169 protein-coding genes, 4 tRNA genes and 14 pseudogenes (1 of these 187 running past the window's edge) are annotated in these 196,335 nt (G+C 62.4%); 71 read left to right on the forward strand and 116 right to left on the reverse strand.

The genetic code is table 11. The annotated features are described in order from the left end of the window. Positions 1–60, forward strand: the 3' portion of a protein-coding gene (locus V5B59_RS17520; protein ID WP_169068953.1) for a protein-L-isoaspartate(D-aspartate) O-methyltransferase. It extends 615 nt beyond the left edge of the window; 60 of the gene's 675 nt are visible here — the last part of the coding sequence; the start codon falls outside the window, past its left edge; the stop codon is at positions 58–60. A gap of 58 nt (positions 61–118) precedes the next feature. Here V5B59_RS17520 and trpE read toward each other — a convergent pair whose 3' ends face one another. The 3 genes from trpE to rpe are packed head-to-tail and all read right to left on the reverse strand — an operon-like array spanning position 119 to position 2,960. Beyond that, complete coding sequence (trpE, locus tag V5B59_RS17525; protein ID WP_034917348.1) at positions 119–1,591, reverse strand: anthranilate synthase component I; 1,473 nt, start codon at positions 1,589–1,591, stop codon at positions 119–121. After that, on the reverse strand, positions 1,588–2,274 hold the full coding sequence (locus V5B59_RS17530; protein ID WP_169068954.1) for a phosphoglycolate phosphatase: 687 nt from the start codon (positions 2,272–2,274) through the stop codon (positions 1,588–1,590). The genes trpE and V5B59_RS17530 overlap by 4 nt, the downstream gene beginning before the upstream one ends. Next, positions 2,271–2,960, reverse strand: coding sequence for a ribulose-phosphate 3-epimerase (gene rpe, locus V5B59_RS17535; RefSeq protein ID WP_034917353.1), 690 nt, complete (start codon positions 2,958–2,960; stop codon positions 2,271–2,273). The genes V5B59_RS17530 and rpe overlap by 4 nt, the downstream gene beginning before the upstream one ends. 145 nt (positions 2,961–3,105) lie before the next feature. Here rpe and apaG point away from each other — a divergent pair, with 145 nt between their 5' ends. Beyond that, positions 3,106–3,489 carry a Co2+/Mg2+ efflux protein ApaG gene (gene apaG / locus V5B59_RS17540; protein WP_034917357.1) on the forward strand — a complete coding sequence of 128 codons (384 nt, stop codon included), beginning with the start codon at positions 3,106–3,108 and terminating at the stop codon, positions 3,487–3,489. A 93-nt stretch (positions 3,490–3,582) separates the two neighbouring features. On the opposite strand, the gene argJ is transcribed toward apaG, so the two are convergent. Both argJ and secA read right to left on the reverse strand, forming a co-directional pair. Further along, positions 3,583–4,821 carry a bifunctional glutamate N-acetyltransferase/amino-acid acetyltransferase ArgJ gene (gene argJ, locus V5B59_RS17545; protein ID WP_169068955.1) on the reverse strand — a complete coding sequence of 413 codons (1,239 nt, stop codon included), beginning with the start codon at positions 4,819–4,821 and terminating at the stop codon, positions 3,583–3,585. 109 nt (positions 4,822–4,930) lie between these two features. Beyond that, positions 4,931–7,648 (reverse strand): preprotein translocase subunit SecA, encoded by a 2,718-nt coding sequence (secA, locus tag V5B59_RS17550; protein ID WP_169068956.1) that lies wholly within the window; start codon positions 7,646–7,648, stop codon positions 4,931–4,933. 451 nt (positions 7,649–8,099) lie between these two features. Here secA and V5B59_RS17555 point away from each other — a divergent pair, with 451 nt between their 5' ends. Further along, complete coding sequence (locus V5B59_RS17555; protein ID WP_256435931.1) at positions 8,100–8,234, forward strand: hypothetical protein; 135 nt, start codon at positions 8,100–8,102, stop codon at positions 8,232–8,234. Between the two features lie 121 nt (positions 8,235–8,355). Here V5B59_RS17555 and ubiB read toward each other — a convergent pair whose 3' ends face one another. Both ubiB and V5B59_RS17565 read right to left on the reverse strand, forming a co-directional pair. After that, entirely contained in the window at positions 8,356–9,894 is a 1,539-nt protein-coding gene (gene ubiB / locus V5B59_RS17560; protein ID WP_169068957.1) for a ubiquinone biosynthesis regulatory protein kinase UbiB, read from the reverse strand. Positions 9,895–9,979: 85 nt separating this feature from the next. Further along, positions 9,980–10,810 carry a ChbG/HpnK family deacetylase gene (locus V5B59_RS17565; protein WP_034914638.1) on the reverse strand — a complete coding sequence of 277 codons (831 nt, stop codon included), beginning with the start codon at positions 10,808–10,810 and terminating at the stop codon, positions 9,980–9,982. 19 nt (positions 10,811–10,829) lie between these two features. Here V5B59_RS17565 and V5B59_RS17570 point away from each other — a divergent pair, with 19 nt between their 5' ends. Further along, positions 10,830–11,222, forward strand: a complete 393-nt coding sequence (locus V5B59_RS17570) for a GtrA family protein (protein WP_034914641.1) — start codon at positions 10,830–10,832, stop codon at positions 11,220–11,222. Here V5B59_RS17570 and V5B59_RS17575 read toward each other — a convergent pair. Both V5B59_RS17575 and V5B59_RS17580 read right to left on the reverse strand, forming a co-directional pair. Further along, on the reverse strand, positions 11,185–12,756 hold the full coding sequence (locus V5B59_RS17575) for an ArnT family glycosyltransferase (protein ID WP_169068958.1): 1,572 nt from the start codon (positions 12,754–12,756) through the stop codon (positions 11,185–11,187). The genes V5B59_RS17570 and V5B59_RS17575 overlap by 38 nt on opposite strands. A 10-nt stretch (positions 12,757–12,766) precedes the next feature. Then, positions 12,767–13,753 (reverse strand): glycosyltransferase family 2 protein, encoded by a 987-nt coding sequence (locus V5B59_RS17580; protein WP_332352129.1) that lies wholly within the window; start codon positions 13,751–13,753, stop codon positions 12,767–12,769. 236 nt (positions 13,754–13,989) lie between these two features. On the opposite strand from V5B59_RS17580, the gene argS reads away from it, so the two are divergent. The 4 genes and pseudogenes from argS to V5B59_RS17600 form a co-directional block, all read left to right on the forward strand. Beyond that, the gene (argS, locus tag V5B59_RS17585; RefSeq protein ID WP_169068960.1) at positions 13,990–15,756 is read left to right on the forward strand and encodes an arginine--tRNA ligase; all 1,767 of its coding nucleotides are present in this window, start codon (positions 13,990–13,992) and stop codon (positions 15,754–15,756) included. 32 nt (positions 15,757–15,788) lie between these two features. Next, on the forward strand, positions 15,789–16,586 hold the full coding sequence (locus tag V5B59_RS17590; RefSeq protein WP_248594604.1) for an SPOR domain-containing protein: 798 nt from the start codon (positions 15,789–15,791) through the stop codon (positions 16,584–16,586). A gap of 14 nt (positions 16,587–16,600) precedes the next feature. After that, entirely contained in the window at positions 16,601–17,248 is a 648-nt protein-coding gene (locus tag V5B59_RS17595; RefSeq protein ID WP_034914653.1) for a thiol:disulfide interchange protein DsbA/DsbL, read from the forward strand. A 94-nt stretch (positions 17,249–17,342) separates the two neighbouring features. Further along, positions 17,343–17,609, forward strand: a pseudogene (locus V5B59_RS17600) (SDR family NAD(P)-dependent oxidoreductase); the annotation flags it as partial. Positions 17,610–17,742: 133 nt separating this feature from the next. On the opposite strand, the pseudogene V5B59_RS17605 reads toward V5B59_RS17600, so the two are convergent. The 3 pseudogenes from V5B59_RS17605 to V5B59_RS17625 all read right to left on the reverse strand — a co-directional run. Then, a pseudogene (locus V5B59_RS17605) lies at positions 17,743–19,167 on the reverse strand (SpoVR family protein); the annotation flags it as partial. A gap of 9 nt (positions 19,168–19,176) precedes the next feature. Further along, a pseudogene (locus V5B59_RS26295) lies at positions 19,177–20,463 on the reverse strand (YeaH/YhbH family protein). A 42-nt stretch (positions 20,464–20,505) separates the two neighbouring features. Further along, positions 20,506–22,430, reverse strand: a pseudogene (locus V5B59_RS17625) (PrkA family serine protein kinase). 27 nt (positions 22,431–22,457) lie between these two features. On the opposite strand from V5B59_RS17625, the gene V5B59_RS17630 reads away from it, so the two are divergent. After that, positions 22,458–23,486, forward strand: a complete 1,029-nt coding sequence (locus V5B59_RS17630) for a sensor domain-containing diguanylate cyclase (protein WP_332352132.1) — start codon at positions 22,458–22,460, stop codon at positions 23,484–23,486. Positions 23,487–23,686: 200 nt separating this feature from the next. Here V5B59_RS17630 and V5B59_RS17635 read toward each other — a convergent pair whose 3' ends face one another. Next, entirely contained in the window at positions 23,687–24,412 is a 726-nt protein-coding gene (locus V5B59_RS17635) for an SDR family oxidoreductase (RefSeq protein WP_169068964.1), read from the reverse strand. Positions 24,413–24,448: 36 nt separating this feature from the next. On the opposite strand from V5B59_RS17635, the gene V5B59_RS17640 reads away from it, so the two are divergent. Next, the gene (locus V5B59_RS17640) at positions 24,449–25,249 is read left to right on the forward strand and encodes a helical backbone metal receptor (protein ID WP_169068965.1); all 801 of its coding nucleotides are present in this window, start codon (positions 24,449–24,451) and stop codon (positions 25,247–25,249) included. Positions 25,250–25,283: 34 nt separating this feature from the next. Here the strand turns inward: V5B59_RS17640 and glpK are convergent, their stop codons facing one another. After that, positions 25,284–26,795 (reverse strand): glycerol kinase GlpK, encoded by a 1,512-nt coding sequence (gene glpK, locus V5B59_RS17645; RefSeq protein ID WP_288132487.1) that lies wholly within the window; start codon positions 26,793–26,795, stop codon positions 25,284–25,286. Positions 26,796–26,919: 124 nt separating this feature from the next. Between glpK and pyrC the strand changes: the two genes are divergently transcribed. Both pyrC and V5B59_RS17655 read left to right on the forward strand, forming a co-directional pair. Then, positions 26,920–27,954 carry a dihydroorotase gene (pyrC, locus tag V5B59_RS17650; RefSeq protein WP_034918833.1) on the forward strand — a complete coding sequence of 345 codons (1,035 nt, stop codon included), beginning with the start codon at positions 26,920–26,922 and terminating at the stop codon, positions 27,952–27,954. A gap of 46 nt (positions 27,955–28,000) precedes the next feature. Further along, complete coding sequence (locus V5B59_RS17655) at positions 28,001–28,426, forward strand: hypothetical protein (protein WP_034918829.1); 426 nt, start codon at positions 28,001–28,003, stop codon at positions 28,424–28,426. Between the two features lie 155 nt (positions 28,427–28,581). Here V5B59_RS17655 and V5B59_RS17660 read toward each other — a convergent pair whose 3' ends face one another. The 3 genes from V5B59_RS17660 to V5B59_RS17670 form a co-directional block, all read right to left on the reverse strand. After that, positions 28,582–28,719, reverse strand: coding sequence for a hypothetical protein (locus tag V5B59_RS17660; RefSeq protein ID WP_169068967.1), 138 nt, complete (start codon positions 28,717–28,719; stop codon positions 28,582–28,584). Positions 28,720–28,839: 120 nt separating this feature from the next. Continuing rightward, entirely contained in the window at positions 28,840–30,015 is a 1,176-nt protein-coding gene (locus V5B59_RS17665; RefSeq protein ID WP_248594605.1) for a class I SAM-dependent methyltransferase, read from the reverse strand. A 4-nt stretch (positions 30,016–30,019) separates the two neighbouring features. Further along, positions 30,020–30,871 (reverse strand): hypothetical protein, encoded by an 852-nt coding sequence (locus V5B59_RS17670; RefSeq protein ID WP_332352133.1) that lies wholly within the window; start codon positions 30,869–30,871, stop codon positions 30,020–30,022. A 146-nt stretch (positions 30,872–31,017) separates the two neighbouring features. Between V5B59_RS17670 and V5B59_RS17675 the strand changes: the two genes are divergently transcribed. The 3 genes from V5B59_RS17675 to V5B59_RS26300 all read left to right on the forward strand — a co-directional run bounded on the left by V5B59_RS17675 (position 31,018) and on the right by V5B59_RS26300 (position 33,652). Continuing rightward, the gene (locus tag V5B59_RS17675) at positions 31,018–31,755 is read left to right on the forward strand and encodes a pteridine reductase (protein WP_332352134.1); all 738 of its coding nucleotides are present in this window, start codon (positions 31,018–31,020) and stop codon (positions 31,753–31,755) included. A 6-nt stretch (positions 31,756–31,761) separates the two neighbouring features. Beyond that, entirely contained in the window at positions 31,762–32,670 is a 909-nt protein-coding gene (gene ttcA / locus V5B59_RS17680) for a tRNA 2-thiocytidine(32) synthetase TtcA (protein WP_169068970.1), read from the forward strand. Positions 32,671–32,773: 103 nt separating this feature from the next. Further along, complete coding sequence (locus V5B59_RS26300; protein WP_408612953.1) at positions 32,774–33,652, forward strand: FHA domain-containing protein; 879 nt, start codon at positions 32,774–32,776, stop codon at positions 33,650–33,652. A gap of 74 nt (positions 33,653–33,726) precedes the next feature. On the opposite strand, the gene V5B59_RS17690 is transcribed toward V5B59_RS26300, so the two are convergent. After that, on the reverse strand, positions 33,727–34,434 hold the full coding sequence (locus tag V5B59_RS17690) for a ComF family protein (protein ID WP_169068973.1): 708 nt from the start codon (positions 34,432–34,434) through the stop codon (positions 33,727–33,729). 69 nt (positions 34,435–34,503) lie between these two features. Between V5B59_RS17690 and bioB the strand changes: the two genes are divergently transcribed. Continuing rightward, complete coding sequence (gene bioB, locus V5B59_RS17695; RefSeq protein ID WP_034916692.1) at positions 34,504–35,496, forward strand: biotin synthase BioB; 993 nt, start codon at positions 34,504–34,506, stop codon at positions 35,494–35,496. Positions 35,497–35,511: 15 nt separating this feature from the next. After that, the gene (gene bioC / locus V5B59_RS17700) at positions 35,512–36,399 is read left to right on the forward strand and encodes a malonyl-ACP O-methyltransferase BioC (protein ID WP_034916690.1); all 888 of its coding nucleotides are present in this window, start codon (positions 35,512–35,514) and stop codon (positions 36,397–36,399) included. Between the two features lie 28 nt (positions 36,400–36,427). On the opposite strand, the gene V5B59_RS17705 is transcribed toward bioC, so the two are convergent. Further along, entirely contained in the window at positions 36,428–36,916 is a 489-nt protein-coding gene (locus V5B59_RS17705) for a disulfide bond formation protein B (protein ID WP_169068974.1), read from the reverse strand. A 12-nt stretch (positions 36,917–36,928) separates the two neighbouring features. Then, a pseudogene (locus V5B59_RS17710) lies at positions 36,929–38,092 on the reverse strand (DesA family fatty acid desaturase). A 190-nt stretch (positions 38,093–38,282) separates the two neighbouring features. Here V5B59_RS17710 and V5B59_RS17715 point away from each other — a divergent pair. The 3 genes and pseudogenes from V5B59_RS17715 to V5B59_RS17745 all read left to right on the forward strand — a co-directional run bounded on the left by V5B59_RS17715 (position 38,283) and on the right by V5B59_RS17745 (position 40,838). After that, positions 38,283–39,013, forward strand: a pseudogene (locus tag V5B59_RS17715) (winged helix-turn-helix domain-containing protein). Positions 39,014–40,070: 1,057 nt separating this feature from the next. Further along, the gene (locus V5B59_RS26495; protein ID WP_434735631.1) at positions 40,071–40,640 is read left to right on the forward strand and encodes an ATP-binding protein; all 570 of its coding nucleotides are present in this window, start codon (positions 40,071–40,073) and stop codon (positions 40,638–40,640) included. A gap of 9 nt (positions 40,641–40,649) precedes the next feature. Further along, positions 40,650–40,838, forward strand: coding sequence for a hypothetical protein (locus tag V5B59_RS17745; protein WP_169068979.1), 189 nt, complete (start codon positions 40,650–40,652; stop codon positions 40,836–40,838). A 67-nt stretch (positions 40,839–40,905) separates the two neighbouring features. On the opposite strand, the gene V5B59_RS17750 is transcribed toward V5B59_RS17745, so the two are convergent. The 5 genes and pseudogenes from V5B59_RS17750 to V5B59_RS17775 form a co-directional block, all read right to left on the reverse strand. Continuing rightward, entirely contained in the window at positions 40,906–42,246 is a 1,341-nt protein-coding gene (locus tag V5B59_RS17750) for a mechanosensitive ion channel family protein (protein WP_332352140.1), read from the reverse strand. Continuing rightward, positions 42,243–43,509: pseudogene (locus V5B59_RS17755) on the reverse strand (RsmB/NOP family class I SAM-dependent RNA methyltransferase). The gene V5B59_RS17750 and the pseudogene V5B59_RS17755 overlap by 4 nt, the downstream one beginning before the upstream one ends. Next, entirely contained in the window at positions 43,506–44,063 is a 558-nt protein-coding gene (locus tag V5B59_RS17760) for a DUF3108 domain-containing protein (protein WP_434735628.1), read from the reverse strand. Before V5B59_RS17760 ends, V5B59_RS17755 begins: the two are co-directional and overlap by 4 nt. Before the next feature lie 494 nt (positions 44,064–44,557). Beyond that, positions 44,558–45,211 (reverse strand): phosphoribosylglycinamide formyltransferase, encoded by a 654-nt coding sequence (purN, locus tag V5B59_RS17770; RefSeq protein ID WP_332352143.1) that lies wholly within the window; start codon positions 45,209–45,211, stop codon positions 44,558–44,560. Continuing rightward, positions 45,208–45,849, reverse strand: a complete 642-nt coding sequence (locus tag V5B59_RS17775) for a DedA family protein (RefSeq protein WP_332352205.1) — start codon at positions 45,847–45,849, stop codon at positions 45,208–45,210. Before V5B59_RS17775 ends, purN begins: the two co-directional genes overlap by 4 nt. Positions 45,850–45,913: 64 nt before the next feature. Here V5B59_RS17775 and mutL point away from each other — a divergent pair, with 64 nt between their 5' ends. Both mutL and miaA read left to right on the forward strand, forming a co-directional pair. Beyond that, positions 45,914–47,728 carry a DNA mismatch repair endonuclease MutL gene (mutL, locus tag V5B59_RS17780; protein WP_169068983.1) on the forward strand — a complete coding sequence of 605 codons (1,815 nt, stop codon included), beginning with the start codon at positions 45,914–45,916 and terminating at the stop codon, positions 47,726–47,728. Continuing rightward, on the forward strand, positions 47,725–48,681 hold the full coding sequence (gene miaA / locus V5B59_RS17785) for a tRNA (adenosine(37)-N6)-dimethylallyltransferase MiaA (RefSeq protein ID WP_332352144.1): 957 nt from the start codon (positions 47,725–47,727) through the stop codon (positions 48,679–48,681). Before mutL ends, miaA begins: the two co-directional genes overlap by 4 nt. Before the next feature lie 1,201 nt (positions 48,682–49,882). Here miaA and V5B59_RS17790 read toward each other — a convergent pair. From V5B59_RS17790 to V5B59_RS17850, 13 genes are all read right to left on the reverse strand, one after another. Further along, on the reverse strand, positions 49,883–50,785 hold the full coding sequence (locus V5B59_RS17790) for a PEP-CTERM sorting domain-containing protein (RefSeq protein WP_034908857.1): 903 nt from the start codon (positions 50,783–50,785) through the stop codon (positions 49,883–49,885). A gap of 285 nt (positions 50,786–51,070) precedes the next feature. Further along, positions 51,071–51,751, reverse strand: coding sequence for an SOS response-associated peptidase (locus V5B59_RS17795; RefSeq protein WP_034908859.1), 681 nt, complete (start codon positions 51,749–51,751; stop codon positions 51,071–51,073). 79 nt (positions 51,752–51,830) lie between these two features. Beyond that, complete coding sequence (locus tag V5B59_RS17800) at positions 51,831–53,210, reverse strand: ATP-binding protein (RefSeq protein WP_169068986.1); 1,380 nt, start codon at positions 53,208–53,210, stop codon at positions 51,831–51,833. Further along, on the reverse strand, positions 53,210–53,872 hold the full coding sequence (locus tag V5B59_RS17805; RefSeq protein WP_034908860.1) for a response regulator transcription factor: 663 nt from the start codon (positions 53,870–53,872) through the stop codon (positions 53,210–53,212). The genes V5B59_RS17800 and V5B59_RS17805 overlap by 1 nt, the downstream gene beginning before the upstream one ends. Next, entirely contained in the window at positions 53,853–54,320 is a 468-nt protein-coding gene (locus V5B59_RS17810; protein ID WP_169068987.1) for a hypothetical protein, read from the reverse strand. Before V5B59_RS17810 ends, V5B59_RS17805 begins: the two co-directional genes overlap by 20 nt. A 29-nt stretch (positions 54,321–54,349) precedes the next feature. Next, positions 54,350–54,973 (reverse strand): Maf family protein, encoded by a 624-nt coding sequence (locus V5B59_RS17815; protein ID WP_169068988.1) that lies wholly within the window; start codon positions 54,971–54,973, stop codon positions 54,350–54,352. Continuing rightward, a complete protein-coding gene (rlmH, locus tag V5B59_RS17820; RefSeq protein WP_169068989.1) occupies positions 54,973–55,443 on the reverse strand; it encodes a 23S rRNA (pseudouridine(1915)-N(3))-methyltransferase RlmH in 471 nt (156 codons plus the stop codon). The genes V5B59_RS17815 and rlmH overlap by 1 nt, the downstream gene beginning before the upstream one ends. Then, positions 55,440–55,817, reverse strand: coding sequence for a ribosome silencing factor (gene rsfS, locus V5B59_RS17825; RefSeq protein ID WP_169069003.1), 378 nt, complete (start codon positions 55,815–55,817; stop codon positions 55,440–55,442). Before rsfS ends, rlmH begins: the two co-directional genes overlap by 4 nt. A 7-nt stretch (positions 55,818–55,824) precedes the next feature. Next, positions 55,825–56,499, reverse strand: a complete 675-nt coding sequence (gene nadD, locus V5B59_RS17830; RefSeq protein WP_169068990.1) for a nicotinate-nucleotide adenylyltransferase — start codon at positions 56,497–56,499, stop codon at positions 55,825–55,827. Further along, a complete protein-coding gene (locus V5B59_RS17835; RefSeq protein ID WP_169068991.1) occupies positions 56,492–57,268 on the reverse strand; it encodes a BPSS1780 family membrane protein in 777 nt (258 codons plus the stop codon). Before V5B59_RS17835 ends, nadD begins: the two co-directional genes overlap by 8 nt. 14 nt (positions 57,269–57,282) lie before the next feature. Continuing rightward, positions 57,283–58,023: a BPSS1780 family membrane protein gene (locus V5B59_RS17840; RefSeq protein ID WP_034920254.1), complete on the reverse strand. Its 741-nt coding sequence runs from the start codon at positions 58,021–58,023 to the stop codon at positions 57,283–57,285. 12 nt (positions 58,024–58,035) lie between these two features. After that, on the reverse strand, positions 58,036–59,016 hold the full coding sequence (locus V5B59_RS17845; RefSeq protein WP_169068992.1) for a homoserine kinase: 981 nt from the start codon (positions 59,014–59,016) through the stop codon (positions 58,036–58,038). A gap of 52 nt (positions 59,017–59,068) precedes the next feature. Further along, positions 59,069–59,410: a DUF2782 domain-containing protein gene (locus V5B59_RS17850; RefSeq protein ID WP_034920250.1), complete on the reverse strand. Its 342-nt coding sequence runs from the start codon at positions 59,408–59,410 to the stop codon at positions 59,069–59,071. Positions 59,411–59,634: 224 nt separating this feature from the next. Between V5B59_RS17850 and polA the strand changes: the two genes are divergently transcribed. The 5 genes and pseudogenes from polA (at position 59,635) to V5B59_RS17875 (ending at position 66,396) form a co-directional block, all read left to right on the forward strand. Continuing rightward, positions 59,635–62,394 (forward strand): DNA polymerase I, encoded by a 2,760-nt coding sequence (gene polA / locus V5B59_RS17855; RefSeq protein ID WP_169068993.1) that lies wholly within the window; start codon positions 59,635–59,637, stop codon positions 62,392–62,394. Further along, positions 62,391–62,930, forward strand: a complete 540-nt coding sequence (locus V5B59_RS17860; protein ID WP_248594607.1) for a DUF2242 domain-containing protein — start codon at positions 62,391–62,393, stop codon at positions 62,928–62,930. The genes polA and V5B59_RS17860 overlap by 4 nt, the downstream gene beginning before the upstream one ends. A gap of 26 nt (positions 62,931–62,956) precedes the next feature. Beyond that, a pseudogene (locus tag V5B59_RS26305) lies at positions 62,957–63,283 on the forward strand (PAS domain S-box protein); the annotation flags it as partial. After that, the gene (locus tag V5B59_RS26310; protein ID WP_353739868.1) at positions 63,263–63,937 is read left to right on the forward strand and encodes a sensor histidine kinase; all 675 of its coding nucleotides are present in this window, start codon (positions 63,263–63,265) and stop codon (positions 63,935–63,937) included. The pseudogene V5B59_RS26305 and the gene V5B59_RS26310, both read left to right, overlap by 21 nt. Further along, entirely contained in the window at positions 63,934–66,396 is a 2,463-nt protein-coding gene (locus V5B59_RS17875) for a two-component system response regulator (protein WP_248594608.1), read from the forward strand. The genes V5B59_RS26310 and V5B59_RS17875 overlap by 4 nt, the downstream gene beginning before the upstream one ends. Before the next feature lie 17 nt (positions 66,397–66,413). Here the strand turns inward: V5B59_RS17875 and V5B59_RS17880 are convergent, their stop codons facing one another. From V5B59_RS17880 to V5B59_RS17965, 18 genes are all read right to left on the reverse strand, one after another. Next, on the reverse strand, positions 66,414–68,042 hold the full coding sequence (locus V5B59_RS17880; RefSeq protein WP_034914096.1) for a tetratricopeptide repeat protein: 1,629 nt from the start codon (positions 68,040–68,042) through the stop codon (positions 66,414–66,416). 220 nt (positions 68,043–68,262) lie between these two features. After that, a complete protein-coding gene (locus V5B59_RS17885) occupies positions 68,263–68,889 on the reverse strand; it encodes an HAD-IB family hydrolase (RefSeq protein ID WP_034914099.1) in 627 nt (208 codons plus the stop codon). Continuing rightward, positions 68,886–70,412 (reverse strand): helix-hairpin-helix domain-containing protein, encoded by a 1,527-nt coding sequence (locus tag V5B59_RS17890; RefSeq protein WP_288129065.1) that lies wholly within the window; start codon positions 70,410–70,412, stop codon positions 68,886–68,888. Before V5B59_RS17890 ends, V5B59_RS17885 begins: the two co-directional genes overlap by 4 nt. Before the next feature lie 9 nt (positions 70,413–70,421). Then, a complete protein-coding gene (locus V5B59_RS17895) occupies positions 70,422–71,948 on the reverse strand; it encodes a PP2C family serine/threonine-protein phosphatase (RefSeq protein ID WP_034914105.1) in 1,527 nt (508 codons plus the stop codon). 5 nt (positions 71,949–71,953) lie between these two features. After that, positions 71,954–73,006: a TerY-C metal binding domain-containing protein gene (locus tag V5B59_RS17900; RefSeq protein ID WP_034914108.1), complete on the reverse strand. Its 1,053-nt coding sequence runs from the start codon at positions 73,004–73,006 to the stop codon at positions 71,954–71,956. A gap of 73 nt (positions 73,007–73,079) precedes the next feature. Continuing rightward, the gene (locus V5B59_RS17905; RefSeq protein ID WP_169068995.1) at positions 73,080–73,721 is read right to left on the reverse strand and encodes a vWA domain-containing protein; all 642 of its coding nucleotides are present in this window, start codon (positions 73,719–73,721) and stop codon (positions 73,080–73,082) included. A gap of 7 nt (positions 73,722–73,728) precedes the next feature. Then, positions 73,729–74,370 carry a TerD family protein gene (locus V5B59_RS17910; RefSeq protein ID WP_034914113.1) on the reverse strand — a complete coding sequence of 214 codons (642 nt, stop codon included), beginning with the start codon at positions 74,368–74,370 and terminating at the stop codon, positions 73,729–73,731. Positions 74,371–74,380: 10 nt separating this feature from the next. Then, the gene (locus V5B59_RS17915; RefSeq protein ID WP_034914114.1) at positions 74,381–75,019 is read right to left on the reverse strand and encodes a vWA domain-containing protein; all 639 of its coding nucleotides are present in this window, start codon (positions 75,017–75,019) and stop codon (positions 74,381–74,383) included. A 28-nt stretch (positions 75,020–75,047) separates the two neighbouring features. Beyond that, positions 75,048–75,626, reverse strand: coding sequence for a TerD family protein (locus V5B59_RS17920; RefSeq protein WP_034914117.1), 579 nt, complete (start codon positions 75,624–75,626; stop codon positions 75,048–75,050). A 48-nt stretch (positions 75,627–75,674) separates the two neighbouring features. Next, positions 75,675–76,727: a DUF475 domain-containing protein gene (locus V5B59_RS17925; protein WP_034914120.1), complete on the reverse strand. Its 1,053-nt coding sequence runs from the start codon at positions 76,725–76,727 to the stop codon at positions 75,675–75,677. 46 nt (positions 76,728–76,773) lie between these two features. Next, a complete protein-coding gene (zapD, locus tag V5B59_RS17930; protein WP_034914123.1) occupies positions 76,774–77,529 on the reverse strand; it encodes a cell division protein ZapD in 756 nt (251 codons plus the stop codon). Positions 77,530–77,589: 60 nt separating this feature from the next. After that, on the reverse strand, positions 77,590–78,213 hold the full coding sequence (gene coaE / locus V5B59_RS17935) for a dephospho-CoA kinase (RefSeq protein ID WP_034914127.1): 624 nt from the start codon (positions 78,211–78,213) through the stop codon (positions 77,590–77,592). Then, positions 78,210–78,890 carry an SPOR domain-containing protein gene (locus V5B59_RS17940; protein WP_332352145.1) on the reverse strand — a complete coding sequence of 227 codons (681 nt, stop codon included), beginning with the start codon at positions 78,888–78,890 and terminating at the stop codon, positions 78,210–78,212. Before V5B59_RS17940 ends, coaE begins: the two co-directional genes overlap by 4 nt. Positions 78,891–78,898: 8 nt before the next feature. After that, entirely contained in the window at positions 78,899–80,263 is a 1,365-nt protein-coding gene (locus V5B59_RS17945; protein ID WP_034914145.1) for a TrpB-like pyridoxal phosphate-dependent enzyme, read from the reverse strand. 56 nt (positions 80,264–80,319) lie between these two features. Next, positions 80,320–80,730 (reverse strand): adenosylmethionine decarboxylase, encoded by a 411-nt coding sequence (gene speD / locus V5B59_RS17950; protein ID WP_034914130.1) that lies wholly within the window; start codon positions 80,728–80,730, stop codon positions 80,320–80,322. Positions 80,731–80,812: 82 nt separating this feature from the next. Beyond that, the gene (locus tag V5B59_RS17955; protein WP_034914132.1) at positions 80,813–82,036 is read right to left on the reverse strand and encodes a multidrug effflux MFS transporter; all 1,224 of its coding nucleotides are present in this window, start codon (positions 82,034–82,036) and stop codon (positions 80,813–80,815) included. A 3-nt stretch (positions 82,037–82,039) separates the two neighbouring features. Next, on the reverse strand, positions 82,040–83,539 hold the full coding sequence (locus V5B59_RS17960) for a YifB family Mg chelatase-like AAA ATPase (RefSeq protein ID WP_169068997.1): 1,500 nt from the start codon (positions 83,537–83,539) through the stop codon (positions 82,040–82,042). A gap of 57 nt (positions 83,540–83,596) precedes the next feature. Beyond that, on the reverse strand, positions 83,597–83,842 hold the full coding sequence (locus V5B59_RS17965; RefSeq protein ID WP_034909209.1) for an accessory factor UbiK family protein: 246 nt from the start codon (positions 83,840–83,842) through the stop codon (positions 83,597–83,599). A 279-nt stretch (positions 83,843–84,121) separates the two neighbouring features. Here V5B59_RS17965 and glnK point away from each other — a divergent pair, with 279 nt between their 5' ends. The 4 genes from glnK (at position 84,122) to V5B59_RS17985 (ending at position 86,342) form a co-directional block, all read left to right on the forward strand. Beyond that, positions 84,122–84,460, forward strand: coding sequence for a P-II family nitrogen regulator (gene glnK, locus V5B59_RS17970; RefSeq protein ID WP_034909210.1), 339 nt, complete (start codon positions 84,122–84,124; stop codon positions 84,458–84,460). Positions 84,461–84,470: 10 nt separating this feature from the next. After that, positions 84,471–85,976 (forward strand): ammonium transporter, encoded by a 1,506-nt coding sequence (locus tag V5B59_RS17975; protein WP_332352146.1) that lies wholly within the window; start codon positions 84,471–84,473, stop codon positions 85,974–85,976. 175 nt (positions 85,977–86,151) lie between these two features. Beyond that, positions 86,152–86,227 (forward strand) — tRNA-Lys (locus V5B59_RS17980). 39 nt (positions 86,228–86,266) lie between these two features. After that, a tRNA-Lys gene (locus tag V5B59_RS17985) sits at positions 86,267–86,342 on the forward strand. Positions 86,343–86,535: 193 nt separating this feature from the next. Here V5B59_RS17985 and V5B59_RS17990 read toward each other — a convergent pair. The 11 genes and pseudogenes from V5B59_RS17990 to V5B59_RS18040 form a co-directional block, all read right to left on the reverse strand. After that, positions 86,536–89,873 (reverse strand): annotated as a pseudogene (locus V5B59_RS17990) (Swt1 family HEPN domain-containing protein). 30 nt (positions 89,874–89,903) lie between these two features. Beyond that, positions 89,904–90,221 (reverse strand): HepT-like ribonuclease domain-containing protein, encoded by a 318-nt coding sequence (locus tag V5B59_RS17995; RefSeq protein ID WP_332352147.1) that lies wholly within the window; start codon positions 90,219–90,221, stop codon positions 89,904–89,906. Continuing rightward, the gene (locus V5B59_RS18000; RefSeq protein WP_169069335.1) at positions 90,208–90,513 is read right to left on the reverse strand and encodes a nucleotidyltransferase family protein; all 306 of its coding nucleotides are present in this window, start codon (positions 90,511–90,513) and stop codon (positions 90,208–90,210) included. Before V5B59_RS18000 ends, V5B59_RS17995 begins: the two co-directional genes overlap by 14 nt. A 19-nt stretch (positions 90,514–90,532) precedes the next feature. Further along, positions 90,533–93,423: pseudogene (locus V5B59_RS18005) on the reverse strand (DUF1156 domain-containing protein). Next, positions 93,420–94,025, reverse strand: coding sequence for a retron system putative HNH endonuclease (locus V5B59_RS18010; protein ID WP_169069336.1), 606 nt, complete (start codon positions 94,023–94,025; stop codon positions 93,420–93,422). The pseudogene V5B59_RS18005 and the gene V5B59_RS18010 overlap by 4 nt, the downstream one beginning before the upstream one ends. Before the next feature lie 17 nt (positions 94,026–94,042). Then, positions 94,043–95,440: an AAA family ATPase gene (locus tag V5B59_RS18015; RefSeq protein WP_169069337.1), complete on the reverse strand. Its 1,398-nt coding sequence runs from the start codon at positions 95,438–95,440 to the stop codon at positions 94,043–94,045. 124 nt (positions 95,441–95,564) lie between these two features. Next, entirely contained in the window at positions 95,565–95,909 is a 345-nt protein-coding gene (locus V5B59_RS18020) for a type II toxin-antitoxin system PemK/MazF family toxin (protein WP_169069338.1), read from the reverse strand. After that, a complete protein-coding gene (locus V5B59_RS18025) occupies positions 95,899–96,129 on the reverse strand; it encodes an AbrB/MazE/SpoVT family DNA-binding domain-containing protein (protein WP_169069339.1) in 231 nt (76 codons plus the stop codon). Before V5B59_RS18025 ends, V5B59_RS18020 begins: the two co-directional genes overlap by 11 nt. A gap of 76 nt (positions 96,130–96,205) precedes the next feature. Continuing rightward, complete coding sequence (locus V5B59_RS18030) at positions 96,206–99,796, reverse strand: helicase-related protein (RefSeq protein WP_332352148.1); 3,591 nt, start codon at positions 99,794–99,796, stop codon at positions 96,206–96,208. Positions 99,797–100,010: 214 nt separating this feature from the next. Further along, positions 100,011–100,820 (reverse strand): ABC transporter permease, encoded by an 810-nt coding sequence (locus V5B59_RS18035; RefSeq protein WP_034909876.1) that lies wholly within the window; start codon positions 100,818–100,820, stop codon positions 100,011–100,013. Beyond that, positions 100,817–101,422 carry an ABC transporter ATP-binding protein gene (locus V5B59_RS18040; protein ID WP_169069340.1) on the reverse strand — a complete coding sequence of 202 codons (606 nt, stop codon included), beginning with the start codon at positions 101,420–101,422 and terminating at the stop codon, positions 100,817–100,819. Before V5B59_RS18040 ends, V5B59_RS18035 begins: the two co-directional genes overlap by 4 nt. A gap of 217 nt (positions 101,423–101,639) precedes the next feature. Between V5B59_RS18040 and V5B59_RS18045 the strand changes: the two genes are divergently transcribed. Together V5B59_RS18045 and vapC are read left to right on the forward strand one after the other, a co-directional pair. Next, positions 101,640–101,870 carry an antitoxin gene (locus tag V5B59_RS18045; RefSeq protein WP_034909879.1) on the forward strand — a complete coding sequence of 77 codons (231 nt, stop codon included), beginning with the start codon at positions 101,640–101,642 and terminating at the stop codon, positions 101,868–101,870. A 6-nt stretch (positions 101,871–101,876) separates the two neighbouring features. Continuing rightward, on the forward strand, positions 101,877–102,275 hold the full coding sequence (vapC, locus tag V5B59_RS18050) for a type II toxin-antitoxin system tRNA(fMet)-specific endonuclease VapC (RefSeq protein WP_034909881.1): 399 nt from the start codon (positions 101,877–101,879) through the stop codon (positions 102,273–102,275). A 211-nt stretch (positions 102,276–102,486) separates the two neighbouring features. Here the strand turns inward: vapC and ppk2 are convergent, their stop codons facing one another. After that, complete coding sequence (gene ppk2 / locus V5B59_RS18055; RefSeq protein ID WP_169069341.1) at positions 102,487–103,737, reverse strand: polyphosphate kinase 2; 1,251 nt, start codon at positions 103,735–103,737, stop codon at positions 102,487–102,489. Positions 103,738–104,005: 268 nt separating this feature from the next. Between ppk2 and V5B59_RS18060 the strand changes: the two genes are divergently transcribed. After that, entirely contained in the window at positions 104,006–104,929 is a 924-nt protein-coding gene (locus tag V5B59_RS18060; RefSeq protein WP_169069342.1) for a DUF4399 domain-containing protein, read from the forward strand. A gap of 46 nt (positions 104,930–104,975) precedes the next feature. Here V5B59_RS18060 and V5B59_RS18065 read toward each other — a convergent pair whose 3' ends face one another. Further along, the gene (locus tag V5B59_RS18065; RefSeq protein ID WP_169069343.1) at positions 104,976–105,749 is read right to left on the reverse strand and encodes an eCIS core domain-containing protein; all 774 of its coding nucleotides are present in this window, start codon (positions 105,747–105,749) and stop codon (positions 104,976–104,978) included. A 40-nt stretch (positions 105,750–105,789) separates the two neighbouring features. On the opposite strand from V5B59_RS18065, the gene V5B59_RS18070 reads away from it, so the two are divergent. Continuing rightward, positions 105,790–105,972: a hypothetical protein gene (locus V5B59_RS18070; RefSeq protein ID WP_034911169.1), complete on the forward strand. Its 183-nt coding sequence runs from the start codon at positions 105,790–105,792 to the stop codon at positions 105,970–105,972. Positions 105,973–106,110: 138 nt separating this feature from the next. Here V5B59_RS18070 and V5B59_RS18075 read toward each other — a convergent pair whose 3' ends face one another. The 22 genes from V5B59_RS18075 to V5B59_RS18180 all read right to left on the reverse strand — a co-directional run bounded on the left by V5B59_RS18075 (position 106,111) and on the right by V5B59_RS18180 (position 132,857). Next, positions 106,111–106,479, reverse strand: a complete 369-nt coding sequence (locus tag V5B59_RS18075) for a hypothetical protein (protein ID WP_169069344.1) — start codon at positions 106,477–106,479, stop codon at positions 106,111–106,113. Between the two features lie 17 nt (positions 106,480–106,496). Beyond that, complete coding sequence (locus tag V5B59_RS18080; protein ID WP_169069345.1) at positions 106,497–107,498, reverse strand: eCIS core domain-containing protein; 1,002 nt, start codon at positions 107,496–107,498, stop codon at positions 106,497–106,499. Positions 107,499–107,744: 246 nt separating this feature from the next. Then, positions 107,745–108,368, reverse strand: coding sequence for a carboxypeptidase-like regulatory domain-containing protein (locus V5B59_RS18085; RefSeq protein WP_034909786.1), 624 nt, complete (start codon positions 108,366–108,368; stop codon positions 107,745–107,747). A gap of 4 nt (positions 108,369–108,372) precedes the next feature. After that, complete coding sequence (locus tag V5B59_RS18090) at positions 108,373–112,134, reverse strand: DUF6519 domain-containing protein (protein ID WP_169069346.1); 3,762 nt, start codon at positions 112,132–112,134, stop codon at positions 108,373–108,375. A gap of 12 nt (positions 112,135–112,146) precedes the next feature. Continuing rightward, positions 112,147–114,507 (reverse strand): hypothetical protein, encoded by a 2,361-nt coding sequence (locus V5B59_RS18095; RefSeq protein WP_169069347.1) that lies wholly within the window; start codon positions 114,505–114,507, stop codon positions 112,147–112,149. Further along, a complete protein-coding gene (locus V5B59_RS18100) occupies positions 114,504–117,320 on the reverse strand; it encodes a hypothetical protein (protein ID WP_169069348.1) in 2,817 nt (938 codons plus the stop codon). The genes V5B59_RS18095 and V5B59_RS18100 overlap by 4 nt, the downstream gene beginning before the upstream one ends. Further along, positions 117,317–119,893: a putative baseplate assembly protein gene (locus V5B59_RS18105; RefSeq protein ID WP_169069349.1), complete on the reverse strand. Its 2,577-nt coding sequence runs from the start codon at positions 119,891–119,893 to the stop codon at positions 117,317–117,319. Before V5B59_RS18105 ends, V5B59_RS18100 begins: the two co-directional genes overlap by 4 nt. Further along, positions 119,890–120,264: a GPW/gp25 family protein gene (locus V5B59_RS18110; protein WP_034913766.1), complete on the reverse strand. Its 375-nt coding sequence runs from the start codon at positions 120,262–120,264 to the stop codon at positions 119,890–119,892. The genes V5B59_RS18105 and V5B59_RS18110 overlap by 4 nt, the downstream gene beginning before the upstream one ends. Continuing rightward, positions 120,261–120,560 (reverse strand): hypothetical protein, encoded by a 300-nt coding sequence (locus V5B59_RS18115; RefSeq protein ID WP_034913770.1) that lies wholly within the window; start codon positions 120,558–120,560, stop codon positions 120,261–120,263. Before V5B59_RS18115 ends, V5B59_RS18110 begins: the two co-directional genes overlap by 4 nt. Before the next feature lie 8 nt (positions 120,561–120,568). After that, entirely contained in the window at positions 120,569–121,288 is a 720-nt protein-coding gene (locus V5B59_RS18120) for a phage baseplate assembly protein V (protein ID WP_169069350.1), read from the reverse strand. Next, the gene (locus tag V5B59_RS18125; RefSeq protein WP_034913773.1) at positions 121,288–122,400 is read right to left on the reverse strand and encodes a phage late control D family protein; all 1,113 of its coding nucleotides are present in this window, start codon (positions 122,398–122,400) and stop codon (positions 121,288–121,290) included. The genes V5B59_RS18120 and V5B59_RS18125 overlap by 1 nt, the downstream gene beginning before the upstream one ends. 5 nt (positions 122,401–122,405) lie before the next feature. Beyond that, positions 122,406–122,678: a LysM domain-containing protein gene (locus tag V5B59_RS18130; RefSeq protein WP_169069351.1), complete on the reverse strand. Its 273-nt coding sequence runs from the start codon at positions 122,676–122,678 to the stop codon at positions 122,406–122,408. Between the two features lie 9 nt (positions 122,679–122,687). Beyond that, positions 122,688–123,377 (reverse strand): hypothetical protein, encoded by a 690-nt coding sequence (locus V5B59_RS18135; protein ID WP_034913775.1) that lies wholly within the window; start codon positions 123,375–123,377, stop codon positions 122,688–122,690. Next, positions 123,378–123,665, reverse strand: coding sequence for a hypothetical protein (locus V5B59_RS18140; protein ID WP_034913777.1), 288 nt, complete (start codon positions 123,663–123,665; stop codon positions 123,378–123,380). Beyond that, positions 123,662–125,797: an ATP-binding protein gene (locus V5B59_RS18145; RefSeq protein ID WP_169069352.1), complete on the reverse strand. Its 2,136-nt coding sequence runs from the start codon at positions 125,795–125,797 to the stop codon at positions 123,662–123,664. Before V5B59_RS18145 ends, V5B59_RS18140 begins: the two co-directional genes overlap by 4 nt. Next, positions 125,794–126,954 (reverse strand): Pvc16 family protein, encoded by a 1,161-nt coding sequence (locus V5B59_RS18150; RefSeq protein ID WP_169069353.1) that lies wholly within the window; start codon positions 126,952–126,954, stop codon positions 125,794–125,796. The genes V5B59_RS18145 and V5B59_RS18150 overlap by 4 nt, the downstream gene beginning before the upstream one ends. Positions 126,955–126,957: 3 nt before the next feature. Next, the gene (locus tag V5B59_RS18155) at positions 126,958–127,815 is read right to left on the reverse strand and encodes a hypothetical protein (RefSeq protein WP_169069354.1); all 858 of its coding nucleotides are present in this window, start codon (positions 127,813–127,815) and stop codon (positions 126,958–126,960) included. After that, positions 127,812–128,606, reverse strand: coding sequence for a hypothetical protein (locus V5B59_RS18160; RefSeq protein ID WP_169069355.1), 795 nt, complete (start codon positions 128,604–128,606; stop codon positions 127,812–127,814). Before V5B59_RS18160 ends, V5B59_RS18155 begins: the two co-directional genes overlap by 4 nt. A 28-nt stretch (positions 128,607–128,634) precedes the next feature. Next, positions 128,635–129,144, reverse strand: coding sequence for a phage tail protein (locus tag V5B59_RS18165; protein ID WP_034919658.1), 510 nt, complete (start codon positions 129,142–129,144; stop codon positions 128,635–128,637). A 21-nt stretch (positions 129,145–129,165) separates the two neighbouring features. Then, positions 129,166–131,148: a phage tail sheath C-terminal domain-containing protein gene (locus tag V5B59_RS18170; RefSeq protein WP_169069356.1), complete on the reverse strand. Its 1,983-nt coding sequence runs from the start codon at positions 131,146–131,148 to the stop codon at positions 129,166–129,168. Between the two features lie 147 nt (positions 131,149–131,295). Next, on the reverse strand, positions 131,296–131,550 hold the full coding sequence (locus V5B59_RS18175) for a hypothetical protein (protein ID WP_169069357.1): 255 nt from the start codon (positions 131,548–131,550) through the stop codon (positions 131,296–131,298). Between the two features lie 224 nt (positions 131,551–131,774). After that, positions 131,775–132,857 (reverse strand): sigma 54-interacting transcriptional regulator, encoded by a 1,083-nt coding sequence (locus V5B59_RS18180; protein ID WP_169069358.1) that lies wholly within the window; start codon positions 132,855–132,857, stop codon positions 131,775–131,777. Between the two features lie 496 nt (positions 132,858–133,353). On the opposite strand from V5B59_RS18180, the gene V5B59_RS18185 reads away from it, so the two are divergent. The 3 genes from V5B59_RS18185 to V5B59_RS18195 all read left to right on the forward strand — a co-directional run bounded on the left by V5B59_RS18185 (position 133,354) and on the right by V5B59_RS18195 (position 138,921). Further along, positions 133,354–134,511, forward strand: a complete 1,158-nt coding sequence (locus V5B59_RS18185; RefSeq protein ID WP_169069359.1) for a M20 metallopeptidase family protein — start codon at positions 133,354–133,356, stop codon at positions 134,509–134,511. A 196-nt stretch (positions 134,512–134,707) separates the two neighbouring features. Further along, positions 134,708–135,910 carry an OmpA family protein gene (locus V5B59_RS18190; protein WP_332352149.1) on the forward strand — a complete coding sequence of 401 codons (1,203 nt, stop codon included), beginning with the start codon at positions 134,708–134,710 and terminating at the stop codon, positions 135,908–135,910. 137 nt (positions 135,911–136,047) lie between these two features. Then, a complete protein-coding gene (locus V5B59_RS18195; RefSeq protein WP_332352150.1) occupies positions 136,048–138,921 on the forward strand; it encodes a caspase family protein in 2,874 nt (957 codons plus the stop codon). A gap of 217 nt (positions 138,922–139,138) precedes the next feature. On the opposite strand, the gene V5B59_RS18200 is transcribed toward V5B59_RS18195, so the two are convergent. Both V5B59_RS18200 and V5B59_RS18205 read right to left on the reverse strand, forming a co-directional pair. After that, complete coding sequence (locus tag V5B59_RS18200; RefSeq protein WP_169069362.1) at positions 139,139–139,786, reverse strand: Crp/Fnr family transcriptional regulator; 648 nt, start codon at positions 139,784–139,786, stop codon at positions 139,139–139,141. 30 nt (positions 139,787–139,816) lie between these two features. Beyond that, a complete protein-coding gene (locus V5B59_RS18205) occupies positions 139,817–142,126 on the reverse strand; it encodes a TonB-dependent receptor (protein WP_332352151.1) in 2,310 nt (769 codons plus the stop codon). 219 nt (positions 142,127–142,345) lie between these two features. Here V5B59_RS18205 and V5B59_RS18210 point away from each other — a divergent pair, with 219 nt between their 5' ends. Genes V5B59_RS18210 through V5B59_RS18220 form a run of 3 tightly spaced genes read left to right on the forward strand, consistent with a single transcriptional unit; the run spans position 142,346 to position 144,502 of the window. After that, entirely contained in the window at positions 142,346–143,746 is a 1,401-nt protein-coding gene (locus tag V5B59_RS18210; RefSeq protein WP_169069363.1) for an ATP-binding protein, read from the forward strand. Next, positions 143,718–144,284, forward strand: a complete 567-nt coding sequence (locus tag V5B59_RS18215) for a response regulator transcription factor (protein WP_034915516.1) — start codon at positions 143,718–143,720, stop codon at positions 144,282–144,284. Before V5B59_RS18210 ends, V5B59_RS18215 begins: the two co-directional genes overlap by 29 nt. Before the next feature lie 32 nt (positions 144,285–144,316). Continuing rightward, a complete protein-coding gene (locus V5B59_RS18220) occupies positions 144,317–144,502 on the forward strand; it encodes a hypothetical protein (protein ID WP_034915514.1) in 186 nt (61 codons plus the stop codon). Here V5B59_RS18220 and V5B59_RS18225 read toward each other — a convergent pair. From V5B59_RS18225 to earP, 3 genes are all read right to left on the reverse strand, one after another. Beyond that, a complete protein-coding gene (locus V5B59_RS18225) occupies positions 144,489–145,145 on the reverse strand; it encodes a peroxiredoxin (RefSeq protein ID WP_034915511.1) in 657 nt (218 codons plus the stop codon). The two genes, V5B59_RS18220 and V5B59_RS18225, sit on opposite strands and share 14 nt — an antisense overlap. A gap of 134 nt (positions 145,146–145,279) precedes the next feature. Continuing rightward, positions 145,280–145,837 carry an elongation factor P gene (gene efp / locus V5B59_RS18230; RefSeq protein WP_034915507.1) on the reverse strand — a complete coding sequence of 186 codons (558 nt, stop codon included), beginning with the start codon at positions 145,835–145,837 and terminating at the stop codon, positions 145,280–145,282. A gap of 38 nt (positions 145,838–145,875) precedes the next feature. Further along, complete coding sequence (gene earP, locus V5B59_RS18235; protein WP_169069364.1) at positions 145,876–147,018, reverse strand: elongation factor P maturation arginine rhamnosyltransferase EarP; 1,143 nt, start codon at positions 147,016–147,018, stop codon at positions 145,876–145,878. 107 nt (positions 147,019–147,125) lie between these two features. Between earP and uvrC the strand changes: the two genes are divergently transcribed. The 5 genes from uvrC (at position 147,126) to V5B59_RS18260 (ending at position 150,860) form a co-directional block, all read left to right on the forward strand. Further along, the gene (gene uvrC / locus V5B59_RS18240) at positions 147,126–148,952 is read left to right on the forward strand and encodes an excinuclease ABC subunit UvrC (RefSeq protein WP_169069419.1); all 1,827 of its coding nucleotides are present in this window, start codon (positions 147,126–147,128) and stop codon (positions 148,950–148,952) included. Further along, positions 148,952–149,530, forward strand: a complete 579-nt coding sequence (gene pgsA, locus V5B59_RS18245) for a CDP-diacylglycerol--glycerol-3-phosphate 3-phosphatidyltransferase (RefSeq protein ID WP_034915504.1) — start codon at positions 148,952–148,954, stop codon at positions 149,528–149,530. Before uvrC ends, pgsA begins: the two co-directional genes overlap by 1 nt. Before the next feature lie 83 nt (positions 149,531–149,613). Then, a tRNA-Gly gene (locus tag V5B59_RS18250) sits at positions 149,614–149,689 on the forward strand. 84 nt (positions 149,690–149,773) lie between these two features. Further along, positions 149,774–149,847: transfer RNA gene (locus V5B59_RS18255), tRNA-Cys, on the forward strand. 467 nt (positions 149,848–150,314) lie between these two features. After that, positions 150,315–150,860, forward strand: coding sequence for an ISAzo13-like element transposase-related protein (locus V5B59_RS18260; protein WP_332352152.1), 546 nt, complete (start codon positions 150,315–150,317; stop codon positions 150,858–150,860). 568 nt (positions 150,861–151,428) lie between these two features. Here V5B59_RS18260 and V5B59_RS18265 read toward each other — a convergent pair. The 8 genes from V5B59_RS18265 to V5B59_RS18300 are packed head-to-tail and all read right to left on the reverse strand — an operon-like array spanning position 151,429 to position 160,514. Further along, positions 151,429–152,889, reverse strand: coding sequence for a nickel-dependent hydrogenase large subunit (locus V5B59_RS18265; RefSeq protein ID WP_308240048.1), 1,461 nt, complete (start codon positions 152,887–152,889; stop codon positions 151,429–151,431). After that, positions 152,886–153,884 carry a HupU protein gene (locus V5B59_RS18270; protein ID WP_169069366.1) on the reverse strand — a complete coding sequence of 333 codons (999 nt, stop codon included), beginning with the start codon at positions 153,882–153,884 and terminating at the stop codon, positions 152,886–152,888. Before V5B59_RS18270 ends, V5B59_RS18265 begins: the two co-directional genes overlap by 4 nt. Next, on the reverse strand, positions 153,881–155,335 hold the full coding sequence (locus V5B59_RS18275; RefSeq protein WP_169069367.1) for a sigma-54-dependent transcriptional regulator: 1,455 nt from the start codon (positions 155,333–155,335) through the stop codon (positions 153,881–153,883). Before V5B59_RS18275 ends, V5B59_RS18270 begins: the two co-directional genes overlap by 4 nt. Beyond that, on the reverse strand, positions 155,332–157,059 hold the full coding sequence (locus V5B59_RS18280) for a hydrogenase maturation protein (protein ID WP_169069368.1): 1,728 nt from the start codon (positions 157,057–157,059) through the stop codon (positions 155,332–155,334). Before V5B59_RS18280 ends, V5B59_RS18275 begins: the two co-directional genes overlap by 4 nt. Before the next feature lie 6 nt (positions 157,060–157,065). Further along, on the reverse strand, positions 157,066–158,115 hold the full coding sequence (hypE, locus tag V5B59_RS18285; protein ID WP_169069369.1) for a hydrogenase expression/formation protein HypE: 1,050 nt from the start codon (positions 158,113–158,115) through the stop codon (positions 157,066–157,068). Next, positions 158,112–159,281: a hydrogenase formation protein HypD gene (gene hypD, locus V5B59_RS18290; RefSeq protein ID WP_169069370.1), complete on the reverse strand. Its 1,170-nt coding sequence runs from the start codon at positions 159,279–159,281 to the stop codon at positions 158,112–158,114. Before hypD ends, hypE begins: the two co-directional genes overlap by 4 nt. A gap of 22 nt (positions 159,282–159,303) precedes the next feature. After that, complete coding sequence (locus V5B59_RS18295) at positions 159,304–160,158, reverse strand: sulfurtransferase (protein ID WP_169069371.1); 855 nt, start codon at positions 160,156–160,158, stop codon at positions 159,304–159,306. Beyond that, on the reverse strand, positions 160,155–160,514 hold the full coding sequence (locus V5B59_RS18300) for an STAS/SEC14 domain-containing protein (protein WP_169069372.1): 360 nt from the start codon (positions 160,512–160,514) through the stop codon (positions 160,155–160,157). Before V5B59_RS18300 ends, V5B59_RS18295 begins: the two co-directional genes overlap by 4 nt. 138 nt (positions 160,515–160,652) lie before the next feature. Here V5B59_RS18300 and V5B59_RS18305 point away from each other — a divergent pair, with 138 nt between their 5' ends. The 4 genes from V5B59_RS18305 to folE2 are packed head-to-tail and all read left to right on the forward strand — an operon-like array spanning position 160,653 to position 164,636. Then, positions 160,653–160,940 (forward strand): exodeoxyribonuclease VII small subunit, encoded by a 288-nt coding sequence (locus V5B59_RS18305; RefSeq protein WP_169069373.1) that lies wholly within the window; start codon positions 160,653–160,655, stop codon positions 160,938–160,940. After that, a complete protein-coding gene (locus V5B59_RS18310; RefSeq protein ID WP_169069374.1) occupies positions 160,937–161,860 on the forward strand; it encodes a polyprenyl synthetase family protein in 924 nt (307 codons plus the stop codon). The genes V5B59_RS18305 and V5B59_RS18310 overlap by 4 nt, the downstream gene beginning before the upstream one ends. Positions 161,861–161,903: 43 nt before the next feature. Next, positions 161,904–163,796, forward strand: coding sequence for a 1-deoxy-D-xylulose-5-phosphate synthase (gene dxs / locus V5B59_RS18315; protein WP_169069375.1), 1,893 nt, complete (start codon positions 161,904–161,906; stop codon positions 163,794–163,796). 15 nt (positions 163,797–163,811) lie between these two features. Further along, a complete protein-coding gene (gene folE2 / locus V5B59_RS18320; RefSeq protein ID WP_211203296.1) occupies positions 163,812–164,636 on the forward strand; it encodes a GTP cyclohydrolase FolE2 in 825 nt (274 codons plus the stop codon). Positions 164,637–164,715: 79 nt separating this feature from the next. Here the strand turns inward: folE2 and rplS are convergent, their stop codons facing one another. The 4 genes from rplS to rpsP all read right to left on the reverse strand — a co-directional run bounded on the left by rplS (position 164,716) and on the right by rpsP (position 166,722). Further along, positions 164,716–165,081, reverse strand: coding sequence for a 50S ribosomal protein L19 (gene rplS / locus V5B59_RS18325; RefSeq protein ID WP_034918938.1), 366 nt, complete (start codon positions 165,079–165,081; stop codon positions 164,716–164,718). 22 nt (positions 165,082–165,103) lie between these two features. Next, the gene (trmD, locus tag V5B59_RS18330; protein ID WP_034918932.1) at positions 165,104–165,895 is read right to left on the reverse strand and encodes a tRNA (guanosine(37)-N1)-methyltransferase TrmD; all 792 of its coding nucleotides are present in this window, start codon (positions 165,893–165,895) and stop codon (positions 165,104–165,106) included. Further along, positions 165,892–166,398: a ribosome maturation factor RimM gene (gene rimM / locus V5B59_RS18335; RefSeq protein ID WP_034918940.1), complete on the reverse strand. Its 507-nt coding sequence runs from the start codon at positions 166,396–166,398 to the stop codon at positions 165,892–165,894. Before rimM ends, trmD begins: the two co-directional genes overlap by 4 nt. Positions 166,399–166,464: 66 nt before the next feature. Beyond that, a complete protein-coding gene (gene rpsP / locus V5B59_RS18340; RefSeq protein ID WP_034918928.1) occupies positions 166,465–166,722 on the reverse strand; it encodes a 30S ribosomal protein S16 in 258 nt (85 codons plus the stop codon). Positions 166,723–167,157: 435 nt separating this feature from the next. Between rpsP and V5B59_RS18345 the strand changes: the two genes are divergently transcribed. Beyond that, positions 167,158–168,540, forward strand: a complete 1,383-nt coding sequence (locus V5B59_RS18345; RefSeq protein WP_169069376.1) for a hypothetical protein — start codon at positions 167,158–167,160, stop codon at positions 168,538–168,540. 13 nt (positions 168,541–168,553) lie between these two features. Here the strand turns inward: V5B59_RS18345 and V5B59_RS18350 are convergent, their stop codons facing one another. Then, the gene (locus tag V5B59_RS18350) at positions 168,554–169,411 is read right to left on the reverse strand and encodes a YihY family inner membrane protein (RefSeq protein ID WP_169069377.1); all 858 of its coding nucleotides are present in this window, start codon (positions 169,409–169,411) and stop codon (positions 168,554–168,556) included. Positions 169,412–169,454: 43 nt separating this feature from the next. On the opposite strand from V5B59_RS18350, the gene V5B59_RS18355 reads away from it, so the two are divergent. Then, positions 169,455–169,799, forward strand: a complete 345-nt coding sequence (locus V5B59_RS18355) for a DUF2069 domain-containing protein (protein ID WP_169069378.1) — start codon at positions 169,455–169,457, stop codon at positions 169,797–169,799. 30 nt (positions 169,800–169,829) lie between these two features. On the opposite strand, the gene V5B59_RS18360 is transcribed toward V5B59_RS18355, so the two are convergent. The 5 genes and pseudogenes from V5B59_RS18360 to ilvB all read right to left on the reverse strand — a co-directional run bounded on the left by V5B59_RS18360 (position 169,830) and on the right by ilvB (position 175,592). Next, positions 169,830–171,368 carry a 2-isopropylmalate synthase gene (locus V5B59_RS18360; protein WP_169069379.1) on the reverse strand — a complete coding sequence of 513 codons (1,539 nt, stop codon included), beginning with the start codon at positions 171,366–171,368 and terminating at the stop codon, positions 169,830–169,832. A 106-nt stretch (positions 171,369–171,474) separates the two neighbouring features. Beyond that, complete coding sequence (gene pssA, locus V5B59_RS18365; protein ID WP_332352153.1) at positions 171,475–172,242, reverse strand: CDP-diacylglycerol--serine O-phosphatidyltransferase; 768 nt, start codon at positions 172,240–172,242, stop codon at positions 171,475–171,477. An 83-nt stretch (positions 172,243–172,325) separates the two neighbouring features. Continuing rightward, positions 172,326–173,342 (reverse strand): annotated as a pseudogene (ilvC, locus tag V5B59_RS18370) (ketol-acid reductoisomerase). Between the two features lie 28 nt (positions 173,343–173,370). After that, positions 173,371–173,861 (reverse strand): annotated as a pseudogene (gene ilvN / locus V5B59_RS18375) (acetolactate synthase small subunit). Between the two features lie 12 nt (positions 173,862–173,873). Beyond that, a pseudogene (gene ilvB, locus V5B59_RS18380) lies at positions 173,874–175,592 on the reverse strand (biosynthetic-type acetolactate synthase large subunit). 137 nt (positions 175,593–175,729) lie between these two features. On the opposite strand from ilvB, the pseudogene V5B59_RS18385 reads away from it, so the two are divergent. From V5B59_RS18385 to V5B59_RS18395, 4 genes and pseudogenes are all read left to right on the forward strand, one after another. Continuing rightward, positions 175,730–176,292 (forward strand): annotated as a pseudogene (locus V5B59_RS18385) (RNA polymerase sigma factor). Next, positions 176,289–176,666, forward strand: a complete 378-nt coding sequence (locus tag V5B59_RS18390; protein ID WP_332352154.1) for a DUF3619 family protein — start codon at positions 176,289–176,291, stop codon at positions 176,664–176,666. The pseudogene V5B59_RS18385 and the gene V5B59_RS18390 overlap by 4 nt, the downstream one beginning before the upstream one ends. 124 nt (positions 176,667–176,790) lie before the next feature. After that, positions 176,791–177,225, forward strand: coding sequence for a DUF3106 domain-containing protein (locus V5B59_RS26315; protein ID WP_408612942.1), 435 nt, complete (start codon positions 176,791–176,793; stop codon positions 177,223–177,225). Positions 177,226–177,272: 47 nt separating this feature from the next. Continuing rightward, on the forward strand, positions 177,273–177,701 hold the full coding sequence (locus V5B59_RS18395; RefSeq protein ID WP_332352155.1) for an RDD family protein: 429 nt from the start codon (positions 177,273–177,275) through the stop codon (positions 177,699–177,701). A gap of 7 nt (positions 177,702–177,708) precedes the next feature. Here the strand turns inward: V5B59_RS18395 and lptG are convergent, their stop codons facing one another. Then, entirely contained in the window at positions 177,709–178,782 is a 1,074-nt protein-coding gene (gene lptG, locus V5B59_RS18400; RefSeq protein WP_332352156.1) for an LPS export ABC transporter permease LptG, read from the reverse strand. Beyond that, on the reverse strand, positions 178,779–179,858 hold the full coding sequence (lptF, locus tag V5B59_RS18405) for an LPS export ABC transporter permease LptF (protein WP_332352157.1): 1,080 nt from the start codon (positions 179,856–179,858) through the stop codon (positions 178,779–178,781). The genes lptG and lptF overlap by 4 nt, the downstream gene beginning before the upstream one ends. A gap of 74 nt (positions 179,859–179,932) precedes the next feature. Between lptF and V5B59_RS18410 the strand changes: the two genes are divergently transcribed. From V5B59_RS18410 to V5B59_RS18480, 15 genes are all read left to right on the forward strand, one after another. Then, positions 179,933–181,429 (forward strand): leucyl aminopeptidase, encoded by a 1,497-nt coding sequence (locus V5B59_RS18410; protein ID WP_169069385.1) that lies wholly within the window; start codon positions 179,933–179,935, stop codon positions 181,427–181,429. Then, on the forward strand, positions 181,426–181,851 hold the full coding sequence (locus V5B59_RS18415) for a DNA polymerase III subunit chi (protein WP_034915246.1): 426 nt from the start codon (positions 181,426–181,428) through the stop codon (positions 181,849–181,851). The genes V5B59_RS18410 and V5B59_RS18415 overlap by 4 nt, the downstream gene beginning before the upstream one ends. Continuing rightward, the gene (locus V5B59_RS18420) at positions 181,851–182,336 is read left to right on the forward strand and encodes a hypothetical protein (RefSeq protein WP_034915243.1); all 486 of its coding nucleotides are present in this window, start codon (positions 181,851–181,853) and stop codon (positions 182,334–182,336) included. The genes V5B59_RS18415 and V5B59_RS18420 overlap by 1 nt, the downstream gene beginning before the upstream one ends. 69 nt (positions 182,337–182,405) lie before the next feature. Next, on the forward strand, positions 182,406–185,243 hold the full coding sequence (locus V5B59_RS18425; RefSeq protein ID WP_169069386.1) for a valine--tRNA ligase: 2,838 nt from the start codon (positions 182,406–182,408) through the stop codon (positions 185,241–185,243). A gap of 31 nt (positions 185,244–185,274) precedes the next feature. Further along, the gene (locus tag V5B59_RS18430) at positions 185,275–185,535 is read left to right on the forward strand and encodes a hypothetical protein (protein WP_248594668.1); all 261 of its coding nucleotides are present in this window, start codon (positions 185,275–185,277) and stop codon (positions 185,533–185,535) included. Further along, positions 185,477–185,749, forward strand: a complete 273-nt coding sequence (locus V5B59_RS18435) for a hypothetical protein (protein ID WP_248594669.1) — start codon at positions 185,477–185,479, stop codon at positions 185,747–185,749. Before V5B59_RS18430 ends, V5B59_RS18435 begins: the two co-directional genes overlap by 59 nt. Beyond that, positions 185,746–186,978, forward strand: coding sequence for an AAA family ATPase (locus tag V5B59_RS18440; RefSeq protein ID WP_308240050.1), 1,233 nt, complete (start codon positions 185,746–185,748; stop codon positions 186,976–186,978). Before V5B59_RS18435 ends, V5B59_RS18440 begins: the two co-directional genes overlap by 4 nt. 234 nt (positions 186,979–187,212) lie before the next feature. Then, positions 187,213–187,599: a hypothetical protein gene (locus tag V5B59_RS18445; RefSeq protein WP_169069388.1), complete on the forward strand. Its 387-nt coding sequence runs from the start codon at positions 187,213–187,215 to the stop codon at positions 187,597–187,599. Between the two features lie 16 nt (positions 187,600–187,615). Further along, positions 187,616–189,235 (forward strand): site-specific DNA-methyltransferase, encoded by a 1,620-nt coding sequence (locus V5B59_RS18450; RefSeq protein WP_169069389.1) that lies wholly within the window; start codon positions 187,616–187,618, stop codon positions 189,233–189,235. Next, positions 189,232–189,489, forward strand: coding sequence for a hypothetical protein (locus tag V5B59_RS18455; protein WP_169069390.1), 258 nt, complete (start codon positions 189,232–189,234; stop codon positions 189,487–189,489). The genes V5B59_RS18450 and V5B59_RS18455 overlap by 4 nt, the downstream gene beginning before the upstream one ends. Next, positions 189,486–192,170: a DEAD/DEAH box helicase gene (locus tag V5B59_RS18460; RefSeq protein ID WP_332352158.1), complete on the forward strand. Its 2,685-nt coding sequence runs from the start codon at positions 189,486–189,488 to the stop codon at positions 192,168–192,170. The genes V5B59_RS18455 and V5B59_RS18460 overlap by 4 nt, the downstream gene beginning before the upstream one ends. 135 nt (positions 192,171–192,305) lie before the next feature. Continuing rightward, positions 192,306–193,076 carry a M15 family metallopeptidase gene (locus V5B59_RS18465; protein WP_248594670.1) on the forward strand — a complete coding sequence of 257 codons (771 nt, stop codon included), beginning with the start codon at positions 192,306–192,308 and terminating at the stop codon, positions 193,074–193,076. Positions 193,077–193,079: 3 nt separating this feature from the next. Next, positions 193,080–194,039: a serine hydrolase domain-containing protein gene (locus V5B59_RS18470; protein WP_169069391.1), complete on the forward strand. Its 960-nt coding sequence runs from the start codon at positions 193,080–193,082 to the stop codon at positions 194,037–194,039. Between the two features lie 31 nt (positions 194,040–194,070). Next, a complete protein-coding gene (locus V5B59_RS18475) occupies positions 194,071–194,856 on the forward strand; it encodes a DUF2272 domain-containing protein (RefSeq protein WP_248594671.1) in 786 nt (261 codons plus the stop codon). 329 nt (positions 194,857–195,185) lie between these two features. Beyond that, complete coding sequence (locus tag V5B59_RS18480) at positions 195,186–196,043, forward strand: amino acid ABC transporter substrate-binding protein (RefSeq protein WP_169069393.1); 858 nt, start codon at positions 195,186–195,188, stop codon at positions 196,041–196,043. Positions 196,044–196,335 lie beyond the last annotated feature (292 nt).

Consider the following 196,335-nt stretch of genomic DNA (forward strand, 5'->3'; position numbering starts at 1 on the left):
GCCGAAAGGCGGGTCCTGCCGGTCGCATTCGTGCCTCTGACCGGAGCACCGGCGGAGTGAGCGAGCTGCCGGGCCTGCCCAGCGAAGTCGCGGTCGCACCTGCCTGGCCGACCGCCCCTTACATGCGGGTGTCGAGGCCGTGCTCGGCGAGTTCGGCAGCGCGCAGTACGGCGCGGGCCTTGTTCTGCGTTTCCTGCCATTCGGATGCCGGGTCGGAATCGGCGACGATGCCGGCGCCCGCCTGCACGTGCAGTTGGCCGTCCTTGACGATGGCGGTGCGGATCGCGATCGCGAGATCCATGTCGCCGTTGAAACCGAGGTAACCGACCGCGCCGGCATAGATGCCGCGTTTGACCGGTTCCAGTTCGTCGATGATCTCCATGGCCCGCACCTTGGCCGCGCCGGAGACGGTTCCTGCCGGGAAAGTCGCCTTGAGCACGTCGAGCGCGTTCAGGCCTGGCCGCAGTTTGGCTTCGACGTTCGAAACGATGTGCATCACGTGCGAATAGCGCTCGACGATCATGTTTTCGGTGAGCTTGATCGTACCGACGCAAGCGACGCGGCCGATGTCGTTGCGACCGAGATCGAGGAGCTGCACATGCTCCGCACGTTCCTTCTCGTCGGCCAGTAATTCGGCAGCGAGTTCCTGATCTTCCTCGAAGGAAACGCCACGTCGGCGTGTGCCCGCGATCGGCCGGACGGTGACCGTGTCGCCTTCGAGACGAACGAGAATTTCGGGCGAAGCGCCGACGACGTGGAAATCCTCGAAGTCGAAGTAGAACATGTACGGCGACGGATTGAGCGAGCGCAGCGACCGGTACAGCGCCATCGGGCTGGCAGCCAGGGGTTTGCTCATGCGCTGTGACAGAACCACCTGCATGATGTCGCCCTCGGTGATATAACGCTTGGCTTTCAGTACCGCCTGCCTGAACTGCGTCTCACCAAACATCGAGGCCGCCGGCTGCGAAGGTTGCGGCGCTTCGGGTGGAATGCGCACCGGTTCGCGCAGGCGGGCGAGCAGTTTCCTGAGCCTGGCCTGCGCTTTCTGGTAGGCGCCGGGAACACCGGGCTCGGCATAGACGACCAGCGTCAGCTTGCCGGAAAGGTTGTCGACCACCGCAATTTCTTCCGAAAGCAGCAGCACGATGTCGGGAATTCCAAGGTCGTCCGCTTTCTGGGAGCGCGTCAGCCGGGTTTCGATATAGCGGACGGTGTCATAGCCGAAGCAACCGACCAGGCCACCGCAGAAGCGTGGCAGACCGGTAGTCGGAGCGGCACGAAAGCGCTTCATGTACTTGCCGATGAAGTCGAGCGGGTTGGTGTCGTCTTCGCGTTCGGCGATGCGGTTGCCGTTCAGCACCAGCACCTGATGCGCATTGACGACGATCCGCGTCGGGCTGGCAAGACCGATGATCGAGTAACGGCCAAAGCGCTCGCCGCCCTGCACCGATTCGAGCAGGTAGCTGTACGGGCCATTGGCGAGCTTCAGGTAGATCGACAGCGGCGTATCGAGATCGGCGAAGGTCTCGAGCGTCACCGGGATGCGATTGTAGCCTTCGCCAGCGAGGCGATTGAAATAAGCTTCGGTCATGCGCGAACCAGGAGTTGGGCAGCTTCTGCAAGGGACGAGACTATAGCATCACACGCCAGATCACGAACATCACGTCCTTCATTGTAGCCGTAAGGAACCAGGAAAACGGGGCAGCTGGCCGCCCTCCCGGCGTGAAAGTCATGTACCGAATCGCCGATCATCAGCACGTCGACCGGCGAAAAACCCAGGCGACCGCAGGCCCAGAGCAAGGGCATCGGATCGGGCTTCGGACGCGGCAGGACGTCGCCACTGACGATCACCTCGAAAAAGGGAAGCAGGCCGGTACGCTGCAGCAGTGGCAGGGTGAATGCTTCGGCCTTGTTGGTAATGACGCCGAGTGGCAAATCCAGCGCCTTGAACGCCTCCAGGCCTTCGCGAACGCCAGGAAAAAAGGCGGCATTCCGACCGTTCTCGATACTGTAGTGGTGCCTGAAGCTGGCCAGTGCCGCCGCTGGTGGCGGCGTGGCATCGTCAGCGGCGGCCATCGAACCTGCCAGGACGCGCTTGACCAGGTTGGGAATGCCGCGCCCGACATAGCTGCGAATCGACTCGACCGAAATTTCGCTGCGCCCCAGGTCGCGCAGCATGGCGTTGGCAGCGGCATGGAGATCGAGAACGGTATCCAGCAAGGTGCCGTCGAGATCGATGAGCACGGCGCGTACGGCGAGCGGTGAAGAGATCATGGCTTTTCCAGTTGCGCGCGCAGCGCTGCGAGTATGCTGTTGTAGCGGTGGCGATCGCTGTCGCTGCCGGCACCGAAAACCGCCGAGCCGGCGACGAAAGTGTCGGCGCCGGCTCGGGCAATTGCGGCGATGTTGTCGACCTTGACTCCACCGTCGACCTCAAGCCGGATTCGCCGCCCGCTGTCCTGCTCATAGGCGTCGATTCTGGCGCGTGCGGCCGCGAGCTTGGCCAGCGTGGAAGGAATGAACTGCTGCCCACCAAAACCCGGATTGACACTCATCAGCAGGATGATGTCCAGCTTGTCCATGACGTGATCGAGGTAGTCGAGCGGTGTCGCCGGATTGAACACCAGCCCCGACTGACAACCGTTTTCCCGGATCAGGGCGAGCGTCCGGTCGACATGTTCGGACGCCTCCGGATGAAAAGTGATGATGTTGGCTCCCGCCCGGGCGAAGTCGGGAACGATGCGATCGACCGGTTTGACCATCAGGTGTACGTCGATCGGTGCCTGCGTCAGTGGGCGGATGGCCTCGCAGACCAGCGGACCAATGGTCAGATTGGGGACATAATGGTTGTCCATCACGTCGAAGTGAATCCAGTCGGCGCCAGCGGCGATGACATTCACGACCTCTTCGCCAAGCCGGGCGAAATCGGCAGAAAGGATGCTTGGAGCAATCACGTACATGGCAGGTACCCCAGAGAAGTTGGGCTGGATTCTAGCGCGAAAAGGCTTGTCCGCTTAGAAGAAAGGTTCGCTTTCTCAACAAGCTTGTCATTACCGCCAGTTTGGTGTGCAATGCCGGTTCTGATCGTTCCGACATTGAGCACACATGGCCGAAAGCAAGAAATACGAGGTCGCCGTCAGCGCGATCCCGCAATATATCGCCGAGCAATCGGATCCGACGAACGACCACTACGTTTTTGCGTACACGATCACCATCGAAAACGTCGGGACCGTGCCGGCGCAGTTGATTTCGCGGCACTGGATCATCACCGACGCGAGCGGTGAGGTCCAGGAGGTGCGTGGTCTTGGCGTTGTCGGACGGCAGCCGTTGCTGCAACCGGGCGAGAAGTTTGCCTACACCAGCGGCTGCCAGCTCGACACGCCAGTCGGCACGATGCGCGGCAGTTACCAGTTGACGGCCGTCGACGGCAGGCAGTTCGAGGCGGAAATCCCCGAGTTCACCCTGGCCGTTCCGCACGTTCTGCACTGATTGCCGACGCTTGAGTCTCAAGCACAGCTACATCCTGCACCTGATCCTCGCCGTCCTGCCGAATCCGCTCGCCTGCCTCATTAAGGTGAAAGGTTAGCTGCGGTAGTCCGCATTGATCTTCACGTAATCGTAGGTGAGATCACAAGTATATACGGCGGCGCTGGCAGTGCCGCGGCCCAGGGCGACGCGGATGCCAATCTCGGATTGTTGCATGATGGCGGCGCCGTCCTCTTCGCGATAGGAAGCCGCTCGCCCGCCCTTTTCGGCAACCAGAATCTCCGTTTGGCCGCTGCTCAACCAGACGCTGACTGGCTCCACGTCGAGATCATCCAGCTCGGCATAGCCGATGGCGGCCAGGATGCGGCCGAGGTTGGGATCGGAAGCGAAGAAAGCGGTCTTGACCAGCGGCGAGTGCGCGATTGCATAGCCGACGCGCTTGCATTCTGCGCGGTCGCGGCCCCCTTCGACGGCGATGCTGATGAACTTGCTGGCGCCTTCGCCGTCGCGAATGATCGCCTGCGCCAGTTCGACGGCAACGGCGATCACTGCCTCGCGCAGCTCCGTGTAGCCGGGTGCCGCCGCGTCGGCAAACTCGATCCCGGCCTGGTCCGTCGCGATCAGGAGGAAGGAATCATTGGTCGAGGTGTCGCCATCGACGGTGATGCAGTTGAATGAGGCGTCGGCGGCCGCACGCAAGAGCTGTTGCAGCAGCGGTGTGGCGATGCCGGCATCGGTGGCGATGAAACCGAGCATGGTTGCCATGTTTGGCCGGATCATTCCGGCACCCTTGCTGATGCCGGTGATGGTCACGGTCCGGCCGGCGACATCGATGCGGCGCGAGGCGGCTTTGGCAACCGTGTCGGTGGTCATGATGGCGTGCGCGGCGGCGTGCCAGTGGTTCTCATGGAGATCGGCGACGCAGCGCGGCAGGCCGGCCACCAGACGATCGACCGGCAAGGGTTCGAGGATGACGCCGGTCGAGAAGGGCAGCACCTGCCGGTCGTCGATGCCCAGCAAGTGAGCGGTGGCGGCACAGGTGTGCACCGCCGCCTGCCAGCCCTGCTCACCGGTACCGGCATTGGCGACGCCGGTATTGATCACCAGCGCGCGGATGTCGCTGCCGAGTTCGAGATGACGACGGCAGACCTGTACCGGTGCGGCGCAGAAACGGTTGCTGGTAAACACGCCGGCAGCTCGAGAACCCTCTGCCAGCGACAGCAAGGCCAGGTCACGCCGGTCAGGTTTGCGGATGCCTGCCTCGGCGACACCGAGGCGAACGCCAGCGACTGGAAACAGTTGCGCAGGGGAGGGAGTGCGGTAATTGACGGGCATTACAACCTCACGGGCGGAGACGACCAGGATCCGGGAGCGAAGCAGAGCGGCAGTCGCCAGGACAGAGCGTAGATCCGCACGCTCCGACGCGGCAGTTCACTCCAGGCAACTACGACAACTTGCCATGACAGTATTTGTACTTCTTTCCCGAGCCGCAGGGGCAAGGTTCATTGCGGCCGACCTTGGCGCCCACGTGCATCGGTTTCTGCGCGCGCGTCGCAGCCGTGTCGTCGCCCCCCTGCCCCAAGGCTTCGTCATAGTCCGCATGGTGGTAGCGGACGTTCTGCACATCGGCATGCGGAATGGTTTCCTCGACATCCTGAGCGCGCACCTGCACGGTGACCAGTAGACGCGTCACGTCGACGCGCACGCTGTCGAGAAGGCGCTGGAACAGCTCGAAGGCTTCGCGCTTGTATTCCTGCTTCGGATTCTTCTGCGCATAGCCGCGCAGGTGGATTCCCTGCCGCAGGTGGTCGAGCGCCGCCAGATGTTCGCGCCAGTGCGTATCCAGGCTCTGCAACATGACGTTGCGCTCGAAAGGGTGGAAGGCCTCGGCGCCCACGAGTTCGATCTTGGCCGCGTAGGAGGCGGCAGCCGTCTCGATGACCCGCCGCAGCATGTCTTCGCTGCGCAGATTCGGCTCGTTCCTTGACCACTCGACAATCGGCACCTGCAACTGAAGTTCGGCAGCCAGTGCCCTTTCGAGACCGTGCAGGTCCCATTGTTCCTCGACGCTTTCGGCCGGAACGTACAGCCGGAAAGTGTCGTGCAACACACCTTCGCGCATCGCCGTCACGGTTTCCGAGATATCGTCGGTCTCCAGCAGCTCGTTACGCTGCGCGTAGATGACTTGGCGCTGATCATTGGCCACATCATCGTATTCGAGAAGCTGCTTGCGAATGTCAAAGTTGCGCGCTTCGACCTTGCGCTGCGCCGATTCGAGCGAGCGCGAGACGAGCGGATGCTCGATCGCCTCGCCCTCGGGCATTTTCAGTCGCTCCATGATCGCCTTGAGACGATCACCGGCAAAGATACGCAGCAGCGAGTCATCGAGGGCGAGATAGAAGCGCGAGGAACCGGGATCGCCCTGGCGACCCGAACGGCCGCGCAACTGATTGTCGATACGCCGCGACTCATGACGTTCCGAGCCGATGATGTGCAGGCCGCCGGCGGCGACGACCTGATCGTGCAGCTTTTGCCACTGCGAACGGATCTCGGCGATACGTGCATCGCGCTCATCCGTGCTCAGCGCCTCGTCGTCGCGGAGCTGCGCGATCAGCTTCTCGATACTGCCACCGAGAACGATGTCGGTTCCGCGACCGGCCATGTTGGTGGCAATGGTGATCACCCCCGGCCGTCCGGCCTCGCGGACGATTTCGGCTTCGCGCGCATGCTGCTTGGCGTTGAGCACCTGATGCGGCAGCTTTTCGTGGTCCAGCAGGGCCGAGAGCAACTCGGAATTCTCGATCGAGGTGGTGCCGACCAGCACCGGCTGGCCGCGCTCGCGGCAACCACGAATATCGGTGACGATCGCCGCGTGTTTTTCCTTGGCGGTGCGGAAGACCTGATCGTTGTGGTCGGTCCGGCGCATTGGCTGGTTGGTCGGGATGACCACCGTTTCCAGACCATAGATTTGCTGAAACTCGTAGGCTTCGGTATCCGCGGTGCCGGTCATCCCGGACAGCTTGCTGTACATGCGGAAGTAGTTCTGGAAGGTGATCGATGCCAGGGTCTGATTCTCGTTCTGAATCCGGACACCCTCCTTGGCCTCGACTGCCTGGTGCAGACCATCGGACCAGCGACGACCGGACATCAGGCGACCGGTAAACTCGTCTACGATGATCACCTCACCGTTCTGCACCACGTACTGCTGGTCCCGAAGGAACAGGTTGTGGGCGCGCAGAGCGGCGTACAGATGGTGAATCATCAGGATGTTGGAGGCATCGTAGAGACTGCCGCCGTCGGGAAGCAGGCCAGCTTGTGCCAGAAGCTCTTCGGCATGCTCGTGACCTTCCTCGGTCATCAGGATCTGATGACCTTTCTCGTCCACCCAGTAATCCCCCGGACCCTCCTCCAGCTCGCAGCGCTTGAGCAGCGGAGCGACCTTGTTCATGCGCACATACAGCTCGGTATGGTCTTCGGCCTGGCCCGAAATGATCAGGGGTGTGCGCGCTTCGTCGATGAGGATCGAATCGACCTCGTCGACGATCGCAAAGCTGAGCTTGCGTTGCACCCGCTCGGCGCCGGAGTAGACCATGTTGTCGCGCAGGTAATCGAAGCCGAACTCGTTGTTGGTCCCGTAGGTGATGTCGGCAGCGTAGGCCGCCTGCTTGTCCCCATGCGCCATTTGCGACAGGTTCACGCCGACGCTGAGGCCGAGAAAACGATGCAGGCGCCCCATCCACTCGGCGTCGCGGTTGGCCAGGTAATCGTTGACCGTCACCACATGGACACCGTTGCCGGAGAGTGCATTGAGGTAGGACGCAAGCGTCGCCACCAGCGTTTTTCCTTCACCGGTACGCATTTCCGCGATCTTGCCGTCGTGCAGGACCATGCCACCGATCAGCTGGACGTCGAAGTGGCGCATACCCAGCGTACGCTTGCCGGCCTCGCGAACCACGGCGAAAGCCTCCGGCAGCAAGGCGTCGAGCGTCTCGCCATTGGCGACGCGAGCCCTGAAGTCAGCGGTCTTGCCGCGCAGTGCGTCGTCAGAAAGCGTGCTGGTCCCTGCTTCCAGCGCATTGATCTTGCGGACAACCTGCATGTACTGCTTGATCAGCCGATCATTGCGGCTGCCGAAAATCTTCTTGAGTAGGCCGGAAATCATTCTGGGAACGATAAAGAAATGCGAAGTTGATATGAGGACCCGAGCCAAAAAGCGGGGCCGGTTCTTTTCCACGGCGAACAACTGGAGCACGGTTCGGGTTGGGCCGCCGGACCGGTAGGGTGACGGGATCTACACCAGCATGCGGTGCGCGGCATGGATACTACCTTCAAGACTCGATGGACGCAATTCTGGCGTCGTCTGCGGGGTGTGAATTCGTGAATTCGAGATCTGCATCAGGGCGGCCAGAACCTCTCTGGAGCATGCAGGCCACGGAGCGGAACGGGCGCGCAGGGATGAAAAAAACTCATGCGTCGAGTGAGATTTTATCGTTTGCCGCCTGGCCACCAACCGATTATCTTATGAATGCGATCTTGAATACCGGGAATCACACGATCTACAACAAAACGTAATCCGGCCTCAGCCATTGCGAGGCCAATCAAGGAGAAAGAAAATGGGCGAGAGCATCCCCGTCCTGGGCGCAGGTTTTACCATTCTATTCATGGTCTTGTGTTTATCATCACCAAGTATTGGTTTGCTTGTTGACTGGCTGGCACGTCATCGCCAGCATGGCCCGGCAGTTCAATAAGCGACTGCGGATACAGCTTATCCGGTTATTCATTTATCCGAGCGTGCAGGCCTCGAATAATCGTGCTTGAAAGCATCGAAAACACCTTTCGATGGACTTGCCGCTTCTCAGAGATTATTCATCAATTCATCAATAGCTGACCGAGGAGTATCGCCGTCAGCAGCACGGCGATGACCCCCAGCAAGCGCCTCTGCTGGCGCTGTGTGCGTGCCAGATCGGCCAGCAAGGGCGCCAGATCCGGCGCTTTCGTCTGTGCCAGTGCCTGGTGTACCAGGCGTGGCAACTGCGGCAGGATGCGTGCCCAGTAGGGGGCTTCCTGCTGCACGCTGCGATGGAATGCACGGCTGCCGAGTTGCTCGCTCATCCAGCGTTCCAGGAAAGGTTTGGCGGTCTTCCACAGGTCGAGATTGGGGTCGAGTTGTCGGCCCAGGCCCTCGATGTTGAGCAGGGTCTTCTGCAGCATCACCAGTTGCGGTTGGATTTCGACATTGAAACGGCGCGAGGTCTGAAACAGACGCAGCAGGACGCGGCCGAACGAGATTTCGTGTAGTGGCCGGTCGAAAATCGGTTCACAGACGGCGCGGATGGCGGCCTCGAATTCGTCGGCACGCGTCTCGGGCGGCGCCCAGCCAGCCTCGATATGGGCCATCGCCACGCGTTTGTAGTCGCGCTGGAAAAAGGCGAGGAAGTTCTGCGCCAGGTAATTCTTGTCGTTGTCGGTCAGCGTCCCGACGATGCCGAAATCGAGTGCGATATAGCTGCCGTGATGGGCCGGATCGGTGGCGATGAATATATTGCCGGGGTGCATGTCGGCATGAAAAAAGCCATCGCGAAACACCTGCGTGAAGAAGATTTCGACGCCGGCACGTGACAACGCCGGCAAATCGATGCCAGCAGCGATCAGGGCCTCGATCTGACTGATCGGGATGCCGCGCATGCGCTCCATGACCATCACCGTCGTCGTGCATTGGTCCCAGTACACTTCGGGTACCTGCAGCAGCCGCGAGCCGCTGAAGTTGCGCCGCAGTTGCGAGCAGTTGGCGGCTTCGCGCATCAGATCGAGTTCGTCGTAGAGGTATTTGGCGAACTCGCCGACCACTTCGCGCGGCTTCAGCCGCTTCCCGTCCGACCACACCTTTTCGAGCAGGCCGGCCAGGGTTTCGAGCAGCGCCAGATCATTGGCAATCACGCCGTGCATGTCCGGACGCAGGATCTTGACGGCAACTTCCTGGCCGCCGTCTTCTGGCCGCAGACGGGCAAAATGGACCTGCGCGATCGAGGCGCTGGCGATCGGCGTCGAATCGAACTCGGCAAACACGGCACTGGCCGGCCGGCCATAGGCTTTCTCGATCTGCGTCAGTGCCAGTTCGGGCGAGAACGGTGGTACGCGATCCTGCAGCCTGGCCAGTTCATCGGCGATGTCGGTACGCAGCAGATCGCGACGGGTGGACAGAACCTGTCCAAACTTGACGAAGATCGGCCCCAGCGACTCGAGTGCCTGGCGCAGGCGAACCGCCGGCGGGGTGTCGAAACGTCGCCAGAAATGCAGGGCACGCGACAGCGCCGCCAGGCGACCGCTTGGTTCGTGCTCGAGAATCATCTCGTCGAGGCCGTAGCGGCTCGCAATACTCAGGATTTTGGCGAGGCGGAAAAGTCGCACGGCTGACGGGCAGGTCTTGAGGTCGGCAAAGGAGTGAGTTTACACAGAAACGAGCGTCATCGCTCCGCCCTGATACGCATATCAGTCAAGCTGCTCTCGACAGGCGCGAAATGGTCAATCGATGCTGCTCGATCCAGGCCGGAAAACGGCTGTCGGCAAGCACCGAGTGTTCCCGCATCCTTTGCTGCCCGATCGGGTCTGCAGCCTCGATAGCGCTTGCGGGATGGCACATCAACAGGTCGCCGTCTGCAGCACCGACGAACCAGGACATCAGCAGTTGCCGGTATTCTTCGGGGCTTGCCGAGAAACCGTAGACCCCCAGCAGATGACGGTTCATCGGCAGACCCTGCGCATCCGCCAATCGGCGCATCGTCCGCGCACCCAGGCAGGCAATGATCCGGGCCTTCAAGCGTTTGCCGCGATCGACTGTCAAGTGGCGCGCCGTTTGCGTCGAGCGCAGCCAGAGAGCATGCGTCGGATAGCGCCGAGCAATGCGCTCCAGCAACTGCTCGCGAATCAGCGGCAATTGATGGACATGCTGGTGGCCGTCGATGAAATCCGGAGGACATCCGAAGTGGGTCTCGAAAGCATCCAGCTGGCAATCAATGGTCGCGGTGACCAGGAACCGCGGCAATTGTCGCAGATAACAGGCGCTGATCAGGCGCGGCAGCGAGAAGCAGATTTGGCCCCTGGCAAAGGCCTCGGTAAAATTGAGGTGCAGCCCGATGTCCACCGGCAGCAGCGCCAGCGAAGAAACATGTTCGCTCAGCGTCGGCCCCTGCACCAGACAACTGACCGCACTGAGGCGGCCCAGTCGGGCCAGTTCAAGAATGCCTTCGTCGATTCCGGCCGACATTCCGAAGTCGTCGGCGCAAATGGCGATCCGCCTGCGGGCCACATCAAGGGAAGTTTTCACCTTACTAGAGGCACCTGGCATGGTAGTGATGTTCACGCAACTCGCCTGGTTTGTGCTCGTCGGCTGTGCAGCGGCGGCAACGCATTGGCTGATCGCGGTGGGCTGCGTCACCATTTGGCAGCAGCCTCCGCTGCTGGCCAACCTGATCGGATGGCTGGTCGCTTTTCTGGTTTCCTTTGGTGGACATTATCGCCTGACCTTTCGTCATCAGCAGAATTCCCTGGCGGTCGCCTGCGGTCGCTTCTTTCTCGTCTCGGCAAGCGGGTTCATGATCAACGAACTGAGCTACGCCTGCTTGTTGCACGTCACCAATATCGCCTATGACCTGCTGCTCGCAGTGATTCTGGTGGCGATCGCGGTGCTGACCTTCATCCTCAGTCGTTGCTGGGCTTTTCGCCACAGAGTTTCCTGAGGGCTGCCGGCTGCAGCCGCCACAGCGCGTGCCTTTGGTCGGCGGCAAATACCGGCTGCTGCTGCAGCCACCCCAGCCACTCAGGCGCCGACGGCTTGCCCCAGATCCACAATACGCCGGCAGCAGAACTGCAGAGTCTTGCCGCGAACTCTGCGGGCGTGAGCAGGACCGCCTGCCGGCTGGCATGGTCAAACTCTCCGGCATCGGCGAGTTCCTTTCGCCAATTGTCGCGCCTGGCGATTTCCGGATCCTGCCAATCGCTGACTACCCAGGCAGGCTTGCGGGCTTGCAGATAGAACGGCAGGTCGTATGGATACTGATCGATCAGCACCACTTGGTCCGGTGGCTGCAGCAGGGAACTGGCCGTGCTCGCCAGAGATTTGGCGGAAACTTTATCGGCAAGCGCAACGCCGACCACCAGCGCGACACAGGCGATCGCGGCCAGGCTCAGGCTCCCAACATACCAGCGCAGGGCACGCGTCCGGTCACGATCCAGCCAGTGCGAGAAGGATTCGGCAATCAGGTAGGCAACCGGCGGCATCGCCGGCAGAATGTAGCCCAGCAGCTTGGAACTCGGCAGAGAGAAAAAGATGACGATGAACAGGAACCAGATCACCATCAGGCTTCGCAAGCCACCCCGCCCGGCATCTCCGTGGTCGACCTGGACGAATACGCGTGCAAACCATGGCGACCACGGCAAAGTGGCCAGGAAAATGACCGGAATATAAAACCAGAAGGCCATCTGGTTATTGAAGCCGGTTTCCGAAAAGCGCCGGAAGTGATGATAAACCACCAAATAATCGAAAAATCCGGGGTAGGAATGCTGCATCCAGAAAAACCACGGGAGCGCAATCAGCAGCAGGAGCAGAGTTCCCGGCAGCCAGAAGATCGCTGGCAAAACCCGCCACGCTCGACGCCAGAGCAGCCAGAGCAGCAAAACGCCGCCCGGCAAGACGATACCGATCAGCCCCTTGGCAAGAATGCCGAGTGCGGCAAAGGCATAGCTCATGGCCAGGACAGCACGATAGGGAAGTTTCTTTTCGAGACGAAGGACGGCATCGGCCCCGGCAAGAATCGTCAGGGTAATCAGACCGGCGACCAGCATGTCGAGGTTCGCGAATTGACTCCCTGCGTAGAAGATCGGCTGAGTGACCAGGATGACGATCGACAGGGTAGCGAGCTGGCTGTCCCGGTAACGACGGATGAACCGGTAGAGACCTACGGCGGCAAAGAGGCCGGCGACCAGTGATGCCGCTCGCGCCGGCAACTCGTGCGCTCCGAATAGGCTCAGGCTCAAAGTCGTCAGCCAATAAAACAGTGGCGGCTTGTGGAAGAATGGCATGCCGTCGAGGCGGGGAACCAGCCAGTCAGCGGCGGTCAGCATTTCCCAGGCAACGCCGACATAGCGCCCTTCGTCGGGAAGCATCAAGGGCCGGATTCCCGCCGTAGCCGCCAGCCACACGGCCGTGGTCAACATCACCAGCCACGTTGATCGGGTATCAACAAATGCCGACAGCCGCTTGCTTGTGCTCATCGATGCCTGCTCAGGATTTGTTTTCGGGCAGTTTTTGCCCAATGTTCCGCTTGACCACGTAGAGCGGGCGCTGTTTGACCTCGTCGAAAATCCGCGCGATATAGGCGCCCATGGTACCGAGTGCCATCAGGTTGATTCCGGAGAAGAAAAACATTCCGGTGACGATGGTGGTCCAACCCGAGACGTCGTGCCCATTGATCAGATAATCGATCACCAAGTAACTGCCATAGCAGAAAGAAAGCATCGCAATCAGGCTGCCGACCAGGTTGAAAGTGCGCAGAGGCCAGGTCGAGAAAGCGGTGATGCCATCGACCGCGAAACGAATCAGTTGCAGCAGATTGAAATGGCTTTGCCCATGCAGCCGTTCGGCAGGAACATAGAGCATCGGCTCGGCCTTGAAGCCAACCCAGGCATAGAGCCCCTTCATGAAGCGGGTGCGTTCAGGCAGGCGAATCAGCGCGTCTACGACCTGCTTGTCCATCAGCCGGAAATCACCGGCATCGGGGGGAATACGAACCCTCTGCCCCTGCCCCAGGATGCCGTAGAAGATCGAAGCGCCGACGCGTTTGAGCCAGGATTCGTCGTCGCGATTCCTTTTTACCGCATAGACGGTGTCGACACCTGCTTGCCAGCGTACGAGCATCTCCGGGATCAGGGCGAGCGGGTGTTGCAGATCGGCATCGATGCAGATCACCACATCTCCACTGCTCACTTCGAGCCCGGCGCTGAGCGCTGCTTCCTTGCCGAAGTTACGCGACAATTGCAGGTAGTAGACACCCGGGTTGCTGGTCACATAGGTCGTCATGAGTTGCGGCGTACGATCGGTACTGCCATCATCGACGACGATGATTTCCCAGGCGGAACTGATTTGATCCAGCAATTCGGCCATTTCCGGGAGCAGCAGGAGCAGGCTGTCATGTTCGTTCAGTGCCGGGACAACACAACTGATGCGAGGCCGTTCGGGTCGGGGAGAACCGTACCGAAGCGGGGGGGGCACACTTGAAATCATGATCCCTTTCCAGAGACAAAACGTATTGCTGGTGGCAGGCGCCAATGCCCGCGACCAACCTCCATGCGGATCTCGCAATTTAACACCAGTCATGCCAGTTCCTGCATTCCAGAGGCAGAAAAGACAGACCGCGCAGTCGGCTACCCTCGCCAATCATTCGCCCGGTCGCGCGTTGTGCGTCGTATAATCAGCGGCTTGACCAAATTCTCTGCCAGAAGCATCCGATGAGTCACGATCTCAAGAGCCACCTCGCCGAACTGATGCGGGCCGCACTGCTCAGTGTTGCACCGAGCGAGTCCGACGCTGCCATCCATATCGAGCGACCGAAGCAGGCCACACATGGGGATTTTTCCTGCAATCTTGCGATGCAACTGGCGCGATCGATCAAACGCAATCCCCGGCAACTGGCGCAACTGCTGATCTCGGAGTTGCCGTATTCGCCCCTGGTCGATCGGAGCGAAGTCGCTGGCGCTGGTTTCATCAACTTTCACCTGTCGCCTGCGGCCAAGCTCGAAGTGCTGCACAGCATTCTCGAACAGGGCGCAGCGTTTGGTCGCTCGACGACTGGCGGCAAGCGCCGCGTACTGGTCGAGTTCGTATCGGCCAACCCGACCGGACCGCTGCACGTCGGGCACGGCCGTGGTGCCGCTTATGGCGACAGCCTGTGCAAGCTGCTCGGTTATGCCGGCTGGGACGTGACCAGCGAATACTACGTCAACGACGCTGGCCGTCAGATGGATATCCTCGCCCTGTCGACCTGGCTGCGCTACCTGGAACTGAACAAGCCGGACAGCGTGCCATTCCCCCCGAGCGGCTACCAGGGTGAATACGTTCGCGACATGGCCAGGCAGTTGCTGGCGGCACATCCTGACCGTTACCTGCGACCGCTCGCCAGCATCAGCGAAGGCCTGCCCGACCTGCCCGATCCCGAACGCACCGACGCCGCCGCCGGGCAACAGCGTGAAACCCTGCTCGATGCGCTGATTGCCAGGGCCAAGAAGTTGCTTGGCGAGGAGTGGAAAACCCTGCACGACTTCGTTCTCACCGAGCAACTCGCAGATTGCCGCAGGGATCTCGAGGAATCCGGTGTGCATTTCGACGTGTGGTTTTCCGAACAGTCGCTGTTTGATATCGGACTGGTCGCGCGTTGCGTCGAGCGGCTCGACAAAAAAGGTCATCTCTACGTTCAGGATGGCGCCCGCTGGTTCCGGTCGACCGCTTTTGGCGACGAGAAGGATCGCGTTGTGCAGCGCGACAACGGTCTTTACACCTACTTCGCGTCGGACATCGCCTACCACCTCAACAAATACGAACGCGGCTTCCAGCGCATCATCAACGTCTGGGGAGCCGACCATCACGGTTATATTCCACGAGTCAGGGGCGCAATCAGCGCTCTGGGGCTTGATCCTGATGTGCTCGAAGTGGCGCTGGTGCAGTTTGCCGTACTCTATCGCTCTGGCTGGAAGGCACAGATGTCGACGCGTTCTGGAGATTTCGTCACCCTGCGCACGCTGCGCGAAGATGTCGGTAACGATGCCTGCCGCTTCTTCTATGTCCTGCGCAAATCCGACCAGCACCTCGATTTCGACCTCGATCTGGCCAAGAGCCAGTCGAACGACAACCCGGTCTATTACATTCAGTACGCGCACGCTCGCGTCTGCTCGGTGCTGGCCCTGTGGGGAGGCGAGCAGGAAGCACTGACCACCGCCGACCTGGCCCGCCTGGAAAGCCCGCATGAACTCGCCCTGGCCGTCAGGCTGGGTGAATTCCCGGAGGTCGTCGAAACGGCCGCGAGCGAACTGGCACCGCATCTGATCGCTTTCTACCTCAAGGATCTGGCCGCCGAGTTCCACAGCTATTACAATGCCGAGCGAATTCTGGTCGACAATCCGGTGTTACGAGATGCACGTGTGGCACTGGCGGCTGCCGTCAGGCAGGTGATCCATAATGGGATGACAATTCTGGGCGTCAGTTGCCCGGAGTCGATGTGATCGGAGGACCGAAGACTTCCATGAGTCTTGACATGAAACCCCGCAAAGCACCTCCTGCCAGGAAATCGGGAGGAGGCACCCTGTTCGGCCTGTTCATTGGCCTGGTCATCGGCGTCATCGGCGTGGCCGGCGTGGTCTGGTATATCAACAAGGCACCGCTGCCTTTCACCACCACCGGCCAGCAACCCAAGCTACCGCCGCCCGTTGCCGGCAAGCCGCCAGCAGCCACTCCCGAAGTGCCGCCGGTCGCATCGGCGCCGGTGGCACTGCCTGGCAAGCCAGGTGACCCGGTCACCGAAAAACCGCGCTTTGACTTCTACAAGATCCTGCCTGGCAATGCTGAGGCCATTCCCGATCCCAAGCCCGAGGAAATCAAGCCAGCGGAGGCTAGGCCTGTGCCTGCCAAACCGACCGAAACGAAGGCAATCGAAACGAAGCCGATCGAAACGAAGCCCAGCGAGGGGAAACCGGCCGAGGGGAAACCGGCCGAAACCAAGCCGACAGAGAGCAAAGCCGCTGCCAGCAAGACCGCCGAGAGCAAACCGGCGGACGCCAAACCGGCAGACAGTACCAGGAGCAAGGCCGACGGCACACTCAAGGAACCACTCTATCTGCAGGCCGGCTCGTTCCAGAGCGCGAATGAGGCTGACAACCAGAAGGCACGCCTGGCCTTACTTGGAACCGAGGCGCAAATTCAGCAGGTGATGTTGCAGGACAAGGTGTGGTACCGCGTTCGTATCGGGCCCTATCAAAAGATCGACGATGTCAATCATTTGCGTGCCGACCTCGCCAGGCAGGGCATCGATGCCAATGTGGTCAGGAAAGACTGAGAGAGGAGAAACTTATGCATCGAGCTCGCAGCGGATGGCTGCTTGCCATCACCCTGGCCATGCTGGCAGTCATTCTGCCAGTTCGGGCCGAACTTGCGGTAGGTCGCGACTACCTACCAATCGTCCCGGCACAGATGACCGATACGCCGGCGAAGATCGAAGTGATCGAGTTCTTCTCGTACGGCTGTCCGCACTGCAGCGAATTCCATCCGATTGTCGGCAAGTGGGCAGCCGCATTGCCGAGCGACGTCACCTTCAAACGCGTGCCAGTCACCTTCGGACGTCCTCAGTGGGCCAGTCTGGCCCGACTTTTCTATGCGCTGGAGGCCACCGGCGATCTGGCCAGACTGGATAACGCGGTCTTCGATGCCCTGCACAAGGCGGGCAGCAAGCTTTATGACGACAAGAGCATCACCGAGTGGGTGACCGGGCAAGGCATCGACGCCAGGAAATTCACCGAAGCCTACAACTCCTTCAGCGTCGTCAGCAAGGCCAAGCGCGCCGACCAGATGGTGCAGGCGTACAAGATCCAGGGCGTCCCGGCCATGGCCGTCGACGGCAAGTACCTGGTCACCGGCAAGGAGATCAAGGGATTGGCTGATCTGCCGGCGCTGACCGACCAGGTGATCGGCATGGCGCGCAGTGATCGCAAGAAAAAGTAGCGATTCTAGCGGTCACTCTGGCGCATTCTCCACAAGCCTTGCGCCGTCGCAGCAGAGCCGCTGCCGGCGAATCTTCCCGATCCTGGCTTCCCGCATGCTCAAGGTCTTCATCACCGGCGCCTCGTCCGGCATCGGTTGGGCACTGGCCGAATACTACGCGCGGCAAGGAGCACAACTCGGACTGGCTGCGCGCCGGGCCGAGCCTTTGCAACGACTGTCCGCACGCTGGCCCGGCCAGGTCCGCTGCTACCCGCTCGATGTCACCGACGCCGCGTCCTTGCGCGCCGCCGGCGCAGACTTCATCGCGGCGCGCGGCGTTCCCGACATCGTGATCGCCAATGCGGGCGTCTCGATCCGCACCCCGATGACTGCCGCCAACCCTTTCCCGATGCCTTTCCTGATGCCGGCCGACGACGCTTTCGAGATGACCGGGAAGTCATTCCCCCACAAGCGGCGCTGCGACGTGCTTGAGCACTTCATTTGATCTCGTCGCGATGCCTTGTCGTGCAGCGGGCGCCGTTGTGGTCGTTGTGCTGCGTGTGGCGCAGGCACCAGCGAACGGTCGCCGCGCAGGTTGACGCTCCACACCTGGATATTGGGTTCGCGCGAACCCAGGTCGTACTGGCGCGACATCGCCTCGCGCAGAACGCGATAGCCGGCCTCGTCGTGGATGGCGGAGACCTCGAGCGTCGGCGCTTTCTCGTCGTCGACGATGGTGAACAGCCGGAAGGCGCGCATCAGGCGCGGCGACAGGTACTGGCCGATGAAACTTTCGTCCTTGAAGTTGCGCATCGCGTGATCGAGCGTGGCCAGCCAGTCGCTGCCGGCGATGTCCGGAAACCAGTCGCGGTCTTCGTCGGTCGGCGCTTCGCAGATGCGCTTGATGTCGGAGTACATCGCGAAACCCAGCGCATAGGGATTCATGCCGTTGTAGGCCGGGTGGCCGACCGGCGGCTGGAATACGACATTGGTATGCGACTTGAGCCACTCGATCATCAGGCCGTCGGCGAGGTGAGCCGTCGTCGTACAGGGTGTTCAGCAGATGATGGTGCCAGAAGGTCGCCCAGCCTTCGTTCATCACCTGCGTCTGCCGCTGCGGGTAGAAGTACTGCGCCACCTTGCGCACGATGCGAACGATTTCGCGCTGCCAGGGTTCGAGCAGCGGCGCGTTCTTCTCGATGAAATAGAGCAGGTTTTCCTGCGGCTCGGCGGGAAACGTGTCGCTTCCTTCTCGGCGGCCTCCTTTTCCGGTCGCCGCGGCAGCGTGCGCCAGATTCATTCACCTGCTGCTGCGCATAGGCTTCGCGATCCGCCGCGCGCGCACGTTCCTCGCCGAGGCTCAGCCGGCTCGGCCGGCGATAGCGGTCCACACCGTAGTTCATCAGCGCATGGCAACTGTCGAGCAACAACTCGACCGCGTCGATGCCGTGACGCTCTTCGCAGCCGGCGACGTAGTCTTTGGCGTAGACGAGGTAGTCGATGATCGACGAGGCGTCGGTCCACATCCGGAACAGGTAGTTGCCCTTGAAGAAGCTGTTGTGGCCGTAGGCTGCGTGCGCGATCACCAGCGCCTGCATGGCCATCGTGTTCTCTTCCATCAGATAGCTGATGCAGGGGTTGGCATTGATGACGATTTCGTAGGCCAGACCCATCTGGCCGCGCCGGTAGTTCCGGTCGGTGGCAATGAATTCCTTGCCGTAGCTCCAGTGGCGGTAGTTGACCGGCATGCCGACCGAGGCATAGGCGTCCATCATCTGTTCGGCGGTGATGATCTCGAGCTGGTTGGGATAAGTGTCGAGGCCGAAGCGCCGGGCGGTGCTGCGGATGACCTCGTGGTACTGATCGAGCAACTCGAAGGTCCAGTCGCTTGGCGCCGGCAGCTTCGCCGCCGATGCTTGGGCCGGCAGCGGCCGGTCGATCCTCGGGGGTCAAGGATGTCGTTCATTTTGCTCCTCACCTTCCTTGCTGAACAGCTCGCGAAATACCGGATAGATCTGGTCGGACCGTACTGGCCTTGCGCATCGCGAAGGCATCGGAGATTCCGCCAGCGCTGCGTATTCCTGCCACAGGTTCTGCTCCTGCTCGACCACCTGGATATAGGCGAAGTAGCGGCACAGCGGCAGAAGTCTTCGCCAGCAGTTTGCGGCAGCGCGCGCTGTCGTTGTGCCAGTTGTCGCCATCGCTGGCGTGTGCGCCGTAGATGTTCCATCCGCTGCTCGGGTAGCGAGCGCGGATGATCTGCTCCATCAGCACCAGCGCGCTCGAGACGACGGTCCCGCCGGTTTCCGTGGCGTGGAAGAAGTCGTGCTCGTTGACCTCCTGCGCCTGCGTGTGATGGCGGATGAAGACGAGGTCGATCCGTTCGTAGTGCCGGGTCAGGAAGAGGTAGAGCAGGATGAAGAAGCGCTTGGCCAGATCCTTGCGCGCCTCGTCCATCGAACCGGAGACATCCATCAGGCAGAACATGACCGCCTTGGCGGTCGGCACCGGCGTCCGCACGCGGCTGCGATAGCGCAGATCGATCGGGTCGAGGTAGGGGATGCGCTGGATGTGCGCGCGCAGCGCTTCGATGTCATGCTCGAGCGCTCGATCTCCTGCCGGCGCGACGGGTCAAGCGGCGGTGCGAGCAGGGCCTCGAGCAGTGCTTCGAGACGGATCAGTTCGCGCCGCGATTCGCTGCCGAGCGCGATGCGCCGGCCGATGGCGCCGCGCATCGAGCGCACGACATGCAGGTTGTTCGGCGTACCGTCGCTGGAAAAGCCGGCCCGGTGCGTCTTGTACTCGGGCGTGTCGGCGAGCGTGGTGCGGATCAGATTGGGCAGCGCCAGGTCGTCGAAGAAGACCTGCATGAACTCCTCCTTCGTCAGGTGGAAGACGAAGTCGTCTTCTCCCTCGCCGGAATCGCCGGCCTGCCCGGAACCGCCCCGGCCAGCGCCGCCCTGCGGACGGTCGATGCGGTCACCGCGAACGAAATCCTGGTTGCCCGGATGCACCATTTCGCGTCGGCCGCCCGGGCCGTGGCCGAACACCGGCTCGCTGATGTCGCGGCGCGGGATGTGGATGTCCTCGCCCTGGGCGATGTCGCGGATGCCACGCCCGGCGACGGCGCGCTTCACCGCTTCGCGGATCTGCTCCTTGTGGCGGCGCAGGAAGCGCTCACGGTTGCCGATCGACTTGTTCTTGCCGGCCAGCCTTCGATCGATGATCTGTTGCAAGGGATGTCCTCCACGCCCGTTGATCGTCACGAATGTCACGGGTCACGAATTCTTGCGAACGCGCAGATACCACTCGCACAGCAGCCGCACCTGCTTCGACGTGTAGCCCTTGTTGACCATGCGATTGACGAAATCCTCGTGCTTCTTGACATCGTCGGCGCTGGCCTTGGCATTGAAGCTGATGACCGGCAGCAGTTCTTCGGTGTTCGAGAACATCTTCTTCTCGATCACCGTGCGCAGCTTTTCGTAGCTGGTCCACAGCGGGTTCTTGCCCTGGTTGTTGGCGCGCGCGCGCAGCACGAAATTGACGATCTCGTTGCGGAAATCCTTCGGGTTGGCGATGCCTGCCGGCTTTTCGATCTTCTCGAGTTCGGCATTCAGCGAGGCGCGGTCGAACACCTCGCCGGTGTCGGTATCGCGATACTCCTGATCCTGGATCCAGTAGTCGGCGTAGGTGACGTAGCGGTCGAAGATGTTCTGGCCGTACTCGCTATAGCTTTCCAGGTAGGCGGTCTGGATTTCCTTGCCGATGAATTCGGCGTAGCGCACCGACAGGTGTTCCTTGATGAACGCGAGGTACTTCGCCTCGGTTTCGGCCGGGAACTGTTCGCGCTCGATCTGCTGTTCGAGCACGTACATCAGGTGCACCGGGTTGGCGGCGACCTCGGTCGAGTCGAAGTTGAACACCTTGCTGAGGATCTTGAAGGCGAAGCGGGTCGAAATGCCGCTCATGCCTTCATCGACGCCGGCGTAGTCGCGGTACTCCTGATAGCTCTTGGCGCGCGGATCGGTGTCCTTCAGGTTTTCGCCATCGTAGACCAGCATCTTCGAATACAGGCTGGAGTTTTCCGGCTCCTTCAGGCGCGTCAGCACGGCGAACTGCGCCATGATCCGCAGGGTACCCGGCGCGCAGGTGGCTTGCGCCAGCGAGGAACCGCGCAGCAGCTTCTCGTAGATCTTCACTTCCTCGGAGACGCGCAGGCAATAAGGCACCTTGACGATGTAGATGCGGTCCAGGAAAGGCCTCGTTGTTCTTGTTGTTGCGGAAGGCTTTCCATTCGCTTTCGTTCGAGTGCGCGAGCACGACGCCGTCGAAGGGGATCGCGCCGAAGCCTTCGGTGCCCTTGAAATTGCCTTCCTGCGTCGCAGTCAGCAGCGGGTGCAGCACCTTGATCGGCGCCTTGAACATTTCGACGAACTCGAGCAGCCCCTGGTTGGCGAGGCACAGACCGCCCGAAAAGCTGTAGGCGTCGGGGATCGTCCTGGGCATAGGTTTCGAGCTTGCGGATGTCGACCTTGCCGACCAGGCTCGAAATGTCCTGATTGTTCTCGTCGCCGGGCTCGGTCTTGGCGATGCCGACCTGCTTGAGCACGCTCGGGTAGCGCTTGACGACCTTGAACCGGCGGATGTCGCCGCCGAATTCTTCCAGCCGCTTGACCGCCCACGGCGACAGGATGCGCGTTGAGGTAGCGGCGCGGAATGCCGTATTCCTTGTCGAGGATGGCGCCATCCTCGTCCGGATCGAACAGGCCGAGCGGCGACTCGTTCACCGGCGAACCCTTGATCGCGTAGAAAGGCACCTCCTGCATCAGCGACTTCAGGCGCTCGGCGATCGAACTCTTGCCGCCGCCGACCGGGCCGAGCAGGTAGAGGATCTGCTTCTTTTCCTCGAGCCCCTGCGCCGCGTGGCGGAAGTAGCTCACCACCTGCTCGATGGCGTCTTCCAGCCGTAGAACTCGGCGAAAGCCGGATAGATCTTGATCACCTTGTTGGCGAACAGGCGCGACAGCCGCGGGTCGTTGCGGGTGTCCACCGTCTGCGGCTCGCCGATCGCGCGCAGCATGCGTTCGGCGGCGCTGGCGTAGCTCAGCGGATCTCGCTTGCACGCCGCCAGATAGTCCTCCAGCGAAAGCTCCTCTTCGCGGGTGCGGTCGAAGCGGGCGGCAAAATGACTGACGATGTCCATGTTGTTCTCCAATTCCGAGTCAGTGAAATGAAGGAGGATTACGAGATCAATGTCGACCCCGATCTGGCCAACAAGGATGCGCTGACCATATTCATCAATTATCGGGTCTTCGATTACGCCGGCCGCTATATCGGCGCTACCGGCATCGGTCTGACCGTGGATGCCGTCCGGCATTTGATCGCGCTGTATCAGGAGCGTTTTCACCGGACGGTCTATTTTGTCGACCAGCAGGGCCGAATCGTCCTGTTCGCCGATCAGACCGGACTTCATCCGGATCTGCGCACCAATCCCGGCGTGGGGCCGCTGGTGGACCGGATCCTGGAAGAGAAAAAAGGCTCGTACCAGTTTACAGTGGCCGGTGACAACCACATCCTCAACGTCAATTATCTGCCCGAGTTGAAATGGTATCTGTTCGTCGAACAGAATGAGGAAGTCGCGCTGGCCAAGATCCGCCATACCTTATACGTCAATTTGGCGATCAGTATGGTCGTGACGCTGATCGCCATCTATCTGACTTATCTGGCGCTGGGGCGCTATCAGTCGCGGATCGAGGAGATGGCTTCGAGCGACGAACTGACCGGGCTGCTCAATCGTTACGCCTATTCGATTCTGCAGGAACGCATGCTGGCAAGCTGGCGTCGTACGCCTAAGCCGATCAGCGTCCTGCTGATCGATATCGATCACTTCAAGTCGGTGAACGACCGTTATGGGCACCTGTTCGGCGACCGGATTCTGGCCGCCGTGGCCAGACTATTGCGCGAGGTATCGAGGAATTCGGACATCGCGGTGCGTTGGGGGGGCGAGGAATTCCTCTTGGTTCTGGCGGATTGCGGCCAGGAGAACGCGCTGCGGATTGCCGAAAACCTGCGCGAACGGATCGCCAGATCGCCTCTCGGGCCACCGGAGGCGATGCTGGTGACAGTCAGCGTCGGCGTTGCCGAATTCGATGGCGCGCAGACATTTGACCGTACCATCGCTTGTGCCGACGAGGCACTGTATGCCGCAAAGAAGGCAGGACGCAATCGCATCTGCTCAGCCGAAACGACGACAACTTGATCGAGCTCGCCCACGCCTGACCGAATCAGATATCGTTGCGCACCGATCGGACATCGGGCGCAAGCAGCGGCACGGGCGCGGCTGCCCCGACAGTCCGGCATCGGACGAGAGGGACCAGACCTGTCGAAGTACGTTTACCCTCGGGACTTGTCTCAGACTCTGCCGGAGATCAACGCCAGGCGACTCCCCCTTGCCGAGTCTCACCATTCGATCACTTGACCATCACGGAAGAAACCACCGCTCGGGCCGTCGTCCGGCAGCAGTGCCGCCCATACGATTCCTTTGGCACCCTCTTCGGCGCTGCGGGTAGCGTTCTCGCCACCCATCCCGGTACGGCACCAGCCAGGGCAGACCGAATTGATCTTGATCGGAGTGCCTTCCAACTCCTTGGCAGTGAGGCGAGTCAACGCGTTGAGTGCCGCTTTCGACATCCGGTAGCCCGGCCAGAAGCCGCCCATCTGGGCCAGTTGCCCCATGCCGGACGAGACGTTGACGATCCGCCCCCAGCGATTTTCGCGCATCAAGGGTACAAGCACCTGAATCAGTCGCAGCGGCGCGAGCGCGTTGCAAGCGTGCGTCGCCGCCACCAATTCCGGATCGACCACGAAAACGCTGGCCGCCTGCGGAACCACGAAATCCGCTGCTTCGAGAAAAACGCCGGCATTGTTCACCAGAATGTCGGCGCGGCCAAACTCGCGGCGCAGGCGGGCGCCAAGGGCGGCAACGGCGCCTGCATCGGTAACGTCGGCGATGTGCGGCAGAACCTCGTGCCCACTCTCGCGCAATTGTCGGGCTGCATCTTCGATCGCTTCGGCGCCGCGCCCGACCATCAGTACCATGCACCCGGCGGCGGCAAGGTCGCGCGCCACGGCGAAGCCGATGCCACGCGCGGCACCGGTCACGACGGCAAGTTTCTGAGCTAGCATGCTTGTCTCCTGTTATTTGAACGTGGAGCCTTCATCATGCAATGGTCTGACGCGCTCGGCAAGCTGCACACTCGCTATCCCGGCACGCCGCGCATCGTCTCGCTGGTGCCCAGCCTGACCGAGTTGCTGGTCGACCTCGGCCTCGCCGAACTGCTGGTCGGTCGCACCGGTTTCTGCATCCATCCGCGGCAGGTCGTCCGGCGGGTGCCGAAGCTCGGCGGCACCAAGGGTTTCGACATTGACAAACTGCGCGTGCTGCAGCCTACGCATGTACTGGTCAACATCGATGAAAACCGTCGCGAAGAAGTCGAAGCTCTGTCCGATTTCGTTCCACACCTGATCGTCACCCACCCGCTGGCCGCCCGCGACAACCTCGAACTGTATCGCATGCTGGGCGGGATTTTCGGGCGAGAGAAAGAAGCCGAGGCCTTGTGTGCCGACTTCGAGCACGCATGGGCAGCGCTCGGCGCACTGGCCAACGGGCTACCGCGGCAGCGGGTGCTCTACCTGATCTGGCGAGAACCCTGGCTCAGTGTTGCCCGTGACACCTACATCTCGCGTATGCTGGCTGCCGCCGGCTGGGATACGCTGCCACTGGCAAGCCTGGTTCGCTATCCGGAAATCGATCTGCCGGAGTTGGTGCGGGAAGCCGAGATCGTTTTTCTTTCCAGCGAGCCCTACCCCTTCCGTGCCAGGCATCTGCATCCATTGACAGAACACCTGCCGGGCATTCGCGTGGCTCTGATCGACGGCGAAATGGTCTCCTGGTATGGCAGTCGCGCGATCCAGGGACTCGCTTATCTGCGCGAGCTGCGCGCCAGCCTCGCCGAGCGCTGATGAATCTTCAGTGCACACCAGAACGTCATGAGGCTCACTCGTCATCCAGCGCCCAGCCCTTGCAGCGTTCGACCGCCTGGTGCCATCGCCGGAACAGACGTTGGCGCTCGGCCTCGTCGATGCGCGGCGTATAACGGTTGTCGAGCTGCCATTTTGCGGCCAGCTCCGAACGGCTGCTCCAGAAACCGGTGGCCAGTCCGGCCAGATAGGCGGCGCCCAGGGCGGTGGTCTCGACAATCCGCGGCACTTCCACCGGCACCCCGAGAATGTCGGCCTGGAACTGCATCAGCAGACGGTTGACCGAGGCGCCGCCATCGCAGCGCAAATCCTTGAGGGTGATTCCGGAATCGCGCTGCATCGCCTCGATCACGTCGCGCGTCTGGTAGGCCATGCTCTCGAGCACTGCCCGCACGAGGTGTCCCTGGGTGGTGCCACGGGTGATGCCGATCAGCAGGCCGCGGGCGTAGGGATCCCAGTGTGGTGCGCCCAGACCGACCAGTGCCGGCACAAAATAGACGCCTTCGTTGTCCGGCACCGAGCGCGCCAGCGCCTCGACCTCGGCAGCCGATTGAATGATCTTCAGACCATCGCGCAGCCACTGCACGGCCGCGCCGGTGATGAAGATGGCGCCTTCCAGAGCATACTCGACCGGCTCGTCGCCAATCCCCCAGGCGATGGTGCTCAGCAGTTTTTCCTTGCTGAAGACCAGTTTTTTGCCGGTATTCATCAGCACGAAGGAACCGGTGCCATAGGTGTTCTTGGCGAGACCCGCGCCGTGGCAGGCTTGCCCGAACAATGCCGCCTGCTGGTCGCCGGCGATTCCCGCGACGGGAATACCGTGTGTTCCGAAGAACATCTCCGGATCGGTCGATCCGAAAATGCACGCAGAAGGCCTGACCGCGGGGAGAACCGCCTTGGGGATATCGAGCAGTTCGAGAATTTCTTCGTCCCAGCGTAATTCCTGAATGTTGTACAGCAGCGTACGCGAAGCGTTGGAATAGTCGGAGACATGCGCCTTGCCACCGGTCAACTGCCAGACCAGCCAGCAATCCATGGTGCCAAAAGCGATTTCGCCGCGCTCTGCGCGCGCGCGCAGACCGTCTACGTGATCCAGCAGCCACTTCACCTTGGTGCCGGAGAAATACGGGTCGATCACCAGACCGGTCTTGTGGCGGACCCATTCCTCCAGTCCCCGCTCTTTCAGCTCGTCGCAATAGCGTGCTGTCCGACGGTCCTGCCAGACAATGGCCCGGGCCACCGGCCTGCCGGTGGCCCGATCCCAGAGCACTGTCGTTTCCCGCTGGTTGGTGATGCCGATGGCTTGCAGATCGCTGGCTCGGACACGCGCGACGCGCAGGGCTTCGCCGATGACCCTGACGGTCACCTGCCAGATCTCCTCGGCGTCGTGCTCCACCCAGCCAGGCCGGGGATAGTGCTGGGCGAACTCGGAATAGGCTCGGCCCTTGACCTGCCCGTCGTGGTCGAAGATCAGCACCGTCGAGCCGGTAGTGCCCTGGTCGATCGCGAGAACGTAGCCTTCACTCATGGTTCGAGAGTCTAGGCAAGTATCGATCGACCGGTCAAGGGATATCCTGGCTGCACGATCTGCTGGAATGGCGCCAGCACTGTTAGAATCTGGAATTCCGTGATTTCCTTCTTCAGACGCAAGCATGCAGATCACCATCACTCGTCCCGATGACTGGCACCTCCATCTGCGCGATGGTGCGGCGCTGGCAGCGGTCCTGCCGCACACGGTGCGCCAGTTTGCCCGCGCCATCGTGATGCCCAATCTGCGCCCGCCAATCACCACGGTCGCCGCTGCCCAAGCGTATCGTGCGCGCATCCTCGCCGCGCTGCCGCGGAGCGTGGCTTTCGAACCACTATTGACCCTCTATCTGACCGACAAAACGCCCGCCGACGAAATCCGCCGTGCCGTCGATTGCGACAGCGTGCACGCCGTCAAGCTCTACCCGGCCGGAGCGACGACCAACTCCGATTCGGGAGTGACGGATGTCGATCGATGCGCGCCAGCGCTGGAAGCGATGGCCGAGCTGGGAATGCCTTTGCTGGTGCACGGCGAAGTGACCGACCCGACGATTGATGTATTCGATCGCGAGCGGGTGTTCATCGAGTGCGTGCTGCGACCTCTGCTGGCGCGGCACCCGCAGCTCCGGGTCGTTTTCGAACATATCACGACCGCTGACGCCGCCAACTTCGTTGCCGATTGCGGGCCGAATGTCGCGGCGACGATCACTGCTCACCACCTTCTTTACAACCGCAACGCCATTTTTGCCGGTGGGGTGCGCCCGCATTACTACTGCCTGCCGGTCCTCAAGCGCGAGAGGCATCGCCAGGCACTGCTGCGCGCGGCCACTTCAGGCAACCGTAAATTCTTCCTCGGAACCGATTCCGCGCCACATGCGCGCACCGCCAAGGAGACCGCCTGCGGTTGCGCCGGTTGTTACACGGCACATGCAGCGCTCGAACTCTACGCGGCAGCCTTCGAGTCGGCAGGCGCTCTCGATCGGCTGGAGGCCTTCGCCAGTTTTCATGGCCCGGACTTCTACGGTTTGCCGCGCAATGGCGGCCAGGTAACGCTCGAACAGCAGGACTGGCGTGTACCCGAAACCTACGCGTATGCTGATGACGATCGGCTGGTCCCCCTCGGGGCTGGCGAGTGGCTGCACTGGCGGATGCTCGACTGATGCCGCCACCAGGTTCCGGAATTCGCCAGAGGAAATTTCCTTGTCATTGAAAAAGCTGCTCCCCTGCTTGCTTCTGCCTCTGTTGATGGCCTGTTCGGATCAGCGCGCGTCTTTCGAAATTGCCTCGCGCCAGCATTCGCTGACGCTGATTCGTGTTCAGAACTTTTTCTGGGAAAAAACCGCCAGGTACGCGATCGTCGCGGCGCGCATGCCCGATTGCCAGCGGCGGCACGAGATGGGACCGGGAGGTGCTGAAAGCAGGGTAGAGGTCTATGCGCCGGGTAACGATGCCTGGATTCTCAAGCAAGGCAAGCGCATGTTTGTCGTCGAAACGCGCAGCTGCGAGGGCTTTGCGAAACTTGACGGAGAACCCGACGGTGGCATGGGCCCCTTGCAGGGAACGTTCCAGATGCGCAGCGGGACGCTTTCCTTTGTCGCCGCACCGCCGAGCGAGGCGCCAGTCGCGCAGTGAGCGGGGCATGGTGCGCCTGGTCACATCGGTAAAAGTTGACCCATCGATCGGATCGGGCAGCGCTTCCTCCTTCTGCAGGCACCGGCAGACCTACCGGTTTGCTCGCCGTCTCTTTAGGGTTCGGGTTCAGGCCGCGAGTGTGGCTGCGCTGCAGCTCACTTCTTCTTGACTTCGGGTGTGTGCGAGCCGGCACTCGACGATGTTCCACCAAAAGGTGTCGTCGGCACGACGGGCTTCTGGGGTTGCTTCGGTTTCTTGACTTCGCGATTACTGCGTAACTGACTCTTGGCCATGCGGATTCTCCTTAAGCTGTTGCAGTGTGGCATGCCAGATGGCACGCGCCAGCATACGCGCTATTTAGCTCACACGGAAGGGGTTGGTGGAGCTGCTGCCAGAATTGTCCATCGTCAAGCCTAGAGTGCCGCGCTGCGGTCGCCGTTGACGAAGCCCAGTAGTGGTTCGCTGATGCCTTTACCAAGGGCGATCACCTTGAAAAGTTCTCCCATTTCCGCTGGTGAAACCAGTTTTTGTGCCGCGTTGGCGAGCGGCAGGTAGCGCATCGGGTCGCTCGCCGGCGTTCTTGCCAGGATCTCGGTCAAGCCGCAGTTGAAGAGAAAGTTCGACTGCGTGGTGTAGCCCAGCAAATCCAGTCCGGCCTCACAGCCTGCTTCGACGATGGCGGTGAAGTCGACATGCACCGTGATGTCCTGCAAGCCCGGCAGGTAGAAGGGTTCACCATGTGCGTGGTGACGGTAGTGACACATCAGCGTGCCAGCATCGCGCTGCGGGTGGTAATATTCGCGCCGCGGAAAGCCATAGTCGATCAGAAGCAGCGCACCGTGTCCCAGGATCGCGGCCCATTGCGCCACCCAGGCCGGCGCCAGCAGTGCGATTTCACTCAGATAGCCGGGTGCTATCGCACATTCCGCGGCCAGAACTCGGGCACGTTCGAGCAGCCGGCCATTGGCCGGGCGATCGCTCCAGATGAACTGCCCATCCTTGACCGCAACACCGCGCTCGGCGATTGTTGCCCCGTTCCAGCTCACGAGATGTGCCGGCATCGCATCGAGCACTTCGTTGGCTAGCACCAAACCATCGAAATGCTCGGGCAGGTGGTCAAGCCAGCGTACGCGTGGCAGGAGATGCGGTGCACGCTTGCCAAGCGTTTCGTGCTGGCGGGCACACAATTCACCGGACACTTCGAGGATGCCGTAACATTTGGGAAGCTGGTCGCGCCGAGCCAGTTCAAGCAGCAGGTCGGCGGCGAGTTGCCCGCTCCCGGCGCCAACCTCGACGATTTGTGGAGAAGTCAGTGCAAGCAGTTGCGCTGCCTGCGCGGCCAGGGTCTGAGCGAAGGTCGAGCCGAGCTCCGGTGCGGTAATGAAATCTCCGCCTGCGCCAAACTTGTGCGCACCACCGGCATAATAGCCCTGAGCTGGTGAGTAGAGCGCGAGATCCATGAAGCGATCGAAGCCGATCCAGCCGCTTGCGGCTTCAATCCGCGCCGCGATGTCGCGGCTCAGCGCTGCGCTGCCGGCCAGCGCATCGGCCGTCGGAACGGGCAGCGAGGCTGCGATCCGGGCAGTCAATGCTTCACTGTTCGCAGACTTCGAAGCGGACCTGGCCGTACACTTCCGGATGCGTCGTCGCCAGCCAATGCTCCGCCTCCGATTCTGCACGCGCCCAGGTGGCTGCGCGCAAGGGCACGAACTGCTTGCGGTCGTCGGCTTCGGGCCATTCGAGCGTGTAGCTGTGGAAACTACCGTGCCCTTGCAGGTGGATCTTGCACGTCATACTCGGCGGTTCGCGATGCAGTCGGGCAGTCGTGCCGTCGGTCAGCCGCAGCCGGTAGCGCGGTCCCTTGCCCTGGTATTGCACGATGAATTCCTGTTGCCCGGCGTCTTCTTCGATGATCTGCCACTCGGCACAAGCTTCGATGATCGCCCCGATCGGCAGATCCTCTTCATCGCGAATGACTTCAGCATTTACCGTGTGGGTTTGCTCTGCCTGGCCTTCGAGGAGTTCGTGCCAGGGCAAGCCCTGCCGGGTCGGCGGTGCAAACGGAAGGGCGTGCTTGCCCTGGCGAATACGGGCAAAGAGCGAGGATTTCCGGATATCTTCGAGGTCAATCGACGGAAATGTCGAGCGTGGGTCGGCACGAAAGTTGCCAGCTCCCATGTAGCCGACATTCCACAGTGTTTTCAACCACTCGGCGGTGTCGAGAGCGAGCTGTGCCAGGTGATCGTCAAGCTCAGCGCTGTGCGCCTCGGTTTCTCGCCGGAGGGTTGCTTCCCCGGCCAGCAATTCAGCTTCGCGTGCGCGCGCGCGCAGTAACTCCTGCAGCAGGACGCTGACCCATTCGGCTTCGGCTGCCGGGAGTTTGCCGATACGCTCGGTAATCATCATCAGATCGTCGGCGTCGAGGGGGGTGTCCAGGTGGCTCATCAATGATCTCCCAATATCAGTTTTGTTACAGTTTACCGCGACGCCGATGGAAAGGAGCGTTTTTCGGAAGACGGTGGCAAGAATCCGCTAGAATCAACTCTTGGTTGCTTTCCTGATCGTTGGGATAGCATGGGGATGAGCAGGGGATGAGCGGAAAGACGATCTTGGTAACCGGTGCCGCCAAGCGGGTGGGCAGCGCCATTGCGCGCGAAATGCACGCAACCGGAGCCAACATCATGGTGCACTACCGCCAGGCATCGGCGGCTGCCGCAGCGCTGGTTGCCGAACTGAATGCGCTCAGACCCTTTTCGGCAGCTTGTCTGCAGGCCGATCTGCGGGACATCGAGACCTTGCCATGGCTGGTGACCGGCACCATTGATCGTTTTGGCCGTCTCGATGCCCTGGTGAACAACGCCTCAAGCTTTTTTCCAACGCCTTTCGGCAGCATTGACCAGGAGGCCTGGGATGATCTGGTGGGCAGCAATCTCAAGGCGCCGCTGTTTCTGACCCAGGCTGCCGCGCCACATCTGCTGGCTGCGCGCGGCGCCGTCGTCAACATCACCGACATCCATGCCGAAAGACCACTCGCCGGTCATCCACTGTACTGCGCAGCGAAAGCGGGCCTGCTGGGACTGACGCGTGCCCTGGCCATTGAACTGGGGCCGCTGGTGCGCGTGAATGCCGTTGCTCCGGGGCCGATCCTGTGGCCCGAGGATGGCTTTTTTGACAGTAGCACGCGCGCAGAAATCGTGGCACATACCTTGCTGGAGCGAGCCGGCTGTCCGCAGGACGTCGCCCGGGCGGTACATTATCTACTCGAAGACGCAACCTACGTGACCGGTCAGGTCATCAATGTGGATGGCGGTCGCAGTGCGCATCTGTAATTCATCATGCCATTGGAAAGGGCTCCTTTGGAACTGTCGAATACCCTGCTGCGCCTGAGAAAACGCCTGGAGAGCCAGGCTGGCAAGGCGATTGCCGACTACAACATGATCGAGGATGGCGATACGGTTCTGGTCTGCATTTCCGGCGGCAAGGACTCGTACACGCTGCTGTCGCTACTGATGGCCTTGCGTGAACGTGCACCGGTCGATTTTCGCTTGATCGCCATGAATCTCGACCAGAAACAGCCGGGTTATCCTGCTGATGTGCTACCGAGATATCTGACGAAAATTGGTGTCGACTATCGGATCGTCGAACGGGATACCTATTCGGTGGTCAAGAGCAAGATTCCGGAGGGCAAGACGACCTGTTCGCTGTGTTCTCGACTGCGTCGCGGCATCATTTATCGTACCGCCAAGGAAATCGGTGCCAACAAGATCGCGCTTGGTCACCATCGCGATGACATCGTACACACGCTCTTCCTCAATCTTTTCTTTGCCGGACAGCTCAAGGCAATGCCGCCCAAACTGGTCACCGACGACGGCGTGCATGTGGTGATCCGACCGCTGGCCTACTGCGGCGAAGCGGACATCGCGCGTTTCGCGCGCGGCATGGACTACCCGATCATTCCCTGTAATCTCTGCGGCTCGCAGGACAATCTGCAACGCCAGAAAATTCGCGAAATGATGGCTGACTGGGATCGGCGCTACCCTGGACGCACGGAATCGGTTTTTTCTGCGCTCCAGAAAATCGTTCCCTCGCATCTGGCCGACCAGACCTTGTTCGACTTCAAGGATTTGCGTCCCGGGACCGAGCTGACAACCATGGCTGGAGGCGATTCGGTGTTCGACCCGCAGCCACCCGGCGATCGCTGCTCATCGCCGGAAATCATTCCGCTACAGGTCGTGCGGCGATGAACAGCAAGCCCAGCAGCGATGATGACCGGCCTGCAGAATCGATGCAGCAGGCTGATGCCAAGGAACAAGACAGGGAGTACGATACATGAGCAGCAGAGAAAGGATGCTGTCGGTAGTGTTTGCTGCGGTTGCCGGGAGCTCACGACTATTCGAAAAACTCGCTGGTGCCGAAGCCCTGCACGCCGTTGACCGTTGCATGAAACGCATGCGCCGTGGCATTGATGGCTTTCACGGCCGCATTGTGAAGACCGGTCGGGACGACCTCACCGCAGTCTTCGCCAACGCCAACGATGCCTGCCAGGCGGCCATCGCCATGCAGCGGCGGGTCGCCGACCTGCCACCCGTCTCCGGCGTTCAACTGGCGATCCAGGTCGGTTTTCATCATGGAGCCGTGATCGAGGAGCTTGGTGAGTTCCTCGGCGAGTGCGTGAACACTGCGGAATCCCTGGCGAGGCTGGCCGGCGCCGGGCAGGTGTTGACCAGCGGCACCACACAGGTACTTTTGTCGCCGCATCAGCAGTTGTCGATACGCCCCCTGGAAAATCGGTCGATCGCCGGACAGCCTGCTGAACTGCAGGTCTTCGAAGTGCTCTGGCTTGAGCATGCGAGTGAGCCTGCCAAAGCGATTGTCGAGCCGCATGCGCCCGTGCAGGATAGGGAACTGCGGCTTTGCGTACGTTATGGTCACATTGTGAAAGTGCTCGACAAGCACCGAACCAGCCTGCTCATGGGCCGTGATACGAGTTGTGAGATCACGGTTCGCGATCGCCGCGCCTCTCGCAACCACGCGCTGATTGAGCGGCGAGGCGAGCATTTCGTACTTACGGATGTCAGTACCAATGGCACTTTCGTGACGGTCAACGGCGAGCAGGAGCTGTTTCTGAAGCACGAGGAACTTGCCCTGCACGGCAGCGGAATCATTGCCTTTGCCGCTCCAGCAGGCAGTTCGGGCGCAGACATCGCCGAATTCGAACATCTTTGAGAAGACCGGGCTGCTGCGCGTATAACGGTGCATGCCACTGGCGACACAGCAACTCTGTTCCGGAATGCCGGCGATTACGCAGGCAAGGTGCGGGCGACGACCAGCAACACCACCCGCACAGCACCGTGCAACTTCACCGTACGCGCCAATTCGTCCAGTGACGCGCCGGTGGTCATCACATCGTCGATCAGGAGTAGTCGCTTGCCGGTAAAATCCGATTCGCAGTGAAAGGCACCACGAACATTTCTTGCTCTTTCTCGCCAGGGTAGGTCAGCCTGCATGGCGGTGCGACGGATGCGGCGGCAACTGCGCGTGTCGATAGGGATTCGGCAGGCTTTGCCGACCGGTCGGGCGAGTTCGAGCGCCTGGTTGAAGCCGCGTTCGCGAAGACGCAGGGGGTGTAACGGCAAGGGGATGATCAGGTCGGCAAGCTCGTTCTCGCTCAGCAAGGCAAGATGGTGGCCGAAGTAGTCTGCGAGTGCCAGACGATGTCCATACTTGAATGACTGCACCAGCTTGTCCATCGGGAAGGCATAGCGAAAAGCGGCGAACGTGGCATCGTAGTGCGGTGGCTTGGCGAGGCAGCGGCCACAGACTTCACCATGCGACGTCGGCAGCGCACAGCGAGGACAGACTGGCAGCGGCAGTCGCGGCAAATCCGCCTCACAGGCTCGACAGAGGAGGTGCTCGCCGCTGTCGGCGCCGCATAACAGACAGTCCTGCGAAAGCAGCCTTGCGCACGATCTGCGGACCAAGCCGGCGCTTTGAGTTAAGATTGACATTTTTCAAGTGCTCGCAAAGAATCCGTACTGCCGGGCCTTAATTTACCCCAACCCTTAGGTTTACCGACCATGAATGCCATTCCTCAAGCCGCCGCGCTTACTCCCGAACATGCTGCCGCTGCAGCCCGCACAGCGTGCTGGACTGTCGCCGAAGTCGAGGCGCTATACCAGCTTCCCCTGATGGACCTGATCTTCCGTGCACAACAGGTGCACCGCGAGAACTTTGACGCCAATGAGATTCAACTCTCGACGCTGCTCTCCGTCAAGACCGGCGGTTGTTCCGAGGATTGCGGCTATTGCTCGCAGGCGGCACGCTACAATACCGAAACCGGACGTGAAGCCTTGCTGCCGCTCGACGAGGTCATCGCCGCGGCGCAGGCCGCCAAGGACAAGGGCGCCTCGCGCTTCTGCATGGGTGCTGCCTGGCGAGGTCCGAAAGACAAGGATCTCGCGAAAGTCAGCGAAATGATCCGCGCCGTCAAGGGCCTCGGTCTGCAGACCTGCGTCACCCTGGGCATGCTCAAGGATGGCCAGGCCAACGAACTCAAGGAAGCCGGTCTCGATTACTACAACCACAACCTCGATACCGATGCCTCTTTCTATGGACAGGTGATCACCACCCACAAGCACGCCGACCGCATCGATACCCTTGGCCAGGTACGTGAGGCCGGCATCAAAGTCTGTTCCGGAGGAATCATCGGCATGGGCGAGTCGCGCCGCAACCGCGCTGCGCTGATCGTCCAGCTTGCCAGCCTCAATCCGCCGCCGGAATCGGTGCCGATCAACAATCTGGTACCGATTCCCGGTACACCGCTGGCCGATGTTGCGCCGATCGATGGTTTCGAGTTCGTGCGCACCATTGCCGCCGCGCGCATCACCATGCCATCCAGTTTCGTACGTCTGTCGGCCGGCCGTCAGGCGATGGCCGAAGAACTGCAGGCCCTGTGTTTTCTGGCTGGCGCCAATTCGATCTTCTACGGTGACAAACTGCTGACCACCGGCAACCCTGAAGCCGATCGTGATCAAGTGCTGTTCGAGAAGCTTGGGCTACGGCCGATCTAGGCGAGCCAGTCGTCAATGAAGGCACCGGCGCAGTTCGTCGAGCAGCGCCAGGTGCGACGAAATTTTGCGCGGGCGGCGTCGACCTACGACGAGGTAGCAGTTCTGCAGCGCGAAATCGGCAGTCGCATGCTCGAACGCCTCGACTATGTGCGTATCGAGCCGCAGCGTGTCCTCGATCTCGGTTGCGGCACCGGTGCCAGTCTCACCGCGCTGCGTGAACATTATCCCAAAGCTTTGCTTCTTGGCGTCGATCTTTGCGCAGCGATGCTGCAGGCGGGACAGGCACAACGCTCGCGGCTGCGCTACTTGCTGCCGTTTCTGCGCGGCAGGCAAGCGCCGCTGCTGGTCGCGGATGCAGCCTGCCTGCCCTTGCCAAGGCAGTCGATCGATCTCGTCTGGTCAAATCTGATGCTGCACTGGCTTGATGATCCACTGGCAGTGTTTCGTGAAGTGCATCGGCTGCTCGCCATCAATGGGCTGCTGATGTTCTCGACTTTTGGACCGGACACCCTGAAAGAACTGCGCGCCAGTTTTGCCGATGGTTACGTCCATACCCAGCGTTTTACCGACCTGCACGACTACGGCGACATGCTTGTCGAGTGTGGTTTTACCGACCCGGTGATGGATGCGGAGGTCCTGACCATGACCTACGCGAGCTTTGACGACCTGCTCAACGATTTGCGCAGAAGTGGCTCGACCTGTGCCATGCGGGCTCGCCGGCATGGCCTGATGGGGCGCTCGGCCTGGGCCGCGGCGCGCGCTGCCTATCCACAACTCGCGCACTCCGGACGGCTGCCGGCGACCGTTGAAGTGGTCTATGGACATGCCTGGAAAGCGCCACCGAGAAAGACCGCTGACGGGCGGGCGATTGTCCGTTTCGATCCCAGACAGCGCATGCGTTGATCCGGCAACCTGCGTTTCAGCGCGGTCTCTAGCACTCGCCGCGCCTCATCACCAGTACGGCAGCGACGACCAGAATAGCCAGAAAACAAAGACAAGACCAGTTGGCCATCGACAGGCCGAGGAACAGCCAGTCCTTGCTTGAACAGAAACCGGTGGCCATGAACAGCGACGGCCAGCGTACGCCAAACCAGTCGACAATCTGCTCGATCAGCGTCGGCTCACCAAAACCGCAGGCCATGCTCGCGTCGGGCAGAAGCTGCAGCCAGCTCTGGTAGGCTGCGGTCGCCAGGCCGCCGGCTGCCGTCAGGCCGAGCGGCACGCCCCAGAAGCGGGAGTAGCCGGGCAACAGCACACCGGCCAGCGCGAACAAGGCAATCAGCAGATAGAGCAGGCGCTGAAAGATGCACAGAGGACACGCCTGCAGCCTGAGCATCTCGCCGAGCAACCATCCGGCCAGCGTCAGACCGGTCGCCGCCAGCATCAGCAGGCCGAAGGCAAGACGCGGCGAAACGCGCATCAGTGGGCTCGATCAGGCCAGTACATAGCTGCGCAGGCGCAGCGATAGTTCCTGCAACTGCCGAACTCCCGAATGCTCGGCGCGCTCGCACCAGTCCTGCAAAGCCTTGAGCAGATGCTCGCGGGACGCGTTCGAGCGTTCCCAGACGGCCACCAGTTCCTGGCGCATGGCGTAAGCGGTTTGCAGCGCACGGCTCTCGCCGAGCAGCAACTCGAGCCGCCCGCGCTGTTCCTGCGGAACAGCACCGGCATCCGCCGCCAGCCAGCGCTTCATGCCCTTGAAGCGACTGCCGTCCTGCAGCGTGACGAGTTCCTCGCGATATACCTGTTTCAGCGAGCGAGCGTACTGCGACAGTACGTCGTAGCGGTTAATGATTACCGCCTGCAGGGTGTCGAAATCGACGACCGGCCGCAGATGACCCAGACGCGGTCTGGGTGCCACCTTCTTCACCTGCGCCAGGCCAAGCGCAGAAAGGATGCGGATATAGAGCCAGCCGATGTCGACTTCGTACCATTGGATCGACAACCTGGCAGAAGTCGGAAAGGTGTGATGGTTGTTGTGCAGCTCTTCGCCGCCAATCAGGATACCCCAGGGGGAAATGTTGGTGCTGGCGTCCGGGGAAGCTGAAATTACGGTAGCCCCAGAAATGCCCGAGACCATTGATCACGCCAGCCGCCCAGAATGGAATCCAGGCCATCTGCGCAACCCAGATCAGGGTGCCCGGCAGCACGCCAAAACCGCCATGTCGATGGCCAGCATGATCAGGACGCCGAGTTTGTGCCACGGCGAGTAGAGATGATTCTCGATCCAGTCGTCGGGTGTGCCGCGGCCGTAACGCTCGATGGTATCCTGGTTTCGGGCCTCCCTGACGTAGAGGAAGACGCCGGTCCAGAGGACCCTGTGGATGCCGAAAACCTGCGGACTGTGCGGGTCTTCCGCAGTCTCGCACTTGGCGTGATGCTTGCGATGGATCGACGCCCACTCCCTGGTCACCATGCCGGTACTCATCCACAGCCACAGGCGAAAGAAATGTGCGACCAGCGGATGCAGATCCAGCGCACGATGCGCCTGATGCCGGTGCAGGAAGATGGTCACCGCGGCGATCGTGACATGCGTCAAACCCAGGGTGAGCAACACATAAGCCCACCAGGGCCAATCGACTAATCCAGCGTACATAAACCGTCCTTTAATGAGCAAGCACGCGATTCTAAGGCAATAAGCCGTCGTGCCAAAGCAACTTGTCAGAAACTTTGACAAACCCTGGGGGTATTCGCCACCGGCAGGCTTTGTGGGTCGCCGGCAGGCCAAACACGGCCTTCTCGGGTGCACGTGTGTACGCACAGCCACAAGCCGTTATCATTGGCGAATGAAAACACATATCCTGCTGGTCGAGGACGATGAGCGCCTCGCCAACCTGACCGCCGAGTACCTGCGCAAGAACGATTTCGAGGTCCAGATCGAGCCGCGTGGCAACACTGCCGAGGCACGCATTCTCGACGAGCGACCCGACCTGGTCATTCTCGACGTCATGCTGCCCGGCAAGGACGGATTCGAGGTCTGCCGCGCCGTCCGCCCGCAGTACGGCGGGGTGATCCTGATGCTCACGGCACGCGACGAGGACTTCGACCAGATCCTTGGCCTGGAACTGGGTGCCGACGACTACATTGCCAAACCGGTACAGCCGCGCCTGCTGCTGGCGCGCATCAAGGCCTTGCTGCGCCGCTCGCCGGTCAACCCGGGCAGCACTGGCAGCAACTGGCAGCGAACCGGCGAACCGCGAACCTTCCGAACTGGCTTTTGGCAGCTTTCGCATCAGCCAGGCGACGCGCAGCACGCAGCTCGGCAGCGATGGCATCGACCTGACCACAGCCGAATTCGATCTGCTGTGGCTGCTCGCCCGCCACGCCGGCAGCATCCTGTCGCGCGACGACCTGCTGCAGGAACTGCGCGGCATCGGCTTTCGACGGGCTCGACCGCTCGATCGACGCCCGCATTTCAAGGCTGCGCCGCAAGCTCGGAGACGACCCGGAAAACCCGACGCGAATCAAGACCGTGCGCGGCAAGGGCTATCTGTTCAGCAAGCATGACTGGCAATAGCAACAAGCTGCTCGCCATCCTCGGGACTTACAAGCCGGCGCCCTGGCGAGGGCGCTACAGCCTGTCCCGGCTGTTCTTCAACTTCTACCTGCTGGTCATGGGCTCCTTCGTGGCCATCGCGATCTTTGCCGACTTCGTCATTTCGACTGCGGTCAAGGGCATCACCGACGACTACACCAGCCGCTTCATGCGCGGCACGGTGCTCCTGATCGAAGACGAACTGTTCCGCAGGCCACGTTCGGAATGGCCAAAGACGATCGCAGCGCTCGATCGGAAGTTCGCCTACAAGCTTGACATCGTCGACCGCTGGACGCTGAATCTGCCGCCAATACAGGCGAGAGAGCTCGATAGTGGCGAACTGGCGATCGACGCGCAGGGAGACATCATCTACCACCGCCTCAAACAGACCCCGCAGATTCTGGTCGTCGGCCCGATTTCCCCCGAGCGCAACCCGGAATACCCGCGCGGGATGCCGCTCGATCTACGCATCAGTCTGCTGACCTGGAGCCTGATCGGTGTCTGCCTGGCGATTGTCGTCTGGCTATGGGTGCATCCGGTCTGGCGAGATCTGGAAGCGATGCGACAGACCGCACGCGCCCTCGGCGAGGGACTCTTCGCGGCGCGCGCGCCCAAGCATGCGCAGCAGCGCTTTCAGACCGCTGGCCGAAACTCTGAACGGCATGGCCGAACGGATCCAGCGCCTGATTGCAACGCAGAAGGAGTTGTCGAGCGCCATCTCGCACGAGTTGCGCACACCGATTGCGCGCCTGCGCTTCGCGCTCGAGATGCTGGCGGAAACCCTGACCCAAACGAGCGCGAGCGTTTGTGGCGAATGATGGAAGCCGACCTCGATGAACTCGACGGCCTGATCGATTCCAGCCTGACCTACGCCCGCTTCGAGCGCGAGCAGCCTGACCCGCACCTGACCGCGGTCGAGATCGCTCCCTGGCTTGAAGAACAGGTGGAGGCCAGCCGCGTGCTGGCGCGCAAGCTTGAGCTGCAGGTCGACAACACCGCCTTGCCGCCGCTGCTGCGCGTCGAACTCGATCGCAGAAGCATGCCCTACGCGATCACCAACCTGCTGCGCAACGCCATCAAGTACGCCAGGACGCGTATCCGGGTCAGCGCGGAAGTGCGCGATGGCCGGATCCAGGTGCACGTCGACGACGACGGCATCGGCATACCGGCTGATGAACGTGAACGGTCTTCTCTGCCTTCACCCGCCTCGACCGTTCGCGCGACCGTGCGACCGGTGGTTACGGACTCGGGCTGGCGATCGCACGACTGGTACTGGAACAGCATGGCGGCAATGCCAGCGCCGCGGCATCACCGCTTGGCGGGGCCCGCTTCACGCTCAGCTGGCCCCTGTCACAGAACGTCACGGAAAGCTGACGCAATTGCTGCAGACGAATGCTCTGGTCGGCCTCTATCATTGCTTCCCATGTACAGAACAACGATCAAGGAAGACAAGATGAGCGACTTCAAGCTGAACTGCGAGCACTTCCTCGCCACTACACGTCAACACTTCTTCGCCAGCGACTCGGCCTCGTCCGGCCAGCAGGGCGTTTCTGAAGATGATTCTGCGGATCACTTCGGCGAAACAGCGCACGGCGCACACTGCGGGTAGATGAGGGCGGTGGCGCAACTCCCGCAGCCCTTCCCGGTGGCTGAAGGAATCGGCATCTTCATCGGGATTGTCGCCTGGGATGTGCTCAGCGCCGGAGAAATGGAACTGCTCAAGGCTTCGCTGATCGCCGCCGTCGGCGCGCTGGTCTGGTACGGCGCACGCTGCTGGCTGAGCAGGCGCAGGCGCCGAACATCATGACCGTATCAGCAAATGGTTTGACCTCCCTGTAGCCCGTCGCAACGATGGGCCTTCAATCCCGCGCAGATTACGGCGCGGGATTTTTTTCGTCACGAGAAGCGCCAGGCACGCTCGCTGACGGCATACCACCAAGCAGGCGTACCTCGCGCTGCGGGAAGGGAATCTCGATGCCGTGCTCGCGGAACGAGCGCCAGATCATCAGGTTGATCGCCGAACGGACGCCACCGGTCCCCTCCTGCGGGTCGGCAATCCAGAAACCAAGCTCGAGATTGATGCCACTATCGGCAAACAGTGTCAGCAGCGCTTGCGGCGCAGGTTCGGCCAAGACGCGCGGCTGTGCCTGCGCCGCCTCGGTCATCAGGCGCATCGCCTGCTCGAGATCGGTGCCATAGGCCACCTGTACCGGTACCATCATCCGCAGTCGTGAATCGGTGAAGGACTCATTGCGCACGATGTTCGACACCAGGTACTCGTTGGGAATGATCACCTCGGTACCGGCCAGTGTGCGCAGGACCGTATAGCGGGAAGTGATCTGGGTGACGACTCCGGAGGTCGTCGCGTCGAGACTGACCAGGTTACCGATGCGAATCGATCGGTCGAGCAGAATGATGAAGCCACTGACGTAATTGCTGGCGATTTCTGCAGGCCGAGTCCGAGACCGACGGCGAATGCGCCACTGAACACCGACAGAGCAGTGATGTCGATGCCGACGATCGACAGGCTCAGCAACAAGGCCACCACCGACAGCACTGCCTTGACCAGGCGGCCCAGCACCACGCGCAGATTCGAGTCCAGCGTCTCGCTGGCGAGCAGGCGAGCCTCGATCTCGCCCGAGAGCCAGAGTGCGACCAGGACTGTGACGACGACGGTCAGCAGGCCGGTCAACAGGGTCCACAGGTCGAGCTTCTGCTTGCCGACGTGGAAGCTCACCTGTTCGAGCATCTCGATCAGAGGTTCCGCTAGCCCGGTCAGATAGAGCGCCAGGCATAACCAGATGGCTGGTGGCGATGAAGCGCTCGGAACTGGCCAGCCAGCCACTCGGCGAGAAGGCGTGGCGCAGAACATAGATCGCCGCCCGCACCAGCGCCATCGAGAGCAGCAATGGCACGGCCAGATCGAGCAGGCTGACCGGCCCGAGCTGCCAGTGCCTGAAACTCTGGCGGACAATCAACACCGACAGCAGCGCCAGCAGGGGAAACGCGACGCGCTTCAGGCTACCGGTACCGAAGGCGCGCAAGGCACCGTGCGCCGTACTCACGCGCGCGAACTCGTGCCGTCGGCCGTAGCGCGCGCCCCCCCAGGCGAGCAGCAAACTCGCACCCAACGCCAGCACCTGCCAGAGAAAAGCCGGATCCTGAAAATCCCGCCAGAGGTCGAACAGCAGGGCAAACATCTGCTTTTCGGTCATCGCCGCTCCATTACTGCAGCATAAAAGGCGTCGGTCCCGTGATGATGCGGAAACAAGCGCAGGCGCTCGCCGACGTCGATCGCGATCCCCTGCCTGGTCAGGACATCCTGTGCAGAACACAGAACAAAGTCCGGGTGCGCCGCCAGGAAGGCCTGGACCACCGCCTCGTTCTCGACTTCGAGCAGACTGCAGGTCGCGTAGACGAGGCGTCCACCCGCTTTGACCAGACTCCCGGCGGCCGCGAGAATCGCCGCCTGTTTGACCCCCAGCTCGGCAACACTTGCCGGCGTCTGCCGCCACTTCAAGTCCGGGTTGCGACGCAGGGTACCGAGGCCGGAGCATGGCGCGTCGACCAGCACCCGATCGAGTTTGCCGGCAAGGCGCCGGATCCTGATGTCACGTTCGGATTCGATCCGCAGCGGATGCACATTCGACAGGCCGGAACGTGCCAGGCGTGGTTTCAGCCTGGCCAGCGCCGCTCGGCGACGTCGAAGGCATAGAGCCGGCCCTGCGAACGCATCAGCGCTCCAAGCAACAAGGTCTTGCCACCCGCACCGGCACAGAAGTCGGCGACCATTTCGCCGCGCTTGGGCTGCAACAGGAAACCGAGCAGCTGGCTGCCCTCGTCCTGCACTTCGATGCTGCCATCGATGAATAACGGATGCTTCGACAGGGCCGGCTTGCCGAGCAGACGAATTCCCAGCGGCGAATAGCGACAGGCCTCGGCCGCCAGCCCGTCGGCCAGCAAGCGCGCCAGCACCTCCGACCGACCAGCCTTCAGGGGATTGACGCGCAGATCCAGCGGCGCCGGCTGATTGAGAGCGTTTGCCAGGCGATCGACTTCATCGGCTGCGTACTGCGCCATGAACTCGGCGTACAGCCAGTCGGGCAGATCGAGGCGAACCGCCGGCGGCAGTTCGTCGATCTTCACCGCCTTGGCCTGTGCCAGCCATTTGCTCTCGGATTCGCTCAGCACGCCCTCCAGCTGGCGCCGGTTCATTCCCTGCAGGCAGGCCAGGGCGGCGAGCAGCAGCCGCCGCGAGTCACCTCACCGGCACAACGCGCCGACAGCGAGCGCTTGCGACGCAGCACGGCGAACACCGATTCGGCAACGAAACCGCGGTCGGCATGGCCGAGTTCGCGATGCTGGCGAAAATAGTGGGAAACGACCAGGTCGGCTGGAAAAGCCGAGCGCAACAGTTCCGACAGCAGTGCTTCGGCGTGGCGAAAGAGGGCGGGAGTAAAACGCGCGCTTGCGGTCATTGCGGTTCCTGGCTGATTTCAATGGCGGTCGCGACCTGCACGTAAAGATCGCCCTTGCGGTCAACATGCTGGATTTTCACCGGCAGCAGCGCACGCTGGTAGGCCAGCCAGAGTTCGGTCGTGGCCACGCCCGGCACGCGCAGGTGCAGGCAGCGAAAGGTTCCTGCCGGAACCTCGACGTCCTCGTCGCCGACGACTTCGACTCGATAGTCTGCATATTTTTTGCCGGTCACGATCGGCAAGCTGCGGCTCGCGCCGAGGTCAGGCAACAAGCCCAACTGGTAGGGAAAGCTCAACAGGTCCTGCGTACCGGGGCGCAAGGCCTGCGCCGGCCGATCGCCGATCCGCAACTGCAGCGCATCCCAGTCGAACTCGGCTCGCTGGTCGCTTGCGCGCCCCTTCTGGTGGGTCATCACCCGCTCGGGAAGCAATCCGGCAGCGGTCCACCGGCCGCGACTTTCGACTTCGAAATCCGCAGCGGCCGGAAAAACCCGACCAGTCCGTTGGTTTCGGTCACCGCCGTGATCCGGTATCTGCCGTCGACGACTTCCCAATCGTGGATCGAGAAACCGATCTGAAAACCCTGATCGCCGCGATCGACGCGGTAACGAATCCTGCCATGCGCCGGCAATTGCGACGCGACCGGCGCCGAATGGGCAAGCGGTGACGGGATTGCCGGCAACAGGTCCGGCATGGCCTCGAGTTCTTGACTTCCTTGTAGCACAGGCGCCGGGTCGGGCTCTTGCGCAGAGACGGGCGCCGGGGTCGCCGCTGGCGAATCACGAGCGCTCAGCACCGACCGGGGCGCGGCTGACGCCGTCGGCTTGCGCCGCGCCGGATGCCGATTCGCTGCCACAGGCTTCACTTCAGCCTTCGCCTCCGGCTGGAGGGACGGCAGAGGCGCTGGCGGCGTCTTCAGTTCAGCAATCAGCGTCGGCGGCTCGCTACCGGCCGACCAGTCGATCTCCGGAGCAAAGAGCAGCAGCGAGTGGACACCGAGCGAGGCAAGGAAGGCGATGATCAGAACGACAGGCATCGGCTCACCGAATTACCCCGCGACGAGCTGCGGAGCGATCAGCACCACGCCGCCAGCCTGCGGCGCATCCAGCGATACGCGTCCGTCACGCAGTCGCAGGCGGCCTTCGGCAAACCAGCGCACCGCCAGTGGGTAGACCTGATGTTCCTGCGCCAGGACGCGCGCGGCAAGCGTCGCCTCGTCGTCGTCGTCGAGTACCGGTACGGCTGCCTGCACGATGACCGGTCCATGATCCAGGTCGGGGGTCACGAAGTGTACGGTGCAGCCGTGAATCCGGACGCCTTCGGCCAGCGCGCGGCGGTGCGTGTGCAGGCCGGGAAATGCCGGCAACAGCGAAGGGTGAATGTTGATCAGGCGATTCTCGTAGCGACGCACGAAAGCCTTGCCGAGAATCCGCATGAATCCTGCCAGCACCACGAGGTCTGGTGCGAAGCCGTCAATTGCCGCGGCGAGCGCGACATCGAATTGTTCGCGCTCGGCAAACCCTCGATGGTCGATGACGCACGTCGGCACGCCGTGTGCTTCGGCGGTCTGCAGGCCCAGGGCATCGGGCCGGTTGGAGATGACGCCGACGATACGCGCCGGCATCGCTCCGGAAGCCGCAGCGTTCAGCAGCGAAGTGAGGTTGCTGCCACGCCCGGAGATCAGGATCACCAGGGTAATCATGCGCTAGCCTTGTGGTGTTGCAGCCAGCCGACGAACACCGGCAGCAGCGAAATCACGATGATCGCAACGATCACCAGCGTCAGATTCTGCTGAATCCACGGCAGGTTGCCGAACCAGTAGCCCGCCAGAGTCAGCGAGCCGACCCAGCCGATCCCACCGATCAGATTGAAGAAAGTGAATTTTCCGTAGCTCATCGCGCCGATGCCCGCCACGAACGGTGCAAAGGTGCGAAACAGTGGCAGGAAACGCGAAATGACCAGGGTCTTGCCGCCGTGCTTCTCGTAAAAGGCGTGCGTCTTTTCGAGCGCCGATCGGTTGAAAAAACGCGATTGCTCCCAGTGGAAGACCTTTGGCCCGAGATAGCGGCCGATCTGGTAGTTGAGCATATTGCCAAGCAGCGCTGCGGCAATCAGCACCGCGAGCAGGACGCCGATCTGCATGCCACCCAGCGCTGCCAGCGCACCGGCGACGAAGAGCAGCGAATCACCGGGCAGGAAAGGCGTCACCACGAAGCCGGTCTCGCTGAAGATGATCACGAAAAGGATCGCATAGATCCACGACCCGTATTGCTGCACCAGTATCGCCAGGTGCTTGTCGAGGTGCAGGATGATGTCGATAAAGCTGGTCAGGTATTCCATCGTCAGAAAGGAGGCTGGAGGCAAGGAGCGATTCTACCGGAAGCCGGGCCGGTATAATGAGCCGATGCCCGAAACCACCCGCATCCATCTCCTGCCCGATCTCTTGATCAGCCAGATCGCTGCCGGCGAGGTCGTCGATCGGCCGGCCTCGGTACTCAAGGAACTGCTGGAGAATGCCCTCGACGCCGGCAGCTCGACGATCCAGATCCAGCTCGAAGAAGGCGGCGTCAAACTGATCCGCGTCATTGACGACGGTGACGGCATTGCACGCGACGAACTGGCGCTGGCACTGGTCCGCCACGCGACCTCGAAGATCAGCTCGCTCGATGACCTCGAACGCGTCGGCACGCTCGGTTTCCGTGGCGAAGCGCTGGCCTCGGTGGCCGCCGTCGCGCGGGTCACCATCGCCAGTCGGCAGCAGGTCGGCAGCACCGCCGGACAGCATGCCTGGCGGCTCAGTGCGGAAGCGGGGGCAACGCCCGAACCGGCCTCCCTGCCCTTCGGAACCGTGGTCGAAATGCGCGATCTTTATTACAACACGCCGGCACGCCGAAAATTCCTCAAGTCCGACAACACCGAATTCGCCCATTGCGCCGAAGCCGTCAAGCGCATCGCGCTGGCCCATCCAGAAGTGGGGTTCACGCTCACGCACAATGGTCGTGTCAGTCTGCACCTGCCCAGGAGCGATGTGCGAACGCGTGCCGGCGCGATTCTTGGCGAGGATTTTCTCGCCGAGTCGCAGCGCCTTGACGCCGCTGCCGGGCCACTGCGCGTTCTTGGCTTCTGCGCGCTGCCGGCCTACTCGCGCGCCCGCGGCGACGCCCAGTACGTCTATGTCAATGGCCGTTTCGTTCGCGACAGGCTATTGAGCCATGCCCTGCGCGAGGCTTACCAGGACCTGCTGCACGGCAGCCGCTACCCGGCTTACTGTCTGTTTCTGGAAGTCGATCCGGCGACTGTCGATGTCAATGTCCACCCGCAGAAGACCGAGGTCCGCTTCCGCGACGCGCACTCGGTGCACCAGTTTGTCTTCCATGCCGTGCAGCGGCTGTTGTCGAGTCCGCTGGCAACCCCGCCAGCGCCGACTGCGCAGATGCCGGCAGCAGACGAGTCGTCATCGCGCTGGCCCGATCATCCGGCGAGCGCGACCCAGGCCGAGCGCCCGACCTTCACCGGCCAGACAGCGTACCAGGGTTCTCTCGGCGTTGGCGAACCTGCCAGCAACAGTACTTACCTGGCGTTCGCGCAGGCCGCGCAAGTCCCGGATTCACTGCCGCCAGCCGCCGAAGCCGAAGCAGCGCCGCTTGGTTATGCCCTCGCGCAACTGCACGGCATCTACATCCTGGCGGAGAACCGCCAGGGTCTGGTGGTCGTAGACATGCATGCGGCGCACGAACGCATCCTGTACGAGAAGCTCAAACACGCACTCGACGAGCAAGGACTGGCGACGCAGGCGCTGCTGATTCCCGCGGTGTTCAATGCCGAAGCGATCGACGTCGCCACCGCCGAAGAGCATGCCGCAGCACTGCGACAACTCGGTTTCGATCTCGCGCCGATGGGTCCCCGGCAGCTCGCGGTGCGTGGCGTTCCATTCCTGCTGCAGGCCGCCGACCCGGCCGCGCTGGCGCGTTCGCTCTTGAACGAACTGCGCGAGCATGGCGTCACGCAACTGCTGACCACAGCGCGCAACGAGTTTCTCGCCAGCATGGCCTGCCAGGGCGCAGTGCGCGCCCGGCGGTTGCTGTCGCTGGCGGAAATGAATGCTCTGCTGCGGCAGATGGAGGAAACCGAACGTTCCGGCCACTGCAACCATGGCCGTCCAACCTGGACGCAGTTGAGCATGACCGATCTCGACCGCCACTTCCTGCGCGGCCGATGAGCGAGGTCGCCGCACCTCCGGGAGTTCTGCCGCCGGCAATCCTGCTGATGGGACCGACCGCCAGCGGCAAGACCGCGGTGGCGCTCGAACTTTCGCGGCGCTTCCCCGTCGAGCTGATCAGCGTCGATTCGGCGCAGGTCTTTCGCGACATGGACATTGGCACCGCCAAACCCGACGCGGCAACCCTGGCCGAATTCCCACATCAACTGATCGACCTGATCAGCCCGCAGGAAGCCTACTCGGCGGCCCGCTTCCGTGCTGACGCACTGCGCGCAATGGCAGCGATCACGGCGCGCGGCCGCGTGCCCTTGCTCGTCGGCGGCAGCATGCTCTACTTCAAGGCACTCGTCGACGGCCTGGTCGACTTGCCGGCAGCCGACCCGGCAACACGTGCGGCGATCGACCGGGATGCCGCTGCCCGGGGGTGGCCGGCGCTGCACGCCGAACTCGCCGAGGTCGATCCGGCAACGGCGGCGCGCCTGCAGCGCAGCGATGCACAACGCATCCAGCGCGCGCTCGAAGTCTTTCGCCTTTCCGGCCGCCCGCTGTCGGCGCTGATCATGAGCGAGGAGAAAGCGGCGCCGCCCTACCGCTTCGTTTCGGTCGGCCTGCTGCCCTCGGATCGTAGCGTCCTGCACCAGCGCATCGCCGACCGCTTCGCAGCGATGCTTGCCGCCGGGCTGGAGGCCGAAGTCGAGTGCTTGCGCAAAACATACCACTTACATCCTCATCTGCCGTCGATGCGCTGCGTCGGTTACCGGCAGGTGTGGGAAGTCCAGGACGGCCTCGCGCCCCGTCGCGAACTGCGCGAGCGTGGCATCTACGCCACCCGCCAGCTCGCCAAGCGACAGATCACCTGGATCGGCAACACGCTGCGGCCGCAGACCGTCGATTGCCTGAGCCCCGATCTGGCCGGTCAGGTCAGCCGGATCATCGGCAGCATCTTCGCCTGACCGCAAATCCACACGGTGACTGGTCATCGTCTGTTCCATCTGCATCGGTAGCAGCAGCAGCGGTTTGCCGTGATCGAGGGCGATGTCGGTCATCCCGCCAGCGTGGCAGATGATCGCCGTGCACTGCTTGACCACCTCACGCATCCGCAGAGGTATTGCACTGAACGTGACATGCTCGGATTCGTGGCGTTTGCGGACTTGCTCAGGCAGTCCCGCCGCGTAGATCAGATAGCGCGCCCGGCTCTTGGCGATGGCATTGAGCAGGGGTTCGAGATGCTTGTAGTCCGACTTCAGGTAGGCAAAGACGCGTGCTCCGTCGCCCAACGGCCAGAGCGGGTCGGCACCCATGTTCAGGCTGTTGATCGGGCCGAGATACTCGCCATCCTGGCGAACACCATAAACATCGAGCGGCGGCCGCGCACAGATGTAGGTCGCCTCCGCTTCGAACAGATCGGCCACCTGACGGATCAGCGGGGCGCCCAGTCTTTGCAGAACGGTGTTGCAGTTGCGCGTGCTCCGCTCGTCGGTTTCCGCGAGGCGCGCCTGCTCACCAGCGCCACTGGTCCACCAGCGGTAACGCGGCAAGGGACGCACGCGCGGCGGAACGGCAAAACTGTTGCCGAGAAGCAGGCGTGGGATGCCGAGACCGCGAGCGGCGAGCAAGGCGGTCGGCGCCATATCGAAAACCAGCAACTGCGGCTGCAGCAGTTCCCACAAGCCACGCCAGGCCATCGCCATCGCCAGCAGACCTTCGGGATGGAGAAAGCCGAATCGGTAGAGTGTCTCGGTGAAGTTGAGGTCTGGTGGCAAACCGAACACCGGGGTGAGCCACACCGGAGCCTGCAGGAACTCGATCCGATGCGGACCGAGCACCGCCTCGGCGCGCGAAATATCTCGCAGGACCAGCACCGGCCGATGCCCTCGCTCCCTGAGCTGCAGCGCAATCGGCAGGTAGCGCGCAACATGTCCAAGAGCTGCCCCCAGTTCCCAGTTCAGTACAATCGTGGCCATCCAGCAAGCGCTCTCCCCGGAAAACGCAACGGGCGCCAAGACGCCCGTCAGGTGCGACCAGACGCCACCAAGGCGCCGAGCAGAGACGCGGACTCGCGTCGGTCGGGTTAGCGTAGCCTAAGCCGACATTCTGAACCACGAATGCCGGCTTAGGCCATGTGCAGGCTAGCCGGACCTACGGGCTTGCCTCCTAAGCTCGCTGCCGGCGCCGCCTGAAACCGAGTGCCGCCAGACCCATGCCCAGCAAGCCGAGCGTGGCCGGTTCGGGCACCGCCGTCGCAGTAATGCCAATGCCGGGGATCGGCGTGTTATTCGATTGGTCGGGATCACCAAGGGACCCATGGGATGAGCCCGTACACTGGGTTTCGCCGACGCTGGCGGCGAAGGTGGCAACTTCGCCATAGCCACCATAGCCGCAATCGGTAGTTGTTCCATAATCGCCATGCGCGTAGCCAACCAGATCATAGACGATACTGGTTGACTGCCCCGAATTCAGGATGCCAAGATCGACGTTAACGTAAGTGCCGTTCCAGAAATAGCTGGAGCCGGATTGCGTGGCCCCATCCAGGATGGTTCCGCTCGTCGTCAGGGTACCATCACTTTTGATCTCGGCTTCGCTCTTGAACAAGGAGGTTGTACCGTCACGGGTAATGCTTGCTTTGTATCCTGCGGAACCCGTGCCACCGGCACCATTGTCGCTTGCCGACAAGCTCCCATAATAGATGAAGAAGCTGAAGGCGTAGTGCTGTGCGACACCGCTGTCATTGGTAATACCCCAGGAGCGAATGAAATGCCCGCTGCTGTCAAACTTGCCGCTGCCGTCACCGCTGGCGCGGTAAGGACCCACCGCGTTGCCAAAAGACGAACCGTTAGCAAAAAAGATGCCGCTGCTACTGTTAGCGTTAGCAGACGTGAAGCTTGAACTGGTATTCGGACCGTCTGTGCCGGGTGTGCCGCCGACAGCCATAGCCTGCGCGTCGGCACTCAGCCCGTCGACAACCGTCGCCCCGGCGGGCAGTGCGAGCAGCATACCTACGCTCGCCAGGAGAACCGCCAGCTGCTTTGGCGAAGCGAGACTAACATCCTTTTTCATGGTGACTCCTTCAGATGATCACTTTTTGACGAACCGTAAAGAGCAGCCGCCAATCCTCGCCCCAAACACGAAGCTGCATACCACTCTCTGCCGTCAACAAAAGCAATAATTGCGCCAATTTTTGGAACCGTAAAGATACTCCTTTAAATTCAAATAATTGGTTTAATTTCTTTTGGAAGCACGCGAGACTATTCGGCAGTGTCCAAGCCGGCGCTGTAAAAAAATCCGACAGTGGTAGCGCGCAGCAGGTCCGAGAGCTGCCCCCAGTTCTGAAAACCAGGTCCACTATACTTTTACGATCAAGGACTGCTTGCGAGACCCAGGCACCTCTGCCTTGAGGGCATCTGCGGGATATGGGTTCAGGAATTCCGAGCTGCACTGCGCATCGGCTCGCAGCCAGTCGTCGTAGCGATCCTCGTGCAGGATGACCACCATCCGCTTTTCATCCGTGGGCTTGTGGAACTGGCGCATCAGCGGATGGGATTCCGCATTGATGGTCAGCATCGTGAAACTGTGCATGGCCTTGCCCTGAGGTGATTGCCAACAGGACCACAGGCCGGCGACCCCCATGGGTTGGTCATCGGCACGGGCAATGCGCGTGGCTACTGCTTTGCCGGAACGCCAGTCTGGTTCATAGATGGCGTCGGCTGGCACGATGCAGTGATGCGACTTTTTCCACGCATCACGAAAACTGGGCTTCATTGCGACAGTCTCAGATCGGGCGTTGTAGGTTTGCCGGGCGATCCTGGTGTCGGTGGCCCAATGCGGGATCAGTCCAAAGGAACCCAGCAGTACTTCACGTTCGGGGAGCACTTCGTCGCCAAGGTCAACGAATTCTTGCCGACGAATGAACGGGCCCAGGTAGCCGGGCCACATATCCCACTTGCCACCTTCCGGGACGTCGTCCAGTCGAAAGTGGCTTTTCAATATTTGTCGGTCTTTGACGGATTCGAAATGGCTGCACATCGCGCCATAATATCAACACGACCGGGCATGAGGAAGTCGGCGGATGGACCGCCTACACAAGGCGCCATGGCGGATGAAACTACGGAACCCCAGCCGATCCGACCCAGCGCAGGCGCGCTTCGAAACCACCGCCGCTGAGGTTCTCGACCTCCAAGCACGCCGCGTGCAATTCGGCGATGCGCTGGACGATGGCCAACCCCAGTCCACTGCCTTCGGCATGGGCATCGCGACCGCGATAAAAGCGTTCGGCAAGCCGCGACAACTCCTCCGGCGCGACGCCCGGCCCGTCATCGGCGACGCCGAGCAGGATGTCGCCGTTCCGCCGCTGTACGAAAAGTGTGACCTGCGTTCCCGGCGGCGTGTAACGCAGGGCGTTATCGAGCAGATTGCGCAGCACGATTTCCAGCAGCTCTCCGTCACCCCGGACCAGCAAGGGCGTCGCACTGGCCTGCAGGTGAACCGACCCGGCGTCGGCGGTCACTGCTGTTTCGACCAGCAGCCTGCGCGCCAGCTCGCCGAGATCGACCTTGCCTGCACTGGGCAGTTCCGCGAGGGGATCGAGACGAGCCAGGCGCAGCAGTTGCTCGAGTACCCGCGCGGCACGGTCGGCTCCGCACACGATCTGCTGCAAGGCGTGCTGGCGATCGTCGGGATTCCTGCTCAACTGCGCCACCTGCGCCTGGACCTTGACCACCGCCAGCGGCGTACGCAACTCGTGCGCGGCATCGGCAGTGAAGCGCCTTTCCTTGTCCAGTGCGTCAGCAAGCCTGGCCAGGAGCCGGTTGAGGGCGGCAAGCAGCGGCTGCACTTCGCGTGGTGCAGTGCGCCTGGCCAGCGGTTTGAGGTTTTCCGGCGAACGTGCAGCCACATCGGCGGCCAGGTCGTCGAGCGGCTTCAGTCCACGCCGCACCGAAAAGTAGATCAGCAGCAGCAGTAGCGGTGAAATCAGGGCGATCGGCAGGACGGTCTTGCTGGCCACTTCAAGTGCCGCACGGTCGCGCAGATCGATCGACTGCGCGACCTGCACCCGATAGTCGTCAGAAGGCGCGGCAATGGTCAGCACCCGCCAGGGGTGGCCGTGATGGGCGATATTCTCGTAACCCGGCGCGGCTGCCAGAGAGCTTGCCGGTGCGTACTCCGAGCGCAGCAACAGCGACCCATCGGCACGCCCGATCTGGAACTCTAGAGGCGACTCGTAGGGACGGTCTTCACTGCTGCGCGCCAGTGCCAGACGTGTCGCCAGATCTGCCAGGTGGCTCTCGTTGTCGCGGATCAGCGCCAGCAACAAGCGGGCCGATTGCGCCAGATGTCCATCCATCAGTTCTTCGGCTTCGTGCCGGGCCTGACCGTAACTGAGGATGGCGATCAGACCCCAGACCAGGAAGGCGGTAGCAAAAACGGCGCGCAGCAGGCGCCAGCGCAGTGACTGGCCGGACATGCCGGGGGCAGTGCCCGGCATCAGCGAGTGTCGTCCAGACGGTAGCCGAGGCCGCGAACGGTGCGAATGAAGTCGGCACCAAGCTTCTTGCGCAGTTGGTGAATATATACTTCGACGGTGTTGCTGCCGGTTTCTTCGCCCCAGGCGTACAGACTTTCTTCGAGCTGGCTGCGCGAGCGAATGTGCTGCTTGTGGCTGAGCAGGTCATGCAGCAGTGCGTACTCGCGAGCCGACAGGGGGACTGGCTGGCCGTCGCGGGTCACACGTTTGCTGGCCGGATCGAGCATCACGCCGGCATGCTCCAGGATCGGCGTCGAAGTGCCGCCAGCACGGCGAATCAGCGCCCGCAGACGCGCCTGCAGTTCCAGAAGATCGAAGGGCTTGGTGAGGTAGTCATCGGCGCCGGCATCGAGCCCGGCGATCTTGTCGGCACTGCTGTCGCGGGCGGTGAGGATCAGTATCGGCAGGGGATTGCCACGCTGCCGCAGTTCCTTCAGTACCGACAGCCCGTCGCGCTTCGGCAGACCGAGATCGAGAACGCAGGCCTGATAGGCATGGTCGAGCAGCGCCAGGCGTGCAGCCTCTCCGTCATGCACCCAGTCGACCGCATAATCGGCCAGCTTGAGACCGGCACGGATGCCGTCTCCAAGCATGACATCATCTTCAACCAGCAGAATGCGCAATGACTCGTCTCTCTTTCCGAAGCCGTGGATCGTTTCGCATTCTCACGCCGGGCAAGCGCATGGAAATGCTTGCGTGCTGGACAAGCGTGGGAGCACACCGGTTCCTCAAAGCCAGCGCGCCAGAACCGAATACAGTTCGGCCTATCAGTCCTGCCGCGCTGGTGCCGATGACGAATCGCCGGGCCCGGAGCGGTGCTGCTGCTGGTACCGGCCTGGCTCGCCGATAGCTTCGGATCAGCAGATAGCGGAGCAGGGTCACCAGATGGTGCAGCACATACCAGCTCAGCAGCAGCGCAGGCGGCGCCAGCGACCAAAGGGCAAACAGGATCAGCGTCGAACCGATCATCGACATCGCCAGGGTATGTGGCGTCAGCTGGTAGACCATGGCGATCTGCTCGGCGAATATCCGCGTATCGATGTCGTCATGTTCACTGACGGGGTGAGCCATGGGCGGTGTTCCTGAGCGTTGTATCAACTTTACAGTCTATAGCCGAAACGCTTCAGCAATTGTGCCGTTTCACACAGCGGCAGACCCATCACGCCGCTGTAGCTGCCGGCAAGATACTCGATGAACATGCCGGCACGCCCCTGGATGCCGTAAGCGCCAGCCTTGTCCATTGGTTCACCGCTGGCGACATAGCGACGAATCTCGCCATCATCGAGTGGGCGAAAACGCACTTCGCTGATCGACAGGGCCAGTTCGATGCGATCTTCGAAGCCGATGGCTACTGCCGTCAGGACTCGATGCGTGTTGCCGGAAAGACGCTTCAGAATACGTTTGGCATCCTCTGCGTCATGCGGTTTGCCGATCAGTTCGCCGGCCAGTTCGACCGTGGTGTCCGCGGCCAGGACCGGTTGCGAAAAGAGCTTTCGCCAACGGACAACACTACAGCCGTGTTCCGCCTTGCTGCGAGCGATACGCTCGACGTAACTCGTCGGGTTCTCGCCAGGCAGCGGCGTTTCGTCCAGGGCGGGGTCGTCACGGGGTGAATTGCGCGGCACAAGGGTATCGAAACCGAGGCCGATTTGCGCCAGCAACTCGCGCCGACGTGGGCTGCGTGACGCCAGATGCACGCGCAAATACGGCATATCGACGGACATCAACCTTCCCTATGATAAGGATGCTTGCGGACGATGCTGATTGCGCGATACAGCTGCTCGCAGAGAATCAAGCGCGCCAGGGCATGCGGCAGGGTCAGACTCGACAGGCGGATTGCTTCGTCGGCCTGTCGTTTCAAGGCCTCGTCAATGCCATCGGCACCGCCGATGACGAAGGCTGTCGCCCCCCCGGAACGCATCCAGCGGGCGAGGCGATCGGCAAGCTGCAGCGTCGGCAGATCGACACCGCGCTCGTCAAGTACGACCATTCGCTGATAACCCTGCAGTGCCGTCAGCAGGCGGACTTTCTCGGCGGCGAGCAATTGTTCGCGACTTTTCGATCCCCGCGGTTCCGGTTTGACTTCGACGATCGACAAAGGCAATTCGCGCGGCATGCGTTTGACGTACTCGGCGCAACCCTGGGCCACCCATGCAGGCGGCTTGTGGCCGACCGCGAGGATGGCGAGTTTCATTCTTCGCCTGTAGCCGTGGCCTCTGCGGGAAGCCGCTGCACGCGTAGCGGCCCCTTGCCGCCCCACAGTTCTTCCAGCTTGTAATAGCTGCGAACCGCCGGCTGCATGACATGCACGATGATGTCTCCGAGGTCAACCAGCACCCACTCGCCAATTGCCTCGCCTTCGCAGGAAAGGACTTGCCCGCCGGCGGAACGGACCTTGTCCTGAACGTTTTGGGCCAGCGATTTGACCTGACGGTTGGAGTCGCCACAGGCGATGACCATGCGGTCAAAAAGTGCGGTCAGGCGACTGGTATCGATCACCTCGATATCACGGCCCTTGATGTCTTCGAGCGCGTCGACCACGAGTTTTTCCAGTTGGGGCAATGGTATGGGCAAATCAGTACTCCGGGTAAAGGTGTTTGGTAAGAATATAAGCGATCACTTTGTCAGGCAGCAAATAGCGGGGACTGCTGCCTTTCGCCAGCAGGCCGCGAATCCCGGTTGCCGAGATCGCCAACTGAGTCATCGTAAAAGTGACGATACGTCCGGCAGGTGACTCGGCCAGTGTCGCCGGGCTGGCCGAGAAGCGATCGCGATAGCAACTCGCCAGTTCCGCCGGCAGACAGGCGCTATCGATCGAAAAACCGGGACGCTGCGCAACAGCGAGGTGTGCCAGATCGAACAGTGACCGCCAGCGATGCCAGCCGGGCAAGCCGGCAAAGGCGTCGGCACCGATCAGCAGCACCAGCGGCTGTTGCCGACCACACTGATCGACCTGGCGCAGACGTTCGAGGGTCGGCACGGTGTAACTTGGCCGATCTGCTTCGACCTCGGCGGCATCGATCGTAAAGAGCGGGTTGTCGGCAATCGCCAGGCGCACCATTGCCAGCCGCTGCCGTGCAGTCACTTGCGGCGATGCGCGCAGAGCCGGCCGGCCGGCCGGAATCCAGCGCACGCCAGCGAGCTCGAGACTGTCGGCGGCCTCTTCGGCAAGACGCAGGTGGCCGAAATGAACCGGGTCGAAGGTGCCGCCGAAAATTCCCAGCGGCCGCTTGCCGGGGCGATCAGGCATCGTCTTCAAAGGTAACGAAAACGTCGCGGTAACTGATGTAAAAGCTGGCAAACAACGTTGGCGCGAGAACGAGAATCAGCAACACCGTCATCACGATCGCCAGCAGCGCTGCGCTGCCGGGTAGCAGGGTCGCCAGAATGCCGAGGATGAGCCCGGGCACCAGTGTCGCGACGACGATGATGGCCAGCGAATACACCAGAAAAGCGCGCCAGTTGCGCAGGCAGGCGACGAAACTGAAGAAAAGCGCCTTGGCCGGCGACAAGCCATGCCAGCCGGCGAGCACCGGGGCATACCAGTAGGCCATCATCAACGGGCACAGGAAGATCAGCGCGATCTGGGTGGCCAGCAGCAAGCTGCTATCGTTCACCACCTCTTCAGCGGGTTTCTGGCCGGCCAGCATCATCGCCATCAACGCACCGCCGTCGGCCAGCGCCGAAACGGCGAGAATCCCGATCGTTGCCGCCAGATAGATGGCACCCAGAATCAGCAAGCCGCGCAGATTACTGGCAAAACCCGAGAACAGGAGTTGCGGAGACAGGGGTGAGCCGTGATCGATCCTGCGGCAGGCATTCATCAGACTGACCGAAAAGGCGGGGATGCACAGCGTCGTCGCCACGGTGCCGAGCACCGGGATGATATTCACCAGAGCCATCAACACCCAATAGCTGACGACCAGCAAAGTCAGCATCAGGTGATTTTTGCGATAAATCCGGAAACCATCGGTCAGCCAGCGCCAGCCTTGCGCGGCGGGGAGAGTCAGTGCTTGCATGTCGTCAGGTCGCTTCAGGCGGCAATGAAAAGGTCACGATAGGAGGCGTATACCGAGCCGGCAAGCACTGGCCCGAGGACCAGGAAGCCGAGCCCGACGGGCAACGCAGCGAAGAAGCAGAGTACCAGGCTGATCAGGCCATAGACCAGAAAAACCGGGGTGTTCTTGAGACAGGCATGGAAGCTGGCCTTGAGCGCGTCGACCGGCTGCAGCTTGTTGAAGACCACCAGCGCCGGTGCAAACCAGATGGCCATCACGATCGGTACGCAGAGCAGCAGCGACAGCAGCGTGCCCAGCAAGAAGCCGCCGAAAGCGATGCCGACAGCGACCGGATTGCCCATCATCATGCCGGCAACACCACCGCCGACGAACAGGATAAGCAGCAGGAACACGCCGAGCATGGCCAGCATGTAGAGCACCCCGAGCATCAACAGGCCAGCGGTGTTGCTCTGGAAACCGGCGAAAAGGTCGCTGATTTCGAGCGCCTCGTCGCGCTCGACTTTCCTGCAGCCGAGCAGCATTCCGGCAATCAGCAGTGGCGTCAGCAAATAAACCGCGAGCTGACCAAACCAGGGGACGATCGCCAGGCCAAACAGGATGACGATCAGAATCACCGTGATCGCCATCCAGACCCCCGGATTGACGATGAAGATCGCCCAGCCCTGTCTGAGCCAGTCGAAGGCGTTGCCGACATCGACGTGGCGACTGGCACCGTTGAACATCGGCGCGGGGATAGGGAAGTTTTCCTTGAGCATGTGGGTGCAGACCTAAAGGTAGCTGATGCTGGCCGCCCTGGTGGCTGTGGCAAGACAGGCATGGCGACTGTCCAGCGCGCGCCGCGCCAGCAGGAGGCTGCGGTAGGTATCCGGATCGCGTTCGATGACCAGTTCTCCAGGACGTGGCAAATGGTGATCGTACAGGCGCGAAGCCCAGAAACGCAGTGCCGCTGCACGCAACAGCGTCGGCCAGGCGGCCTGTTCGCTGGCCAGTAACGGACGCCACCGGCCATAAGCGGCAAGCAGTGTGGTACTACGTTCGGCGTCCAGCCCGGCGGTCGCGGTGGCACACCAGTCGTTGACGGTCACCGCCAGATCGAACAGCAGGTCGTCAACGCCGGCGAAATAAAAGTCCAGCAAGCCGCTCACCTGCTCGCCGACAAAGAGAACATTGTCGCGAAACAGATCGGCGTGAATGATGCCGCGCGGCAGGCCGGTCGGCCGTGCGCTTTGCTGATACCGTACTTCGTCGCGCAGCAGCGCGGCATCGTCTTGATCCAGCCAGGGCTCGAGATGCATGGCAACGCACGCGCACCAGGCAATATCGCGTTGATGCGCCAACTGGACAGGGCAGGTTTGCGCGGCGAGGTGCAGCTTCGCAAGCATCTCGCCGATCGCCGCACATTGCGCCAGGGTCGGGCTGCTCTCGGCGCTCCCCGGCAGCCGGCTGACGATCACTGCCGGCTTGCCCTGAAGCTGGCCGACATACTCGTTACGGCGGTTGGCCACAGGTGCCGGACAGGGGATACCCTGTCCAGCCAGGTGCGCCAGCAGTTGCATGTGGAAGGGAAGCTGCTCGCCGGGCGCCTGCTCGAAAATGGTCAACACGTAGCGGCCAAGCGTCGTGTCGAGAAAGAAGTTCGAGTTCTGGACGCCTTCGGCAATCCCGGAGAGCTTTTCCAGGGTGCCCAGCTCGTAGTCCTCAAGCCAGGCTGCCGCCTGCTCGGTGCTCAGTGGGGTGAAAACCGACATGGCGCTCCAGCACGGGTTGACGGCAACAAGAACGGATGGGCAGGATCGGCAGTCAAAAAGTCCCGATCACCCAGGTGGGGACGCTGATTTCGGGAGACCCCATCGTCTCCCTGCTGAAGTTTCCGTCACCCTCCCGGTCCACCAGATAGTAGGGAACGCCGTGCGCCGGTGTCACCTTGATTTTGTAGAGTTTGCCTTTGATCCGGTGTTCCTCGACGGTATCGCCTTCGCGTTTGATGATCGTCACCTCGGGTTCCAGCGCCGCATCCAGAGGGGCCATCTCCGGCGGTGCTGGCGGGACTGCCGGCAGGGGTTGCAAATCCGCCCGGTTCTGGGCAAGGGCTGGCGCGGCAGCGAGCATCAGCAGGGCAGAGATGGCAAGAACGCGAGGCATGAGGAGTTTCCCTGGGTGATTAATCGATCAGTGAGCAGTTCACCAACCAGCAAGGAGGATTGTAGTACAGATTGCGAAGCAGCCTGCGCTTGCCGAGCCAGTGGCGACTGGGTCGGCTCACAGAACTCTGCGATAATGCCGTGAAATCGCCGACGGGCTGTAGCGACCGGTTCATGGTCATGCGCTCCGGTGACGAAGCCCTTGCATACCTTTATGGCCCGCCCATGCCCACCCTGCTACTGGTCGACGGATCGTCCTACCTCTATCGCGCTTTTCATGCCATGCCCGACCTGCGCACGACGCAGAACGAGCCGACGGGAGCGATCCATGGCGTGCTGAACATGCTGCGCCGCCTCGAAAACGACTACCAGGCGGCTGGAATCGACTACAAGGGCTGCGTCTTCGACGCCAAGGGCAAGACTTTTCGTGATGACTGGTACCCACAGTACAAGGCCAACCGCCCGCCAATGCCCGACGACATGATTCGCCAGATCGAACCCCTGCACGCGGCGATCGCGGCGCTCGGCTGGCCGCTGCTGATGTTCGACGGTGTCGAGGCCGACGACGTGATCGGGACGCTGGCAGTGCAGGCGGCGGCGCAAGGTGTGCAGGTGGTGGTATCGACCGGCGACAAGGACCTCGCGCAACTGGTCGGCCCACGCGTCAGGCTGGTCAACACCATGAGCAGCGAACTGCTCGACGAAGCCGGCGTGATCGGCAAGTTCGGCGTGCCGGCCGGACGCATCGTCGACTACCTGGCGCTGATCGGTGACACGGTCGATAATGTTCCCGGTGTCGACAAGGTCGGCAGCAAGACGGCGATCAAGTGGCTGGAGCAGTATGGCTCGCTCGACGGGATCATCGCTGCCGCGCCTGACATCGGCGGGGTCGTCGGGCAGAACCTGCGGCGCGCACTCGATTTCCTGCCGCTGGCACGCCGCCTGGTGACGGTACGCTGTGACCTCGACCTGGCGCTGGCGCCGACCGACCTCAAACCGCGGCCCATCGATCGCGAACGACTGGTCGAGATTTTCTCGCACTACGAGATGCGCAGCTGGCTCAAGGAAGTACAGGGCGATCGCGCCAGTCGCATGCCGACGGACGATGGCGCGCTGCCGGCCACCGCGCCGAGCACCCAGGCCGACCTGTTGGCCGACGCTGCGCACCGCGCGGCTTACCAAACGATCCTCGACTGGCCGGCTTTCGAGCGCTGGCTCGAGAAGATCGGGCACAGTCCCTTGACCGCGCTCGATACCGAAACCACCAGCCTCGACCCCTTTGCCGCCCGCCTCGTCGGCGTGTCACTGGCGGTCGGGCCCGGTGCAGCGGCCTACCTACCGCTCGCCCACCACTACCCCGGAGCACCAGCGCAACTGCCTCGCGACGAAGTGCTGGCGCGTCTCAAGCCCTGGCTCGAATCGCCACGACACGCGAAGATCGGCCAGCACCTCAAGTACGACCAGCATGTACTGGCCAACCACGGCATTCATCTCGCCGGTGTGGCACACGACACACTGCTGCAATCGTACGTCCTCGAATCCGGCAAGGACGGCGTTCGCGGCCACGATCTGGGTCAGCTCGCGACTCGTCACCTCGGCCTCGCGACGATCCCCTACGAAGTGCTCTGCGGCAAGGGAACGAAGCAGATCGGTTTCGACCAGGTGGCGATCGATCAGGCATCCGAGTACGCCGCCGAAGACGCCGACCTCTGCCTGCGCCTGCATGAACGGCTGTATCCGCAGATCGCCGCCGACGCCGGTCTGTTGCGGGTGTATCAAGACATCGAAATACCGGTACGCGACATCCTCTTTCGCATGGAACGGACCGGCGTACTGATCGATACCGAGTTGCTCAAGCAGCAGAGCCAGGAAATCGGCAAGCGCCTGCTCGAGATCGAAGCACGGGCGTACGCCGCCGCTGGCCAGCCGTTCAACCTCAACTCGCCGAAACAACTGGCCGAAATCCTGTTCGACAAGCTTGGTCTACCCGTGAAAAGGAAGACTGCCTCGGGAACGCCGTCGACCGACGAGGAGGTGCTCTCCGAACTCGCACTCGACTATCCATTACCGAAGATCCTGCTCGAATCGCGACAACTCGCGAAACTCAAGGGCACCTATACCGACAAGCTGCCGAAAATGGTCAATGCCGACAGCGGCCGCGTGCACACCAGCTACGCGCAGGCGGTCGCGGTCACTGGCCGGCTGGCATCGAGCGACCCCAACCTGCAGAACATCCCGGTGCGTACCGCCGAAGGACGGCGTATCCGCGCGGCCTTCATCGCGCCGCCGGGCAGTTGCATCGTCTCGGCCGACTATTCACAGGTCGAATTGCGCATCATGGCGCACCTCTCGGAAGACATGCGCCTGCTCGAAGCCTTTGCTCAGGGCGAAGACGTGCATCGTGCCACCGCCGCCGAGATTTTTGGCGTTGCGCCGGGCGATGTAGGTCCCGACCAGCGGCGCGTCGCCAAGGTCATCAACTTCGGGCTGATCTACGGCATGAGCGCTTTCGGCCTCGCTCGCCAACTCGACCTGACACGCGGTGCGGCGCAAGCGTACATCGAGCGCTATTTCGCGCGTTACCCCGGCGTCGCCGCTTACATGGAGAAAACACGCACGACGGCCAAGGCCCAGGGCTATGTCGAAACCGTTTTCGGGCGTCGCCTGTGGCTGTCCGAAATCCATTCCAGCCTGGCCGCGCGTCGCCAGGGCGCCGAACGCGCAGCGATCAACGCGCCGATGCAGGGATCGGCCGCCGACCTGATCAAATCGGCGATGATCGTCGTGCAGGGCTGGCTCGACGCCGAGCGTTTGCAGGCGCGGCTGCTGATGCAGGTGCATGACGAACTCGTCCTCGAAGTACCGGACGACGAGTTGCCCCGAGTCCGTGCCGAATTACCGCGCCTGATGACCGAATGGGCGAAGCTGCGCGTGCCGCTGCTGGTCGACGTCGGTGTAGGCGCGAACTGGGACGAGGCGCATTGACTCGGATCACCGCCGCGATGTTGCTGCTTCTGACCGGTCTGCTGTCCGCCTGCGGCAGCGCGCCGGACAAAATCGCGGTCTACCAGAACGAAGGTTTCGAGGCCAACGAGACCTTCTCGCGCTTGTTCGACGCCAGCGTCGAAGCGACCTGCGAAGCCGCGCGGCGGGCACTGCTCAGCCAGGGCTACCTGCCGACCACGGTGAAGTCCGATTTCATCAGCGCCAGCAAGAATTTCCAGCCCGCGGGCGAGGTGCATGTGCAGATCGCATTTCATGTCGTATGTGCCCCGGAAGGCCGTCTCGGCAAGCTCTCGACGGCGTACGTCAATGCCATCCAGGACCGTTACGCACTCAAGAAGAACCCGAACTCGACGACCGTCGGCGTCAGCGCGATCGGATCGGTATCGATCCCGCTGACGCCAAGCGAAGATTCGCTGGTCAAGGTGGCCAGCGAAACGATCCCCGCCGGACCGTTCTACGACCGCTTCTTCGCACTGATGCAGCGCAACCTCACCCAGCACGAGGACGAACAGTAGCCACGGGCACGGGAGAATGGGCGCCAACGGCGATGGTTATGGTGGATGGCAAAGGATGCATCGTGCTGATCAACGCCCAGGCCGAGCGTGTGTTTGGCTACCCCCGCGAAGAGTTGCTTGGACAAACGATCGAGAAGCTGCTGCCGGAGCACTTTGCGGGAAAGCATCCTGGATCCCGTGAAGGCTTCTTTTCCGACCCCCGACCACGACCGATGGGGATTGGACGCGACCTTTTCGCGCGTCGTTCCGACGGGACCGAGTTTCCCGTCGAGATCGGCCTGAACCCGATCGAAACCGAGGAAGGGATGATGGTGCTGGCCTCCGTGCTCGACATCACCGAGCGCCAGCGAGCGCAACAGAAACTGGAGAAAGCACTGCAGGAAAAGACGGTGTTGCTCAACGAGGTGCACCATCGGGTCAAGAACAACCTGCAGGTCATTGCCAGCATGCTCAACCTGCAGGCCACGCATGTCGGCGACCCACGCCTGCGCGCCATCCTCGCCGAGAGCCAGAGCCGTGTGCGCGCGATGGCGCTGACCCACCAGTTGCTCTACGAACGCAAGGATTACTCACGAATCGATCTCGGTGAATACCTCGACCGGCTGACGCAGTTGCTCGGCAGCTATCGCCAGGGCAATGGCAAGATCGTCCTGCGCCGCTTGCTGCCGGAGACCCCGCAGTACGTCAACTTCGAGCGCGCCATCCCCTGTGGCCTGGTGGTCAACGAACTGGTCAGCAATGCCTTTAAACATGCCTTCCCTGACGATCGTGCCGGGGAGATCCGCATCGAACTAGGCACCAAGGATGGCCAGGCCGAGCTTCTGGTCGCCGACAACGGCGTCGGTCTGGCGGCCGATTTCGATCTGACGAAGGTCAAGTCGCTCGGTCTGCAACTGGTACCCTTGCTGGTTGAACAATTGGGCGGCACTTTCACTGTAGAACCCGGGCCCGGGGCGCGCTTCTGCCTGCGCTTTCCGAGCGATGCCCCAAGGAGGGCAGCCTCATGATCAGTACTTCACTACCCATCAAGCTGATGCTTGTCGAGGATGAACGCGTTGTCGCTTTCGACCTCAAGAACCAGTTGCAATCCTTCGGCTACGTCGTCGGCGCAATGGTGGCGAGCGGCGAGCAGGCCCTGCAGCGCGTCGCCGAGGTGGCCCCCGACCTGGTGCTGATGGACATCCACCTCGAAGGCAAGATGGACGGCGTCGAGACGGCGACCGAAATCCAGTTGCGTCACCAGATTCCCGTGATCTATCTGACCGCTTACGCCGAGGATGACACCCTGCGCCGCGCCCTCGCCAGCCAACCTTTCGGCTATCTGGTCAAGCCCTGGGACGCGCGCGAATTGCACGCCACGATCCAGATGGCGCTCGCCCGGCGCGAGGTCGAGGTAGCCGTGGAAAGCAGCGAGCTGCGCCTCAAGCTGGCCATGGAGGCCGCTTCACTGGGCGTTTTCGAATGGCTGCCGCAGTTCAACCGGATGCGTGGCGACGGGCATCTCGGCGCGCTGTTCGGCGATCGACCGGTGCCGCTCGATGAAGCCTGGGATAATTTTCTTGTGCGAGTCGATGACGACGACCGCGACCGGGTCATCGCCAGCCTCTCGGAAGCACTGACCTGTGGCAGCGCGGTGCGCATCGAGTTCCGCACCGCGCGCACCAACGACGGCCCACATTTTCTCGAAGCCAACGTCAAGGCCTACCCCGGCACCAACGCCCAGCGACGCGTCCTCGGCGTCCTGCAGGATATCAGCGAACGCCGTCGCACCGAGGACCGCTTGCGGCAGTCCGGCGTGGTCTTTCATTCCGCCGCCGCGGCGATCGCCATCGTCGATGTCGAGCGCCGTGTCGCCGCAGTCAATGCCGCTTTCACGCGCATCACCGGCTACAGCGAGGCCGAGGCGATCGGTCTCGACCTCGATCTGCTGCTGCGCGTGCAACGCGGCAAACAGGTCGGCAGCGAGGGCTTTTTCGGGCAGCTCGCGCTTGCCGCCGACGGTTTCTGGGAAGGCCAGGTCTTCTGCCAGCGCCGCAATGGCGAATCGTTTCCAAGCTGGCAGAGCGTCAGCGTCGTACCGAGTGCGGCCGGGAAAGCCGACAATTTCGTGATCTCCTTTTCCGACGTCAGCGACATCCACCTCGCCAACGAGAAGCTCAAACATCTCGCGCATCACGATTCGCTGACCGGCCTGCCCAACCGCCTGCTCTTCAACGACCGCTTCGAGCAGGCGATCAAGCTGGCGCGCCGGCAGAAGAATCGCTGCCTGCTGCTGTTTCTCGACCTCGACAATTTCAAGGTATTGAACGACACCCTCGGCCATGACGTCGGCGACGAACTGCTGCGAGTCGTCGCTCGCCGTCTGCGCGACGCCTTACGTGGCAACGACACGGTGGCCCGGCTGGGCGGCGACGAGTTCGTGCTCGTTGCCGGCAGCGCCAGCCCGGACTACGGCGCCGAACTCGCGCGCAAGCTGCTCGATACCCTGCGCGCACCGGTCAGTCTGGTCGGTGAAGAGATCACCGTGTCGGTCAGTATCGGCATCGCGGTTTTCCCGGATGATGGCCGCGACGTTCCGCTGCTGATGCGCGCCGCCGACATTGCCATGTATTCGGCCAAGGCGGCCGGGCGTGACCGCTTTCGTTTCTATTCGCTGGACATGGCCGAACGCAGCAACGAACGCTTGCAGATCGAACAAGGCCTGCGCCGCGCCATCGAAATGGACGACCTGCAGCTCCACTATCAGCCGCAGGTCAGCCTCGCCGAGCGGCGCGTCATCGGCGTCGAGGCGCTGGTGCGCTGGCCACACCCGCAGCTTGGGATGATGCCGCCGGCACGCTTCATCCCGATCGCAGAAGAGAGCGGTGTCATCGACAGCCTCGGGCGCTGGGTGCTCGAGCGCGCCTGCCGTGAGGTGCTGGGACTGCACGACGACAACGGTCGGCAGTTGCGCCTGGCGGTCAATGTCTCGGCCCGTGAGTTCACCGGCGACGACTTCATTGCCACCGTTAGCGATACCCTGGTGCGCACCGGTTTTCCGGCAACGGCGCTAGAACTGGAGATCACCGAAAGCACGCTGCAGGTGATCGGGCGCAGCGTCGAAATCCTTCGCGAACTCAAGGCCCTCGGCATTGCCATCAGCATCGACGATTTCGGTACCGGCTACTCTTCGCTCAGCGTGCTGCGCGATCTGCCGATCGACCGCATCAAGATCGACCGCTCATTCATCCACGACGTGCCGGAAAACCCGCAAGGCATCGCCATCGTCGAGGCCATCGTCGCGCTCGCCGATTCCCTGCGCATGGACATCATCGCCGAGGGAATCGAGCGCCCCGAACAGGCAGCCAGCCTGCTACGCCTGGGCTGCAGTGGTGGGCAGGGTGATCTGTTCAGCCGCCCGATCGCGAATCCGGAGTTGGTGCGCCTGCTGGCCAGCGCCGCGATTGGCCACGAGCCAGGCGATTGAAATCGCCTTCGCGGTAGTCATGAAATGACGGGCAGCTTGAATTTGCGCTGAATCTTGGCCAACAGGGCAGCGATCGGACCCAGCCGGGGATGACGCTGGTCCTTGGCCAGCAGCATCTGGTGGTAGCGATGCGCATCGCGCAGCTTGTCGGCGTCCACCCCATTGGTATAGACATCGAGGAGCAGTGCGTAGGCCGCGTTGGCAACGATCTGCAGGTTGCCGGGCAGACGTTCCGCCGCCTCCCTGAGCATTGCTGCGGCGGTTCTGAAATCGCCGGACTGCCCCTTGCGGACCGCCTCGTCGTTGATCTGGATGACCTCGGCGTTGCTGTTGCTGACCAGATATTCCGCACGCTCGGCATTGCCGTGGGTTTTCATCATCTGGGTGATGCTGGCATGCAGGACGCTCTGGTCCGGGTTGTTCTGGACGACATCCTTGAGCATCTGCTCGGCCTCGTCCTGTCTGCCGTGCACCAGGCAGGCCTTGGCGACGGCCAGCTTCGCCGCTTCCGAAATGCCCTGTGCCCCCCCTTGCATGGCGCGCTCCAGCGCCTGCTGCGCCAGCTCCGGGTTGCCCGCCTTGTGCTGCGCGACCGCTTCCACCGCGGCCAGCAAGGTGGTATCGCCGACATTCCTGAAGCTGGTCTTGGCTTCCGTGATCAGCGCAATCGCCTTTTCGGTATCACCGAGTTCGGTCAGCGCGTTGCCGAGACTGGCGTAGTCGCCGAGGTCACGCAAGGGCGAATTGCGCGTCTTCTGCACAACGGTACGCAGTGCTTTCTCGACGCGGCCGAAGTCTGCTGCCTCCTCGGCAATGCCGGCGATCGCACGATGGCGAGCCAGTGCATTGGGGGACAACTCGCAGGCCTTGTCGAGAATCCGCAGAGCGTCGTCAGCCTCTCCGCATTCCCGGTGCAGGCGGCCCAGTGCATCGTAGGCTGCCAGGAAACGCGGCGTCTCGGCAAGCAGCTCATTGAGCGCAAGCTTCGCCTGCTCCGGCTGGCCACTGCCCTGATACGCCTTGGCCAGCCCCAGTTTCGCCCAGGGCATCGAGCGCATCTGCAGCGCGCGCCGGTAAAACTCGATGGCCTCGTCGAAGCGATTGGTCATGAGCAGCGCGTTGCCCTTGATGCGCATGGCGTCCAGCAGGTACTTGTCCCTGGCTGCGATGATTTCGTCGCAGGCCGCAATCATTTCCTGCCAGCGTCCTTGGTCCTGCAGTTTGTCGATGCGCGCCAGCCGCTGCTTCTTGTCCAGCAAGCGGTCGATACGCGATTTGAGGGCATCAGCGGTAAAGGGTTTCAGCAGGTAGTCATCCGGCAGACATTCGGCCGCGGTGATCACCGAAGTGTAGCCCTGTTCGGCGGTGATCATGAGGAACAATGTCGCCCGGCTGATGATCCCGCTCGATCGAATATATTCGAGAAACTGCTGTCCGTCGGTCGCGCCACCGAGGTAGTAGTCGCAGAGAATGATATCGAAGCGATTGCTGGTCTTGAGCAGGTCGAGCGCATCCCGAACGGTCGCCGCGACGCTGGTCTGCTCGACACCCAGACTGCTCACCTGGCTGCGGATCGAGCTACGCATCTCAGCCACGTCGTCGATGATCAGGATGCGTTTGTTTCGGTAAGGCGAGATGATGGCCATTGCTGTGTAGCGCCCTGGAGACTTCCTGGATGGTAAGCGGATTTCAGCGGTCCTGGCTGCTGGTGTGACTGACAGGTCTGTGGATTTCAGACCCACGTTCCACAAGTGTAACTTGTGATAGATGCGATGCAAGCAAGTCGGCTCGAAAATGCCGATCAGGGTCAGGAGGTCGGCGAGTCAAGTACATGGAGGTTTGTGAAGGCATCGGAAATGTAAGCTTTCAGACCAACTCTCCTCCTCGCTCGAACGCGCGATAGTGCGGATGATCCGCGACGGCCAGCATTTCTCGATCCCCGGCCGAATCGCCATAGGCGTGCAACTCGACGCCAGACAAATCGCCCAGCAATGACTCGAGGCGCCTGACCTTCTCGGCCCCGCGACAGTTGGGCCCTGCGAGTTTTCCGTCAAATACGAGATGGCGCCGTGCCAGCGTCGTGCACAGGAGGTCATCGAAGCCAAGTTTTTCGGCCACCGGGGTCAGATACAAATCCAGCGAAGCGCTGACCATGACGATCCTGTGCCCGCGCTCCCTGTGCCACTCGACGCGTCGCAAGGCTGCTGGACGAAAGAGAACTTCGATAGCGGCAGCGTGTGCCTTTCCGGCATCCCGCAGACGCTCGACGGACTCGCCGAGGAAAAGGGCCTCGACGATTTTTTCCTTGAAACGATCCCGATCCGAGAGGCACGCCGCAACCTTGAGCGCTTCCGGGGTCAGCCGCAAGAAGGCCAAACGGACGCGGGATCGCCCGAAGGTGCTTTCCAGGAACGGGACGAAGGTGTCCCTGGTGGTCATCGTGATGTCGAAATCGAAAGCTGCAACCACCGGCCGCCCACTGCCAGTCTTCATGGACAGTCCACCATCTGCACGACGACGAGCCTTCCCCCATCGCCTTTGGCAAGCAGCAACTGTTGACCGTCCTTGAGTTCCACTTTCCCGCCAATGGGCACGGGGGTCTTCGTCGAGACCTCAGTAAGGTCGGGCAGGCCCTCGTTCACGAGCCACCAGATGTCCTTGTGCAGGACGAAGTAGCCGACGCGCTTTTTCTGGGTATCGGTCAATTTCTCGTTCGGGGCAAGCAGCCTGTTGGCATGCCACAGGAAAAGTGACTGCCCCGTCCAGACCATCAGGCGATGATTGTCAGGACGGTACTGCCCCTCCCTGCGTGAGGAATACAGGTTGAGCACCGGCAACTTGCCTTGGTAGGGAGTGCCACAGAAGGGACAGCGAGGCTTCGTCGAATTGTCGAAAACATACCATTTCTGGGCGCAGTCAGGATTCCGGCAAGGCTGGATGAGGTCGACCGTTTTCACCAGGGCGGTTTCCCAATCATCGGCCGAAGGACGCTCTGCCGGGTCGTGCAGGCCCTCCACGAAGGCTTTGAGGAATAGCTTCGAGAGGTAGGGACCGGTGACGGTGTAGGGGATGATCGACGTGTCCGCCCATGGCAACTCGGTCGGTTTGGCGTCCGCCACCTTGATGCGGTTGCTCGTATCCGTAGGATGCTCGACAAAAAGGGATTTCTCGCCCATGGTGAGGGCCTCGTCGCGCTGCTCGTCGTCCACATCGTGCACCTTTCCCCCCCGCAGCGGATGGCGATAAAGCAGGTACATGTAGATGAGTACCGCCAAGGCGTGCTGGTCCGTTTCGCGGCGCGGGAGTTTGCGGTTCGGGTCGTCCCTGGCCAGATGGTTCGTCATCACCACTTCGGGAGCAATGAAGTCGGGAGTACCAACGACGTCGGGAGGATACTTCGGGGGTACCACGAGGCCGTCCACATCAATGACGCAGGCAAGACCTCTGGAGGGGTCGACCAGCACGTTCTTGTACGACAGGTCCGAATGGGCGAGCCCGGCCATGTGCATTCGACGAATCGCGCGTGCCAGAAGCAGGCACACCCTGAGATGATTGAGCCAGTCGCCGAGCTCGCGAGGGTCCATGAAGCGGTTTCTGAGGTTGGCCGCCGCAAACCACTTCCCCTCTTTATCCTTCCCCTTGATGCCGAGCATATCGTTGTTCTTGGAACCATGCTCGAAGAAAAAATGTTTCGGGTAGGTAGGGGCGACGATCCCGATGCGCTCTCCATACAGGAGTACCCCTCTCGGCCAGCAGAAGAGATTCTTCCAGTAATCGCCACCCACGCCGCTGAAGATGCTCTCCCACTTGGCCGAGGCGATTTCCTTGAGACGATCCTTCTGTGCTTCGAAATCCGCTCGCGACTGGTAAAAACTGTTCTCTTTCTTGAAGAAAGCGACGACGTACGATTTGTCGGGCGACATATAGACGTCCTTCATCGCCCCGGAAGCAATGATTTCGTCGACGAATTCCACGTTCTGCCCGTCCAATGTCTTGCATCTGACAACCGTTGCCATCAACGGCCCCTAGGAAACACAGGCGTAGAGAACGGCAATTGTGCGGTCGTCATGATGTCCCGGAGCAAAGAAGTCGAGCCATTGTATTAAAGCCTTCTCGGGTTCCGGTGATGCCAGGAAAGGGCTCATCTCTTCCCATAGAGCATCCCATTTCCTTGCATCGATCAGACCGTTGTCGGTCTCGAATCGCGGATCGGAGATCCCGTCGGTCATGAGGAATACCGCGCACAGGTCCGTGTAGCGGCCGACACCCACGCGTTTACCGAAAGCATGGTCGGTCATGGCCGCGCGATCAAGAAAGCGAGTCTGGCCTGCAAAATCGCCACCGTCTGGCGTACCCATCAGGCGGACTTTCCCTTGCGGGCCATAGGCGGCGATCGCCCCGTCACCCAACCAAAAGCTTGCGAGAAAGGTCTCGCTTCCCTGACGCTTGCTTACCGCGGCGAGCAAGGTGGTTGCATAATCCTTGGCCGGCATGCCCTTGGCCTGTGCCTCTGCGTCTATCGCCTGGACGGCCAGGCTGCCCATCTTGTGAAAAAGGTAATGGAATTCGTCGCCGACCACCTTTCCGGCGACCGCCGGTTCTTCATCCCATTCGGAAATCGCGGTGTCCATCCTTGCTCCGAAGTCTCCCGAGAGACTGGAGACGAGATGTCTGCCCGCCACTTCTGCTGCCAGTTTCGAACCCCATCGGGAATTCTTCGCGCTGCCCGCTCCGTCGGCCACGATCAGAACGCTCCAACCCGAATCCGCGTCGTGGTGGACGAAAAAATCGTCGTCACGAAACGTACCGGCATGCTCGTGTGAACGTCCTCTCCGGCTGGCCGCAGCAATTCGGAAACCGTCGCCATCGACCGTCGTTCCATCCGTATTCGTCTTGAAATAGGGATCGTCGGCCGGTGGATCGACCTTCTTCCAAAGGCTGCGCGGATCTGGATTGACAATGAGAAGGCATTCTCCCGACACCCATGATGTGCGGTCGGCTGTCCATTGAAGGCTGATTTTGTAGTCTCCACCGACGACGGGCACCCCTCGTAACTCCACGTCGTCGTACACCTCCAGCCCCACCAGTTTGGAAGGCAGGCGCACATCCCGGACGCGCACGGGTGCGCCGGAGGAGTCGGTCCCTTCGATTTTCCCTGCGTAGGACTGTCCGGCCTTGGCGTTGGGGATGTGGAAGGAAGCTGTCGGTTGAGTGAGGATCCTGGTATCGGCGGGATCGACCGAGTCGCTTGCCGACACCTCCGGAGAAACCATCGACTCCAGCCGAGGGTTGGCCTGGCGCAGACGCGTGCCGCCTTTGAGTTTCTTGCCGGTGCGTTTCGTCCAGATCTGCATCATGGCAACGGCGAACGCAAAAGCCGCGTCGAACACCTCATCGCTCTGGATGAACTCTTCGAGCAAGGCGGGAGAGACCACACCGCTGTCGAAAAACGGCTGGTCGTTTGGCGCAAAAAGTCCTCGAACGAGGTTTTCGATCTGCGGCCTGAAGCTTTCGCGCTTGTCGCCGGCCATCTCTTGCGAGGGAATGTTCATTTTCCTCAACCCCTGCCGCGCTCGACGTCGAATCCTCCTTCTTCCCCGCTGCGCCCCGGAGCAAAAGCAACGGTCTTCTCGCACCATGGGCAGCGGGCGTTCCCCGGAGCGTTGATGCACATCAGCTTGCCGCAGTCGCAGACGGCAAAGGCCGTGGCGTTGCCGCAATACGGGCAACCCGGTGTACCGACCAGTTCCGACGTGTTGATCCTGATGTCGGTGGCACGTGCATCCGACCAGATGAAATACTCCTCGTCGAGAGGGTAGCAGCCAGCAATATCGAAGCGGGAGACCTGCACCTTGAAGTCGCGTGTTGCCACCTCCTGAGTCGCGCGGTCATACTTGATCAGGTAAGGTTTGCGTGTCTTCTGACAACGGCCCACGAGGGTTACGCACGCCTCGTCTGCCAGGGTCGACGGCGCTTCCTTGACGAGGCTGAGGATGCTCTCGTCGAGGTGCGGAATCGCCTGCGCCTCGGCTCCCTCACCGACGCTCCTGCTCTGTGCCACGACCGAGGCCGTCACCCAGTTCACAAACTTCCTGAAGTCGCCTTCGCCGGAATCCTCGAAGACGAGCACGTGTTCCGTCAGCCTGCACAACACCGAGAGATCGGCCGACTTGCCCAGGGCAACGGCGACCATGGTGGCCTTCCTGGCGTATTGGACGTTCCACTCGTCGATCGCGGCACTGGGGTCGTCGGTAGGGCGGCCGTCGGTGAATAGATAAACAATGGGTTTCCAGTCACCCTTGCGATCGGCAGTGGTTCGCAGAACGTTCTTGTCGATCTCGGCCATCAGGGCGCCAAGGGCCGCCCCCAGGTTCGTGCCGCCTCCCAAAGGCAGTTTCGGCGGATAAAAGGAGCAAACCTCCACGAGTGGGACAACGGTCCTGGCAATTCCGGCGAACGCGACAACCGAGAGGTATACCGACTCCAGTGCATGTGGATCCGCCCGCAGCGTTCGCACAATGGCCTGCAGGCCGTCCTCCATTTTTTTCAGGTTTTCGCCAACCATGGACTCTGAGCAGTCCAAAACGAAAAATACGGGCAGTCTGCGCATATCGCTCCTTTGTTCGCTCGGTTACCGGGCCGCATTTCCGGCACGGCGGTCATGCTCCCATCGCCCCCCTTTTCTACAGCACCAGCTGGATCTCCGGCGGCGGTGGCGGAAGCGGGATTTGGCCGGACACGCCGGCGCTGCTGCTCCCGACCGACACGCTGATGGTCATCCATTTGAAAAAGCTCGAGAATGCCACCGCGTCCATCGTATCGAGCGTCACGACGCAATCGGTCAGTTCAAGGAGGTGTTGCCTCTTCGCCTTGGGTCCCGCCGCGCAGGCAACGATCGATCCGAAGTTGCGCTTCCGGACCTCCGGTACCGCCTGCCGAAAAGCGTGCAGGTCGGAAGGGCTGCCGTCCGTCATCAGGAACAGCAGGGGACGCCAGTCCCCCTTGGCGTCGGCGGTGGACTTTCGCACGTCGCGGTCCACGCACTCGAGCAGCAGTTCGAGGGCCGCCCCCATGAAGGTCGCTCCGGAGTCGGGCGCGGGTACGTCTCGCAGACGCACCTGATCGAGCGGCGTGAGCGGGAGATACTCGCGCGCCTCCAGGTCAAACGTGATTACGGAAAGATGCACACTCTCCAGGGCATAGGGGTCCTGACGTAAGGCACTCAGCATTGCCTGAAGGCCGACGTTTACCGAGTGTATGGGTTCCCCCCGCATCGACCCCGAAGTATCCAGGAGGATGTAGACGGGCAATCTTCTGGCGCTCATCCAGGCCTCACACGTATTGCTTGAGGAAGCCCACGAAACTGTCCGACGGCGACGGGGTGCCTATGGCGTTGAACTTCCAGCCATCGGTCTCCCTCGTCAGTTCGGCGAAAAGCATCGAACGGCACTCCGCGTATTGCGCCCCTCCGGAAAGGTCGAAGCGAGTCATTTCGCGTCCCTTGCCGTCGACCGCCCGGATGAAGGCGTTCCGTACCTTGCCGAAACTCTGGCCGTTCTCGGTACCCTTGTAGATCTGAACGATGAAGACCAGTTTTGCGTATTTCTCGGGAAGGTCATTGAGTTTGACAATGATCTGCTCGTCGTCGCCATCTCCGTCCCCGGTGCGGTTGTCGCCCGTTAGCCAAATCTGGCCGGAGTGATGCCGCAGATTGTTGTAGAAGATCACGTCCCCATTCTTCAGCGAGGGCTTGCCATTCTCGATCGCACCCAGGTCATGGACCTTGCCATCGCTACCGCACAGGAAAGCCGCGACATCCAAATCGTAGTCCGGTGCTTTCTTGCTGAACAGCCCGCCGAGAAACCCTGTTTTCTCCTCCTGAATGTCCCAGCCGAGACCGATCGTTACCATCGACAAATCGTTGTCGCTTTTCCGAAGGCTTACGCCTTGTCCTTTCTTGAGACTGATGGCCATGGCGTCTTCCTCAAAGAACCACGTTCACTTCGGGAGGCGGAGGCGGTAGGTCGCCCAGCCCGGAAACTTCTTTCTGTCCGGCGTCGACCTTCTGGCTGCCGGTAGACACGCTGGCGGACACCCACTTGAAGAACGCCTTGATGGTGTTGGAGTCGGCCGTATCCAGTTGAACGACGACCTCAGTGATCTGTTTGAGAACCGTGGTGTCGGCTCTCGACCCAGCCGCACAGGCGACGATCATACCGGTACGGACCTTCTTGATCTTGTCCAGACCTTTTTTCCAGTCGTCCGTCGGGGAGCCGTCCGTCATGAGGAAAACCAGAGGCTTCCAGTCGCCTTTGGCGTCAGCAGTGGTCTTGGCCACCTCGGTCTCGACCCGGTCGGCCAGGAGGCTGAGAGCCGAACCCAGGGCGGTAGTACCGCTTGCGGTGAGCGACGGGGTCTGGAACGTCGCCAACTCCGTCAGCGGAACCGCCTGAGTGGCGGCACTATCGAAAGTGATCACCGAGAGAAAAGCCGTTTCAAGGGCATAGGGGTCCTGACGCAAGGTCGAGACCAGGATCTGGACGCCGTTCTTCACGGCCTCGATGGGCTCACCGCTCATCGACCCGGAGGTGTCGAGCAGCAGATAGACGGGCAATCTTCTCATTGTGAGTGTGTCCTCTTGTCGATGGTGTTCAGGCCACTGCGACGCCGAACTGCGCGCACATTGCATCGAGGCCGCCGGCGAACCCCTGACCGACGGCCTTGAACTTCCACTCTTCTCCGTATCGGTAGACCTCCCCGAAAATCATCGCCGTCTCGGTGCTGTAATCCTCGGAGAGGTCAAAACGGGCAATTTCCACGTCATCGTCGAGATTGACGATGCGCATAAAGGCGTCCGCAACCTGTCCGAAGTTCTGTTTCCGGGCAACGGCGTCGTGGATGGTCACGCAGACAAGCACACGTTTGACGTACTCAGGCACCTTGTCGAGGCTGATTTTCAGCGTTTCATCGTCGCCATCCCCCGCTCCGGTCCGGTTATCCCCGGCGTGCTCCACCGAACCGCAGGCCGAGACCAGTTGGTTGTAGAAAATGAAATCGTTGTCGCTTCGGACCTTGCCGCTCTGCCCGAGAAGGAAGGCGCTGGCGTCCAGATCGAAATCGGCCCCATCGGTGGAGCGAGCCTTCCAGCCTAGGCCGACGAGAATGCGCCTGAGATTCGGCACGTTCTTCGACAGCGAAACATTTCCCCCCTTGCTCAACGAAACAGCCATTGCCTTTCCTTTTCTGTTGGACTGAGTGTATTGGTTTGCGCCGACCTGTCAATCGGCAGCCCCCAGAGATTCCGCGGCGATCTTCCTGCGATGGACAATCGAAGAAGCGAGCGAAGCAACAATGAAACCGACACCGATGAGACCGGTGACGACTTCGGAAACATGCCAAACGATGCTTCCGAACATGATCAGGGCCAGTGCACCGATTGCGTAATGGGCACCGTGTTCGAGGAATACATACTCATCCAGTGTACCCTTCTCGACCAGATAGACCGTGAGGGAACGAACGAACATCGCGCCGATGGCAAGCCCCAGCATGATGATAAGTACATCACGCGTTACGGCAAACGCGCCAATCACGCCATCAAACGAGAATGAGGCATCCAGGACTTCAAGGTATAGAAAGCCCATGACGCCGGAACGTTTGGCAATTTGCCCCACGGCACCGGACTCCTCTTCTTCCTCGAAGAAGCCGCCAAGGCTATCTACCACAACGTAAAGAAAGACACCGGCGACACCGGCAAGCAGGATGGTCAGGCGCGTTGCGCCATCGATCGGAAGAAATGCCTGCGCAGCCAGCAGAAGGCCTAGAGCACAAGCAATCCCGACCGACTCCAGCTTGCCCAGCTTGGAAAGGAGTTCCTCGACCTTCCCGAGCCAGTGGAGTTCCTTGCCCTCATCAAACAGGAAAGACAGGAATACCAGCAGGAGGAACATCCCACCAAATGCCGCAATCCCGGCATGCGCCCCTGTCAGATGTTTGGCATATTCCTCCGGAGTATGGAGGGCCATCTGTCCGACTTCCCACATGCCATGCCCGGTGGCAACGGCAACCACGGCGATCGGGAAAAACAGACGCATCCCGAACACCGCAATCAGAATACCTACGGTCAGGAAGATCTGCCTCCACTGGTGGTCCATCTCCTTGAGGACGGACGCATTCACCACGGCGTTGTCGAAGGAGAGACTGACCTCCATGATTCCAAGCAGAAGAGCCAGCGTCATTGCGGCGAAACCTCCCTCCGCTGACTTGCTACCCCAGGCAAACGCCAAGCCAAGACACAGGAGCGTGACCAGTATCGAATAACGAAAGTATCGCATACCCTCTCCCAGGGAATTTACCCAAACCAGAACGTCAGGAAAGCGGCTACAGATTGCAGAAAAGCATGTCGAACTCGACGTCGTTATCGCAGTGACGCGGCCGATGATCGCTGTCCGGACGAGTGAAGCGGATGTTCAGCGCGTACTTGTTGGCGCTGATTTCCGGGATGTAGGGGTCGTGTAGTTTGAGCGAAATGCGGACCATCTGCGAACTGCTGCCGCCGAGCATCAACTGGAAGGCGCCGCCCATGGCTACATGGTGCTCGGGGTGACCGCTGGCGCGCAACAAGCGCAGCACGATGGTCAGCGCGTCACGCAGCGGCAGCATCGGTTGCAGCCAGGCAAGCAGGGCGTCGCGTCGCAGCCCGGGGTCCTGATGCCGCCAGTAATGGTAGGAAGGGAGATCGAATTCGCAGACGCCACCGGGAATGCTGGCACGACTCTTGATGCTCATCAGCCAGTCGTTGTCGCGAAGATGCTGGCCGATCTTGCCGGCCATCCCGAGCAGCGCCGCAGAAGACTGCTCGATCTCGTAGAGGGCGCCGGCAAGTGCATCTTCAGAGATGTCCGGATTGTTGCGAAAACTCAACAGGCTCTGGCGCTGGCGTTCGAGTTCCTGAATCAGATCCATTTTCAGGTCGGCACGCCCGGCCACATCAAGGATCTCGAACAGGGTCATGAGGACAACATGGTGCTCCTGCGAGCCATCCCGTTGCAGGAAGCTGTTCGCCTTGTGGAATAAATCCTCCAGTCGCAACAGCGTGCGGATGCGTTCATTGAAAGGATATTCGTATGTGATCACACAGCCGCCAGCGTGGGGAACGGGAATTTTCGATAATTCTGAAGCATATGCAGCAAAACCTCAACGCCCAACATGCGCTTTGGCGCGTGCCAGTTCAAGATAATGCTGGTGCAGTACATCCACTTGCGGCCACAAGGCGTCGAGGTCGCCATCATTTTGCACCAGATCGTCGGCCGCCGCCCGCCGCTCGAGCCGCGAGGCCTGCGTGGCCATGATCGCCCGGACAGCCTCGGCGGCAATGCCGCTACGTGCCATGACGCGAGAAATCTGCACGGCCTCGTCACAGTCGACGACCAGCACCCGATCAGCGCGCTCGCGGTAGCCGCCCGTTTCGACCAGCAAGGGAACGACCAGCAGCACATAGGGCGCTTGCGTGGCAGCCGCACAGCGCGCCTTGCTCTGCTCCCGGATCAAGGGATGCAGGATCGCTTCGAGTCTTGCCTTCGCGGAGCGATCGGAGAACACCAGGCTGCGCATGGCGACACGATCCAGCGCACCATCGGCACGCAATACGCTGTCGCCGAAAGCGAGGGCAATCGCCGCCATGGCAGCGCCCTGCGGAGCCGTCAGCGCATGCGCAATGGCATCGGTATCCACCAGGGCCGCCCCGCGCTCGACAAAGAGTTCTGCGACCGTGCTCTTGCCACTGCCGATGCCGCCGGTCAAACCGACAATGAAGCTCATGGGGCGGCCTCGGCCTTGACTCTGCAGGCCACCGGGCTGGCCTTCGGCAAGCGTGCGACAATCGCCTGACGCAGCGCTTCCGCCTGTGCTTCAGGACCCCGGATTTCAAGGATGTGGAACGGTGGTCGGCCCTTGCGCTCGGCCATTCTGGCAGATTTGACCCCTTTCGCCTGCAGGGTTGCCAGCCCTGCGTTCGCCGCTTCCTCGGTGCGGTAGGTGCCCAGCGAAATCGCCAACTGGTTGGGGCCGCTGGCCTGGACAACGAAATAATCCTGGATGCCCAACTGTTGCAATTCGGCCGTTTTCTTGCTCACTTCTTCCTTGTTGGCCAATGGCGGGACAAACACCCAGTAGCCACTGTTCTCCGCCACCGTGCGGCGCGTCGCCTTGAAGTCGGCAAATTGTTCGCCCAACAGTCGCTCGATCTGGTCAGCCTCGGCGCTTGCCAGTTCGCTCCACAACTGACAGCTTGCCGCATCCTTGCTCTCGGGCACTGCTTCTGCTTCCCTGCTCGCTGGGCGCGGCGGCTCGCCTCGCGCAAGCACCCTGACCTGATCGGCTAGCAATTGCTGCTCGAGGCGCCGCGCGTCGGGACTGGCAGGCGTGCCAAGGTAGCCTCGTGCCCAGACGAAAAACAGCAGATTGGCGAGGATCAGAAGAAAAACGGCGAGCCGCATCGAGACGATCATCCGACCTTCGGCAGATGTTCGAGCGAAGTCTGAATGGCCGCGGCCGGGTACTCGAAATCCTCGAGCTCACCCGCGAAATACCGGTCATAGGCCGCCATGTCGAAGTGGCCGTGACCTGTGAGGTTGAAAAAAATCGTTTTCGCCTCGCCGTTCTGCTTGCAGCACAGCGCCTCGTCGATGGCCGCCCGGATCGCGTGGTTGGACTCGGGCGCGGGAATGATGCCCTCGGCGCGAGCAAATATCACGCCGGCCTCAAAGGTCGCCAACTGTGACACGGCGACGGCCTCGATCAGGCCCTCGTGATAGAGCTGTGAAACGAGCGGGGAATCGCCGTGGTAGCGCAGGCCACCGGCGTGGATGCCCGGTGGCATGAAATCATGACCGAGCGTGTACATCTTCATCAGCGGCGTGAAGCCTGAGGCATCGCCGAAATCGTAGGCATAAATGCCCTTGGTCAGCGTCGGACAGGAACTCGGTTCAACGGCAACCAGTCGCGTCGGTCTGCCCTTGTGTCCGCCGGCAGCGTTGTCGGCGATGAACGGAAAAGCCACACCGGCAAACGACGAACCGCCGCCACAGGGTGCAAAAATGACATCCGGCCAGTCGCCCGCCATCGCGAACTGCTTCTTCGCTTCCTGACCAATGACCGTCTGATGCAGCGCGACGTGATTGAGGACCGAGCCGAGCGTGTAACTGGTATCGGCCCGGGAAGCGGCTTCCTCGACGGCTTCGGAAATGGCGATGCCCAGCGAACCCTGGTTCTCCGGATCCTGCTCCAGGAGGTCGCGACCGGTCTGGGTCATCATCGACGGGCTGGCAAACACCTCGGCGCCCCAGGTCTGCATCATCGAACGTCGGAAGGGCTTCTGCTGGTAGCTGACGTTGACCATGTAGACACGCACCTCGAGGCCGAACATCTGACCGGCAAAAGCCATCGAACAACCCCATTGCCCGGCACCGGTTTCGGTCGTGATGCGCTTGATGCCTGCCTGCTGGTTGTAATAAGCCTGCGGCACGGCAGTGTTGGGCTTGTGTGAACCGGCAGGCGAGACACCTTCGAATTTGTAGTAAATCCTGGCCGGCGTTCCGAGCGCCTCCTCAAGCCGCCGCGCACGAATCAATGGTGACGGACGCCACAGCCGATAGACTTCGCGCACCGCATCCGGAATCGGGATCCAGCGCTCGGCCGACATCTCCTGTTCGAGGATCGCCATCGGAAAAATCATCCCCATCTGCTCCGGGGACACCGGCTGGCAATCCGGACCCAGCGGCGGCAGCGGCGGATTGGGCAGGTCGGCGACGACGTTGTACCAGTGGGTAGGGATCTCGGACTGTTCAAGAGTATAACGAAGTGATTCCACGCGGCCTCCGTACATTTTTTTATCGAAGTTCCCAAGTATACCCTTGGATACCTCCATTAATCATTTTCGCCAACCTTGCCGAAAGCCCTGACATGCTCCGGAATGCCACGTTCCAGCTCGCGTCGACGCACGCGCGCGGGCGCAAAGGCGCCGATCAGGCGTTGGCAGGCGATGCGCGCGGCAGCGCTGTTGTCCTGGCTGAAATTGCAGACATACAGATCCAGGGTGACTGCCTGTATTTCCGGCCAGGTATGCACGGCAAGATGCGACTCGGCGAGCACCACGACACCCGTCGCGCCGAATGGATCCAGCGCACTGCCGAATTGGTGAAAGGCCACTCCGACGGGTGTCAGCCCCGGCGTGGCGCAAACGGCCAGGCAGAGTTCTCGCAACGCGCCGGCGTCCGCAAGCAACTGCGGAGCGCAGCGGCACTCGTAGAGTTCAGCGAGCAGGTGCAGGCCATGCATGGCAAACCCCCTGGTTCCGGGAGGCAGAGCAGCAAGCGGGCATGCTCGTTTCTCGGTGTCTGATCCCGTTTACCCGCGAGACTTACGGCAAACACACGAGTCGAAGCTCGGGCGACCTTTGCCGTTGCTGGAGCACGGTGGCGAAAGCGCCGAGCAACAGCAAACCGCCCATACCAAGCGCCAGGGTCAGCGTCGACCCCCACAGTAGCGGCGCGATCAGTCCGGCAGCCAGCGTGTTGAAACCGGACTGCAGGAAAGTCTGGCAGGAAGCGGCCAGGCCCCGCTGTTCCGGGAACAGGTCAAGCGCCCGCAGAGTCAGGCAGGGCATTGCCAGGGACATGCCGAGAGTGAATCCGAAGAGTGGCAACACGCTCCATGGCAGCGCCGGTGGCAGCACCAGATTGAGTGCGATGTTGAGCGCTGCCGCAGCACTCATCACCAGATAGCCGACAGCAATCGTGCATGCCGGCGAGAGCTTGCCGGCGAGCCTGCCGGAAAGCCACGAGCCGATCATCAGGCCACCCATGGCCGGGCCGAACAGCCACAGGAAACCGGTTGCCGCAACACCCAGATGCTGCATCAGAAAAACCGGCGCCGACAGCACGTAGATGAAAAAAGCGGCGAAATTGAACGCCAGCGCAAAGCAGGTCAGCAGGAAAGTGGGGGAAGTCAGCACTTTCCAGTAGCTGCGGGCCAGGTAGCCGGCGTTCAAGGACTGGCGCTGGTGGCGAGGCAGGGTTTCCGGCAGCAGGAACCAGCAGGCCAGCCACAGACCGACGCTGCTCAGCACCAGGAAGGCAAACACCGAGCGCCAGCCAAACCATGACTGCAACCAGCCGCCGAGCACCGGCGCGATCGCCGGAGCGAGAGCGAACATCATCGTGACCTGCGATATCAGCCGCTGTGCGGCCTCCCCATCGTAGAGATCGCGGACGATCGCCCGACAAATGACGATGCCGGCACCAGCAGTCATCCCCTGCAGGGCGCGCAGCAGCCAGAGGTGTTCGATGCGTGTGGCGAACATGCAGCCTGCCGAGGCCAGCGCAAAGAGCGCGACGGTCGTCAGGATCACCCGGCGGCGACCGAGCGCATCGGAGATGGCACCATGCCACAGGGTCATCAGCGCGAAAGGCAGCAGATACGCGCTCAGCGTCTGCTGAACCTGCAAGGGCGTGGCACCCAGCGATGTGCCGATGTCGTGGAACGATGGCAGGTAGGTATCGATCGAGAAGGGGCCGAGCGCCGCCAGCGCTGCCAGCAGACAGATCAGACTGCGCGGCGCAGCCGCGGGGTTTCCTTGTGGCATGGATCAATCCTTCGTGAAGCGACGGTACTGTACGGCTTCAGCAACATGCTGTGCCTCGATGGCGTCGCTCCCTCTGATATCGGCAATCGTCCGTGCCACCTTGAGTAGACGATGAAAGGCGCGTGCCGAAAGATCGAAGCGACTGATCGCCTGTTTCAGAAGCGCCGCCGCTGCCGCTGCGGGCTGGCAGTATTGGTCGATTTCCCTGATGCTCAGGCGCGCGTTGGCTTTTCCCTGCCGCCGGAGCTGCCTTCCGCGAGCCTGCGTGACACGCGCACGCACGCTCGCCGACGCTTCGCCGTCCGGCGCCTGCTGCAGGACTTCCGCAGGCACCGCCGGTACTTCGATCTGCAGATCGATGCGGTCGAGCAGCGGGCCGGAGAGCTTGCTGCGATAACGCAGCACCTGGTCCGGCGTACACCGGCAACGGCCGCGCGGATCCCCGTAATATCCGCAAGGACAGGGATTCATCGCCGCGACGAGCTGGAACTGCGCCGGAAATTCGGCTTGCCGGGCAGCGCGCGAGATATGGATACGCCCCGAGTCGAGCGGTTCGCGCAGCGCTTCGAGTACCCGCCGATCGAACTCGGGGATCTCGTCGAGAAAAAGTACGCCCTGATGCGCCAGCGAGATCTCTCCGGGATGCGGGACGCTGCCGCCGCCGACCAGCGCGGCGGTGGAAGCCGTATGGTGTGGCGCCCGAAAGGGATGGCGGCGAAAGAGTTCGGGGCGAAATTGCCCGGCCAGCGACAGCACCGCAGCCGATTCGAGCGCGGCAGCCAGCGTCATCGGCGGCAGCAAACCGGGGAGCCGGCTGGCAAGCATCGACTTGCCGGTACCCGGCGGACCGGCGAAGAGGAGCGAATGTTCCCCTGCAGCGGCGATTTCAAGGCCACGCTTGGCCTGTGCCTGGCCACGCACGTCAGCAAGATCAGGATAGTCGATGCGCGCATCGAGAGCCACATCGGCGACGAGACATTCAGCCAGCACCGCCTGCCCGGTGAGGTGCGCGCAAACCTCGAGCAGGGTATTGGCGGTGAGCACCTGCACCTGGTCGGCCAGGGCTGCCTCGCGGGCGCTGCTGGCCGGGAGCACGAAGCTGCGCCCCATGCTGCCGGCAGCCAGAACCATCGCCAGCGCCCCGCGGATCGGCCGCAACTCGCCGGAGAGTGACAGTTCGCCGGCGAATTCATGACCGGCCAGCTTGGTGGCCGGGATCTGGCCCGAGGCAGCGAGGATGCCAAGGGCTATCGGCAGATCGAAGCGGCCTGATTCCTTCGGCAGATCGGCCGGAGCGAGGTTTACCGTGATCCGCTTGCGGGGAAATTCGAAGCCCGCGTTTTGCAGTGCCGCCCGCACCCGATCGCGTGCTTCCTTGACTTCGGTATCGGGCAGCCCGACCACGGTAACGCTTGGCAGACCACCCGCCAGATGTACCTCGACCGCAACTTCCGGGGCCGCAAGGCCATCGAGTCCGCGGCTATGCACAATGGCGAGAGGCATCTCGATCAGCCAGTCGGCCGGCGACCACAGGCGGCGCTGTGCGCCAGCGTCGGCCGCTCAGGCCGGCTGGTCCGGCGGGTTCTCCAGCCGATCGAGACGCGCTTCGAGCGCCTTCAGTTTTTCTCTGGTGCGCTGGAGAACCTGCGTCTGGATGTCGAACTCCTCACGACTGACCAGGTCAAGCTTGGCCAGTCCGCTGGAGAGCAATGCACGCGCGTTTTTCTCGATATCGGCGGCCGGACTCGCGGCAATGAGAGCGCTCAAACGAGCGCCGAGATCTTCAAGGAATTTCGGGTCGAGCATGGTGATCACCGAATGGCGCAAGTGGTTACAGGGAGATTCGAGTGTAGCACAAGCGAACTGCACGGCAGATGTTGCACCAAAAAGGGGCATTACACCCGGAAGCTGCGCTATCGCAGTGCGGCATCCATTGCCTGGCGCTACCAGTAAGAAACACTGCTCTGATTTATCAAAACAAATAATTATGGCACGGAATCTGCTTTGATTTGTCCAGCATTTCCTTAAACCGTCATTATTTCAACCGGGGAAGCATCTTCAGCCACCCCTGATATGGAGAGCATCATGAAAATGGTAACTGCCATCATCAAGCCCTTCAAGCTCGATGAAGTACGAGAAGCGCTGTCGGCGATTGGCGTGCAGGGAATCACCGTCACCGAAGTCAAAGGTTTCGGGCGCCAGAAGGGCCACACAGAGCTGTATCGTGGCGCAGAGTACGTCGTCGACTTCCTGCCCAAGGTCAAGGTCGAAGCTGCGATCAGCGACAGTCTCCTCGACCAGGTGATCGAGGCCATCGAAAAATCTGCCAGCACCGGCAAGATCGGCGACGGCAAGATCTTCATTTCGGCCATTGAACAAGTCATCCGCATTCGCACCGGCGAGACCGGTGAAGAAGCACTGTGAGGAGCAAATCATGAGATGCACATTCGCCATCCTCGCCCTGCTCGGCGCCGTCAGCATCGGCGCTCCGGCCTGGGCGGAAGACAAACCTGCCGCGGCCGGTGCGGCAAGCACCTCCGAGCTTGCCGCACCGGCCGCGGCACCGGCAGCGGCAGCGGCAGCGGCCAGCGCCGAACCTGTGGCGGCCGCGGCCGCGGCAGCCCCGGCTCTGATCGCCAACAAGGGCGACAACGCCTGGCTCATGACCAGCGCCGCGCTGGTCATCCTGATGTCGATCCCAGGCCTGGCACTGTTCTACGGGGGGCTGGTGCGTACCAAGAACATGCTCTCGGTGCTGATGCAGGTCTTCGTGACCTTCTCGCTGATCAGTGTGCTGTGGGTGATCTACGGCTACTCGGTGGCCTTCACCGAAGGCGGTGGCTTCTTTGGCGTGCTCGACAAGATCTTCCTCAAGGGGATCACCGTCGACTCGGTCGCTGCCACCTTCAGCAAGGGCGTGGTCGTCTCGGAGTTGGCCTATGTCATCTTTCAGGGCGCTTTCGCAGCCATCACCTGCGGGCTGATCGTCGGCGCCTTTGCCGAGCGTGCGAAATTTGCCGCGATCCTCGTCTTCATGGTGATCTGGTTTACGCTCTCCTATCTGCCGATGGCTCACATGGTGTGGTACTGGGCAGGTCCGGACGCCTATCTTGACGCGGCAACTGGCGAGGCAGCCACCAAGACGGCCGGCTTCCTGTTCCAGAAAGGCGCACTCGACTTCGCCGGCGGCACCGTGGTGCACATCAACGCCGCCGTTGCCGGTCTGGTTGGCGCGATCGTCATCGGCAAGCGAATCGGCTACGGCCGCGAATCGATGGCTCCACACAGCCTGACCTTCACGATGATCGGTGCTTCGCTGCTGTGGTTCGGCTGGTTCGGCTTCAACGCCGGCTCGGCGCTCGAAGCGAGCGGTGGTGCAGCACTGGCGATGGTCAATACCTGGGTCGCCACTGCTTGTGCGGCAATGTCCTGGATGCTGGCCGAATGGATGATCAAGGGCAAGCCCTCGATGCTCGGCGCAGCTTCCGGAGCCGTAGCCGGTCTGGTGGCAATCACCCCGGCGGCAGGATTCGTCGGTGTCGTCGGCGCCATTGTCATTGGCCTGCTGGCGGGTGTGATCTGCCTGTGGGGCGTCAATGGGCTGAAGCGATTGATCGGTGCTGACGATTCACTCGACGTCTTTGGTGTGCATGGCGTCGGCGGCATGCTCGGTGCAATCCTGACTGGCGTCTTCGCCGATCCTTCGCTTGGTGGTACCGGCGTCTATGACTACGTCCTCAACAAGGTCGGCGACTACGACATGACTGCCCAGGTGATCAGCCAGTTGTGGGGGGTTGGTACCGTGATCGTCTGGTCGGGAGTGGTTTCTCTGGTCGCTTTCAAACTGGTCGACATGGTCATCGGCCTGCGGGTACCCGAAGAAGAAGAGCGCGAAGGTCTCGACATCACTTCACACGGCGAATCGGCCTACCATTACTAGGTTTTCTCATAATCCGTTCTCTCCCCTTGAGGGCGCCTTCACGGCGCCCTTTTTTTCTGGGAACGGTGTCGATACGTCAAGTGCATAGGCAGCAAATGGCTAAGCCAACGGAATGGAAAAGCGCCCGCCTGCATTGACAGACATCAGGCCCTTCCCTATACTCCGCGGTTTCCCAGGGTTGGTAGCTCAGTCGGTAGAGCACTGGACTTTTAATCCATTGGTCGTGGGTTCGAATCCCACCCAACCCACCAAGCGAAAACAGTTGCTGCGTCAGTCGTTGAAGGCAACATGGGGCGTTAGCTCAGTTGGTAGAGCAGCGGACTCTTAATCCGTAGGTCCAGAGTTCGAGTCTCTGACGCCCCACCAAAGAAAACAAGCACTTAGGAAACTTGCAGATGTGGCTTTTTTCTTGCCAGTCGTTTCCGTAAGCACATGGTAATCCAAACAGGACTAAAGTTGGCCATCGAACATTAGGTTGGCCAGTTCACGGCACTGTTTGGCGATCGCCAAGACCACAGGAAACCGTCTTGCACCGCGGCGCTTTGTTTCCTGAATGGCTCTACTCATTCTCAAACCCTTGGCTCGCAAATTTCAGCGTCCGGCTGTTCTCGGTGACGGTGCGCACGACATGATCCGGCGCCCCACCCGGGATCTCCGCCTCCACCTCGATGGTTACCGTCACTCGGGTTCCAACGAGACCAAGCAGATGCGAAATCACTTCATCCGCGATGCGGCTGGCGTCGCGGCCAACGCGAGTGGCATCGAGGACGGCCGTGCCGTGGAAGCGCTTCGGTCTGGCGGCGACAGGCTGAACGTCCCTTCCCGGTTCCCCGGCCTGTGGGCCAGAAATCGTTCCGGGACCGCCCCAGGTCGGCGCTTCCGGGGCACGCCTCGACCCCGGGTCCGCGCGCTCGGCATCGAGCTGCCGGACGGCCACCTCGGGTTTTACCACCAGGCCCGGCGCGTGAGCGTCGGTCAGGGTCACCATCTGCCCCGCGCGCAAGCCCTGGTAGCGGCCCGCCGCCTCGTCGAAACTGTCGGCGAAGGCAAAGCTGTCCTGTGTCCAGGTCAGCAGATTCACGCCGTCGCTGATCGCGTGCAGCAGCACGCTCGAATCCCTGAGCCGGGGCAGGTAGAGGTAGCGCGCGAAATCCTCGACCAGTTGCTTCACCGCCACGTGATTGCCGCGCCAGAGCGGCACGCGGTCCAGTTCCATGCGCAGGCGCGTTGAGGCAAAGGTGGTCAGATACAGCTCGTCGCTGCGCAGTTTCCTGCTGACGCGCACGGCCAGCGCGTCCGTCCCGGACAGCCGCAGTGCTTCCCAGGTGATCGGCGCTTGCGGTGTCCCTGCACCGGCACCAGCAGCCATTGATAGGTCTCCGGCAGCCTGGCGGTGACCGTGCCATCGGCGGCGGTCTTCTGCGTCTCGGCCTGGGTGACCTGATAGGGAGTCAGATTGAGTTGCCCTTCTCGGCGAGGATCGACTCCCACGCCAGGTATTTGCGCGCCGCTTCGTCGAGGTCCTGCAGGCGGGTCTTGTCCGCCGCCAGGAAGACCAGCGTATTCCGGTACAGGCGGGGCGCATTGCCGCGAGATTCGAGAATGGCCCGCGCGGCCACTTCGCCGGCGCTGTTGCCTTCCTTGCTGTACGGATGATTGACGCCCAGCACGACCAGGCGCGCGTCCAGATCGTCCGGCACGTCGGCGCCGGTCGCCGGCATCGGATGAATGCGCGCGAAGTCGCCCTTGCGCTCCAGATCCTTGCGCAGGCGTTGTTCGATCTCCTGCGCGACCTTGTCCGGATTGCGCTTGAACTGCTCGGCGCGGTCTTCGGCCACTTTGGTCACCGTCGGCTGCGTCGAATACCAGTAATGCGGCCCGTCCTGGTAGAGGTAGGTCGCCGCGCCGGCCATCCGGCGCAGGGCGTCGCCGAACACCGCCGGCGATTCGCCCGGCATCGCGCAGCCGAGTTTCACGCGCCGATCCTCGATCCCCTTGTGCGCGGCGGCCGTGGTCGGCGCCGAGCCCATGTAGATCGCGCGCGCCACCCGCCGGCACGCCGAGACCCGGCCCAGATTGGGCAAGTCCCGGTCCAGCTTCAGCGGCAGCGAGTTCGGCCCATCGACATCCTTCTCGATCACCGGCACCCAGTTGTCCGAGAGGTAGCGCGTCAGTTCGGACTGCACGCGCGCGTCGTCGATCGCCACGTTGCCGGGCAGGATCAGCGGATTGCGGTCGCCCTTCTCCCATAGGCTGTGGATCACCGCCGCCATCAGCCGCAGCACGCCGCGCGTGCGCTGGAATTTGACCAGCGTCGACCAGTCGGTATACAGCCGGTCGAAGATTTCCGGGTGGATCGGATACGCCGCGCGGATGCGTTTCTCGTAGTCGGATTCGCGGCACTCGGGCGGAAACTCGGCCTGCTGCGTGCGGTAGAAATCGGCGAAGGCGCGCGCCACGACGTCCCGGTCCTTGAACTGCGCCGGGTCGGCAAGCGGCTGGAACAGGCGCCGGCGAACGATCTCGAAGCCCTCTTCGGCGCTGGCCGGCCGCCACGACGATTCGACACGCCCGACGACGTTGCGCAGCCGGTCGAGCGCCTCGCGGCCGCGCGTGCCGCCGACTTCGACATCGTTGGCCTGCGTGTGTGGCGAGCCGGAGGTATCCGACGCCGGCAGGCTGATCACCAGCAGGCAGTTCTTCGCCAGCTTGGCCGATTCGGTCAGCACCTGCGCGAAGGTGAATTGCGTCTCGAAGCCGCCGGCCGGCAGGTCGCTCTGGTCGTGAAGCTGGCGCGCATAGGCCACCCACTCGTCGACCAGGATCACGCACGGGCCGTAGTCGTTGAACAGCTCGCGCAGCACGTCGCCGGGGCTGGTCGCCTTTCGTCGTCGGCCTGCCAGCCGCGCGAACGCCTGTCTTGCCGCCAAGCTGCCAGGCCAGTTCGCCCCACAGCGTGCGCACGACCGTGCCGTCGGGCTTGGTCGACGGGTTGCCCGGAGAAATCTTGTTGCCCACCAGCACCACGCGCCGGGCCGTCGGAATCCTGCTGGCCCCGGCGGCGGACATCACCTCGTCGATGCCGGCCAGCTCGGTCGGCGCGATGCCCGAGAAGAGGTGGTAGAGCGCCAGCATCGAGTGCGTCTTGCCGCCGCCGAAGTTGGTCTGCAACTGCACCACCGGGTCGCCGCCGCCGGTGGTCAGGCGCTGCACCGCGCCGACCAGCATCCCCTTCAGGCTTTCGGTCAGGTAGGTGCGGCGGAAGAACTCCACCGGGTCCCGGTATTCGTCGCTGCCCTCGCCCAGATGCACCTGCCACAGATCGGCGGCGAACTCGGCCTGCTGGTAGCGACCGCTGGCCACGTCGACATGCGGCATGACCACTTCGCGCCAGGGCTTGAGGTTGCCGGTGACGCCGCTTTCGATCGCCGTGCTGGCCGATTTCCGCTTTTCGCTGCGCGCCTGCTCGTCGAAGCGCACGCGCAGCAGTTCCATCTTCATCTTGTCGACGTCGTCCGCCTGCGCGGCCGAAACGGCGGACAGCAGGCGCCCAGCCGAATCGAGCGCGCGGTAGGCGTCGTCGCTGGAGAAGGGTTCCTGATGCGCCCAGGCGTTGCGCACGGTCACCAGCTCATTGACCAGGCTGCGCTCGCTCTTGCCGAGAATCTGGCGAAACACCTCGGCCCATTTGCGATCCATGACCACCAGCGAGGCGGCGACGTCCTGGAGGGATTCGCCCTTGCCGGCGCCAAGGCGGGTGTCGGACAGGATGTCCTTCACTTCGAAAGCCCAGCCGTTGCCATACTTCGCTTTCAGCTCCCGCTCGATGAACGGCAGCAGGCCGGTTTTCAGAAGCTCCAGCGCTTTGCCGACGCGCTCGTGGTTGGTAATGGCCATGGTGGTGTTACTCCGATTCGAGCACGGTTTTCAGTTGTTCCAGCAGCCCCCCGGCAGCGCGAGCTGCACGGTGTCCCACAGGATGTTCTGGTTGATGTCGAAATACGCGTGCACCAGGCGATTGCGCATGCCGACGATCTGCGGCCAGGGTACGCCGGGAAATTCGCAGCGCCCGGCTTCGCTCACCTGAGTTGCGGCCTCGCCGACAATCTCCACTGCGCGAGTCAACGCCAGGCGTAACATCGGGTCGCTCTCCAGGTCCTCGCGTCTGCGTCCCTCGACGAAAGCCAGCGCCTGGCTGGCCGCGTCGATCATGTGGCCGACCCGCCAGCGATCATTCGGCGACATACTGCACCTCGGCCGTGCGAACCACCTCGTCGCGGAAGTAGCGACTCAAGTCCTGCTCGGTACGCAGGTCGACTTTCCGCCCCCCGAGGGCTTGCGACAACTCGATTTCCATCTGCGCCATGTCGAGCAATGTCGGTCGCGCGTCAGGCAGAAACTCGACCAGCAGGTCGACGTCACTATCCGGTCGAGCCGTTCCCTTCAGTTGCGAGCCGAACAGCGACAGGCGGCGAATGTGATGGGCTTCGCAGAACTGCGCCAGCGCTTCTGCGTCGAGGTTCAATAGTCGTTTCATGAAAGGCTCCTTCGCTGCTTCATTCGTGCCCAAACAGGTCAGGCGTACCAGGTATCAACGCGCGGGGTTTTTCGGCGGCCAGGCGGGTGATCTCCGGCCAGCTCTGCACGAGACCGTTGTAGGCCATGGCCTCGACGGCGCGCTTCTTGCGCTCGCACAGGGTGTAGAGGCGGTAACAGAGTTCGCGGGCGGTTTCGGCCTTGCTGCCGAGCTTGGCGACCAGCGCGGCCGCGGCGCTCTCACCGCCGTATTCCAGCGCGCGAATGAGCTGGTGCACGATTTCCCAGTGCGTGAGCCGTTTGTCGGTCAGCGGGTCCCAGTCGGCGGGCAGCTCGGCGGGTTTAAGCAGGCGCACCCTACCGGCCCGGGATACCAGAATGCCGGCTTCGTCGAGGCCGCCGACGCTGGTGTTCTTGGACTTGGAAAGCTGCTCGGCGACACCGTAATCGCCTTCGGCAAAGCCGGTCTGGTCGAACCAGGTGAGCGCCCAGCGGCTGTCGGCGTCGAAGTCGCCTTCCTGTTCGGCCAGGGCTTCGTCGAGGGTCTGGTTGATCAGCGCCAGGGCGGAGCGCACCGGCAGCGGTTTGCCTTCGGCATCGAGGACCTTCGCGTAGCGCGTATAGACCGCCATGCCGGGGCCGATCGCCGCCTGCGCCAAGTCCACCGGGGCGATGTTGCCGGCTTGCAGGTGCGCCAATGCTTGAGGAAGTTCGGCCTTGAGGGCGGTGACGAAATCGCGGCGGGTGGCGGTGGGTGCGGTGGCTGGACGTTGGCGACAGACGAGGACGATGCTTGAAGCGAGAGCGTTGGTGCCCGAGCCGATCATGCGGTTGCTCAGTTCGGTGCGCATCGGCCAGGTGCCGCTGATGGCGAAACCGGCTTCGATGACGGCAGCGAGAAAGGTGTCCCAGCCGGTATTGGTCGTGCCGTCCGCGCCGTCGCTTTCCGCCTGCTTGAAGGCATAGTAGATGGTCACGGGAAAGGCCGGTGCGCCTGTTCGGCGAGCCGGTGCATCGCGTGGGTCATGCCATAAAGGAAGAAGGTCTCAGCCTTTTGCTTGCTGCCGTGGCGGTAGGGCGTTGCCACCAGTTCTTCGGCCTTGGGCACCGCCAGCGTGGCGAAAAGCTCGGGGAACACCGAACGCAGCGAGCGGCGCAGCCAGACGTAGAAGAAATCCGACAGATCGGCGTAGCCGATGTTGTCGTAGTAGGGAGGGTCGGTGGAGACCAGTTTATCGCTGCTTACGGATTGCGCAGCAGCGTCGTCTTGGGTTGCGTAACCAGATGTCGCCGTGAGCGATGCGGCTAGTAGCGCTTTTGCAACAAGATCTATGGCGCCTCGATAGTTACCCGATGCGCCACCAAGTGGATTCGACTCCGCAAAATCCCATGACATGGGCAAAGCCTGTCTACTGAAGGTATTGATGATGCCACTTTGGGTCGGCGTGGGGTCCCAACGGCCAAGCGACGAGCCTCGGTCGGCTACCTTGTTCAGCGCAAACGCCAAATACACCCCCACCGCATCCGCATACGCCGTGGCGCCCGCGCCCACTTCCGCCAAGGCTTTCCCGTTATCGGGCAGGCCGGCGGTGATAGCGTCGCGCTTCACCCGCTCGCGCGCTTCCTGCACCAGGTCGGAAAAGGTCGTCAGTGCGACGAGTTGGCGCGGGGTGAAGAGGTCGCCCCAAGTGCTTAGCCCGTACGGCGTGCAGTTGCCGCCGGTCATCCGCGTCGGAATGTCGCCCTCGGGTTTCCACGTCGGCTGCGCAGTCAGGGCAATGGCTTCCATTTCCGGCGTCGGAGCCAGATAGGTCCGTCCGCGATCACCCTCAGCCACAATGGCCATCAGCCGCGCGCCCATTCGCCCAGCCTTACCTTCGGCTTTGATGTAGTCGCCGGAAATCGGTGCGCCAGACATCAGGCATCCGAAATTCGCCCGTGCGAGCTTGGTGCCGTTCTTCGCTCCTTCCGCATTCCTCGGCTTGCCCACCTTCACCGTGAACCGATAGCCGCAGCCTTCGATCACGGGCTCGACATAGGCTTCCTTGCCGGCCTTGGTCGAGAGCATGAAGGTCGAGGCAAGCGGTACATCGACACTGGCGAAGGCCGGGTTGGGGCTCTTGACCGTGCGCGCCCACAACCACGCGATGACCGTCAGCTTCCGGCCCGCGTATCGTTTCAGGTCCGGCCGCTCCTGCACCATCGCCGCCGTGACCTCGACCTTCGGGTAGAGATGGCCGATGCGCTTCTCGGCCTCGTCACGCATCCACTGGCCGTAATAGCGGACGTCCTCGGCGAGGCCCTGCGCGCCTCGCCAGCTCTTGTCCATCTGCGCTTTCTGGCGCTGCGCATCCGGGTTCACCGGCGGCTTGCCGGCGAACTTCGGCGGTATCTCGATCATCGCCTTGTTGATCAGCACCGCCACCGGATTCAGATCGCTGGCGTAGCTTTCCAGCCCCAGCCGCTGCGCTTCGAGCGGCAGCGCTCCGCCGCCGGCGAAGGGGTCATGAAAAGCCGGCAGCTTGTAGCGGTCGAACAGTTCCTTCGCCCGTGGATGGTCGGCATTCTCCGCGCAGGTATAGCGCCAGCTCTGCCAGATTTCGTCGCGCGCCTGCTGCAGCACGGCCTCGTTGGTGGTGTTCTCCCACTTGACCAGTTCCTCGATGATGCGGAACAGCCGCTGCCGTTCCTTCTCCTGCTTCTTCTCCGTCGGGAAGATGTCGGGATGCGCCGACGGGTCATCGACCATCTGCGCGAAGATCACCGCCCGCGCCGCCGCCAACGGCCGCCGCGCCCACCACAGGTGCAGCGTGCTCGGGTGGCCGTGCCGGATGGATTTTTCGCGCGCACTGGCGATATTGATCGCCTCCAGCGGCAGCGCGACTTCGATGAGCTTTTTCTTGTAGGTCATGGTTTGAGAATCGCTTTCGAAAGCGAGTGATATTGCTTCAGGCGACCATTTTGGTCCGTCTGCAAGTAATCCTCGCGCAGCCAATCCACCAGGCCCGGATCGGGTTGGTCGCCGAGGGTGTCAATGAGGTCCCGCGCGTGTTGCCTGCGTCGCTCGTTGAGACGGGGGCAATTGAGACCGAGGTAGCCGATCAGATAGTTCGCTTTAGCTACATCGGCAGTTGTTGGCGCGATACCCCCAGTCAGGAGATACGAAAAAAGCGATGCTGTGGCAGGATCATGAGGAGCAGAGAAACGCGCCGCATCCCATGCGTGTTTGGGGTTCCTTCTGCGGTCATCCTTGTAGCGTCCGCAATGCTCTACCGTGCCGCCATCGCATGAGATCGCCATGTTGGTGTAGTCGTAAGTTCGAGACTGATTGCACCTACGAGGCTGCATATGTTCGATGTGGCCTTCGTTGTCGGCCACTTCGCTTTCGCAATAACAGCACAGTCCCTGCTGCTCCCTGCGCAAGTCTGCGTCCACGGTGACATGGCAAGGTGTCCCCATGAATGTGCCCCAATCCTGGTTTTTCGGTTGGTCGGCAAGGCAGTCTGGCGCCACGTTGCGTTGAATCCTCCTCATTGCTTGCCCAGCACTTGGATCTGACGAATGCGCAGGTCAGCCCGGCGCAAATCCGGATCGCTGCGGCCCAGTGCGGACTCCAGATCGTTTCTCAAGGCGCGTGCCGCTTGCGTGTCGTGCTGGCGGTTCTCAATCAGGCCGAGGTACCCGTTCAGCTTCTGGACGGTGTCGATATTCCGGGGGCGCGAGTCGGCGCCAAATACTTCGGCGAGAACGCGCGAGTTTTCTGCGCCGTAGGTGCCGACGTCCTCCGGGATCTGCTCGAAACTGTGGTCGGCCCCGAGCAGGTGGATATGCTCACGGCGCACCGTGGTCAGGACGGCCGGGCTATGGGTGGAAATGATGAGTTGCGTGTTCGGGAAGGCCGCACGCAATCCGGGAATGACCGTCTGCTGCCAACGGGGATGAAGATGAAGCTCAACCTCGTCAATGAGCAGAATGCCGGGCGCCTCAAGCGGGTTTCGCCACGCTGGGTTGGCTTGCGCCAGGCGACGGGCGAAATCGAGAACCAGGGCGAGCAGATTTCGGTAACCATCGCTTAGTTGGGCAAGTTCAAGTGTGTGGACGTCGCCATCAACTTCCCGAACATCAACCATCAGTCGGGGCGGACTTCCGTCAAAATAGAGACGTTCCAGTCCTTCGACGGTGTGCATCAGAGCCTGCCGAATCGCGCGCAGATCGGCAAATTCTTGCCTTTCTTCAGCCTGCGCGTTGATCTGGACTCGAAGCTCGGCATTTTCCCGCAGATAAAACCACTGACACATGGCCGTGAAATCCGCAGCCGCATCGAGTGCATCGGCAAACGCCTTGTTTCTGGACAGGTCGAGCTTGAAAATGTCTCCGAGCTCGGGCATGCCCCCCTTCCGTCTGGTGGCGCGGTAGTAGGCCACGACAGGCAAGGGAATAAGCGCCTGAGGACTCCTGCCAATCTCGCGCCAGAGAGCCTGGACGTATTGGTTCAGGCTGGATAGACGTTCGCTGGTGCTGTTGCTGTAACTGAATCGAGCTGGGGGCTGATAGACAATGTATTGCGACCATTCCAACGCGGCCGCTTGACCTGTCGGTGTTTTTCCCGAGAAGTGTTCGATCGGGTAGTAGTCATTGGCGCTGGCTCTGATTTGTACAAATTGCTTTGGTGCACCAGCAGCATCGGTTGTTGGCGGTGCGATATAGATGTCCGTGGGCAGCAGCGAGACGCCCTGTGCTTTTCGTTGCCGCTGACTGCCCGCCCCGTTAGCCGCCACGAGCTCGTAGAGGGCGATGGCAGCAGCATCCAGGATGCTGCTCTTGCCCGATCCATTAGCACCGACAATCACGTTGATGTCAGGTTGGAAATCGACGTTCAACGATTCAAAGCAGCGGAAGTGGGTAATTTCAATTCGGGATAGCTTCATCTCTGTGCCTTATTGACGGCCCCCTGAACGCAACTCGAAGTGCACCGACAAGGTCTGGCGGTGGGCATGGGATTCCTTTGCAGAAGTCTCAACACTGTTGAGAGTATTTCTGGCGCATACCGGTTTATCCCTTCGCGTCCAGCAAATGGGCCAGTCCGACGCGAACGGCCATGGCATCGCTGGCCGCGAGCTTCCCGAGTTCGCCGCGCACCAGGCGATGGTCGAGTGTAAAGAGCTTGAAACGCACCTTGGACGGCGCCGGCAAGCCGGCGGCGGCGAGGTCGGCGAGTGGGCAGTCGAGCGGCCAGGGGGCGTTGGCCTGCGAGATGATCATCGCCATCACCGAATGACCAGCCGGCGTGTTGAAATCCGCGTCATTCGAGAGCACCAGCGCTGGGCGGTTCTTTGTGGCGTTGCGGTCGGTGAAGGGAAACGGTACGCGGACGACCGCGAAGCGTTCAAAGCTCACGATAGGCTTCCTCGTCGGCGCTGCCCGACCACTCGGAGAGCGTGCCTTCGACAGCGCGCAGGTATTCGAGGTCCAGCGGTTGCACGCGGCGAACGGTCGCCGTGCCGTCGGCGCCGACTTCCCAGGCGATCAGGTCGCCGGGGGCGACATGCAGTGCGGCGCGCACGTCCTGCGGAATCGTGGTCTGGCCCTTGGCAGTGATTTTGGCAACGGCAAGCATTTCGTTCTCCAGTAAGGATTGCATTACATTCTTACTTTACAGCGGGCATTCGGCTGAATCAAGCAAGCGGCTAGGCTTAGCGCGGTGTCCCGGCACGCGCCAGCAATCCGGCAAAGTCGTAATCGACGGTCACAGCGTTGAAATCGGGTTCGCGCTGAAATGGCTGGCGCAGGTAATGCACCTTGTGCGTTTCGGCATCGATGAACTCGACAATGGCAAGAATGAAATCCTCAGGCTTGTTGAGCGAGTAGAGAATTTCGTTGCGCGTGACGGTGATCGTCGGCGCGCCGGCAACGCGGCCCTTCACTTCGATGAAGCGCAGCTTGCCGGTGCCGGGAACGCGGCTTTCGATGTCGTAGCCGAGCTTCTCGAATTCCCGGTCGGTGGGTTGGAAGCCGAGCTGGCGCTCGATGTCCATGATGATCGCACGTGCGCGGGCGGCGCTGATTTGCGTATCGACGGGCGCCGTGGGCGTGCTCGCTGTTTGGCCGGTCATGGCCTTGATCAGGCCGATCGGGACGACCAGCATCCCGCCCAGTACCACCGGCGGCAGCGGCGAGAGTAGCACTTCGAGCTTCAAGTCGTCGAGACGTTTTTCGAGCCGCCCTTGAAGAAGGTCTGCGCGCTTGCGTGCCTCGCCTGAGTTGAGTTTGGCATTGGGTCTCCCAGCCTGCTCCTGAAGCTTGAGTTCTTCGGCGCGGTGGTCCCACCAGGTGATTTCCTTGGTGAGGCGATCCTTGACCGCCGCCTCGGTCTTGCCGATCAGTTCGAGCTTGCGCCCGCGGACCTCGGCCAGGTGTTCCGGTACGACCTGGGTGATGGCATGGGCCTGGACCTGCTTCTCAAGGTCGCGCGTGATCCACTGGCATTCGGGGCGGTCGAGGATCGCTTCGCTACCGGGTTCGCCCGCAGCGATTGGCCGATAGTCGAGATAGGGCGCGTAGTGCACATGACGCGTGGTCGTGTCGGCGTCCACTTCGACATAGAGCATGCGTTTCGACACCACCCGACGCTCACCGGCGCGGGTGAGGCCGGCGTCCTGGATGGCATGCTCGAGGTAGAACAGCACCCGCGGCCGCATTCCGGGATCGCGTTCGTCAACCAGCACGCTGCCGCGTTTCAGCAGATCACGATGACGCTCCAGCGTCAGGTCGATCACGGCGTCGAGCAAGGGGTGGCCGGGGCAAACAAACGCGGCCAGCGGCTGGCCCTGCGGTGCGACGAGCGATTTTTCGAAGGCGATCCGCTCATAGCGCGGCAGCACGGGTTCGCCAATGCCGATCAGGCGGTCGCGGTTGCGCACCGTGGCGGGTACGTGGGTGATTTCGTAACGACGGGGCTCGCGCTGTTTGGCGGCGCCACCGAGCCGCTTGAAGGCTGCGTGGAAGAACGACTCGATGTAGTGCGGTTGCAGCCGGCGGGCGGCGGCGCGCTCCATGTCTTCGCGGATGCGCTGCACCCGGCTGGCGTCCATGGCGTCGTGGGCGAGCGCTCGTTCTTCAAGCAGGCTCTGCAGGTGTTCCCGATCCGTCGCGACATCGAGCACCGTCGTGAGGAGGGCCTTGACCTCGGGCTTCTCGCCGTAGCGGATGGCCTTGATCAGCAGCTCGCGCAGCGACATGACCTTGCCGTTGGACTCGAAGGCGAGTTTGCCCAGCACGTCGAACACTTGCCCGCCAAGGGCCTGGCGCGCCTGTTCGAGCTTTTCCAGCAGCCGGCGGTAGACGTCGCCCTCGCGCGTATCGTCCGCCACCAGATTCCACAGGTGGCAAACCTCGGTCTGGCCGATCCGGTGGATACGGCCGAAGCGTTGTTCGATCCGGTTGGGGTTCCAGGGCAGGTCGTAATTGACCATCAGATGCGCGCGCTGCAGGTTTATGCCCTCGCCGGCGGCGTCGGTCGCCAGCAGTACCTGCACCTCGGGGTCGTGCCTGAACGATTCCTGCACCTTGAGGCGCTCTTCACGGCCGATCCCACCATGGATGATGACGACCGCCTCCTGGCGGCCGAGCAGCGTGCTGATGCGTTGTTCGAGATAGTTGAGCGTGTCGCGGTGCTCGGTGAAGATCACCAGCTTCTGGTGCGGCGAAGGGGTGGGGGGTGGGATCGCGCCGGCACCGTAGGGAGCTGGCGGTTCGGCGACGCGGTGGCCGATGGCGGCCGGGGTGAAGATTTCGGAGAGCAGGCTGGCCAGTTGGCACCACTTGGTATCGGTGCCGCTGCGGCAGACCGCCAGCGCCTGGCTTTCCAGCCCTTTCAGGGTTTCGATCTCGATGCGCAGTTCGGCGATCGAGCGGGCAGCGGTGGCCTGGTCGAGAATTTCTTCCTCGGCGGCAGCGACTTCGTTGTCGGGTGCTTCGTCCAGGTCTGCAACGTCTTCGTTATCGAGGGCAGGCAGTGACGCCGGGAGGATGGTCGTGGTTTGGCCGCCACGCTGCAGGACTTCCAGTTCCCGCAGTCGGCTTTCCAGCCGTTCGCGCCGGCGGCGCAGCGATTGGTAGATGGCCTCGGGTGAGGAGGCCAGGCGTCGCTGCAGGATGGTCAGGGCGAAACCGACGGTACCGGCGCGCTTGTCGTTTTCCAGCGCCTCGGCGCGGTTGAATTCCTCGCGCACGTAGTCGGTGACCGCCCGGTAAAGCGCTGCTTCGGCGTCCGACAGTCTGTAGGGCACGGTGTAGGCGATTCGCTCGGGGAACAGCGGCGTGCCGTCGAACTTGAGCAGGCTCTCCTTCACCATCCGGCGCATCAGGTCCGACACGTCGGCGGTGTGCACGCCATCGCGGTAGCGCCCCTCGAAACGGTCGCCGTCGAGCAGCGCCATGAACAACTGGAAATCGGCTTCCTTGCCGTTGTGCGGCGTCGCCGACATCAGCAGGAAGTGGCGTGTGAGCGTCGAGAGCAGTTGGCCAAGGCGATAGCGCTTGGTGTACTTGGTCTCGCCACCGAACACGGTCGCCGACATCTTGTGCGCTTCGTCGCAGACCACCAGATCCCAGCGGCAATCGGGCACCTGCAGTTTCTGCTGCACGTCTTCATTGCGCGAGAGCTTGTCGAGGCGGGCAATGCACAGGTTGGTTTCGAGGAACCAGTTGCCGGTGCGTGCCGCTTCGAGCTTGTCGTTGGTGAGGATCTCGAAGGGCAAATGAAACCGGCGATAGAGTTCGTCCTGCCACTGTTCGGCCAGGCTGCCGGGGCAGACGATCAGGCAGCGCTGCAGGTCGCCACGCGCGACCAGTTCCTTGATCAACAGGCCCGCCATGATTGTCTTGCCGGCGCCGGGGTCGTCCGCCAAGAGGAAGCGCAACGGCTGTCGAGGCAGCATGGTTTCGTAGACGGCGGTGATCTGGTGCGGCAGCGGGTCGACGATCGAGGTATGCACCGCCAGCACCGGGTCGAAGAGATGCGCGAGGCGAATGCGCTGGGCCTCGGAAACCAGGCGGAAGAGCGCGCCGTCGCCGTCAAAGCTCCACGGCCGGCCCTGCTCGACGACTTCCAGTCGTGCCTCGTCGTGGCGGTAGAGCAACTCGTTGGCCACCTTACCGGAGGCGGTCTTGTAGGTCAGCTCCAGCGCCTCGGAGCCATACCATTGGACGCTGACCACGGTCACGAGGGCGTCAGGAACGATGCCGCGGATCGCCGCGTTGGTTTGCAGTTGTTCGAGTTTCATGGCCGATCGGAATTTGTCGTTGTTATTCGCGTCCCGCAGTTGGCTATTGTCCATCAGCACAGTGGGATTCGCACGGAATTTTGAATGGTGCACAGGTTCTGCAACTGAACTTCTTGCGATGCCCAAAAATCTTCGCGCCGCGGAAATCCCTTCGGCATCAGCCGACGAGCGCGAGTGTCTAAACTTCAGGATCTTGTAGAGATATCTGCGAATTTCAGCTGCAATTCGCGGGCAGGCGCAGGCGGTCGAGTCGCAGGCGCTGGCGTTCATCGAAGAGGCGCCGGGCGGCCAGGCTCACCGCCACCATGGTGCCGAAGCCGGTGCCGCCGGCGATCAGGAACATCACCAGAATCTGGTACTTGACGGCTTCCACTGGCGGCGTGCCGGCCAGGATCTGGCCAGTCATCATCCCCGGCAGGCTGACGATGCCGGCGGCGGACATGGCGTTGATGATCGGGATCATGCCGACTCGCATCGCTTCGCGGCGGCTGTCGGAAATCGCCCGCTGCCAGTCCTGACCCAGCGCCAGCCTGGCCTCGATGATCGGGCGCCTTTGCGCGGCGTCCTGGGTCAGCCGGTCGAGTCCCAGCGAGATGCCGTTCATGGTATTGCCGAGCACCATGCCGAGCAGCGGGATCGCGTATTGCGGCGCATACCAGGGGTCGGTGCCGATCACCAGGAGCAGCGCCAGCAGCGTCACCGTGAATGACGAGACGAACATCGACAGGGTGCCGACGCCGAATCCCCAGCCGCCGACAAAGCGGCGTTTTTGCCGGACCATCACCTCGCGCCCGGCAACCACCAGCATTACCGTCGCCAGCAAGGCCACCCAGATCGCTTGCGTACTCTCGAAAAGCACCTTGAGCACCAGGCCGATCAGAAACAACTGCACGGTGCTGCGCACAGCCGAGATCAGCAGTTGACGTTCGACGCCGATCTGCATGCGCAGCGACAGACCGGCGAGGGCCAGGATCAGGAGCGCAGCGATCGTGAGATCGAATGGCGAAAGTGCGATCACGTTCATCGCCGTTCCCTCTCGTGCAGCCTGCCCTTGTCGAGGAGGTAGCTGCGTTGCGCGACGCGCTCGATCTGGCCGGCGTCGTGGCTGACCCAGAGCAGAGCCGCCTGCCGCTGCTGGCGATAATCGTCGAGCAAGGCTTCGACGCGGCGGGTACTGTCCTGGTCGAGATTACCGGTCGGTTCGTCGAGCAGCAATGCGGCCGGCGCCTGCATCAGCGTTCGCAACAAGGCCAGCCGCTGCCTTTCACCGGTCGAACAGCGGGCGACTTCCCAGTCCATCGCGGCAGCGGGCAGGCCGAGCCGTTCCATCCACGCCGCATCGACAGCGTGCTCGAAGTGGTCACGAACCCGATCCGACCACCACTGACTCTCGGCCACCAGCAAGGCCACCGAACGCCGCCACGCGGGTGCCGGCAAGCTCGCACAACTGGCGTCATCGAGCTGCACCTCGCCACGATGCGGGTCGAGGTCGGCGATGGCGCGCAACAACAGCGTCTTGCCACTGCCGGAAGCGCCCTCGATACAGACGCACTCGCCGGCGCCGATCGCGAGTTCGATCGGACCGACATGGCGAGTGACGAGTTGTTGAATGCGCAAGCAGGGCATACCTGGTCCAAAATCTGAAGCGTGATTGCAGCGACGACCGCTCTTCGACAGGCTGGGAGTCGCAGCCAGGCCGACCGACCGCGATCCAATCCGTCTGCGCCAGGGATCATTGTATGGGTTTCGAGTGTGGACGCATCGAGAGATCGAGAGCAAGCCCCTTGAGTCGCCCGTTGCCCTGTGGTATATATCAGATATATGCAATGATACAGGAGGCCACATGCCAACAGCCAAGCTGTTTCTCAACGGCCGCAGCCAGGCCGTGCGCCTACCCAAAGCGTTTCGCTTCGACGGTGTCAGCGAAGTGTTCATTGAGCGTGACGGAGAACGGATCATTCTCAGCCCCGGCAAGCGCCCATCGATCGAAAGACTGATCGCTGCGCTCGACGAATTCGAGTCCTTTCCCGAGCGCGAGCAGCCAAGCGTGGCCGAAGCTCGCGATACGTGGTAAGCCGCCATGCGCTACATGCTCGATACCAATATCTGCATCTACGCGATCAAGAACCGACCGGCATCGGTGCTGGCGGCGCTACGCGCCAAGCAGTCAGGCGGCATCGGCATCTCCAGCATCAGCGTGGCAGAACTGTACTTCGGGGCGGAAAAGAGCGGCTCGCCGAGGAACTTGCAGGCCCTGCAGCACTTTCTCGAACCCCTCGAAATTGCCGACTTCGATCTGGCCGCCGCTCAGGCCTATGGTAAGTTGCGCCATACCCTGGAAGGTACCGGAATACCGATCGGCCCCCTAGATACCCAGATCGCCGCCCATGCACTTGTTCTCGGTGTGTGCCTGGTGACCAACAACACCCGCGAATTCGAACGCGTCCCCGGCCTACAACTGGAAAAATGGGCTGAATAGTTTGTAGGGTTGAACGTCGGCATGCGGTTCTGCCGTACCCATCGCTTACGATCGCTAAAGCCAGTAAGCCTGGATCGATACCGGTCAGCGCCTTTCCGCCGCTTGCCGTGACGCCGGAGGGAGTCGACGCCGCCGGGCATGCAGGATCCGACCAGTCCATCGACGCGGTCACAGGGCGCTTGCCGCGCCCTGCGACCGCAGTCGCTGCAGACTACAGGATCGCTGTGCGCGCTGCCGTCGGAGCGGCCGATCCACTGGGTTCGTAAACCACGTGCGGACGGCCGACGAGCAGTGGATCGATCGGTCCGATGGCGTTGACGTCCTTGCCGGTGTAGTTCATCTTGTGCAGGACGTAACGCATGGCGTTCAGACGCGCACGCTTCTTGCAGTCGGACTTGATCACTGTCCACGGCGTTTCGGCGGTGTCGGTGTGGAAGAACATCGCCTCCTTGGCCTTGGTGTAGTCGTCCCACTTGTCGAGCGAGGCCAGGTCGATCGGCGACAGCTTCCACTGCTTGAGCGGGTGTACCTCGCGTTCCTTGAAGCGGCGGCGCTGTTCCTTGCGGCTGACCGAGAACCAGAACTTGATCAGGTGGATGCCGCTGCGCACCAGCGTACGTTCGACTTCCGGCGTCTGGCGCATGAACTCCTGATACTCCACATCGGTGCAGAAGCCCATCACGCGCTCGACACCGGCACGGTTGTACCAGGAGCGGTCGCAGAAAATGATTTCGCCGGCCGTCGGCAGGTGCTTCACGTAGCGCTGGAAGTACCACTGGCCACGTTCCAGTTCGCTCGGTTTCTCCAGCGCGACCACGCGACCACCGCGTGGGTTGAGGTTCTCGGTAAAGCGCTTGATCGCGCCACCCTTGCCGGCAGCATCGCGACCTTCAAAAATGATGACCACCCGTTGTCCGGTTTCCTTGATCCAGTTCTGCATCTTCAGCAGTTCCACCTGCAGACGATACTTCTGCTTCTCGTACGCCTTGCGCGACATCAGGTTGCGGTAGGGATAGGAATTGGTGTCGCGCCAGCTCGTCGCCAGTTCGTCGTCGGGGCTGGTTTCGACCTTGGCCGCCGGCGGTTCCTCCTTGCTGAGCAGGGCCTTGCGCAGCGCTTGCGCATCATCGGGCGATGCACCGGTCATGATCGCTTCCAGCGTCTTGGCGAGCGAAGCCGTATCACCTACGGAAACATGCGCAATGATGTCATTCAGCGCAACCTTCTTCTGCTCTATGGCCGCTGAGGCAGCCTCGGCAACGTCAAAGGCTTCCATGCCAGCGGGTGTACGCGCCGGCGCAATATCGCCGGCCGACGCCTTGCGTGGTGCGGCGCGCGTCGACGCAGCAGCACGTGTTCTGGGGGCTCGTGTTGCCGACTTGGCGGCCGCAGCCTCGGTATTTCCGGCGGCTCCGGCCGGGTTCTCGGCGCCTGCTGCGGGCGGCGGAGTTCTCTTGTCCATCTGTCTCTCTCCAAGGGGTATGTTCTGTCGCAAAATAATGAGGCCAGGCCGCTGATCGGCTGGACTTGTGATGATAGCGCCGATATGTCCGGCACTTCAATCACTTGAATGCCATTGACCGCAACTTTTCTGCACTATTGGTCTTTTCCGTCGCTTCCCCTGCAAAAGTTCTCCTGGCAATCGCTCTGTGAGATTATCGACGTCGATGTCAGCCTGCGAAGGCGGATGCAGGACCATCGATGCGGTAGAATCTGCCATACTCCTTAGGATGGCTTGCCGCGAAAGGCTGCTGATGCATAAATATAAGGTTTTACCTGCGGTGCTGCTGCTGATGTGCAATACGGTGATGGCGAAGCCCCTGCCGGATGATCCCCTCGAGCGCCGCTGCTGGTTGCAACATACTTCCGAGCGAACTGCGTTGAATCTGTTTGCCGAGTCCACGCCAGTGACCTTCTCGAACCTGGAAGACGGATTTCAGGTTCGCACGCCATTCTGGGTGGAATTCGGCATCCGCGGTATGGGAGTGATACCCGCCGGCCACAAAAGGGACAAAAGCGGTCATCACCACTTGTTGATTGATACACCTTTGCCCTCGTCGATCACCGACCCCATACCCTTCTCCGACAAATATCGGCATTTCGGCAAGGGACAGACCGCCACCATTCTCGATCTTCCTCCCGGACCGCACACCCTGCGCCTGCTATTTGCCGATTACGATCACCGACCGTACTACGTCTTCAGCCGGAAAATCACCGTCAACGTCATCGCCAACCGCAAGGAATCCGCACCGCCCAGGATCAATTCGGAACGGTTCAACGAAACCTGCCAGAAATGGTATCAGGATGAAGTTTCGACACCACCGAGCGAGTCCAGGCTGGTTTATGTCAAGAATATTCGCGATGGCGAAAGCGTCGATAGTCCGTTTCTGGTCAAGCTTGGCGTCATCGGCCCGGGCGTGGCGCCGGAAAAAACCTCGATCCCGGACACCGGGTATTTTGTGTTGAATATCCGGAAAAATCGGTCTTCCGTGACGCGCGTGCGCTTGAGCGATGGCCAGACTGAAACGATCCTGGATCTGACTCCTGGCGAATATGACCTGGAGGTTTCGTTCCTGGCTGGCGATGGGCAGGTGTTATTGAAAAACCAGCTCACGTTGACCGTGGTAACGCAAGTTCAGTCGCCACGCAAGTGACTTCGATTGCCTTGACGCTCTTTCAGGAGAATCCAGGGCAAGCGCATTACGGTGTATTGACGTCTATGGATCCGGTCAAACAACAGTTCGGATTGGTATTGTTGGAACGAATCTCGAAGTAGTAGTCGGAATCTTCGTCCAGCCCCGACCAGACCGCTGCATCTGGCGTGCCCACGTTGAGGGTCTTCGTACCCTCATTGGCATCCCACCATACGCTGCGATGACGGAATAAGGTCATAAAGAACTGGCTGCCCGACCCGCAACTTGCCGGTCTGTCCCATTGAATATTGGTGCTGATCGAAATCTGTGTTTCGCCCGTGTTCAAGTGCATGAAGCCACTGGGTGGGCTCCTGAGGAAGGGGTCAGAACTGCCGCAAAGGAAATTGATGCTGGCGGTGCGAATCAGCCGACGCATGATCATCGGACCCGACGAACCTGCCGTCCGCGCTGCGCCTGCCTTACCAGCAGCACCCTGCTGGATGGTATGCGCCAACTCATGCGCCAACAGATTCTGTCCGTCGGACGAAGCGGCCTGGAAATATGGATCGCCGATGACGATATGCCGTCCCAGCGTAAATGCCTCGGCTTGCAGGGGAGCAGCCAGCGCCTGCGCCTGTGGCCCGGTATGAATCCGCACCTGCGAAAGATCGGCGCCCAGGCCCGGTTCAAAACGAGCACGCAGTTCAGGACTGAGGGGCTTGCCGTTCAAGCCGATCTCGGAGTCACCGGCCCGGATTCGTGGATCCTCCTTTGCCACCGAATCTGCTTTGTCGGTCGCCGAGGCAGAGGCAGGCAAGCCCGTCGCGACCTTTGCCGCCATCCGGTCGGCTTCCTGCTCATGGAAGCCCCCAGGCTCGCTGATGTTGATCTGGGCCAGATTCGTCGCGCAGCGCGGACAACTGCCGCCGCAGGCGCATCTCGACGTCGCTGGCGACAAGGGTATGGCCGACGCTGGCGGAGTGGTCCTTCCGCGCTGTGCCTGCGCCAACCTGGAGATGCTGGTTCTTTCAATCAATCGCATGTTCTGCTCCCATCGGGGCTAACGGTCATGACTTTCATGATCGGGGGTGCCAAGAAAAGTAATGACCGTTTCCCTCTCCCCCGACCCCTCCCCCGCAAGTGGGGAGGGGAGATTCGTGGGTCGCTGGCGCGACTTTTACATTACACCGCTCGATGGCCGTCTATGTTCGGACGACCCGGCAATCCGTTCGGGAAAACTCGCGCGCAGCCCGCAGTAGTCCCTGCGCTCGCTCGCTCATGGCCTTCTTCTGAATGGCTTGCCGAGCGATGGATTCATCGGCATGACCGGGGTCGAAAGCGCTGACCAGAAACTGCACCTCTGCGAAGTAAGCCGGAGTCATCGAGTCGAGCAGATCCTCTTCGGCGACCAGCGTCATCGGTCGTGTCTGACTCGGAACCAGACGTTTGACCGACAAGATGTCTTCCAGCCGGTAAACATACCAGAGAGAATCGGCATGGCGGCGAATGATATAGTCCCCGATCCTGCATTCGATGCATCCTTCCGGAAAAGCCAGGTCCATGGAGGTCACGGCAGGCAGCTCATCGCTCAGGAACATCCTGCGCAACTGATGATTTCGCTCATGTTGCTGCGAACCTTGTAGAGCGGGCGTCCTGCGGCCGTGGTGCCCGGGTTGTCGTCGGCATCGAGGGCGCGGTCTCTGGACGCAGGCCGAAAGCTAGGGCCAGTGCCGGGGCCGTGGATTGGACGCGGTCCGTTCTTGCTGAGGACATCGCTGGGGTCGTTACCCATGGCATCCATCCGGCCACCGACGATATGAAAATCTCGCCAGGTCGGATTGATGATGGTACCCAGATCGTCCTCGGTGCGGATGTCGTACTGCCATAGCCAGAATTTCACTTGACCGGCCTTGCAATTGCCCACCGGGCAAACCGGGTTGATGAAATTCGCCGCCATTTCGGTATATACGGCGGACGGTGGCGAAGTAAATCGATAGGTGCGTAGCGCCAGGCCGGAACAATTGTAGGTACGCCGGTCAATGGACGCATTGTATCCGGGGTAGCTGCTGCAAGGGGTGCCCGGAGATCGCATGATCTGTCTCGACAAGCGACCGTCGGATTGCTGCACCACATGGGTGAGTTCATGAGCGAGCAGGTGCTGCCCTGCGTGCGAAGATGGCTGGTACTGGGACTGGGCAAAAAAGATGTCGCTGCCGACGGTGAAAGCACGTGCATGGACTTGCTGCGCGAGGCTGCCCGCCTGCTCGTCGCGGTGCAAGCGAACCGCGGAAAAATCCCGGCCAAAGCGACTTTCCATGAACGCGCGCGTCGCTGTCGGCAGGCGCTCGCCACCGCTGTGGACAGCCTGCTGGAGGGTTCGCTCATATTGAGGCGTCACGGCATCGGCTTCTGCGGTGGCGCTGCGTTGCAGGTTCTCGGGTTCGGCAACTTCGGGCTGTTCGGAATCGGACGTGCCTTCGGCTGGGAGAACGCTGTCCAATACTTCGTCCGGTTCAAGCACCTTGCGGGAGAGCTTCAAGTGCATGCCTGGGGAAATTGCGTGCACCGGATCATCCTGGCGGCCGCTCATCACCGAATCCGCAACACGATCTGCTTCCCGTTCATAGTGATCGTCCGGAGCACCTATTTTTAGGCTGGACTTGGCCTGACAGCGCGGACAAGATCCCCCGCAGGCACAGGTCGACGCGCTCTGGCGCATGACCATGGCTGCTCGCGGTAGCGTCGCTACCGGTCCTGTCGGGGAAAACCACGCGGCGCCTGGGGAGGACGGCTTCTTGTGCATTGACGTCAACATGGCTGGCTACCTCAATGTGTATCACCTTTGAACAGGACGCAGCCGCAGCTTCTCCAGTTCGCTCGGCTGCAACCGCGTTTCACTGACCTTCACCTCGCCGCTCGCCAGCGTGAACGCTTGCGCCGCGGCCGGCACGAGCTTGCCGCTGGCGCTGCCGACCTGCAAGGTCAGCTTGCGCCCGGCACCGATGGCGTCGACCTGCGCCGGCTGCAGAATGAACGCGTAGTAGCCGGAGTCGTCGGTCTCCACCGACGCTACGCCCACCACCGGGGCGCCTTTCTCGTCGACCAGCGTCACCGTCACATGCGCAGTCGCCCTCGCCGACTCGTCGGTGATGCGGCCCTGCAGCAGGGTCTCGCTCTTGGTGAGCGGCGGCACGCGGATGTTGGCGATCTCGGTCTCGATCTCGAGTGCAGCGGCACGGCGCAGGATCGCGTCGCTGCTGTTCAGGTAGTGCGCCACACGCGGATCGTCGCCCGCCAGTTCGCTGAGGCGGCGCGCCTCGGCGACGGCGAGCAGGCGGGCAGCGAGTTGCACGTCGCGGACCATGCTCAACAGTTCGCTGCGCTGTTCCTGCAGCGTCTCGAAGAGGCCTGCGAGGTCGCTTTTGTAACTGTTCTGTCCGGTGTTCAATATCAGGGCCATGGTGTCACCCGTGTGGTTTGAAGAGGATCGCGGCAACGATGCTGCGGCTCGCGCACAGACTGCCGGGGTTGAGGATCTGGTTGCCGACCTTGACCTCGGCCATCGCCGGGTTCATGTCGTTGGCGACGATGCAGTGGTCTCCCTGGTTGAAGCTGGTATTGTTGAGACGAACCCCCAGGGACAGCAGCGACAGCAGTGTCTCGGCGCCGCGCTCGCCGAGACGATTGCCGGTAGCGCGCAGGGTGTTGCCGTAGAGCAGGGCGTTGGCGATCAGGTTGCCACTGCGCAGACTGAATGACTGGTTGTCCTGGTACGCGAGGTCATCGAGCGTTGCCAGCAGCTGACAGCTCGCGCTGGTATTGCTCTGCCCGGTACGCGACTGGTTGTCGTTGAACATCAGCTTGCCTGCCGGGAAGAGCTGCTCCACTGCCGCTGCCCGTTGCGGCAGCAGCATCGCGGGGGCGGCGTGCGATGCAGCCGCGCGCAGAGCCGCCGCCTGCGCGTCGATGGCGGCGCTCTCGCTGACCGGCGCGGCCGCGTCCTTCTCGGGAACGATCTGCGGCCTCGCCTCGGCCGTCTGCAGCGTGCTGGCGCGCTGCAGACGCATCCCTGCCGCGGCCTGGTTGACACCGCCGAGGTCGTAGATGAAGACCGTGCCGGCCATGCGCTCCTGTACGGAGAGTCCCGACAGCTCGCTGGAAAAGACGTTGTCGGTGCACTGCAGCGGACCGAAAGCAATCGCATAGAGCGCCAGCCCGACCGGTTGGTCGACCAGGTTCTCGTGGATGCGCGCTGCCGGCCGCGAGTTGAAAGTCTCGCCTTGGGCAAGGGCACGTGCGTCGAGCAGATTGAAGTTGGCAACGAGATTCAACACGATGCCACCGCGCCGGCCGGCGATCAGATCCTCGCTGCTCACGTCCGGGGTCAGCGGTCCATTATCGACCAGGCGATTGTGCGCGATCTCCACGTCCTCGCCATAGGCGACGAAGATGCCGCAAACGGGATTGGCGCCGCTGACGCCATTGCGCTCGATGTCGTTGTCGACGATGGCCAGCGCTTCGCACATGCCGAGCGAGATGCCGCCCAGTCCCTGCGACGCCGCGGTGAGGCGCAGCGCGTTGTCGAAGGGGTTCTGCAGACAGCCACTGATATGGTTACCACGGATCGCGAGCCCGACCACCGGGGTGCCGAGCTGCCGGCGTGCAGCAGCGAGTGCATTGGCGCGCAAGGCTGCCGCCGGCACCGACACGGCGCCGGTACCGATGCCCGACAATCCCATCGCCGCGATTTCGTTGCGCTCGATGGTGATATCGTAAAGGAAGCCGGAGTTCTCGGGGTTCGGCGCTTCGTCGGCCTTCAGCACGATCGTCAGCACGAAGGACTGATCGTTCTGGATCGGCTGCAGATCCAGCTTGTCGATCACGAAACCGGGCTCGCCCTCGGTGACGCGGAAGGTCGCCGGGTTGCTGCCGAAAAGGAAGCTGCCGTCGGCATCGGTGACGAACGAGCGCGCCTCGTTGGTCGCCGTGTTGGTCAAGGTGATCTGTACGCCGGCGCGCGGCTTGCCATCGGGACCGATGACGCGCACCGTCACACCGGCTTCCTGCGGCAAGGTGAACACATGTTCCGGCTCCGGCAGTGGCGCGAGCGGCGAAGCCCCCAGCGTCACGCCGTTGCCGGCGCCGCCGACGATCACGTTCTCGAGTACGCGCACACGCTCGCAAGCGTTGCCCAGTCGAATGCCGCCGAGCGCCCGATACGGCTGCTTCAGCACGACTAGCGACGGCAGCTTGATCGCCCACACCTGGTTGACATAGCGCACGAACAGCCGCGGATTGAAATAGACGATCACCAGCCTGGCACAGGGATCGGTGGGGTCGACCGGATCGGTCTCGGTCGGCACGTCGAGCGGCGGCATGTCCGGCGCCGGCAACAGGCGGATGTCGTTGCGCTCGATCCGGCTATCGTCGCCGGCGAGATGGATCGCCACATCGCTGCCGCGCTTGTCGAGCATGCGGATGCGGTTGTGGTGGATGTTGACGCCTTTCGCCTGGCGCGCGTGGATGGCGTTGCTGCAGGCAAGAATGCGGTTGTACGCGATCTCGATGTCGACGCTGCCAGCGGCCTGGCTCGCCTCGATGACGATGGCGGTGCCGCCGAGCGTCACCATGTCCAGGTGCTCGAGGCTGACGTTCTCGGCATCGCGAATCGTGAACATCGGCAGCGTTGCGCCCTGCTCACGCGGAATCACTTTGGTCTGGGTGTCGCAGCCCTTGATCCTGACGTTGCGCCGGCCGGCAATCAGCGCATTGGTCTGGTGCAGGCCGGGCAGCAGGCAGATCTCGCCACCGTTCACGGGCAGGTGCTGCAGCGCTTCTTCGATCGAATCGAAGTCACCGTGGCTGTTGCGGCCGTCACCGACGAGGAAGGTGCAACATATTTTCTGGTTGCTCAGCGGTCGAAAGATGCGTCGGCAGTCGTCGATGTCGCCGGCAGCATGGCTGATGCTCAGCGGCGGCGGGCCGTTCCAGTTGAGGATGCCGAGCGCGACGCGACGATGCCGCACGCCCTGCGGCGGCGCCTTGGTCGGCCACAGCGGTGGCTCGAAAGCGACTCCCGACGCGCGCACCGGGAAGGTCCAGTAGTCGCCAGGTTGATAGTTGGCGTTGTTCGCGGTCGCCGCCTCGAACTCGACCCGGATGCCGTCCTTCAACTCGACCGGGTTGGCGCCGCCGACCGGAAAATCGGCCACCCGGGCGATGCCGTTCCAGAGTCGGAAGAAACCGCTCGCCGGGGTTGCCGCCGGCCAGACGCCCTGCACCTGGGTCAGTGACAGTACGCCATCCTGCGCCAGCGTGGCATCGGCGCTCAGCGTGACCTGCCAGGCGCCCAGGGCCGCGTCGAAGACGAGCGCTTCGAGATGGAAATCGCTGACCCCGCAATGGTTGATCATCTGGTCGTTGGCGGTGATCGTGACCGTGCCGCTACCCGGCGCAGCGGCTGCGTAGAGACCACGGCCGACGAGACCGCCATTCCACTGCGACCACTTGAAGCGCGCCTGACCCAGGGCATCCGGGTCGGCGATCTCGATACGGTAGAGGTAGTGTTCGAGGCCGCTGTAGCCACCACCGGCAGCGAGCGGACAGTCGCCGGTGATGGTCAGCAGCGGCGCCGGCGAGACCGTCAGCTTGCCCTTGGCGCCGAAGTCGTCGGCGAGGTCGGCGGCGGCGCTGCAGTCATCGTTGGGACCGAGGCGCAGCAACTGCAGCTTGACGAAGGCCTGCGTACGCTCGGTCGTGTCCGGCCCGCCCAGCGCCGGCTCGATCAGGTTCAACGGGTCCTGAAAACCGCTGACCGAGTCTTCCCAGACATCGAGAACGACCAGGTCGCGAACGCCATCGGCGATCGTGGACGGCGCCGCTTGCGGCGTCTGGAAAGGCGGCGCGAAATAGCCAGCGAGGAAACTCGATGGGGCGGCCAGCGTCAGCGAAAGACCATCGGCCCACGCCCGGCCGGCAGCGAGATCGACCTTGACCAGCATGCCATCGCTACTGGCGGCCTGCAGTTTGAAGCCGGCCGGGTTTGCCGCCGGCACCGCCAACAGACCGTCGCCGAAGGCATCGCGAGCGACCACGGTGCGCCACCTGCTGGCGATCGCCGCCGCCTCGTTCCAGTCGCGGTCCAGCAGCACGCGGCCCTGCTGGTGCAGCACGCCGCTGTAATGAGGCGCCGTATCGAATGCGAGGAAGGAGAAGTCGCCCTTCATGATAGTGATCCCCTAAGTGATCGGAATGAGCACCGGTCGCACCCCGACTGGCATGAATTCCTGCAGCCGGATGCCGATGTTTTTCCATTTGTGCGTGTTGCGCAGATACCCGAATGCGCCCATCTCATCGCTGGCCGGGCCGTCCTCGCGGATGCGGCGGTCACAGTCGAGCCGTAGCTGTGCATAACCCGGGCGACCAAAGCACTCGGCACTGAAGCGCAGCCGTGCCTCGCGGCCAAAGACGCAGCCGAAGTGCTGCGGCAAGCGGTCATGGTCGCCGCTGAACCAGCAGAATTTCAGGCAACTGCCGCGCTGGCCGACGCTGACATCGACGGTGTGGCTGTCCTGGTTGTCGTGCACCTCGAGGCGGTGCACGAACAGGCCGCCTTCGCCGCGCGCGGTCTGCACGCGCACGCGGCCGAAGGCGGTGAGGCCGCGCACCACCAGGTCCGGGCCCCATGCCAGATCGGCGTTGCCGGTGGCGGCGCCGAGCGCCAGGGCCGGCAACGTCGCAGTGCTGCCGCTGCCGGCATCGACGATGCTGTCGGCCAGCGTCAGCAGGTAGCCGCTGTCGATCGCCAGCGGACCAGCAATGCTACGTTCCAGTGCCACGGCCGGCACCTGATCGAAAGCATCGCTTTCGGCGGGGGCGAGACCATAGTCCTTGGTAAGGCGCAGCGCTTCGCGAATCGGCGCGCGCGTATCGCTGGCACTACCGTCGAGCAGCAGCCCGCCGCCAGGATCGAGTGTGCAGCCGAGGATGCGCAACTGGCCGAGAGCCGCCTGCATCAGCAGCGCATCGCCAGCCGGGAACGCCGCAGCGCGCGTCAGGTACAGGCCTTCGAGCAGCAGTTCAAGGACTTCGGCATTGGCTGCCCCGACTCCGCCGATCTGCGTCGGCCGCGCCCGCAGCGGCTGCAGCAGGCGGACTACCGGCCGTTCACCGGGTGCGCTGCGAATCCATAGGGATTGCGCGAGGCGCAGCGACAGAACACCGGCGTCGTTGCCGATGCCGGCGATCGCGCCGAGGTCGAGGACATGCGTCTGGCTGTCGGTGATCTCGATGAGCAGCGCTTGCGAGCGGTTCGGCAGGTCGTCGAGCGCATGCTGTAGCGCGAAAGCATCGTCGAACCAGTTGATGCGCCTGACCTCATAGGCCTGCTCGCCAGGCCAGCTGGCCGGCAAAGGCAAACGCTGCACGGGGTGCGCACCGCTGGGACCGGCCTGCGCATAGCAGGCCGACACCAGCAGGCCGTCTGCCAGGGGTTCGGCCTGTGTCGCCGGGTCGGCATCCGGCACGCCGAACACCAACCGGCCACGTTCGGGGTCGATCGCTACTTCCCAGTCGCGCAGCGGCGGTGCGATGCCAGTCTCCCAGGCACAGAGATTGGCGCCGCGAATTCGCCAGGCCTGCCCGAGGAAGGGCGTTTCGGGCAGGTGCAGCACCAGCCCGACCGGGTCGGAGCCGGGATGCGCGTCGCGCGGGTCGGTGTAGGTCTGCACGCTGACATAGCTCGCCGGGCGGCCGGCTGGCGTACCGTCGCTGAGCCGTGCCGGCGGCATCCGGTCCGGTACTTCGTCTTCGCCGCCGAGGCGCGGCGGTTCTGCATCGGCATGGAAACGATGCCGGTTGAACAGCGGCCAGGGCTCGCCCTGTGCCTGTACGTCGAAGCGCACGGCCAGGGCAGCAGCGCCGGGTGACGGCGGAATGGCGGCGATCTGCCGGAACAGCGGCCGCGACAAAGGCACCTGGAAGTCTTCGAGCCGCCACAACAGCACCGCCAGATTCGGCAGGTTCCAGCCCGACAGGCCCAGCGTCGGCGGCTTGACGTCGACCACCCGTGCGCACGCATCGAAAGCTCCACCAGTCAGCGAGAGCAGCGCCGGATCGCGCAGTGTCGCGGTGCCACCGCGGATGGCGGCGGTGAACTCGCTGGCGAGACGCAGTGGCGGCATTCCGCCGGCGTCGGGACGCTGGTGATTCAGGTGCTGGTTCCACGCCAGGCGCTCGCGCATCTCGACCGCATGCGCCGCCCAGCCCGAGAGCGCGAAGACCTGCGACTCGACGGCGCCGAGCGTGCCCTTGCGGCGGCGGTGGAAAACCGTGCGCGCGACATCGGCGCGCAGCGTCCACGGGTTGCCAGCCAGGCGAGAGGTGCCCAGCAGGTCGGCGAGGTAGGCCACCACCCAGTCATCGCAGTGTTCGATGAAGAGGTCGTGATACTGTGCGTCGGTACGGGCATGCAGCGCTGCGAAGGCGTCTTCGATGACGCCGAGAAATGCTGCGAGTTGTCCGGGCGGCGTCTGCTCACTGTCGCGAATGCGATACACCTCGGGAAGCCGCTCGTACAGCGGCCGGCGTGGCGAGCTCATGGCAGCCCTCCTGGCTCGTCAGCGGCGAACTGCAACTGCAGCGCCGTCGCCTGCAGCGCCAGCAGCCGGTCGCCGGCGCAGGCCAGCGAGCGCTGTGTCGCCGGAACATTGGCGATCGACAGCGCCGGCTGGAACAGCGCTGGGCTCAACTGCAGGCCCGGTTTCGCCTGCACCAGCGGTGGCCTGGCGACGGCGAGCGCAGTAAGCCGCACCCATATCACACCGCTTACCTGCTGCACGGCGGCGACGACCTGCGAGCCGTGCACCCCTTCACCGAATTGCCGCTGCTGCCAACTGAACAGACCTCGTGACGAATCGACGCCATTGCCCTCTTCGCCACTCGCTCCCAGGGCTTCGAGGATCGCCAGACGCAGGTCTTCGGTGCGTCGGGTCGGGTCGTAACCCACCACCAGATGCAGCGACACCGGCGTGCGCGCACCTGCCACGACCAGCAACGGGCAGCGCCTGGCGCCGCGTGCGCCCACCGCTGCGCGCAGCGCGTCGCTGGCGGCTGTGGCATCGGCTGCCGCAGCGCTCGCGGTGAGGATGGTGACGCGCACCAGCGCGGCGCCGTCGACCTGGGTGCAGGCAGCGCGCGCCTTCAGCACGCCGGGAATGGCCAGTGCCTCGGCCTCGTAATCGGCCAGACTGACGATACGGCCCAGGCTTTGCATGGTTCCCGGTGCAGCCAGGCGTGCGCCATCGGCACCCTCAGGTTCGGCACCGCCGGTCACCGCTTCGAGCAGGAAAGCCGCTTCGAGTCCGGCGACCTTCTTGTCGGCCTGTGGTTTCGCGTCGGCCTGCAGCAGCCCGTGCGCACCCGCGCCACTGCGGTAGACCGCCAGCACATTGCCACGACCGGAGCGCAAACGCGCGCCGCTCTTGCCGTCACCGAACTGCACCCAACTCTTGCCGTCGGCATCCTCACGCACGATATAGACGTGCTCTCTTGGCGTACGCCCGAAAAGACTGTCTACGCGCGTCCAGGCGACGCCATCGACCCACACCTGCAACTGCGGCAGCAGCGGCGGCACCTGCGTCGTGTCGAGCAGATAGGTGAGCGGCGTCCTGGGTAGCGCGAAGGTCTGGAAAACTGCGCGTGCATCGCCGTCTCCCAGTGTGATCCGGGCCTCGGTTTTACCCTGTGTCGCTTCGACCAGGTTGCCGTACACCGTGACTTGCGGTGCGCTGTGGTCGAACTGCGTGTAGTCGAATTCGCGGTCGAGCTGCACACGATGCCAGCCCGGCTGCCCGCCATCGTCGCTGGCGACGGACAGGGCGGTGGCGGCGACCAGAGCCGGGCCTGGGCCGGAAAACAGCAGGCTGCGCCTGGCCAGCGCGGCGGCTTCACCGACCGTGCCATAGAAATGCAGTTCCTTCCCGCGGGTCGCGGCCGTCGGCACGAAGTCGGCGCGCAACTCGAAAGGCTCGCCGACGACCTCGTGAAAGCTGATGCCGCGGATGTCGGCATAGCCGAGCGTGCTGCCGTTTTCGCTGATCGCCAGGTCCTCGTCCAGCGTCAGCACCGTGCTGGCACCGCTCAGTGGTCCCCAAGCCAGTGATTGCCGATCGACCTGCGCGATGCGACGTTCGAGCAGACGCTTGCGGCGATTGCTCGCGTTACTGCCGACGCTGAGGTTGGCCTCGATCAGCAGCCGCGTGCCGGCGACCACGCTGCTGACCTCGCCGTCGAGCGGCATCTGCGTCGATTGCAGCGACGGTACGGCCGGTGCGGCGGTGGTGGCGGCGAGCTTGCGCACATACGACACCTGGCTGGTGGTCGCGCGCCCCTTGTCGTCCACATCGACCTGCGTGGCTGGTGCGTTGTGCCCGAAGTGGCGGTGTGTTCCGGCAAGTTTCCAGGCCCGCAGGCGCGGCGTCGACGCGAGCGTGGGCACGCCGAGCCCGGCCGCGAGCAGCGGCCGTGCCAGCGGCTGAGCAACGAGACCTGGCGTCAGGAAGGACAGTGGTGACGCGATCTTGAGCGACAGCGGCTGCAGCAGTGGCGTGAACAGCGAAGTCGCAGCCGGCAAGGTTGCCGAAACGAGGCGCGGTGGTGTCAGCAGTCTGAAGCGTGGCGGCTTCTTCAGGCTGGTGATGCCGCCTTGCATCTTCACGACGGTACTGCCAAAGGCTTCCCAGGTCTTGTCTACGACCATCACCTGCGTATGATCGAACGCTTCGCCAGCAGCGCGGGCGACGCCGACCAGGATGCGGTCGCCGGCTTTGAGCTGCACCGCGACGCCAGCATCGACCAATAGCGTGAAGGTGTCGCTGCCGTAACGAATGTCGGGTACCTGGCGCGGCCGATACAGATGAAACTGCGAAAGCGCCGGCTGCGCGAGCAGTTGGACGCCGGTCTCGAAAACCGATGGCTTGTCGTCGCCGGCGAGCTGCGCCTGGATGCCCAGGCCAGCCGGCAGCAGCACGGGTTGTGTACCCTTCACCGCGAACGCGAAACGCGCGCGTCCCGCGACTCCTGGCGCGAGCCGGTAGCCCAGCAGGCGCACCAGGTCGGCGACGCTGTCGCGCCACTTGGCGCTGCGCAGATAGGCCTCGTTGGCGTAGAGATCCTGGTAGAAGCTGAGAATGTCGCCGACCTCGGCGGCGGCTTCGATCAGCGCGATGCCGGGGTCGTCGGGCAGGCGGTGCGTCCACTCGGCGAGCACCGTACTCGCGTCCAGCCGCGACAGCATGTGCTCGCGCAGGTCGGCGTAGCTGCCGATGCGGTAGTCGATGGTGCTCAGGCCCGGCCGGTTGTCGACCGTCTTCGGGAAAGCAGCCGGCTGGCGGCAATCGTTGGTACAGCTCATCGGCGACCTCCGGTGATTTCGAAGCGGATGCGACCGGTTTCCAGGTGATCGGGGTCGTTGGCAACGACGATGATCTCGAACGGCCCGACAGGAATCTTCTCCAGGCGCGATTCGGGCAGCGCCGAGGGGTCGATGTCGATCTCGGTCAGGCCGCCACCGCTGCCCGGGTTCCAACGCCGCATGCTGGCGCGCAGGACGCGGCCGACGCCGGTGACGGCGAGCGCACGGCCGATCAACTGGCTCGCGTACAGCGACTGCCCGAAGGTCCACCGATCCGGGTGGAAAAAGCCGTGGCGACCGTCGCGCGTCCAGCCATCGGAAAACTCCTCTTCGAGTGCCGCTTGCAGATCCTCGGGCCAGTAGGCCGGCTGCGCACACAGGGTCAGCTTGATGTCGAGCGGCACATAGTGCGCCGCGCGCACCTCCAGATCCTCGCCGATCAGGCGGACCGCGTCGAGGTGATCGGCGAGCGCGCGCCGCAGCGGCTCGGTCAGCTCGATGCTGCCTGCCGGGTCGATGGCCACCTGCACGCAGCGCCAACTGCCGGTCCAGGCATAGCGGGCGCGGGCATGCGCAACTCCTGGCAGTTCCTCGGCACGCCTGGCGTAGTCATCGAGGGTGACGGCACGCAACTGGTGCTGGCGATAGGCCTCGGGCACGCGGCGAACGATCTCGGCGGCGGTTTCGGGATCGCGACCGTCGGTGACGTCGAACGGATTCCACACGCGCTGCACGGCGCCGCTGGCGTCCACGAAGCCGACGAGGCTGTCGGCGCCGACATTGCCCTGACTGCCCTGCCCGACGCGATAACGGCACTGCACAAAGGCGCCCGTGGGCAAGGCTGCGCCGTTGCTGCCGTCGCCAAAACGCAGCGAGCTGCCACCAAGCTCGTCGGTCTCGACGATGAAGTGCTGGTCGTCCCCCTGGCTTTCGATCAGGTCCGATTGTTCCTGCCACGGCTCGGCAAAACCCTGCACCATGACCTGCGCGGTCGTTCGCGTCGGCGTCTCGCCGCCGGGCGCGCTGGCGCGGTAGGCCAGCGGCGAGGCCGGCAGCGGGCAGAGCACACCGCGCAGCGGAGAGGCACTGCCAGCCTGGCGCAGCACGATCTCGTAACTGACCGAATCACTGGCGACGAAGCTTCGCTCATCGGCCCCGCCAAGCGGCTGTCCCGGCGCGCGGAAGGTGGTGATGCGCGGCCGCCCTTGCGTCACGCGCAGCAGGTTGGCGTGGAACAGACTCACGTCTTCGACCGGCTGGCCTGCGCAGTCGCAGACGAAGCAGAAGTTCTGCCGCAGCGCGTCTTCGGCACGCCAGCGCACGCGTACCAGCCATTCGCCGGTGAATGGGTCCTGCAGGGCCTCGGCGCGCGTGATCGGGCCATGCAGGGGCAACAATTGCAGCAACTGCCGCTGCGCGATGCGCCTGCCGTTGGCGGTGCCGGTCTCGGGGTTCAGCGCCTCCTGGATCAGCAACTGGTCGACGGCAGTGTTCACGTCGACGGCACCGGGACCCGGCACCTGGCTCGCATGCGTGCCGAGGAAGAAGTCGCGCAGCGCTTCGGCCTCGGCCTGCGTGAGCGGCGTCGCCGCCGTCAGGTCGGCTTCGGTGCTGCCGGCGGCGAGCGCCGTCACCGTCTTGCCCCAGGTATAGAGCCGCAAGCGGTTCAGCGGCGCGAAGCAGCGGCGGCGCCATGGTCCGCCGTCGCGCGCGATCGCGAAAATGACTGCGTCGTCGTCCTGCCAGGCACGGCCACTCCAGACGCCGAACTCATCATTGCTCGTCGCCGGCAGGTCGACCATGCCGGCCACTTCGAGAGCCAGCCAGGTGCTGGCCTGATTGCCCTGGTGGATGTGGTAGTCCAGCAGCCGCGCATGCCGCGCCAGCGACACACGCTTGCGTGCCGTCGCGAGCGCGCGCTCGTTCATGACGCGGTCGTGGTAGTCGGCCTGCTCGTCGGCATCGGCGGCGACCAGGTCGATCAGCACCTGGTCGAGGTCGGCTTCGCTGCTCGGTGACCAGCCGGGAACGCGGCGCATCATCGCGGCGATCAGCACATGCCGGAAGGAGTCGTAGTCGCGCGCGAGGTAGTCGATTTCGGGTTCTGCCGGCGCTGGCCTGCCCTTCTCCGACGGCGTGCAATTGAGATTGAAACAGCCGGGGCGAAACTTGAACGGCAAGGTGCTGAGCAAGGGGTCCATCGCCAGCGGCAGGGCATTGTCCGGGGCGCCTAGACCGGCGCTGGTGGTCGACAACAGGTAGGTCGAGTAATCGCCGACCGGAGCGATCTGCAAGCGCAGCGTGTTGCCGGTGCCCGGCAGCACCTGCACCACTGCGACCGCTCGTGCCGGGTTGCCGGAACGCTGACGAGTCGCCCCCTGAATCTTGAAAGCCTCCCTGGGCGGCAATGGCGCAAGCGCATTGGCATTCCAGAATTCGACGTCGAGCCAGGCGAAAGCCGGCTTTGGCGCAGCGTCGAGGGTGACGTAGGCGAGCCTGAAGGCATTCAGCCCCTTGCCGTCGAGGTCGCGCGCGCGGTCCTCGAGCCGCTCCTCGTTGCCTAGCCGGGTCATTTCGCCCCCTGCCGCTGAAAGCGCACGCTGCGAACCTCGCCGCTGGCGAGCACGCGGTAGCGCAGGTCCACGTTGAGTGTGGCGTCGTCGGCGCTGACATCGAGCGCCTCGACGGTGACGCGGTGCCCGAGCCAGCGCGAAAGGTTCTGGCTCACCAGCGCCTTGCTGATCGCCGCTGTCGCATCGTCGTTCTGCTGGAACACCAGCCGCCGCAACCCGGCACCGAAACTCGGCAGGAACGGGCGCTCGCCCTGTGCGGTAAGCAGCAACTGCATGATCTCGCCGCGAATATGCTCGGCCAGACCGGAGGGCGTCGCGGTACGCCCGTCGGTGCCGACATGAAAGGGGAAAGCCAGATGACGACCGTTCATGGCAGGGGCGTCCTGAAAGTGTCGACGGTGAAGGCCATGCTGTGCCGGTGCTTGTCGAGTCCGCCGTTGCCGCTCTCTTCGCTGGTGATCAGGTCGCTCCCGTGATCGGCGAGAAACTTCAGCACACCCTGGGCGATCGCCGCGAAGAGAATCCTGCGGTCCTGTGCGCCCTGATCGCTGTCGGGCAGGGATTCGCCCTTCACCGCCTGCCATTCGTTGTGCATCGCCTGGTCGATGTAGGCCGCAAGACTGAACGCGAAGTCGTCGATCCGGCCTGCCTTGAGTGGGTTGGCCATGGTGTTCCTCAGCCGGTGGTGACGCGCGTCGACAACAGCGTCGGCGTCGCAGGGGGAAAGGGGGTGGCAGGAACGATCGGGGTCACCGGGATGCCGATCACCGTTTCGCCGACATGCATATGCGTATTGAAGATGCTGACCAACTGATTCAGGTACTGCAGCAGCGAATCGCCGAAGGCGAGCGGGTGTGCCGCGCCTTCGGTGAGTTCGATCAACGGCGCTTCGACGATCACTTTGCTCGTCGCCTGCACGCGAATCTGCCCGTCGTTGACGCTGATCGTCAACAAGTTGCTACCGTTGGCATCGGAGAGCGTCAGGGTCTTCGCGTCGTCGTCGAGCGCGACCAGCAAGCCCTGTTCGCTGCGCAGGATTTTCAGCGGCGGTTTGGCTGGCGTGCCGTTCTGGTCGGCCGGGAGGTCGCTGCTTCCCCACCAGCCGCCGCTCCAGATCGGTCGCGACGGGTCACCGGCTTCGAATTCGATCCACACGCCGGCGCCGATCGGTGGGATGCTGTGCAAACCGACCCCGGCGCCGGTATAGGGTGCGCAGGGTGTGGCCCAGGGGGTGAGCACGGCATCGCCGAACACTTCGGGAACCTGCGCCTTGATGCGGCCGATCGCTGCCGGATCCTGGTTGTCGGTGACCAGGCCACGGTACTTGCCGAAGTGGCGCGTGCGCGACTGCGTCGCGAGTTCCACCACCAGACGTTCGAGGGTTCCGCTTTCCATCAGAACACTCCCGCGAAGAGTCCGCCGCCACCCGTGCTGCCGGCCGAGCGCGCATTGCGGTGCAGTGCGAAACGCTGCCGGTAGCTGCTGTCGGTGAGCACATGCGTGACCTGGCCGATCAGGTAGTCACCCGACAAATAGCCGCCGACGCCGCGTACGCGCAGCAGCCGGTACGGCTGCAGCACGCCCGCGTAGTCGTCGATGTCGACTTCGCCGTTGGCAGCGTAGGCCCAGGACGAAAGATCGACGGTGGCCGCGGTGGCGGCGTCGAGGTCGCTCTGCTCCTCGCGCGTGCCGGTGAGCAGGGTCAGCGCCGGCTGCGTCAGGTCGTGCGCCGGAGCGTCGCCGAGCGGCGTGCCGGCGGCAGCATCGGCACTGCTGGCAAGCACGCTGCGGTCGGCAAGGGCGACGCTGCCGGCACGCGCGCGCAGCGGCCGCAGCGCGTCGAACTCGGCAGAGAAACTCGCGACGTTGCGCTGGTCGCCGAGCAGCAGGATTTCGGGCAGGTCGGTCGCCGCGAACTGTGGCCGCTTGAAAGCGCCAACGCTCGCCCCCGGTGCTGCGCCCGGGCGCACATAGGCGAACATGCCGTAGCGTTTGGCGAGATCGCGCAGCAACTGCATGCTGGTGCCGCGCTGCACGACCACGCGCTGCAGCGCCGCTCCGGCAGCGGGCAGCGCGTCCACGTCGGGCGTCAGACCAGCTTCCTCGAACAGGCTGGTGACGATGTCCTGCGGCGACATGTCCTCGAAGAGAGCGACCTTCTCGTCACGGTTGAGCTGGACGCTGTCGTCGTGCACCACCAGCGTCATCCGGCTCTGGTCGGGCGAGGCCTGCAGCTCGTAGCGATTGCCGACCACCAGACCGTCGATCAGCGGCACGAAATCGTCACTGGCCACCTTGACCTCGACACGCACGCGCGCAAAGGGCTGCGCGAAGTCGTCTTCGACGCCGGACCACAGGCCGGCGTCGCTGGTGGCGATCGGCAGCTCCAGCTCGGCCGCCGCCGCCATGCCGATGCCCTGGTCGATGCGGATTTCGCTGATGCTCGCCAACTGCGCCGCCGTCGCCGGGACATTGTCGAAGTAGACTCGGTATTCGGCCCTGGCCATCGTCGTCAGCTCCGGGGGATCGTGATCGGCCGGCCAGTCGGCTGCAGCAGCGACGTGGCTTCGAGTTCGCTGTTGGCGTCGGCGATGTGCCAGTAGCGCGTCGCGTCGGCGTAGCGCTGTTCGCTGAGGGTGTCGAGCTGGTCATGCGCACGCACCGTCACCGGGTCGCCGGCAGGAATCGGCAGGAGCCGCAGCTTGACGGCCGCGACCTCGGTACCGGCGCGGTCTTTTGCCGTCACCGTCGGCAGACCATGGTAGCGCGAGTTCTTGAGGAACATGGCGGCCTCTCAGAAGGGAATGATATCGACTGCAAACTCGATCACCTTGGCGAGATTCAGCGTCGCCTGGGTGTCCTTGATCATTTGCGTGTACTTGTAGGCGCCCGCACCGACAGCATCATCGGTCGGTGCCTGGCTGGAAACCTGCATGCCGATCTTGACTTCGGCCTGCACCGGGTTGAGCAACAGGTCGTACTTCTGTTCGCTGATGGACATCGAGGTGATGGTCACCGGCAGCACCCGTGATGGTCCCCAGATGAACAGGATGCGCGGTAGCGGTACACGGGGCACCGGCTGCGTCGGCGGCGTGCTGCCCGACCCCGAGAGTGCCGCGCCGATCGCGTCGATCGCCGCGCCGATCAGACCACCGGGCGTGCTCTGCGGGTAGACCATCTTCTCCAGCGCCGCGATCTGCGGACCGACGCCGAACAGACGCGGGATGGCAGACACCGCGCCGCCGGCACCGAGGTCGTCGGCTGCCGAGAAATGCGCGCTGATCTCGAAACGCTCCGAAGGTGGCGCCGCGGCGGCGTGCGTCTCGATCCGCGGTCGTGCCGATGCGCTCGCCGGCGGCGGCGGGATGGTGATCGTACGCGTCATGTTTTCCGGGTTGAACTGGAAAATCACGATGTTCGGAATCGGCCCGAGGATGTTCGCGCCATATTCGACGAGCACGCCACGCAAGGGAAAGAGCGCCATTCAGCGGTCCTCCCCGGCTTCTGTCTGCGCGCTGGCAGGGTCGTGGGCGTGCGTCACCCACTCGCCCAGGCGGGCGGCGATGAGTTTGCAGAGGGTCTGTGCATCGGCATGCGCCGGCGCATCGATGACGCCAAGATCCAGCGTGGCAAGGCCGCTGCCCAGCGTACCCGGTTGCAATTCGGACAGTCGCCGCTGCAGGGCGCCGTCGAGCTGCTCTGGCAAATGCTCGCCGATTCCCGCCGGGAAGCCCTGCAGCGTGATCACCAGGCGTTCGATGTCGACGTTCATGCGAGGCTCCCGATCAAGGCGGCATAGCGACCGAACTGTTCGTGACCGGCGACACGATTCATCTTTTCGAGTTCGCGCTTGACGGCGGTCAACACCTCCAGCATGCCCACCTGCGCGGGCGCCTCGGGACGCTGGCCGGCGGCCAGCAGGCAGGCGTTGAAGGCGGCGGAGCGGATGTGGCCGCCGGCGAGTTCGAACTGCTGTGCGAGCCAGCGGCAATCGATTTCGACAATGTCCACGCGCGGCGGGAAAGCCTGCCGCCACAAGCGCTCGCGTTCGACGACGCCGGGCACCGGGAACTCGACGATGTAGCGCAGCCGGCGTGTGAATGCTTCGTCGAGATCCTTGCGGCGGTTGCTGGCGAGCACCGCCAGGCCCTTGAAGCGCTCCATACGTTCGAGCAGATAGCTGATCTCGATGTTGGCGAAACGGTCGTGCGCGTCACGTACCTCGGTGCGCTTGCCAAACAGCGCATCGGCCTCGTCGAAGAACATCAGGCAATCGCTGGTCTCGGCGGCGTCGAAGATGCGCCGCAGGTTTTTCTCGGTCTCGCCGATGTACTTGTTGACCACCTGCGAAAGGTCGATCCGGTACATCGGCAGCTCGAGCGCGTTGGCAAGCGCCTCGGCAGCCATCGTCTTGCCCGTTCCCGGCGGTCCGGAGAAGAGCACCGACAGGCCGGCGTCGTTCCAGACGCGCGCCGTCCCCCACTCGTAATGTACGCGTCCGAGCACGGCCATCGCCGAGACGATTTCGCACAGTTGCTGGGTCTGCGCTGGCGGCAGCACCAGTTCGCCGAGTGCGAAGCGCGGGTGGACCAGATTGGCGAGGCCGTCGAGTTCGAGCCGTGCCTCGGCCCGGCAGACGGCGAACAGTTCATGCGCGCCGGCCGCAGAGCCCAATGCCGACGCCGCCGCCGCGGCCCGCGCCAGCGGCCGCTCGGCGAGACGGAAACGCCGTGCCGCTTCCGGAAGCGCAGCGCGGATTGCCGCTGGCGCGCCGGCCAGCGTCAGCGCCAGCCGTTGCGCGCGCGCCGTGGTGTCGAGCGGTGGCAGCAGGCAGGTCGGCAACAGCAGCGACGCCGGCACGCCGCGCACCGCCATGCCGCCGTCGACCACCGGCAAATACCAGCGCAGCGGCAAAGCGGCCAGCGGCGCGAACCAGTGCTCGGAAACGCCGGCGCCGCAGCACGCCTGCCAATGCTCGGGCAGCAACAGGTCGGCGCCCTGCATCCAGCAGGCGGTGGCAAGCGCGCCAAGGCCGGGCCGATCCGGCGTCACGTCGTCGGCAAGAATCATCAGAGCGCGCCCACTCGCCTGTGCAAGCGCCTGCGCCCAAGCGGCAAAGTCGGTGCCACGCGGCGCCTGCAGGGGCAGGAGCTGCATTGCCGTCGGAGCATCGGAGCGCAGACGCGCCAGCAGCGGCAGTAGTTCCTGCGGCAACTCGCCGGGCGCCATATCGCTTTGGCGCAGCATTCCCGACGGCAGGCACTGGCCATCGAGCAAGGCTTGCGCGACCAGCGCCGGCATTTCCAGCGGCTGCTGCCAGTCGAGCGAATCTCGCCCGGCCGGCAACTGCACGAGGCCGTGGCGAAACAGGGCGTGGCTCGCGTCGGCGCAGGCGGCGATCGCCAGAGGTTCGTCCCAGAGCCGCTGCGCCAGCGCCAGCGTCGGCCAGGGGCGCGACAGATCGTTCTGGCACGCCGCGCAGACGGCACCGATCGAGGCATCGGCACGCCCGGCCAGCGCACAGGCCAACACGAATTGTGCGGCAGCGGTCAGCGCACATTCGCTGGCCAGCCAGGTCCAATCACCGCGGCGGACCGGGGACAAGCGCGGTTGTTCGAGCGCGGCGAGGCGCTCGCTCAGATAACGGGCGGCGATGTCGCGTTCGAAAAATGCACGCTTCTCGTCGCGGAAGCGCGCCAGGTCGAGACTATCCTGCAGCGCATCACCGGCTGGCGGCAGCGCACCCGGCAGGGCTTCGGCATCTGCGCCGCGCTGATGCCAGCACCACGCCACTTCACGCCGCAGCCGCAGCGTCACTTGTGCCAGCCACAGCGCACAGGCGGGGTCGGCAACGGCAACGTCGGGGTTCATCAACACCGGTGCGGATGCGAGCGGCGCGTTCATGTCCAGCTCAGCAGCGGTGAGTCGAGCGCCTGCTCGCCATTGACGCGCAGGATGACACGGTAGTCCGGATCGGGAGCCAGCGCCTGCGTGTCGGTCACCGTGAACGTGAGCGTCGTCGCCGTGCCACCGGGCTGCGGCTCGAGCAGCAACTGCGCCTTGCCCTGCAGATAGAGTGCCGCATAGGTCGCGGCGGTGGCGCCACCGAGCTGGCTGCCGTGCACCAGGAAGGTGCCGGAAAGCCTGCCGAGCACCGGCGTCAGCGGCCCGGCGAGGTTGACCGAGGTGACGCGCGGCAGCAGGTGGCCGGCCACCGCGTTGCTGCTCAACTGGTGACCGTCGGGCAGGGTGCGTGCGACGCAGACCGGGTAGCTGCCGGCGCTGATCGTGTCGGCCAACGGAATGGTCGCCGTGAGCGCACCATCGAGCGTACTGGTTGCTGGATAAGTCGACGCACCGACCAGAATCTGGTCGTAGCCTGCGAGTTCGCTGCCGCGCAACACGATCGGCTGGCCGGCGCTGAAGCGCTCGGGTTCGATCGCACGGACGCGCGCGCCCAGACTCGGCAGCACGCTCGCGCCTTCGTACGGTTGCGGCGGTGGCAGCGGCTTGCCGATGCTCCTGACCGGCAGCGCATAGTCCGGTGCCTCTGCAGTGGACGCCAGCATCACCGGGCGCACCTGGAATGCAGCTGCGACGCGGAATTTCTCGTCACTGCCCTGCATGATCCGCGAAAGCAGTTCCACATCGGCCTCGTCGAAGGTCAGGCGCAGCGGATCGGGGTTGCTGGCGAGCACGCTGTTGCTCGCGTCGGGCCGCACGCTGCTCAGCGCATTGAGGGCGAGCAGGCCACGACCGAGCAGCCGATGTGCGACGATCGAGTCGCTCTCGGGACCATCGAAGGCGGTCAGCAGGTAGTGCAGCACCAACCATACCGGTGGCGCCTGTCCGGCGTCGAGCGGGCGGTTGCGCAGGTTGGCGTCGATGCTGATGCGGTAAAGGAAGAGGTTGAAGCTGCCACCGCCGCCGACCACTGCTGCCTTGCTGGCATCCTCGGGGCGGCCGACGGCCACCGCGTTGATGCCGGTCCTGGCCGCGAGCTGCACTTTCAGCAGTTCGCTGACGGCGCCGATTGCCTCGCTGCTGGCGGCGAGCGACACGGCTCAAGCCCAGCGCAGGTAGTGGCGCTGCAACGAAAAGCGCGGCGCCGGAATGGCTGCGAACGCCGGCTGCGGTACCGCTGCAGGCGCCGGTTCAGGGGTGCGTACTGCGAGCGCGATGGTGCCGATGCGGATTTCGTTGCGCGCAGCGGGAACGGGGTCGATGGCGGCAGCTGCCACGGCGCGCTGCTCCAGGCGAGTGACATCGACACGTGGCACCGGCATCGTGACCGGCGTGGCCGGCTCGCTGCTGCTCATTACCCCGCGGCGCGCTGCCTCTGCCTCTATCGAGGCGAAGGGCATTCCCGGCGGCAACTGCACGCCGAGCTGCGCGAGCATCGATCCGGGATCGGGGGGGGTCGCTGCGTCGACCTGGAGGGGTTGCGGGTTCGCCGCGCCATCCGACGGGTGCTGCGCGACACGCTGCCGGGAAAGGAGCGACGGGGGCGACGACAGTGGTGCATCGATTCCCCTTGCCAGGGTCACGCCAGCCGGCGCGACCGCCAGCGAATCGTGCCGCAAGCTTGAGGTCGGCAAGCGCGCCGCCTCGGGAGAGGGCGTGCCGGCCATCGCCGGTGCAGACACGGGCGATGCAGACTCGGCGCGCTGCCGGGCTAGCAGGGTTGCTGGTGGCGGCGGCGGCAGGTGCGGAGCAGGTACGCCGCGGGCATCCTGCGCGACCGGTGGAAAGAGCGCTGCCGGTGCCGGGGCCATCGCCACGCGCGCTGCCGTCGTGTCGGCGTTCGGCGCCGGCACTTCGACCTGCTGTTCGAGCGGCTCGATCGCCTTCGCCTGCGGAGCGGGAGCGGTCCCGACACGCGCATCGATCTGTGCGGCAAGTCTCGCGAAATAGCCGCTCATGCCCAGCCCCGGGCAGCGATTTGCTGCAGGTAGTGCGCGCGACGCCAGCGCGGCAGCGCGAGAATTTCCGCTTCACTCCAGTGGAAGGCAGACGCGAGCTGCAGCACCTCGTCGAGCATTTTCGCTTGCGTGCCCGCGAAGCCTTCGAGCAGCAGTGCTTCGAGGTCGCAGGCGACAAGCTCGGCGTGGTCGCAGGCCGGGCAGCGGGTCTGTAACTGCAGGGCGGTGAGCGGATCGTGCGCGGCGAAGGCATCGTCGAGCGCACTCAGCCAGGCTGCCGGCGGGCGATGATCCGCGCCCACCGCTTGCCCGGCGACGCTTTCGATCAGCGATGCGGCGAGCGTCTCCTGCGCCAGCACACCGTCGCGCCGCCAGCGCTGCAGATCGTCAGCGCAGGGCAGGCGCAACGACACCTCGGTACCGTCGTCATCACACCAGGTGAAGTGCGGTGCTGCCGGGTCGCCGGCGAAGGCGCGCAGATCCAGGTCGAGGGCCATGGCTTCGCCACACGCGCTGCAGGCCACCTGCAACCCGATGGTGGCGTCGCCCGCAGCCAGGCGCATCGCGATCAGTGCCTGCAGACGCTGATTCAGGGTCCAGGTCCAGGGCTCGTCGATGCCGATGGCACGGCCCTGCGGGTCGGACACACAACTCACCAGCAAGGCAGTCACGGCGCTCGCCCGGTCGACGGCGGCGAAGGCGATGTCGAGGTCGCTGGCTGCGCTGCCGAAGGCTCGCGCGCAGCAGCGCTGTGCGGCAGGCGCCGTAAACGTGGCCTTGGGCTCGTTCATGCCGCGGCTCCGTCCGCCCGACGCGACATCAACCCGCCTCGTTCGGTTCGGGCGTGTCGACGTCACGCACCCAGCCTTCGAGTTCGATCTTGATGTGCTCGATGGCAACCGCGTTGGCGTTCGCATCGAGGTCGGGCAAGGTGACGAACTCGCTGACCCAGCAGCGATACAGGAAGTAGCGCAGCGCCACCTGACTCTTCTCGTTGAGCACCTCTAGCGTCAGGTCCTTCTTGTAGCCGGCCAGGTCCATCGCCGCATCGCCGGCATAACTCTGCACCGCATTCGCCCACTTCTCGAATTCGATGTCGTGGGTGATGCCGCGCTCCAGCGTGACGCCTTCGTAGCTGGAGCGGCCGGGCGACTTGTGGTCATAGCTGTTCTGCCCGCCGCTGCGGTGCTTGACGACTTCGGTGGTGCGCTTGAGCGAGCCGACCTTGGAGACGCCGAGGACCGTCTTGCCATCCCACAGCACACGGAATTTGAAGTTCTTGTAGGGGTCGACGCGCGTGGCGTTGACAACGAATCCGGTATTGGCCATGACGTGGTTCTCCGCGCGGGGTTACAGATCGCCGGCGATCTGCTGGATACTGATGACGACGAACTCGGCGGGCTTCAGCGGCGCGAAGCCGACCTGGATGTTGACGATGCCCTTGTTGCGATCGTCCTGGTTGGTGGTTTCGCCGTCGCACTTGACGAAGTAGGCTTCCTTCGGGGTCGCGCCCTGAAAGGCGCCCTGGCGGAACAGAGAATTCATGTAGGCGCCGACATTGAGCCTGATCTTGGCCCACAGTGGCTCGTCGTTGGGCTCGAACACCACCCATTTGGTGCCACGGAACAAGGACTCTTCGAGCATCAGCGCCAAGCGGCGGATCGGCACATACTTCCATTCCGAGGCCATCTGGTCGGCGCCGACCAGCGTGCGTGCGCCCCAGGCCACGCCGCCATACACCGGAAAGGTGCGCAGGCAGTTGATGGCCAGCGGGTTGAGCACGCCATTCTCGGCGTCGGTGAGCTTGCTGTCGAGCTGCGCCACACCGCTGAGCACCGCCTCGATCCCGGCCGGTGCCTTCCAGACACCGCGCTGGCTGTCAGTGCGGGCGTAGATGCCGGCCATCGTGCCGCTGGCGGCAATCGAGCGCAGGCGAAAATCGTTGACCGGATCGGGAACCTGCGTGCGTGGGAAATACACGGCCGAGTTGCGGTGGCGCAAACCGGCAAACCGGTCCAGCCAGTCCTTGACCTCCTGCGTCTCGTCGATGCCCTTGGGCACGTCGATCAGCAGGAAAGCGCGCTTGAGTTCGCAGAAAGCGAGCGCTGCGCTGTAGATCGCGAGGGTATCCGTTTCGGCCACGCCGTCGGCCACCGCACGCGGGATGCACAGGATGTTGAACAGGTCGACGCGGTCGAGCGCGTAAATGCCGGTGTTGAGCGCCGGGTTGCCGATCAGGTCGGTCGCGCCGGGCGCCGTGCCATCGCTGCCGGTCGTGCCGACGACCAGGGCGGCGATCACCGTCCCCGGAGCGCCCGCAGCGCCCGAACCCAGCGGGTATTGTTGTACATTGACCACGGCTGCGGCGTCGAAGCCGAGATCGGCGGCGGTCGTGTCGGCGCCACTGAAGTCGGTAATGGTCAACTGGTCGGTCGGAGAATAAGCCGTCGCGGTCTTGCTCGTCAGCACGCGCAGACGATTCGTCCCCACCACTTCGACAGTCGCCCCGGCCAGCGGCGCCGGTACGCTCGTCGTGCCGGCGGAAACCGATGTGCGAATGGCCTGCTCGATGTAGCCCCGCAATTGCGCGAGAGTACTCACCGTCTTCCCGCCTGCCGACCAGTTCTCGAGCGTCGCATCGCGCGTCGGCAGCGCGCCCAGGGTCAGCTTGAACTGCTTGCCGGAGAGAGCATTCAGAGCGGCCAGCTTCGCCGGGGTGATGGCCGCTCCGAGGGTGCCGCCAGCGGCAGGCCGCTTGCTTGAAGCCGCGGCGCTGCCGGCGCGCAGCTTGACCAGTTTCGAACTGTCGTTGACCACCTTGACCGCATACCGCGGCTGCGCCGTGTCCATGGTCAGGTTCAGGTAACGCTCGCTCGCCAGCGGCTTGGCGTTGGCCGCATTGCTGTCATAGCGGGTGATCGCGAGGTTGAAGGTGTGTTCCGGGTCGACGGTGGCGTAATCGACATCGATGCGCACATGGTTGCCCCACAGCCCCGCGTTCGCGGCTTCGGCCAGCAACACCTCGTCAGGCGCAGGCAACATGTGCAGCGCTGCACCGGCCGCCGCTTCGCCGTTGGCGACCCGCACCACCAAGGCCGAGCTACCGCCGTTCAGGAAGTACTGCGCGATCGCATAGCTGGCCTCGCTGCGATCGTCCAGGCCGCCGTAGATACGCTGAAAATCGGCCGTCCCGAAGATCTCGACGGCCTCGTCCGTCGGCCCTTCGCGGAAGAAATCGATGAACGCGGTAATCGAGGTGCCCACGCTGGTGATCGTGTGCACCCCGCTCGACACTTCCTGGATGTAGACGCCTGGATAAGTCACTTGCACCATGTGTGCCTCCTAGAACATTCGGATACCCGGGCCGAGCGTCTGCAATCGACGCTTGGAACTGCCTGCCATGCCTTCTCTTTCGCCGTCGCCACCCACAGCAGCCAGGTCGCATTCATCATCATTCACCTTGGCGCTGCTTCGCTTCAGTCACCCATCCTCTCGTCTCTTGGCGTGCCCGGCAGCAAAGATGACACTACCGTCGGGCAGCCGAATCTCCGTCAGGCTCCCCTGCTCGGTCATTGCCGCCAACGCCGTCTCGACATCACGCAGGGAAACGTCGGCAAAGCGGCGTGGCAACCACCATTGCTGTACTCCAAGGGCGTTATCTGCCGCGTCCGGATGCGCGGCAAGGTAAGCCAGGATTGCCGTCTCCACAGTGACACCATTTCCCTTCCAGACCATTCGCCTCCCGCATGCTCGAGAATGCTGACTTCACAGAGCAAACTCTGTGCCACCCATGGTCAGAGGTACTTTCTCTGTATGAATCAGTGACATTCCTTGCGGTAACGGAGGCTGTAGGGGGCGAAATCCGGGGTGCTTCCGACACACTGGGTCAAATCTGACCCACACCTGCGAACCCACCCTGAGCACCGCGGCCGATCGTCGCCGATGCCATGCCGGGGAAATCAGGAACGAAGCTGATTTTCACCTGCGGGTTGGACGCTGAGCGCGGAGGTATTTTCGAGAGTGCCCTTGACCCAGCGGGAGGTCGCGTCCTCGGCGAAGCTGGATCGTGCGAGGCCGTATTTACGAACCAGCTTGTTGAGCCGGCTGCGGTCCTGACCGCAAAGGCGCGCTGCCAGACTGATGTTACCGGCTGTGGTGGCGAGTAGCTGGCTGAGATACGATCGTTCAAATCGAGCAATGGCGTCGGCTTTGGCCTGCCGGAAATCCGTGACCAGGCCGGGTTCGGCCACCGGCGCTGTGGTCGTGATGCGCAACGGTGCGGACGGAACATTCAGATACAGGGTCTCTCCCTCGTTGAGCAGCAGTTCCCGGTGCACCATGTTCTCCAGTTCACGCACATTGCCCGGCCAGTCATACCCGCGCAACTGCAACAGGCTTTGCGGGTCGACGGGAATCGCGGGCAGGCCATAGCGGCCGCGGTAGCGCGCCACAAAAGCCTCGGCAAGCAGAGCGGCGTCATCCCCACGCGCGCGCAGCGGCGGCATTTCGAGGACCAAGACCCGGAGACGAAACAACAGATCCTGCCGGTAGCTACCCTGACGGCTGAGTGCCGCCAGGTCAGTGTTGCTGGCGGCGATCACGCGGACATTGGCGCGACGGGATGCCGATCCGCCCACCGGCCGATACTCGAGATCCTGCAGAAAACGCAGTAGTGCGACCTGGGCATGCGCCCCCAGGGCTTCGATCTCGTCGAGGAACAGCGTCCCGCCTTCCGCCTGGGCCACCACCCCGCTGCGCGCCTCTCGGGCATCGGTGAAAGCGCCCCTGACGTGCCCGAACAACTCGCTTTCGACCAGATTGTCGGGGATGGCGCCACAGTTGATCGGAACGAAAGGTGCGCTGCCGCGCGCCCCCGAATAGTGGATGGCACGCGCCGCCAGTTCCTTGCCAGTTCCGGTCTCGCCCTCGATGAGTACCGGCGCATCGCATCGGGAAAGCTTGGCGATGTACTGCAGCACCTGGCGGAACACCGGGGATTCCCCTACAAAAATCGGGGCAGCATATCGATCTTCAAACCTCATCTCGCTCCTCCACTGGTCGCTCTTTCGGGCATTGTGGGACGCCGGTCGCCGTGTCCCTCGGACTGCCGACAAGACATCATAAGCGGGTCATCACCGCCAAGTCCAGTTTGAGGATCGGAGTACGAATTAGTTGCGAAGATCCTCTGTTAATGAAGATTTTCGATGAGGTCTGAGTTGACCAGCCGCCGGATCGAAATGATCGGCCAAGTGAATCGCTCCCGTGGCGAAGAGGTGCTTGTTATCCGAATACAGCGCAGCGTCGCCAAAGACGAGCAAAACGGGGCGAACTTTGAGGGAAGGGCTTGCTTTTTTCCCTTGGCGTCCGCAAGATTTGGCACGACGAACACCAAACGGCGCCAATAGGGAATAGGGAATAGGGAAGACCTGAACCCGTCAGGTCAGTGGGCACATCTGGAACGTAAAATGGAAAATCTGAACCTGGCTCCTTTTTCTTTCCCCCCTTTCCCCCCCTTTCCCATCTCGCAACCGACGTAGCATGATGGAAAGCAAACACATCATGCGGCAGTTGGTGCGCTGGCGTCGCTCGCTGCACCAGTACCCGGAAATCGGCTACGAAGAACGGAAAACCGCCCGCTTTGTGATCACCGAACTCCAGCGCCTGGGGATACCCTACGAGTATGGAGGAGTCGGTGGCGGCATCGTCGCCCGACTTCGCGGAGCGCGAACAGAAGGACCACGGGTCGCACTCCGTGCTGAACTCGATGCATTACCGATTGCCGAACAGACCGGCCTGCCGTTTGCTTCTCGCCATAGCGGGAAAATGCACGCCTGCGGGCACGATGGACATATGGCCATGGTGTTGGGCGCAGCGGCGCTGCTGCAGGATCCGCTCCCGCAGGGCGACGTGGTGCTGATCTTCCAGCCTGCCGAAGAAGGTGGCCTTGGCGCGCAGGTGATGATCGATGCAGGCGCACTCGCCGGTGTGGCCATGATCTTCGGGGGGCACCTGACCAACCTCTACCCCACTGGGCAGATCATGGCTGCCCCGGGGCCGGTTTGCGCCCAAGCCGACAGCTTCCGTATCCGTGTGTTCGGCCGCGGAGGTCACGGTGCCAGGCCGCACGAGGCGACCGACGCATTGGTCGCCAGTGCCGCGCTGGTCGGCGGGCTGCAGACTCTCGTGTCGCGCGAGGCCAACCCGCTCGATCCATCGGTGGTCACCATCGGAACGCTGCAAGCGGGTACGGCCCGCAACGTGATCGCGCACGAGGCGTTGCTGGAGGGAACGATCCGTACGACGCAAAGCGAGACCCGGTTACGATTGATCGCCGGGATGGAACGAATGTGTCGCGCCCTTGGGGAGGCATACCATACCCGAATCGAACTCGATCTGTCGGAACCGTATCCACCGGTGATCAATACTCCGCGCGAAACCGAACTCGCCCGCCGCGCTGCCGCGCGTGTCGTCGGCACAGAGCAGGTACTGACCTACGAGTTGCCGAGCATGGGTGCAGAGGACTTCTCGCTTTACCTCAACGAGGTACCCGGCTGCTTCGTGCGCTTCGGGGCGCGGGCTCCGAACGCGGCGAACGTGCCGCTGCACAGCCCACAGTTCGATTTCGACGAAGCCGCCCTGCTCATCGGAGCGCGTTACTTCGAAGCAGTCGTGCGCCTCGCTCTTGCCGAGAATTAACATGACCGTTAGCCTTGGTGACCCGGAACCTGCACGAGTTGCAGCGCGTCGATGGCCTCTGTGAATGGACGCCAAGCTCGTCTTGGCAAGCCGCGCTTCCTTGCCTGACCCGGCACTTCGCTGCTTGCGCGAAGCGGATGAACGAGTTCGAATTTTCCGTGTCAGATTACGATATCCACAAGAAGGGAGAATTCTCATGTCATTGAAGTCGTGCTGTCTCGCAAGCCTTTTTCTGGCCATCGGAGTACTTTCGGCCGCCTGTACGACTACCGAGGAGAAGCCGACAGCGGCTGCACCGCCTGCTCCCCCGCCACTGGTTGCACTTCCCTACGACCAGGCGGTGCGCAAGGCGGCGCAGGAATTGCTGGCCAATGCCAAGCTGGCCAAGGATCAGAAGTACAACATGATCGTCGATCCGCTGGTAGACGGCAACAGCGGTGTGCAGACCGAAGCGACGGCGGCGATGGAGCAATCGGTCGTGCAACTGGTGAAGGAGAGCTATCAGCAGGTTGATGTCAAGCCCTTCACCAGCGAAACCGTATCCACACTTCCCTTGCTGATGGTCGGCACATTCACGCCGATCAACCTGCAGGGCAAAGCGGACGGCGAACGCGATGCCTACCGCATCTGCTTCGCCCTCGCCGATCTGAAGACCGGCAAGATCATCAGCAAAGGCCTGGCGCGTTCCCTGCCCGATGGGTTTGATCCCACACCTCTGGCCCTCTTCCGCGAGATGCCGGTGTGGTCGAAGGACGCCGCGACCGAGGGCTACGTCAAGACCTGTCAGGGAACCAAAGCAGGGGATCCGATCAATCCTGCCTACATCGATACCGTTCTCGCCGCATCGACGATCAACGAAGCAATGAAAGCCTATCACGGGAAGCGCTACAAGGACTCGCTGGCACTCTTCCAGTCGGTACTGAAGAATCCCGCCGGCAACCAGGCACGCGTGTATGCCGGCATCTACCTCAACCAGGTGAAACTGGGGAACAAGAAGGGGGCGATGCAGGCTTTCGGCCAACTGGTCGACATGGGCCTGGCAACCGACCGGCTTGCCGTCCAGTTCAACTTCAAACCCGGAGCCACCGCTTTCTCGCAGGATCAGCAGCCGCAGTATTCCCAGTGGTTGTCCGAAATTGCCCGGCAATCGCTTCGTCAAACCTCGTGCATAGAGGTTGCCGGTCACACCCGGCGGGGAATGTCCGAGCAGATGGATGAGCGCCTTTCACTGCAGCGTGCCGAGTTCGTCCGGCAAAAGATCGCTGCGGCCAATCCTGCCTTTGCCAAGCGGTCTCAGGCCAAGGGCTATGGTTCGCAGCGCGCGATCGTCGGTACCGGCAAGGGCAACGACTCGGACGCGCTGGATCAGCGTATCGAGTTCAAGAAGGTTTCCTGCTGATTCCTGTCGCCCGACCCGCGTACCGGATGAGAGCGGCCTTGCGCCTGCCAGGAGTAGGAATAGGAATAGCGCTGCGCTTTGTCTGCTGTCTGCTGACCTGCCTGCCAGGTGCTGCTGCGGCAAGCGCAGCAGATGCGGTGCCCAGCCTGCGTCTCGAAACCGGCAGCCATGTCGCCCCGGTGCGCGCAGCCAGCCTGGACCGTGACGGCCGTTATGTCGTCACGGCTTCCGAAGACAAGACCGCCCGCGTCTGGGACGCGGCCAGCGGCACGCTGCTGTCGGTCTTCCGGCCGCCTTCCGCCCCTGGCAACGACGGCAAGTTGTACGCGGTGGCCATGACTCCGGACGGATCGGTTTTTGCAGCGGCCGGGTGGTCAGCAAGCAACGATCTGTATCTGGTCCGGCGCAATGATGGCCAGATCATTCACCGCATTTCCGGGCTGCCGGATGTGGTGACCCATCTGTCGTTTTCTCCCGACGGCAGGACTCTCGTCGCGGGTCTCTGGGGAAAACAGGGGACTCGGGTATTCCTTGGCGCCGACGGCTGGAGCAGCGCGCGCGAGCTGCAAGGCGACGCCGATTATTCGGATGAAGTGAATGCCACCGCCTGGTCGCCGGACGGCAAGACCTTGCTGGTCAGCAGCGCCGATGCTTTTCTCCGCGCCTACGAAGTGACCGGCAAAGGCATCAAGCTGCTGTCGAGAGGTGCACTGGGAGGCAATGGCATTCCTTTTGGTCTGGCGTTTTCACCGGACGGCCAGACTGTGGCGGCAGGCGCATCGAACCAGGGCAGTATCGATCTGCTCGATGCCAAAACCCTGAAATCGAAGAAGGTTCTCTCACCCACACAGGCGAACTCCTCGCGAAGCCTGAGCGTCGTGGCCTGGTCGGCCGATGGCAAACGGGTCTTCGGTGCGGGGACCTGGGCCAATGAGAAGGGACAGTTCACGATCTGTGGCTGGTCTGGCGACGGTCTGGGAGAGCCATCATGCACTCCGGTCGCCCGCAACACGATCACCGCCTTGCAGGCCACGCCCAACGGCGGCTTGCTGTATGCCTCCGCCGATCCCGAGTGGGGAGTGCTTGGCACCGACGGACGGCCACGGCTCACGGTCGGCAACTCCTTGATGGACTTCCGCAACCTCCGTAGCCGCTTCCGGCTCGCGAGCGACGGCAGCGCACTGGCCTTTCGCGAAACGCACCCTGGTGGAACCGGCGATGCGTTCGACCTTCGCCAGCTCGCCTGGGTCAAGGCCGGCAAGGACTGGCAAGCGCCGAGGACGATGGCCGGCAGAACGAGCATGGACAACTGGTTCGAACGGCAGCGACCGATGCTCAATGGCAAAGCGCTCAATCTGGACAGCAGCGAGTGGTCGCTCTCGACTGCAGTCTCGCGCGACGGCGAACGAATCGCGCTCGCCACCAATCACAAGCTCCGTCTGTATGACCGCAGCGGCCGCGAGCTGTGGCGCACGGCGGCACCCGCGACGACCTGGCAGATCAACCTCAGTGACGACGGCCGCTGGGTGGTGGCGGCATTCAGCGATGGCACGCTGCGCTGGTACCAGGCAAAGGACGGTAGCGAACAGCTCGCTTTCTTCCCGCACACCGACGGGCGCCGCTGGGTGATGTGGACACCCGCCGGCGACTTCGCCGCCAGCCCGGGTGGCGAAAACCTCGTCGGCTGGCAGGTCGATCGCGGATCGGCGCAGGCGGCGGATTTCTACCCGGTATCGCGCTTCCGCACGGACTATTACCGGCCGGAAGTACTTGCCGAGGTGATCGGCAAGGGAGGCGTGGCGGCCGCGCTGGCCGCTGTTCCTGCAACCGCTGCACGCCCGACAGGGAGCCAGGCAATTCTGGAGATCTTGCCGCCGACCGTGCGCATCCTCTCGCCTGACGCCCTGACTGTCACCAAGGGCGGCGAGATCAAGCTGGTGGTTGCCGTGCGCTCGCCGGAGGGCGCGCCGGCAACCCAGCTGCGTGCGCGGGTCAACGGCCAACTCATTGCGCTGCCGGCTCTTTCTTCTCTCCGGAGTTCACGAACGGGCAATCGGGGAGAAAGCAGCTACGAGGTTCCAGTGTCACTACCGCCCATCGATGCGCATATCCTGCTGTTCGCAGAAAACAAGCACGGCGTATCGCCGGAGGCGGCATTGACGGTCAAGAGACCCTCTGAACCCATTGCCAAGGAGCCGACCGATTCCCCAATTGCGTCGGCCGGCCAGCCGAACTCGGCCGCTGCCGCCGGCGTGGACCTCCGACCAAACCTCTACGTGCTGGCGATTGGCATCAGCAAGTATCAGGATTCCTCGATCCAGCTCGATTTCGCAGCCAAGGATTCGACCGACCTTGCGAATTTCTTCAAGACCCAGGAAGGCGGACTGTACCGCAAGGTATCGGTTCGTCTGCTCACCGATGGCAAGGCAAGACGCGACGATGTCCTCGACGGACTGGAGTGGATCCGCAAGGAACTGACCTCACGAGACATCGCTTTCGTTTTCATTGCCGGACACGGCGTCAATGACTCCGACGGCACCTATTACTTCCTGCCGCAGGATGTCAACATCAAGGCCCTGAAACGCACCGGCGTGATTTTCACCGAGATTCGCAACACGCTGGTATCCTTGCCCGGCAAGGCACTGTTCTTCATCGACACCTGTCATGCGGGCAATGTACTGGGAACCGGAACGCGTTCGCTGCGAATGGACACCACAGCCGTGGTCAACGAGCTATCGAGTGCCGATAACGGCGTCATTGTCTTCGCCGCAGCCACCGGACGCCAGTACGCGCAGGAATCGCCGGACTGGGGCAATGGCGCTTTCACCAAGGCCATTCTCGAAGGGCTGCGCGGGCAGGCAGACTACAACAAGTCGGGTCGCATCACGCACAAGATGCTCGACCTCTACGTCTCGGAAAGAGTCAAGGCACTGACCGAAGGAGCCCAGTCGCCGGTCACCATCGTGCCCAGTGGTGTACCCGACTTCCCGCTCGTGCTGGGCAAGCGTTAATGTGAACGTCGCGTCAGCGACGCACGAATCTCCCCTCCCCCTCGCGGAGGAGAAGGCGGGGTTTCGCGGTGCGCAGCTCCACGCCGAGCCGGCCGGCGATGCAGCGCTGGCCGTGGGAGCAACCGTGTCTAACTACAAGGGGCCAGGGAATAGGGTAACGGTCATGGCTTTCATGGTCGGTGGTGCCTGGAAAAGTCATGACCGTTAGAGTGGCGACTCAGTGCGTCTCGCCGAGCGCGTGCCGTATGGCAAAGTTTCGCTGTGAGGGCCGCTTGCCGTCGTGGCGCAGCGGGTCAAGGACCCCGGCATGGCGCAACTGGCTGACCATGCGCGAAACCGTTTCCAGCTTCAACGCGGTGATGTCGGCCATGTCCTGCCGTGACGGCAGGACCACTTGCAGTTCGACCGCCGTGTTGGTCGGGTGCTCCGCCGCCGGATGTGCGAGCATCATGACCAGGCGACGGACACGGTCAGCGGCCTGACCACAGCGCAGGGCGATGACCTCGGCGGCACGTCGCTCGGCTTTGGCCAGCGTACGCAGTAGCGAATCGCCGACAGGAGAAGCACGGCCTTCCGGCCATGATTCGAGAACGCAGGCGGTGAGCGCCGTTGCCGTAAAGCTGTATTTTCCGAACAGCAGCGTCTCGGCACCGATTACGTCACCTCTGATGGCGAGGTTGGCAAAGCTCTGTTCACCATTGGGTTCCTCGCGATCCAGACGAACCGAACCGCTGACGATGCGCCAGGCAGCACCCTTGGTATCGCGGGCATGGATACGCTGACCACGGTCGAAACGGAGCAGCCAATGCTTCCCCTGGATCTGCCGCGCAGCGGCGCAGCGAGGGACCTTCTGCGCATCGAGCAAGATTTCCGACTCCTTTCCGTAGGTCCGGCTTCAGAATCGTAGATTCAGGCCGGCATAAACCGAGCGCCCCATGCCGGGAACGGCCGTTCCATAAACCATGGGTCTCTGCCCGAGATAGGCACCACCGAGTGGCGAATCGTAGAGCCGGTTGAACAGGTTTTCAACGCCGAGATCGACGCGCAACTGCTTCCACTCGTAACTGCTGCGCAGGTTCAGCAAACCGTATCCGCTGGTTTCAAGCTCGTTGCGAACCTGCGAGACCTTGGTCTTGGCGTCGACAAACACGCCTTCCAGAGTGTTGGTCCAGGCCCCCGACTTTTGCACCAGCGCCAGTTTCGCGTTCAGGGGCATGATGTGATACAGGTTGTCGTCGGTGTCGAGGTTTTCTCCCCTGACGTAGCTCAGCACGCCGGTCATCTTGACCTCGCCGATGGCACTGTCGCTGAGCAGCGGAAAGTAGCCGGAAACGTCGGCGCCGTACAGGCGGGCGCTTTGATTGACGAACTGCAGGTAGACAAAACCGGTGCTGCGGGTCAGGTTGCTGCCCTGGCAGGGCGACATGCCGGTACCGCCGAAACAGCGACGCGCGTCAATGTAGTCCTGTACATAGGTGTAGTAAGGCGTGATGCTGAAACCCCACAGTGACTTCTTGGCATCGTGCCAACTGGCGGTAGCGCTGATGGTGTTGGCAACTTCCGGCTTGAGGTTGAGGTTGCCGACGTAGCCATTTCCGTCGCCGAACCAGTTGATCATGGTCATGGTCATGGCGTTGTTGGTCGACCAGGCGTAACGCTCATAGAGGTTCGGTGAGCGCGTCTTGCGCGCAAAGCCGGCCTCGAAGGTCTGCTGAGCGTCCGGGGTAAAGCGCAGCAAGGCCGTCAGATCGAGGTTGTGATCGGTTCTGCTGTGATTCTGGGCATTGAAGGCGCCCGGAATCGACGTCGGATTCAGCGGATTGCCGTAGTCCGGAACATTGTAGCCCTGCACGTCACCGGTATCCATCCACACGGTACTGCTGCGCAGCCCCAACTGGGACAGCCATTGGCTGCTCCAGCGCGCCTCCCATTCGCCAAAGACGTCAAAGTGGTCGCGTATACCGTTGTGGATGTTCCAGAAAGTCGAGCCGTTCATCATGTTGCTCATGGCGGCCATGCCGCCCATCCCACCCATCCCACCCATACCCCCCATGGGTGGGACGTACGGTCCAATCGCAGGCCACCAGTCGTCAAGGTGGTAGTGCTGATAATCGCTGCCGACCCTCAGGAGGTCGCGATCGGAGAGCCGGATGTCGACCTTGATCAGGGCACCAGCAGTTTCCCCGTGCGTATCCATCGGCATACCGGCCGGGTTGGCCATCATGCCCGTCGTCTGCAGCTTGTCCTCGAGGAAGTTCATCTTGTGACGGGTGTCGTCGTAGTAGGCGCGCGCCTCGAGCGAACCCCAATCGTACTGGCCAAAGGAGCGGAAGTTGACCTTCTGACTGGTGTTTTCGGTCATGTCCATGCGCTGATTCGGAAAACCCTGATACGGAATGTGCTGATAGACGTATTTGAGTTCGAACAACTGGTTTTCCTGGCGCAGGGCGAAGCCGAGCGACTGGTTCTCGGACTTGTACTGCGACGAGCCCACCTCGTTGCCAGCCAGCCACACCGCGGTGCCTTCCGACAATCCGGCAGACTTGAATTTGCCGCCTGCATCGTAGTTGTTGGCCTGCACCGTCGATCCCGCGTAGGTCACGCTGAGGATCTCGTTGGCAATCGTCGCCGACAGATTGGCGCCCCGGGCATCGCCATTGCTGCGATAGAAAGTACCCGCCTGACCGGTCAGCAACAGGCCTTCGCCGGCCTTGGCAAACAGCGGCGTCGCGGAGTTGATCTGGATCGTGCCGGCGATGCTGTCGCCACCGACACTGACCGGCGTGATGCCGGAGAACAGCCTGACGCTGCCGACCAGGGTCGGATCGATGTACGACAGCGGCGGGTTCATGTGGTTGGCGCAGGAGGAGATCAGGTCCATGCCATCGACCTGGATGCGAATACGGTCATCGGCCAGGCCGTGAATGGCTGGCAGACTGGATACGCCGCCGGCGCCGTAGCGGCTGACGCCGGGTAGAGCGTCGAGAAGGCTGGCTGAATCACTGCTGGCCGCTCGGTAAGGAGTGACGCTCGCCGCGTCGAGACGGCTGCCCTCGAAGGATTGCCGGTCGCTGATCCTGGGCGCCCTGACGACGATTCCGTCCATCTCCGGCAGGGTTGCGCTTCCCTGCGCAATCGCGCTTTGCCACAGCACGGGCAAGGCCAGAGTAACGGTGACCGCGATCGATCTCCTGGCAAACTGCATCCCGAACCCTCCCCTGTGTCTTGATAGCCGGCATTCTAGGGGGGGAGGCTGCGCCGTGGAATGTGGCAAATCGTCGCATCCACCAGGCCAGCAGGTCAGCAGGTCAGGGCCGGCGGCCCATGTTTTCGGGGTCGCAATCAACGGACAAGGGTTGGAATCCCACCCTGACTGCGGCCAGGGCGTAGAATTCAGCGCTTCAACCGCTGCCAGGCACTGCCCATGTTTTTGACTCATCAGAACCGGACGCAGGTTTTTCTGCCGGGTACAGCGCTGACCCGGCTGCTGATGCTGCGCCGGATTGAAGTGTTGACCCAGGCGATGGTACTGATTCTGGCAGTGGCTTGGCTGCGCATACCGCTCGCCTTGATGCCGATGAGCCTGGCCATCGCTCTGCTCGCAGCCGTCAATCTCGTCACTCGGAAACGGCTCGACAGGGGTGGCCCAGTCACCGAAATTGAACTCTTCGCGCATCTGACTTTCGACGCCGCCATTCTCGGTTTGCTGCTCTACTTTGCCGGCGGCTCGGCCAACCCCTTCGTCTCCTTGTTCCTTCTACCGCCCACACTGGCCGCTGCGATGCTGCCCGCGAGCTACGCCTGGGCAATGGCGGCAATCACGCTCTTCGCCTACACCTTACTGATGTTCTGGAACTTGCCGCTGCCGCCGCCGCAGGGCGATCTGGCGCAACTTGACGCGCTGCTTGCCCGCGCCATCGGCGGCACGAGCGAGCATGCCGCCCACAGCAGCGGCTTTGCCCTGCACGTCATCGGAATGTGGCTCAACTTCGTGATCAGCGTCACCATCGTCGCTTTCTTCCTGACCCGCATGGCCACTGCCCTCAAGGGGCGCGAACGCGAACTCGCCGCAGCCCGCGAAGACGCACTGCGCAATGAGCAGATCCTCTCGATCGGTACGCTCGCTGCCGGTGCGGCGCACCAGTTGGGGACGCCACTCGGGACGATGGCGGTCGTGATCCGCGAACTCGAACTAAATCATGGCGACAATGCCGAGCTGCAGGAGGACCTGCTGTTGTTGCGCGAACAGGTGACACGCTGCAAGCAGACGATTTCGCAGATCCTCGCATCGACGGGTCAGGGCCGCGGCGAAAGCATGCGCAGGGTGGCGCTCGACACCTATCTGCAGCGTTTGCTCGACGACTGGCGGGTAATCCGTCCGCACGCCCGGATCAGCGTGTCGCTACAGGGTGTGCAGCCAGCACCACTGATCTCCGCCGAGCGCACCCTGGAGCAGGCCCTCCTCAACCTGCTCGACAATGCTGCCGACGCCAACGGGGAAAACCGGGAAGCCCTGCAGTTCTTCGCCTCCTGGGACACCGAGCATTGTCAGATCGAAATCCTCGACCGTGGCGCCGGCCTCGATGAAGAAACCGCGCAGCGCCTTGGCGAGGCTTTTTTCAGCACCAAAACCGCTACTCGGGACCCGCCAAACGGTATCGGCATCGGCCTGTTTCTCAGCAACGCCACCGTCGAGCGCCTCGGTGGCAAGGTCGAACTCTTCAATCGTGCGGACCCGCAAGGCGGCGCATGCACCCGCGTGACCCTGCCGTTGACCCGACTGAAAGCCGAGCACCATGCCTCTTCAAGCCCCACGACTCCCTGACGACGAGCGCTCGACGCTGCTGCTGGTCGATGATGACGACGCTTTTCGCCGCGTCCTCGCGCGCGCCCTGGAGCGTCGCGGTTATGCCGTGACCGTCGCCGCCAATGTCGAAATGGCAATCATCCAGGCGCAGGCACAGCCTCCCGAGTACGCCGTCGTCGATCTCAGGATGCCTGGCGAGTCGGGCTTGGCACTGATCGAGAAGTTGATGGCCTGCGATCCGAACACCCGTGTCGTCATGCTCACCGGCTACGCCAGCATCGCCACCGCGATCGAAGCGATCAAGCTCGGCGCCATCCATTACCTGGCCAAACCCTGTGACGCGGATGAGATTGTCGCGGCGCTCAACAGAAGCAGCGTAGGCGACTCGTCATTCCCGGTTTCCGGATCGCCGCTGTCGGTAAACCGCCTCGAATGGGAACATATCCAGCGCGTGTTGGCCGAGCATCAGGGCAACATCTCGGCAACCGCCAGAGCCTTGAAAATGCACCGCCGCACGCTGCAGCGCAAACTCGGCAAACATCCGAGTCCGGAATAGCGAGTAGAGTCGAGCAGGCGCGAGGCCGAAAAATGATCCGCGTGCGTATGCGTATCGATGAGAAAGCGGATGCGCAGCCCAGCGTGCGCAGCCAGAGCCAGATAACGGTCTACCTGGCTCTCGGGTCGATCAAGGCTGCGACACGCGTCTCGGGGCAGCCAACCAGGTACGACTGGCAGCCCCCGTTGGCCACCTGTTCGAAGATCACGGGTGCTTGACGATGCGCAGATAGGGCTTGGGCGCCTTCCAGCCCTCCGGGAACAGCGTCTTGGCTTCCTCGTCGGACACTGATCCAGCGATGATCACGTCCTCGCCCTGCTTCCAGTTCACCGGCGTGGCGACCTTGTGCTTGGCGGTGAGCTGCATCGAGTCCAGCGCGCGCAGGATTTCGTCGAAATTGCGTCCGGTGGTCATCGGGTAGGTCATCATCAGCTTGATCTTCTTGTCTGGACCGATCACGAACACCGAGCGCACGGTAGCGTTGGTAGCGGCGGTGCGACCCTCCGAAGTGCCCGGTTCTTCGGCGGGCAACATATTGTAGAGCTTGGCGACCGCCAGATCGGTGTCGCCGATCATTGGGTACCTGGGCAAGTGGCCTTGCGTTTCTTCAATGTCCTTGGCCCAGCGCGCGTGGTTGTCCACCGGGTCGATGGACAAGCCGATAAGCTTGCAGTTGCGGCTGGTGAACTTGTCCTCGATGCCGGCCATGTAGCCGAGCTCGGTGGTGCACACCGGGGTGAAGTCCTTCGGGTGCGAGAACAGGATCGCCCAACTGTCGCCGATCCACTCGTGAAAACGGATGCTGCCTTGGGTAGTTTCGGCACTGAAGTCGGGTGCGACGTCATTGATGCGAAGTGACATGGTGGCTCCTCGGATTACGGGGTGGAAAGGCCGTCGGCGACGGGCGAAGCTGGAACCATTCGGGGCATCGAGGCCTCGTCTGAAAAGTATCTCTGATCAGGCGGCCGCAAGTCAATCACGAACGGCACTGAAAACTACCTGACGCGCGAGCGGTATTCGTTGCTGCGCGTGTCGATTTCGATCCTGTCGCCGATTTCGATGAAGGCGGGTACCGGCAGTTCGAAACCGGTGGCCATGCGTGCCGGTTTCATCACCTTGCCCGAAGTATCGCCCTTGACGGCTGGCTCGGTGTACACCACTTCACGAACCACACTGGTCGGCAACTCGATCGAGATTGCCTTGCCGTTGTAGAACACGGCTTCGCAGGGCATGCCGTCTTCGAGGTAGTTCAGCGCGTCCGTCATGCACTCGGCTTCGATTTCATACGGGTTGTACTCGCCGTCCATGAAAACATACAGGGGATCGGCGAAGTAAGAGTAGCTGACTTCCTTACGCTCCAGCTGGATGACGTCGAACTTGTCGTCGGCACGATAGACCGCCTCGCTGGGCGACTCGGTGAGCAGATTCTTCATCTTCATTTTCACCACCGAAGCATTGCGCCCTGATTTGATGTACTCGGATTTGAGCACCACCATCGGGTTGCTACCGACCATGAAGACGTTGCCTGGGCGAAGTTCTTGTGCGGTTTTCATCGTGCGTTCCATGCAGCAAAGTTAGGATAAGCTGCTGATTATAACCTGGAAGCACTGAATCGTACCAGCTGCTTGACGAGATCGTCCTGGGCTGCGAGCCGTGCTTCCCAGCGCAAGGCGTGTTCATGCAGCAGCGGCAGACTTGCGGCCAGTTGCTGCCATTGCGCAGTTTCGACCCTCCCGGCATTCCATGCCTGCCAGAATTCGCACAGCACAACCGCCGTCGCCTGCGGCAGCATAGCGCAGTAGCGTGCCAGAAAAGCATCGAGCTTGATCAGATGCGCCGCCTCCTGCTGCGGATAAATCTGCCAGACCAGCGGCCGCGCGGCCCATTGGGCGCGCACGAAGGAATCTTCGCCACGCACGAAATTGAGGTCGCAGAGCCAGAGCAGGGAGTCGTAACGGAGTTGTTCGACGAAGGGCAGAATGCGGATTTCCAGCGCACCGCGTTGCAACCGGTCGCCGGCAGCGAGTGCACGACCAGCGTAGGCCGCGATCGCCGGCAGCGTTCGTGAGCACGGAGCCAGGCAGCAGACCGGCCGTCCGGAGACTTCCCAAGCGTGCAGCAGATCGCCAATGGCGGTGTTCTCATAAGCGAAGAGCGAAACCAGCAATGTGCCGGCGCGCGGCGCAGCACTGCCAAGCGCGCGCCACCAGTCATTCTGCAGATCGGTGCTGGCGGCGAAACACCGGCGGCGAGTGCGCAGGTCGCGCTCGCGCAGCAGGCCACCGGTATCGGTCGTGAAACCGGGAAAGAAGAAATACTTGACGAGCGGCAAGTGCGCATGCGGTGAAGGCAACAGATGGCAGCCAGACACCCACGCTTCTGCGCTCAGGTAGTCGAGATTGATCCAGAGCGGCGGCGGCGATAGTTGCGCCATGCGGTCGACGAAGTTCTCCGGAATGCGGCAAGCAAAGCTCTCCAGTACCACCCGTGCGGGTGTCACCGCCGTGAAGAGGCTTTCCCAGCGGCGGACTTCGACCCCCTGCACACACTCGATCGACAAGGCCGGGTCCCGTTGCGGGCAAAGCAGCCTGAAGCTGTCGAGATCATCGACCCACAGGCGCACGCTCGCCGCGTACTCGTTGGCCAACTGTCGGGCTAGGCGCCAGCAGACGCCGATGTCACCGAAATTATCGATGACCTTGCAGAAGACATCCCAGTCGGGGCGCGTGGTCATGGGTGCAGAAGAAAGAACCGTGAGCAGGGATGGTGCCGGCGAGCGTGATAAGATCGAAGACGCTATCCTACTTCAGCCGTCGGCTGCCGCGAACGCGCATGACCGTGATGACCGAACCCTTCGACGCCAAATCCCTGCTTGCCAGCGTGACCGAATTGCCGGGCGTCTATCGAATGCTCGATGGCGCCGATCAGGTGCTCTACGTCGGCAAGGCAAAAAATCTCCGCAAACGGCTTGCCTCGTACTTTCGCGACAAGCATCCGAGTCCGCGCATCGCACTGATGGTGGCACAGATCGCCAGCGTCGAGACCACCGTGACGCGCTCCGAGGCCGAGGCGCTGCTGCTGGAAAACAATCTCATCAAGAGCCTGTCGCCGCGCTACAACATCCTCTTCCGTGACGACAAGTCCTATCCCTACATCGTCCTCACACACGACCGCTACCCGCGGCTGGGTTTCTTCCGGGGCACCACCGACCGGCGTGCCGACTATTTCGGTCCTTTCCCTTCTTCGCCGGCGGTACGCGAAAGCGTCCATTTGCTGCAGAAAATGTTTCGCCTGCGCACCTGTGAGAATTCGGTGTTCAACAACCGCTCGCGGCCGTGCCTGTTGTACCAGATCAAGCGTTGCTCCGGACCCTGCGTCGGACTCATCGAACCGACGCGCTACGCCGAGGATGTACAGATGGCGGCGATGTTTCTGCAAGGCCGACAACAGGATGTGATCGGCAGCCTGTCGGCAGCCATGGATCAAGCGGCAGCCAGACTCGCTTTCGAGCAGGCGGCGGTCTATCGTGACCAGATCCAGTCCTTGCGGCAGGTGCAGGAAAAGCAGTACGTCGAGAGCGGCAGGGATGGCGATGTGGATATCGTCGTCGCCGTTGAAGATGCCGGCCTGCTGTGTGTGAACCTGGCGATGGTGCGCGCTGGCCGGCATCTCGGTGACCGCCCGCAATTTCCGGTCAATAGCGCGAATTCGGTGAGTTCTTCGCCGCTCGAGGCGCTGACCGCATTCCTCTATCAGCATTATCTCGCGCACCCGATCCCGCCGCGGGTTCTCGTCAATCTGGCCCTGTCCGATGACGAGCTTGCCGATTGGCTCAGTGCCGCGGCAACACAGCCGATCCGGGTAAGCGAAGCGAGGTTTACCATGCAGCGCGTCTGGGTCGAGATGGCCGAACAGAACGCTCACCTGGCGATCAACGCGCGTCGCAGCGTGCTGACACGGCAGGGTGCGCGGCTGCAAGCCCTGTGCAGGACACTGGGCCTGGACATCGAGGACGGCGTGGAGGCGCGCATCGAGTGTTTCGACATCAGTCACACGCAAGGCGACTCGACCGTGGCGGCCTGCGTGGTGTATCAGGGAAATGGCATGCGCAAATCGGAGTATCGCCGCTTCAATATCGAAGGTATCCAGCCCGGTGACGACTACGCAGCCATTCGGCAGGCGGTCCAGCGCCGTTACGAGAAGCTGCTGACCAATGACGGCGTCGTGCCGACGCTGATCCTGATCGACGGCGGCAGTGGCCAGGTCAACGCCGCGGCCGCAGCACTCAGTGAACTCGGCCTGAGCCACCTGCCGATGCTCGGCGTCGCCAAGGGAGAGGCGCGCAGGCCCGGCCTGGAAACCCTGGTATTCGCGGATGGCCGTGAGCCGTTACAATTACCTCCTGAAGATCAGGCCCTGCATCTGATTCAGGAAGTCCGTGACGAGGCGCACCGCTTTGCGGTTTCCGGTCACCGCGCCAGGCGTGGCAAGGCTTCTCGCAGTTCACGCCTGGAAGAGATCGGCGGCATTGGACCCAAGCGGCGCAAGGCACTGATTTCCCGTTTTGGTGGCTTGCAGGGAGTTTCCGATGCCGGGATTGACCAACTGACAGCAGTTCCTGGAATCAGTCGGGAACTAGCCGAGAAAATTTACGCGGCGTTGCATTGATGCCACTGAACATACCCATTCTGCTGACCTGGCTACGGATCATCCTGATCCCGCTGCTGATCGCCATTTACTATGTTCCGGAGGCATGGGTTCAGGGGATCGGGCGTGACCGTGCAGCAACGCTGATTTTCATCGTCGCCGCCATTACCGACTGGCTCGATGGCTATCTCGCGCGACGCTGGCAACAGACTTCGGCTTTTGGAGCCTTCCTTGACCCGGTCGCCGACAAGCTGATGGTTGCCGCAGCATTGATCGTCCTGGTCCAGCTCGGCCGTCTCGACGCGGTTCTGGCGATGATCATCATCGGTCGCGAGATCACGATTTCCGCCCTGCGCGAGTGGATGGCGCGGATCGGTGCCCACAAGAGCGTCGCCGTCTCGATGATCGGCAAGATCAAGACCAGCGCGCAGATGATCGCCATCCCGATGCTGCTTTATTACGCGCCGTTACGAGGAGTTGACGTATTTCAGTGGGGAGTCTGGCTGATCTACGTGGCGGCCGTGCTGACGCTCTGGTCGATGGGTTATTACATGCGAATGGCGTGGCCATACCTGATCGAAGAGGACCGCAAGCGCTGATCGGAAAGCCGCGGTAGCGGCGCGACGGCGAAAGAAGGCGTTGACAGCCATGGGCAGGCCTTTATAATGCGCACTCGCTTCACGCGGGAGTAGCTCAGTTGGTAGAGCGATACCTTGCCAAGGTATAGGTCGAGAGTTCGAGACTCTTCTCCCGCTCCACAATTCTCTGCAAAGCCGTCTGTACTTTGCAGAATCAATGGCGGTACGAATCAGCGGCAGAAATCCCTATCTTCAGGTAGGTTCGGCGCGATAGCAAAGCGGTTATGCACCGGATTGCAAATCCGTGTAGGTGGGTTCGACTCCCGCTCGCGCCTCCAAATAAATCAAGAGCTTGGCACCATCAAGCGGCCATTCTCTCAGATATCCGATTCTGTGTAGCCACAGTGTAGCCAAATCCGAGCAATCCGAATCCACGCCACCAAAGAAAAACACCAGTGCGGTGTCGGCCGGTAGAGCGTGGTCGTGGCGGCCTGTCACCGAAAACTGGCACGGGGGAAAGTCAATGACACGAAGGAAAATTGCGCTAGCCGGGGTGTTGGCGTTCGCAACGGCCACCGCCCAAGCATCGCTATTTGACCGCGGTGGCGGGTTGATTTACGACGATATGCTAAATGTTACTTGGTTGCAGGATGCCAGATACGCCTATACAAGTGGCGATTCTCCGGATGGGAAGATGACATGGGAGGGCGCAATGAATTGGGCCGCCAATCTTAGGTGATTTCCGAAAATGCAGCGCCCATTGATGGCAGAATACACACCCATCACGACGATGAGGCCCTCGCCTATGGACACGACCTTCTGTTTGGCAGACAAGCCGTCCCTGGACGCTTCTCATATTGATGACCTGAAGCAGGCTGCGTCGAAGATGCTGGGTGCGCAGCGTCGGTCGTTCGAAGCGGAGATGGCCGTCAAGTATTGCCGGGGCAGTGCCCGGCAAGCGGAGGTGGTGTTTGGCTGGAGTCGCCACACCGTTGAAGTCGGACTTCCTGAGCGACGCAGTGGCATCATCTGCCTGGGTGCGCAAGAAGCCTTCTGCGGAAACCAGTGGTGGGAGGAAAAGCATCCTGAAGTGGCGGAAGCTCTCTGGTCCTTGGCGAAAACGCACTCCCAGCAGGACCCGACCTTCCGCAGCACGCTGTCGTACACTCGACTGACGGCGGCGGAAGCGCTGAAGCAGTTGCAAGGGCTTGGTTTCGACCCAGAAGTCCTGCCGTCCCCCAGCACGATGGCGGACGTCCTCAACCGCAATGGCTACCGGCTGCGACCGGTGCTCAAAGCCAAGCCCCAAAAAAATTCCAGAAACCGATGCCCTCTTCACCAATCTCCATGAAAAAGACAGACAAAACCAGGAGGGAGGTCAAACCAAACGACTGAGCATGGACTGCAAGGCGAGTTTGGCTGACGCTGGAGGGGCTTTCGTCCGTGGTGAGAGGTAGCCTTCTGAGAAGTGTTTCGTTTGCCGGCGCGAGAGAATGTAATCGATCGGCGCCCGTCATTGGACATGTCGCTTCCTCCCCCGTTGTGGCGACGTATTAAAGAATAGTAGTTGGCAGGACAAGCGATTTCAAAGTCGGATCGCGTTCCAGGGAAGACTGCGGCAAGACGAGCGAGCGGTGATTCTTCCGAGCGCCCATTCCAGAGTGATCTCTCCGCACCCCGATTGGAACATCACGCGCTCAGTCAAGAATTTTCCGCCTTCGCCGAGGCCCTCGAAAGCCGGCTCGCCACGCGTTCGGCCAGCGGGCCGGTTGAGCGAAAACGCATTGAGCACGAAGGCAGGTTCGCGTTGCTGCAAGGGATGCTGGCCGACGTCCTGGCGGTGGCTTTGGCCAACTGCGCCAGCAGTTTTTCTGAGCCGCCGGCACGCCGATTGCCCTCGGCCGGCCGGTGCCGCATGGTCAATGCACCGTGCACACCATGCACGGATCAAACGACCGAACGACATGCTGAACGGCGAGCGGCACCCTTTCGCCTTCGCCCACGGGCAACCCGACCAGCGCCTGCTCGAGTGCGCCGGGAACGCCCGCCGCATCGCGTGGCGAGAAGTTCCAGGTGGTCGGGGCGATGATCTGGTAGCCGGCGATCCTGCCGCGTTCGATGCGCAGCCAGTGACCGAGAGATCCCCGCGCGGCTTCGACGAGGCCGGCGGCGCTGGCCCGATCGGGTAATTCCCATGGTGCGCAGAAGGCCTCGCCGGGCGCCAGGGCGCGCACCCAGCGCTCCATTGCCGGTACGACCAGGGCGAGTTCGAGCAGGCGGGCGACGACCCGCGCCAGCACGCTGCCGCCATCGGCCGCCACCAGCGCGCGGATGAGCGGCTGGCCGGCGACCATCTGGCGGGCCAGCGCACCGGTCTCGACGACGACGCCGTCGTAACGCGGCGCCTTGCACCAGGTATAGGCGCTGGCCTTGTCGGCAAACGCGCCGGTGAGCGGGCGCGTTTCGCCTTGCCCGGGATGTAGCGGTTGCTCGCCGTGCAGCCACGCATGCGTCACGTCCTCGCGGATCGCCTGCTCGTCGAAGGGCCGGCGTTCGTCCTGCCAGACGCCGCGCGCAAAGAGCGGTTGGCCGTCGCCGCCGCCATGTGCGTAGGCGCCGTAACTGAGAAAACTGTTGCTGGCGCGGCCGACGCGGGCGAGGCCGAGATCATCGGCGATTTCCAGGAAAAGCGGGAAATCTGCGGGCCGGCCTTGCGCCCAGGCGGCGAGTTCGTCGGCGCTGCCGAGGCCGCTGACGTTTTCGAGGGCATCCCCGAAAACGGTGCGGCTCAGAAAGGCGCGGAACGCGCTCAGGATGGCCAGCAGGCGAACCTTTTCGGTGGCGGTCACTGCGCGCGTCGTGCCGCCGGGCTGCAGCGCCAGGCTGTGTGGCCACTTGCCGGCCAGGTAGCCGATCAGTCGCAACAGGTCGGCGCGCGCCGGCAGCACCTCGCGCTGTGCCTCGCCGACAGTGGCCTGGAAACGCCTGGCGGCCGCAGCATGCCAGGAGCGATCGCAATACGCTGCGCGGGCGAAATCGGGTAGGAAGAAGAGGTAGAAGTGCGTCAGGTGGTCCGCCAGGTTTTCGCAGGCAAGAATCAGATTGCTCGCCAGGCGGCCGTTCGCCGGCATTTCCAGGCCGGCGGCGTCGGCAAGCGCGGCCGCGGCCGCGGCCGACTGTGAGACCGAGCAGATGCCGCAGATCCGCGGCACGATCACCAGCGCATCGAGCGGGTGCCTGGTCAGCAGGATATGCTCGAAGCCACGATAGAGCGAGGAACGGACCTCTGCCGAGGTGACGCAGCCGTCGGTCACGTCGAGGGTCACCTCGAGGTCGCCCTCGACGCGATTGAACGGGCCCATGCGCAGGCGACGGCTCACTTCGGACCGCTCTTCCGGATTGCCGGCGCGATCAGCGGGTGATCGGAACGTGAGTTTTCGCGCACCCGCTTCGGCGTCGCCGACTTGGACAGCGCGGCGAGCGCGACGAACCAGGCTTTCGGCATGTCGAGCGGCAGACCGGTCGGAATGCCGGCGATCTTGGCGGTTTCCAGGAACGGATGCCCGGGTTCCTCGAAACCGGGTTCGGTGCAGGAAATGCAGGCAAAACCGCCACGCACGCACGAGCCGACGCCATGCCACAGCCGCAGGTTGCAGTCGGCGTTGGCCTGCGTGCCCTGGCAGCCCAGGTTTTCCATCAGGCAGCCGAGGTCGGAGGGCTTCTGGGCACTGGCCTTGAATTCGTAGAATTCGTTGCGCGGGCAGCCGTGATGGACCAGTTGCTCGGTGTAGAAACGCGGACGCTGCCAGGCGTCGAGGTCGTTTGCGCCAAGCGCGCCAAGGGCCAGCGACAGCAGGGTGTCGAGGACCCAGCCCGGATGCGTCGGGCAGCCGGCGACGTTGATCACCGGCAGGCCCGAGGCCGCACGGAAATCCTTGCCGAGCAGACCGCCTTCCTGATCGCCGTCGAACTGCAGACCGCAGGCGTCGGTGACGTTCTCGCCGCCGGAAACGATCCCACCATAGGCGCTACAGGTGCCGATGGCGAGTACGTGCTGCGCGCGTGCGGCCAGATCACTGACCCATTCGATCACCGGGCGGCCGCTGCCGGACAGGATCTGGAAGCGCCCGCTGCCATTCGGTCCGCGCAGCAGTGCGCCTTCGACGCAGAGAATGTCGAACGGCAGACGGCCGTCGGCGGCCGCCTGCAGGATCGCCAGCGCCTCGTCGCCACAGGCTTCCGACAGGCCGGGGTGCCATAGCAGATCGAGACCGCTGTCGGCGAACTGCGCGAGCACCCCGGCGCGACTCTCGGCACCGAGCAGGGACTGCGTGCAGCCGCCGCAACCCGCCGCCTGCAGCCAGAGAAGTTTCATGCCCGCTCCAGCCCGTAACGCAGGAGCTTGTTGCGCAAGCCGACGCGCGACAGGCCCAGCTCGCTTGCCGCTCGCGACTTGTTCCAGCGACTGCGGATCATCGTTTCCTTGAGCACGCGCGCTTCGAGCGCTTCCATCCGCTCCTTGAGGCCGCCATCGACGGCGATCAGATCGAGCAGATGGTCGTCCTGCTGGTCGACCGCCGGCGAGCGCAGGATGCGTGGCGCCAGCAGGTCGGCACCGAGGCGCGGCGATTCACAGAGCGCCAGCATGCGCAGGATCTCGTTCTGCAGCTCGCGCACATTGCCCGGCCAGCGGTACGCCGCGAGACAGGCGAGCGTCTCGGTCGTGAAGCCATCGACCGCTTTGCCGAGCAGCTTCTGACTGGCTTCGAGCAGGCGGCCGGCGAGCAGCGGAATGTCCATCGCGCGCTCGCGCAACGCCGGCACATGCAGTGTCACGGTCGCCAGCCGGTAGTAGAGATCCTCGCGGAAGGTACCGGCGCGCACGTCGGCTTCGAGGTCGTGATGGGTCGCTGCCACCACCCGAATATCGACCGAATGCGGCCGCGCCGCACCGAGCGGCCGGAACTCGCCTTCCTGCAGCACGCGCAGCAGCTTGACCTGAAACGCCGGGCTGGTGTCACCGATTTCGTCGAGAAAGAGGGTGCCGCCGTCGGCCTGCTGGAAACGGCCGATGCGATCTTCATAGGCGCCGGTGAATGCACCGCGCTTGTAACCAAAAAGCTCGGCTTCGAGCAACTGGTCGGGCAGCGCACCACAGTTCTCGACGACGAAAGCCTTGTCGGCACGCCGACTGCAGTAATGGATGGCGCGCGCCAGCATCTCCTTGCCGGTACCCGACTCGCCGCTGACCAGTACGGAAAGGTCGAAAGGAGCGAGTTTTTCGACCAGATGACAGACGGCATTGAGCGGGCTGTCCGGCGTGCGGACCAGGCCGTCGAGAGCCAACTCGCGTTTGGCACGTTCGTGCTTGATCTCGACACGCCTGGCGAGCACCGGTTCGGCGGTGCGCAACTCGACCGAGAGCCGCTGGTTCTCCTGTTGCAGGCGATAGACCCTGGCCGCGGTCTGCAGCGTCAGCAGCAGTTGCTCGGGCTGCCAGGGTTTCATCAGATACTGGTAGATGCCGGCCTCGTTGACCCCGGCAATGATGTCCTCGGCATCGGTATAACCGGACAGGATGATGCGCAGGGTATCCGGCCACTGACTGCGAACGTTCTTGAGAAACTCGACGCCGGTCGTTTCCGGCATGCGCTGGTCGCAGACGATGATCTGCACCCACTCGGTTTCCATGATCCGCTGTGCCTGCTCGGCGCTCGCAGCGGTAAACACTTCGAAGTCCTCTTCGAGCGTCCGCCGCAAGGCTTCCTGCGAGCGCAGTTCGTCGTCGACGACCAGCACCGTCGGCAACCTCGACCTGGCGGTCATGGCGGCACGCTCCAGCCGAGATCGCGATGAATCGCCAGATGGCGCGGCGTCCACGAGTTCGGCGTCTTGTGCACGAAATGAAAGCGGGCGACGTGATAACTGGGATCGAAGCCGTAGAAATTGCGCTGCAGTTCGGCGAGTTCCTCCGCACGATAGCTCGCCAGCGGCTTCGCCGTTTCGTCGGCCAGGCGCCGCGCCCGCTTGGCCCGCAGCCGCTCGTCGAGGTCGGGAGCCATGGCCAGTTCGGCGGCGCGGCGAGCGACATCGACCCGGAAAGCGTCGGGATCGCCTGCCAGACAGGCGTCGATCAAACCTGCAGCGACCGCGGCGGCGGCAGTCATCGGCAGCCGGTGGTGCATGATCGCCTGCGCTCCCGCCACCCCGACGCGCGCCGGCAGCAGGTAGGTCCAGTATTCCGAGCCAAACAGGTTGCCCATGTTGCGGTAATGCGGATTGAGCAGCACGCCGGCGCGCGCCCAGACCAGATCGGCAGCGCGCGCCAGGAAGCAGCCGCCGGCGCCGCAATTGCCCTGCAGCGCGGCGATCGTGAGCTGGTTGTCGCTGCACAGGATCGCCTCGGCGAGATCGTCGATGGCGTTGATGTTGGCCCAGGATTCATCCGCCGGTGATTCAGCCGCTTCGATACAGGAGAGGTGGATGCCGTTCGACCAGTAGTCGCGGCCGCCCATCAATACCAGCACACGCATCGGCCGCTGCCGTGCCCAGGCGTACGCCGCCTGCAGGCGCTGGCATTGACGAGTGCTCATGGCGCCGTTGTAGAAGTCGAAGTGCAGGAAACCAACGCGCCCGGCTTCTTCATAGCGAATGTCCTGCCAGGTCCGGCCGGCAGGAGCGAAGTAGCCGTCGAGCGGTGCTTCGGGAATCGTCGCCAGCGCTGCTGCAAAGACCTGCGTTGCCGGCAGCTTGAGCGAGTCGCCGGGATCCTCGCGGCGCAGGTGACCGATCCATACTGCGCCATCGACCGTCGCGCGCAGGATCGCCGTCTCGCGCCAGGCGATCACCTCGCCCGGCGCGCCGGCGCGTAATGTGCATAGGGTCTCTTCGGGCCAGGCGTCGAACAGGCGGCAGGGCTCGCCGAACAAGCGATCGGCGACGCCGGGAAAACCATCGGCGGCGTTGATCCTGGCCAGCACGCGCGCCGTTTCATCGTGCTGCCAGTCGATGGCACGATCGACCTGCCTCATCAACGGCCGCTGTCTGCCTGGAATGGTCGGGTCGGCATCATCGACCGGCGTCGGCACAAAGCCGCCGACAACGAAGCGCTCGACGGCTTTCAATAGCGCGCGCACCGCGGCTTCGGTGACCTCGTGGCGATAGAGGCTCGACTTCTTGACCATTCGCATCGGAAAGGTTTCGGCTGCCCAGATCGGGCCAGCATCCATCTCGGCGTTCGCCTGCAGGACCGTGACCCCCCAATTCCGCTCGCCCTCCTGAATCGCCCAGTCGAGCGCCGACGGGCCACGGTCGCCGACGATTCCCGGATGGACCACCAGACAGCAGTACCGGCGCCAGATCGACTCCGGAATCGCGCGGCGCAGATACGGCGCAACGATCAACTCGGGCCGGAACAGCGCAACGGCTTCCTCGGCCACCACGTCGGCGATGTCGTATTCGATCGACAACTGATGCCCACGCGCGCGCAGCTCGCTATACAGGCGCTGGCTGAGGCTGTTGAAAGCGTGGCAGAGGAAGAGGATGCGCATCTCGGTTCAGCAGATGCGCGGCAATTGTTCGCCGCTCAGCCAGTCGACGATACGCCGGCCGCCAAAGGTCGTGGTCATCTGCACGAAATGCTGCGCGTCCTGATGCACGCTGCCGATCACCGCCGCACGCCGGCCGAGCGGGTGTGCCTGCATCGCGGCGAGCAGCGCGTCGCAGTCCTGCGGCGCGACGATCGCCAGCAATTTGCCCTCGTTGGCGACATATAGCGGGTCGAGACCGAGGAACTCGCAGGCTGCGGCCACCTCGGGCTGTACCGGCAGCGCGTTCTCCTGCAGCATCATGCCGACACCCGACTGGCGAGCGATCTCGTTGAGCGTCGTCGCGACCCCGCCACGCGTCGGATCGCGCAGCACGCGAATGGCCGCCCCACTCGCGCGCATGGCGGCGATCAGGCCATGTAGCGCGGCGGTGTCGGAAACGATGTTCGCGGCAAAACCGAGGCTTTCGCGCCGCGCCATGATCGCCATGCCATGCTCGGCGATGCTGCCGGAAACGAGGATCCGGTCGCCGGCGCGGGCGCGGTCGCCGGCGTAGTCGGCGCCCTCGGCGACTACGCCGGCGCCGGTGGTCGTGATGTAGACACCATCCCCCTTGCCCTGTTCGACCACCTTGGTGTCGCCGGTCGCCACAGGCACACCGGCGTCGCTGGCGGCGCGCGCCATCGATTCGACGATGCGCGCCAGATCGCCGAGCGGGAAGCCTTCCTCAAGAATGAAGCTGGCCGCCAGATACAGCGGCCTTGCACCCATCACCGCAACGTCGTTGATCGTTCCGTGCACCGCCAGGCAGCCGATGTCGCCGCCGGGGAAGAACAGCGGCGAGACGACATGCGCATCGGTGGACAACACCAGCCGGCCCGGCGGCATCGGCAGCACGGCCGCATCGTTGCCCTGCCCCAGGTAGGCGTTGCCGAGCCGTCTTGCGAACAGTTCCTCGATCAGTTGCGCCATCGCCCGCCCACCGCTGCCATGCGTCATGTCGACACGGCCTTGCCGCAGATCGAGGGGACGGACGTAGCCCTTGCGAACGTCCTTCATGACACCGCCGCCAGGTCGGCAAAACGCCCGTACGAATAGTGTGCCGCACACGCCCCTTCCGACGAAACCATGCACGAGCCGATGGGGTTTTCCGGGGTGCATACGCTGCCGAAAATCCGGCATTCCTGCGGTCGCTTGACGCCACGCAGGATCGCCCCACACTCGCAGGCCGGATGGTCGGCCACCGCCTGGTAGCGGAGCGCAAAGCGGCGCTCGGCGTCGAAGTCGGCGAATTCCTTGCGGATCCTGAGCGCGCTGTAGGGAAGCTCGCCCAGTCCGCGCCAGGCAAAAGAGCGACGCAGTTCGAAGACTTCGGCCACCAGACGCTGCGCCTTGCGGTTGCCCGCGCGTGTCACGGCGCGCGAAAACTCGTTCTCGACCACGGCCCGACCAGCGTTGACCTGCCTGATCAGCATCAGGATCGACTGCATCACGTCGAGCGGTTCGAAGCCGGCGATCACCACCGGCTTGCGATATTCCTCGGCAAAGAACTCGTACGGCCGCGTACCGATGATCGTCGACACGTGCGCCGGTCCGATGAAACCGTCGATCCGCACGCTGCCCCACTGCCGGACCTCTGGCGATTCGAGAATGCTGGCGATCGCCGATGGCGTCAGCACATGGCAGCAGAATACCGAGAAATTCCCGAGACCGAGCGCCTGTGCCTGCTTGATGAGCACCGCCGTCGGCGGCGTCGTGGTTTCGAAACCGATGGCGAAGAAGACCACCTCGCGATCAGGATTCTGCTGCGCGATGGCCAGCGCGTCGGCACCCGAATAAATCATCCGGATCTCGCCGCGACGCTCGCCCTTGTCGCCTGCATTCCTGCCCAGGCCTGCTTTCGCCTTGAGCAGCGAAAGCCCGCCCGATGCCGGAACGCGCATCGGGTCACCGTAGCTGCACAAGATGACCCCCAGGTCACGAGCAAGAGCGATCGCCATGTCGATCCGTCCGATCGGCAGCACGCAGACCGGACAGCCCGGACCGTGGATCATGCGCACCTTTGGCGGCAGCAGATCAGTGACCCCGTAGCGCGAGATGGCGTGCGTGTGCCCGCCACAGAATTCCATGAAATGATACTCGCGGTCCGCCCGCGCCGCCTGCCGAATGGCCGCCGCCAGGCCTCTGGCCAGATCTCCGTCACGAAACTCGTCGATGAACTTCATTTCGCACTTTTGCCATGAGCGGTCAAGCCGGGGGTGCCTGGCAAACCACCGGCCGCGCCGGATCACTGCACCATTCGCTCCACGAACCCGCATAGAGGCGCGCCCCCGGCAATCCGGCGATTTCCATTGCCAGCAGGTTGTGGCAGGCAGTGACGCCCGAACCGCAAGACATCACCGCCTGCTCCGGAGGACTTCCGGCCAGCAGGGCCAGGAACTCGCGGCGCAGTTCGGCAGCCGGGCGAAAGCAGCCGTCGACGTCGAGATTGTCGCGGAAAAAGCGGTTGCGCGCGCCGGGAATATGCCCGCCCACCGGATCGAGGGTTTCATTTTCACCACGGAAGCGCTCAGGGGCACGTGCGTCGATCAGGCAGAAGCCGCTCTGCCCAAGACTGGCGAGGACCGCGTCGCTGCTCGTCACCGCCGCACGCAGATCGACCTCCAGCGTCGCCGGCGAGGAACTCGGTGAATCGGTCGCCAGCGGCCGTCCCTCCACCAGCCAGCGATCGATGCCACCGTCGAGCACCGCGACGCGATCATGGCCGAGCCAGCGCAGCAACCACCACAGACGGCTGGCAAAGGCGCCGCCGGCGTCGTCATAGGCGATTACCTGCGTGTCCAGGGCTACGCCCGCCGCGCCCAGTTTGTCGGCAAGCAGCAATGGATCGGGCAAGGGATGGCGGCCGTTGCGGCCATTCGTCGGCCCCGACAGATCCTGATCGAGATGCAGGAAAAAAGCGCCTGGCAGGTGAGCGGTCGCGTAGGCCCGGCTGCCCGCTGCCGGATCGTTCAGCTGATGACGGCAGTCGAAGACACGCCAGCCAGGATCGAAGAGATGATCGGCAAGGACTGCGCTGCTGACCAGGGTTCCATAGCTCATGCCAGCCCCTCCCCTTCCGCCAGCCAGGAACGCGCATCGACTTCCTCGTCGAAGATGCGCATTTCGGCGCGAACAAAAATCTGCGACAACCAGGCGCTCCAGGCCACCCACTGGCTATGCGTCAGTACGGCAATACGGCTGAAATCATTGGCATGGGCGCGCGCAAAGACGATATCTTCCCAGGCTACGTCGATGGTGAAGTCGGCCATTTCGCGCAGGTCAAAAAACAGGTCGACCGGTCCCTCGAACTGGATCGCGAAATTGACGGCATTCTCGAACTCCTTGTAGTCGGCAAGAGTGAATTCCGCATAAACCGTGACTTCGACGCGCTTCGGCTGTTGTTCGATGACAATCATGGCAGGCCCCCTTTTGCGATGCGCCAGTGTAGCATCAGTCCCGCCAGGCAGGTCTGCAGCTCGCAGGCGCGGCATGTTTTCATTTGACCGGAAGCCCACTAATAGGCTATTTTCGCCAGTTTGAGCCGAGCCTTTCCGATGCCACGACCAAAATCCGAGCATCCTGCCGACACTGCCCTCTCCGGCAAGGCAGGAGTAGCCGTTGGCGAGCTGAAATTCGAAGCAGCTCTCGCCGAACTCGAACAGATCGTTCAGAACATGGAGGGCGGCCGTCTGCCGCTCGAAGAATCGCTGGCTGCGTACCGACGCGGCAGCGAACTGCTCCAGCACTGCCAGCAGCAACTCGGCGATGCCGAACGCCAGATCCAGATTCTCGAGAATGGCACGCTGCGCGATTTCGAGCCGGATGGCGGAGTGGCGCGATGAGCACGCCTTCCTTGCAGCCCGCCAATCCCCACCGGCTGTCCTTTGCGGACTGGATGTTCGCTGTCCAGGCACGACTGGAAGCGACGCTTGCCCGCTGTCTGCCGCCCGGCGAAGCCATTCCAGGCCGTCTGCATGAAGCCATGCGCTACGCCACCCTGAATGGCGGCAAGCGGGTACGCCCATTGCTGGTGTTCGCTGCCGGCGAATTGACCGATGCTGCAGCAGAGCGACTGGACATCGCCGCCAGCGCCGTCGAGCTGATCCATAGCTACTCGCTGGTGCATGACGACCTGCCGTGCATGGACAATGACGTGCTGCGACGCGGCCGGCCGACCTGCCATGTCGAGTACGATCAGGCGACCGCCCTGCTGGTTGGCGACAGCCTGCAGTCGCTGGCTTTCGAGCTGCTGGCGCGCGAGGATTTCGGTGACCCCTGCCGGCAACTGGAAATGCTGCACCTCCTGGCGCGCGCCAGCGGTTCCTGTGGCATGGCTGGTGGGCAATCGATCGACCTGGAAGCCGTCGGCAAAAGCCTCGATCAACCCGAACTCGAATTGATGCATACCCTCAAGACCGGCGCCCTGATCCGTGCCGCCGTGCTGCTCGGTGGACTGTGTGGCAAGACACTGACGGTTGCGGAACGTACATCGCTGGATCGCTTTGCCAAGCGCGTCGGCTTGCTGTTCCAGGTCGTCGACGACATCCTCGACTGCACGGCCAGCACGGCGACGCTGGGCAAGACGGCAGGCAAGGATGCCGATGCTGAAAAACCGACCTACGTCACCCTGGTGGGGCTTGACCGCGCACGTGAATTTGCTGCCGATCTCAGGGTACAGGCACTCGAAGCCCTCGCCATTTTCGATGTGCGTGCGCAGCGGCTGGTCGAACTGACCCATTTCATTACTCAGCGCAAGTTCTAAGAACCATTTCTGGCTGCCACCGGGCGCTTCAGCAGGACTATCCATGACTCGTTACCCTCTACTCGACACCATCAGCGATCCAGCGCAGGTACGCAAACTTGAGCGCAAGCAACTGCCGCAACTCGCCGACGAGTTGCGCAGCTTCCTGGTGGAATCGGTAGCCAGAACCGGCGGACATCTTTCTTCGAACCTCGGCACGATCGAACTCACGGTCGCCCTGCACCACGTATTCGACACCCCGCACGATCGCCTGGTGTGGGACGTCGGCCACCAGACGTATCCGCACAAGGTGCTCACCGGTCGCCGTTCCGGCATGGCCAGGCTGCGGATGCACGGCGGCATTTCAGGTTTTCCGAAACGTAGCGAGAGCAAGTACGACACTTTCGGCGTCGGTCATTCATCCACCTCGATCTCGGCTGCACTCGGCATGGCGCTGGCTGCCAAGATCAAGGGCGAGCCGCGCAAGGTCGTGGCGATCATCGGCGATGGTGCAATGTCCGCTGGCCAGGCTTTTGAAGCATTGAACAATGCCGGCGTGGCGGATGCCGACATGCTCGTCGTGCTCAACGATAACGACATGTCGATCTCACCCGCAGTGGGTGCCCTCAACCGCTACCTGGCACGGCTCTTCTCCGGCGGCAGCTTCAATGCCGCGCGCAAGGCAGGCGAGAAGATTCTCGACTTTTCGCCATCGCTGCGGGAATTCGCCAAACGTGCCGAGGAGCACGTCAAGGGCATGCTGACGCCTGGCACCCTGTTCGAGGAAATGGGATTCAACTATATCGGCCCGATCGACGGCCACGACCTCGAATCGCTGATCCCCACCCTGCAGAATCTGAAAAATCTGAAGGGGCCGCAGTTCCTGCATGTGATCACCAAGAAGGGGCAGGGTTACAAGCTGGCAGAGGTTGATCCGATTCTCTACCACGGAGTCTCGAAGTTTCAGCCCGAGGTCGGCATCGCTGGTAGTCCGAGCGGGGTCAAGCCCAGTTACACGCAGATTTTTGGCGACTGGCTCTGCGACATGGCGGCGGCCGACCCGAAACTCGTCGGCATCACCCCGGCCATGCGTGAAGGATCCGGCCTGCTGCGCTTCAGCCAACGCTACCCGGACCGCTATTACGATGTCGGTATTGCCGAGCAGCATGCCGTCACCTTTGCCGCTGGCCTGGCTTGCGAGGGGCTGCGGCCGGTGCTGGCGATCTATTCGACCTTCCTGCAGCGCGGCTACGATCAACTGGTGCATGATGTCGCGCTGCAGAATCTGCCAGTGGTCTTCGCACTGGACCGCGGCGGCCTGGTCGGTGCCGATGGTCCCACCCACCATGGCGCTTTCGACCTCTCGTTCCTGAGCTGCATTCCCAATATGGTAGTGATGACTCCGTCCGACGAGGACGAGTGTCGCAAGATGCTGACCACCGCTTACCGCCTCGACGGTCCCAGTGCGGTTCGCTACCCGCGCGGCAGCGGTGCCGGCCTGGCCATTGACAAGGAACTCGTCGGACTACCGGTAGGCAAGGGTGAAATCCGCCGTCGCGGTAGCGGCGTTGCGCTGCTCGCCTTTGGCAGCATGCTGACGCCCGCTCTCGCTGCCGCCGAAGAACTCGATGCCAGCGTCGCCAACATGCGCTTTGTCAAACCGATCGACCGCGACCTGATCATTGCGCTGGCTGCGGAACATTCTCTGCTGGTCAGCGTCGAAGAAAATGCCGTGATTGGTGGTGCAGGTTCCGAGGTCGAACGCGTCCTCGAAGAAATCACCAGTCCGACTCGCCTGTTGCGGCTGGGAATTCCCGACCACTTCATCGAACACGGAGATCAAGCACTGCTGCTGGCGGAAATCGGCCTGGATCGCGAAGGAATCATCCGTGCAGTACGCGCACGCCAAGGCAACATGGCGGATTCGGGCGAGTCGATGCGAGCGTCCCAAAAATAACTACCTGGAGCAGCAATGAACGCACCCGAAACCCCACGCAACCCCGCAGTCATGGCGGACGTCCAGGGCTCGGCCGATACCCGACAGATCGCCATCAACAAAGTGGGGATCAAGGCCATCCGTCACCCGGTCAAGGTGCTCGACAAGTCTGGTGGCATCCAGCATACGATCGCCATCTTCAACATGTATGTCGGCCTGCCGCACAACTTCAAGGGCACCCACATGTCACGATTCGTGGAGATTCTCAACAGCCACGAACGCGAAATTTCGGTCGAGAATTTCCCGGCCATGCTGCGTGAAATGGTAGACCGGCTGGAAGCCGAAACCGGTCATATCGAAATGAGCTTTCCGTATTTCATCAACAAGACGGCGCCAGTGTCGGGAGTGCAAAGCCTGATGGATTACGACGTGACACTGATTGGCGAGATCTGTCACGGCCGTATCGAGTCGACGATCAAGGTCACTGTTCCGGTCGCCAGCCTCTGCCCGTGTTCCAAGCAGATTTCCGAGCGCGGGGCGCACAACCAGCGCTCCCATGTCACCGTTACTGTCCAGATCAACGATCACCTGTGGATCGAAGAACTGGTTCGTTTCGTCGAAACCGAGGCCTCCTGCGAGTTGTACGGCCTGCTCAAGCGTCCTGACGAGAAATACGTCACCGAGCGGGCTTACGACAACCCGAAGTTCGTCGAGGACATGGTGCGCGACGTGGCGGCACGTCTCAATGCCGAGCGTCGTATCGATGCCTATGTGATCGAGTCCGAAAACTTCGAGTCGATCCACAACCACTCGGCTTATGCGCTGATCGAAAACGACAAGCGGGTTTCAGCTCCCGCTTGAGTCTCCCCGGAAACGCGGCGCAGTCGCCCGCTCTCCCGACTTCGCCGCGTCACCACAGAACACGCAGGAACGCGCGTTTTCAGCGCTGCCGGCGGACCAGCTTTTCCTTGATCCGCGCCGACTTGCCGGAGCGCTCGCGCAGATAGTAGAGCTTGGCACGCCGTACGTCGCCACGACGCTTGACTTCAATCGCGGCCACCAGCGGCGAGTAGGTCTGAAAAGTACGCTCGACGCCCTCGCCGGATGAAACCTTGCGGACGATGAAACTGGAGTTGAGGCCGCGGTTGCGCTTGGCGATCACCACGCCTTCGTACGCCTGCAGGCGCTCGCGTGCGCCTTCTTTCACCTTGACCTGGACGACGACCGTGTCGCCCGGTGCAAACGGCGGTATGACCTTGCCCAGACGGGCGATTTCTTCCTGCTCAAGTTGCTCGATCAGATTCATTTTAGAACTCCATGCAAGCGAATTACGCTTTATTGTCCTGACCGCATTGCTCCTGAAACTTCACCAGGAGTTGCGTTTCCGATTTTGACAACGCGCGTCCCGCCAACAACTCGGGACGTCGCTGCCACGTTCGACCCAGTGCCTGTTGCAGGCGCCAGCGTCGTATCTCCTCGTGGTGACCGGAGAGCAGCACCTCCGGCACCCGCAGCCCTGCGTATTCCTCGGGCCGGGTATAGTGCGGGCAATCCAGCAAGCCCGCCACAAACGAATCCTGTTGTGCCGACTCGGCATCGTTCAGCACCCCCGGCAACTGCCTGACAACCGCGTCCAGCAGTGCCATCGCCGGGATTTCACCCCCCGAAAGGACGAAATCTCCGATGGAAATCTCCTCATCGACACAGCGTGCGATGAACCGCTCATCGATTCCTTCATAGCGCCCGCAAACCAGCAGCAGTGCTTCACCGGCCTGGGCCAGGCGCAGTACCCGCGCATGCGTCAGCAGCGGGCCCTGCGGCGACAGACAGATGACGCGGCTGGCGGACACACCCAGTGCCTGTTGCCGCGCTCGCGCCGCCTCGATTGCCGCTTCCAGTGGCGCCGGCATCATCACCATTCCCGGTCCACCGCCGTATGGACGATCATCGACGCTACGGTGCCGGTCGTGCGTGAAATCACGCGGGTTCCACAATTGCAGGCTCCAGCGCCCGGATTCGAGAGCCCTGCGCGTCACCCCCGACTGCGTGAGTGCGGCAAACATTTCAGGAAACAAGGTCACGACATCGGCGACAAACGGCCCCGCCTCTGACGCATTCACCAATCCGTTTCCCACTCAACGCGAACCCGCCGCTCGGCAAGGTCGACATCCAGCACTACCGCCGCCACGAAAGGCAACAGTCTTTCGCCACTCTCGCCATCGCCAACCCGCAGCACGGCGTTGGCCGGCGTTTCGATCAAACCGAGAATCCGACCCAGTGATTGCTCGCGGGTATTGCGCACTTCCAGACCAAGGAGGTCTGCCCAGTAGTATTCATCGGTCGCCGTCGGCGGCAAGGCTGCGCGCGGAACGCCAACCAGAGCACCCCGGATGGCTTCAGCAGCGGTACGATCGGCCACGCATGCGAGCCGGGCAAGCAGCAGATCGTTATGGAGCTGGCACCTGAGCAGTTTCATCTGACGCCACAGGCCGGGAGCATCGCCTTCCCTACCGACCCACCAGTGCGTCAGTCGCGACCAGGCCAATGGATCGTCGGCAAACGGATGTACGCGCACCTCGCCCTGCAGACCGCAGGCAGCGACAATCTTGCCGAGGACCACGATATCAGCAGGCGGAGATTCCGGGGCAAGCGCCGCAGTGGTGTCAGGCACGCCAACGACGGACAAGGTTCAGGCCGCCGCTACCACCTTGGTGGACTGCTTGAGCAGGCGAGCCACCGTTGGCGAAGTCTGGGCGCCCTGCTGCTGCCAGTAACTGAGACGGTCAGTCGCAATGTGCAGCCCCCGCTCATTGCCAGAAGCCTGCGGGTTGTAGAAGCCGATGCGCTCGATGAAGCGGCCATCACGGCGAGCGCGTGAATCAGCGACCACCATATTGTAGAAGGGGCGCTTCTTGGCGCCACCACGGGCCAGACGAATAACAACCATGTCAGTCTCTTCCAAATCCAGGAAAAGGGTGAAATTATAGCAAGAAAGCACAAGAAAAGATGCACATGCGCGACGATCCCACGATCCGTGCAAAAGATCTCCGCCAGAGGCCAAAAGCCATGGCAACGGAAACTTCACACTCCCTTCCATCTGGCCTCGCAGGTATAATCGGCGCAACCGCAGTGCTAACACAACGCTTGGATTTAAAGGCATGCCTTTGGACTCCGCGGTAGCTGCCATGTGCCACCACAAGCCAGTTACCAACGAGGCTGACAACATCACGACGCAAACCCCTTTGGCAGGTTGCTGATGACCGAAATCGCTTCCAATGCTGCTGACACAGATCGCAACGCGGCGCGTCCGCGGGAACTGCGAGATATTCTTCAGTGGCTCGCGTCGCCACTGGCGCCGCGGTCTTTAGACGAACTTCCTCTGTTGCGCTTGCACCTGAAGGATCTGCACGACGTCCAGGCGACACCGCTGCAACGCGCGCATGCCCTTGACCGTCTGTACAAGCGTGGCATGACGGTCATTGCGTGTCTGCTCCCGTCGGTGACCAGCGAGCTGGTGCTACCCGTGCCACGCAAGACGCGCCGCATCGTCAACAGTGTTCTGGATCTGCTGCAAATGCTCGCTGATGATACGCTTGCACTGCAGGAGGGAGTCCCGCGGCCGGCCCCTCCGCCGGAACTGGCTCTGTGGCGAAGCCTGCAGGCGCTCGCACAACAGCTGATGATCAGTCACTTGATTGCCTGTCCAACCCCTACCGGCTGCTGGCAACAGCTGCATCAGACCTATGCCACGGCGCGACGTCTGCAAGTGAATACTGCGGTCCCGAAGGGCACTTCGCGCAGCCTGCAGGATGTCTACTATTCGGCAGTCCTGCTCGGCTGTGCTCAGCCTGCGTCATTGACGCCACTGGAAGTCCTGTTCCTCGCGGCCTACTTTGAACGCTTTGCCGACCAGGTGGAAGTACTCTCCGCAGCGCTGCCCATAACCCCGGGAACTTTCTGGATCGACCCGGCACGCGACGTAGCCGCCTTATCGTCCTTACGCAAGATTTCTCGACCAACAGACCTGCCGGATTGTTTTTCTTGCCTTCGCCTGTGCTTGCTGCTCAAGGACCAGATCGCCCAACTCGATGCAGGCATCCCCGCGCAAGAGCTGAACCTGCCGGACTTCGCAGGCACGCCGGCCGGACGCGGCGTCCTGGTCCGCCTCGCGGCTCGCTGGGGCGATTCGGGAAAGCGCCGCTTTCTGCGCCGCAGACAGAACCACCGGACGCTCCTCGGTACCGGCATCGACGGACTGTGGCAACTCAGCAAGACAGGAGAAGCAGCCAATGTCAACGTATCGACCTGGATGGTGACCAACGAAAGCCCCGAGGGCTATGCCGTCATGCATGTTGCCGGCAACACCGGGGCACTGTCGGTTGGAAACGTGGTCGCCATCCGCACGGACTCTGACCAGAACTGGCAGATTTGCCTGGTCCGCTGGGCTTTGTCTGAAAACCCCGAGCATCTGGAACTCGGTTTGCAAATACTCGCGCCCAAGGCTGTGCCGGCCATTCTCGCGCAGCCATCCCATGGCACAGGGACCGAGCATCTGCGAGTGCTCATTCTGCCGGCGATCCCGAAGCTACGTTCCGGTCAAACACTGGTGGTCGCCACCGGGGCGTTGCCGAAAGAGCGCAAGAAACTGCTGCTGCTCATCGAGGGCGATAACATCAGCGTGCGCGAAGTCCACCGCACCAGCATTGACGAACAGACCAGCAGCGTCGAGATCCTGTCGATCGAACCTGACCAGAACCCGTTTTGATGTGCAAGAACAGTCATGACCGTTCAGAGGTGCCGTTTCCGGCGCTGTTTCCAGGACCTCTGAACTCGGGCAGGGTCGCCGCCACCAGTGCACCCAGCAGCACCACCGCCCACGACAGGTAGAGCCACAAGAGAAATATCGGCAACGTTGCGAACGTGCCATAGACTACTGTATACGTTGGGAAATTCGACAGGTAGAACTCGAATCCCTTTTGTAGCAGCAGGAATCCCAGGGCGGCAAACAGCCCTGCCCATGCCGAGTCGCGTGACGCCACCCGGGTATTGGGGAGCACATGGTACAGCCCGCCAAGAAACAGGCTTGCAATCACCAGCCCGAGTGCCTTGAACAGGATTCGCCTGACCCACGGCAACTCGTCCAGAACGCCCAGCGAAGTGGTGACGGCATACGAACTGGCCAGCAGCACGCTACCAATCACCACTGGCCACAAGACAAGCAGGGCGGCAAACAAACGCAGGCGCCGCCACCAGGGACGCGTCTCGCGCACCGACCAGACGTGATTGAAGGCACGCTCAATGGTCAGCAACAGCATCAGGACAGTCGCCACCAAAGCCAGCGAACCGACCGCAGTGACATTCGCCGCCTTCTGGGAAAACTCGAGGACGTACGCGATGATCATCCCGGCGCCACGCTCCGGCAGCAGACTGCGGGCCAGAGAAAGCTCCAACTGCTCAACAATGCTCGGGAAAAAGGGAACGAGCGCGACAATGCTCAGAACAACGGCGACCAGTGGTACCAATGACAGCAGAGTGGTAAAAGCGAGGCTGGCGCTGATCTGATCGAAGTTCTCCTCGACAAAGCGACGTCGGACGCGCGCCGCAAAACGACGCCAAGGAAAATGTGCGGGAGACATAAGGTGGATATAATAGCTGCATGCCTGAAAAAATCGACACTTGATGATCCGCAGTCTCTACCTGGTGGCCTGCAGCAGCCTGATTGCGCTGATTTTTCTGTGTCTCGCCTGGGAGTTGCGCCTCGCCCCGGTCCATCCGGGCGGCTCCTGGCTGGCCCTGAAGTGCCTGCCGCTGCTGGCGCCGCTATTCGGAATCCTGCATGGTCGCCGCTACTCGTACCAGTGGGCATCGATGCTGATCCTGCTGTATTTCACGGAAGGCATCGTCCGTGCCACCACAGAAAGGGGCACCGGGCAGTGGCTGGCGATCGCCGAAACCATCCTGGCGCTGATCTTTTTTGGCGCCAGCGTCGCCTACGCCAGACTGACCCGCCCCTCGGCACGCTGAATCACGCCCACGCCCGCCTCGCGCTGGCCGTCAGACATCGCCCTGCGGATCCAGACGATCGGGAAACTGCAGTTTGTTCAAGGCATTGAGGTAGGCCTTCGCCGAAGCAATGACGATGTCGGTATCAGCACCATTGCCATTGACGATGCGGCCGGCCTTTGCCAGACGAACGGTTACCTCGCCCTGGGCGTCGGTACCCGTGGTAATCGCGTTGACCGAGTAGAGCAGCAATTCGGCACCGCTGGCAGCGATCGATTCGATCGCCTTGAATGCTGCGTCGACCGGACCGCTACCAATCCCCGATGCCTTCTTCTCGACACCACCAACCGTCAGCGTGACATCTGCTGCCGGCGTTTCGCCGGTTTCCGAACAAACCCTTGAATAGACCAGCTTGAAGTACTCGCCATCGGGCGCCAGGTCTTCATCCGAAACCAGTGCCTGCAGATCCTCGTCAAAGATTTCATGCTTCTTGTCGGCCAGTTCCTTGAAGCGGGCAAACGCAGCATTCAGTGCCTCCTCTCCGTCGAGAACGATACCCAGCGCCAACAGGCGCGACTTGAAGGCATTGCGTCCCGAGTGCTTGCCGAGCACCAGTTTGTTCTGTGCCCAGCCAACATCCTCGGCACGCATGATCTCGTAGGTTTCGCGATGTTTGAGCACACCGTCCTGGTGAATCCCGGATTCGTGCGCAAACGCATTGGCACCGACGACGGCCTTGTTGGGCTGCACCGGGTAGCCGGTAATCTGGGAAACCAGCTTCGACGCAGGAACGATTTGCGTCGTATCGATGCGCGTCTGCACGGGAAAAAGGTCACTGCGAGTGCGTACCGCCATCACTACTTCTTCGAGCGAGGCGTTGCCTGCCCGCTCCCCCAGGCCATTGATCGTACATTCGACCTGGCGGGCGCCGGCCAGCACTGCCGACAGCGAATTCGCGACCGCCATGCCCAGATCGTTGTGGCAATGGGTGGACCACACCACCCGGCTTGCCCCTGGCACGCGCTCGATCAGGGTGCGCATCAGATCGCCCCACACCGAGGGGACACTGTAGCCGACGGTATCAGGAACATTGATGGTGGTGGCTCCCGCATCGATGGCCGCAGTGAAAACGCGACAGAGAAAATCGACCTCAGAGCGCACCGCATCCTCGGCCGAGAACTCGACATCGTCGGTGTATTCGCGTGCCCAGTGCACGGCACGCACGGCCGCATCGACCACCTGATCGGGCGTCATGCGCAACTTCTTCTCCATGTGGATCGGGCTGGTGGCGATGAACGTATGAATACGCCCGCGCGCTGCCGGCGCAATCGCCTCACCGGCACGACGAATGTCATTCTCGTTGGAACGAGCGAGCGAGCAGACCGTCGACCCCTTGATGATTCTGGCAATCGACTGAATGGCCTCGAAGTCACCGGGTGACGCCGCCGCAAAACCCGCCTCGATCACGTCAACCTGCATGCGTTCAAGCTGGCGCGCGACGCGCAGCTTCTCTTCCCTGGTCATCGAAGCGCCCGGGCTCTGTTCGCCGTCGCGCAAGGTCGTATCAAAAATTACCAAGTGCTCTTTCATGTACTGACTCCGGAGATAAGGATGGACTACCCTGCAACGGCTACCCTGGCTGGGTCACCGACCGACGATGCGCGAAGCTTGGTGCCGCAAGATGAGCGACACGGAACTAAGCCACCGGCGGCGGTGATGGCTTGCGCCGGAGCCACTGCATCAGCGCCAGGACGTAGCCCGAGAGAGCATACGCAACGAAAAGCCCAAACAGGGCAACCGGCGTATCGTAGGAGACCACGGCGAAGCCAAGCGCGATGGCGACAACGAAGATGAACGGTACGCTGCGCCGCAGGTTGACGTCCTTGAAACTGTAGAAGCGGACATTGGACACCATCGAGATGCCGGCAAAGATCACCAGCCCACAGGTCAGCCAGCGCACCTCGGCAGCAGCAATGTTCTTTTCGATCATCACCCAGAAGAAACCGGTCACCAAAGCAGCCGCAGCCGGGCTCGGCAAGCCCTGGAAATAGCGCCGGTCGATCACTTCCAGCGTCGTATTGAAGCGCGCCAGCCTGAGCGCTGCGCCGACGCAGTAGATGAAGGCGGCAATCCAGCCGAGCCTCCCCATGTCCTTGAGCGCCCACGCGTAGGTGACCAGCGCCGGGGCGACTCCGAACGAGACCATGTCGGACAGCGAATCGTACTCCGCCCCGAACGCGCTTTGCGTGCGCGTCATGCGCGCCACCCGCCCATCGAGGCCATCAAGCACCATGGCCACGAAAATCGCCACTGCTGCCTGCTCGAAGCTGCCCTTCATCGCCTGCACGATGGCGAAGAAGCCGCAGAACAATGCTGCCGTAGTGAACAGATTCGGCAAAACATAGATGCCTCGGCGCCGCAACTCGGGGTTGAACAGGGTTTTGCGAGGCTTGATTTCGGGCATTGCGCTATGGAGTGAAAACGGGCAAGAACCAGGAAGGCGGAAGGCAGCGCGACTACCTTCCGCCCGGCAAGCCATGGAATCGATCAGTTCTTGCTCTGATCCACCAGCCGGTTCTTCTTGATCCAGGGCATCATGTCGCGCAGTTTGGCACCGACGGTCTCGATCTCGTGCTGCGCCATCAGACGGCGACGCGCAGTCATCGCCGGGTAATTGGTTCGCCCTTCGAGGATGAACATCTTCGCGTAATCACCGTTCTGAATCCTTTTGAGCGCCGCACGCATGGCGGCACGCGAGCTCTCGTTGATCACTTCCGGCCCGGTCACGTACTCGCCATACTCGGCATTGTTCGAAATCGAGTAGTTCATGTTGGCGATGCCGCCTTCGTACATCAGGTCGACGATCAGCTTGAGTTCATGCAGGCACTCGAAATACGCCATCTCGGGTGCGTAGCCCGCCTCGACCAGCGTCTCGAAGCCCATCTTGGCCAGTTCTACGGCACCACCGCAGAGCACGGTCTGTTCGCCAAAGAGGTCTGTTTCGGTCTCCTCGCGGAAGTTGGTCTCGATCACCCCGCCCTTGGTCCCGCCATTCGCTGCCGCGTAGGACAGCGCGATGTCCGGGCCTTGCCGGAGTGATCCTGGTGCACGGCGATCAGCGACGGCACGCCGCCACCCTTGAGGTACTCCGAACGTACCGTATGCCCGGGACCCTTCGGTGCGACCATGATGACGTCCACATCGTCGCGCGGCACCACCTGGTTGTAATGCATGTTGAAGCCGTGGGCAAAGGCCAGGGCTGCACCTTTCTTCATGTTCGGTGCCACTTCGGCGTTGTAGACCTGCGGGATGCTCTCATCCGGCAAGCAGCATCATCACCACATCGGCGCCGCTGACGGCCCTGGCGACTTCCTCCACCTTCAATCCGGCATTCTCGGCCTTGCTCCAGGAAGCACCGTCCTTGCGCAGGCCGACCGTCACCTTGACACCGGAATCACTGAGATTCTGCGCGTGCGCATGACCCTGCGAACCGTAGCCCACGATGGTGACTTTCTTGCCCTTGATCAGGGAAAGGTCGGCGTCCTTGTCGTAAAAAACTTTCATGCGATTTCCCTCTTGCTGGTCAGTCTGATTAGACTTTTAGAATGCGTTCGCCGCGACCGATGCCGCAGACGCCGGTCCGTACCGTCTCGAGAATCAGTCCGGCGTCGATCGCCTGGATGAAGGAGTCGAGTTTCGCGCCGCTGGCCGTCAGTTCGACGACATAGGTCGATTCGGTCACGTCGATGATGTGACCACGGAAGATGTCGGCCAGGCGCTTCAGTTCCTCGCGGTCCTTGCCGGTGGCACGCACCTTGATCAGCATCAGCTCGCGCTCGATATGGGCCGCCTCGGACAGATCGACGACCTTGATGACGTCGATCAGCTTGTTCAGCTGCTTGGTGATCTGCTCGATCACCGCGTCGGTACCCGAGGTGACGATGGTCAGGCGTGACAGCGAGACGTCCTCGGTCGGCGCCACCGTCAGGTCTCGATGTTGTAGGCACGGGCCGAGAACAGGCCCGCTACCCGCGACAGTGCGCCGGCTTCGTTCTCGAGCAGGATTGAAATGATGTGTCGCATCTTGCCTTTCCCTTACAGGTCTTCGGTCAGGATCATGTCGGCCAGGCCCTTGCCGGCGGCCACCATCGGAAAGACATTTGCCTTCTGATCGGTGATGAAATCGATGAATACGAGATCGTCCTTGTGATCGACGAAATGCCTTGCGCAGCGCTGGCTCGACATCCTCCGGCCGCTCGACGCGGATGCCGACGTGACCATAAGCTTCAGCCAGCTTGACGAAGTCGGGCAGCGAATCCATGTACGACTCCGAGTAACGACTGCCGTAGAACATCTCCTGCCACTGCCGGACCATGCCCAGGTAGCGGTTGTTGAGGTTGATGATCTTGATCGGCAGGCGAAACTGCTTGGCGGTCGACAACTCCTGGATGCACATCTGGATCGAGCCTTCGCCGGTGACACAGGCAATCTGCATTTCCGGGTGCTGCAGAGCCGCGCCCATGGCGTAAGGCAGGCCGACCCCCATGGTGCCCAGGCCGCCCGAGTTGAGCCAGCGACGCGGCTCGTCGAACTTGTAGTATTGCGCCGCCCACATCTGATGCTGACCGACGTCGGAGGTGACGATCGCCTTGCCGCCGGTCACCTCGTACAGCTTCTCGATGACGTACTGCGGCATGATGACGCTCTTCTTCATCCGGTATTTCATGCACTGCTTGGCACGCCAGGCCTCGATCTCCTCCCACCAGGCGGCCAGCGCCCCGGCATCCGGGGAGGCATTGCCGGCGTCGAGCAAACGCAGCATCTCCTCGAGCACGTCCGGGAACATTGCCGACGATCGGCAGGTCGACCTTGACCCGCTTGGAAATCGACGAGGGATCGATGTCGATGTGGATGATCTTGCGCGGGATCGACGCGAAGTTGTCCGGATTGCCGATCACCCGGTCGTCAAAACGCGCACCGATGGCCAGCAACACGTCGCAGTGCTGCATGGCCAGGTTGGCCTCGACGGTGCCATGCATGCCGGGCATGCCCAGGAACTGCCGGTCGCTGGCCGGATAGGCGCCGAGGCCCATCAGGGTGTTGGTGATCGGAAAGCCCAGGCGGCGCGTGAGCCGGGTCAATTGCTCGGCGATCCGTTGGCTCAGGATGACCCCGCCGCCGGTGTAGATCATCGGTCGCCTGGCTTCGAGCAGCAGGTTCACGGCTTTCTTGATCTGCCCCAGATGCCCCTTGACCACCGGGTTGTACGAGCGCAACTGGATGCGTTTCCGGATACTCGAACTTGCACCTGGCGGCGGTCACGTCCTTCGGAATGTCGATCACGACCGGGCCCGGACGACCGCTGTTGGCGATATAGAAGGCCTTCTTCATCGTCACCGCGAGCTTGTGCACGTCATTGACCAGGAAGTTGTGCTTGACGCAGGGGCGAGTGATGCCGACCGTGTCGCATTCCTGGAAGGCGTCCTGGCCGATGTATTCATTCGGCACCTGCCCGGAGATGACGACCAGTGGAATCGAATCCATATAGGCCGTGGCGATGCCGGTCACCGCATTGGTCGCGCCGGGACCGGAGGTGACCAGCGCCACGCCGACCTTGTGCGAAGAACGCGCGAGACCATCGGCCGCATGCACTGCGGCCTGTTCGTGGCGAACCAGAATATGCTTGATCTGATCCTGCTTGAACAGCGCATCATAAATGTGAAGGACCGCCCCACCCGGATAGCCGAATACATATTCGACCTTTTCTTCCTGCAGGCACCTGATTACAATCTCCGCACCGGTCATCATCGTCATTGCCGTCGCCCCAGCAAGCAAATTGCTCGAAAAAAGTCTGCCACGTTAAAGCTTTGGCCTCGATTGGTCAAGGCATTCACGACAATCCGGCGTCCGCGGAAACCGCTTCCAACCCGACAACAGCAAGGATTCCCGCTCTGGCCAGCCAACGCGAACTGTCAGATTTTCTCACTGCAATCGAACGTCGCGCTTTCAAGCAGGCCATGTTCGCGGTGCGTAACGAAGAGTCCGCGCTCGACATCGTCCAGGACGCGATGATGAAGCTCGCCGAAAAGTACGGCGACCGTCCGGCCGCAGAGCTGCCGCTGCTTTTCCAGCGCATCCTGCAGAACACCATCCGCGACTACTATCGGCGCAGCAGGGTTCGCTCGCTGTGGACCACCTTGCTCTCATCGCTTTCGCCCAGCGATGACGAGGATCACGATCCGCTCGAAACCATCAGCAGCGAATCGGGGTCGTATAGCCCGCAGACCCCGACGACCAGCTTCAGCAGACGCAAGTCCTTGCGATAATTGAGAAAGAGATAGAATTGCTGCCAGCGCGTCAACGCGAAGCCTTCCTTCTGCGTTACTGGGAAGATATGGACGTTGCCGAGACGGCGTCAGCCATGGGCTGCTCGGAGGGCAGCGTCAAGACGCATTGCTCGCGTGCCAATCATACGCTGGCGGCGGCACTGAAAGCAAAAGGAATCACCTTATGAATGAACTGCATTTTGCCTACAAGCTCAGGCAACACCTGAATCGTGGACTGCACGAACTGCCCGCGGGAACCGTCGGTCGCCTGGAAGCGGCGAGGCAGCGTGCGCTGGCGCAGCAAAAGGTTGCCATGCACCAGTCGGTGCTGGCCGGAGCGGCAAGCTTCGTTCTGCAACACCTCGACAACCTGCGCCTCAAGCAGGTATTGCTGGCCCTGCTCGTCGTCCTCGGCATGGCCAGCTACACCTACTGGTATGCCGATCAGAGCATTGCCGAGCTCGAGTTCATCGACAGCGCGCTGCTCTCGGACGATCTGCCAATCGCCGCCTTTACCGACAAGGGCTTTGATGCATGGCTGAAAAGCTCCGCGTCGCAGTAATCCTGGCAGTATGGTGGCGCTTACCGCCTGGGCAGAGGTGCCGGGCCGTCGGCGATGGTCACCCCGGCGCAGCCCCAGTGGACCGAGCTGACGGTCGAGCAGCGGGTGATCCTCGCGCCGCTGAGTGACGATTGGGACAGCCTGGAGTACATGCCGCCAGAAGAAATGGCTGGGCATCACGCGCCGCTTCGCCACCATGACGCCCGAAGAGCAGCGCCGAATTCAGGTTCAGATGCAGGAGTGGGGCAAGCTGACGCCCGAGCAGCGACGCAGCGCGCGAGAACTTCATGACCGCCAACAAGCTTGCCGAGTCGAAAAGAAACAGCAACTCGGCAGAAATGGGAGGAATACTCGAGCCTGCCGGAAGAGAGAAAAGGCGAGACTCAAGCAACAAGCACGCCAGCAAGTCGGTCCCGAAACCAGGGAGCTTACCCGGGTACGCCATCCCCGCCCGGCCCACCAGTCCACAGCCGCGCCGACGCCTTCGGCACCCCCGGTAGTCGAGTGCGGCCACCCCCCCCAGCAGCGGAAACCGCCCTCTCCCCCACCGTACCGCTGAGCACTACAGCCCCGCCCCGTCCGCAGCGAAGCGGAAGTCGGGCGCTGATGGCCGCGCTACGCAAGCCGTCGAGCGGCCGGGCATTCCTGCGCCGTCTGTTGAGCATGTTTTACGAGTCCCTGCTGCTGCTCGCCGTACTGGCCGTGCTGCTGGTGTCTGCCGCACATTCTCCTGGGCGCCTTCGCGCACCGTGGCGTCGCCGCGTCCTGTTGCAGGCGCATTGCTTCCTCGTGATGCTGATCTATTTTCTCTGGTTCTGGAGCAACGGGCGACGGACCCTGGCCATGAAGACCTGGCGCATTCGGCTGGTGACCCGTGATGGCTTGCCTGTACGCCCGGCCCGGGCGCTCCTGCGCTATCTGTTGAGCTGGCCGAGCATCGTTCTCGGCGGCGCCGGCATACTCTGGGCATTGTTCGATCGCGACCGGCAATTTCTGCACGACCGTCTCGCCGGCACGCAGCTGATCATCAACTGAGCGCCGATCAGCGCTTTTCCACCCACCAGATCATGACTGCTGCCGTCAGCAGGAACAGCACCGACGGTGTGACTGCGCTGAGCAGCGGTGACCAGCTGTTGATCGCACCGAGATTGGCGAACAAGCCGTTGAGCATGTAAAAGAGGATTCCGGTCATCACTCCGGCGAAGATCTGCATGCCTACCCGGTCGGCCCGGTAATGCGCGCCAGCAAACGGCAAGGCGAGAGCCACCATGACCAATGCTGCCAGCGGATAGACCACTTTTTTCCAGAAAGCGATGTCGTAGCGGTTGGTCTTCTGATGATTGTCAGCCAAATGTTTGGTATAGGCCGACAGGTGCCGCAGCGACATCCGATCGGGGGAAACCATCAGTACTGCAAGAATGTCCGGATTCAGGGCCGATCGCCACAACATCTCCGGCATCTTGTGGACTTCGGCCCGCTCTGCAAGCAGGACGGTCTGTACCACTTCGGTCAAGCGCCAACTGTCGGGAAGCACGTGTTTCCCCTCCGCGGCCTCGGTAACGGAACGCAATTGTGCCTTCTCGTCAAATTCGTAAATGCGGATGCCGCGTAAACGCGCATCCGGCAGAACGACGCGCACGTTGATGAAACTCCGTTCGTCCTTGACCCACAGGCCCGACCGCAGATCCTGTCCGACCATTCGGCCCTTTTCCTTCAGGCGCATTTGATACGCCGCACGTTCGGCCGGTGGCGCCACAAACTCACCGATCAGGTAGGTCGCCAGGGCAAACAGGCCTGCCAGCTGAAACAGACCGCCGAGAAGGGCTGCGGTGGACAAACCCGAGGCGCGCAAGACGGTGAGCTCGGAATGACGGGCGAGAGTCGAGAGTGCATAAAGCGTACCGATCAGGACGGCAATCGGCATCAATTCATAGGCACGCCCCGGCGCGCGCAGCAAGACGAAGCCAAGGGCATGGTGCAACTGATACCCGCCCTGTCCGACACCCTTGATCTCGCCGAGCAGATCGAAGAAGGCAAACAAGGCCAGAAAAGCCAGCAACACCAGCAGGATGGCAGCGGAGACCTCGCGCGCCAGGTAGCGACGATAGACCTTCATCGAGACAGACGGGCGAATGGGCGTACGGCAATACGATGGTAGAACATCAGCGGCAGGAGAGCCAGCATGAACAGATGCACCGCCAGCACGCCGAAAGCAAACGAAACCTTCCCGCTCGCCACCCAGCCCTGGCTAATGGTCACCAGATTGTTGTAGATCAGGTAGACGAGAATGGCGAGCAGCATGTTCGCCGAACGACCCGCACGCGGATTGACGAACGACAGAGGAATCGCCAGCAAGGCCAGCACGACCGCCGAGAACGGCATGCTGAAACGGTAAAGCAGCTCGGCCCGATAGACCGGCAAATCGATGGGCAGCAGATCCACGGTAGGCATCGTCCTCGGTGTCGGCACGATGCCGCGTGCCTCCCGGGTCTCCACGCGAACCGCGTAGCGCGCATACTCCATGATGCGGAACTCTGCAGTACCGGGGGGAAACTCGTAGCGACGGCCGTTCTGCAGGACGATGAAGCGGTCACCGTTCTCGGCGATCTCCTGATGCCCGGAGGCCGCCATCGTCACCCCCAAACGATCAGGCCGCAGTTCGTTGACGAACACATTCGAGACATTGCTGGTGTCATCAGCAACCCCTTCCACAAATACTACGCGATCGCCGGCAGACGATTCCTGAAAAGCACCGGGAGAGATCTGACCCGCATCGTGTCGAGAACTCAGTTTGCCGCGAAACTCGGCGCTCTGCGACAAGGCCCAGGGGGAAAGAAAGAGGGAAAGCACCGAGATGGTCAGCACCAGCGGCATCACGAACACCAATACCGGCCGAATCCACGCCGTCAGCGGCAATCCGGCAGAGAACCAGACGACCATCTCGGAATCCCGATAGCTGCGCGACAGCGTCAACAAGATGGCGACAAACGACGACAGCGACAACAACACCGGCAGGTAGTAGAGCGCCGAGAAACCGAGCAGCGCCACCACCGCGTCCGGCTCGACACTGCCCTGTGCCGCTTCACTGAGCAGCCGAATCAATTGGGTCGTCATCATGATGGCGAAAAGCGCAGTGAAGACGCCGGCTGCCAAGTGCGTGAACTCGCGCCGGACAGCACGCTGGAAGATCATTTTTTGACTTTGGTGAAAAACTGCAGTGATAATCGGCTTTTCGCAAACGGCGCGGGTTGCCTGAGGAGGGGTAAGTGGAATTTAGCATAAAAAGTGGTAGCCCGGAAAAGCAACGCAGCGCCTGTGTGGTGGTCGGCATTTTCGAACCACGCAAGCTGACCCTGGCTGCCGAGCTTCTGGACAACGCGGCGCACAACCATCTTTCGGACATCATTCGCCGCGGCGACATGGAGGGAAAGGCGGGCTCGACGCTGCTGCTGCACAATGTTCCGGGCACGCTCTGCGACCGGGTCCTGCTGGTCGGTCTCGGCAAGGAAAAGGAGTTCGGCGACAAGGCCTACTGCGAAGCCATTCACAGTGCCGTGCGGACGCTCAACGAAACCGGCGCCTTTGACGGCACCGTCTTTCTGACCGAAACGAGCGTCAGGAAGCGCAGCTCTGCCTGGCGTGTTCGTCAGGCCACCCTTGTGGCGCAGGAAACCGTATATCGTTTCGATCAGTTCAAGAGCAAGAAGGACAAGGTGCGCCGACCCTTGCGCAAACTCACCTTTGTCGTTGATCGTCGCAACGAACTGACCATTGCCGAGGAAGCGCTGCGCCAGGGACAGGCCATTGCCGAAGGCATGTCCCTGGCAAAAGATCTCGCCAATCTGCCGGGTAATGTGTGCACCCCCGCCTTTCTTGCCGAAACGGCACAAAAGATGGCTGCCGAACACAAGCTGGAGTGCCAGATTCTCGAACGTGACGAGATGGCCGCACTGGGCATGCATTCCTTGCTTGCCGTTGCCAAAGGCTCGCAGCAGCCACCAAAACTGATTGTCCTGCAGTACAAGGGCGGCAAGAACGATGACCAGCCAGTGGTCCTCGTCGGCAAGGGAATCACTTTCGACAGTGGGGGAATTTCCCTCAAGCCGGCGCCGGAAATGGACGAGATGAAGTACGACATGTGCGGCGCCGCCGGCGTGCTGGGTACGATCAAGGCTGCGGCGCTGATGAAACTGCCGATCAATCTGACGGTGATCGTCCCGACCGCAGAAAACATGCCCGGCGGGGCCGCCACACGACCAGGCGACATCGTTACCTCGATGTCCGGTCAAACCATCGAAATCCTCAACACCGATGCGGAAGGCCGCCTCGTTCTCTGCGATGCACTGACTTACGCCGCACGCTTTCAACCGGAGACGGTGATCGACGTCGCCACGCTCACCGGCGCCTGCGTGATCGCTCTCGGCCATATCGCGACCGGTCTCTTTGCGAACAACGAGGCCCTGGCGAGGGAACTCGTGCATGCCGGCGATGAAGCGCACGACCGCGCCTGGCAAATGCCCTTGTGGGACGACTACCAGGAACTGCTCAAGAGCCCTTTCGCCGACATGGCCAACATCGGTGGCCGCTGGGGAGGCAGCATCACCGCTGCATGTTTTCTCGCCCGTTTTACCAAAAAATACGTCTGGGCCCATCTCGACATCGCCGGCACTGCCTGGAAGTCGGGCACGGACAAGGGCGCGACCGGGCGACCCGTGCCGCTGCTCATGCACTATTTGCTGAAACGCGCAGGCAAGCTGAATTGACACGAATATTCTTCTACCACAACGCCTCTGACCGGATTGCTGCGACCGCCGCCCTGATCGGCAAGGCCCTGGCACAGAAGAAGGCCTCGCTGGTCTATGCACCGGATGCCGAGGTCGCCGTGGCACTCGACCGCTGGCTATGGATGCACCCGCCAACCAGCTTCATCCCGCATGTGGAGATCAACTCGCCACTCGCCGCCGAAACTCCGGTGCTGATTGCCGGCCGACTGGACGTCATACCGCAGGATGAACGACTGTTCAACCTCGCTGCCGAGGTACCCCCGGGGTTTTCTCGTTTTGCCAGCCTCATCGAAGTGGTCGGTCAGGGGGAAGAAGAGCGCGTCGCCGGTCGCCAGCGCGCCAGGTTCTACAAGGATCGCGGCTACGACCTCCAGTATGTCGATCTGACAGGGAAAGGCTGATGGCCGACGACAACGATCTGATCCGTCGGGTGGACTCCCTGATCAACGCCGATGCAGGCGCTGCCGGCAGCGACCACCGCGACGGTTCGCGACGGCTGCGGCGACGGCGCAGCTTCCTGGCCTCGACCACGCCAGCCGACTCGTCAGCAAGCCGAACGCCCGCCACCCCGTCGGGCGAAGACGAGGACGACCTGCCGGTCCTCACCGAAGTGGTCTTGCCGGCGCCAGAAGTCCCGGCAGAAGACCGCGCCAGGCTGCGCGAGACCCTGGCCGCAGAGCTCGCCGAACGCCTTGATCAGCAACTGCAGAGCGAAATGCCGGTGCTCGTCGAAGCGGCGCTGCTGACTGCCACGGACCACTTGCAGAACGGCATCGCCGCAACCATTGCAGCAGTATTGCATGACTTCATCGAGCAAAACGAGCAGGCTCGACAGCTCATCGAAGAACCCGCTGGCAGCCAGCCAGCCACTCCTGAGCAGGCCTAGGCGTCGTACCGGGGTAGCCGCGCGATGCGGGTATAATGCGAGCTCCTGCCATTCCCCAGCCCTCCCCTCATGGAACTCGCCAAGAGCTTTGAACCGGTCGACATCGAACGTCGCTGGTACCCCGAATGGGAAGCCAGAGGCTATTTCGGCGCCGGCCTCGATGCCGAAAAACCGAACGCTTTCTGCATCCTGCTGCCGCCACCCAACGTCACCGGCACCCTGCACATGGGGCACGGCTTCAACCAGGCGATCATGGATGCGCTCACCCGCTACCACCGCATGCGCGGTGACAACACGCTGTGGCAGCCCGGTACCGACCATGCGGGCATTGCCACACAGATCGTCGTCGAACGGCAACTAGACGCACAGGGAATCTCAAGGCACGAACTCGGACGCGAGAAATTTCTCGAAAAAGTCTGGGAGTGGAAAGAGTTCTCGGGCAACACCATCACCCGCCAGATGCGCCGCCTCGGCACCTCGCCTGACTGGAGCCGCGAGCGCTTCACGATGGACGCCGGCCTTTCGCGGACGGTCACCGAAACCTTCGTCCGCCTCTACCGCGAGGGCCTGATCTACCGCGGCAAGCGCCTGGTCAACTGGGACCCGGTACTGCAGACCGCGGTCTCCGACCTCGAGGTGGTGCAGGAAGAGGAACCAGGCCATCTCTGGCACATCCGTTATCCGCTGGCCGATGGCAGCGGCTCGCTGACCGTTGCCACGACGCGCCCGGAAACCATGCTCGGCGACACCGCGGTGATGGTCCATCCCGACGACGAACGTTACCGGCACCTGATCGGAAAAATGGTCCGGCTGCCGCTCTGCGAGCGCACCATCCCGATCATCGCCGATGCCTACGTGGACCTCGCATTTGGTACCGGTTGCGTCAAGGTCACTCCCGCACACGATTTCAACGACTACGCGGTCGGCCAGCGCCACAGACTGCCGATGATCCCGATCCTGACCCTGGACGCGAAGATCAACGACAACGCTCCGGCTCGCTACCAGGGCATGGATCGCTTTGCAGCGCGCCAGCAGATCGTCGCCGACCTCGAAGCAGCAGGCCTGCTCGACAAGGTCGATGCGCATCTGCTGAAAGTGCCGCGCGGCGACCGTACCGGCGTGGTGATCGAGCCGATGCTCACCGACCAATGGTTTGTCGCCATGAGCAAGGCCGGTGCCGATGGCAGCAGCATCGCCGGCAAGGCTCTGGCATGTGTCGCGGCAGGCGAGATCCGGTTCTTCCCCGAGAACTGGATCAACACCTACAACCAGTGGCTGAACAACATCCAGGACTGGTGCATCTCGCGGCAGCTCTGGTGGGGCCATCAGATTCCTGCCTGGTATGGCGAGAGTGGACAGATCTTTGTCGCTCATGACGAAACCGAAGCCAGGAACGAGGCTGCGGCACAAGGCTACCACGGCCCGCTGAGACGCGACCCGGACGTCCTCGATACCTGGTATTCGTCAGCACTGTGGCCGTTCTCGACACTCGACTGGACGCCGCAGTGGCCAGCCGAAAGCAACCCGGCGCTCGACCTCTACCTGCCTTCGACAGTCCTGGTGACCGGTTTCGACATCATTTTCTTCTGGGTGGCGCGCATGGTGATGATGACCAAACATCTCACCGGCAAAATCCCCTTCAGACACGTCTATGTGCACGGCCTGATCCGCGACGCCGAAGGCCAGAAAATGAGCAAGTCGAAGGGCAATGTCCTCGACCCGATCGACCTCATCGACGGCATCGGCCTCGACGCGCTGATCGAGAAGCGCACCAGCGGACTGATGAACCCCAAACAGGCCGCAGAGATCGAAAAGCGCACGCGCAAGGAATTCCCGGCAGGCATCCAGGCATTCGGCACCGACGCACTGCGCTTCACCTTTCTGTCACTGGCCAGCCCCGGTCGCGACATCAAGTTCGACCTTAACCGCTGCGAAGGCTACCGCAACTTCTGCAACAAGCTGTGGAACGCCACCCGCTTCGTGCTGATGCACACCGCAGACCAGGATCTCGGCCTGGCAAGCGATACGGCTGACGACTGTGGGTCAGCGCTGCGCTTCTCGTTTGCTGACCGCTGGATCGTCAGCAAACTGCAGCGTACCGAAGCCGAGGTCGAACAGCATTACGCCGACTACCGCTTCGACCTGCTGGCGCGCTCGGTCTACGAGTTCGTCTGGGACGAGTTCTGCGACTGGTATGTCGAGTTGTCGAAGGTGCAACTGCAGCAGGGTTCCGTCGAAGAAGTCCGCGCGACGCGGCGGACGCTGGCGCGCGTACTGGAGACGGTGCTGCGCCTGGCCCACCCGCTGCTGCCCTTCATTACCGAAGAACTCTGGCAGGCGGTGGCGCCGATCGCCGGCCGCAAGACCCATGCCTCGGTGATGCTCGCGGCCTATCCGCAGGCGCAGGCAGCAAGCATCGACCCGGCCAGCGAAGCCCGCGTCCAGGAACTGAAGAATCTGGCTTACGCCTGCCGCAACCTGCGTGGCGAAATGAACCTCTCGCCGGCGCTGCGGGTTCCGCTGCTCGCCAGCGGCCAGGCCGCATCGCTCGCCGGCTTCGCGCCCTATCTCAAAGCGCTCTGCAAGCTCTCCGACCTGCAGATCGTCGACGAAATACCGGCCGACGCCAGCGCACCGATCGCCATCGTGGGCGAAACCCGGCTGATGCTGCAGGTTCAGATCGACCTGGCTGTCGAATGCGAACGCCTGGACAAGGAGATCGCGCGACTCGGCACCGAGATCGGCAAGGCGAAAGCCAAGCTCGCCAACGAGAGCTTCGTCGCGCGCGCTCCGGCCGCAGTGGTCGAACAGGAAAGGAAGCGCCTCCAGGACTTCGTCGCCACGCTCGAAAAACTCGAACCGCAACGCGAACGCCTCAGGCGGTCACAGCCAGCAAACAGCCGGTAAACTGGCCCACTGAGTCAAGATTGCTTTGCGTATGGCATTCCAGACGCTCAAGGCGCGGCTCAAGCCGGTCTGCCATCGCACCCTGCGCCGCCAGGTGACGGCCTACATCCCCTACACCCCGCTGGTTGAGGAATTCACGCCGGAGGAAAGCGAAGACCGGCTCTACCATCTCGTCTCCGAATACCTGCAACAGGATAATCTCCAGGCTCTGCCGGCCAGTCAGCGCAGCCTTGATGACGCTGGTGCTGCGCAAGCTACTGGCTTCATCGACCTTCGCCATTGCCGGCGCTGACTTCGATTTCCAACCGGCTCAAAACCAAGCTCCGCATGCAAGAGCCCGCCGAATCATTGGATTGCAGTTGTTCGATGGCCACAACCCCGCCGAGCGCCATATCTGGAAAGCCATCACGCTTTCGCAATCGCAAGATGTCGCGTCGCAAGCAGCAGCCATTCGCGATTACCTGGGCATCTCGCTCGATCAGCAGACGGCCTGGAAAACAGAGTGAAACAAGGACAAGGGGAATACATCGCGATGAACACAAGTCCCATTACAAGAATCGTCATCAAGCGATTCCGCAGCTTTCCCTCGGCGGTTCTCGAACTGGACAATCCCTTGTTCGTGGTGGGGCGCAACGGATCGGGAAAATCGAATCTCGCCGATGTTTTCAGTTTCGTTGCCGAAGCGATGTCATCCCCGCTTCAGGCAGTATTGGACCGCAAAGGCGGTATTTCGGCCGTGCGCAATCGCAGTTCAGTCAAGAGTGCTCCTCCCAATTTGGGTCTGGCATTTGAATTCGGTGCATTCAACGGCATCGCGGGGGGCCGGTTCGCGTTCGAGATCAAGGCACTGCCAAACTATGGCTTCCGCATAGTGCGGGAGCAATGTCTGGTGTGCGGCAAAAGCGGCATACGCTGGTGGTTTGATCGTTCCGACATATGGAAGAGCAACGCCGATGGACTGACACCAGCACTGGAACCCACGGCGCTGGCATTGCCCCTGGTTGGTGGGGACGAGCGCTTTGCTTGCATTTTGAAGGTACTCAGCGCCATGCGCGTTTACTCCATCGAACCGGCGAAGCTCAGGGAAATGCAGGATCCAGACAGCGGCATCGTACTCAAACCCGACGGTAGCAATGCAGCCAGCGTGCTCCAGGAGTTGTCACGTGGGGAAAACGCAAAGTCAGTTCGGCAGGAAGTCTTCCGGATTCTCGAGAGCATCGTTCCCGAGACCAAGGCGGTTGCCCACAAAAAGCACGGCAACAAGTGGTCGATGAGCTTTTCGCAGGAATGGGGAGAGGGCAAGAAGCTGACGTTCGACGCCTTCAGTATGTCCGATGGCACTTTGCGCTCGCTGGGTCTCATCATGGCGGTTTTTCAGAAGCCGAGTCCCTCTGTACTCGTCATCGAGGAACCGGAAGCCACCATCCATCCCGGTGCATTGGGCGCCGTGCTCGATCTGATCCGCCGGGCAGCCAAGACTATGCAAGTCGTCGTGACCACCCACAGTCCCGAGTTGCTCGATGCGAAGTGGATCACCGACAACAACCTGCGCATCGTCTCGTGGCAGGAGGGTGCGTCTCATTTGCTGATGCCTTCCGCCGCGACGCGCGAAGCCATGCGCAGCGATCTCATGGGCGCCGGCGAACTGCTGCGCGCTAACGCGCTTCACGCTGAGGACTTGTTCGCTAGCGACGATGCCTTGCGCAATGGCAGCCTGTTCGAGACGTTGGCATGAAGCTGTTCCCGATTGTCGAGGGCCACGGGGAAGTCGCGGCGGTGCCGGTACTGCTGCGCCGATTGTTATGGGATCATGCGCTGTGCTTTGGCATGGACGTGGGCGCCCCCATCCGTCGTACCTCGTCCCAATTCCGGCGCGAAGACGAGGTTCGGCGGATGGTCCGATTGGCCCTGCTGCAGCCCGACTGTGCCGCCGTGCTGCTCCTGTTCGATGGCGAGGACGACTGTCCTTATGAACTGGCGGCAAAGGTGCGGAACTGGGCGCAAGCCGAGGCTGGGAACGCCCTGCGAAGTTGTCATTGCCTACCGCGAGTACGAGACCTGGTTCCTGGCTTCGGTCGAATCCCAGAGGGGACGTTGGAGTATCGCCGACGATGCCCTGGCGCCAGTCGATCCCGAGGCCAAGCGCGATGCCAAGGGAGCATTGGAAGAGTTCATGCCCAGGTGCCGAGCCTATTCCGAAACGGGCGATCAGGACGCGATGAGCGCCGTGTTCGACATGGCGCTCGCCCACCAGCGAAACCGATCCTTCCGCAAGTTGGTCAAGGCAGTGGGCGACCTGGCCAGGCAATTGGGCCAGACCGTACCAGCGTGGCCCCCGGTCGGATGGCAGCAATAGAGTGGCATCAGGCGCGATGAGCAAGAAGCAAAAACTCGAACTCACCTGGATCGGCAAGGAGAACCGGCCAAAGCTGGAGCCGCGCATCCTGCTGGAAGACCCGGCGAAGTCGTACCACGCGAAGCACCGTGTCACCAGTGCCGACTTTTTCGACAACCGGCTCATCTTCGGCGACAACCTGCTGGCGCTGAAGGCGCTGGAGGGAGAGTTTTCCGGCAAGGTGAAGTGCGTCTTCATCGACCCGCCTTACAACACCGGCAGCGCTTTTACCCATTACGACGACGGGGTGGAGCATTCGATCTGGCTGTCGCTGATGCGCGACCGGCTGGAGATCATCAAGCGGCTGCTGTCCGACGATGGCTCGCTGTGGATCACCATCGACGACAATGAGGCGCACTACCTCAAGGTGCTGTGCGATGAGGTTTTTGGGAGAAGGGATTTCGTATCAACCGTAATTTGGGAGAAGAAGTACGCTCCTAAGGCTGACTCGAAACTCCTGTCGAGTTCCCATGACTTTGTGCTTGTGTACGCCAAAAACGTTGAACGAGTTAAGGTGAATCGCCTGAGCAAGACGGAAAAGCAAACATCTCGGTACACCAATCGAGACAACGACTCAAGAGGGCTTTGGAAGGCCGGGGATACATTGCGCAATGAGGTGCGTGATTACGCAGTCTTTCCAGTAAGACTACCGTCAGGTCGTGAAGTCTGGCCATCGTCAGGAACGAGCTGGCGCTACACAAAGGAAAAATTCGCTGAACTGATTGCGGATAACCGCATTTGGTTCGGTGTTGGCGGAGATGCGCGGCCGGCGATCAAGCGATTCTTGACTGAAGTTAGCGAAACTATCCCGGCAACAACGATTTGGAAGTACGACGAAGTTGGGCACAACGATGAGGCAAAAAAGGAAAGCAAGATGCTTTTCAGCGATGACCTTTTCGGCACTCCCAAACCAGAGCGATTGATGCAACGAATAATCGAACTGGCAACGGACCCTGGCGACCTTATCGTCGACTCCTTCGCCGGTTCCGGCACCACCGGCGCCGTGGCCCACAAGATGGGCCGCCGCTGGATCATGGTGGAGCTCGGCGAGCATTGCCACACCCACATCATCCCACGCCTGAAGAAGGTCATCGACGGCGAAGACTCCGGTGGCGTCAGCCAAGCCGTTGGCTGGAAGGGCGGCGGCGGCTTCCGCTACTACCGCCTGGCGCCCTCGCTGCTGGAAAAAGACAAGTGGGGCAACTGGGTCATCAACCACGACTACAACGCCGCCATGTTGGCCGAGGCGCTATGCAAGCTGGAGGGCTTCAGCTATGCACCTTCGGACGCGGTGTATTGGCAGCACGGCCATTCCACCGAGCGGGATTTTGTCTATGTCACCACCGCCAGCCTGACCCATGAACAGTTGCAGCAGCTTTCCGACGAGGTGGGGCCGGATCGGTCGTTGCTGGTCCTGTGCACCGCCTTCCGCGCCAAGGCCGATGCCTACCCCAACCTGACGGTGAAGAAGATTCCCAGGCAGGTGCTGTCGCGCTGCGAGTGGGGTCATGACGATTACTCCCTGCAGGTGGAGAACCTGCCCAAGGAACCGCCCAAGCCCGGCCAACAGTCATTGTTCGACGGGGGGGAGCCGTGAGCGATGTCCTGCCGACCGGAGAATTCCTGCTTTACCAGAGCGAAGATGCGCAGACACGGGTGCAGTTGCGTGTTGCCGAGGGAACGGTATGGATGACGCAGAAGCAGTTGGCCGAGCTGTATCAAGTCAGCGTGCCGGCCATTGCCCAGCATGTGCGCAATGTATTTGCCGAACGTGACTTTGAGGCGTCGATCAGCGTACAGGTTAAGCAGTTGGAGAAGACGGCCAAGAAGAGCAAGGGGAAGAAGGAATGAACCGCCACGTCAACGCTATCGCCGGCCGCCTTAGTCTGCGCCATCCGCAGCGCCGCTCGCTGGAAATCCTCGACCGCATTACCGAGATTGCCCCACCGGGCAAGGGCGCCGATGTCGCGATCCTGCTGAAGGCCATCCGCAGCGAGTTCCCGTCGGTGACGGATTTCGAGCGCGATTTCCCTTCGTTGTGCTTCGCGCTGGCCACCGGCGTGGGCAAGACGCGGCTGATGGGCGCTTTCATCAGCTATCTGCACCTGGCGCACGGCATCGACAATTTTTTTGTGCTGGCGCCGAACCTGACCATCTACAATAAGCTGATTGCCGATTTCAGCGACCGCAATCACCCCAAGTACGTGTTCCGCGGCATCGCGGAATTCGCTGTAAACGCGCCCTCGATCATCACCGGCGACAACTACGACCAGCACGACCCGCGCAGCGACACGCTCTTCGGCGGCGTGCGCATCAACATCTTCAACATTTCCAAGATCAATTCCGAAGTGCGCGGGGGCAAGTCGCCGCGCATCAAACGGCTGTCGGAATACATCGGCGAGAGCTACTTCGATTATCTGGCCGGTTTGCCGGATCTGGTGATGCTGATGGATGAATCGCATCGCTACCGCGCCAGCGCCGGCATTCGCGCCATCAACGAATTGAAGCCGATCCTGGGCCTGGAACTGACCGCGACGCCGTTTGTGGAGACCCCGCGCGGCGCGCTGGCATTCAAGAACGTGATTGTCGACTACCCGCTGGGCCGCGCCATGGCTGATGGATTCGTCAAGGAACCGGCGGTGGTCACGCGCAAGAACTTCAACCCGGCGGGCATGTCGGCGCAGGAGATCGAACGGCTGAAACTGGAAGACGGCGTGCGCCTGCACGAAAGCGTCAAGGTGGAGCTGGAGACTTACGCACGTGAGAGCGAGAAGCCCATCGTCAAGCCTTTCCTGCTGGTGATTGCCCGCGATACGACTCATGCCGGACAACTTTCCGTGCTGATCAAGTCCGACAACTTCTTCGAGGGCCGCTACCGCGACAAGGTCATCCAGGTAGATTCGAGCAAGACCGGGGCCGAAGAAGAAGAGATGATTTCAAAGCTACTCAAGGTGGAGAACACCGACGAGCCGACGGAGATCGTGATTCACGTCAACATGCTCAAGGAGGGCTGGGACGTGACCAACCTCTACACCATCGTGCCGCTGCGGGCGGCCAATGCCCGCATCCTCATCGAGCAGTCCATCGGGCGCGGCCTGCGTCTGCCCTATGGCAAGCGCACCGGCGTGACGGCCGTGGATCGGCTGAACATCGTCGCCCACGACAAGTTTCAGGAGATCATCGCCGAGGCCAACAAGCCGGACTCGGCGATCCACTTGCAAACCCTCGTGCTGGATGCGGATGCGCTCGGGCAGAAAACGACCACGGTGGTGTCGCAATCGCAACTGGCCACCAAACTGGGCTTGACGCCTGCCCACGCAACCAGCAGCACGACGGTGGCCGGCCAGGATCAAGCGCCTGCCTTCACCAAGCGGGAAGAGCAGAAAGTCGCGCAGATCACCTACGAGGTCATCCGCAAGCTGGAACACCAGCCGCAGACGCTGCCCAGCATCGAGTACCTGAAGAAGCCCGAAATTCAGGCCGCCATCGTCAGGGCGGTCGAGGAACAGCACCAGCCGACTCAACTGGAACTGGACGGGGTGACGCAGAAGCCGGACTTTGCGGCCGTGGTGGCAAAGACGGTCGAGCTTGTCACGCAGCAGACCATTGACATTCCGCGCATTCTGGTGGTGCCCAGGGGTGAGGTGAAATCAGGCTTCAAAGCCTTCACGCTGAAGCTGGATACCTTGAGGTACCCGGCGGTTTCCGACGAACTCTGGATACAGCACCTGCGCACCAATCAACTGGAAGTGGTTTCAGTGAGCCGTGGCGGCATCGACGAAGCGCGGCTGGAAGACTATGTCGTCAGCGGCCTGGTGGATTTCGACGATATTTCCTACGACGAACACGCCGATCTGCTCTACGACCTGGCTACCCAGACCGTGCAGCACTTCAAGAGTTACCTGACCGAAGAGGACACCCGCAAGGTACTACGTTGCTATCAGCGGGACATTGCGCGCTTCATCCACGCCCAGATGCAGGCGCATTACTGGGAGGACGTAGCCGGCCATGAGGTGAAAATCAGTAAGGGTTTTACCGAGCTGAAGCAGAGCGCCTACTCGCATTCCGCACAGGAGCCGCCTGCCAACTATCGGGTGGAGCCGACCGACAAGAGCAACATGGCCAAGTACCTGTTCGGCGGCTTCCAGAAGTGTCTGTATCCGGTGCAGAAATTCGATTCCGATTCGGAGCGCAAGCTGGCGGTGATTCTGGAACGTGATTCAATCAAGTGGTTCAAGCCCGCCAAGGGCCAGTTCCAGATTTACTACCAAACCGGGGAGGATCATCCGGAATACCAGCCGGACTTCGTTGCCGAAACTGCTGCAACGATCTACATGCTGGAACCCAAGAAGCGCACGGAGCTTGAAGACCCGATTGTCGTCGCCAAGAAGGAAGCCGCCGTAAAGTGGTGCGCGAATGCCTCGGACCATGCAGCAAGTTACGGTGGCAAGCCTTGGCGTTACGTGCTAATTCCGCATGACGCGATCGCTGAGAACATTACGCTTGAGGGATTCGCGGCACGGTTTGGTTGAGTTTGTCCCGCTGTCTAAGTGATTCTGTACCCGGCAGCCCAGGTGCAGGCGCAGAATGGCTGGCTGGCTGGCTGATCAACAATGATGCACAGGAAACCTATCCCAATCATGCGACTCTGGAGTATCGTGCCATTGATGCTCACGCTGTCCTCAGGGGCCTATTCTGATGCGCAACAGGGCATCGACTGCCTGCTGAAAGCCTACCCAGGGTTTCTGAGTGGAAAAGACGGCAATACCCTGTTCTTGGCAGATGGTCATCGCCTGCCTTACGGCTCAGGAAGTCAGGGCAACTTCGAGGAGCGGCTTGACCACGCTGATCTGCATGATCAGATGAGTCAATGCTATTCGCCGGGCTTTCCGGTCGATCCGCCCGGGTTCAACGAAGATCCGGGGCGCATGCGAGATGAGCGGTTCTTCAAACGCCTTTACGGTGAGGATAAACTTGCCGTACAGCGAAATATCCTTCAGGTGACCTGGGCCCCGACAGGCAAATCCCTGCCATTCAGCCGAGTCGCCAGCGCGGACCAAGCGCTGATGCGAGTCGGCAAGGCCATCGCCGCTCGTCCCGAGCTTCGGCATCTCGTCTCCAGCCCGGTAGGAACACTCAAGTGGCGAACCATACACGGAACCCAACGGACCAGCAGCCACAGCTTTGGTATCGCTATTGATTTCAAGCTCCCGCACGGGCTGGGCCAGTATTGGCGCTGGGCAGGGTGCCTACCCGGAAAAGCCTGCGCTTACCCGGAACGTGTTCTGGAGGATCGAGGCTTGCAGGACGTGGTGAAGATTTTTGAGGCCAACGGCTTTATCTGGGGCGGAAAATGGTTCCACTTTGACACCATTCATTTCGAATACCGTCCAGAGCTGCTCGTGGCCGAATGCACTTGCACAAGCCGGGGGCAATGATTCATGTGGTTCGATCTCGCTTCACTAACCAAGCCGCTTGTCACGACGCCGCTGGCTCTGAAGCACCTGGACCTTGATCGTGACCTGCGCACTCTTCCCGTCCTGTCGGATTTTCGCAACCGGACGTGGCCTTTGACGGCGCGCCAACTGCTCTCGCACACGGCGGGTTTGCCGCCATGGCTTCCGTATAATGGCGTTCCGCTGGCTCAGCAACTCGCCGCCCCCTTTCCCTGGAATCGACACCCTCTGCTGGTAAAGCCAGTCGCAGAATTCGGCGAATTTCCGGCCTGCTATTCGGACCTTGGGTTCCGTGTGCTGGCTGAGGCCGTCGAAGCGGTCAGTGGCGGCTCCTGGGCGAAACTTGGGCAACAGATGACTGGTCTCGTGCCAGCTCCGTGGAGTGAGGCGCCAATCACACTTCCGCCCGGGCCGGACCAGGAGGCCTGGCTCCTTGCCGCCAACAACATTGCCTTTCCGGAAGGCATGGCGAACCTGCCGCACGATGCGAATGCGCGAGCCGGGATGATCGGCCACGCCGGCTTCGCTGCGAATGCCCAACTTCTGTTGCCGTGGCTCATGGCATGGCGGACGACTCATGCACCGAACATGGCGCTCGCGCATGCACGATCCGTCGACGGCACCGTTTGGGGACTTGGGCTTTGGCGCGTATTGAACGGCCCTGGCCAGTTCGGCGAACTGCTGGAACGTTTGCCACTGAACGGCATTTGTCGAGTCATCGAGTTCAGCGGGACGGACATGCCGCCGCACTTGCCCAATGTGCCCCCCACCGGAATCAGTCAATCGTGGTGGATGCATACGGGCTTTACGGGCCCGGCGATGTTTTTTCGCCCCGACGACGCGAGTTGCATCTGTCTCCTGGCTCACAGACGCGGGCCCGAAGGAGGACTTCTGGACCCACTGGCGATTCATCGGCGACGCTACGCCATGCTGACTCAACTATGACCCGCCTTCCCGTGTGTAAGCTTACATGGTGATGATCAGACATCTGCGGATCGTGTTGATCTTTGCCTTGGCCGCTTGTGGGTCGCCACCGAAGATGCCTGCGCAAGCCCCAGACGAACAACCGACAGCACAGGAGACCGCACCCCAGGCCGACAGTCCGGAATCGCCGGAATCGCCCGCATCACCGCAGCTGGGTTACTGGAGGTACAAGATCATTGCAGCCGCAAACGCTGAATGGGTCTACTTCGGCCAGCAGACGGTCGTGATCGATGGCGACGACGAGAGCATTCCGCGTGTGGGAATCTGGGAAGATGACGATCACGACCACAGTGATCGGATCAACCAGTATTGGCGCGCAGTCGGCAAGTACCGGCTGTCCGGTTACGACTGCAGAGAACCGTGGTCCGCTGCCTTCATCAGCTGGATCATGCAGACGGCGGGTGTGCCAAAAGACCTGTTCCCTCCAAGCAGCGCCCACCGCTTGTATCTCAACCGTCTTCTTGCCAACGCCCACGATCCATTCGCCGTCTTTATGCCGCACACCATCCAGCAATACAAACCCCAACCCGGGGATTTGATCTGTGCCACCCGAAGCAAGGTCGAGCCTCAAGAACTGGTGGAAACTCTACCGGACTCACTCAACTCGAGGCTGCATTGCGATATCGTTGTGCAAACCAACGGGCGAACCTTGCAAGCCATTGGCGGCAATGTTCGCAATTCCGTTTCAAAAACCATTTTGACCCTGTCCCCGGATGGCTACTTGCAATATGCGGGCCAAAGGCCATGGTTTCTCATCATCGAGAATCGCCTGGACTGATGGCGTGTTCGAGTGTCAGTTCCCTCCGGGGCTGGTTCGGCAGTTTCTGATCTTCAACCCCTGATCGACCGCCGATCGTCGAGGCGCGCGCAGCGGCGGCTGGGGAACTCCGCATCCTGCGGGCCACGTCACGAAGCTACCGGGTGGGCGCCGAGCCTTTGCCGGGGGCAGCAATCCACTAGCGAGCTTGGCAAGCGCTGTGGCGCTGGCTGGCCGGGAAAAGGCAGTCCTTATGGTGGAAAAACCCGTTGTTGCTGTGCATACTTGCGGCGCCCGCATGATCTCCTTTGCTGCGGACCACCTCTCCCTCTCCACTCGACAGGAATCCAATGATCAAACGAACTCTTCTCCTCGGCGGGCTTGCCGCAAGCCTTGCCATCGCCATGCCGGCCATGGCATCTGAATCGGCACTGGCCCGGATCAAGCAGTCCGGGACCCTGAAGCTCGGCTACCGCGAGAATTCGATGCCTTTCTCATTCGTCGGCGACGACAAGCAGCCGCGCGGCTATAGCGTAGACCTGTGCCGGATCGTCGCCGAGGATCTTGGCAAACAACTTGAACTGCCGAAGCTCGACGTGCGCTGGGTGCCGGTGACTGCGCAGAGTCGCTTCGAAGCGCTGAAGAGCGGGGCGATCGACCTGGAGTGCGGCAATACGACTCAGACGCTATCGCGTCGGGCCGACTTCGACTTCAGTCTGATGACCTTCATCGACGGTGCTGGCCTGTTGTTTCGCGACGGCGAGGCGCCTTCCTCCCCCGAAGCCACCAAGGGCCAACGGGTAGCGGTGGTGGCCGGAACGACGACCGAGAAGACGCTCGAGGACCTGATCAAGGCAGGCAAGCTCGATGTTCACCTGCTCAAGGTGGCAGACCATGATGCGGCCATGCAGGCCTTGAAGGACAAGACGGCCACTGCCTATGCGGCAGATCGCACGGTGCTGATCACGACGGCCCTGGTGCGCGGGCAGGGACAGGCCTTTGCGCTTGCCACACTGCAGTTCAGCTACGAACCCTACGGCCTGGCGATGCGTCGGGACGCCGACTTCCGTCTCGCCGTGGACCGCACCCTGGCCAGGCTCTACCGTTCCGGAGAGATCAGCCCGATTCTCGGCCGCTGGTTCGGGCAACTCGGCAAGCCGAACGATGCCCTGCAGGCCATGTTCCTCCTCAACGGCCTCCCCGAGTAGGTCGCAGCGGGCGGCGGTGGGCGCCCCGCGGCACCGCCGCTGCCGTTTGCAGCAAAGATCCATCGCGTCGGCGAGGCCACGGGCGAGAGCCCATCGAGCCGGACAGTCGGGGCCGTTGTCGGCAGGGAGGCTCCGAGCAGGCGACGGCAGCCTGGTCTTTGTGCATGATCGCTGGATGCCCGAGAGCGTGCGCTCTCGTCTTTACGACGAACGACAGCTTGATGGGATGGCCAGGCGCTTGACGGGTCTACTCGGTGGCAACGCCGATATCGCGGCATAACAGGAAAGGAAG

Origin of the sequence: Candidatus Accumulibacter contiguus (assembly GCF_036625285.1) — a bacterium.
Lineage (GTDB): Bacteria > Pseudomonadota > Gammaproteobacteria > Burkholderiales > Rhodocyclaceae > Accumulibacter > Accumulibacter contiguus.

What these genes read in the sequence shown, in the direction of transcription:
- trpE (WP_034917348.1), bottom strand. Translation starts at nt 1,591, where the DNA reads ATGACCGAAGCTTATTTCAATCGCCTCGCTGGCGAAGGCTACAATCGC.
- V5B59_RS17530 (WP_169068954.1), bottom strand. Translation starts at nt 2,274, where the DNA reads ATGATCTCTTCACCGCTCGCCGTACGCGCCGTGCTCATCGATCTCGAC.
- rpe (WP_034917353.1), bottom strand. Translation starts at nt 2,960, where the DNA reads ATGTACGTGATTGCTCCAAGCATCCTTTCTGCCGATTTCGCCCGGCTT.
- apaG (WP_034917357.1), top strand. Translation starts at nt 3,106, where the DNA reads ATGGCCGAAAGCAAGAAATACGAGGTCGCCGTCAGCGCGATCCCGCAA.
- argJ (WP_169068955.1), bottom strand. Translation starts at nt 4,821, where the DNA reads ATGCCCGTCAATTACCGCACTCCCTCCCCTGCGCAACTGTTTCCAGTC.
- secA (WP_169068956.1), bottom strand. Translation starts at nt 7,648, where the DNA reads ATGATTTCCGGCCTACTCAAGAAGATTTTCGGCAGCCGCAATGATCGG.
- V5B59_RS17555 (WP_256435931.1), top strand. Translation starts at nt 8,100, where the DNA reads ATGGGCGAGAGCATCCCCGTCCTGGGCGCAGGTTTTACCATTCTATTC.
- V5B59_RS17570 (WP_034914641.1), top strand. Translation starts at nt 10,830, where the DNA reads ATGGTAGTGATGTTCACGCAACTCGCCTGGTTTGTGCTCGTCGGCTGT.
- V5B59_RS17575 (WP_169068958.1), bottom strand. Translation starts at nt 12,756, where the DNA reads ATGAGCACAAGCAAGCGGCTGTCGGCATTTGTTGATACCCGATCAACG.
- argS (WP_169068960.1), top strand. Translation starts at nt 13,990, where the DNA reads ATGAGTCACGATCTCAAGAGCCACCTCGCCGAACTGATGCGGGCCGCA.
- V5B59_RS17590 (WP_248594604.1), top strand. Translation starts at nt 15,789, where the DNA reads ATGAAACCCCGCAAAGCACCTCCTGCCAGGAAATCGGGAGGAGGCACC.
- V5B59_RS17595 (WP_034914653.1), top strand. Translation starts at nt 16,601, where the DNA reads ATGCATCGAGCTCGCAGCGGATGGCTGCTTGCCATCACCCTGGCCATG.
- V5B59_RS17630 (WP_332352132.1), top strand. Translation starts at nt 22,458, where the DNA reads ATGAAGGAGGATTACGAGATCAATGTCGACCCCGATCTGGCCAACAAG.
- V5B59_RS17635 (WP_169068964.1), bottom strand. Translation starts at nt 24,412, where the DNA reads ATGCTAGCTCAGAAACTTGCCGTCGTGACCGGTGCCGCGCGTGGCATC.
- V5B59_RS17640 (WP_169068965.1), top strand. Translation starts at nt 24,449, where the DNA reads ATGCAATGGTCTGACGCGCTCGGCAAGCTGCACACTCGCTATCCCGGC.
- glpK (WP_288132487.1), bottom strand. Translation starts at nt 26,795, where the DNA reads ATGAGTGAAGGCTACGTTCTCGCGATCGACCAGGGCACTACCGGCTCG.
- pyrC (WP_034918833.1), top strand. Translation starts at nt 26,920, where the DNA reads ATGCAGATCACCATCACTCGTCCCGATGACTGGCACCTCCATCTGCGC.
- V5B59_RS17660 (WP_169068967.1), bottom strand. Translation starts at nt 28,719, where the DNA reads ATGGCCAAGAGTCAGTTACGCAGTAATCGCGAAGTCAAGAAACCGAAG.
- V5B59_RS17670 (WP_332352133.1), bottom strand. Translation starts at nt 30,871, where the DNA reads ATGAGCCACCTGGACACCCCCCTCGACGCCGACGATCTGATGATGATT.
- V5B59_RS17675 (WP_332352134.1), top strand. Translation starts at nt 31,018, where the DNA reads ATGAGCGGAAAGACGATCTTGGTAACCGGTGCCGCCAAGCGGGTGGGC.
- ttcA (WP_169068970.1), top strand. Translation starts at nt 31,762, where the DNA reads ATGCCATTGGAAAGGGCTCCTTTGGAACTGTCGAATACCCTGCTGCGC.
- V5B59_RS26300 (WP_408612953.1), top strand. Translation starts at nt 32,774, where the DNA reads ATGCTGTCGGTAGTGTTTGCTGCGGTTGCCGGGAGCTCACGACTATTC.
- V5B59_RS17690 (WP_169068973.1), bottom strand. Translation starts at nt 34,434, where the DNA reads ATGTCAATCTTAACTCAAAGCGCCGGCTTGGTCCGCAGATCGTGCGCA.
- bioB (WP_034916692.1), top strand. Translation starts at nt 34,504, where the DNA reads ATGAATGCCATTCCTCAAGCCGCCGCGCTTACTCCCGAACATGCTGCC.
- bioC (WP_034916690.1), top strand. Translation starts at nt 35,512, where the DNA reads ATGAAGGCACCGGCGCAGTTCGTCGAGCAGCGCCAGGTGCGACGAAAT.
- V5B59_RS17705 (WP_169068974.1), bottom strand. Translation starts at nt 36,916, where the DNA reads ATGCGCGTTTCGCCGCGTCTTGCCTTCGGCCTGCTGATGCTGGCGGCG.
- V5B59_RS26495 (WP_434735631.1), top strand. Translation starts at nt 40,071, where the DNA reads ATGCCCTACGCGATCACCAACCTGCTGCGCAACGCCATCAAGTACGCC.
- V5B59_RS17750 (WP_332352140.1), bottom strand. Translation starts at nt 42,246, where the DNA reads ATGACCGAAAAGCAGATGTTTGCCCTGCTGTTCGACCTCTGGCGGGAT.
- purN (WP_332352143.1), bottom strand. Translation starts at nt 45,211, where the DNA reads ATGATTACCCTGGTGATCCTGATCTCCGGGCGTGGCAGCAACCTCACT.
- V5B59_RS17775 (WP_332352205.1), bottom strand. Translation starts at nt 45,849, where the DNA reads ATGGAATACCTGACCAGCTTTATCGACATCATCCTGCACCTCGACAAG.
- mutL (WP_169068983.1), top strand. Translation starts at nt 45,914, where the DNA reads ATGCCCGAAACCACCCGCATCCATCTCCTGCCCGATCTCTTGATCAGC.
- miaA (WP_332352144.1), top strand. Translation starts at nt 47,725, where the DNA reads ATGAGCGAGGTCGCCGCACCTCCGGGAGTTCTGCCGCCGGCAATCCTG.
- V5B59_RS17790 (WP_034908857.1), bottom strand. Translation starts at nt 50,785, where the DNA reads ATGAAAAAGGATGTTAGTCTCGCTTCGCCAAAGCAGCTGGCGGTTCTC.
- V5B59_RS17795 (WP_034908859.1), bottom strand. Translation starts at nt 51,751, where the DNA reads ATGTGCAGCCATTTCGAATCCGTCAAAGACCGACAAATATTGAAAAGC.
- V5B59_RS17800 (WP_169068986.1), bottom strand. Translation starts at nt 53,210, where the DNA reads ATGCCGGGCACTGCCCCCGGCATGTCCGGCCAGTCACTGCGCTGGCGC.
- V5B59_RS17810 (WP_169068987.1), bottom strand. Translation starts at nt 54,320, where the DNA reads ATGGCTCACCCCGTCAGTGAACATGACGACATCGATACGCGGATATTC.
- V5B59_RS17815 (WP_169068988.1), bottom strand. Translation starts at nt 54,973, where the DNA reads ATGTCCGTCGATATGCCGTATTTGCGCGTGCATCTGGCGTCACGCAGC.
- rlmH (WP_169068989.1), bottom strand. Translation starts at nt 55,443, where the DNA reads ATGAAACTCGCCATCCTCGCGGTCGGCCACAAGCCGCCTGCATGGGTG.
- nadD (WP_169068990.1), bottom strand. Translation starts at nt 56,499, where the DNA reads ATGCCTGATCGCCCCGGCAAGCGGCCGCTGGGAATTTTCGGCGGCACC.
- V5B59_RS17835 (WP_169068991.1), bottom strand. Translation starts at nt 57,268, where the DNA reads ATGCAAGCACTGACTCTCCCCGCCGCGCAAGGCTGGCGCTGGCTGACC.
- V5B59_RS17840 (WP_034920254.1), bottom strand. Translation starts at nt 58,023, where the DNA reads ATGCTCAAGGAAAACTTCCCTATCCCCGCGCCGATGTTCAACGGTGCC.
- V5B59_RS17845 (WP_169068992.1), bottom strand. Translation starts at nt 59,016, where the DNA reads ATGTCGGTTTTCACCCCACTGAGCACCGAGCAGGCGGCAGCCTGGCTT.
- V5B59_RS17850 (WP_034920250.1), bottom strand. Translation starts at nt 59,410, where the DNA reads ATGCCTCGCGTTCTTGCCATCTCTGCCCTGCTGATGCTCGCTGCCGCG.
- polA (WP_169068993.1), top strand. Translation starts at nt 59,635, where the DNA reads ATGCCCACCCTGCTACTGGTCGACGGATCGTCCTACCTCTATCGCGCT.
- V5B59_RS17875 (WP_248594608.1), top strand. Translation starts at nt 63,934, where the DNA reads ATGATCAGTACTTCACTACCCATCAAGCTGATGCTTGTCGAGGATGAA.
- V5B59_RS17880 (WP_034914096.1), bottom strand. Translation starts at nt 68,042, where the DNA reads ATGGCCATCATCTCGCCTTACCGAAACAAACGCATCCTGATCATCGAC.
- V5B59_RS17885 (WP_034914099.1), bottom strand. Translation starts at nt 68,889, where the DNA reads ATGAAGACTGGCAGTGGGCGGCCGGTGGTTGCAGCTTTCGATTTCGAC.
- V5B59_RS17890 (WP_288129065.1), bottom strand. Translation starts at nt 70,412, where the DNA reads ATGGCAACGGTTGTCAGATGCAAGACATTGGACGGGCAGAACGTGGAA.
- V5B59_RS17895 (WP_034914105.1), bottom strand. Translation starts at nt 71,948, where the DNA reads ATGAACATTCCCTCGCAAGAGATGGCCGGCGACAAGCGCGAAAGCTTC.
- V5B59_RS17900 (WP_034914108.1), bottom strand. Translation starts at nt 73,006, where the DNA reads ATGCGCAGACTGCCCGTATTTTTCGTTTTGGACTGCTCAGAGTCCATG.
- V5B59_RS17905 (WP_169068995.1), bottom strand. Translation starts at nt 73,721, where the DNA reads ATGAGCGCCAGAAGATTGCCCGTCTACATCCTCCTGGATACTTCGGGG.
- V5B59_RS17910 (WP_034914113.1), bottom strand. Translation starts at nt 74,370, where the DNA reads ATGGCCATCAGTCTCAAGAAAGGACAAGGCGTAAGCCTTCGGAAAAGC.
- V5B59_RS17915 (WP_034914114.1), bottom strand. Translation starts at nt 75,019, where the DNA reads ATGAGAAGATTGCCCGTCTATCTGCTGCTCGACACCTCCGGGTCGATG.
- V5B59_RS17920 (WP_034914117.1), bottom strand. Translation starts at nt 75,626, where the DNA reads ATGGCTGTTTCGTTGAGCAAGGGGGGAAATGTTTCGCTGTCGAAGAAC.
- V5B59_RS17925 (WP_034914120.1), bottom strand. Translation starts at nt 76,727, where the DNA reads ATGCGATACTTTCGTTATTCGATACTGGTCACGCTCCTGTGTCTTGGC.
- coaE (WP_034914127.1), bottom strand. Translation starts at nt 78,213, where the DNA reads ATGAGCTTCATTGTCGGTTTGACCGGCGGCATCGGCAGTGGCAAGAGC.
- V5B59_RS17940 (WP_332352145.1), bottom strand. Translation starts at nt 78,890, where the DNA reads ATGCGGCTCGCCGTTTTTCTTCTGATCCTCGCCAATCTGCTGTTTTTC.
- speD (WP_034914130.1), bottom strand. Translation starts at nt 80,730, where the DNA reads ATGCATGGCCTGCACCTGCTCGCTGAACTCTACGAGTGCCGCTGCGCT.
- V5B59_RS17955 (WP_034914132.1), bottom strand. Translation starts at nt 82,036, where the DNA reads ATGCCACAAGGAAACCCCGCGGCTGCGCCGCGCAGTCTGATCTGTCTG.
- V5B59_RS17960 (WP_169068997.1), bottom strand. Translation starts at nt 83,539, where the DNA reads ATGCCTCTCGCCATTGTGCATAGCCGCGGACTCGATGGCCTTGCGGCC.
- V5B59_RS17965 (WP_034909209.1), bottom strand. Translation starts at nt 83,842, where the DNA reads ATGCTCGACCCGAAATTCCTTGAAGATCTCGGCGCTCGTTTGAGCGCT.
- glnK (WP_034909210.1), top strand. Translation starts at nt 84,122, where the DNA reads ATGAAAATGGTAACTGCCATCATCAAGCCCTTCAAGCTCGATGAAGTA.
- V5B59_RS17975 (WP_332352146.1), top strand. Translation starts at nt 84,471, where the DNA reads ATGAGATGCACATTCGCCATCCTCGCCCTGCTCGGCGCCGTCAGCATC.
- V5B59_RS17995 (WP_332352147.1), bottom strand. Translation starts at nt 90,221, where the DNA reads ATGTCGCCGAATGATCGCTGGCGGGTCGGCCACATGATCGACGCGGCC.
- V5B59_RS18000 (WP_169069335.1), bottom strand. Translation starts at nt 90,513, where the DNA reads ATGAAACGACTATTGAACCTCGACGCAGAAGCGCTGGCGCAGTTCTGC.
- V5B59_RS18015 (WP_169069337.1), bottom strand. Translation starts at nt 95,440, where the DNA reads ATGAAGCTATCCCGAATTGAAATTACCCACTTCCGCTGCTTTGAATCG.
- V5B59_RS18025 (WP_169069339.1), bottom strand. Translation starts at nt 96,129, where the DNA reads ATGCTTGCCGTTGCCAAAATCACTGCCAAGGGCCAGACCACGATTCCG.
- V5B59_RS18030 (WP_332352148.1), bottom strand. Translation starts at nt 99,796, where the DNA reads ATGAAACTCGAACAACTGCAAACCAACGCGGCGATCCGCGGCATCGTT.
- V5B59_RS18035 (WP_034909876.1), bottom strand. Translation starts at nt 100,820, where the DNA reads ATGAACGTGATCGCACTTTCGCCATTCGATCTCACGATCGCTGCGCTC.
- V5B59_RS18040 (WP_169069340.1), bottom strand. Translation starts at nt 101,422, where the DNA reads ATGCCCTGCTTGCGCATTCAACAACTCGTCACTCGCCATGTCGGTCCG.
- V5B59_RS18045 (WP_034909879.1), top strand. Translation starts at nt 101,640, where the DNA reads ATGCCAACAGCCAAGCTGTTTCTCAACGGCCGCAGCCAGGCCGTGCGC.
- vapC (WP_034909881.1), top strand. Translation starts at nt 101,877, where the DNA reads ATGCGCTACATGCTCGATACCAATATCTGCATCTACGCGATCAAGAAC.
- ppk2 (WP_169069341.1), bottom strand. Translation starts at nt 103,737, where the DNA reads ATGGACAAGAGAACTCCGCCGCCCGCAGCAGGCGCCGAGAACCCGGCC.
- V5B59_RS18060 (WP_169069342.1), top strand. Translation starts at nt 104,006, where the DNA reads ATGGCTTGCCGCGAAAGGCTGCTGATGCATAAATATAAGGTTTTACCT.
- V5B59_RS18065 (WP_169069343.1), bottom strand. Translation starts at nt 105,749, where the DNA reads ATGGCGGCAAAGGTCGCGACGGGCTTGCCTGCCTCTGCCTCGGCGACC.
- V5B59_RS18070 (WP_034911169.1), top strand. Translation starts at nt 105,790, where the DNA reads ATGTTGATCTGGGCCAGATTCGTCGCGCAGCGCGGACAACTGCCGCCG.
- V5B59_RS18080 (WP_169069345.1), bottom strand. Translation starts at nt 107,498, where the DNA reads ATGAGCGGCCGCCAGGATGATCCGGTGCACGCAATTTCCCCAGGCATG.
- V5B59_RS18085 (WP_034909786.1), bottom strand. Translation starts at nt 108,368, where the DNA reads ATGGCCCTGATATTGAACACCGGACAGAACAGTTACAAAAGCGACCTC.
- V5B59_RS18090 (WP_169069346.1), bottom strand. Translation starts at nt 112,134, where the DNA reads ATGAAGGGCGACTTCTCCTTCCTCGCATTCGATACGGCGCCTCATTAC.
- V5B59_RS18095 (WP_169069347.1), bottom strand. Translation starts at nt 114,507, where the DNA reads ATGAGCTCGCCACGCCGGCCGCTGTACGAGCGGCTTCCCGAGGTGTAT.
- V5B59_RS18100 (WP_169069348.1), bottom strand. Translation starts at nt 117,320, where the DNA reads ATGAGCTGTACCAACGATTGCCGCCAGCCGGCTGCTTTCCCGAAGACG.
- V5B59_RS18105 (WP_169069349.1), bottom strand. Translation starts at nt 119,893, where the DNA reads ATGACCCGGCTAGGCAACGAGGAGCGGCTCGAGGACCGCGCGCGCGAC.
- V5B59_RS18110 (WP_034913766.1), bottom strand. Translation starts at nt 120,264, where the DNA reads ATGAACGGTCGTCATCTGGCTTTCCCCTTTCATGTCGGCACCGACGGG.
- V5B59_RS18115 (WP_034913770.1), bottom strand. Translation starts at nt 120,560, where the DNA reads ATGGCCAACCCACTCAAGGCAGGCCGGATCGACGACTTCGCGTTCAGT.
- V5B59_RS18120 (WP_169069350.1), bottom strand. Translation starts at nt 121,288, where the DNA reads ATGGAAAGCGGAACCCTCGAACGTCTGGTGGTGGAACTCGCGACGCAG.
- V5B59_RS18125 (WP_034913773.1), bottom strand. Translation starts at nt 122,400, where the DNA reads ATGGCCAGGGCCGAATACCGAGTCTACTTCGACAATGTCCCGGCGACG.
- V5B59_RS18130 (WP_169069351.1), bottom strand. Translation starts at nt 122,678, where the DNA reads ATGTTCCTCAAGAACTCGCGCTACCATGGTCTGCCGACGGTGACGGCA.
- V5B59_RS18135 (WP_034913775.1), bottom strand. Translation starts at nt 123,377, where the DNA reads ATGGCGCTCTTTCCCTTGCGTGGCGTGCTCGTCGAATATGGCGCGAAC.
- V5B59_RS18140 (WP_034913777.1), bottom strand. Translation starts at nt 123,665, where the DNA reads ATGAACGTCGACATCGAACGCCTGGTGATCACGCTGCAGGGCTTCCCG.
- V5B59_RS18145 (WP_169069352.1), bottom strand. Translation starts at nt 125,797, where the DNA reads ATGAACGCGCCGCTCGCATCCGCACCGGTGTTGATGAACCCCGACGTT.
- V5B59_RS18155 (WP_169069354.1), bottom strand. Translation starts at nt 127,815, where the DNA reads ATGAGCGGCTATTTCGCGAGACTTGCCGCACAGATCGATGCGCGTGTC.
- V5B59_RS18160 (WP_169069355.1), bottom strand. Translation starts at nt 128,606, where the DNA reads ATGAACGAGCCCAAGGCCACGTTTACGGCGCCTGCCGCACAGCGCTGC.
- V5B59_RS18165 (WP_034919658.1), bottom strand. Translation starts at nt 129,144, where the DNA reads ATGGCCAATACCGGATTCGTTGTCAACGCCACGCGCGTCGACCCCTAC.
- V5B59_RS18170 (WP_169069356.1), bottom strand. Translation starts at nt 131,148, where the DNA reads ATGGTGCAAGTGACTTATCCAGGCGTCTACATCCAGGAAGTGTCGAGC.
- V5B59_RS18175 (WP_169069357.1), bottom strand. Translation starts at nt 131,550, where the DNA reads ATGGTCTGGAAGGGAAATGGTGTCACTGTGGAGACGGCAATCCTGGCT.
- V5B59_RS18180 (WP_169069358.1), bottom strand. Translation starts at nt 132,857, where the DNA reads ATGAGGTTTGAAGATCGATATGCTGCCCCGATTTTTGTAGGGGAATCC.
- V5B59_RS18185 (WP_169069359.1), top strand. Translation starts at nt 133,354, where the DNA reads ATGATGGAAAGCAAACACATCATGCGGCAGTTGGTGCGCTGGCGTCGC.
- V5B59_RS18190 (WP_332352149.1), top strand. Translation starts at nt 134,708, where the DNA reads ATGTCATTGAAGTCGTGCTGTCTCGCAAGCCTTTTTCTGGCCATCGGA.
- V5B59_RS18205 (WP_332352151.1), bottom strand. Translation starts at nt 142,126, where the DNA reads ATGCAGTTTGCCAGGAGATCGATCGCGGTCACCGTTACTCTGGCCTTG.
- V5B59_RS18210 (WP_169069363.1), top strand. Translation starts at nt 142,346, where the DNA reads ATGTTTTTGACTCATCAGAACCGGACGCAGGTTTTTCTGCCGGGTACA.
- V5B59_RS18215 (WP_034915516.1), top strand. Translation starts at nt 143,718, where the DNA reads ATGCCTCTTCAAGCCCCACGACTCCCTGACGACGAGCGCTCGACGCTG.
- V5B59_RS18220 (WP_034915514.1), top strand. Translation starts at nt 144,317, where the DNA reads ATGATCCGCGTGCGTATGCGTATCGATGAGAAAGCGGATGCGCAGCCC.
- V5B59_RS18225 (WP_034915511.1), bottom strand. Translation starts at nt 145,145, where the DNA reads ATGTCACTTCGCATCAATGACGTCGCACCCGACTTCAGTGCCGAAACT.
- efp (WP_034915507.1), bottom strand. Translation starts at nt 145,837, where the DNA reads ATGAAAACCGCACAAGAACTTCGCCCAGGCAACGTCTTCATGGTCGGT.
- earP (WP_169069364.1), bottom strand. Translation starts at nt 147,018, where the DNA reads ATGACCACGCGCCCCGACTGGGATGTCTTCTGCAAGGTCATCGATAAT.
- uvrC (WP_169069419.1), top strand. Translation starts at nt 147,126, where the DNA reads ATGACCGAACCCTTCGACGCCAAATCCCTGCTTGCCAGCGTGACCGAA.
- pgsA (WP_034915504.1), top strand. Translation starts at nt 148,952, where the DNA reads ATGCCACTGAACATACCCATTCTGCTGACCTGGCTACGGATCATCCTG.
- V5B59_RS18260 (WP_332352152.1), top strand. Translation starts at nt 150,315, where the DNA reads ATGGACACGACCTTCTGTTTGGCAGACAAGCCGTCCCTGGACGCTTCT.
- V5B59_RS18270 (WP_169069366.1), bottom strand. Translation starts at nt 153,884, where the DNA reads ATGAAACTTCTCTGGCTGCAGGCGGCGGGTTGCGGCGGCTGCACGCAG.
- V5B59_RS18275 (WP_169069367.1), bottom strand. Translation starts at nt 155,335, where the DNA reads ATGACCGCCAGGTCGAGGTTGCCGACGGTGCTGGTCGTCGACGACGAA.
- V5B59_RS18280 (WP_169069368.1), bottom strand. Translation starts at nt 157,059, where the DNA reads ATGCGCATCCTCTTCCTCTGCCACGCTTTCAACAGCCTCAGCCAGCGC.
- hypE (WP_169069369.1), bottom strand. Translation starts at nt 158,115, where the DNA reads ATGAAGGACGTTCGCAAGGGCTACGTCCGTCCCCTCGATCTGCGGCAA.
- hypD (WP_169069370.1), bottom strand. Translation starts at nt 159,281, where the DNA reads ATGAAGTTCATCGACGAGTTTCGTGACGGAGATCTGGCCAGAGGCCTG.
- V5B59_RS18295 (WP_169069371.1), bottom strand. Translation starts at nt 160,158, where the DNA reads ATGAGCTATGGAACCCTGGTCAGCAGCGCAGTCCTTGCCGATCATCTC.
- V5B59_RS18300 (WP_169069372.1), bottom strand. Translation starts at nt 160,514, where the DNA reads ATGATTGTCATCGAACAACAGCCGAAGCGCGTCGAAGTCACGGTTTAT.
- V5B59_RS18305 (WP_169069373.1), top strand. Translation starts at nt 160,653, where the DNA reads ATGCCACGACCAAAATCCGAGCATCCTGCCGACACTGCCCTCTCCGGC.
- V5B59_RS18310 (WP_169069374.1), top strand. Translation starts at nt 160,937, where the DNA reads ATGAGCACGCCTTCCTTGCAGCCCGCCAATCCCCACCGGCTGTCCTTT.
- dxs (WP_169069375.1), top strand. Translation starts at nt 161,904, where the DNA reads ATGACTCGTTACCCTCTACTCGACACCATCAGCGATCCAGCGCAGGTA.
- folE2 (WP_211203296.1), top strand. Translation starts at nt 163,812, where the DNA reads ATGAACGCACCCGAAACCCCACGCAACCCCGCAGTCATGGCGGACGTC.
- rplS (WP_034918938.1), bottom strand. Translation starts at nt 165,081, where the DNA reads ATGAATCTGATCGAGCAACTTGAGCAGGAAGAAATCGCCCGTCTGGGC.
- rpsP (WP_034918928.1), bottom strand. Translation starts at nt 166,722, where the DNA reads ATGGTTGTTATTCGTCTGGCCCGTGGTGGCGCCAAGAAGCGCCCCTTC.
- V5B59_RS18350 (WP_169069377.1), bottom strand. Translation starts at nt 169,411, where the DNA reads ATGTCTCCCGCACATTTTCCTTGGCGTCGTTTTGCGGCGCGCGTCCGA.
- V5B59_RS18355 (WP_169069378.1), top strand. Translation starts at nt 169,455, where the DNA reads ATGATCCGCAGTCTCTACCTGGTGGCCTGCAGCAGCCTGATTGCGCTG.
- V5B59_RS18360 (WP_169069379.1), bottom strand. Translation starts at nt 171,368, where the DNA reads ATGAAAGAGCACTTGGTAATTTTTGATACGACCTTGCGCGACGGCGAA.
- pssA (WP_332352153.1), bottom strand. Translation starts at nt 172,242, where the DNA reads ATGCCCGAAATCAAGCCTCGCAAAACCCTGTTCAACCCCGAGTTGCGG.
- V5B59_RS18390 (WP_332352154.1), top strand. Translation starts at nt 176,289, where the DNA reads ATGAATGAACTGCATTTTGCCTACAAGCTCAGGCAACACCTGAATCGT.
- V5B59_RS18395 (WP_332352155.1), top strand. Translation starts at nt 177,273, where the DNA reads ATGGCCGCGCTACGCAAGCCGTCGAGCGGCCGGGCATTCCTGCGCCGT.
- lptG (WP_332352156.1), bottom strand. Translation starts at nt 178,782, where the DNA reads ATGAAGGTCTATCGTCGCTACCTGGCGCGCGAGGTCTCCGCTGCCATC.
- lptF (WP_332352157.1), bottom strand. Translation starts at nt 179,858, where the DNA reads ATGATCTTCCAGCGTGCTGTCCGGCGCGAGTTCACGCACTTGGCAGCC.
- V5B59_RS18420 (WP_034915243.1), top strand. Translation starts at nt 181,851, where the DNA reads ATGGCCGACGACAACGATCTGATCCGTCGGGTGGACTCCCTGATCAAC.
- V5B59_RS18425 (WP_169069386.1), top strand. Translation starts at nt 182,406, where the DNA reads ATGGAACTCGCCAAGAGCTTTGAACCGGTCGACATCGAACGTCGCTGG.
- V5B59_RS18430 (WP_248594668.1), top strand. Translation starts at nt 185,275, where the DNA reads ATGGCATTCCAGACGCTCAAGGCGCGGCTCAAGCCGGTCTGCCATCGC.
- V5B59_RS18435 (WP_248594669.1), top strand. Translation starts at nt 185,477, where the DNA reads ATGACGCTGGTGCTGCGCAAGCTACTGGCTTCATCGACCTTCGCCATT.
- V5B59_RS18445 (WP_169069388.1), top strand. Translation starts at nt 187,213, where the DNA reads ATGAACTGGCGGCAAAGGTGCGGAACTGGGCGCAAGCCGAGGCTGGGA.
- V5B59_RS18450 (WP_169069389.1), top strand. Translation starts at nt 187,616, where the DNA reads ATGAGCAAGAAGCAAAAACTCGAACTCACCTGGATCGGCAAGGAGAAC.
- V5B59_RS18460 (WP_332352158.1), top strand. Translation starts at nt 189,486, where the DNA reads ATGAACCGCCACGTCAACGCTATCGCCGGCCGCCTTAGTCTGCGCCAT.
- V5B59_RS18465 (WP_248594670.1), top strand. Translation starts at nt 192,306, where the DNA reads ATGCTCACGCTGTCCTCAGGGGCCTATTCTGATGCGCAACAGGGCATC.
- V5B59_RS18470 (WP_169069391.1), top strand. Translation starts at nt 193,080, where the DNA reads ATGTGGTTCGATCTCGCTTCACTAACCAAGCCGCTTGTCACGACGCCG.
- V5B59_RS18475 (WP_248594671.1), top strand. Translation starts at nt 194,071, where the DNA reads ATGATCAGACATCTGCGGATCGTGTTGATCTTTGCCTTGGCCGCTTGT.
- V5B59_RS18480 (WP_169069393.1), top strand. Translation starts at nt 195,186, where the DNA reads ATGATCAAACGAACTCTTCTCCTCGGCGGGCTTGCCGCAAGCCTTGCC.